The organism is Paraburkholderia sp. J76, assembly GCF_905220295.1.
In the GTDB taxonomy this organism is placed as follows: domain Bacteria; phylum Pseudomonadota; class Gammaproteobacteria; order Burkholderiales; family Burkholderiaceae; genus Paraburkholderia.
On sequence record NZ_CAJMZJ010000002.1, the window covers coordinates 57,672 to 288,357 of the forward strand.

211 protein-coding genes, 2 tRNA genes and 4 pseudogenes (2 of these 217 only partly in view) are annotated in these 230,686 nt (G+C 62.6%); 116 read left to right on the top strand and 101 right to left on the bottom strand.

Annotated elements, in window-relative coordinates:
* Positions 1-16: the end of an AAA family ATPase gene (locus U5768_RS03735; RefSeq protein WP_322029049.1), read on the top strand. The gene continues 6,017 nt to the left of window position 1, outside the view; the window shows 16 of its 6,033 coding nt (coding positions 6,018-6,033); its start codon lies off the left edge, out of view; its stop codon occupies positions 14-16.
* The gene (locus U5768_RS03740; protein ID WP_322029050.1) at positions 13-5,169 is read left to right on the top strand and encodes an AAA family ATPase; all 5,157 of its coding nucleotides are present in this window, start codon (positions 13-15) and stop codon (positions 5,167-5,169) included. Before U5768_RS03735 ends, U5768_RS03740 begins: the two co-directional genes overlap by 4 nt.
* 3 nt (positions 5,170-5,172) lie before the next feature.
* On the opposite strand, the gene U5768_RS03745 is transcribed toward U5768_RS03740, so the two are convergent.
* From U5768_RS03745 to U5768_RS03765, 5 genes are all read right to left on the bottom strand, one after another.
* Positions 5,173-5,547 (bottom strand): response regulator, encoded by a 375-nt coding sequence (locus U5768_RS03745; protein ID WP_322029051.1) that lies wholly within the window; start codon positions 5,545-5,547, stop codon positions 5,173-5,175.
* Between the two features lie 253 nt (positions 5,548-5,800).
* Complete coding sequence (locus tag U5768_RS03750; protein WP_322029052.1) at positions 5,801-7,108, bottom strand: MFS transporter; 1,308 nt, start codon at positions 7,106-7,108, stop codon at positions 5,801-5,803.
* A 319-nt stretch (positions 7,109-7,427) separates the two neighbouring features.
* Positions 7,428-7,503 (bottom strand) — tRNA-Gly (locus U5768_RS03755).
* A 6-nt stretch (positions 7,504-7,509) separates the two neighbouring features.
* Positions 7,510-7,585 (bottom strand) — tRNA-Asn (locus U5768_RS03760).
* Positions 7,586-7,754: 169 nt separating this feature from the next.
* Entirely contained in the window at positions 7,755-8,174 is a 420-nt protein-coding gene (locus U5768_RS03765; RefSeq protein ID WP_322029053.1) for a hypothetical protein, read from the bottom strand.
* 380 nt (positions 8,175-8,554) lie between these two features.
* Between U5768_RS03765 and U5768_RS03770 the strand changes: the two genes are divergently transcribed.
* From U5768_RS03770 to U5768_RS03785, 4 genes are all read left to right on the top strand, one after another.
* The gene (locus tag U5768_RS03770) at positions 8,555-9,388 is read left to right on the top strand and encodes an ABC transporter substrate-binding protein (protein ID WP_322029054.1); all 834 of its coding nucleotides are present in this window, start codon (positions 8,555-8,557) and stop codon (positions 9,386-9,388) included.
* A 16-nt stretch (positions 9,389-9,404) separates the two neighbouring features.
* Positions 9,405-10,136 (top strand): amino acid ABC transporter permease, encoded by a 732-nt coding sequence (locus tag U5768_RS03775; RefSeq protein ID WP_322029055.1) that lies wholly within the window; start codon positions 9,405-9,407, stop codon positions 10,134-10,136.
* Positions 10,133-10,834: an amino acid ABC transporter permease gene (locus U5768_RS03780; RefSeq protein ID WP_322029056.1), complete on the top strand. Its 702-nt coding sequence runs from the start codon at positions 10,133-10,135 to the stop codon at positions 10,832-10,834. The genes U5768_RS03775 and U5768_RS03780 overlap by 4 nt, the downstream gene beginning before the upstream one ends.
* A 266-nt stretch (positions 10,835-11,100) precedes the next feature.
* Positions 11,101-11,379, top strand: coding sequence for an HU family DNA-binding protein (locus U5768_RS03785; RefSeq protein ID WP_028207645.1), 279 nt, complete (start codon positions 11,101-11,103; stop codon positions 11,377-11,379).
* Positions 11,380-11,646: 267 nt separating this feature from the next.
* Here the strand turns inward: U5768_RS03785 and U5768_RS03790 are convergent, their stop codons facing one another.
* Complete coding sequence (locus U5768_RS03790; protein ID WP_322029057.1) at positions 11,647-13,149, bottom strand: GGDEF domain-containing protein; 1,503 nt, start codon at positions 13,147-13,149, stop codon at positions 11,647-11,649.
* Between the two features lie 233 nt (positions 13,150-13,382).
* Positions 13,383-13,760: a DUF427 domain-containing protein gene (locus U5768_RS03795; RefSeq protein ID WP_322029058.1), complete on the bottom strand. Its 378-nt coding sequence runs from the start codon at positions 13,758-13,760 to the stop codon at positions 13,383-13,385.
* Between the two features lie 249 nt (positions 13,761-14,009).
* On the opposite strand from U5768_RS03795, the gene ssuD reads away from it, so the two are divergent.
* From ssuD to U5768_RS03810, 3 genes are all read left to right on the top strand, one after another.
* Positions 14,010-15,143, top strand: a complete 1,134-nt coding sequence (gene ssuD / locus U5768_RS03800) for an FMNH2-dependent alkanesulfonate monooxygenase (protein WP_322029059.1) — start codon at positions 14,010-14,012, stop codon at positions 15,141-15,143.
* Positions 15,144-15,275: 132 nt separating this feature from the next.
* Positions 15,276-15,536, top strand: coding sequence for a helix-turn-helix transcriptional regulator (locus tag U5768_RS03805; protein ID WP_322029060.1), 261 nt, complete (start codon positions 15,276-15,278; stop codon positions 15,534-15,536).
* Between the two features lie 2 nt (positions 15,537-15,538).
* A complete protein-coding gene (locus U5768_RS03810; RefSeq protein ID WP_322029061.1) occupies positions 15,539-16,864 on the top strand; it encodes a type II toxin-antitoxin system HipA family toxin in 1,326 nt (441 codons plus the stop codon).
* Positions 16,865-16,980: 116 nt separating this feature from the next.
* Here the strand turns inward: U5768_RS03810 and U5768_RS03815 are convergent, their stop codons facing one another.
* A complete protein-coding gene (locus U5768_RS03815) occupies positions 16,981-17,901 on the bottom strand; it encodes a LysR family transcriptional regulator (RefSeq protein ID WP_322029062.1) in 921 nt (306 codons plus the stop codon).
* A gap of 197 nt (positions 17,902-18,098) precedes the next feature.
* On the opposite strand from U5768_RS03815, the gene U5768_RS03820 reads away from it, so the two are divergent.
* From U5768_RS03820 to U5768_RS03875, 12 genes are all read left to right on the top strand, one after another.
* The gene (locus U5768_RS03820) at positions 18,099-19,235 is read left to right on the top strand and encodes a muconate/chloromuconate family cycloisomerase (RefSeq protein WP_322029063.1); all 1,137 of its coding nucleotides are present in this window, start codon (positions 18,099-18,101) and stop codon (positions 19,233-19,235) included.
* A gap of 29 nt (positions 19,236-19,264) precedes the next feature.
* Entirely contained in the window at positions 19,265-19,555 is a 291-nt protein-coding gene (gene catC / locus U5768_RS03825; protein WP_322029064.1) for a muconolactone Delta-isomerase, read from the top strand.
* 44 nt (positions 19,556-19,599) lie between these two features.
* Positions 19,600-20,535: a catechol 1,2-dioxygenase gene (gene catA, locus U5768_RS03830; protein WP_322029065.1), complete on the top strand. Its 936-nt coding sequence runs from the start codon at positions 19,600-19,602 to the stop codon at positions 20,533-20,535.
* Between the two features lie 115 nt (positions 20,536-20,650).
* The gene (locus U5768_RS03835) at positions 20,651-22,033 is read left to right on the top strand and encodes a Rieske 2Fe-2S domain-containing protein (RefSeq protein WP_322029066.1); all 1,383 of its coding nucleotides are present in this window, start codon (positions 20,651-20,653) and stop codon (positions 22,031-22,033) included.
* Complete coding sequence (gene benB / locus U5768_RS03840; protein ID WP_322029067.1) at positions 22,030-22,518, top strand: benzoate 1,2-dioxygenase small subunit; 489 nt, start codon at positions 22,030-22,032, stop codon at positions 22,516-22,518. Before U5768_RS03835 ends, benB begins: the two co-directional genes overlap by 4 nt.
* Positions 22,519-22,570: 52 nt before the next feature.
* Positions 22,571-23,593: a benzoate 1,2-dioxygenase electron transfer component BenC gene (gene benC, locus U5768_RS03845; protein ID WP_322029068.1), complete on the top strand. Its 1,023-nt coding sequence runs from the start codon at positions 22,571-22,573 to the stop codon at positions 23,591-23,593.
* Positions 23,590-24,366 (top strand): benzoate diol dehydrogenase BenD, encoded by a 777-nt coding sequence (gene benD, locus U5768_RS03850; RefSeq protein ID WP_322029069.1) that lies wholly within the window; start codon positions 23,590-23,592, stop codon positions 24,364-24,366. Before benC ends, benD begins: the two co-directional genes overlap by 4 nt.
* 56 nt (positions 24,367-24,422) lie before the next feature.
* Entirely contained in the window at positions 24,423-25,157 is a 735-nt protein-coding gene (locus U5768_RS03855) for an ABC transporter substrate-binding protein (RefSeq protein ID WP_322029070.1), read from the top strand.
* A gap of 475 nt (positions 25,158-25,632) precedes the next feature.
* Complete coding sequence (locus U5768_RS03860) at positions 25,633-26,793, top strand: porin (protein WP_322029071.1); 1,161 nt, start codon at positions 25,633-25,635, stop codon at positions 26,791-26,793.
* Positions 26,794-26,980: 187 nt separating this feature from the next.
* Positions 26,981-27,427: a MarR family winged helix-turn-helix transcriptional regulator gene (locus tag U5768_RS03865; protein WP_322029072.1), complete on the top strand. Its 447-nt coding sequence runs from the start codon at positions 26,981-26,983 to the stop codon at positions 27,425-27,427.
* 81 nt (positions 27,428-27,508) lie between these two features.
* Positions 27,509-28,777, top strand: coding sequence for a M20 family metallopeptidase (locus U5768_RS03870; RefSeq protein WP_322029073.1), 1,269 nt, complete (start codon positions 27,509-27,511; stop codon positions 28,775-28,777).
* 32 nt (positions 28,778-28,809) lie between these two features.
* A complete protein-coding gene (locus U5768_RS03875; protein ID WP_322029565.1) occupies positions 28,810-29,508 on the top strand; it encodes a trimeric intracellular cation channel family protein in 699 nt (232 codons plus the stop codon).
* A 75-nt stretch (positions 29,509-29,583) separates the two neighbouring features.
* Here U5768_RS03875 and U5768_RS03880 read toward each other — a convergent pair whose 3' ends face one another.
* The 4 genes from U5768_RS03880 to U5768_RS03895 form a co-directional block, all read right to left on the bottom strand.
* Positions 29,584-30,903, bottom strand: coding sequence for an MFS transporter (locus U5768_RS03880; protein WP_322029074.1), 1,320 nt, complete (start codon positions 30,901-30,903; stop codon positions 29,584-29,586).
* Between the two features lie 95 nt (positions 30,904-30,998).
* Positions 30,999-31,379 (bottom strand): BON domain-containing protein, encoded by a 381-nt coding sequence (locus U5768_RS03885; RefSeq protein WP_322029075.1) that lies wholly within the window; start codon positions 31,377-31,379, stop codon positions 30,999-31,001.
* 34 nt (positions 31,380-31,413) lie between these two features.
* Complete coding sequence (locus tag U5768_RS03890; RefSeq protein ID WP_322029076.1) at positions 31,414-32,637, bottom strand: porin; 1,224 nt, start codon at positions 32,635-32,637, stop codon at positions 31,414-31,416.
* Between the two features lie 63 nt (positions 32,638-32,700).
* A complete protein-coding gene (locus U5768_RS03895; RefSeq protein ID WP_322029077.1) occupies positions 32,701-33,891 on the bottom strand; it encodes a M20 aminoacylase family protein in 1,191 nt (396 codons plus the stop codon).
* A gap of 125 nt (positions 33,892-34,016) precedes the next feature.
* Between U5768_RS03895 and U5768_RS03900 the strand changes: the two genes are divergently transcribed.
* From U5768_RS03900 to U5768_RS03915, 4 genes are all read left to right on the top strand, one after another.
* The gene (locus tag U5768_RS03900) at positions 34,017-34,955 is read left to right on the top strand and encodes a LysR family transcriptional regulator (protein ID WP_322029078.1); all 939 of its coding nucleotides are present in this window, start codon (positions 34,017-34,019) and stop codon (positions 34,953-34,955) included.
* Positions 34,956-35,203: 248 nt separating this feature from the next.
* Positions 35,204-36,283, top strand: a complete 1,080-nt coding sequence (locus U5768_RS03905) for a porin (protein WP_322029566.1) — start codon at positions 35,204-35,206, stop codon at positions 36,281-36,283.
* A 62-nt stretch (positions 36,284-36,345) separates the two neighbouring features.
* On the top strand, positions 36,346-38,877 hold the full coding sequence (locus U5768_RS03910; RefSeq protein WP_322029079.1) for a glucose/quinate/shikimate family membrane-bound PQQ-dependent dehydrogenase: 2,532 nt from the start codon (positions 36,346-36,348) through the stop codon (positions 38,875-38,877).
* A gap of 140 nt (positions 38,878-39,017) precedes the next feature.
* Positions 39,018-40,055, top strand: a complete 1,038-nt coding sequence (locus U5768_RS03915; RefSeq protein WP_415913845.1) for a porin — start codon at positions 39,018-39,020, stop codon at positions 40,053-40,055.
* A 37-nt stretch (positions 40,056-40,092) separates the two neighbouring features.
* Here U5768_RS03915 and U5768_RS03920 read toward each other — a convergent pair whose 3' ends face one another.
* Both U5768_RS03920 and U5768_RS03925 read right to left on the bottom strand, forming a co-directional pair.
* Complete coding sequence (locus tag U5768_RS03920) at positions 40,093-40,521, bottom strand: hypothetical protein (protein WP_322029080.1); 429 nt, start codon at positions 40,519-40,521, stop codon at positions 40,093-40,095.
* Positions 40,522-40,640: 119 nt separating this feature from the next.
* Entirely contained in the window at positions 40,641-40,970 is a 330-nt protein-coding gene (locus U5768_RS03925; protein ID WP_321939757.1) for a helix-turn-helix transcriptional regulator, read from the bottom strand.
* Positions 40,971-41,215: 245 nt separating this feature from the next.
* Here U5768_RS03925 and U5768_RS03930 point away from each other — a divergent pair, with 245 nt between their 5' ends.
* Genes U5768_RS03930 through U5768_RS03950 form a run of 5 tightly spaced genes read left to right on the top strand, consistent with a single transcriptional unit; the run spans position 41,216 to position 44,112 of the window.
* Entirely contained in the window at positions 41,216-41,479 is a 264-nt protein-coding gene (locus U5768_RS03930) for a hypothetical protein (RefSeq protein WP_322029081.1), read from the top strand.
* Between the two features lie 5 nt (positions 41,480-41,484).
* Positions 41,485-41,772, top strand: a complete 288-nt coding sequence (locus U5768_RS03935; RefSeq protein ID WP_322029082.1) for a hypothetical protein — start codon at positions 41,485-41,487, stop codon at positions 41,770-41,772.
* A complete protein-coding gene (locus U5768_RS03940; RefSeq protein ID WP_322029083.1) occupies positions 41,772-43,643 on the top strand; it encodes a replication endonuclease in 1,872 nt (623 codons plus the stop codon). The genes U5768_RS03935 and U5768_RS03940 overlap by 1 nt, the downstream gene beginning before the upstream one ends.
* Positions 43,640-43,903: an ogr/Delta-like zinc finger family protein gene (locus U5768_RS03945; protein ID WP_322029084.1), complete on the top strand. Its 264-nt coding sequence runs from the start codon at positions 43,640-43,642 to the stop codon at positions 43,901-43,903. The genes U5768_RS03940 and U5768_RS03945 overlap by 4 nt, the downstream gene beginning before the upstream one ends.
* A complete protein-coding gene (locus U5768_RS03950; protein WP_321939766.1) occupies positions 43,900-44,112 on the top strand; it encodes an ogr/Delta-like zinc finger family protein in 213 nt (70 codons plus the stop codon). Before U5768_RS03945 ends, U5768_RS03950 begins: the two co-directional genes overlap by 4 nt.
* A 136-nt stretch (positions 44,113-44,248) precedes the next feature.
* On the opposite strand, the gene U5768_RS03955 is transcribed toward U5768_RS03950, so the two are convergent.
* Positions 44,249-45,262: a hypothetical protein gene (locus U5768_RS03955; RefSeq protein WP_322029085.1), complete on the bottom strand. Its 1,014-nt coding sequence runs from the start codon at positions 45,260-45,262 to the stop codon at positions 44,249-44,251.
* A 1,037-nt stretch (positions 45,263-46,299) separates the two neighbouring features.
* Between U5768_RS03955 and U5768_RS03960 the strand changes: the two genes are divergently transcribed.
* Together U5768_RS03960 and U5768_RS03965 are read left to right on the top strand one after the other, a co-directional pair.
* Positions 46,300-47,595: an ATP-binding protein gene (locus U5768_RS03960; RefSeq protein ID WP_321939771.1), complete on the top strand. Its 1,296-nt coding sequence runs from the start codon at positions 46,300-46,302 to the stop codon at positions 47,593-47,595.
* Between the two features lie 2 nt (positions 47,596-47,597).
* Positions 47,598-48,356 (top strand): RloB family protein, encoded by a 759-nt coding sequence (locus U5768_RS03965; protein ID WP_322029086.1) that lies wholly within the window; start codon positions 47,598-47,600, stop codon positions 48,354-48,356.
* Positions 48,357-48,519: 163 nt separating this feature from the next.
* Here U5768_RS03965 and U5768_RS03970 read toward each other — a convergent pair whose 3' ends face one another.
* Positions 48,520-49,587, bottom strand: a complete 1,068-nt coding sequence (locus U5768_RS03970) for a phage portal protein (RefSeq protein ID WP_322029087.1) — start codon at positions 49,585-49,587, stop codon at positions 48,520-48,522.
* Complete coding sequence (locus tag U5768_RS03975) at positions 49,584-51,347, bottom strand: terminase ATPase subunit family protein (RefSeq protein WP_322029088.1); 1,764 nt, start codon at positions 51,345-51,347, stop codon at positions 49,584-49,586. The genes U5768_RS03970 and U5768_RS03975 overlap by 4 nt, the downstream gene beginning before the upstream one ends.
* 153 nt (positions 51,348-51,500) lie before the next feature.
* Between U5768_RS03975 and U5768_RS03980 the strand changes: the two genes are divergently transcribed.
* From U5768_RS03980 to U5768_RS04035, 12 genes are all read left to right on the top strand, one after another.
* Positions 51,501-52,559: a GPO family capsid scaffolding protein gene (locus U5768_RS03980; RefSeq protein ID WP_322029089.1), complete on the top strand. Its 1,059-nt coding sequence runs from the start codon at positions 51,501-51,503 to the stop codon at positions 52,557-52,559.
* Positions 52,560-52,607: 48 nt separating this feature from the next.
* Complete coding sequence (locus tag U5768_RS03985) at positions 52,608-53,627, top strand: phage major capsid protein, P2 family (RefSeq protein WP_322029090.1); 1,020 nt, start codon at positions 52,608-52,610, stop codon at positions 53,625-53,627.
* A complete protein-coding gene (gpM, locus tag U5768_RS03990; protein ID WP_322029568.1) occupies positions 53,624-54,349 on the top strand; it encodes a phage terminase small subunit in 726 nt (241 codons plus the stop codon). Before U5768_RS03985 ends, gpM begins: the two co-directional genes overlap by 4 nt.
* Positions 54,350-54,448: 99 nt before the next feature.
* Positions 54,449-54,931: a head completion/stabilization protein gene (locus U5768_RS03995; RefSeq protein ID WP_322029091.1), complete on the top strand. Its 483-nt coding sequence runs from the start codon at positions 54,449-54,451 to the stop codon at positions 54,929-54,931.
* Positions 54,931-55,137 (top strand): tail protein X, encoded by a 207-nt coding sequence (locus tag U5768_RS04000; RefSeq protein ID WP_321931533.1) that lies wholly within the window; start codon positions 54,931-54,933, stop codon positions 55,135-55,137. The genes U5768_RS03995 and U5768_RS04000 overlap by 1 nt, the downstream gene beginning before the upstream one ends.
* Positions 55,138-55,154: 17 nt before the next feature.
* Positions 55,155-55,499 (top strand): putative holin, encoded by a 345-nt coding sequence (locus U5768_RS04005; RefSeq protein WP_322029092.1) that lies wholly within the window; start codon positions 55,155-55,157, stop codon positions 55,497-55,499.
* Between the two features lies 1 nt (position 55,500).
* The gene (locus U5768_RS04010) at positions 55,501-55,773 is read left to right on the top strand and encodes a phage holin family protein (RefSeq protein ID WP_322029093.1); all 273 of its coding nucleotides are present in this window, start codon (positions 55,501-55,503) and stop codon (positions 55,771-55,773) included.
* Positions 55,770-56,576, top strand: a complete 807-nt coding sequence (locus U5768_RS04015) for an N-acetylmuramidase family protein (protein WP_322029094.1) — start codon at positions 55,770-55,772, stop codon at positions 56,574-56,576. The genes U5768_RS04010 and U5768_RS04015 overlap by 4 nt, the downstream gene beginning before the upstream one ends.
* The gene (gene lysB, locus U5768_RS04020) at positions 56,573-57,004 is read left to right on the top strand and encodes an Rz-like lysis system protein LysB (protein WP_322029095.1); all 432 of its coding nucleotides are present in this window, start codon (positions 56,573-56,575) and stop codon (positions 57,002-57,004) included. Before U5768_RS04015 ends, lysB begins: the two co-directional genes overlap by 4 nt.
* Positions 56,898-57,125, top strand: coding sequence for an Rz1-like lysis system protein LysC (gene lysC / locus U5768_RS04025; RefSeq protein ID WP_322029096.1), 228 nt, complete (start codon positions 56,898-56,900; stop codon positions 57,123-57,125). The genes lysB and lysC overlap by 107 nt, the downstream gene beginning before the upstream one ends.
* Complete coding sequence (locus U5768_RS04030; protein WP_322029097.1) at positions 57,118-57,615, top strand: phage tail protein; 498 nt, start codon at positions 57,118-57,120, stop codon at positions 57,613-57,615. The genes lysC and U5768_RS04030 overlap by 8 nt, the downstream gene beginning before the upstream one ends.
* On the top strand, positions 57,612-58,097 hold the full coding sequence (locus tag U5768_RS04035; RefSeq protein ID WP_322029098.1) for a phage virion morphogenesis protein: 486 nt from the start codon (positions 57,612-57,614) through the stop codon (positions 58,095-58,097). Before U5768_RS04030 ends, U5768_RS04035 begins: the two co-directional genes overlap by 4 nt.
* 70 nt (positions 58,098-58,167) lie before the next feature.
* On the opposite strand, the gene U5768_RS04040 is transcribed toward U5768_RS04035, so the two are convergent.
* Together U5768_RS04040 and U5768_RS04045 are read right to left on the bottom strand one after the other, a co-directional pair.
* Entirely contained in the window at positions 58,168-58,668 is a 501-nt protein-coding gene (locus U5768_RS04040) for a hypothetical protein (protein WP_322029099.1), read from the bottom strand.
* Entirely contained in the window at positions 58,665-59,105 is a 441-nt protein-coding gene (locus tag U5768_RS04045) for a hypothetical protein (protein ID WP_322029100.1), read from the bottom strand. The genes U5768_RS04040 and U5768_RS04045 overlap by 4 nt, the downstream gene beginning before the upstream one ends.
* A 379-nt stretch (positions 59,106-59,484) precedes the next feature.
* Here U5768_RS04045 and U5768_RS04050 point away from each other — a divergent pair, with 379 nt between their 5' ends.
* From U5768_RS04050 to U5768_RS04125, 16 genes and pseudogenes are all read left to right on the top strand, one after another.
* The gene (locus U5768_RS04050) at positions 59,485-60,180 is read left to right on the top strand and encodes a phage baseplate assembly protein V (protein ID WP_322029101.1); all 696 of its coding nucleotides are present in this window, start codon (positions 59,485-59,487) and stop codon (positions 60,178-60,180) included.
* Positions 60,177-60,527 carry a GPW/gp25 family protein gene (locus tag U5768_RS04055; RefSeq protein WP_321939804.1) on the top strand — a complete coding sequence of 117 codons (351 nt, stop codon included), beginning with the start codon at positions 60,177-60,179 and terminating at the stop codon, positions 60,525-60,527. Before U5768_RS04050 ends, U5768_RS04055 begins: the two co-directional genes overlap by 4 nt.
* Positions 60,524-61,435, top strand: coding sequence for a baseplate J/gp47 family protein (locus U5768_RS04060; protein ID WP_322029102.1), 912 nt, complete (start codon positions 60,524-60,526; stop codon positions 61,433-61,435). The genes U5768_RS04055 and U5768_RS04060 overlap by 4 nt, the downstream gene beginning before the upstream one ends.
* Complete coding sequence (locus U5768_RS04065; RefSeq protein ID WP_321931552.1) at positions 61,428-61,997, top strand: phage tail protein I; 570 nt, start codon at positions 61,428-61,430, stop codon at positions 61,995-61,997. Before U5768_RS04060 ends, U5768_RS04065 begins: the two co-directional genes overlap by 8 nt.
* On the top strand, positions 61,994-63,904 hold the full coding sequence (locus U5768_RS04070; protein WP_322029103.1) for a hypothetical protein: 1,911 nt from the start codon (positions 61,994-61,996) through the stop codon (positions 63,902-63,904). Before U5768_RS04065 ends, U5768_RS04070 begins: the two co-directional genes overlap by 4 nt.
* 34 nt (positions 63,905-63,938) lie before the next feature.
* A complete protein-coding gene (locus U5768_RS04075; protein ID WP_322029104.1) occupies positions 63,939-64,490 on the top strand; it encodes a hypothetical protein in 552 nt (183 codons plus the stop codon).
* 4 nt (positions 64,491-64,494) lie between these two features.
* Entirely contained in the window at positions 64,495-64,938 is a 444-nt protein-coding gene (locus U5768_RS04080; protein WP_322029105.1) for a phage tail assembly chaperone, read from the top strand.
* 40 nt (positions 64,939-64,978) lie between these two features.
* Positions 64,979-66,151 carry a phage tail sheath protein gene (locus U5768_RS04085; RefSeq protein WP_322029106.1) on the top strand — a complete coding sequence of 391 codons (1,173 nt, stop codon included), beginning with the start codon at positions 64,979-64,981 and terminating at the stop codon, positions 66,149-66,151.
* Between the two features lie 27 nt (positions 66,152-66,178).
* The gene (locus tag U5768_RS04090; RefSeq protein WP_322029107.1) at positions 66,179-66,688 is read left to right on the top strand and encodes a phage major tail tube protein; all 510 of its coding nucleotides are present in this window, start codon (positions 66,179-66,181) and stop codon (positions 66,686-66,688) included.
* Positions 66,689-66,750: 62 nt separating this feature from the next.
* Positions 66,751-67,113 carry a phage tail assembly protein gene (locus tag U5768_RS04095; protein ID WP_321931561.1) on the top strand — a complete coding sequence of 121 codons (363 nt, stop codon included), beginning with the start codon at positions 66,751-66,753 and terminating at the stop codon, positions 67,111-67,113.
* A gap of 8 nt (positions 67,114-67,121) precedes the next feature.
* The gene (locus U5768_RS04100) at positions 67,122-67,247 is read left to right on the top strand and encodes a GpE family phage tail protein (RefSeq protein ID WP_322029108.1); all 126 of its coding nucleotides are present in this window, start codon (positions 67,122-67,124) and stop codon (positions 67,245-67,247) included.
* A complete protein-coding gene (locus U5768_RS04105; protein ID WP_322029109.1) occupies positions 67,240-69,819 on the top strand; it encodes a hypothetical protein in 2,580 nt (859 codons plus the stop codon). Before U5768_RS04100 ends, U5768_RS04105 begins: the two co-directional genes overlap by 8 nt.
* A gap of 25 nt (positions 69,820-69,844) precedes the next feature.
* Positions 69,845-70,231 (top strand): annotated as a pseudogene (locus tag U5768_RS04110) (phage tail protein); the annotation flags it as partial.
* A 314-nt stretch (positions 70,232-70,545) separates the two neighbouring features.
* Entirely contained in the window at positions 70,546-71,610 is a 1,065-nt protein-coding gene (locus U5768_RS04115; RefSeq protein ID WP_322029110.1) for a phage late control D family protein, read from the top strand.
* Between the two features lie 502 nt (positions 71,611-72,112).
* Positions 72,113-72,394, top strand: coding sequence for a BrnT family toxin (locus U5768_RS04120; protein ID WP_322029111.1), 282 nt, complete (start codon positions 72,113-72,115; stop codon positions 72,392-72,394).
* Positions 72,366-72,641, top strand: a complete 276-nt coding sequence (locus U5768_RS04125; protein ID WP_322029112.1) for a BrnA antitoxin family protein — start codon at positions 72,366-72,368, stop codon at positions 72,639-72,641. The genes U5768_RS04120 and U5768_RS04125 overlap by 29 nt, the downstream gene beginning before the upstream one ends.
* Positions 72,642-72,708: 67 nt before the next feature.
* Here the strand turns inward: U5768_RS04125 and U5768_RS04130 are convergent, their stop codons facing one another.
* Positions 72,709-73,197 carry an IS21 family transposase gene (locus U5768_RS04130; protein WP_322029113.1) on the bottom strand — a complete coding sequence of 163 codons (489 nt, stop codon included), beginning with the start codon at positions 73,195-73,197 and terminating at the stop codon, positions 72,709-72,711.
* A gap of 635 nt (positions 73,198-73,832) precedes the next feature.
* On the opposite strand from U5768_RS04130, the gene U5768_RS04135 reads away from it, so the two are divergent.
* Positions 73,833-76,658, top strand: coding sequence for a LuxR C-terminal-related transcriptional regulator (locus U5768_RS04135; RefSeq protein ID WP_322029114.1), 2,826 nt, complete (start codon positions 73,833-73,835; stop codon positions 76,656-76,658).
* A gap of 33 nt (positions 76,659-76,691) precedes the next feature.
* On the opposite strand, the gene U5768_RS04140 is transcribed toward U5768_RS04135, so the two are convergent.
* From U5768_RS04140 to U5768_RS04165, 6 genes are all read right to left on the bottom strand, one after another.
* On the bottom strand, positions 76,692-77,060 hold the full coding sequence (locus U5768_RS04140; protein WP_322029569.1) for a BON domain-containing protein: 369 nt from the start codon (positions 77,058-77,060) through the stop codon (positions 76,692-76,694).
* A gap of 23 nt (positions 77,061-77,083) precedes the next feature.
* Positions 77,084-78,649, bottom strand: a complete 1,566-nt coding sequence (locus tag U5768_RS04145; RefSeq protein WP_322029115.1) for an alpha/beta hydrolase — start codon at positions 78,647-78,649, stop codon at positions 77,084-77,086.
* Between the two features lie 207 nt (positions 78,650-78,856).
* Positions 78,857-79,078, bottom strand: coding sequence for a hypothetical protein (locus tag U5768_RS04150; protein WP_322029116.1), 222 nt, complete (start codon positions 79,076-79,078; stop codon positions 78,857-78,859).
* A gap of 11 nt (positions 79,079-79,089) precedes the next feature.
* Positions 79,090-79,467 (bottom strand): hypothetical protein, encoded by a 378-nt coding sequence (locus U5768_RS04155; protein ID WP_322029117.1) that lies wholly within the window; start codon positions 79,465-79,467, stop codon positions 79,090-79,092.
* A gap of 410 nt (positions 79,468-79,877) precedes the next feature.
* Positions 79,878-80,672, bottom strand: a complete 795-nt coding sequence (locus U5768_RS04160; RefSeq protein WP_322029118.1) for a response regulator transcription factor — start codon at positions 80,670-80,672, stop codon at positions 79,878-79,880.
* Between the two features lie 129 nt (positions 80,673-80,801).
* Positions 80,802-81,632, bottom strand: coding sequence for a hypothetical protein (locus U5768_RS04165; RefSeq protein WP_322029119.1), 831 nt, complete (start codon positions 81,630-81,632; stop codon positions 80,802-80,804).
* Between the two features lie 460 nt (positions 81,633-82,092).
* Between U5768_RS04165 and U5768_RS04170 the strand changes: the two genes are divergently transcribed.
* Positions 82,093-82,419, top strand: coding sequence for an RcnB family protein (locus U5768_RS04170; RefSeq protein ID WP_322029120.1), 327 nt, complete (start codon positions 82,093-82,095; stop codon positions 82,417-82,419).
* A gap of 90 nt (positions 82,420-82,509) precedes the next feature.
* Here U5768_RS04170 and U5768_RS04175 read toward each other — a convergent pair whose 3' ends face one another.
* The 8 genes from U5768_RS04175 to U5768_RS04210 form a co-directional block, all read right to left on the bottom strand.
* On the bottom strand, positions 82,510-84,150 hold the full coding sequence (locus U5768_RS04175; RefSeq protein WP_322029121.1) for a complex I subunit 5 family protein: 1,641 nt from the start codon (positions 84,148-84,150) through the stop codon (positions 82,510-82,512).
* Positions 84,147-85,646 (bottom strand): complex I subunit 5 family protein, encoded by a 1,500-nt coding sequence (locus U5768_RS04180; protein WP_322029122.1) that lies wholly within the window; start codon positions 85,644-85,646, stop codon positions 84,147-84,149. The genes U5768_RS04175 and U5768_RS04180 overlap by 4 nt, the downstream gene beginning before the upstream one ends.
* Positions 85,646-85,993: an NADH-quinone oxidoreductase subunit K gene (locus U5768_RS04185; RefSeq protein ID WP_322029123.1), complete on the bottom strand. Its 348-nt coding sequence runs from the start codon at positions 85,991-85,993 to the stop codon at positions 85,646-85,648. The genes U5768_RS04180 and U5768_RS04185 overlap by 1 nt, the downstream gene beginning before the upstream one ends.
* Positions 85,990-86,934: a hydrogenase subunit MbhD domain-containing protein gene (locus U5768_RS04190; protein ID WP_322029124.1), complete on the bottom strand. Its 945-nt coding sequence runs from the start codon at positions 86,932-86,934 to the stop codon at positions 85,990-85,992. Before U5768_RS04190 ends, U5768_RS04185 begins: the two co-directional genes overlap by 4 nt.
* The gene (gene mnhG, locus U5768_RS04195) at positions 86,931-87,224 is read right to left on the bottom strand and encodes a monovalent cation/H(+) antiporter subunit G (RefSeq protein WP_322029125.1); all 294 of its coding nucleotides are present in this window, start codon (positions 87,222-87,224) and stop codon (positions 86,931-86,933) included. The genes U5768_RS04190 and mnhG overlap by 4 nt, the downstream gene beginning before the upstream one ends.
* Positions 87,221-87,505, bottom strand: a complete 285-nt coding sequence (locus tag U5768_RS04200) for a monovalent cation/H+ antiporter complex subunit F (RefSeq protein ID WP_322029126.1) — start codon at positions 87,503-87,505, stop codon at positions 87,221-87,223. The genes mnhG and U5768_RS04200 overlap by 4 nt, the downstream gene beginning before the upstream one ends.
* Positions 87,498-88,025, bottom strand: a complete 528-nt coding sequence (locus tag U5768_RS04205) for a Na+/H+ antiporter subunit E (protein WP_322029127.1) — start codon at positions 88,023-88,025, stop codon at positions 87,498-87,500. Before U5768_RS04205 ends, U5768_RS04200 begins: the two co-directional genes overlap by 8 nt.
* Positions 88,026-88,269: 244 nt before the next feature.
* Positions 88,270-90,435, bottom strand: coding sequence for a beta-glucosidase family protein (locus tag U5768_RS04210; protein WP_322029570.1), 2,166 nt, complete (start codon positions 90,433-90,435; stop codon positions 88,270-88,272).
* A gap of 557 nt (positions 90,436-90,992) precedes the next feature.
* Between U5768_RS04210 and U5768_RS04215 the strand changes: the two genes are divergently transcribed.
* From U5768_RS04215 to U5768_RS04240, 6 genes are all read left to right on the top strand, one after another.
* On the top strand, positions 90,993-92,024 hold the full coding sequence (locus tag U5768_RS04215) for an AraC family transcriptional regulator (RefSeq protein WP_322029128.1): 1,032 nt from the start codon (positions 90,993-90,995) through the stop codon (positions 92,022-92,024).
* Positions 92,025-92,128: 104 nt separating this feature from the next.
* A complete protein-coding gene (gene frmR, locus U5768_RS04220; protein WP_322029129.1) occupies positions 92,129-92,401 on the top strand; it encodes a formaldehyde-responsive transcriptional repressor FrmR in 273 nt (90 codons plus the stop codon).
* A gap of 56 nt (positions 92,402-92,457) precedes the next feature.
* Positions 92,458-93,567: an S-(hydroxymethyl)glutathione dehydrogenase/class III alcohol dehydrogenase gene (locus U5768_RS04225; RefSeq protein ID WP_322029130.1), complete on the top strand. Its 1,110-nt coding sequence runs from the start codon at positions 92,458-92,460 to the stop codon at positions 93,565-93,567.
* Between the two features lie 22 nt (positions 93,568-93,589).
* A complete protein-coding gene (gene gfa / locus U5768_RS04230; RefSeq protein WP_322029131.1) occupies positions 93,590-94,165 on the top strand; it encodes an S-(hydroxymethyl)glutathione synthase in 576 nt (191 codons plus the stop codon).
* Between the two features lie 6 nt (positions 94,166-94,171).
* A complete protein-coding gene (fghA, locus tag U5768_RS04235; RefSeq protein WP_322029132.1) occupies positions 94,172-95,002 on the top strand; it encodes an S-formylglutathione hydrolase in 831 nt (276 codons plus the stop codon).
* A gap of 28 nt (positions 95,003-95,030) precedes the next feature.
* Positions 95,031-95,498, top strand: coding sequence for a YaiI/YqxD family protein (locus U5768_RS04240; RefSeq protein WP_322029133.1), 468 nt, complete (start codon positions 95,031-95,033; stop codon positions 95,496-95,498).
* Between the two features lie 82 nt (positions 95,499-95,580).
* Here the strand turns inward: U5768_RS04240 and U5768_RS04245 are convergent, their stop codons facing one another.
* From U5768_RS04245 to U5768_RS04260, 4 genes are all read right to left on the bottom strand, one after another.
* On the bottom strand, positions 95,581-96,894 hold the full coding sequence (locus U5768_RS04245; RefSeq protein ID WP_322029134.1) for a DUF3443 family protein: 1,314 nt from the start codon (positions 96,892-96,894) through the stop codon (positions 95,581-95,583).
* Positions 96,891-97,385 (bottom strand): DUF2844 domain-containing protein, encoded by a 495-nt coding sequence (locus tag U5768_RS04250; RefSeq protein ID WP_322029135.1) that lies wholly within the window; start codon positions 97,383-97,385, stop codon positions 96,891-96,893. Before U5768_RS04250 ends, U5768_RS04245 begins: the two co-directional genes overlap by 4 nt.
* 109 nt (positions 97,386-97,494) lie before the next feature.
* Positions 97,495-97,851 (bottom strand): hypothetical protein, encoded by a 357-nt coding sequence (locus U5768_RS04255; protein WP_322029136.1) that lies wholly within the window; start codon positions 97,849-97,851, stop codon positions 97,495-97,497.
* Positions 97,852-98,056: 205 nt separating this feature from the next.
* On the bottom strand, positions 98,057-98,956 hold the full coding sequence (locus U5768_RS04260; RefSeq protein WP_322029137.1) for a DMT family transporter: 900 nt from the start codon (positions 98,954-98,956) through the stop codon (positions 98,057-98,059).
* Positions 98,957-99,148: 192 nt separating this feature from the next.
* Here U5768_RS04260 and U5768_RS04265 point away from each other — a divergent pair, with 192 nt between their 5' ends.
* From U5768_RS04265 to U5768_RS04280, 4 genes are all read left to right on the top strand, one after another.
* The gene (locus tag U5768_RS04265; protein WP_322029138.1) at positions 99,149-100,072 is read left to right on the top strand and encodes an AraC family transcriptional regulator; all 924 of its coding nucleotides are present in this window, start codon (positions 99,149-99,151) and stop codon (positions 100,070-100,072) included.
* Between the two features lie 261 nt (positions 100,073-100,333).
* Positions 100,334-100,810 (top strand): VOC family protein, encoded by a 477-nt coding sequence (locus U5768_RS04270; RefSeq protein WP_322029139.1) that lies wholly within the window; start codon positions 100,334-100,336, stop codon positions 100,808-100,810.
* A gap of 152 nt (positions 100,811-100,962) precedes the next feature.
* Positions 100,963-102,072, top strand: coding sequence for an OpgC domain-containing protein (gene opgC, locus U5768_RS04275; protein ID WP_322029140.1), 1,110 nt, complete (start codon positions 100,963-100,965; stop codon positions 102,070-102,072).
* Positions 102,069-103,742 carry a tannase/feruloyl esterase family alpha/beta hydrolase gene (locus tag U5768_RS04280; RefSeq protein WP_322029141.1) on the top strand — a complete coding sequence of 558 codons (1,674 nt, stop codon included), beginning with the start codon at positions 102,069-102,071 and terminating at the stop codon, positions 103,740-103,742. Before opgC ends, U5768_RS04280 begins: the two co-directional genes overlap by 4 nt.
* A 15-nt stretch (positions 103,743-103,757) precedes the next feature.
* On the opposite strand, the gene U5768_RS04285 is transcribed toward U5768_RS04280, so the two are convergent.
* From U5768_RS04285 to U5768_RS04295, 3 genes are all read right to left on the bottom strand, one after another.
* On the bottom strand, positions 103,758-104,546 hold the full coding sequence (locus U5768_RS04285) for a hypothetical protein (RefSeq protein WP_322029142.1): 789 nt from the start codon (positions 104,544-104,546) through the stop codon (positions 103,758-103,760).
* A gap of 286 nt (positions 104,547-104,832) precedes the next feature.
* Complete coding sequence (locus U5768_RS04290; RefSeq protein ID WP_415913846.1) at positions 104,833-105,099, bottom strand: DUF2934 domain-containing protein; 267 nt, start codon at positions 105,097-105,099, stop codon at positions 104,833-104,835.
* A gap of 100 nt (positions 105,100-105,199) precedes the next feature.
* The gene (locus tag U5768_RS04295) at positions 105,200-106,456 is read right to left on the bottom strand and encodes a phospholipase A (RefSeq protein WP_322029143.1); all 1,257 of its coding nucleotides are present in this window, start codon (positions 106,454-106,456) and stop codon (positions 105,200-105,202) included.
* A 191-nt stretch (positions 106,457-106,647) separates the two neighbouring features.
* On the opposite strand from U5768_RS04295, the gene U5768_RS04300 reads away from it, so the two are divergent.
* Positions 106,648-106,860: a hypothetical protein gene (locus U5768_RS04300; RefSeq protein WP_322029144.1), complete on the top strand. Its 213-nt coding sequence runs from the start codon at positions 106,648-106,650 to the stop codon at positions 106,858-106,860.
* 88 nt (positions 106,861-106,948) lie between these two features.
* Here the strand turns inward: U5768_RS04300 and U5768_RS04305 are convergent, their stop codons facing one another.
* The 6 genes from U5768_RS04305 to U5768_RS04330 all read right to left on the bottom strand — a co-directional run bounded on the left by U5768_RS04305 (position 106,949) and on the right by U5768_RS04330 (position 113,613).
* Positions 106,949-109,063: a phosphocholine-specific phospholipase C gene (locus tag U5768_RS04305; RefSeq protein ID WP_322029145.1), complete on the bottom strand. Its 2,115-nt coding sequence runs from the start codon at positions 109,061-109,063 to the stop codon at positions 106,949-106,951.
* 90 nt (positions 109,064-109,153) lie between these two features.
* Entirely contained in the window at positions 109,154-109,579 is a 426-nt protein-coding gene (locus U5768_RS04310) for a hypothetical protein (protein ID WP_322029146.1), read from the bottom strand.
* 187 nt (positions 109,580-109,766) lie between these two features.
* Entirely contained in the window at positions 109,767-110,168 is a 402-nt protein-coding gene (locus tag U5768_RS04315) for a PPC domain-containing DNA-binding protein (RefSeq protein ID WP_322029147.1), read from the bottom strand.
* A gap of 80 nt (positions 110,169-110,248) precedes the next feature.
* A complete protein-coding gene (locus U5768_RS04320) occupies positions 110,249-110,563 on the bottom strand; it encodes a DUF4148 domain-containing protein (protein WP_322029148.1) in 315 nt (104 codons plus the stop codon).
* Positions 110,564-110,773: 210 nt separating this feature from the next.
* Complete coding sequence (locus U5768_RS04325; RefSeq protein WP_322029149.1) at positions 110,774-112,276, bottom strand: M81 family metallopeptidase; 1,503 nt, start codon at positions 112,274-112,276, stop codon at positions 110,774-110,776.
* Between the two features lie 47 nt (positions 112,277-112,323).
* A complete protein-coding gene (locus U5768_RS04330) occupies positions 112,324-113,613 on the bottom strand; it encodes an MFS transporter (protein WP_322029150.1) in 1,290 nt (429 codons plus the stop codon).
* 152 nt (positions 113,614-113,765) lie between these two features.
* Between U5768_RS04330 and U5768_RS04335 the strand changes: the two genes are divergently transcribed.
* Positions 113,766-114,683 (top strand): LysR family transcriptional regulator, encoded by a 918-nt coding sequence (locus U5768_RS04335; RefSeq protein WP_322029151.1) that lies wholly within the window; start codon positions 113,766-113,768, stop codon positions 114,681-114,683.
* Between the two features lie 25 nt (positions 114,684-114,708).
* On the opposite strand, the gene U5768_RS04340 is transcribed toward U5768_RS04335, so the two are convergent.
* The gene (locus U5768_RS04340; RefSeq protein ID WP_322029152.1) at positions 114,709-115,512 is read right to left on the bottom strand and encodes a hypothetical protein; all 804 of its coding nucleotides are present in this window, start codon (positions 115,510-115,512) and stop codon (positions 114,709-114,711) included.
* 167 nt (positions 115,513-115,679) lie between these two features.
* On the opposite strand from U5768_RS04340, the gene gcvA reads away from it, so the two are divergent.
* Entirely contained in the window at positions 115,680-116,588 is a 909-nt protein-coding gene (gcvA, locus tag U5768_RS04345; RefSeq protein ID WP_322029153.1) for a transcriptional regulator GcvA, read from the top strand.
* Positions 116,589-116,604: 16 nt separating this feature from the next.
* On the opposite strand, the gene U5768_RS04350 is transcribed toward gcvA, so the two are convergent.
* Together U5768_RS04350 and U5768_RS04355 are read right to left on the bottom strand one after the other, a co-directional pair.
* The gene (locus tag U5768_RS04350) at positions 116,605-117,411 is read right to left on the bottom strand and encodes a sulfite exporter TauE/SafE family protein (protein ID WP_322029154.1); all 807 of its coding nucleotides are present in this window, start codon (positions 117,409-117,411) and stop codon (positions 116,605-116,607) included.
* 46 nt (positions 117,412-117,457) lie between these two features.
* Positions 117,458-118,615, bottom strand: a pseudogene (locus tag U5768_RS04355) (cysteine desulfurase family protein); the annotation flags it as partial.
* Between the two features lie 271 nt (positions 118,616-118,886).
* Between U5768_RS04355 and U5768_RS04360 the strand changes: the two are divergent.
* Positions 118,887-119,999: a galactose oxidase gene (locus U5768_RS04360; RefSeq protein WP_322029155.1), complete on the top strand. Its 1,113-nt coding sequence runs from the start codon at positions 118,887-118,889 to the stop codon at positions 119,997-119,999.
* Between the two features lie 16 nt (positions 120,000-120,015).
* Here the strand turns inward: U5768_RS04360 and U5768_RS04365 are convergent, their stop codons facing one another.
* Entirely contained in the window at positions 120,016-120,279 is a 264-nt protein-coding gene (locus tag U5768_RS04365) for a DUF6723 family protein (RefSeq protein ID WP_322029156.1), read from the bottom strand.
* A 307-nt stretch (positions 120,280-120,586) separates the two neighbouring features.
* On the opposite strand from U5768_RS04365, the gene U5768_RS04370 reads away from it, so the two are divergent.
* Positions 120,587-121,858 (top strand): multidrug effflux MFS transporter, encoded by a 1,272-nt coding sequence (locus U5768_RS04370; protein WP_322029157.1) that lies wholly within the window; start codon positions 120,587-120,589, stop codon positions 121,856-121,858.
* A 19-nt stretch (positions 121,859-121,877) separates the two neighbouring features.
* Here the strand turns inward: U5768_RS04370 and U5768_RS04375 are convergent, their stop codons facing one another.
* From U5768_RS04375 to U5768_RS04410, 8 genes are all read right to left on the bottom strand, one after another.
* Entirely contained in the window at positions 121,878-123,506 is a 1,629-nt protein-coding gene (locus tag U5768_RS04375; RefSeq protein ID WP_322029158.1) for an FGGY-family carbohydrate kinase, read from the bottom strand.
* Positions 123,507-123,524: 18 nt separating this feature from the next.
* Positions 123,525-124,253: an SDR family oxidoreductase gene (locus U5768_RS04380; RefSeq protein ID WP_322029159.1), complete on the bottom strand. Its 729-nt coding sequence runs from the start codon at positions 124,251-124,253 to the stop codon at positions 123,525-123,527.
* A 34-nt stretch (positions 124,254-124,287) separates the two neighbouring features.
* Entirely contained in the window at positions 124,288-125,595 is a 1,308-nt protein-coding gene (locus U5768_RS04385) for an ABC transporter permease subunit (RefSeq protein ID WP_322029160.1), read from the bottom strand.
* 11 nt (positions 125,596-125,606) lie between these two features.
* Entirely contained in the window at positions 125,607-126,434 is an 828-nt protein-coding gene (locus tag U5768_RS04390) for an ATP-binding cassette domain-containing protein (protein WP_322029572.1), read from the bottom strand.
* A gap of 105 nt (positions 126,435-126,539) precedes the next feature.
* Positions 126,540-127,598 carry a sugar ABC transporter substrate-binding protein gene (locus U5768_RS04395; RefSeq protein WP_322029161.1) on the bottom strand — a complete coding sequence of 353 codons (1,059 nt, stop codon included), beginning with the start codon at positions 127,596-127,598 and terminating at the stop codon, positions 126,540-126,542.
* An 84-nt stretch (positions 127,599-127,682) separates the two neighbouring features.
* Positions 127,683-128,651, bottom strand: a complete 969-nt coding sequence (locus U5768_RS04400; protein WP_322029162.1) for an AraC family transcriptional regulator — start codon at positions 128,649-128,651, stop codon at positions 127,683-127,685.
* A gap of 306 nt (positions 128,652-128,957) precedes the next feature.
* Positions 128,958-129,386, bottom strand: coding sequence for a YybH family protein (locus U5768_RS04405; protein ID WP_322029163.1), 429 nt, complete (start codon positions 129,384-129,386; stop codon positions 128,958-128,960).
* 93 nt (positions 129,387-129,479) lie between these two features.
* Positions 129,480-130,004: a hypothetical protein gene (locus U5768_RS04410; RefSeq protein ID WP_322029573.1), complete on the bottom strand. Its 525-nt coding sequence runs from the start codon at positions 130,002-130,004 to the stop codon at positions 129,480-129,482.
* Between the two features lie 117 nt (positions 130,005-130,121).
* Between U5768_RS04410 and U5768_RS04415 the strand changes: the two genes are divergently transcribed.
* On the top strand, positions 130,122-131,057 hold the full coding sequence (locus U5768_RS04415) for a LysR family transcriptional regulator (RefSeq protein ID WP_322029164.1): 936 nt from the start codon (positions 130,122-130,124) through the stop codon (positions 131,055-131,057).
* 22 nt (positions 131,058-131,079) lie between these two features.
* On the opposite strand, the gene U5768_RS04420 is transcribed toward U5768_RS04415, so the two are convergent.
* The 6 genes from U5768_RS04420 to U5768_RS04445 form a co-directional block, all read right to left on the bottom strand.
* Positions 131,080-132,075 carry a Gfo/Idh/MocA family oxidoreductase gene (locus U5768_RS04420; RefSeq protein WP_322029165.1) on the bottom strand — a complete coding sequence of 332 codons (996 nt, stop codon included), beginning with the start codon at positions 132,073-132,075 and terminating at the stop codon, positions 131,080-131,082.
* A 53-nt stretch (positions 132,076-132,128) separates the two neighbouring features.
* Positions 132,129-133,436 carry a hypothetical protein gene (locus U5768_RS04425; RefSeq protein WP_322029166.1) on the bottom strand — a complete coding sequence of 436 codons (1,308 nt, stop codon included), beginning with the start codon at positions 133,434-133,436 and terminating at the stop codon, positions 132,129-132,131.
* A gap of 12 nt (positions 133,437-133,448) precedes the next feature.
* Entirely contained in the window at positions 133,449-133,874 is a 426-nt protein-coding gene (locus U5768_RS04430) for a hypothetical protein (protein WP_322029167.1), read from the bottom strand.
* Positions 133,875-134,030: 156 nt separating this feature from the next.
* Positions 134,031-134,786 (bottom strand): helix-turn-helix domain-containing protein, encoded by a 756-nt coding sequence (locus U5768_RS04435; protein ID WP_415913847.1) that lies wholly within the window; start codon positions 134,784-134,786, stop codon positions 134,031-134,033.
* 225 nt (positions 134,787-135,011) lie between these two features.
* On the bottom strand, positions 135,012-137,717 hold the full coding sequence (ligD, locus tag U5768_RS04440; RefSeq protein WP_322029168.1) for a DNA ligase D: 2,706 nt from the start codon (positions 137,715-137,717) through the stop codon (positions 135,012-135,014).
* 42 nt (positions 137,718-137,759) lie between these two features.
* On the bottom strand, positions 137,760-138,620 hold the full coding sequence (locus U5768_RS04445; RefSeq protein WP_322029169.1) for a Ku protein: 861 nt from the start codon (positions 138,618-138,620) through the stop codon (positions 137,760-137,762).
* 254 nt (positions 138,621-138,874) lie between these two features.
* On the opposite strand from U5768_RS04445, the gene U5768_RS04450 reads away from it, so the two are divergent.
* The 3 genes from U5768_RS04450 (at position 138,875) to U5768_RS04460 (ending at position 144,306) form a co-directional block, all read left to right on the top strand.
* On the top strand, positions 138,875-141,811 hold the full coding sequence (locus U5768_RS04450) for a PAS domain S-box protein (RefSeq protein WP_322029170.1): 2,937 nt from the start codon (positions 138,875-138,877) through the stop codon (positions 141,809-141,811).
* Between the two features lie 339 nt (positions 141,812-142,150).
* A complete protein-coding gene (locus U5768_RS04455; RefSeq protein ID WP_322029171.1) occupies positions 142,151-142,687 on the top strand; it encodes a hypothetical protein in 537 nt (178 codons plus the stop codon).
* 155 nt (positions 142,688-142,842) lie between these two features.
* Positions 142,843-144,306, top strand: coding sequence for an MFS transporter (locus U5768_RS04460; RefSeq protein ID WP_322029172.1), 1,464 nt, complete (start codon positions 142,843-142,845; stop codon positions 144,304-144,306).
* Between the two features lie 61 nt (positions 144,307-144,367).
* On the opposite strand, the gene tssJ is transcribed toward U5768_RS04460, so the two are convergent.
* The 14 genes and pseudogenes from tssJ to tssB all read right to left on the bottom strand — a co-directional run bounded on the left by tssJ (position 144,368) and on the right by tssB (position 163,935).
* On the bottom strand, positions 144,368-144,895 hold the full coding sequence (gene tssJ / locus U5768_RS04465; protein WP_322029173.1) for a type VI secretion system lipoprotein TssJ: 528 nt from the start codon (positions 144,893-144,895) through the stop codon (positions 144,368-144,370).
* A 13-nt stretch (positions 144,896-144,908) separates the two neighbouring features.
* On the bottom strand, positions 144,909-146,015 hold the full coding sequence (gene tssG, locus U5768_RS04470) for a type VI secretion system baseplate subunit TssG (RefSeq protein ID WP_322029174.1): 1,107 nt from the start codon (positions 146,013-146,015) through the stop codon (positions 144,909-144,911).
* Positions 146,012-147,823, bottom strand: coding sequence for a type VI secretion system baseplate subunit TssF (gene tssF, locus U5768_RS04475; protein WP_322029175.1), 1,812 nt, complete (start codon positions 147,821-147,823; stop codon positions 146,012-146,014). The genes tssG and tssF overlap by 4 nt, the downstream gene beginning before the upstream one ends.
* Positions 147,824-147,843: 20 nt before the next feature.
* Positions 147,844-149,427, bottom strand: coding sequence for a type VI secretion system protein TssA (gene tssA, locus U5768_RS04480; protein WP_322029176.1), 1,584 nt, complete (start codon positions 149,425-149,427; stop codon positions 147,844-147,846).
* Positions 149,424-152,954 carry an ImcF-related family protein gene (locus U5768_RS04485; protein WP_322029177.1) on the bottom strand — a complete coding sequence of 1,177 codons (3,531 nt, stop codon included), beginning with the start codon at positions 152,952-152,954 and terminating at the stop codon, positions 149,424-149,426. Before U5768_RS04485 ends, tssA begins: the two co-directional genes overlap by 4 nt.
* The gene (locus tag U5768_RS04490) at positions 152,932-154,230 is read right to left on the bottom strand and encodes a hypothetical protein (protein WP_322029178.1); all 1,299 of its coding nucleotides are present in this window, start codon (positions 154,228-154,230) and stop codon (positions 152,932-152,934) included. Before U5768_RS04490 ends, U5768_RS04485 begins: the two co-directional genes overlap by 23 nt.
* 2 nt (positions 154,231-154,232) lie before the next feature.
* The gene (locus U5768_RS04495; RefSeq protein WP_322029179.1) at positions 154,233-154,490 is read right to left on the bottom strand and encodes a PAAR domain-containing protein; all 258 of its coding nucleotides are present in this window, start codon (positions 154,488-154,490) and stop codon (positions 154,233-154,235) included.
* A 51-nt stretch (positions 154,491-154,541) separates the two neighbouring features.
* Positions 154,542-156,773 (bottom strand): DUF2235 domain-containing protein, encoded by a 2,232-nt coding sequence (locus U5768_RS04500; RefSeq protein WP_322029180.1) that lies wholly within the window; start codon positions 156,771-156,773, stop codon positions 154,542-154,544.
* A 32-nt stretch (positions 156,774-156,805) separates the two neighbouring features.
* Positions 156,806-157,579: a hypothetical protein gene (locus U5768_RS04505; RefSeq protein WP_322029181.1), complete on the bottom strand. Its 774-nt coding sequence runs from the start codon at positions 157,577-157,579 to the stop codon at positions 156,806-156,808.
* A 22-nt stretch (positions 157,580-157,601) separates the two neighbouring features.
* Positions 157,602-158,396, bottom strand: a complete 795-nt coding sequence (locus tag U5768_RS04510; RefSeq protein WP_322029182.1) for a hypothetical protein — start codon at positions 158,394-158,396, stop codon at positions 157,602-157,604.
* Between the two features lie 66 nt (positions 158,397-158,462).
* Entirely contained in the window at positions 158,463-159,419 is a 957-nt protein-coding gene (locus U5768_RS04515; RefSeq protein WP_322029183.1) for a DUF4123 domain-containing protein, read from the bottom strand.
* Positions 159,416-161,733, bottom strand: a pseudogene (locus U5768_RS04520) (type VI secretion system Vgr family protein). Before U5768_RS04520 ends, U5768_RS04515 begins: the two are co-directional and overlap by 4 nt.
* 83 nt (positions 161,734-161,816) lie before the next feature.
* A complete protein-coding gene (gene tssC, locus U5768_RS04525) occupies positions 161,817-163,349 on the bottom strand; it encodes a type VI secretion system contractile sheath large subunit (protein ID WP_322029575.1) in 1,533 nt (510 codons plus the stop codon).
* 73 nt (positions 163,350-163,422) lie between these two features.
* Positions 163,423-163,935, bottom strand: a complete 513-nt coding sequence (gene tssB / locus U5768_RS04530) for a type VI secretion system contractile sheath small subunit (protein ID WP_322029184.1) — start codon at positions 163,933-163,935, stop codon at positions 163,423-163,425.
* A 502-nt stretch (positions 163,936-164,437) separates the two neighbouring features.
* Here tssB and tssK point away from each other — a divergent pair.
* From tssK to U5768_RS04570, 8 genes are all read left to right on the top strand, one after another.
* On the top strand, positions 164,438-165,790 hold the full coding sequence (tssK, locus tag U5768_RS04535) for a type VI secretion system baseplate subunit TssK (RefSeq protein WP_322029185.1): 1,353 nt from the start codon (positions 164,438-164,440) through the stop codon (positions 165,788-165,790).
* Entirely contained in the window at positions 165,787-166,518 is a 732-nt protein-coding gene (locus U5768_RS04540; protein ID WP_322029186.1) for a DotU family type IV/VI secretion system protein, read from the top strand. Before tssK ends, U5768_RS04540 begins: the two co-directional genes overlap by 4 nt.
* Entirely contained in the window at positions 166,515-168,290 is a 1,776-nt protein-coding gene (locus U5768_RS04545) for an OmpA family protein (RefSeq protein WP_322029187.1), read from the top strand. The genes U5768_RS04540 and U5768_RS04545 overlap by 4 nt, the downstream gene beginning before the upstream one ends.
* A 94-nt stretch (positions 168,291-168,384) precedes the next feature.
* Complete coding sequence (locus U5768_RS04550) at positions 168,385-168,870, top strand: Hcp family type VI secretion system effector (protein WP_322029188.1); 486 nt, start codon at positions 168,385-168,387, stop codon at positions 168,868-168,870.
* Between the two features lie 145 nt (positions 168,871-169,015).
* Entirely contained in the window at positions 169,016-171,742 is a 2,727-nt protein-coding gene (gene tssH, locus U5768_RS04555; RefSeq protein WP_322029189.1) for a type VI secretion system ATPase TssH, read from the top strand.
* 12 nt (positions 171,743-171,754) lie between these two features.
* The gene (tssE, locus tag U5768_RS04560) at positions 171,755-172,186 is read left to right on the top strand and encodes a type VI secretion system baseplate subunit TssE (RefSeq protein WP_322029190.1); all 432 of its coding nucleotides are present in this window, start codon (positions 171,755-171,757) and stop codon (positions 172,184-172,186) included.
* Between the two features lie 54 nt (positions 172,187-172,240).
* Positions 172,241-172,582, top strand: coding sequence for a DUF2322 family protein (locus U5768_RS04565; RefSeq protein WP_415913848.1), 342 nt, complete (start codon positions 172,241-172,243; stop codon positions 172,580-172,582).
* A gap of 156 nt (positions 172,583-172,738) precedes the next feature.
* Complete coding sequence (locus U5768_RS04570) at positions 172,739-173,404, top strand: DUF2278 family protein (protein WP_322029192.1); 666 nt, start codon at positions 172,739-172,741, stop codon at positions 173,402-173,404.
* A gap of 64 nt (positions 173,405-173,468) precedes the next feature.
* On the opposite strand, the gene U5768_RS04575 is transcribed toward U5768_RS04570, so the two are convergent.
* Complete coding sequence (locus tag U5768_RS04575) at positions 173,469-175,658, bottom strand: TonB-dependent siderophore receptor (protein WP_415913849.1); 2,190 nt, start codon at positions 175,656-175,658, stop codon at positions 173,469-173,471.
* 300 nt (positions 175,659-175,958) lie between these two features.
* Between U5768_RS04575 and U5768_RS04580 the strand changes: the two genes are divergently transcribed.
* Complete coding sequence (locus U5768_RS04580) at positions 175,959-176,246, top strand: hypothetical protein (RefSeq protein WP_322029193.1); 288 nt, start codon at positions 175,959-175,961, stop codon at positions 176,244-176,246.
* Between the two features lie 193 nt (positions 176,247-176,439).
* Here U5768_RS04580 and U5768_RS04585 read toward each other — a convergent pair whose 3' ends face one another.
* A complete protein-coding gene (locus U5768_RS04585) occupies positions 176,440-176,865 on the bottom strand; it encodes a VOC family protein (RefSeq protein ID WP_322029194.1) in 426 nt (141 codons plus the stop codon).
* A gap of 102 nt (positions 176,866-176,967) precedes the next feature.
* On the opposite strand from U5768_RS04585, the gene U5768_RS04590 reads away from it, so the two are divergent.
* The 7 genes from U5768_RS04590 to U5768_RS04620 all read left to right on the top strand — a co-directional run bounded on the left by U5768_RS04590 (position 176,968) and on the right by U5768_RS04620 (position 184,349).
* Positions 176,968-177,858, top strand: coding sequence for a LysR family transcriptional regulator (locus U5768_RS04590; RefSeq protein WP_322029195.1), 891 nt, complete (start codon positions 176,968-176,970; stop codon positions 177,856-177,858).
* A gap of 133 nt (positions 177,859-177,991) precedes the next feature.
* Positions 177,992-179,116: an alanine racemase gene (alr, locus tag U5768_RS04595; protein ID WP_322029196.1), complete on the top strand. Its 1,125-nt coding sequence runs from the start codon at positions 177,992-177,994 to the stop codon at positions 179,114-179,116.
* Positions 179,117-179,245: 129 nt separating this feature from the next.
* The gene (locus tag U5768_RS04600) at positions 179,246-180,316 is read left to right on the top strand and encodes a fatty acid desaturase family protein (RefSeq protein ID WP_322029197.1); all 1,071 of its coding nucleotides are present in this window, start codon (positions 179,246-179,248) and stop codon (positions 180,314-180,316) included.
* A gap of 43 nt (positions 180,317-180,359) precedes the next feature.
* Entirely contained in the window at positions 180,360-180,668 is a 309-nt protein-coding gene (locus U5768_RS04605; protein ID WP_322029198.1) for a non-heme iron oxygenase ferredoxin subunit, read from the top strand.
* Positions 180,669-180,911: 243 nt separating this feature from the next.
* On the top strand, positions 180,912-181,703 hold the full coding sequence (locus tag U5768_RS04610; protein ID WP_322029199.1) for a DeoR/GlpR family DNA-binding transcription regulator: 792 nt from the start codon (positions 180,912-180,914) through the stop codon (positions 181,701-181,703).
* Positions 181,700-182,914: an MFS transporter gene (locus U5768_RS04615; RefSeq protein WP_322029200.1), complete on the top strand. Its 1,215-nt coding sequence runs from the start codon at positions 181,700-181,702 to the stop codon at positions 182,912-182,914. Before U5768_RS04610 ends, U5768_RS04615 begins: the two co-directional genes overlap by 4 nt.
* 139 nt (positions 182,915-183,053) lie before the next feature.
* Complete coding sequence (locus tag U5768_RS04620) at positions 183,054-184,349, top strand: MFS transporter (protein WP_322029201.1); 1,296 nt, start codon at positions 183,054-183,056, stop codon at positions 184,347-184,349.
* Positions 184,350-184,400: 51 nt separating this feature from the next.
* Here the strand turns inward: U5768_RS04620 and U5768_RS04625 are convergent, their stop codons facing one another.
* Both U5768_RS04625 and U5768_RS04630 read right to left on the bottom strand, forming a co-directional pair.
* On the bottom strand, positions 184,401-185,624 hold the full coding sequence (locus U5768_RS04625) for an MFS transporter (protein WP_322029202.1): 1,224 nt from the start codon (positions 185,622-185,624) through the stop codon (positions 184,401-184,403).
* Positions 185,625-185,639: 15 nt separating this feature from the next.
* The gene (locus U5768_RS04630) at positions 185,640-186,092 is read right to left on the bottom strand and encodes a MarR family winged helix-turn-helix transcriptional regulator (protein ID WP_322029203.1); all 453 of its coding nucleotides are present in this window, start codon (positions 186,090-186,092) and stop codon (positions 185,640-185,642) included.
* 486 nt (positions 186,093-186,578) lie between these two features.
* Between U5768_RS04630 and U5768_RS04635 the strand changes: the two genes are divergently transcribed.
* The gene (locus U5768_RS04635; RefSeq protein WP_322029204.1) at positions 186,579-189,251 is read left to right on the top strand and encodes an excinuclease ABC subunit UvrA; all 2,673 of its coding nucleotides are present in this window, start codon (positions 186,579-186,581) and stop codon (positions 189,249-189,251) included.
* A 327-nt stretch (positions 189,252-189,578) separates the two neighbouring features.
* Here U5768_RS04635 and U5768_RS04640 read toward each other — a convergent pair whose 3' ends face one another.
* Positions 189,579-190,511, bottom strand: coding sequence for a LysR substrate-binding domain-containing protein (locus U5768_RS04640; RefSeq protein ID WP_322029205.1), 933 nt, complete (start codon positions 190,509-190,511; stop codon positions 189,579-189,581).
* A 134-nt stretch (positions 190,512-190,645) separates the two neighbouring features.
* On the opposite strand from U5768_RS04640, the gene speB reads away from it, so the two are divergent.
* From speB to U5768_RS04655, 3 genes are all read left to right on the top strand, one after another.
* Positions 190,646-191,623 carry an agmatinase gene (speB, locus tag U5768_RS04645; RefSeq protein WP_322029206.1) on the top strand — a complete coding sequence of 326 codons (978 nt, stop codon included), beginning with the start codon at positions 190,646-190,648 and terminating at the stop codon, positions 191,621-191,623.
* A 66-nt stretch (positions 191,624-191,689) separates the two neighbouring features.
* Positions 191,690-192,766 (top strand): polyamine ABC transporter substrate-binding protein, encoded by a 1,077-nt coding sequence (locus U5768_RS04650; protein ID WP_322029577.1) that lies wholly within the window; start codon positions 191,690-191,692, stop codon positions 192,764-192,766.
* Positions 192,767-192,965: 199 nt separating this feature from the next.
* Positions 192,966-194,486, top strand: a complete 1,521-nt coding sequence (locus tag U5768_RS04655; protein ID WP_322029207.1) for a purine-cytosine permease family protein — start codon at positions 192,966-192,968, stop codon at positions 194,484-194,486.
* Between the two features lie 194 nt (positions 194,487-194,680).
* Here the strand turns inward: U5768_RS04655 and U5768_RS04660 are convergent, their stop codons facing one another.
* Entirely contained in the window at positions 194,681-196,924 is a 2,244-nt protein-coding gene (locus tag U5768_RS04660; protein ID WP_322029208.1) for a xanthine dehydrogenase family protein molybdopterin-binding subunit, read from the bottom strand.
* On the bottom strand, positions 196,925-197,434 hold the full coding sequence (locus U5768_RS04665; RefSeq protein ID WP_322029209.1) for a (2Fe-2S)-binding protein: 510 nt from the start codon (positions 197,432-197,434) through the stop codon (positions 196,925-196,927).
* Positions 197,435-197,562: 128 nt separating this feature from the next.
* Between U5768_RS04665 and U5768_RS04670 the strand changes: the two genes are divergently transcribed.
* Positions 197,563-198,453, top strand: coding sequence for a LysR substrate-binding domain-containing protein (locus U5768_RS04670; RefSeq protein WP_322029210.1), 891 nt, complete (start codon positions 197,563-197,565; stop codon positions 198,451-198,453).
* Positions 198,454-198,471: 18 nt separating this feature from the next.
* Here the strand turns inward: U5768_RS04670 and U5768_RS04675 are convergent, their stop codons facing one another.
* Positions 198,472-199,395: a LysR substrate-binding domain-containing protein gene (locus tag U5768_RS04675; protein ID WP_322029211.1), complete on the bottom strand. Its 924-nt coding sequence runs from the start codon at positions 199,393-199,395 to the stop codon at positions 198,472-198,474.
* Between the two features lie 160 nt (positions 199,396-199,555).
* On the opposite strand from U5768_RS04675, the gene U5768_RS04680 reads away from it, so the two are divergent.
* From U5768_RS04680 to U5768_RS04690, 3 genes and pseudogenes are all read left to right on the top strand, one after another.
* Entirely contained in the window at positions 199,556-200,914 is a 1,359-nt protein-coding gene (locus U5768_RS04680) for a nucleobase:cation symporter-2 family protein (RefSeq protein WP_322029212.1), read from the top strand.
* 63 nt (positions 200,915-200,977) lie between these two features.
* On the top strand, positions 200,978-202,360 hold the full coding sequence (locus U5768_RS04685) for an amidohydrolase family protein (protein WP_322029213.1): 1,383 nt from the start codon (positions 200,978-200,980) through the stop codon (positions 202,358-202,360).
* A gap of 215 nt (positions 202,361-202,575) precedes the next feature.
* Positions 202,576-202,845, top strand: a pseudogene (locus tag U5768_RS04690) (LysR substrate-binding domain-containing protein); the annotation flags it as partial.
* 105 nt (positions 202,846-202,950) lie between these two features.
* On the opposite strand, the gene U5768_RS04695 reads toward U5768_RS04690, so the two are convergent.
* From U5768_RS04695 to U5768_RS04720, 6 genes are all read right to left on the bottom strand, one after another.
* A complete protein-coding gene (locus U5768_RS04695; protein ID WP_322029214.1) occupies positions 202,951-204,048 on the bottom strand; it encodes a GTP-binding protein in 1,098 nt (365 codons plus the stop codon).
* A 30-nt stretch (positions 204,049-204,078) separates the two neighbouring features.
* Positions 204,079-204,669 carry a UbiX family flavin prenyltransferase gene (locus U5768_RS04700; RefSeq protein ID WP_322029215.1) on the bottom strand — a complete coding sequence of 197 codons (591 nt, stop codon included), beginning with the start codon at positions 204,667-204,669 and terminating at the stop codon, positions 204,079-204,081.
* Positions 204,666-206,093, bottom strand: coding sequence for a UbiD family decarboxylase (locus U5768_RS04705; RefSeq protein WP_322029216.1), 1,428 nt, complete (start codon positions 206,091-206,093; stop codon positions 204,666-204,668). Before U5768_RS04705 ends, U5768_RS04700 begins: the two co-directional genes overlap by 4 nt.
* 104 nt (positions 206,094-206,197) lie before the next feature.
* Positions 206,198-207,130: an amidohydrolase family protein gene (locus tag U5768_RS04710; RefSeq protein WP_322029217.1), complete on the bottom strand. Its 933-nt coding sequence runs from the start codon at positions 207,128-207,130 to the stop codon at positions 206,198-206,200.
* 30 nt (positions 207,131-207,160) lie between these two features.
* The gene (locus U5768_RS04715; protein WP_322029218.1) at positions 207,161-208,063 is read right to left on the bottom strand and encodes an amidohydrolase family protein; all 903 of its coding nucleotides are present in this window, start codon (positions 208,061-208,063) and stop codon (positions 207,161-207,163) included.
* A 329-nt stretch (positions 208,064-208,392) separates the two neighbouring features.
* The gene (locus U5768_RS04720; protein WP_322029219.1) at positions 208,393-209,646 is read right to left on the bottom strand and encodes a CoA transferase; all 1,254 of its coding nucleotides are present in this window, start codon (positions 209,644-209,646) and stop codon (positions 208,393-208,395) included.
* A 485-nt stretch (positions 209,647-210,131) separates the two neighbouring features.
* On the opposite strand from U5768_RS04720, the gene U5768_RS04725 reads away from it, so the two are divergent.
* The 4 genes from U5768_RS04725 to U5768_RS04740 all read left to right on the top strand — a co-directional run bounded on the left by U5768_RS04725 (position 210,132) and on the right by U5768_RS04740 (position 213,344).
* Complete coding sequence (locus tag U5768_RS04725) at positions 210,132-210,932, top strand: SDR family NAD(P)-dependent oxidoreductase (RefSeq protein ID WP_322029220.1); 801 nt, start codon at positions 210,132-210,134, stop codon at positions 210,930-210,932.
* A gap of 289 nt (positions 210,933-211,221) precedes the next feature.
* Positions 211,222-211,536: a hypothetical protein gene (locus U5768_RS04730; RefSeq protein ID WP_322029578.1), complete on the top strand. Its 315-nt coding sequence runs from the start codon at positions 211,222-211,224 to the stop codon at positions 211,534-211,536.
* A 66-nt stretch (positions 211,537-211,602) separates the two neighbouring features.
* Positions 211,603-213,063 carry an aldehyde dehydrogenase gene (locus U5768_RS04735; RefSeq protein WP_322029221.1) on the top strand — a complete coding sequence of 487 codons (1,461 nt, stop codon included), beginning with the start codon at positions 211,603-211,605 and terminating at the stop codon, positions 213,061-213,063.
* 104 nt (positions 213,064-213,167) lie between these two features.
* A complete protein-coding gene (locus U5768_RS04740) occupies positions 213,168-213,344 on the top strand; it encodes a hypothetical protein (RefSeq protein WP_415913850.1) in 177 nt (58 codons plus the stop codon).
* Between the two features lie 34 nt (positions 213,345-213,378).
* On the opposite strand, the gene U5768_RS04745 is transcribed toward U5768_RS04740, so the two are convergent.
* The 3 genes from U5768_RS04745 to U5768_RS04755 form a co-directional block, all read right to left on the bottom strand.
* Positions 213,379-214,536 carry an NADH-dependent flavin oxidoreductase gene (locus U5768_RS04745; RefSeq protein ID WP_322029222.1) on the bottom strand — a complete coding sequence of 386 codons (1,158 nt, stop codon included), beginning with the start codon at positions 214,534-214,536 and terminating at the stop codon, positions 213,379-213,381.
* A gap of 168 nt (positions 214,537-214,704) precedes the next feature.
* Positions 214,705-215,640 carry an alpha/beta hydrolase gene (locus U5768_RS04750; RefSeq protein WP_322029223.1) on the bottom strand — a complete coding sequence of 312 codons (936 nt, stop codon included), beginning with the start codon at positions 215,638-215,640 and terminating at the stop codon, positions 214,705-214,707.
* 16 nt (positions 215,641-215,656) lie between these two features.
* A complete protein-coding gene (locus U5768_RS04755; RefSeq protein WP_322029224.1) occupies positions 215,657-216,577 on the bottom strand; it encodes an alpha/beta hydrolase in 921 nt (306 codons plus the stop codon).
* 115 nt (positions 216,578-216,692) lie between these two features.
* On the opposite strand from U5768_RS04755, the gene U5768_RS04760 reads away from it, so the two are divergent.
* The 7 genes from U5768_RS04760 to U5768_RS04790 all read left to right on the top strand — a co-directional run bounded on the left by U5768_RS04760 (position 216,693) and on the right by U5768_RS04790 (position 225,186).
* Positions 216,693-217,631 (top strand): LysR family transcriptional regulator, encoded by a 939-nt coding sequence (locus U5768_RS04760; RefSeq protein ID WP_322029225.1) that lies wholly within the window; start codon positions 216,693-216,695, stop codon positions 217,629-217,631.
* 184 nt (positions 217,632-217,815) lie between these two features.
* Positions 217,816-218,625, top strand: a complete 810-nt coding sequence (locus U5768_RS04765; RefSeq protein WP_322029579.1) for an enoyl-CoA hydratase/isomerase family protein — start codon at positions 217,816-217,818, stop codon at positions 218,623-218,625.
* Positions 218,626-218,690: 65 nt separating this feature from the next.
* A complete protein-coding gene (locus U5768_RS04770; protein ID WP_322029226.1) occupies positions 218,691-219,581 on the top strand; it encodes an SMP-30/gluconolactonase/LRE family protein in 891 nt (296 codons plus the stop codon).
* Between the two features lie 28 nt (positions 219,582-219,609).
* Positions 219,610-221,100, top strand: a complete 1,491-nt coding sequence (locus U5768_RS04775; protein ID WP_322029227.1) for an aldehyde dehydrogenase family protein — start codon at positions 219,610-219,612, stop codon at positions 221,098-221,100.
* Between the two features lie 43 nt (positions 221,101-221,143).
* Positions 221,144-222,607, top strand: a complete 1,464-nt coding sequence (locus tag U5768_RS04780) for an aldehyde dehydrogenase family protein (RefSeq protein ID WP_322029228.1) — start codon at positions 221,144-221,146, stop codon at positions 222,605-222,607.
* 54 nt (positions 222,608-222,661) lie between these two features.
* Positions 222,662-223,732 (top strand): zinc-binding dehydrogenase, encoded by a 1,071-nt coding sequence (locus U5768_RS04785; protein ID WP_322029229.1) that lies wholly within the window; start codon positions 222,662-222,664, stop codon positions 223,730-223,732.
* A gap of 35 nt (positions 223,733-223,767) precedes the next feature.
* Positions 223,768-225,186: an MmgE/PrpD family protein gene (locus tag U5768_RS04790; protein WP_322029230.1), complete on the top strand. Its 1,419-nt coding sequence runs from the start codon at positions 223,768-223,770 to the stop codon at positions 225,184-225,186.
* A gap of 59 nt (positions 225,187-225,245) precedes the next feature.
* Here the strand turns inward: U5768_RS04790 and U5768_RS04795 are convergent, their stop codons facing one another.
* The 5 genes in view from U5768_RS04795 to U5768_RS04815 are tightly spaced (at most 57 nt apart) and all read right to left on the bottom strand, a layout consistent with a single transcriptional unit that may run on beyond the window.
* On the bottom strand, positions 225,246-226,940 hold the full coding sequence (locus U5768_RS04795; protein ID WP_322029231.1) for an electron transfer flavoprotein-ubiquinone oxidoreductase: 1,695 nt from the start codon (positions 226,938-226,940) through the stop codon (positions 225,246-225,248).
* Between the two features lie 57 nt (positions 226,941-226,997).
* Positions 226,998-227,852 carry a CoA ester lyase gene (locus tag U5768_RS04800; protein ID WP_322029232.1) on the bottom strand — a complete coding sequence of 285 codons (855 nt, stop codon included), beginning with the start codon at positions 227,850-227,852 and terminating at the stop codon, positions 226,998-227,000.
* A 3-nt stretch (positions 227,853-227,855) separates the two neighbouring features.
* A complete protein-coding gene (locus tag U5768_RS04805; protein WP_322029233.1) occupies positions 227,856-229,052 on the bottom strand; it encodes a CaiB/BaiF CoA-transferase family protein in 1,197 nt (398 codons plus the stop codon).
* Between the two features lie 43 nt (positions 229,053-229,095).
* Complete coding sequence (locus tag U5768_RS04810) at positions 229,096-229,950, bottom strand: FAS1-like dehydratase domain-containing protein (RefSeq protein WP_322029234.1); 855 nt, start codon at positions 229,948-229,950, stop codon at positions 229,096-229,098.
* Between the two features lie 42 nt (positions 229,951-229,992).
* Positions 229,993-230,686: the 3' portion of an electron transfer flavoprotein subunit alpha/FixB family protein gene (locus tag U5768_RS04815; protein ID WP_322029235.1), read on the bottom strand. Its footprint extends 251 nt past the window's final position; only the last 694 of its 945 coding nucleotides appear in the window; its start codon lies off the right edge, out of view; it ends in the stop codon at positions 229,993-229,995.

Consider the following 230,686-nt stretch of genomic DNA (forward strand, 5'->3'; position numbering starts at 1 on the left):
CGGGCTGGCCGCATGAGTCATTCCGCGCCCATTCTCGATCAGTTGGCCGATTACGATGTCACGCAACTCGTAGCGGGGCCGCCGGCGCTCTATCGCGGCGTGAACAAGGAAGGCGCGCGCGCCCTGTTCGTGGTGACGGATGACGGCCCGAAAGAGCACGAGCGGCGCGCCCAACTTGAGCATGCCTATGCGTTGCGCGCGCATCTCGCCGCGCCGTGGGCGGCACGGCCGCACGCGCTGTTGCGGGAAAACGGCTTTTTCGCGCTCGCGTTGCGCGACCCCGGCGGCGCGCTGCTGCGCGAGTGCTGGCGTTCGCCGCAAAAGCTCGAGCGCTTTCTGCGCGCTGCCATTGCGATTGCCGCCGCCGTGGAATCGCTGCACGAAAGCGGGCTGATCCATTGCGACCTGAATCCCGACCATATCCTGCTCGACCACGCCGAAGAATCGGCGTGCCTGCTGGGCTTTGGTCACGCGATGATGATCAATCGTTCGGATCGCGAAGCAAATCTGCATCGCGCGAGCAGCGGGTCGATCGAATACATGGCGCCGGAGCTTTGCGGGCGCATGGAGCGGATGCTGGACTGTCGCGCCGATCTCTATTCGCTCGGCTGCCTGTTCTACGAAATGCTGACCGGCGTGCTGCCGTTCACGGGCGTAGACAGAATGGCGCTCGCGCACGCTCAACTCGCCAAGCAGCCTATGCGTCCTTCCGCGTATGCGCTCGGATTGCCGCGCCAGGTCGAAGCGGTCGTCATGAAACTGCTCGCGAAGAATCCCAACGACCGCTATCAATCGGCGGCGGGCCTGCAGGCCGACCTGATGCGCTGCCTGCGCGCGGGTTCGGAGCGCAACGCTCCCGCTGTGTTTCCGCTGGACCTCCATGCGAGCGTCGCGATCAGCCGGCACGCCGGCGCGCTCTATGGCCGGCGCGGCCAGATGGACGCGCTCAACGCAACCTTGCGCCGCGTGAGCACGAGCGGCGCGGTCGAACTGGTCTTCGTCGCCGGTTATTCGGGCAGCGGCAAGTCCGCGCTGGTCGATCAATGGGCAAGCGCAATCGGCGCGACATCGATCTCGTACGCACGGGGCGTGTGCGAACAACTCGATTCGACTCAACCCTATGGCGCACTGGCCCGCGCGCTGGAACGGCTCATTCGCCCGATTCTCGGGCAGGAGGACGCGAGTTTTACCGCGACGCGCAATCGTCTCATGGCGCGCATGGGCGCCCGCGCGGAAATTCTCTATGGACTCCTTCCCGACCTAAAACTGATACTGGGCGACCTGTCGAGCGGCGACGAAGCGCAATTCAACGTGGATAGAGCGCTTTATTTACGCACCATTTCCGATCTGCTCAAAGGCGTGTTGCAGCCCGAGCGCCCGCTCGTGCTGTTTTTTGACGACATGCAGTGGGTCGACGAAGGCACGCTCACGGTGCTCGACTATCTGACGCGTGACGACGAACTCTCGCATCTCATGCTGATCGCCGCGTTTCGCAGCAACGAAATGATCCCGGGGCACGCGCTCGCCCGAATGATCGACGATGCGAAAGACCGCCATCAGGTGATTGCGGTCGAGCCGCTCGAACGCGACGACATGGCGCGCCTGGTTGGCGATACGCTGGGCTGCAAGCTCGACGTGTCGCTGCCCGTTATCGACATCATTCGGGAAAAAACGGGAGGCAATCCGTTTTTCACGATCCAGCTTGCCGCCGAACTCGCGAGCGAAGGGCTCATTGAATTCGAGGAAAAGGGCGCATTGCGCCTGCGGGACGTGGATCGCATTCGCGCCAAGCTCTATTCGGACAACGTGGCGGACCTCATGCTGCTGCGCTTCGCGCGTCTGTCCGACGCCGCGCGCTACGCTTTGCAGGTCTTCGCCAGTCTGGGCGGCGCCACGAAGATCGCGGATCTGGCCGCGGCGGCGAGCCTCACGAAACAGGCGCTGGAGGCGAGTTTGCGCGAGGCGTTCAACGCTTCGCTCATCGACCGCGATGCGGACATGCTGCGATTCACGCACGACCGCATTCGCGAGGCCGCGTACGCGTCGATGAGCGAAAGCGAACAGGCGGCCCTGCACCTCGATATCGGGCGCCGGCTTGCCATGCGTTTGCGCGAGGACGAGCCGGGCGACGAACTGTTCGTCGTGGCAAATCAGATCAACCGTGGCGCTTCGCGAATCGTCTCACCCGAGGAACGCAAGCGCTTTGCCTACCTCAATCTGCTCGCGGGGGAACGAGCGAAGGTTGCGACCGCGTACACGTCGGCGCTCGTCTATTTCGAAACGGCTGCGGCGCTGATCGACGAAAGCACCGACGAAGACACCGCGCAGTGGACGGAATTTCACCGGGCCGACGTCGAATGTCTGATCGGCACGCTCGCGCCCGCCGAAGCGCGGCTCGCGGCGCTCGGGCGCAAGCCGGTGAGCATGGCGTTGCGTGCGGAATTGACGCGCTTGACGGCGAGCCTGCAAACCGCGCAGAACCGGCAGATTCAGGCGCTGACAACAGGGCTGGATTTTCTGGTGCGGCTCGGCGTGAATATCGAGGAGCGTCCTTCGGACTCCGAAGTCGATCGCCTTTACCGCCAGTTGCGCAACGAGCTGGGCGAAAGATCGGTTGCGGAGCTGGCCGGCAACGCGTGGGTTGAGGATCCCGTGTGGCGCTGTGCGCTCGACGTGCTAGCCGATCTCATTCCGCCCGCGCTTTTTTTCAACGCCAATCTGCTCGACGTGATTCTGCTGAACCTGACGTTGCTGAGCTTGCGTCATGGTCTTTCCGATTCCGCGGCCTATGGTTTCGTGTGTCTGAATCTCGTGTTTGCGGAACGTTACGGCGACTACAGGACGGGCTACGAATTCGCGCAACTGGCCGTCGACGTGGTCGATCGTTGCAAGCGCTCGCGCTACAAGGCGCGCATTTACATGCGCTTTGGCAGTCTCGTGATTCCATGGAGCCGGCCGGCCCAGGACGCCATGCCCTATATCGAGCAAGCGAAGAAGGTGGCGAAGGAGGACGGCGATCTGGTATTCGACGTGTCTGGCGCGCGCAATGTCGTGAGCGTGCTGCTTCTTGCTGGCCGGCCGCTGGACGAAGTGATGGCGGAGGCAAAAAACGGGCTGAACGTCGCAAGATTATCGCGGTTCTTTCTCTATTCGGGCGTGTTCCGCGCGCAGATCCAGCTCGTCGAACAACTGGGCGATGCCCGGCGGCGCGAAACGTCCGATCAGACCGGCGACGAGGAATACCAGCGGGACATTGACGCGGTTCGGGCGAACAACACGAGCGTCGGCTTTGCGTACTGGACATGCATGCTCCAGGCGAGCTTTATTTCCGGCGATTTCGATGCGGCGCTGGAGGCGGAGGTGGCGGCGAGGCGATCGATTGGCGCGTCGAGAATGTTCCTCGAATTAATCGAATATCGCTTCTTTGGTGCGCTCGTGCGAGCGAAGCTGTGCGAAACGGCCGTTACGCCGCACGAACGGGCCGCGCATCGCGAAGCGCTCGATGCGCATTGCGCGGCGCTGGCCGCGTGGGCGCATGTCGGTCCCGCGAATCTCATGGGCCGGGCCGCGCTCGTCGACGCCGAAATCGCGCGGCTCGACGGCCGTGCGCGCGATGCGGAGCACCTCTATAACAAGGCCATTCGTCACGCTCACGAACGGCGGATTCTGCACGTCGAGGCGCTCGCGTGCGAACTCGCGGCGGGGTTTCACCGCCAGCAAGGCCACGGCGCGATTGCCGACGCCTATTTGCGCGATGCTTCGCATGCCTATGCATGGTGGGGCGCGAATGCCAAGGTTCGCGCGATGACGGAGCGCGGCGTCAAAATAGAGGCCGCGGCCAGCGCGCCGATGCCGGCTTTCGACTATCCCTCGCAGCAACTCGATATTGCCGCGATCATCAAGGCCTCCAGCGCGTTATCCAGCGAAATCGTGCTGAGCCGTCTGATCGAAACGCTCGCGCTCGTGACGCTAGAACACGCAGGTGCCCAGCGTTGCGTGCTCGCGCTGAACCACGAGTGCGGCTTGCAGATTCACGCCGAGGCCGAAACGCGCGCCGAACTCGCCGAAGTGAAAGTGGTGCGGCGCGGGATTTCCAGCGAGGACCTGCCGCTTACGCTGGTGCGCACCGTAATCCGCACGGGGCAGCCGCTTGCGCTTGGCAGCGCGGCGACAGAAGGCGGCTATACGCGCGACGACTATGTGCGCAGGACTCAGGCGAAATCGGTGCTCTGCCTGCCGCTGCTCAAGCAGGGCGGTCTGGTCGGCGTGATCTTTCTGGAGAACAGGCTAAGCGAAAGCGCATTTACCGAAGACAAGATCGCGGTGCTTTCCGTGCTCGGCGCACAGGCTGCTATCGCGCTCGAGAACGCGCGTCTCTATCAGGATCTCGTCGAGCAGAATCAGCGGATCGCGCACACGGAAGAAGCGCTGCGCAACGCGATGGTGGAGCTTGCGCGCGTGACGCGCCTCACGACCATGGGCCAACTGGTTGCATCCATTGCGCATGAAATCAGCCAGCCCGTGAGCGCGATTCACTCGTCGGCCTCGGCGGGCGTCCACTGGCTCGAACGGGATCCGCCCGCGCTCGATGAGGCGCGCAAGATGCTTGCGCTCGTGGCGGGCGAGAGCCTGCGCGCGTCGACCATCATTCACGGCATACGCGAGTTGGCAAAGAACGCGCCGCCCACGCTCACCGTATTCGACTTGAAGAGCGCCGTTGCCGAAGTGCTACTGCTCGCGGGCTCGGAGGTCGAGAATAATCATGTAGAAGTCCTTAACGCCATCGCGACGGACTTTTTCGTCAAGGGCGATCGCGTGCAGATTCAGCAGGTGGCGCTCAATCTCATCGTCAATGCGGTGGAGGCGATGGCCAGTGTCGATTCGCGCGCGCGGGTGCTCGAACTTTCCAGCCGTCATGTGGACGGCTGCCGGACCGAAATCACGGTGGCCGACTCCGGGCATGGGTTGCAAGCCTGCGTCGAGGGTTCGCTGTTCGAGCCGTTTGTGACGACGAAAGCGACAGGGATGGGGCTGGGCCTGTCTATTTGCCGGTCGATTGTCGAGCGGCACGGCGGCACGCTGGAGTTCGCGCCCAACATGCCCCATGGCGCGCGTTTCGTTTTTTCGCTTGCCGCGGCGTTCGAGGCGCCTGGGGAAACGCCGCGCTGAGCGTCAGGCGGCGCGATTGACCGCGCGTTCGACGTGCATCGCCAGCGCTTGCGCGCTGACCGGTTTAGTGAGAAACGCGCGCACGCCGATCGACATTGCGCGCGCCTGAACTTCGGCCGTCGGATACGCTGTGATCAGCACGAACGGCGCATCGACGCCCATGCCGATCATGCCCTCGAACATCTGAAGGCCCGACATGCCCGGCATCTGGAGATCGGAAACGACACACGCGGTGCGATGATTCACAAGCCATCGCAGGATGTCATTCCCCGATTCGAAGGTTTCGACTTCGTAGCCGAGCGAACGAAGCAAGCTGGCTAGTGCAAGCCGAACTGACTGATCGTCGTCGACCACACAGACATGATGAGCGGCGGACACGCATGATCTCCTGAACAACAACGGCGCAATGACATAACTTCAACGCGGGTCGACAGCGCTGATAGTAATCACTGAATTCGCCCGGCGGAATCATACGCTTGTATAGCGGCTGCGAATATTTACAACGCGAGCAACAATGCGCGAGCTTTTGGAAGTTTCAGGTGCGGGTGAGAACGCTGCGCGGTACACGTGGGGAGCGTGCGGGCCGCGCACGTGAGTTGTTATCCATTCCGAATAATTTCGGAGTGGGAAGTTATTTTGCCGTGGCGGTGGATGCGCGGGGCAGTGCAAGACTCGTCAGCGCGCCGACAATGCAAAGCGCGGCCACATAGAGTTCGGCGGCGGACGGGTTCCATTTCAGCATCAGCGATACGAACACGGGCGTCAGGCCGCCAAATACCGCGTAGGCCACGTTATACGAAAACGAAATGCCGGTAAAGCGCACGGCGGCCGGAAACGCATTGACCATTGCCACCGGAATGGCGGCCACCGCGCCGACAAAAAAGCCCGCTACGGCATAGAGCGGCAGCAGTGCGCCCGGATCGGCGGCAAGGTGCCGGAGCATGGCGAAATAGGACGCGCCTAGCAACAGGCATCCCACGAAGATCGTGCGCCGTGTGCCGATGCGGCCCGCAAGCGATCCCGCAATCACGCAGCCGATAGTCAGGCAGAACGTCGCCGCGGAATTCGCCTGCAATGCGGTGGCGGGGTCGATATGAAAGCGCTTCGCCACGAGCGTGGGCGTCATCAGGATCACGACGACGATCGCCGCGGTGAGCGTCCACGTGAGCAACATCGAGACGATCACAGCGCCACCGTGCTCGCGCAGCACGGTCTTGAGCGGCACTTCTGTCGCGAGCGTGCGGCGCGCCTTCATCTCGACGAATACCGGCGTTTCGTTGAGCCAGCGGCGCAAAAAGGCCGAGAGAATGCCGAACAGGCCGCCGATCACAAAAGGAATACGCCATGCGTAAGCGGCGATTTCCGCATGCGAATAATGGTGATTTACGCCAGAAGCGATCAGCGAGCCGAGCAGGATGCCGAACGTGAGGCCGCCGGTGAGCAGGCCGCACGCGTAGCCGATATAGCGCGGCGGCACGTGCTCGGAAACGAAGACCCATGCGCCCGGCACTTCGCCGCCCACGGCGGCGCCTTGCAGCACGCGGCACGCCAGCAGCAGGACGGGCGCGGCAATGCCGATGGCGTCGAAGGTCGGCAGCAGGCCCATGAGGAGCGTGGGCAGCGCCATCAGCATCACGCTCAGCGTGAACATGCGTTTGCGGCCGACCAGATCGCCAAAATGCGCGAGGATCACGCCGCCGAGCGGGCGGGCGAGGTAGCCCGCCGCGAAAATGCCGAACGTCTGCATCTGCCGCAGCCAGTCGGGAATCGTGGGCGGAAAGAACAATTGGCCAATCGTGGCGGCGAAAAATACGTAGATGACGAAATCGTAGAACTCGAGCGCGCCGCCAAGCGCGGCTAATGTGAGCGTGCGGTGGTCGCTACCCGCCAAAGGGCGCTGAGGCGCAAAGGGAACGTGTGGTGAATTGAGGGAATTCATCGTCGAGGCCAGGTTGGTTGGATGGAGACACGTTCGATGCGCGTGAGCGCAATGCGCGAGTCGTGAACCAACCTCGGCGCCGGCAACGTGCCAGGCCATCAAAACACCTGACCGATTCGCGCTATTCCAGACGCGGCGTGGGTAATCGATGTCGTTGCGCAGGCAACGGTTATCGCGGCGATCGCACTCGGTCGTGGGTCTCGCTGTGGGCGTCGCTGGAGGGGAGAAGGGTGGGCTTGCGGTTTTTGCTACCGAAAAACAAGGACAAGATGCACTGACCTGAAGCCTTGTTTGCGCGCGGATTGGCCCGCGTGCGCGCTGGAGCGGGAGACGAGTCTCGAACTCGCGACCTCAACCTTGGCAAGGTTGCGCTCTACCAACTGAGCTACTCCCGCATGACCTGGCTCCCCGACCTGGGCTCGAACCAGGGACCTACGGATTAACAGTCCGGCGCTCTACCGACTGAGCTATCGGGGAATCAAGGAGGCCGGATTGTACAGGAGATTTTTCGATGTTGCAGCTTTTTCCGGACGAATTCCGCGCAAACATGTTGCTCGGGTGATTTCGTCAGAAATTTAACGGTTTATGTTGTATTACTTACGCTTTATGGCGCCCGTTACCGTATCGAGCGCCCGCTCATACGCGCTCAGTAGATGGCAGACCAGAGCATGCTGGCGATCGCGACGAGGTAAATCACGGCCGTGACGATTGCCGCCGCGCGCACTTTCCTGCCCACGCGCGAATTGCCGGTAATGATGACGAGGCTTATCCCGATCCCGATCAGCGCGAGAACGAAGAGTCGCGGCAGAAGATTCCAGCCATCCAGACCGCCCTTGAAAATCGACCAGATGAGGGCGGCGGCGAACATGGCGAAATACCACCACAGTCCCGCAGAGCGATTCCAGAGCATGAGGATGCCGGCGCCGATCAGTGCGATACCGGCAACGAGGTAATAAGGCGCGTGGCCCATCCAGGGTATCCAGCCGCCCAATACTGCGAAAGCCGCGCCGACGAGGATTATCCATTCTGCTGTCTCCGCAGGAGACGTCCAGCGGCGGTAAGACATGAAAGTCCTCCCTGATCAGACAAATCCACGTTGATGCTAGGCAGCCGATGTACCCAGGTCAAGGTTGATCGCCCCGCGAAGTTGTAAGAAGCTGAAAACGTATTCGCATTCAAATATTCGCGCGAAAGAAATGCGCGTCGCGGTCAGGTGCGATTGTCGGGATTACCGAATTAATGGGGTTCGCCTGGCAAGAGTTGCGACGCGAACCACGCGCGCAAAGAGGCATGCGTCAGCTTTACAGCCGGCTCATATCGCCCGCCACGCTTTCGATCTGAGAAATGCTTGGTTCCTTCGTATGCCTCACGCCGTTAGGCTGCGTACTTCGCCGCAGCGACTGTCCAGCGACAACGCAAGGCCAACAAAAAGAAGGAAACGCGATAATGAAAAGCAGCATCTGGGGCGCGGTGCCGGGCGCACTGTTGACGGCACTTCTGGTGGTGACATCGACCTCCGCGCATGCGGATCGTCTGGACGACATCAAACGGGCGGGTGTGCTGCGCGTCGCGGCATTCGACAGCAACCCGCCGTTCGGCTTCGTCGACCCGAAAGACAATCAGATCGTTGGACTCGACGTGGACTATGCGCGCGCCGTGGCCAAAAGCCTCGGTGTGAAGCTCGAAATTCAGCCCACCAACCCGGCCAATCGCATCGCGTTTTTGAAATCCGGCAAAGTCGATCTGGTATTCGCCAACTTCACGATTACCGACGATCGCAGGAAGGAAGTGGATTTCAGCACGCCGTACTTCGCGTCCGGCACTCAGTTCATTGCGAAGAAGGGCGTATTAAAGTCTTCGGAACAACTCAATGGATTGCGTATCGGCGCAGATAAAGGCACGACCAACGAGCAGCAGGTGCGCGCCAGGTTCCCGAGCGCAACCATCGTCGCTTACGACGACACGCCTTTCGCTTTCGCGGCGCTGCGCACGGGAAATGTGCAGGCCATTACGCAGGACGGTCCGAAACTCGTCGCGCTGCTTGCGCGCGCGCCGGACAAGGCGAATTACGAAATTTCTCCGTTTACGATCTCGAACGATTACGAAGGCGTTGGCGTGCCCAAAGGCGAGTCACGTTTGCTCGACGTGGTGAACAACACACTGACGCATCTGGAAACCGACGGCGAAGCCGCGCAGATTTACGACAAGTGGTTTGGCCCGAAGAGTGCGGCGCCGCTGCCCCGTCTGTTCAAGATCGGCGATCCGCAAAAGAACGGTTGAGCGCCGCGGCTGATTCATGCATAACTGGCTTGAACCGAAGTATCTCGCGTGGCTCGAACAGGGTTTCTTCGTTACGTTGATGCTTTCCGCCTGTGCGGCGTCGTGCGCGACGCCGCTGGGTTTTCTGCTGGCGGTTGCGCGCACCGCTCGTACCCGCGCGATTGCACGTGGGGCGTCGCTTTATGTGTTCGTGTTCCGCAATTCTCCGCTGCTCGTTCAACTGCTGTTCTGGTACTTCGGCGCCGCGGCCGTGTTGCCGTCCGACTGGATGGCGTGGCTTAACACGCCGCACCTGGCAACCATCGGGCCGCTCACGCTGCGCTGGCCGAGTTTCGAACTGTTCGCGGGCTGGGTCGGACTGACCTGCTATACCACGGCGTTCATCGGCGAAGAGTTTCTGGCCGGTATGCGCGGCGTGAACCATGCACAGTGGCAGGCGGCCGCGGCGCTTGGCATGGGCCGCTACGCGACGCTGCGCTATGTGATCCTTCCTCAGGCGTTGCGCATCGCGACGCCGCCGCTCGCCGGCCAATATATGAACGTAATAAAGAATTCGTCGCTGACCATGGCGATCGGCGTGGGCGAACTGTCGTATATGTCGCGTCAGGTCGACACGGAAAGTTTCAGGACATTCCAGGCGTTCGCCACCGCCACCGTCTTTTATGTGCTGGCCATCGCGGTCATCGAGGTTGCGCTGGTGCTCCTGCAACGCGGCGCTCTACGTGGTGTGCAGCGAGGCCGTGCGTGAACGGGTTCGAGTGGTTACCTGCTTTGCGTTATCTGATGCTCGGCGCGTTTCCGGCGGGACCGCTGGGCGGCGTTGCATTGACGATCGCGCTCTCCGTGGTGTCGGCGCTGCTCGCGGCGTTGATCGGGCTCGCTCTGGGCGTAGCGCTCGCGATGACGCGCGGCGTCGTGCGACTCGCGCTGACCGCGTGCGTTGCGTTCTTTCGCGCGATTCCCGTGCTCATGCTGATTTTCTGGACCTTCTTCCTGATGCCGATCCTGCTGCACGTCGACGTTCCGGGCCTCGCGACCGTCGTGTGCGCGCTGGCGCTGATCGGTGGCGCGTATCTGTCGCATTCGGTCTATGCGGGCATTACGTCGATCGGCGAAGGGCAGCGGCAGGCAGCGCTCTCGCTCGGCTTGACGCGCTGGCAGGCACTGAGCGAAGTCATCCTGCCGCAAGCGGTGCGGGTGATGATGCCGTCGTTCGTCAATCAGTGGGTGGCGTTGATCAAGGATACGTCGCTCGCCTATATCGTCGGCGTGCCGGAATTCACGTTTCTCGCCAATCAGCTCAATAACCGCTTGCTGGTGTACCCGGCGCAAATCTTTCTCTTTGTCGGGCTCGTGTATCTGCTGCTGTGTGGCGCGCTGCAGTGGAGCGCCCATGCGCTGATCGCGCGCCGCAAGATGCCGACGGCTGCATCCATAGGCAAATAATCAGTGCGTCTGCACGAATCGTTCCTGTAAAAGGCCGCTTGAAACGCCCGCTGCGTTGTTTTAGTGCATTTTTACCAATTTTTAACGTGATTTTGTCTACACAGTGAGTCCGTGTTGTGCTATTGATTCGGCTTTCGCGCGGGCGGCCGATCCGCAAAACACGTGCCGGGCGGGCGATCGAGGCGTTTCCATATGCAACGCGATTTGCCTGTTTGGCCCGCGTGAGGTAGGGTATGCAGGTTTTCTCAACTCAACACAGGTAGCAGATGAACAAACAGGAACTCATCGACGCAGTCGCCGCTAGCACGGGCGAGACCAAGGCAGCCACGGGCGCAGCCATCGACGCGATTCTCGACGTCGTCACGCGCGCTGTCACTTCGGGTGACTCCGTGCAACTCGTCGGCTTCGGCTCGTTCTCGACTGGCCAGCGTGCCGCCCGCGTGGGCCGCAACCCGGCCACGGGCGCGGAGATCCAGATTGCCGCCGCCAAGACGGTGAAGTTCACCGCCGGCAAGGCATTCAAGGACGCCGTCAACGCGTCGTGATGCCAGTCCGCCGCCATGGCGGATGCGCGCGCGGCCGGCTCGCTTGCCGGTGCGCGGCGCGGTATCATGCCAGTGCGGTGGCATGCGCTCGGGCGCGTGGCGTTACGCCGTTCGCCTGAGTGTATGAAACTGTATGAAGCGAGGGCGCAAGGCCCTCGGCAAGCCGGCATGCTCCCATGCCGGCCGCTTTTTCTTCCCCGCGTTTCTTCCCCGCGTTTGTTACGGCCTCCGAAGCATTTGCCGCGCCTCGCCCTCGCGTAGGGAAGCTCAGGCGTCGCGCGCTGTATCGGCTGTCATCGATGGACGGCTCGGTTCGTTGCGGCGCCGCTTGGCCTCGTACATCGCCGCATCGGCTTCACGCAGCATCGCTTCCACGCTTTCGCCTTCCTCGCAACTCGCAACGCCCATCGAAAAACTCAGTGCCGGTCCGCCGTAGAACTGGTTGTTCAACTCCACGAGTTGATTGATGCTGTCCGCCACGGCTTGCGCATCGCGCGCCTCGGCGCCCGGCATCAGCACGGCAAATTCGTCTCCGCCGATGCGCGCGGCCTGCCAGGGCTTCTGGATTGCTTTCGCTAGCACTTCGCCCGCGCGGCGCAGCAACGCGTCGCCGGCTGCGTGGCCGAGCTGGTCGTTCACGGTCTTCAGGTTGTCCATGTCGACGACGATCGCGCTCACCGGGAATGGTCCCTTGCGATGCAGGCGATTGAGTTCGTCCACATAGAACGAGCGGTTCTTGAGTTTCGTCAGCACGTCGTGCTTGCCGAGGAATTCGAGGTAGGCCTCGGCTTTCTTGCGCGCCGTGATGTCGGTGAGCGCGAGCAGCACGAGATCCCATTGGGTCTCGTGGCCCGGAAACACGGAAAATTGCAGATGCACGTTGACTTCCGTGCCGTCGAGCGCGTAGTTCACCACCTCACGCTGCTGGAACAGGCGGCCTTCCCATAGATCGAGCAACTGCTCGCGAAAATGCGGGCGCATTTCGTCGCGGAACACTTCTGGCAGGCGCGCGAGCAACGTAGCTTTGTCCGGCGCGCGAAACATGCCCAGCGTGTAGTGATTCACTTCGAGCACCCGGATCTCGCTCATGCAGCGCTCGACGAATTCGGGGTGCACGTCGGTGAAAGTGCGAAAGTCGATGATGCCCTGCTCGCGGACTTCGTTGAGCAACCCGCGAATGGCGGAGAAGTCTTCCACCCACAGCGAAACCGGCGAGTGCTCGAAAACGCCGAGCGCATATTGCTCGCTCGCCGCCGCGCGATGGCGCGCTTCTTCGAGCGCCGAAACGTCTTCGATGGCTACGAGCACGCGGCTCCAGTCGGCTTCGTGGCCGGGCAGGATCACACCACGCAGCAGGATGTCCATGCGCCTGCCGCGCAGCGTGTAGTTCACGCTCTTGCTCTCGAACGTGCTCTGGCCGTCCCACATCTGCTCGAGTTCGCCAACATGCGCCTGGAACATGTCGTCGCGCAGCACCTGGGCAAGATGCGCGGCGAGTTCTTCATAGTCGCGCGCACCGTAAAGATCGAGCGTATGGCGGTTGACCTTGAGCACGCGGATGCAGGCCGAGCATTCGGCCACGCGACGCGGATCGTCTTCGAGGAAACGGCGCAGGTTGGTCACGCCTTGCGCGCGCCAGCGATCGAATAGCGCGCGCAACTGACTATAGTCTTCGAGCCACAGGGAGGTGGGCGTCACGTCGAAGAAGTCGGACAGATCGACGCCGATGTTGGCAAAGCTGGCTGCGGTGGCCGGGGTGCCTTGTTGCATGTCGGTTGGATGTAAGGGAGCGAAAGCGCGGCGGGCTGCGCCGCGCGAATGACCGAATCCTGGCACGCCTTCGGGGCGCGGGCGGGCACCAGCGATGCAGATGTCACGTCGCCGCGTGTTGACCGGTGGCCGATTCGTTTGCCAGCAAGCCCGCATGCTTAACGGCCGGTTCGGGAAAAACTTGAGGCGGTAACGTTGCGCGGCGCGACGTTACGCATCGAGCGGCGGCGCGTTCAGTCGGACGTTTCGATCGAATCGACGCGATCCGGGTAGAACGCAAGATGGTCCTTGATTGCCGATACGGCTTCGTGCGGCGTTTCATAGCTCCATATGGCGTTCACGGCTCGCGCGCCGCCTGGCGTGATCGAGTAGTACGAAGCCTCGCCCTTGTATGGGCACCAGCTCTTGTGGTCCGTGCGCGAGAGCAGCGACATGTCGGCGTCTTCGCGCGGAACGTAAAACACTGCCGGATAGCTCGCCTCACGCAGTGTGAGCGCGCGGCGCGTGTCCACGACGACGCGGCCGCCTGCTTTCACCACCACGCGCGTGCGCGCCGGTTCGACCGTGACCGGATGATCGGGGCCGGGAATCTTGACGGTTCGTGTGTCCATGACTGGGTTCCTCGCGAAAGGGGTTGGAAAGCGAGCGTTTAGCCGAATACATCATATGCAATTGCAGATTAACTGGTAGGGGAATGCGCTGCAGGCTGTTTCAATGAGGGCGCGACTGAGTTCGACGCACGGGCGGCGATTTTCACGCGATAGTCCCGCGATAGTCCCGCGATTTTCACGCGATTGCGCCTCAGCATGCGCGCCTCCAGTCTGCATCCGCGCCTTCATTTACCCGCAGCAGGACCCCTGATGAGCCTCGATATTTTCTGGTTCTTGCCGACCTCCGGCGACACCCGCTACCTCGGCAAATCCGATTTCGGCCGCGCGCCGACCAACGCTTATATGCGCCAGATCGCCGTGACCGCCGAAGAACTCGGCTATGACGGCCTCCTCATTCCCACGGGCAGCAGTTGTCTCGACCCCTGGGTGACGGCGGCGAGCCTTGCGCCCGTCACGCAGCGCATCAAGCTGCTCGTCGCGCTGCGCACGTCGCTCGGCGGTCCCACCGCTTCCGCGCGCCAGGCCGCCACGCTCGACCAGGCGTTGAATGGCCGTTTGCTGCTGAACGTGGTGCCGGGCGGCGACGCCACCGAACTCGCGGCGGACGGCGTATTCCTCGCGCACGACGAGCGCTACGAAGCGGCCGACGAATTCCTCACGATCTGGCGCGACCTGCTGCGCGGTGAGACGGTGAACTTCGAGGGCAAGCATTTGCGCGTGCAGGGCGCACAGAATTTTCACGCGCCGGTGCAGACGCCGCATCCGCCGCTGTATTTCGGCGGCTCGTCGCCGGCGGCGCATGAACTGGCGGCAAAGCATGTGGATGCGTACCTCACGTGGGGCGAGCCGCCGGAGGCCGTTGCGCAGAAGTTCGCCGATATCCGCGCGCGGGCGGCGCGCCATGGCCGCACGCTCAGGCTCGGCGTGCGCCTGCACGTGATCGTGCGCGAGACCAGCGACGAAGCGTGGGCCGCCGCCGAGCGCCTCATCAGCAAGCTCGACGACGACGATATCCGCCGCGCCCAGGAAAACTATGCGCGCATGGATTCGGTGGGCCAGCGCCGCATGGCCGAACTGCACGGCGGCAGCCGCGACAAGCTCGAAATCAGCCCGAACCTGTGGGCCGGCGTGGGCCTCGTGCGCGGCGGCGCGGGCACGGCGCTGGTGGGCGATCCGCAGACCGTGGCAGCACGCCTCAAGGAATACGTGGACGCCGGCGCGGACAGCTTCGTGCTCTCCGGCTATCCTCACCTCGAAGAGGCGATCCGCTTCGCCGAACTGGTATTCCCGCTGCTGCCGGGCAAGAAGCCGGTGACGCTGCGCGATCAGGCCTTGACGGGCGGCGCGTTCGACGTGCGGGCGCGGGAGGCCGCGCGGGCGTGAACGCCCCGCTGCGCGACGGCCGGCCCAGATGGTTATTCGTGTGAGCGATATTTCTGTTTTATTTGTGTGAGTGATATTGGCGAAATATTCCTCACAGGCATATAATCGGTTTATGCCTCACAGGAATATGCCATGAAAATCATCGTCCAGACGCCCGGTGCACTTGGCGAGATTCTGCAAACAGCCCGCAAGGCGTGCGGCATGACCCAGGCGCAGGCCGCGGCGAATCTCGGCATTGGCCAGCCGCGCCTTTCGGCGCTCGAAACCACGAGTGCCGCGAGCCTTTCGCTCGAGCAGATGCTCGCGCTCTTCGCGCTCTACGGGCTCGAACTCTGCGTGCAGTCGCGCGAGGCGGCGGCCAAAGGCCGCGCCGCCGGCGCGCCGGAGTGGTGAGCATGGGCCGCAAATCGCATTCGCGCGCGTTGTCGATCTGCGCCAACGGCGAGCGCGTGGGCACGTGGGTCATGACCTCCGCCGGCGACAGCGAGCTGCGTTACGACGATACCTGGAAGCGCTCGGCGCTGGGCCGGCCGCTCTCGCTCTCGCTGCCGTTCGGCATTGGCGACGCGCCGTTGCGCGGCGAGCGCGTGCAGCACTATTTCGACAATCTCCTGCCCGACAGCGAGCCCATCCGCCGCCGCATCGCCGCGCGGTTTCGCACGGATACGCTCGACGCCTTCGACCTGCTCAAGGCTATCGGGCGCGATTGCGTGGGCGCGGTGCAATTGCTCGGCGAGGACGAAACGCCGGGCCGCATCGACCGCATTGAAGGCACCGCGTTGAGCGATGCCGCCGTCGAGCGCCTGCTGCTGGAAACGGCCGGTGCGTTGCCCGGCGGAGCGCTGGAGCCCGACGACCTGCGTATTTCGCTGGCGGGCGCGCAGGAAAAGACCGCGCTTCTGCGCCACCGCGGCAAATGGCTGCTGCCGCGCGGCGCCACGCCCACGACCCATATTTTCAAGCTGCCGCTGGGGCTGATCGGCCATCGCAAGGTTGACTTCAATACCTCGGTCGAAAACGAATGGCTTTGCCTGGCACTGCTGAGGGCCTATGGACTGCCCGCTTCACAAGCGCAAATCATCCAGTTTGGGTCCCAGAAGGTACTCTGCGTAGAGCGCTTCGACCGTATCCGTTCGCGCACCGGCGGGTTGCTGCGCCTGCCACAGGAGGACTTTTGCCAGGCGCTCGGCGTCCCGCCGCATCGCAAGTACGAAGCGCATGGCGGCCCCGGCGTGCGCGAGATTGCGGGTCTCTTGCGCCAGTCACAGCAGGCGCGCGAGGATATCGAAACGTTTCTCGCCGCGCAAATCGTTTTCTGGATGCTCGCGGCACCCGACGGCCACGCGAAGAATTTCAGCATCCGCCTGCTGCCAGCGGGGCGCTTTCAGCTCGCGCCGCTCTATGACGTCATGTCGATCTGGCCCGTGGAGGGCGACGGCGGCAATCAATGGTCGTGGCACAAGGCATCGCTCGCCATGGCGGTGTGGGGCAAGGCGCGTCACTACCGCATGCGCGATGTGAAGCGCACGCATTTCGACGCCACCGCGCGGTTGTGCCACTACGGGCCCGATGCAGGGCCGTTGATCGAGCGCGTGCTTGCGCGTACGCCCGGTGCGATAGAAGAGGTTGCGGCCGCGCTGCCGGAAGGATTTCCCGAGCGCGTGGCCGAGCGACTTTTCGACGGCGTGCGTTTCTCCGCGGAGCGACTTGCGGCGCAGTGACGGTGTGCCTCAGCACATACGGGCGGCAAGCCGCGCGATTTTCCGCCGGAACGTGAACTCCTTTTTCGCGCGCTGCGCGTATTGAAGCATGAAGAAATGGAGGCGTGGCGCCCGCTTCACGCCTTTTGCTTCTTCGCCGGGAGCCACGCTTGTGGCTCGGCGTACATCTCTTTGACCAGTTGCTTCACGAGATCGACGTACACCGAATTGTCGTTCACGCGGTGATTCAGGATGATCGGCGAAGTCGCGTGATCGCTGTCTATCAGACGGTAATGCACGTCCTGGCGCAATTGCCGCGCTGAAGCGGGGATCACGCATACCCCGAACTCGGCCGCGACCAGACCGAGCGCCGTCTGGATTTCCCGCACTTCCAGCACTTCGCCGGGTTGCACGCCGTCGCCGTGCAACATGTTCAATACCTGATCGGCGAAACTGGGGCGCGGCTCCCTCGGATAAACAATCAGTCGTTGCCCGGCCAGTTGTTCGATGGGAATCGGCGTCGATTCCTGTGCCATTTCGCTGCCGATCGGCACTACCACGGCCAGCGGTTCTTCGCGCAGCACGATGCCGGCCACGTTGGGGTCGCTGTGGCGCACGCGTCCGAAGCCGACATCGATGCGGCCCTCCTTCAACGCCTCGATCTGCTGCACCGACATGAGTTCGACCATCTGGATGTCGAGTTCCGGCGCGTTCTGCCGCAGCTTGCGCATTAACGGTGGCAGTCCTGAATAAAGGACGGAGGCGACGAAGCCGATCGACAACACCGTGCGGTGATGCAGTCCCACGTGTTTGGCGCTCGCCTGCAATTGCTCGACGCGCCCAAGAATCTGCATGGCCTGTTCGTAGACGAGGCGCCCCGCATCGGTCGTGCGCACCGGCCGCGTATTGCGAATCAGAAGGGGCACGCCGATCTCCTGTTCGAGCAATTGAATCTGCCGGCTCAACGGCGGCTGAGCGATGCAAAGCTGTTCCGCCGCGCGGGTGAAATTGCGCTCGCGAACAACGGCAACGAAGTAGCGAAGCTGGCGCAGATCCATGGCCTTGTTTCCAGAAGAAGCATTCGTTTTCTCCATACTCGGAGAATATGATGCGCTGCAATATCGCTTGATATCAGGGATATTCTGGCGCTTCGATATTATAAAGGTATGGAATTGGACGCAAATAGTATTGGATCCGGCGGGTGTGCGGCGTGTATAAATTCACCATGCCTTCTTCACTTAACGCCGCATCCGACATGACTTCCGCGACGATCGAACGTATCGAAACCCGCCTCGTCGATCTGCCGACGATTCGCCCTCACAAGCTTTCCGTTGCCACGATGTACGGGCAAACCCTGATGCTGGTAAAGGTCTACTGCAGCGATGGCGTGACCGGCATCGGCGAAGGTACGACGATTGCCGGCATGGCTTACGGTCCCGAAAGCCCGGAAGCGATGAAGCTGGCGATCGACGCCTACTTCGCCCCGGCGATGATCGGCCAGGACGCCACGCGAATCCAGGCGCTCATGGCGCATCTGGGCAAGCTCGTGAAGGTCAATCACTTCGCCAAATGCGCGCTGGAAACCGCGCTGCTCGACGCGCACGGCAAGCGCCTGGGCGTGCCGGTGAGCGAGTTGCTGGGCGGGCGCCGCCGCGAGCGTCTGCCGGTGGCATGGACGCTGGCTTCGGGGGATACCGCCAAAGACATCGCCGAAGCCGAAGCCATGCTCGAAGCGCGCCGCCACAAGATCTTCAAGCTGAAGATCGGCGCGAAAGATCTCAAGACCGACATCAAGCACGTGGCCGACATCAAGAAGGCCCTGGGCGATCGCGCCGCCGTGCGCGTGGACGTCAACATGGCCTGGAGCGAAACGCAGGCAGCCTGGGCAATTCCGGCGCTGGCGGACGCAGGCTGCGAACTGGTGGAGCAGCCGGTCGCTTCGGCCGCCGCGCTTGCGCGCCTCATGCGCCGTTTCCCGGTGGCGTTGATGGCCGACGAAATCCTGCAAGGCCCGGAAAGCGCGTTCGAGATTGCGAAAAACGAGGGCGCCGATGTGTTCGCCATCAAGATCGAACAAAGCGGCGGACTCTTCGCGGCGCAGCGCGTGGCGACGATTGCCGATGCCGCGGGTATCGAACTGTATGGCGGCACGATGCTCGAAGGCGCGATCAGCACGGTGGCATCGGCGCATCTCTTCGCAAGCTTCGCCAGCCTGCAGTGGGGCACCGAACTGTTTGGCCCCTTGCTGATCACCGAAGAGATTCTCGCCAGCCCGCTGGACTACAGCGACTTCGATCTGACGGTGCCGGACGGCCCAGGTCTCGGCATTGAACTGGACGAAGCGAAAGTCAAGCGCTTCACGCGCGACGGCCTGATGAAAGCGACGAAGTAATCTGTACACCTGATAAATGGAATTTGACGATGCTCTTCCACGTACGAATGGATGTGAACATCCCGGCCGATATGCCCGCTGAAGTCGCCAATGAAATCAAGGCGCGAGAAAAGGCGTATTCGCAGGAACTGCAACGCGGCGGCAAGTGGCGCCATATCTGGCGACTGGTGGGCGAGTACGCGAACTACAGCATCTTCGACGTAGAGAGCAACGCAGAGCTGCACGACATCCTCACCGCGTTGCCGCTTTTCCCGTACATGAAGATAACGGTGACGCCGTTGTGTCGCCATCCGTCCTCGGTCAGGGACAACGACGCTTGAGCTGATTCCCCCTCAATACCAGCAAGCACCAGGAGACAAATATCATGAGCGCAAAAGTATTCGACACCACGGAAGTGCAGGACCTGCTGAAGGCCGCGACAAATCTCAATGGCGGCAGCGGCAACGCCCGTTTCCAGCAGATCGTCCATCGACTGCTGGGCGACCTGTTCAAGGCCATCGACGATCTCGACATCACGCCCGATGAGGTATGGGCCGGCGTGAACTATCTGAACAAGCTCGGCCAGGACGGCGAAGCGGCGCTGCTGGCCGCCGGTCTCGGTCTCGAGAAGTACCTCGACATCCGAATGGACGCCGCCGACAAGGCGGTGGGCCTCGAAGGCGGCACGCCGCGCACCATCGAAGGGCCGCTGTACGTGGCGGGCGCGCCGATGCGCGAGAGCGTTTCGCGAATCGACCTCAACGCGGACGCCGACGCAGGTCCGCTCGTCATTCACGGCACGGTCACCGACCTCGAAGGCAAGCCGCTCGCGGGCGCGCTGGTCGAATGCTGGCATGCCAATTCGAAGGGCTTTTACTCGCACTTCGACCCGACGGGCGCACAGGACGACTTCAACCTGCGCGGGGCGGTCAAGACCGGCGCGGACGGCAAGTACGAATTCCGCACGCTCATGCCCGTGGGCTATGGTTGCCCGCCGCAGGGCGCGACCCAGCAACTGCTCGACGGCCTGGGCCGCCACGGCAACCGCCCGGCGCATGTGCACTTCTTCGTCTCGTCGGATAGCAGCCGCAAGCTCACCACGCAATTCAATATCGAGGGCGACCCGCTCATTTGGGACGACTTCGCCTACGCGACCCGTGAAGAACTGATTCCGCACGTGGCGGAAAAGACCGGCGGCGCGGCGCTCGGCCTGAAGGCCGACACGTACAAGGACATCGAATTCAACTTCAGGCTTACGCCGCTGGTCCAGGGTAAGGACAACCAGCTCGTTCACCGCGTGCGCGCCGAAGCCACGGCGTAACCGTCCTGCGTGGCGGCGGCGCGTAGACACAGCCGCCGCCCGTTTCCCGCGATCATCATTCGACACCGATGCAGGAACTCCGTACCGCGTGTGGAGTATGCATAGGAGAGCTAACATGTCAGCCATCATCGACAAAGCCGGTGATCTGGATCACCTGCTGTCCACCGCCGTGCAGGACGACAAGCAAAATGGCGTCTTCCGTTGCCGCCGGGACATTTTCACCAATGCCGACCTGTTCGAACTGGAGATGAAATACATCTTCGAGAAGAACTGGGTGTACCTTGCGCACGAAAGCCAGATTCCCGAAAACAACGACTACTACACCACGTGGCTGGGCCGCCAGCCGGTAGTGATCACGCGCGATAAAACCGGCGCGCTGAATGCGGTGATCAACGCCTGCGCGCACAAAGGCGCGATGCTGTGCCGGCGCAAGCACGGCAACAAGGGCAGCTTTACGTGTCCGTTCCATGGCTGGACGTTCTCCAACACCGGCAAGCTCCTGAAGGTGAAGGACGAAAAGACCACTGAATATCCGGTGCAATTCAACAAGCAGGGCTCGCACGACCTGAAGAAGGTCGCGCGCTTCGAGAACTATCGCGGCTTCCTGTTCGGCAGTCTCAACCCCGACGTGCAGCCGCTCGAAGACTACCTTGGCGCAGCGAAAATCATCATCGACCAGATCGTCGATCAATCGGCGAACGGTCTGGAAGTGCTGCGCGGCAACTCCTCGTACATCTACGACGGCAACTGGAAGATGCAGATGGAGAACGGCTGCGACGGCTATCACGTCAGCACCGTGCACTGGAATTACGCCGCGACCATGGGCCGGCGCAAGGAAGACGGCACCCAGGCCGTGGATGCCAATAGCTGGAGCAAGTCGGTCGCGGGTGTCTACGGTTTCGACCACGGCCACATTCTGCTGTGGACCAACACGATGAACCCGGAGGTGCGGCCGGTCTACAAGCATCGCGAGGAAATCACGGCGCGCGTGGGCGAAGTACAGGCGGATTTCATCGTCAATCAGACGAGAAATCTGTGCCTTTACCCGAATGTGTTTCTGATGGACCAGTTCAGCACGCAGATTCGCGTGATTCGCCCGATCAGCGTGGACAAGACCGAGGTGAACATCTTCTGCTTCGCGCCGAAGGGCGAGAGCGCCGAAGATCGCGCGACGCGCATTCGCCAGTACGAGGACTTCTTCAACGTTTCCGGCATGGGCACCGCCGACGACCTCGAAGAGTTCCGCGCATGCCAGGCCGGCTATGCGGGCACCACGGCCCTGTGGAACGATCTCTCGCGCGGTGCGCCGCTGTGGGTCGAAGGCGCCGACGAGAACGCGAAGAAAATGGGCCTCGAGCCGATCATTTCCGGCGAGCGCAGCGAAGACGAAGGCCTGTTCGTGGTCCAGCACGAGTACTGGGTGAATGCCATGCGCGACGCGCTCAAGCAGGAACTGAAGCAGGAACTTAAGCACGAACAGGCAGGAGCGCAGGCATGAGCACCGATTACCCGAAGATCTGCGCTGCGCTGTACCGCGAAGCGCGTCTGCTCGACGACCGCCAGTGGGAAGAATGGCTCGCCTGCTATGCAGAGGATGTGACGTACTGGATGCCCGCATGGGACGACGACGACCAGATCACCGACGACCACGAGTCGCAGATATCGCTGATGTACTACCCGGATCGCGGCGGCCTGGAAGACCGCGTGTTTCGCATCAAGACCGAGCGCAGCGGCGCTTCGATGCCGGAGCCGCGCACGAGCCACAACGTGACGAACGTGGAAGTGCTGGCGGATCGCGGCGATGAAGTGGAGGTGCGCTACAACTTCCACACGCTCAGCCACCGCTATAAAACCACAGACAGCTTCTTCGGCACGATGTTCGTTACCTTGCGCAAGACCGGCGACGATTATTTGATTGCAAGAAAAAAGATCGTGCTGAAAAACGACTACATCCGGCAGGTGCTCGACGTTTATCACGTGTGAAATCGCGTTTGACGTATAGCCTCAGTTTCAACATGGGAAAGAAGGAGACACCATGTCCAGCTACAAGATTGCACTGAATTTCGAAGACGGCGTAACCCGGTTCATCGACTGCAAGGCGGGCGAGAAGGTCCTCGATGCGGCCTTTCGCGCACGCATCAACCTGCCGATGGATTGCTCGGACGGCGTATGCGGCACCTGCAAGTGCCGCGCGGAAAGCGGCAGCTACGACCTCGGCGAAGACTATATCGAAGACGCGCTGACCGAAGATGAAAAGGACAGCGGTCTCGTGCTCACCTGCCAGATGGTGCCGGAAAGCGATTGCGTGATTGCCATTCCCGCGTCCTCCTCGGTGTGCAAGACAGGGCATAGTAAATTCTCGGCCACGGTCACGAAGGTTCAGCAGCACAATGATGCCGCAGTCGTGCTCGAACTCGACGTGGATGCAGCGGGCCCCGTGTTTCTGCCAGGCCAGTATGTCAATATCGACGTGCCGGACAGTGGCCAGCATCGTTCGTACTCCTTCTCTTGCGCGCCGGGCGAATCGAAAATCAGCTTTCTCATCAAGAAGATTCCGGGCGGCGTGATGAGCACCTGGCTCGAAGCCGCGCAACCCGGCACGAAGCTCGAATTGACGGGACCGCTCGGCAGCTTCTATTTGCGCGACGTCCAGCGGCCTCTGCTTTTCCTCGCGGGCGGCACGGGTCTCGCGCCGTTTCTTTCGATGCTGGAAGTGCTCGCGCGCACCAGTGCGCAGCAGAAGGTGCACCTAATTTATGGCGTGACGCGCGACCTCGATCTGGTGCTGGTCGAAGCCATCGAAGCGTACTCGGCGAAGCTGCCGAACCTCAGCTTTGCCACCGTCATCGCCGATGCGGATTCGAATCATCCGCGCAAGGGCTGGGTCACGCAGCATATTCCCGCCGAAGCCTTGAACGAGGGCGACGTCGACGTATATCTGTGCGGGCCGCCGCCGATGGTGGACGCCGTGCGCAAGTATTTCGACGACGAAGGCGTGAAGCCCAACAGCTTCCACTACGAGAAGTTCACCCCTAACGTCGTTCAAAAGGCGGCATGATCATGCAACGATTCGCAGGCAAAGTCGTCGTCGTTACCGGCGCGGCGCAGGGAATTGGCCGCGGCGTGGCGCTGCGTGCGGCGGCCGAAGGCGGCAAGGTCGTGTTCGTCGATCGTGCGGATTTTGTTTCCGAAGTCGCGGGCGAGGCGCAGGGCGCGCAAACGGCGGGATTCGTCGCCGACCTCGAAACATATGAGGGCGCGAAAGCCGCGATGGATTTCGCCGCGCAGCGGTTTGGCGGCATCGACATTCTCATCAACGGCGTGGGCGGCGCCATTCGCATGCGTCCATTCGCAGAATTCGAGCCGGCGCAGATCGATGCTGAAATCCGCCGCTCGCTCATGCCCACGCTCTACACGTGCCACGCTGTTCTGCCGCATATGCTCGAGCGCGGGCGCGGCACCATCGTCAATGTTTCGTCGAACGCCACGCGCGGAATTCGCCGGGTGCCGTATTCGGCCGCAAAGGGCGGCGTGAATGCGATTACGCAAGCGCTGGCGATGGAATACGCGGAGCACCATATTCGCGTGGTCGCCACGGCGCCGGGCGGCACCGAAGCGCCGCCGCGCCGCATTCCGCGCAATGCCGCGGGCGACAGCGACCAGGAAAAGGCGTGGATGCGCGAGGCGGTGCAGCAGGTCACCGAATCCACGTTCTTCAAGCGCTACGGCACACTCGACGAACAGATCGCGCCGATCCTGTTTCTCGCGTCCGACGAAGCGAGCTATATCACCGGCTCGGTGTTGCTGGTTGCCGGCGGCGATACCGGTTGAGGCGCGAGCGCGGGGTGATATCCTCGAAGGACCGTGATTCTCATACCGCGATTCCCATGAACATCGATCCCGCTGTTGTCAAAGCATTTGCGCCCACGGGCACGTTGCGCGCCTCCATCAATCTCGGCAATCCGATACTCGCCAATCGCGATGCGGCCTCGGGCGAACCATTCGGCGTCTCCGTCGATCTCGCGCGCGCGTTCGCGCAACATCTGGGCGTGCCGCTCGAACTCGTCGTGTTCGACGCGGCGGGCAAGTCGGTCGAAGCCGTAAGCGACGAACGCGCGGATTTCGGTTTCTTTGCCGTCGATCCAAAGCGGGGAGAGACGATCGCGTTCACGGCTCCTTACGTGTTGATCGAAGGCTTTTATATGGTTCGCAGCGACTCGCCGGTGCGCGCCAATGCCGAAGTCGATCAGCCGCATAACCGTGTGGCAGTGGGCAAGGGCAGTGCGTACGATCTTTTTCTCACGCGCGAATTGAAGCAAGCCCAGATCGTGCGCGCACCCACTTCGCCGGCCGTCGTGCAAACTTTTCTTGAGCAAGGGCTCGAAGTGGCGGCGGGCGTGAAGCAGCAACTCGAAGCCGATGCCGCGAAAGCGGGTGGCCTTCGCCTGCTGGGCGAACGCTTCATGGTGATTCGTCAGGCCATGGGCGTTGCGAAGCGCCGCGGGCCACAGGCTGCCGAAGTGCTCGCTGCATTCGTTGAAACAATGAAGGCATCGGGATTCGTTGCAGAGGCGTTGAAGCGCCACGCAATAGCGGGGGCGTCGGTGGCGCCGGCTGCTTGAGCGAATAAAAAACGAGTGCGCGCTAATACGAGGACAACAAGCGCCAGGGGCCGATTTCCGCGGTAATTTCAATGTGGATAATCGGCCTTTTCTCACTGGCTTTAAAGCGCTACCTCGAAAGCATTGTGTAATTTATCGGGCAATTTACACGCCCCGCACATTCCGCCACGCGCGTCGAGCCTTGCCGGGCGCGGTTGTGCCATCGACGCCACGTCAGTCGAATTTCGACACCATTTTTATTTTCGACACCCTATGATGCGGGTGTTCGATTCGCGCCGTACTCGCCGCTCGATTTCCATTTCGTCATTGCATTATCGACATTGATGAATTGCGTAGTTCGCAATAATCATGAGCGGATAACTTTGCTTTTTAATCTGCACCGAAATGGAATGCACGCATATGAGTTTGCACGCCGATGGTGCCGGCCGCCTGAATTCGATGCATTAATCCACCGCCCAATCCGGAGCTTGAAAACATGAAAAAATCGCTACTCGCCGCGGCCCTCCTGAGCGCCTTTGCTATTTCGGCCCACGCGCAAAGCAGCGTGACTCTTTACGGCCTGATCGATACCGGTCTCGTCTACACGAACAATCAGTTCGGCCACAGCAACTGGCAATTGAACAGCAGCTCCACGCAGAACACGGTATTCGGCCTCAAGGGTTCGGAAGACCTGGGCGGCGGTCTGCATGCGATCTTCAAGCTCGAACAAGGCTTCCTGCTCAATAACGGCGCTCAGGCGTTCTCGGGGCTCGGCTTCGGTTCGCAAGCGTGGGTCGGGCTGCAAAGCGATCCGTACGGCACGCTCACGTTTGGCCGCCAGTTCGACGTGATGAACGACCTCGTGGGCCCGCTCACCGCGGAATTCAACACGTGGGGCGGCAGCCTCGCGGCCCATCCGTTCGAGAACGACAACCTCGCCGCGAACTCGGTCGTCATCAACAACTCCGCTAAGTACGCGAGCCCGACGTGGTACGGCGTGACGTTCGAGACGATGTATTCGTTCAGCAACAAGGCTGGCGACTTCGCGAACAACCGCTCGTACGGTTTCGCCGTTTCGTATGCCCAGGGTCCGCTGAATCTCGCAGCCGGCTACCTGCAGTTCAACAACGCGGGCAACGGCAGCGGCGCGGTCACGACCCCCGACACGAGCGCGAACTTCCTGGCGGAACGTCAGCGCGTCTGGTCGCTCGGCGGCAACTATACGTATGGCCCGGCCACGGTGGGTCTGGTCTGGAGTCATTCGCAGATCGACAACGCCGCAGGCGTGTACTCGTTCGGCACGGGCACCTATCTCGGCTCGAACGACGACTCCGCCGGTTCGCTCGCCGGTTCGCTGCGCCTCGACAACTTCGAAGCGAACGTGAAATACGCGCTTACGCCCGCATGGAGCGTTTCGGGCGCGTACACGTACACGCACGGCGCATACAATGGCACGAACCCGGGCTGGAATACGGCAATGCTGCAAACGGATTACGCCATCAGCAAGCGCACCGACTTCTATCTGGAAGGCGTGTACCAGAACGTGCACGGCGCGCCGGAAGGTTCCGTGCTCTCGCACGCGATGATCAACACGCTTTCGCCTTCGTCGACCGATACGCAGGTCGCCGTGACCGTTGGCATGCGCCACGCGTTCTAAGCCAGTCCCACGAAGCTGGATTCGGCGGGGCATCTGTCCCCGCCGATCGCTTTTCCCCTGCGCGGCGGCAGTCCTCTGAAAGGAGGGCCGCCGCGTTGTCGCATCTACACCCACCTAAAATCGCGTTTTCCTGATCTGGATAGTTGAAATTTTCAACTATTTGACTATACTGGCGTCCAGTTAGCGCATGGATGGGAGTACGCATTTGTATTCGGATTTCCTCACTTTCAGGCTCGATCAAACGAGCGCGCTGCTGATGGACCGCGCCAACGCGGTCTACCGCCAGCGCTGGGATCTCGACGTGCGTGCCATGCGCGTGCTGCGCATCATCCGCGCCGAACCGGGCATCACGCCCAAGGGTGTCTCGCAGCGCGCGCTCATCGAAAAAACGCTGCTGTCCAAAACGCTCGGCGAACTCGAATCGCGCGGACTGATTGGCCGCGGCACGCACGCCCAGGACCGGCGCAGCGTTGTGCTGCGCGTCACGCCCGAGGGCGCGAAAGTGGCGAACGCCTCGGAAAAAGCGGGCTCGAAGCTCGAATCCGAATTCGCCGCCGTGCTCACCGACGACGAGCGCAAGACGCTCGACCAGTTGCTCGCCAAGCTCGCACAGAGCCTGATCGAAGGCGTTTGAGTTCGCGGCGCGCCGCACATTGCCCATCGCATTGACGCAGTTGTTCACGCAGTTATTGAATCCAGCATGAAGGAGTCGCCCATGCCGAATCTGGTCGAAACCGTGGCGCCCGCCATCGGCGCGCTGCTACCCGAACTCGAAGCGCTCTACAAAGACCTGCATCAGCACCCCGAACTCTCGATGCAGGAGTTCCGCACGGCGGCGCTCGTGGCGCAGCGCCTGGAAAAGCTCGGCTATGAAGTGACCCCGGAAGTGGGCGTGACGGGCGTCGTGGCCGTGTTGCGCAACGGCGAGGGGCCGGTCGTGATGCTGCGCGCCGACATGGACGCGCTGCCCATGGCCGAAGCCACCGGCCTGCCGTATGCGAGCACCGTGACCGCAAAGGACGAAGAGGGCGTGCAAGTGGGCGTGGCGCACTCATGCGGGCACGACCTGCACGTGACATGGCTCCTGGGCGTGGCGCAGTTGATGGCGGCGCATCGGGAAGCCTGGAGCGGCACGCTGCTCGCCGTGTTCCAGCCCGGCGAGGAAGTGGGGCGCGGCGCGCGCAGCATGATGGACGACGGCATGATCGAGCGCTTTCCGAAGCCCGACGTGATCCTCGGCCAGCACGTGATGGTGGGCCCGGCGGGCACGGTGGGCTATCGCAGCGGCACCATCCTCTCGGCGGGCGACAGCCTCAAGGTGAAACTGTTCGGCCGCGGCTCGCATGGCTCGCAGCCGCAAACCTCCGTCGATCCGGTGATCATGGCGGCTTCCACCACGCTGCGGCTGCAGACGATCGTCTCGCGCGAAATCTCGCCGCGCGAGACCGCCGTGCTCACGGTAGGTTCGCTGCAAGCCGGCACGAAGGAAAACATCATTCCCGACGACGCCACGCTCAAGCTCAACATGCGCACCTTCGACGACGATGTGCGCGAGTACATGCTGGGCGCGATCCGCCGCATCTGCTGCGCCGAATGCACGGCCTCGAATGCGCCACGCGAGCCCGAGTTCACGACGCTGTCGAGCTACCCGCTCACGGTAAACGACGACGCCACGACGGCGCGCCTGCGCAAAGCCTTCGAAGCATGGTTCGGCGAACGTGCATACGAAACGCCGCCGGCCGCGGCCAGCGAGGATTTCAGCGTGTTCGGCCGCGAATGGGGCGTGCCGTACGCGTTCTGGTTCGTGGGCGGCACCGAGCCCGAGGTCTACGCGCGCGCCCTCGCCGCGAAGAAGCTCAACGAGATTCCGAGCAACCACTCGCCAAAGTTCGCGCCCGTGCTCGATCCCACCTTGCGCACCGGCCTCGAAGCGATGCTGTGTGCAGCCGCCGCGTGGCTCGGCCGCGAAAGCGAGGCGGCGTGAGCGTGGCACTCGGCGTGCACGTGGGCGCGCATCTGAACGCCCACACGGCTTATACGGCGCTGGACCTGATCGGTACGTTCGCGTTTGCCATCTCGGGCGCCGTGGCCGCGCGGCAGCGGCGGCTCGATCTGTTTGGCATCGTCGTGGTGAGTTTCATGGTGGCGTGCGGCGGCGGCATCATCCGCGACCTGTGCATTGGCGCGGTGCCGCCGGCGGGGCTCGCAAACTGGGCTTATCTCGCGGTGACGTTGCTGGCTACGGGGCTCACCATCGCCGCGTATCCGCAGGTGCGGCGGTTGCGTCATCCGGTGCTCCTGTTCGATGCGATCGGTCTCGGGCTCTTTGCCGTGGCGGGCGCGCAGAAGGCGCTTGCTTACAGCCAGAGCGCGGAGCCGGCCATCATCCTCGGCATCGTGAGCGCGGTGGGCGGCGGCGTGATGCGCGACGTGCTGCTCTCGCGCGTGCCCGCCATTCTCGATCGCGAGATTTACGCTTCGGCGGCGCTGCTCGGCGCGGCGGTGCAGGTGGGGCTCACGTACCTTGGCTGGTCGACGTTCTGGACGCCCTGGGTGGCGGTGATTTCCTGCGTCGCGTTGCGGCTGGCCTCGCTGTATTTCGGTTGGCGTTTGCCGGTTTTCCACGCTGTGCGCGCAATCCAGACACAGGCCGCGCACGGCGGCGATGCCGCGAAAGTCGCCGGGAAGGCGGATTCGCGGCAGGATGCGCGGTAACTTCAGCCGCCTTGTGCGGGCGTGCCGAACGCGATTTCGTCGGCGCGCACTGCGCTAATCTTCGGGCCGAAGCAATCAACCCTTCTCGCGAAATAACGCAACGCCCGCGAGGCTCACGATCCCGCACGCAGCGACATACCACGCCGGCGCATAGAAACTGCCCGTGACACGCCACAGGAAACCCACCACGAGCTGCGCGAAGCCGCCAAAGAGCGTCACGCCCACTGCGTAGATAATGCCGAGCGAAGTCGCGCGCACTTCGGGGCGCAGCGCTTCGAGAATCATCAGGAATCCTGTTGGACTCGTGAGCGTCATCAGCCCGATCAATACGACGACTACCACGAGCACGGTAATAGTCGTCGGCCACACGGCGATGGCGCGAAAAGCTGGGAACACGAGGGCGAGCGAAATCGCGCCCGCACCCAGGAGCAGCCGTTTGCGGTTGCTCACGCGGTCCGCGAGCCGCCCCGCGAAAGGCGAGCCCGCCAGCAGCACGACGCCCGCCGCCACGCCGCTCGCCGCGGCGGTTGCCTGTGGCATGCCGAGCGTTAGCGAGAGAAACGCGGGCAGGAAAAACACGATGGTGTACATCGTCGCCGTGCCGCCGATCACGAGCATTGTGCCCGCCACGATCTGGCGCAGCGGCAGCTTTTTGCGTATGTCTGAAGCGGCTTGTGGTGGCGTCGAGGCCGGGTCGTGCGCTTGCGGCAGCGTATCTTCGAGCCGCGAGCGCAGAAAGAAGCCAAGCGGCCCGATCGCGAGCCCGACGAGAAACGGCACGCGCCAGCCCCAGCTTTCGAGCTGTTCGTGCGCAAGCGTTTTCGATAGCAACACCGCGATTGCCGCGCCTGCCAGCGCCGCGCCGCCCTGGCTTGCCATCTGCCAGCTCACCAGCGCGCCGCGCCGGCCTTCGCGGCCGGCTTCCATCAACAGCGTCGTGGCCGCGCCCACTTCGCCGCCTGCCGAGAATCCCTGCAGCAAGCGGCCCAGCACGATCAGCGCGGGCGCCGCGAGGCCGATCTGCGCGTAGGTGGGCGCAAGGCCGATAAGCCCGGTGCCCAGCGCCATCATCAGCACCGTGAGGATGAGCGCGGGCTTGCGCCCCGCGCGATCCGCATACGCGCCGATGACCACGCCGCCGAGCGGCCGCACGACGAAGCCCACGCCGAACGTGGCGAGCGACATCATGAGCGAGGTGAACGCGTCATGCGCCGGAAAAAACAGCCGCCCGATGATCGCGGAAAAAAAGCTGTAGACGGTAAAGTCGAAGAACTCGAGCCCGTTGCCGAGCGCGGCGGCGAGTACCATCGTGCGGCTGGTGCGCGCGGTCGGGTTCGCGGGAGCGGCGGGGCCCGCATGCGCGGCAAGCGCAGGGCGTTGCTGTGCGAGTTTCATGATGAAGCCTTGTTCCGATGATGAGGCGATGCGATGGCACGACGTCGCGGCGCGAAACGAACGCCGCGTGCCGTTCCTGTATAGCCTGGTAGTGCTTACTGACTGCCCTTGATCCCGGCGTTCGACCGCACTTCGATCTTGCTAGTCACCGACTGCACGCCGCTCACGCCTTGCGCGACCGTGGTGGCGAGCGCGATCTGGTTTTCGCTCGCCACCACGCCCGAGAGCGTGATCGCGCCGTTGTGGGCGCGCACGCGGATGAACGTCGATTTGAGCCCTTGCTTGCGAGCGGCGCGCAACGCGCTGCGCACATTCGCGGCGAGCGTGCGGTCCGCTGGCGCAGAAGCGGCCATGGCGTGCGTGGCGGGCTCGACTTGCGCCGCGCTCGCCTCGCCGCCGCCCTGGGCCCAACTACTCATGCTCACCGCGGCGAAACATACGGCGGCCGCGTAGCGCGGATAAATTCGCTTCTTCATGTCTTTTCTCCTCTATATATGAGGCCTGCGGCCCTTAGAACTTGTGGTACATGCCGACGAGCACGACGTGCGGCGACTGATACATCTGCGTGGCGCCGTCCGCGCCCGTATAGCCGTTGCTGATGTTGTCGACGGTAGGCTGCTGCGACGGATAGCGGCCGTACGTCGGCGTCTCGCCCGTGTTGCGGATGAGTGCGCCGCGCACATAAAGCGCCGTGCGTTTCGAGAGGTTGTAGTCGTAGCCGAGCGTAATGCCGTACGAATGCGAACTGACCCCGGCAACGGTGCGATACGCCAGTTCCGCGCGGAAGTCGTTGCGCTGCTGATAGCGATAGAGGCCGCCGAGCGTGTAGAGAGAGGCCACGCGGTCGCCCGCGAGACGCGGCGCGAGGAAGCTGTAGCCCGCCGAGGCCACGTAGTTCCCGCCGTCGTAGAGCACGCCCGCGGCGAAGTTATCGGTGCGCACGTATTGCGATGTCGTGAGCGCGTTCAGGCCATAGTTGCCGATATAGCTCAGTGCGCCGAACAGATGGCCGTCGAAGTAGTTGAGCGCGACGGACTTCGTCGTGATCGTCGGCGAATTCGAGCTGGGATCGTGCAGCGCGAGCGCGACCTGCGCGTTGAGCGGCCCGAACCAGGGCGAGGAATAGCTGATCGCATTCGAAAGGCGGCTTGCCTGATAGCTCGCGCCGGGGCCGAGGTCGTAGACCCACGCCGTGAGAAAGGCCACCGTCGAGACGGTGCCCACCTGGCCGAACACGTCGATGAAGAGCGGCACGCCCACGTCGTCCTGCTGGCCGAGCTTGAGTTCGCCGGTCTTCGCCGAGCCGAGGGCGACCCATGCTTCGCGATTGAACAGCGTGTTCGTGCTGCCGAGCTGGCCGTTCGCAGCATTGAAGCCGCTTTCGAGGGCAAAGCGCGCCCGATAGCCGCCGCCCAGGTCCTCCACGCCGTAGAGGCCGAACTTCGAGGTCCATTCGCCCCCGCTTTGCTGGACCCACGACGTTTGCGCGCCCTTGGTGAAGCCGACCGCCTGATCCACCACGCCATAGAGGTAGATGCCCGGCGTGTAGGCGCTGCTCACCGCGTAAGGCACGCCATGGAAATAGTCTTCGAGAAAGAGGTTCGAGGCCTGCGCGAGCGCCGCGTGAGAAGCGCCCCCAAGCGCGGCGGCGCAGGCGGCGAGCCGCGCGGCGCGGGCCATGCGCGAAAGACCGGCGCCCCGGCGCGGATAAGGCGTGATGCTGCTTGCTGACATTATTAGGCTCTTCAGGTTGGTCAGAAACTGCGGAGAGGGGCGAAGCCCCGGAAAACGCCTCGATCAAACGTTGCGCAGATAGCGCTCGGTGAGGGTGACGAACCACGCGGCTCCCCATACGAGCGCGGCGTCGTTGAAGTCGTAGCCGGGGTTGTGGACGCTGCAACCGCCCACGCTGCCCACGCCATTGCCAAGCAGTACGTAGCAACCGGGGAGCTTCTCGGTCATCCACGAGAAGTCTTCGCTGCCCATGACGGCGTCGGGCATCATCGTGAGGCCGCTCTTGCCGGCGATCGCCTCGATGGCGTCGATCGCGTGTTCGGTGGCGTTGCGATCGTTCACGAGCGGTCGCGAGATCGCGCGATAGTCCACGGTGGCGCTCGCGCCGTACGACTGCGCCTGGTGCTCCGCGATGGCGCGGATGCGCGCTTCGAGCGTGTCGCGCGTTTCGCTGTCGAGCGCGCGAACGGAAAGCTGCAGCGCGGCGCTTTCGGGAATCACGTTGCCGGCTTTGCCGGAGTGGATCGCGCCCACTGTCACCACGGCGGCGCGCGTGGGGTCCACGTTGCGCGAGACGATGGTCTGCAACGCCATCACGATGCTTGCGGCCGCAACGATCGGATCGCAACCTTGCTGCGGCATCGCGCCGTGCGCGCCACGGCCGGTTACGGTAATCGTCACGGTGTCGGAAGAGGCCAGCATGCAGCCGTGCCGCACCGCGAAGTGGCCCACGGGCACGCCCGGCGCGTTGTGCAGCGCGAACACCTGGTCGCACGGGAAGCGCTCGAACAAGCCCTCGGCGATCATGCGCGAGGCGCCCCCCAAGCCTTCTTCGGCGGGCTGGAAGATCACGTTGAGCGTGCCGTCGAAGTCGCCTTGCGTCGCGAGATGGTGGGCCGCCGCGAGCAGCGTGGCCGTGTGGCCGTCGTGGCCGCACGCGTGCATGGTCTGCGCGACGGTGCTCGCGTAGGGCAGCCCCGTGGTCTCCTGAATGGGCAGCGCGTCCATGTCGGCGCGCAGGCCGATCGCGCGCGTGCCGCCGCCGCGCTTCAGGCGCCCCACGACGCCCGTGCCGCCAATGCCCGTCGTGACCTCATAGCCCCATTGCGCGAGCTTTTCCGCGACGACCCGCGCGGTGCGCGACTCCTCGAATCCCAGTTCGGGATGCGCGTGAATATCGTGGCGAATGGTGATGAATTGCGGCTCGTGCTCGCGAAGCGCCGCGAGCAGGGCGGTGCTGGTGTCGTGCGTCATGTGGTGGTCCCCGATGTGGCCGCCCGGTGTACGGCGGCCTTCGGGAACAGAGACTAAGGACGATCGGTCGAAATAAAAAAGCAAAAATCGGCATACCGATAACCAATGGTAATATCCACCGCATCATGAAAATCCATCAGCTTCGGGCGCTCGTCGAAATCGCGGCGACCGGCACCCTCAACGCCGCGGCGCGACGGCTGCACGTCACGCAGCCGGCCATCACGAAAGCGCTGCGCGAACTGGAGGACGAATGCGGCGTGCGACTGCTCGAGCGCAACCCCTGGGGCGTGGTGCCTACCGCCGAGGGCGCGGCGCTGCTGCAGCGCGCCCGCACCGTCGTGCGCGAGCTGGAGCGCGCCGAAGAGGACCTCGCGCACCTGAAGGGGCAGCGCGACGGCAAACTCGTGATCGGCGTCACGCCCATTGCGGGCACTGGTGGCCTCGCCGAGGCCTTCGTCGCGTTTCGCCGCCACTGGCCGCTCGTGACGATCGAGTTCCGCGAACTGGGCATCAACCAGTTGCGGGAGCAACTACGCAACCGCACGCTCGACCTCGCATTCGCCGCCTTTCCGGCGAATCCCGGCGACGACATCGGCACGGTGAAAGAACTCTTCGAATACGACTCGGTGTTCATCACGCGAGCGAAGGGCGTGTTCGCGGGCGCAACGACGCTGGCCGAATTGCAGCAGGCCGAGTGGATTCACACCGACGTCACCGACCTCTACCCGAACATGCTGCGCGCGATGTTCGAGCGCGCGGGGCTGGAACCGCCGCAGCGCGTGACCCGTTGCACGTCGTATGCGCTTTTCTACGGCCTCACGCTGCTCTCCGACGCCGTCTTCGCGTGGACGCGCCATTCGCTTCAGGAGACGGAACTGGGCCGCTCCTTCGTCGAACTGGCGCTACCCGATCGACCGCCGCCGTTGCGGCTTTATCTGTTCTCGCCGCCCGAGGCGCAACTCACGCGGGCGGCCGAATATTTCGTCGATTGCATCGACAAGGTGTTGACCGAGCGTCGCGAAGTGGCCTCGACACGGAATCTTCCCCGCGCATCCAGTCGTTAACAGACGACGGCCGCGGCACGCAATGTGCTACGTCCTCCGGCGCCGTCGCGCGCGTGCAACTGTGCGCCGTCCAGTCAAAATGCGGGATTTTTCACTGCGCGCTATGCTTTTTAGTGCGCGATGTGTCCGGCATGGACCCCGGATGCGCCGGGCTTGTACGTTAAACCGCGTGGTCCGCCCGGGCGCGGACCGGACCGACAAAAAGACTCCGCAAGGTAGCCAACTTGAAAACGACTTTGGGCGCTGTGATGCTGTTCGCCGCCAGTTCGGCCGCGTGCGCACAATCGAGTGTCACGATGTATGGCCGCGTGGACGGCGGTATCGAATATCTCAATCACATCGCGAACGGCAACGGCGGCAGCGCGAGCCGCTGGAGCGCCGAAGGCGGCGACTGGGGCACCAGCATGTTCGGCCTCAAGGGCAGCGAGGATCTGGGCGGCGGCAGCGCCGCGATCTTCAACCTCGAAACCGCCGTGCAGATCATGAACGGCACCACGGGCGGCGGCCGGCTCTGGTCGCGCCGCGCGTATGTGGGGGTGAAGAACGACACGTGGGGCCAACTGCAAGCCGGCCGTAATCTCTTCATCGACAGCGACGGCGTGTGGGCATTCGATCCGTTCGTGCAGCAGGCGGTGTCGTCGGCCTCGCTCGTGCGCGGTCGCAACTGGCAGCAGACGAGCAACAACGTCGAATATCACAGCCCCGTGTGGAACGGCCTCGACGTGCAGGGGCAGTATTCGTTCGGCAACCAGCCGGGCAACTTCAACGCGGGCGCCGAAGGCGAGTTTGGCCGCTCGGACGGCGTCATGCTCTCGTACCATTCGACACTCTTCGACCTGCGCGGCATTTACGACGAACTGCGCGATTCGAGCGGACGCTTTTCCAACATCTTCACGGCCTCGCGCGAATACTTCGTGGGCGGCAATCTGCGCGTGCAGAAGTTCAAGTTTCAGGCCGCGTACACGCATTATTCCGCGCCTGACTCGCCGCCGGGCATTTCGGATACCGCCGATCACTACTGGCTAGGCGCGACTTACCAGGCCACGCCGAAGTTCGCGGTGACCGCCGCGGGTTTCTATATTCACGTGGGCGAGGGCGGCGGCGACGCTTCGCACGACCCTGCAAGCCACGCCATGCTCTACGCGCTCGGCACGACGTACAACCTGAGCGCGCGCACGTTCCTGTACGGCACGCTCGCGTATGTGAACAACAGCAGGAACGGCACGTTCTCCGTGTTCGCCACGCCGCGCGATTCGAGCACGCCGACCAGCCCCATGGCTGGCCAATCGCAAACGGGCGCCTACGTCGGGATGATGCATGTGTTCTGACGTCACGCTTTTTCCGCTTTTTCCGCCATCGCAAACGGCATTCTTCGAGGAAGGTTGAGATCATGGCCAGAGTATCGAAACCGCTGGGCTTCATCGGAGTCATCTCCGTGCTGTTCACATTGCTCACGGCGGTCTATCTGCTGGTTGGCGGCGCGTGGCTCATTTCGCTCGGCGGCTCGCCGTACTACGTCGTGACGGGCGTGCTGCTGCTCGTTTTCGCGTTGCTGCTGTGGCGCGCGAGTCCCGCGGCGTTCGTGCTCTACGCGATCGTGCTGATCGGCACGGCCATATGGGGCCTGTGGGAGTCCGGGCCCGACTTCTGGGCGCTCGTGCCGCGCTCGGGTGTGCTGGTGGTGTTCGGCATCTGGTTGCTCGTGCTCATGAGCTGGCACCTGGATCGTCCGCGCCAGTTCGGCGTGCTCTCGCTCGTGGTCGGGCTGCTCGTGTGGGGCGGTGTGCTCGTGTACGCGCACTTCAACGACCCGCAGCAGATCAACGGCTCGCTCGCGGCGGTGAGGGCAACGCCCGCGCCGAACGCCGACGGCATCGACCCGTCCGAATGGCCCGCTTATGGACGCGACCAGCAAGGCACGCGTTATTCGCCGCTGCAGCAGATCACGCCCGAGAACGTGCACAACCTCCAGGTGGCCTGGACCTTCCGCACGGGCGACATGAAGGGGCCCAACGATCCGGTCGAAATCACCAATGAAGTCACGCCGATCAAGATCGGCAACCTGCTTTATCTGTGCTCGCCGCATCAGATCCTGTTCGCGCTCGACGCGCAAACGGGCGAACTTAAATGGAAGTTCGATCCGAAGCTTCAGCCCGATCCCTCGTTCCAGCACGTGACCTGCCGGGGCGCGTCGTTCGTGGATCTTTCGGCGGCGTCCGTGAACGCCGCAGCGGCGGATCTGGGCGCGACCGCCACGACGCCGGCGGCCGCTTCGGACGCCGCCGCGGCTTCGGCCGCCGATGCGTCTGCGCCGGCCAGCGACGCCGCATCGGCGACGGAAGCCGCCGCGCCCGCGAGCGAATCCACGGCGGCGGCCGCACCGGTCGCCGCGAACGGCACGTGCATGAAGCGTATCCTGCTGCCCGTGAACGACGGCCATCTCTACGCACTCGACGCGCTCACGGGCGAGCGCTGCGCGGGCTTCGGCAACAACGGCGACCTCGATTTGCAGCACGCCATGCCGGTCACGACGCCTGGCATGTACGAGCCGACGTCGCCGCCCATCGTCACCAACAAGGTGATCATCGTGGCGGGCGCGGTGGAGGACAACTTCTCGAACCGCGAGCCCTCGGGCGTGATTCGCGGCTTCGACGTGCGCACCGGCGCGTTGCTCTGGGCGTTCGATCCGGGCGCGGCGGACCCGAACAAGATTCCGGGCCCGGGCGAGCATTACACGTGGAATTCGCCGAACTCGTGGGCGCCGGCCGCCTACGATGCGAAGCTCGACATCGTTTATCTGCCGATGGGCGTAAAAACGCCGGACATCTGGGGCGGCGACCGCACGCCCGACCAGGAGCGTTACGCAAGCGGCCTGCTCGCGCTGCACGCCTCGACGGGCAAGCTCGCGTGGTTCTACCAGACGGTGCATCACGACCTGTGGGATATGGATATGCCCTCGCAGCCCACGCTCGCCGACATCACCGACAAGGACGGCAAGACCGTGCCCGTGGTGTATGCGCCCGCGAAAACGGGCAACCTGTTCGTGCTCGACCGCCGCACCGGCCAGCTCGTCGTGCCCGCGCCCGAAATGCCGGTGCCGCAGGGCGCCGCGCCCGGCGACCACGTCTCGCCCACGCAGCCGTTCTCGCAGCTCACGTTCCGGCCGTCGAAGAACCTCACCGACGCCGACATGTGGGGCGCCACGATGTACGACCAGCTCATCTGCCGCGTGATGTTCCACAAGCTGCGCTATGAAGGCACGTTCACGCCGCCTTCGGAGCAGGGTTCGCTCGTCTTTCCGGGCAACCTCGGCATGTTCGAGTGGGGCGGGCTCGCCATCGACACCGACCGCCAGATTGCCGTGGCGAACCCCATTGCGCTGCCGTTCGTCTCGCGGCTCATTCCGCGCGGGAAGGGCAACCCGATCGAGCCGCAGCCGGGCGCAAAGGGCAGCGGCACGGAGTCGGGCATCCAGCCGCAATACGGCGTGCCGTTCGGCGTGACGCTCAATCCGTTCATGTCGCCGCTCGGGCTGCCGTGCAAGCAGCCGGCGTGGGGCTACATCTCCGCGGTCGATCTCAAGACCAACCAGATCATCTGGAAAAAGCGCATCGGTACGACGCGTGACAGCTCGCCGGTTCCGGTGGCTTTCCGCACCGGCATGCCGATGCTCGGCGGCCCGATGGTGACGGCTGGCGGCGTGATCTTCATCGGCGCGACGGCCGACAACTACATCCGCGCCTTCGACGTGAACAACGGCGCGCGGCTGTGGCGAGCACGGCTGCCCGCGGGCGGACAGGCCACGCCGATGACGTACGCGGCGGGCGGCCGCCAGTTCGTCGTGATCGCAGCGGGCGGCCACGGCTCGTTCGGCACGAAGCTCGGCGACTATGTGATTGCCTACGCGCTGCCGAAGCAATGAGTCGCGCGCGAGCCGCCCGGCAGCACCGGGCGGCCGCGGCCTGGGGGTTTTCCACGCGGCGGCGGGCGCTCGCATAGCGCCTGCCGTTTTTCATGCAGCATGCGACGCACCGCTCGTGCGCCTCACCCGTTTTTCCTTTCATGAATCGAACATTGCGCGCGGCGCGCGTCTGGACGATGTTGTCCGCGGCAACCTTCGCCACATTGCACACGACAGGCGCACACGCGCAAAGCTCGGTCACGCTGTACGGCGCGCTCGATACGAGCCTGGAGGTGACGAACCCGGGCGCGGGCTGGGTCGCGCGCATGGACTCGGGCGCGTATCGCGGCTCGCGCTTCGGCGTGCGCGGCGTGGAAGACATAGGCGGCGGCATCAAGATCCTGTTCGAACTGGAAAACGGCTTCGGCTCCAGCGACGGCACTTTCGCCGTGGCCAACACGATCTTCAATCGCCAGGCGTGGATAGGCGTCGGCACCCAGTGGGGCACGGTGCGCGTGGGGCGCCAGTATTCGCCGATCTACATTCCGTTCAAGGGACAACTCGACGCGTTCGGCGCCGGCACCATCGCCTCGGGCCTGAATAATCTTTCCAAGATCACGCCGTACGAAAGCAACGCGATTACGTATCTTTCGCCCGATATCTACGGCTTTTCGACCACGCTGATGGCCTCGCTGCGCGACGCATCGACGGGCAGTAACGGACTCGCCGGCAATATCGAAACCGTCGAGTGGCGGCACGGGCCGTTTCGCATTTCGTATGCGCACCAGCAGCAAACCGGCGATGGGGCGCTCCGCGCGAACCTGGGCGGCATGTCGTACGTCCTCGGGCCGGTGACGGGCTTTCTAGCGTACTTCAACGGCGATGGCGGTACCCCGCGCAACCACAACAATGGCATCTCGGTTTCGGCGCGCTACGCGATTACCTCGCGATTTCGCGCTTCGCTCGGCTATGCGTGGGTGCACGACCTCTCGGGCGCGGACAACGACGCGGACCAGTTCAGCGCCGCGTGCGAATATGACCTCTCGAAGCGCGTGCTGCTCTACGCGAGCGCAGGGTGGCTGCGCAATCGCAACGATGCAACCTTCACGCTGCGCGGCGTGAACGTCACTGGCCTGCCGCCGTCGTGGCCGGGTGCGCCGGTGCGCGGCGTGCAGTTTGGCATGATCGACCGTTTTTGATGGGCTGCCGCGCGTGGAAGTACTGTCGTCGCGTTGCCTAGTCGAAGGCCGTGCAGAGGCGCTCGATCGGGACAGCGACCAGTATGCAGATCGAAAAAGCGAGTCCAAAGGTGAAGGCGACAGACGTGGTGGCACCGCACCACGCGATGAAGCGCCGTGCGTCGCGCTTTTCCTTTGCGACGTAGGCAATTTTGCGCCAGGCGCGGCCGGCGGCATAGGTGATGGGGAGCGCGAGCACGAGCGCGCAGATCGAGGCGACGCCGAGAATCCACTGCGTGCCGTGCCAGCCGGGCATCGGATCCTTGGCGACGGCGTCGGCGCAGGCGGTGGAGACGAGCACGACGCCCAGCGCCAGATGCAGCAGCCAGATAAGCGGAACCGCGCACAGGCCGAGCCAGCCGGCGAGGCGCTGGGCGCGGGTCGGCCCGGGATTAGGGGCGGCGCTGGATGGGTGGGCCGACATCATTGATGTTGCTCCTGGGCGGGACGCTATGGGGGTGGTGTCGCAGGAGGTGTGCCTGGGGCATAATGGTATTTTACATAACATAAAAACTAGTCGTTGCAGAGGCTAACTTTTAGCTGGCGTTACACCTGTGGGAGCCAAGTCCCACAAGCGTTAGCGGGTAGCGCCAGCAGCCGAAAACCCTTGGAAAAAATTTCCAAGGCGTGCAACCAAACGCCACGCGTTTCGGCATCTTTCGCGCTCTCGACCCTTGCGGACGCAATCACTTCCAGCGGATCAATCCCAAGAATCTCGGCTACTCGGATCGCCGTCTTTTCGTCAAAAACTGACTGCTGGTTGCGGTACTTGCTCACCGCGCCGCGCGTCACGTTCAGCGCCTTCGCAGCAGCGTAATCGGAGGGCAGGTCGAGGCGGATCTTCACCGCGTCGAGCCATTCGACTGTCGTTTTCATAGACAACCCCTTGTAAATCAAAGTGAATCAACCCGGCGTCAAAGGTACTGCGACGCTTCATTCAATGCAACAGTCTCTAGTAATGAGACGTATCAGCCATTGACACGTTTCCGTGACTGATACTATCCTTCGCCTGTCGCCTCGGCTACTGGTCCTCAACCCCGCCAGTGCTGGATTTGCTACCCGGCCGCCGGGGCGATGTTTCTCAAAAACATTGCTCTCGGGGTTGACAAGGGGAAAGCAAAATGCAAGCTTCACGGCAACAACTCGTTACAAATATCTCCAATTTGCAACGGCTCGCGACCCTCGAAAAGGGCGCGATCATCTATTTCGGCACCCGGTCCGCATCTGGTGATCAGGCCGAATCGCACCGCAAACCCTCCCTCAAAACCGTCTCGCCAATACATTCCTCGGCGCTCGGCGGCTACACCATCGAAGGCCCGTTCTATCGTCGTCAGTCGCGCCTCGTTCGCGCGCTTGACCGCTTCTTTTATTGGCTCGGCGCGTGACTGATATGCGCACGTCCACCGCTTTCGGGGAAATTGGATATCGCGTGGAGGATGGCGATATTGGCTATGCGGGCGATACGCACCTGTCGTTCCAGCCGCAGGCGGCGCCGAGCGTCGCGCATATCCGCGCAACGGAGCGCGGCGACGCGGAGCTGACCCGCATCAAATCCATTCTCACCACCACCGCGAAGACAACGCACAGCGCGCGGCAAAGCACGACCCCGCGCCGCTTGAACGTGACGCCTGACGCGTATTGGGCTGCAATCTCCCGAGCGGTGCGGGGCTTCGCGTAATGCTCGGCGCTAACGACGTATGGGCCGCTGGGCTCGTCGCGCCGTTCCCGCGTCGCTGGCAGGCCAACATGATGCGTGAATGGGATCGCCGCCGCGCATCCTTCAACCCGAAGAAGGTCACGGGACAGAACGACGCGCAGCGCGCGGCCAACGTTGCATTGCGTGACGCGGTTGCGGCGCTCGCCGGCCATGCCGTTAGCAATGAGCTGCCGCTCGATGCGCTCGACCACGACGTTGTCACGTATGCGCGCGAGTGCGCAGAACAGGCGCGCGTGCGTATGCTCTCGCTCGAAGCGTGGCAGGAAGCAGGGCGATGCGCCGCGCGAGCCGCGGGCATTTCGGCGCTTGAGCTGGCACCTCTCGAAGTCCTCGAAGCGCGCGCGTTGCTCGCCGACTTCTGCGTATCGCGCGGCGTGATGCCCGCCACTGGCCGCATTACGGACGACGGCGCAGTGCGCCGGATGATCGCGCCAAAGTGGTGGACGATGCGTATGCGCCGCGCACACGCGCGCGCGGTTGAGGCGGCCGCCATCGATTTCGGGCTGGTCAATCGCACGCGCGACGTCTACGTGTCGAATGAAGGGCTCGCAGCACGCGAAGCGCAGAACGCGCGCAACGCTGCGATGCTCGAAACGACGATTGCGCACAACCTCGACACCGACCAGGAATTCACGCTAGCCGAGCTGTCGGCAAAGGGGCCGGCCAACAAGGCGATTCGTCGCGCCGAACTCATGACGCGCATCGCCGGTTTCGAGCGCATTGCCATAGCCTCGGCGCATGCGGGCCTGTTCCTCACGATCACCTGCCCGTCGAAAATGCACGCCTTCAAGATGGTCGGCACGCGTGCGATCCGAAACACGCGCTACGACGGTACAAAGCCCGATGAGGCTCAGGGCTATCTACGTGGCGTATGGGCGCGTATCCGCGCCGCGCTCGCGCGGCACGGCATCACGTTGTACGGTTTCCGTATTGCTGAGCCCCAGCACGACGGAACGCCTCACTGGCATCTGCTCGTTTTCTACCCGCCGCAGCACGACAAGACCGTCGAAGCGGTCGTGCGCCGTTACGCGCTCGAAATGGATGGCGATGAAGCAGGCGCGCAGGAGAAGCGCTGCGACTTCAAGCGCATGGACGCCGCACTCGGCACGGCTGCTGCCTATATCGCGAAGTACGTCGCGAAGAACATCGACGGCTACAAGCTTGACAAGGACCTGATCGGAAACGACGCGCTCGAAACGTCTGCACGCGTTGAGGCGTGGGCGTCGCGTTGGCGCATTCGGCAGTTCCAGCAGATCGGCGGGCCGCCGGTGACGGTATGGCGTGAGCTGCGACGCGTCGAATCTGTTCCGGCCGATGCGCCTGACCATGTCCGCGCGGCGCATAACGCCGTGAACCGCGTCGCCAAGCTCGAAGGGCGCGACAACGCGTCTGTCGCATGGGATCACTACGTGAACGCGCAGGGCGGCGTGCATTGCGGGCGCGACTATCGCGTGCGCCTTGCAACGTTCCGCGATGGCTCGCGCACGGCTTACGGCGAGGAATCTGCAGCGAAGCCTGTCGGCGTTGAGTACTTCGAAGCTGCCAAGGTGCGCGACGCGATCGGCAACTGGGTCGATGTGATGCCGCGCACGGTCACGGTTGACTCGAAGCGCTACCAGTGGGAAGTCTCGCGCGCGGTAACGCGTGCGAGTGGTTTTGGTTTGGAGCGCGCGCAGCGCGCGCCTCGGACCTGTGTGAATAACTGTACGCGACCGGCCGCAGAGCTCGCATTTGAACACCACGCGGCCGCGCCGATCGATGCAGATTTCGACGGCGCAGCCCTGAATTTCGCCGGGGGCGGCGCTATTCGTACTGACCGGAGACGGGAATGACGACCATGAAAATCGATTGTCCTTGCTGCGATGGCGAAATCGACGCGCGGCACACGGAGCGCCTGTCCGGCACGATGCGCCGCATGTATTTTGTCTGCGACGAATGCGGCTATCGCACGCCGGCCGGTTTTGAAATCCTGTTCTCGCTGTCGGCGTCAGCGAAGCCGCGCGCCGACATTGCGCTCGAAGTACGGCCATCACCAATGCTGCGCGGCGGCGTCAATGCGCGCACGACCGTGGCGCTCGCGAGGGTGGTATGAGGTTCACCATCAAATGCCCGCACTGCGGCGCGCGCGGCATCGCTAGGTCGATCGAAAAGGAATCGCCCGTGTCGTGGCTGCTTGACTTCCAGTGCGATGACGTGACGTGCGGTCACACATATCGGACCAGACTTGAAATGTACCCGCCCGAAATTCCTATACCGCACCGGGAGCGACGCACAACACGAGAACTTGAGCTCGATATATAGACGGACAGGGCGGCTGCTAAGGCAGCATGTGGCCGACGTAGAGCGCGCCCGAAAAGGTTACGTCAGTTGCGATTGCCGGGCGGGTAGCGCTCACATGAGCAAACAGAAGTTTGGCGTCTGCCTACCTTCCTCCGGACTAAAGAGCGCATTTTTTGGGTGGATCGAATTTAATCACGCCGACCTTTTTGCTTGCCAAAATGTAATTTTCGTCTCCAAGCGACGCATATCGATAGCTCGAATCACTCTTGCACTCAGTTCCGGGATACATGTCGAATTCATATATTGATTTTCCAATTGTCGAATTGATTCCCTTCGCATTCCGGCTAGCCATGTTGAAAAAAAACTTTGGCACCACAAGGGCAACTGATAAATAAAAAATAATCTGAAAAATGAATGTCGACGTAACATAACGGCGCTTCGTCTCATTGACTTGAAAACCAAGCAACCACTTCATTAGTTGCGGGGTTTTTTGGATAAATTGCAAAACATAAATTAAAATTGGAAATAATAATACAAAGACCGGAATATAGATTGCGCCGGCAAAAACAAATAAAAAAGGTATTGCGGCGATTGCCAAGAATGAAAGTGTATGTGGGAACGTCAATGGTGGAACATGAGTCAAATCACCAATAACCCTCCCAGCCAAAGCGAAAGCGAAATTTGACCCAGCGGCAAATCCGACGGCCAATAGAGCTTTCCCAACTAACGTCGTTGAAAGGCGAACGTAGATTCGAATAATATCGAAAGCAACAACGCCAAGACAGTATATGAAAAATAGCGCCAAAAGCGGAATAAAAGCCTGCTGCACATCTATTGCGTACACGTAACCCAGAAAGGGTGTGATTGCGATGATATTAAAATATAACTGCTGTTGGCGTTCAAGTCCCTCATAAAAATTGAGCGCTCGATACTTGAATATAACAAATAAAAATTTCAATGACCCGCTGCGAACAATCAAGGCAAGGGGAATGCCCAGCGCAAGAGTCACGACCGCATTAACGACAAAAAAATGGTGCAACCCGGCAGGAACGGTAAAAGATATTGCCCAAAGAAATAAAAACACGAATAAACTTCTGAGCAGCAAGCCGCCAAGGAATTTCTTTGAATACTTCGATTTTAGGTTTTCAAGTGAATTTTCAACTGAGACCATCCTCCAATCCATCGGCAAATCTCCGCTAAATATAAAAAAGGGGTTACGCTGAGTCTTATCGGCAAGAAATCCAAAAAACTTGAAAGAACTCGATGCACTGCGAGAATGTGATATCAAGCATGTGCTTTGCATTAGCCTTTGCCAGCGTCGCGCCTGCCCACGATGCTGTCGATCACGGCTTGCTGGCGCGGCGTGGGCTTGTGCGTGAGGCAGGGCTCGGCGTCAAGCTCTCGTTCGAAGCAACTCCAGACAGTGTGGAAGGCACGACGCCGGAGCCGCGAGAGCCGAGCAGACTGCGAATCTGGTGCGCGCGCATGATGGTCGCGCGCAGCCGGTGAATCTTCCATCGCAACTCCAGCACAAGCGGCTGCGGGCATTCCTCCCAGATTTCGACAGGGCGGGTGGCCGTGAGCGGCGGGCGGTGCGGCATGTCATCAACTCGGACTAAATACTGTACGAATATACAGTATAACCAGACGCGGGCGCACGGAATCGGCGGCGGTGAATGCGCCGGCAGACGTCATGCGTTCAGCGAGTTCGGGGGGGAGCGGCGTGGAATGGCTAGCTGGCCGCCCCGAGGGGCAGTAGCGGCGCCGGGGGCGGGGCACGCGCAGCGGCAATGCAGAACCGAAAAACGCGGTCCCCCTCCCCGCCTGCGCGCTTTTAAAAGGGATCGTTTTGACGCAGAAGGCGCGCGGCCAGTAAGTCTCGCCACTGCTACAGCACGACCGGTTCCTCACGCGTCGAAGTTGACGCACGTAAACGCAAGAAAACAGCACTTTGACGCAATGTTTGCACCCCATGTCGCCTGAGGCGTCGAGCTTTTGAAACGTGCAGAAGCCCCGACTGTCGCCGGACCACACCCATCGCGTCAGGACGGGAAGGCAGACTTCCACATTCCCCCAAAGCCCGACTTAGACCGGCTGGTAGCGCTGGGCCTCACACGAATTTTGTCTTTTCGGGAGGCCTTTGACGTAAAGTTGTTGACGTTTTTGCGGAAAACATCCGAAAATCCCCAAAGTTTTCGGAGATATGCCATGTTGCTACGTTTCAGCGCTCAGAACCATCGATCCATAAAGGAAGTGCAAGAGATTTCTTGGATTGCGGCCACTCACCTGAGGGACGAGCTTCCTCATCCAGTCACCGGCCGACTTCAAAAGGAACCATCAACCGGCGTTCTGCCAATCCTCGTCCTATATGGGGCCAATGCCGCAGGGAAGAGCAACATGCTGGATGCACTTGTGACGTTTGCCCAGGGCGTTGAAGAGGCCGATGGCGATTGGACCGGTGCAAAGCAGATCATCTACGAACCGTTTGCGTTGGATGAAGAGTCCAAGCTGCAACCCACGACGCTTGAGGCTGACGTTGAGATTGAGGGCGTAAGGTATACGTATGGCTTCTCGTTCAACGCCGGCGGCATTGTCAGAGAATGGCTTTACTCCTACCCGAAGAAGGCCCGTAATATTTTATTTCAAAGAGATTTTCTCAGTGAATCGCCACACGCATACTTTGGCCCATCGCTCAAAAATGTCGACAAGACGTTGAGGCAGATGGGTGAGATAAGCACGTCCCTGTTACTTACACGGGCTCGTGAATTAGATCATTCTCAGCTAACCCCGATAGCCAAGTTCTTTAATGAACTAATAGGCCGCGTGAGAATGACGGAGGCGGCAGAAGAGTCTATAGCAAAAAGACTGCTTGAGTTTCCGGGCAAGAAACGTTTGCTGCAATTCTTATCAAACATTGATGCGGGCATTGTTGATTATGAGGTCGAGCAAACTGATACGTCGGTAAGTCGCCGTGAGATGTTCGCAAAAATGTCTGCGTTCATGCGAGAAACATTCCAGGTTGAACTGCCGTCCGAGATGAGTCAGGAGAAAGAGCACCGTCTATATTTCACGCACCGTGGTGCCGATGGAAAAACATATAAGTTGCGCTACGGAGTCGAAAGTTCAGGCACCAAGCAGCTCGTAAATTTGCTTCTGCCCATGACTGTAACCTTGGTGTTGGGAGGCGTGCTCATCATTGATGAGATCGCGACAAATTTGCATACGAAATTGGGGGAAAAAATCATTCAACATTTTACCGATCCAAAGTTGAACCCTAAGCACGCACAGCTGGTTTTTTCAACGCACGATACAAATCTGCTATCTAGCGATCTGCTTCGAAGAGATGAAGTTTGGTTTTCTGAAAAGAACGACGTTGGGGAAACATGTTGCTATCCTCTAACCGATTTCAGTGCCAGGAAAAAGGAAAACATAGAGAAAGGTTATCTCGAAGGACGATACGGGGCTATTCCTTTTTTTGGTCGTGATTTGACGCTGGTGAGCTGACCATGGCGCGCGCACCGAAACCATTCGGCCAGGATAAACCGCTCGAGCGGCGAGGGCCGCGTAGAGAACGGAAAATTGGAATTTTCGTTTACTGCGAGGGGGAGGTAACTGAGCGGTTTTATATTGAAGATTATTTTTCGAAAATCGCCAAGAACTCCGGGGTAGTGCTGCTTGACATCGCGGATGGCGCGGGGTCGCCAGACACAATCGTGAAAGCGTGTCTGGCGCATGAAGCTGAGGACGACGACACGATCGTCTGGGCGGTTTTTGACGTAGACGAGCACAAGGACTTGGATGCCGCGCTGGCAAGGGCGCGCGAAAATTCTATTCCTGTCTCTTTGTCCGATCCGTGTTTTGAATTATGGGGCCTGTTGCATGCTGACTGTTGTGATAAACCGATGTCACGAAAGGAAGCGCAAAGGGCGCTCGCGAAAGTGATGCCTGGTTTTCATCACGATAAAAACCCTCGCTTTGACTGGACTTGGTGTGTCGATAAAATTCCAGCCGCAATGAAAAATGCTGAGAGCGGCCTCCATAATCGCCTGAAGGAAAGATCGATCGCTCCAGTGGCGAACCCGTCATCAAATTTTCATTATCTTCTCCTGTTCGCCGTCCAGCCCGACGAAGAGCATCGTAAGCTGATACTGGAAGCAGCTCGGAATGTATGCAGCCCACCGACCAAAAAGCCAGCCGCCGTATTCCCAGCGGTCGGCAAAGGCCCAGCGTCTCTGACCAAGAAAAAGCGGGGCACGAAACATTGATCCCATGCAACGGCGGCTCTTAAGCGTCAACCCGAGTTCGTTTGGCGAATAAAACTTGACCTCTGGGAGCCGCTGATTCACAGGCACGAGATCGAAGGCGGCGGGATTCCAACTCCCGCCACACCACTCGCGGAAGAGTTCCTCAGGCGCCAGATCCACAGTCTCACGAATTCCCTTTCCCGGGAGAAGGATCGACGAGATCGATGGTGTACGGCGCGAACCTTACGATATCGTCGCCCGCCCACTCGTTGAAAGCAAGAAATTGCGTCTGCAACGGCGCGATTTCATTGCGTCCGAACACCTTCGCAGCCGTATCGGCCGCTCCGAATCCGCCCGTATTGCTCGGCACAATGCCGAGCAGTTGCGGTGGTACACGATGTGCCGCGAGCAGGTCGTCACGCGTGATGTTCTTGATGTTGAAAAACTCGTCTTTCGCGGCAACCTCCGACACCGGGATCAGCTGAATCCCGTCTTTCTTGCCTTGTGGCGCGTAGTAGAACAGGTTTCGGAAATTGCCTGGGCCCTTCGCGCTTTTCAGCGCTGAGCGCAGTTCGTCGATATCCTCCTGCTTCTGCGCCGGGTCGGTCACGTACAGGATGAACCCCGCGTGACTGCCGTTCTCGTAATAGCGCCGCCGAAAGAGCGTCGACGATTCATTGAGCCATGCCGCGTGCAGGGCGCCCAGGTACTCCGGCAGGCCGTACACCTCCTGATTGATGTCCGGTTCAATCAGGTGATGAACCGAGCCCGCCTCGAACTCGTGAACGGCTTTCCATCCGTCTGTCTGGACATAGCTCTGCAGGTCGACACGCCGGCGCACGTATTTCGACGGCGGCGCCGAGAACTGCAGTGTTCCGCCGAGCCGGCTTTTTTCCCGGTTCAGATATCCATTGCCGAACATCAGGAAATCGAGCGCCCAGCGCCTGAAGGTATCGCGCGAGAGCAGTTTGTGAGGGATGAACGTCGACGCGAGCACGTTGCGCTTGAAGTAAAGCGCCGATGCGTGATGCGTGCCAGCGCGAAACGACTTCGCGAGCCCCGACCAGCTGACCGGCGGCTCATACCATCCGTTGATCTGCACCAGCTCGGCATAGTCCAGCAGCTCGGCACGGTTGAGCACGGGCATGGGATCGCCGAACGTGAATGCTGTTGCCGGCGCGGGGCGCGATGCGACCGCAGCGGCTGGCGTGGTTTCGCGCGCGAGCTGCGCGCGCCTGTGTCTTGCCTTCATGCGGATATCTCCATAAAGCCGGAATTGCGAGCCGCCATGCCTTCCAGCGGCTCGTTTGAAATTGCGTGCAGGGTGGCCCAGGCGAGGTCAGCGTGTCCGGTTTCCTCGTTGCGGCCAGCCTCATAGGTGACTTGCCGGCCGCTTGCCGTCACGGTCTTTTTGATCGCCATGAAAGCGGCCGCGAGGTCTGTCCAGCCGGCATCGAACTGCAGGCGCGCATTGCCGACGACAGAGAGCCCCTTGAGCACGAGACGGCCCTTTACTTCGGGCGAGTAGTTGAACGCCACCACAGCCGGATAAAACTGCTTCGCAAGCTGATAGACGCCTTGACCTATGCCGGTCGTGTCGATCGCCATGTACGTGACGTGGTAGCGCTGCGTGATCTGCCGGATGGATTCGGCCTGTGCCTCGAAATCCATGCCGCGGAATTGATGCTTTTCGAGCACGCGCAGCGGGCCGCCCTCGACCACGGGCGGCGCGACGACAACACAGCCGGCCGAATCACCGGAAAGGGCAGGGTCATAGCCGACCCATACGGGCCGATGGCCGAACGGGCGCAGCGTGAGCGGTTCGAAATCGGTCCATTCCTCCCACGAGTCGACCATGCAGCGCTGCAGGTTCGCCAGCGTGAATATCGACGCGGTGTCGTCGATAAACTGGCACATGAGCAGGTTGGCGTATTCTTCGGCGCTGTATTCGAGCTTCAGCTCGGCGAGGTCGAACAGCGTGCAGCCGAGCCGCGCAGCATCCTCGACCGTGACGATCTGCCGCCATTGCCTGTCTTCGCAAAGGCGGCCGCGCGCGAGCGCCTGGTGCGTGACATCAAAGCGAATGTGATCGGCCTTCGCACGGCCACGATTGATATGCTCGCCGCTCCAGAACTTGTACGCCTCGTGCCCGATGCTCGAAGGCGTCGAAAAGTATGTCTTGCGCCAATGCTTGTGCATTGCCATGCCTGACGCGACTTTGTTGAGCGCCGTGAATTTCGGCACCCAGAAATATTCATCGAAATAGAAGTTGCCGTGATAGCTCTGTGCGGTTCGCGCGTTCGTGCCGAGAAAGTAAAGGATCGACTCGTTAGGCAGCACGATCGGGTCGCCGCTCAGGTCGACATCGGCCGCCTCGCGCGCAAACTGCGTGATGTACTGCTTGAATACGTGCGCCTGCGCCTTGCTCGCGGACAGAAAAATCTGGTTCCGTCCCGTGTTGAGCGCATCGACAAGTGCCTCGCGTGCGAAATACCACGTCGCGCCGATCTGCCGCGATTTGAGAATGTTGCGCGTGCGCTGATCGCCGTTTCGATACCAGACCTTTTGATAGTCGAAAAGCGAATCACGAAACGCCTCGTTGATCTTTTCGATCTGCGCTTCGCTGAACGCATTGCGGCTTCCCTTTTTCGGCCCCTCATTGCGCGCCGCGATGTTCGGGTTTAGATCCGATTCCTTCCCGGTCTCCCCGTATTTCCTCACCCGTGCAATGCGTTCGAGCTGCCGCATGAGCAGGTCGATTTCCTTGTAATCGCCCGGGTCCTTCTTTTCCTTCGAGATGAGCGCGTTGACGCGCATTTCGGTCGTCAGCTCGATCGTGTCGATCGGTGCGGCCTTGTCCCAGCCGTCGCGCTGCTTCCATGTTTCGACGGTCGATCGCTTCAGCTCCAGATGACGGGCGATCGACGACACGCGCCAGCCCTGCCAGTAGAGGGCGCGTGCGGCCTTCTTCGGGTCCGCGGCCGGAGTCGTGATGTCGGTAGTTTCGAGCATGGCAGAAGCGTACCGGCCCGTCGCACGCGCGCGCAGAACCGCGATTTGTGCCCGGCCGCATCACGTTCGGACGTCGTTGTGAGTACAACCTCCGCACGGCACCATACATAAAAGAGGACGCAACCCAAACATTCACCTGTCGGAGTACATACGATGTTCAAACGCAAGTTGTCGCTCGTGGCTCTCGCCGTTGGTTCGATGGCCTCGCTCATTGCGCTCGACACTCACGCCGCGACAACGGCGATCGGCGCAGGCCTGCAACACGGCGACATGCTCGCCGGCCTCGGCACCGCAGGCGCCGCGATCGGCCTCGGCATCGGCTCGACCTCGAACGCGGACGGCAACCACGCCAGCACGTCGAAATGGTTCCGCGTGGCCGTCGAAGGCGCGACGACGGACGGCCGCAACATTGAACGCGAATGGATTCAGCAGATGGCCGCGCAGTACAACACGGCTCTCTATGGCGCACGCGTGAACTGCGAGCACATTCGCGGCTATGCGCCGCTGTCCGATACGAACCCGTTTGGCGCGTACGGCGACGTGTCCGCGCTCAAGGCCGAACCGGTCGACGATGGCCCGCTCAAGGGCAAGCTCGCGCTGTACGCACAGATCACGCCGACGCAGGCGCTGCTCGATCTGCAGAAGTCGCGCCAGAAGCTGTACACGTCGATCGAAATCAACTTTTCGTTTGCCGACACGAAGCAGGCCTATCTCATCGGCCTCGCTGTGACCGACAGCCCCGCGAGCCTCGGCACCGAAATGCTCGCATTCGCCGCCGGCCAGGGCGATAACAGCCCGCTCAAGGCGCGCAAGCAGGCACCCGAAAACCTGTTTTCGGCCGCCGAAGAAACCGTGATCGAGTTCGAGCCCGCGACGCAAACGCCGGCGGGCGCCGTTGCCGGTCTGTTTCATCGCGTGGGCGAAATGCTCGGCTTCGTGAAAGAGAAGGGCGCCACCGACGACAAGCGCTTTAAGGACATCACGCAGGCCGTCGAACTGCTCGCGACGTTTTCGCAGGAACAGGCGAAAACCGTGCAGACGTACGCCGCGAAGCTCGACGAGCTGCGCGCCGAGCTGGACACCGAAAAGGCCGCGCACGCCGACACGTCGAAAAAGCTCGACGAGCTGACTGCAGCGCTTTCGACGCAACCGGCCGGACAGCAACGGCCGCCGGCAACCGGCGCGAATGGCGTCCAGAAAACGGATTGCTGATCGCACGCACCCCAAGGCCTTTCCCTCAACGTTTCGGAGAAACACCCCATGCGTAACCCGACCCGCGCCGCGTTCAATGCCTACGTGGAGGCGATCGCGCAACTGAACGCCGTACCCGACGCAACCGTGAAATTCACGGTCGACCCTTCCGTGCAGCAAACGCTCGAAACGCGCATCCAGCAATCGAGCGCCTTCCTGCAGCGCATCAACATGGTCGGCGTCGACGAGCAGAGCGGCGAGAAAATCGGCCTCGGCATCGGCTCGCCGATCGCGAGCACGACCGACACGAGCAAGCAGGACCGCACGCCGGTCGACCCGACCACCCTCGACGGGAGCGGCTATGTCTGCACGCAAACCAATTTCGACACGGCGCTGAAGTACGCGCGCCTCGATGCCTGGGCGCACTTTCCCGACTTCCAGACGCGCATTCGCGACGCGATCCTGCAGCGCACGGCGCTCGACCGCATCTGCATCGGTTTCAATGGCGCATCGCGCGCCGCAACGTCTGACCGCGCTGCGAAGCCTCTCCTGCAGGATGTCAATGTGGGCTGGCTGCAGAAGTACCGCGATAACGCGGCCGATCGCGTGATGCACGAAGCCGTCGAAGGCTCGAAAAAGGTCAAGGTCGGTACGGCCGCAGGCACCGATTACAAGAATCTCGACGCGCTCGTGCTCGACGCCCTGCAGCTGCTTGACGAGTGGTATCGCGACGATCCGGCCGTCGTTGTGGTGATGGGTAGCGCACTGTTGCATGACAAGTATTTCCCGATCGTGAGCAGCGCGAACGTCGCGACCGAGCAGGCCGCGCTCGATATGGTCATCAGCGGCAAGCGCATCGGCGGCAAGCAGGCCGTGAGCGCGCCGTTTGTCCCGGCCAACACGCTGCTCATCACGCGCCTCGACAACCTGTCGATTTACTTCCAGAACGGCGCACGCCGCCGCTCGATCATCGACAACCCGAAGCGCGATCAAATCGAGAACTACGAATCGAGCAACGAGGCGTATGTCGTGGAGGATTACGGCTGCGGCGCGATCGTGGAAAACATCGAAATCGAACCGGCGGCCTGACCATGAGCACCCCCGCCCGACGACATCAGGCGCGCGTACGCGCCGAACAGGCGGCCGCCTCGGCGGCCCCCGGTCGAAGCCTCGCCGGCGCGAGCCATTACGAGCTGATGCTCGCAAAGCTCGCCGCCGATCGCCGCCGCCTGAAAGCGCTGCAATCCGTAGCGCGCAAGATCGAAGTGAAACGCGAGGTATTGCCCGAATACGCCGACTACGTGAGCGGCGCGCTGAAAGGCGGGCGGGGCGCTCAGGATGACGTGCTGACGACGGTCATGATCTGGCGCGTCGACGCTGGCGACTATGCCGGCGCGCTCGACATCGCCCGCTATGCGCTGCAGCACGGTTTAACGCTGCCCGCGCATTACGAGCGTGCGGCGCCGGCCGCGATCGCCGAAGAATTCGCCGACGCTGCGCTCATCGCGATCGCCGACGGCGGCACGTTCGACGTTGACCAGCTCAACGAAGTACGCGAGCTGACCGAATCGGCCGACATGCACGACCAGATTCGATCGAAGCTGTACAAGGCGCTCGGCCTCGCGGCGATGAAGCTGATCGGCGACGACCAGCTCGACGAAATGCACGATTGGGGTCGCGCAGCGCAAGCACTTCAAAACCTTCAGACGGCGCTGCAGCTCAACGCGCGCGCCGGCGTGAAACAGAACATTGCTCGGCTCGAAAAGATGCTGAGCGATGCGGACGGCCGCCGCAAGGCCGCCCGCACGTAAAGAGCCCCCCCGGCAATGGCGGCACCGGCGTTCACTCCCTACACCTGACGGCAACGGGATTCGAACGCCGGTCCACCGCCACCTATTCAAAGCCCTGTCATGAGCAGCTTTATCGCCACCGAACCCACGGCCAGCAGCACGCCGCCCGACCCGTCAACGACGCTCACAAATGACGGTTGGTTTCCCGACATCGAACTCGCCGAGCTGCGCGAAGAATCGCGCCTCGACGGCACCGTGACCGATACGCGCCTGCGTTCGGCCGCGCTCGATGCGATGGCGAGCTGTAACGCCGAGCTGGGATCGTGGCAGGCCTCGCAGCTCGCGGCCGGGTATGCAGACCTCGACGGCGTTCCGGCGCCGCAGCTCGGCGGCCAAAGCACACACGTTATCCGCTATCGCCGCGCGATCTACAACCTCGTGCGCGCAGACCTGACCGAGCAATACCGCGGCCTCGACACGACCAAAACGGGCGGACAGAAAGCCGAAGAACTCGAAGCGACGATATGCGAGGCGCGGCGCAATGTCCGCAATGCGCTCGCCGATATTCGCGGCATCCGGCGCACGACGATCGAGCTGATCTGATGAAAGTCACCGCACTGCAAGGCGATACCGTCGACGCGATCTGCTGGCGTTACTACGGCCGCACCGATGGCACGGTCGAAGCTGTTCTAGAGGCGAATGAAGGCCTCGCCGATTACGGCGTCGTGCTGCCGCTTGGCACGCTCGTTGATCTGCCCGATCTGACGACCGTCCAAACCACGAAACCCCTGTTGCAACTGTTTGACTGACCCCAGGAGCCGAACGCATGGCCGAACCGAACACCACCACCGCCGCAGCAATCTCGGCCGCGATCGGGCTCGCAGGCCTTGCACCGGGTATCGACGGAAACGCGCTGATCGGCGCTTTCACGGGCGCCGCGCTCGTCGTCGTCACGTCGAAAGACATCGGCATCCTCAAGCGCGCCGCGTACCTGCTCATCTCGCTCGTGATGGGCTACCTCGCCGCGCCGGAAATCGTCAACGCAACGCCGATCCGCTCCAGTGGCGTGGCGGCCTTTTTCGCGGCCGCGCTCGTGATTACCGTGACGCTGCAGCTGATCGAGCGCGTCAAAAGTGTCGACCTGTTCGCGTTCCTGAAGAAAGGGGGCTGACATGCACATCACCCTCGCGACGATCGCGCTCGTTGCGCAGCTCGTGGCCGCGCTGCAGCTGCTGACCTATCGCCGCAACGGCGCACGCCACCGGCATCACGTTTCATGGCTCGCCTGGCTGCTCGTCGTCGTGCTCGGCGGCTCGTCCATCGAACTCGCGCTGCACGCGAAGCAGGTCGGATTTTTTGAAGCAGGGAAGGCCGTTCTGCTCTCCCTGTTCGTTTTGTGCGCGCGCGGTAATGTCGCGCGCCTTTTGCGGAGTGATGCCCCATGAAAACGCACCGCCTCGGCGACTTTGGCGCCGACGTTGGCCTGCTGCAAACGCGCCTGAATCGCGCCGGCTATGCGCTCGCCGTGTCGCACGTCTACGATGCCGCCACCGAAGCCGCAGTGAGCGCACTGCAGGCGAAAACCGGCCTCGTGGTCGACGGCATCGCCGGCCCCAAGACATACGCCGCGCTCGCGACCGGCCAGCGCGACCCGAAGCACCTCGCCGACGCGGACCTCGTACGGGCCGCCGATACGCTCGGCGTGCCGCTCGCGTGCGTGCGTGCCGTGAACGAAGTCGAATCGACCGGCTCGGGCTATCTCGTCGACGGCCGGCCGAAAATCCTGTTCGAGCGTCATGTTTTCTGGCGCCGCCTGAAAGCGCGCGGCATCGACCCGGCACCGCTCGCCGCGAAATACCCGAACATCGTTTCCCAGACACCCGGCGGCTATCAGGGCGGCGCGGCCGAGTACACCCGGCTCGCGTTGGCCGAGCTGATCGACCCGGCGGCCGCATACGAGTCGGCGAGCTGGGGCGCGTTTCAGGTGATGGGCGAGAACTGGGAGCGCCTGGGCTATGCGAGCGTCGACGACTTCGTGAGCCGCATGGAGAACAGCGAGGGCGACCAGCTCGACGCATTCGTGCGCTTTGTGGCGGCCGACAACAGCCTGCTTGCATCGCTCAAGGCCCGCAAGTTCGGCCCGTTCGCCAAGGGCTACAACGGGCCGGATTTCGCCCGCAACCTGTACGACGTGAAGCTCACGCGCGCGTATGACAAATACGCTGGCACCGAAAAGGCGGCCGCATGAGCATCGCCGCAAGGATTGGCGCTGCGCTCGTCGCGCTGCTCGCCGTGGCGGCCGCCGTGTTCTACGTTCGCGAGCTGCGCGCCGAACTCGCCGAGACCGCGCTGCAGCTCGCCGGCGCGAATCAGGGCATTGTCGACCGCGACGACACGATCAAGCGCCTGCAGGACGATGCCGCCGAAAAGGCTAGGCAGCAGAAGCAGCTCGACAGCACGCGCACCGCGATCGCTTCCCAGCTCGAGACAGCCCTGCAGGTAAGCCGGAGACTCAAGGATGAAAACGCCGAGATTCGCGCATGGGCTGATACGCCTTTGCCTTTTGACATTGCCCGCCTGCACAACACCCCCGCCCAAACCGGCGCCGCCGATTACGCTGCAGCAGTGTCAGACCGTGCCGCGCTGCACGTTCCCGGCGATGGCCCCGCGCACTAACGGCGACCTCGACGACGCGCTCACCATCGCGCGCGCCGCATGGGCCTCGTGCGCGGCGATCGTCGATATGGTGTTCAACTGCCAACAGCAAGGCACGAAGGGGAGCGCGGCGCATGATTAAGCCGGCAAGCCTGCGCGCGGCGATTGTCGCGGCGATTCCCTCTCTCAAGTCCTCGCCCGAAAACCTCACCGTGTTCATTGACCAGGGGAGTATCGCGGCCACGGGCGCGCGCTCGCCGTCGTTTGAATACCGCTATATCTGCAACGTCATGCTGCTCGACTTTGCGGGCGATTCCGACGATCTTTTCATCGCAGTTGTGGAGTGGGCGCGGCGCTATCAGTCGGACCTGTTCACGAATGCAGACCAGCGTGCGAACGGCATCACGTATGAAGTCGACATACTCGCCAACGCGACAGCCGACGTGTCTGTAAAGCTGCAGCTCACCGAGAGCGTTGTCGTCAAGGTCGGCGAGAACGGAAAGCGCACGATCACGCACGTCGACGACTCCCAGCTCGACCCGAATGATCTTTCATGGTGCGCGCAGCCCGCTGGCGATCCGCTCGACGTGATCGCGCGCAGCGATCGCGATGGCTCTGAGGTTCCCGCATGAGCGGCGCCGACGAACTGCAGGCCGTTGAAAGGTGGGCGGGCGCGCTGCTTATGCAGCTCTCGCCGGCGGGCCGCAGCAGGGCGATGCTCGACATTGCGCGCGAGCTGAGACGCAGCCAGCAGGCCCGCATTGCGGCACAGCAGGACCCGGACGGCACCGCGTACACGCCGCGAAAGATCAAGGCGAAGAAAGACGGCAAGAAACTGCGCGGCAAGCGCGGGCGCATCAAGCGCGCGGCGATGTTCGCGAAGCTGCGCACAGCGCGATACATGCAAATCGAAGCGGCACCCGCAGGCCTAGCGATCGGATTCGCCGGCCGCGTCGCGCGTATCGCTCGCATTCACCAGCTCGGCGAAGTGGCGCCCGTTGCACCAGGCGGCCCCCAGGTGCGCTATCCGGCGCGAGTACTCCTCGGCTTTTCCGATTCCGAGCGCGATTTGATACGAGACAGGCTGCTTTCACATGTCGTGCATAAGTCTTGATGCTCGCGGTTCGACATTTCATTGGATATCGACGCACGCTGCAATTCAACTATCCTTCAGAATGCGGAAGCTACCTGCAGGGACCTTTGCTCTTCAATATCGCGGATCGAATCTGAATGCCTGGATCTGATGCGTTAACGCAGTTTTGTAATGCTTGCTGAAATACCGGGGACGCCTCAATAGGATCAAAATCAATTTGAAGCAATTCCATCCTGTCACGTACACGCAACGCACACAGTTTCACTAAATTTTCCTGTCCGTCGCCATCCGCCGTTGATTCCAATTGGACGCTAAGTGTCGTAGGAGAGTTGTCATAAATTCTGGATGGCAATAACGGCTGAAATTGTTTCTGCTGATACTGCTGATTTTCCACATCATTTTTGTTCATCTGGCTTTTCTGCAGTTGCTGAGTCGATTGATTTTTCTGCAGATTTTGGTTATTCACTACCTGCTGACCCTGATCATAGGATAGTTTGCTGCAGTTTCGGTTCGAAATGACGCCGAGCTGTATCTCTTCAGCAATACATGTGTTAGCCAGAAGGAGAATTAGGGAGAGAAATAGGCTCTTCACTTTGATGTCGCCTTCCCGTCGCAGACGCCAGGCGTAAGATTTGAGATCGCCGTTGCTTGCGCGGCATTTGCGTTTGCAAGGTCCGTCTTAAGCTGATCAAGATCAAGGTTAAGGGTCATTATTGTCTCTGACGCAGCCTGAGCAGCTGCGCCTTTTTGGCTTTTTCCTCGCTGGACCGCATCGTTTATTTGTCTTTGAATCGCGAGTATTTTTGTCTTCGAATCTTCGGCATTAACTTTATTTTCCACCAGCGCAATACCATTTTCCGCTTGACATTGAAGAATCCTGACTTCATCTTTTGTGGCGAAATAATCTCGAACGAAAATTGCCGTAACAACCAAGCCGGCAATGATCGCAATAAATTCCTTATATTGAGCTGCCTGTTTAAGGAACCCTTCAAGTGGCTTGTCGTCCTTCTTGATTTCAGATGAGTTCATGTCGCCTGTAAACCTCTCGCATTCGATGTTATGTTAGGAGACTCGGCGCAAACGTCATATTTTTATTGTCTTCCCATGTGCGCTGGGACACATTGAAGAGAAGAATTTTGATATCGCATCAAACTTGAAAGTTTTTAAACATCGCGCGACGCGAGTTTCTCAAAAAAATAAAAAGAATTTAGTAACTACTCAACGAGAAATTCTCTGTTGCTATCCATCAACGACAGTCACGGTGTCCGTGGCAATTCGGAGATTTTCAGCACAAAGAAGTTGGTGAAATGTAAGGCGTGGGAATCGCTGACCGCCTTTTATTTGTATCCAGCCTGAAAACGTCTAGCGACGCTCGCTACGCGCGTACGCGGGCGGCAACATGGGCGGTATGGATGCCAACGAATTCCGCCGCCTCATCGTCAACCTGATCCGCAAGGGTTCCGTTTTCGACGTTGACCTCGCGAGCAACCCACCAACCTGCCGGGTTTCCGTGGGCGACCCCGACGACGCGGACAACCCCGGCCTTACCACGAACTGGATTCCGTTCGCGACAACGCGCGCCGGCACAACCCGCGAGTGGAGCCCGCTCACGAAGGGCGAGCAGGTCATTCTCCTTTGCCCGATGGGCGACCCGGCGCAGGGTATCGCCGTAGCCGGCATCAATTCCGACGCATCGCCGGCGCCAAGCAACAGCGCCGACAAGCATCTGCGCGTCTACCCGGACGGTGCCCAGCTCGAATACGACCACGCAGCGCACGCCCTCACGGCGACGCTGCCCGAAGGCGCGACCGTGCTGATCGTCGCACCGGGCGCCGTGAGCGTGCAGACGAAAACCGCGAGCGTGCAGGCCGACGACATCACGCTCGACGCCAGGCAAACCACCGTCACGGGCGCGATGCTCGTCAAGGGTGCATTCGTGTTCGAGAACGGCATGAGCGGCCACGCAGGCGAAAGCGGCGGCCCCGCCGCGGTCATTTCCGGCACTGTCGCCGTAAGTGATGACGTGATCGCCGGCGGCAAAAGCTCGGCACACCACAAACACCAGGAACAAGGCGACAACGCGCCGACGAGTGAGCCGCTATGAAAGGCATGAACGCCACCACCGGCCGCGCGATTGTCGACCTCTCGCACCTGTACCAGTCGATCGCGAAGATTCTCACGACGCCGCTCGTGTCGTGCGTGAAGCGCCGCACGTTCGGCTCGGAGCTGCCCGACCTTGTTGACGCTCCTTTCAACGGCGCCACGCGCACGCGCCTCTATGCGGCCGTTGCAACTGCGCTGATGACGTGGGAGCCGCGCGTAACGCTGCAGCGCGTACAGCTGAGCATCGACGATGCCGGCGAACAGGTGATCGACCTCGAAGGCTATACGACCGTATCGGGCGACTCAGTTCGCACGAGTGTCAATCTCACGAACGGGACCGCAGCATGACGACCGCAAACCTCATCGACCTCGCGAGCCTGCCGGTTCCTGACGTGCTCGAAATCCTCGATTTCGAAACGATCTACGCCGAGCGCAAGGCCTCGCTCGTGTCGCTCTGGCCTGAAGACGAGCAGGCCGAGATTGCAGCGACCGTCGAACTCGAATCCGAACCGCTCGCGCGTCTGCTGCAGGAAAACAGTTACCGCGAACTGGTATGGCGCCAGCGCGTCAACGATGCCGTGCGCGCCGTGATGCTCGCATTCGCCAAGGGAAACGACCTCACGCAGCGCGCGGCCCTGTTCGGCCTTCAACGCCTGATCGTCACGCCGGCCGACACCGCCAACAGCATCGCCGAAGTCGACGAAGACGACGACGACCTGCGTTTGCGCGTGCAGCTCGCGCCGCAGGGTTTCAGCGTAGCGGGGCCGGCGGCCGCCTACGAATCCAAGGCGCTCGCCGTCGACGGCCGCCTGCTCGACGCGACCGCGACCCGCCCGCAACCGGGCGACGTGCTCGTGACGCTGCTTTCCCGCGAGGGCGATGGATCGGTCGACGACGAACTCTGTGCAGCCGTCACGACGGCACTGAGCGCGGAGGATCAACGGCCGATGAATGACACCGTATATGCGCGCTCGGCCGAAATCATTACCTATCGAATCCATGCGCGGGGTTACACGCGCTCGGCCGTGGGCGCCGACGTGCTGATCGAGCAGGCGAAGCTCAACGCGCAGGCCTACGCCGACAAGGTGCGCCGCCTCGGCGTGGGCGTGGCCGAATCCGGCATCAAGGGCGTATGTCAGGCAGCCGGCCTCACGAAAACCGAGCTGATCGAGCCCGCCGGCGACATCGTGATCGGCGCGACGCAGGCCTCGTACTGCCTCGAAATCATCATTGAAAACGGCGGCATCTATGCCTGATCTGCTGCCACCGAACGCCACGCCGCTCGAACGTCGCACCGCGACCGCGCTCGCCGTAGTCGACGACGTGCCAACGATGGCGCGCGAGTACTGGAACCCGGACACCTGTCCGGCCGCGTTGCTGCCTTACCTCGCCGCCGAAGTCTCTGTCGACGGATGGGAACTCGCCGAATCGGACGAAGCGCGCCGCGCGCTCATCAAGGGGGCGATCCAGCTGCACCAGAAGCGCGGCACGCCGTGGGCCGTGCGCGAGGTCATCCGGCGCCTGGGCTTTGGCGAGATTGACCTGATCGAAGGGCGCAACGTGCGCCGGCGTGACGGCACTGCGCGCTATAGCGGCGAATGGGTTCACGGCAATGAGCGGGGCGAGTGGGCGCAATACATCGTTCGTCTGCATCGGCCGATTACGCGCGACCAGGCCGACAACCTGAAAGCCGTGCTCGAACGGTATGCGCCGAAGCGCTCCGAGCTGTATCTGCTCGACTACACCGCCGCACCACTGCGCCGAAACGCCACGGGCCGCTATGACGGTCAATACACGAGAGGGAGCATCGAAGCATGAGTTATCTACCCGAAACCGGCGATTGGGCTGACGGGATTTACCAGTTTGAGACATCGGACCCGATACAGGGCGGCCCCGATGGGATCGACAACGTGCCGACGAAGCAGCTCGCGAACCGCACGAGCTGGCTGCGCCGCGTGCTGCAGTTTGGCCGCACGACCTACACGCCCGACACGGGCACGAAAAACAACATCGTTGCGAACCTGTCGCCGACCATCACCGAACTCGTCGACGGCATGGAGGCGTGTTTTCGTGTCGCCGTGACGAACGACAACGCCTGCACGTTCACGCCGACGAGCGCAGCGGGTAGCACGATTCCGAAGCTGCCCCTGCTCGGCGCCGATCACGCGGACCTCGGCGCGGGCGATCTGCCGGCCGGCGCGGGCGTGCGTGCGCGCCTCAATACGCAGCTCAACAAGGCGAACGGCGGCGCATGGGTGATTCAATCCATCTCGGGCGGGACGGCGCGCATTGTGACGCCGCCTGTCGGCGACAAATCGAGCCGGGCTGCAAACATGGCGGCCGTTTTCGCCGCGACGGACGGCCGGCAGATTGTCGATGTGGGCGTTGACGACACGACGATCACGCTCACGGCCGCGCAGTATGGCGTTGCAATGCTCACGCTCTCGGGCACGCTCAAGGCCTCGAAAGACCTCGTATTCCCGGCGCAATCGGGTCAATGGATCATCGAAAACAGCGCTGACGGCAATTTCAACATCACGGCGAAAGTCGCCGGCGGCACGGGCGTTGTGCTGCCTGCCGGCTCGCCCGTGATCGTGTGCAGTGACGGCGCGGCGATGAAGTTCGCGAGCGCGGGCGGCCAGGCGGGTTTTCGGCCCGTGCCGATCACGGGCATCACCGGAAACACGATCAACATTGTCGGCGGCTACACCCCCGGCGCCGTGATGCTCGAACGAAACGGCGCGCTGCAGCAACCCGGCACAGCCGCCTCGCCCGACTTCCTCGCGACAGACGGCCTCACGATCAAGCTGACGAACGCAGCGACTGCTGACGAGCAGTTCACGGCTTACCTGTTCTCGACGTTCAGCGTTGCGGACGCCGTGAAGAAGTCAGGCGATGCGATGGGCGGCCCGCTCGCGCTGTATGCCGGTTCTACGACGCCGAATCTCGCGCAGAATGACAACAGCCAGAGCGTTCCGAATAGCGCATGGATTCACCCTCTCGCTGCGCACGGTCAATGCCGCCTGTCTTACGCAAGCGCAACGGCGCTGATCCTGAAGCCGTACAACGGGCAGTGTCTGAATATCGACGGTACTGTTCAACAGATTCCGCGGGCCGGCGTTACGCTGCCTAATACCGGGCTCGCCGCAAGCACGCTGTATTACATATACGCCGCATGGAGCGGCAACGCGATTGCGCTTAGTGCCAGTACGACGGGCCATAGCACGGCGGCTAATGGCGTAGAAACAATGACCGGCAATGCTGCGCTTACGCTAGTCGGCATGTGCTACACCAATGCATCGGCGCAGTTCGTTCAAACAAGCACGATTCAAACGGTCCGCTCTTACTTCAATCGCCCCGCGTGCCTATTGGCTACTGCGACGTTTGTAAATTCGACCACCAATCAAAGCGCGACGGCGCTGGGCGGCGGGTTTGCGTGGCTTAGTTGGGCCGATGAACAGCCGTTTATTCAGGCCGTTGGGTATGCAGCTAACGGTACCGCTGGCTGCGGTTGGGGCGCCGCACTGAGCATCGATGGCACGACAGGTTCGTCGACTACCGCGACCGCGACAAGTGTCGGCGCAAATGCGACTGCGGCATTGCTTTCGTCAAACGTTCCGCCCGCTGCGGAAGGCTATCACTCGGGCCAGTTGTACGGATATGCAAACAGCGGCGGCAATGCATCGTTCACGTGGGCCGTACAGGGTCGCATTGGCGGCGCGTAAAAGCGCACGTGCAATCTAATAGGAATCCTAGTCAATGAGTCTCGCATCCAATCTCGCCGCACTCGCGCGGCTTCTCACGGCCGCAGCAAGCGGCATCGTGAATGGCAAAGCACCGGCCGCCGGCGACAACAGCACGGCGCTTATCAACTCGGCATGGTTCAAGGCCGAACAGGCGGCCGAAGCCACGCAGGGCACCGCGAAAGTTGCGACGCAGGCGCAGACCACGGCCGGCACCGACGACGCAACGATCGTCACGCCGAAGAAGCTACGCGCAGGGTTCGCGATTTCGCTGGGGAATATTGGCTATATCGCGTTCCCCACGTGGCTGGGCGGCCTGATTGTCCAGTGGGGATACAGGGCTATTAGCGTAGCCACTGCACCCGGTAATAGCGCTTCGGCGAGCTGGACATTTCCGGTTGCATTCCCCAATGGTTGCCTGGTTGCTTATGCAATTCCCGCAAATGCCGTGGGTTCAGGGGCAACCGTAGAAGGGTTGTCCAAAACCTCTGCAAACGGGTTTGTGTTCAATCAAAACACTTCGACCACCGTAGCCCTGACTCCCTCATATATCGCTTTCGGGTACTGAAAAAATGAGCCAAAAATACGCATCCTATGACGCTGCAACGCGCGCAATCACCGGCTACTACGACGACGCGATCGGCATGCCCCCGCAAGATGTTCAATTTGTCAGGCTCACGGCCGCGCAGTTTCGCGAAATGCTCGACGGCCCGGCCACGGGCAAACAGCCGAGCATCGACGCGGACGGGAACCCCGTGCTGCTCGATCCGCCGGCGCCGACTGGCGACGCCCTCGCCGAGCTGAAGCGCGCCGAACGCAATGCGGCGATCACGGCTTCCGACTGGATCGTTGCGCGCCATCAAGATGAGCTGGCGCTTGCCGGCGCCATCACACTCACGGCCGACCAATACGCCGCGCTGCTCGCGTATCGCAAGGCGCTGCGCGATTTGCCCGAACTGGCCGAATGGCCGAACGTCGATTTCCCGGCCGTGCCGGATTTCGTCACGGCCATGTAACGGCCGCTTTCCTCTCTCACCCTCATCGGAGAAACTGAACATGCCGCAGGACTATCACCACGGCGTACGCGTGCTGGAAATCAACGAAGGCACGCGGCCTATCCGTACCGTGTCGACGGCCGTGCTCGGCCTCGTCGCGACTGCCGAAGATGCCGACGAAGCGACGTTCCCGCTCAATACGCCCGTGCTGCTCACGAACGTCGTTGCAGCGCTCGGCAAGGCCGGCACCAAGGGCACGCTTTACAAGGCGCTGAACGCGATCGGCCTGCAGACCAAACCGATCACCGTTGTCGTGCGCGTGGCCGAAGGAAAGGACGACGCCGAAACGACGACCAACGTGATCGGCACCGTCACGGCCGATGGCAAATACACCGGCATCAAGGCGCTTCTCACGGCGCAGGCGAAGCTCGGCGTAAAGCCGCGAATTCTCGGCGCTCCGTTCCTCGACACGCAGCCCGTGACGGCCGAACTCGCCTCGATCGCGCAGACCCTTCGCGGCTTTGTCTACGCCTTCGCGAACGGCTGCAAGACCAAGGAAGAAGTCACGACCTACCGCAAGCAGTTCAGCCAGCGCGAAGTCATGGTGATCTGGCCGAATTTCCTCGCATGGGACGAGACGACGAGCGCAACGGTCGAAGCGCCGGCCGTCGCGTATGCGATGGGTCTGCGCGCCAAGATCGACAACGACACCGGCTGGCACAAGACGCTCTCGAACGTCGCCGTTAATGGCGTGACGGGTATCAGTGCTGACGTGTCCTGGGATCTGCAGGACCCGTCGACGGATGCGGGCTACCTGAACGAGCAGGACGTGACGACCCTCATCAACCGCAATGGTTACCGTTTTTGGGGATCGCGCACCTGTTCCGACGATCCGCTTTTCATGTTCGAGAACTACACGCGCACCGCGCAGGTAATCGCCGATTCGATCGCCGAAGCGCAGATGCCCGTTGTCGACGGCCCGCTCAATCCCTCGCTGCCCCGCGACATCATTGAGAGCATCAACGGAAAGATGCGCGAATGGACCTCGCAGGGCTATCTCATCGGCGGGTCGTCGTGGTGGGATGCCGAGCCGAACACGACCGACGTGCTCAAGTCCGGCAAGGCGTATATCGATTACGACTATACGCCCGTGCCGCCGCTCGAAAACCTGCTGCTGCGCCAGCGCATCACCGACCAATACCTCGCCGATTTCGCCTCGCGCGTGAACGCGTAAGCCGGCACTACACAGGAGCAAAACGCAATGGCACTGCCGAGCAAACTGAAGGGGTTCAACCTCTTTCACAACGGCGAGAACTTCGCCGGCAAGGTTCCCGAAATCACGCTGCCGAAGCTGACCCGCAAGATGGAGGACTATCAAGCCGGCGGCATGAGCGGCCCGGTCAAGGTCGACTTTGGCCAGGAAGCTATCCAGATGGAATGGACGTGCGGCGGCCTCGTGAAGTCGGTTCTCACGCAGTACGCAGCGCTGAAGCACGACGCAGTACTGCTGCGCTTCGCCGGCGGCTATCAGGCGGAGGATTCCGACAAGTACGACGCGATCGAAGTCGTCGTGCGCGGCCGGCACTCGGAAATTGACCTCGGCAACGCAAAGCCGAAGGAAGACACGGCCGTCAAGATCACGACCGTCGCGAGTTACTACAAGCTCACCGTGAACGGCGAAACGATCATCGAACTCGACTTCGTGAACATGATCGAGAACATCAACGGCACCGATCTGCTGCAGGCGCTTCGCACCGCGATCGGCCTGTAATGCCACGGCGACCCGGAAACGGGCCGCCACGCCTCTCCAGCCTCATTCCATATACCCACACCATGCAACGAGCAGACCAAGCCAACAGCGCCCCGGAAAACGAAACCACCACGGCGGCGGCCGCCGATCCGAACACGCACATTCTCGACACCCCGCTCGTGCGCGGCGAGGGAAAGCAGGTAATCGACCGCGTGACGCTGCGCAAGCCCCGATCGGGCGAGCTGCGCGGCGTGTCGCTTTCCGACCTCGTGAACCTCGACGTTACGGCGCTTTCGAAAGTGCTCCCGCGTATCTCGACGCCGACCCTCACCGAGTTCGATGTCGCCAACATCGACCCGGCCGACCTCGTGCAATTGGGAGGTATCTTTGCCGGTTTTTTGATGCCGAAGGCCGCGAAAGCGCGCATGGAATCCCTGAGCATGTAGAAGACGCGATGGCCGATATCGCGACCGTTTTCACAGGATGGACGCCTGTCGTAATGGACGAGTTCGGCCTTGCGGAATTGATGGAATGGCGCGAGCGTGCGCGCCTCAGAAGCGGAAACGGAAACGATGGATAACGCCCTGAAACTTCGCGTCATGTTCGATATGGTCGACAACATGACGAAGCCCCTAAAAAACATCCTCGCCGGTAACAAGGGGCTCGCCGGCTCGCTCAAGGAAACGCGGCGCGAGCTGGCCGAAATGGGCAAGACGCAAAAGACCATCGGCGAGTTTCGCGAGGTGCGCAAGGGGCTCGCCTCGACCGCATCCCAGCTCGACACCGCGCGCGGCCGCGTGAGCGAGCTGGCCGCCACGCTGAAGGCAACCGCCAATCCTTCGCGCCAGATGTCCGCGGAGTTCGAGAAGGCCAGGCAGACGGCCGCGAGCCTTGGAACCGAACACGAGCGGCAATCGGCCCGCGTGCGCGAGCTGCGCAACCAGCTCGCGGCCGCCGGCGTGAACACGGGCAACCTGTCCCGGCACGAGCGCGACCTGCGCAGCAGCATCGCGTCGACCACCTCGACGATGAACGATCAAATGCGCAAGCTCGAAGCGATCGGCGATCGCGAAAAGCGCGTGGCGTCTGCTCGCCGGAACATGGAGAAAATGCAGGGCGTTGCGGCCGGCATGGCTGTCGGCGGCTACGCAGCACGCTCGACCGGCACGCACGTACTCGGCGACCTGCGCGAATCGCTCAACGAGGCGAAGGAATTCCAGCGCGAGGAAATGCGCGTGCGTGCGCTCGGCCTCGGCGATCGCGCATCGAATGACGCCGTGGGTTACGTCAAATCGATGAACCAGTACGGCGTATCGCGAAACGACAACATGGTGATGATGCGCGACGCGCTGAGCATTTTCGCCGACGAGCATCACGCGCAAATGGTGATGCCGACGCTCGCGAAAATGAAGTTCGCCAATGATTCCCTGTATGGGAGCGAGGACGCGCACGCGAACGAAGAAAAGTTCATGAACATGCTGAAGGTGATCGAGCTGCGCGGCGGCACGAAAAACGAAGCGACGTTCAAGGACGAAGCGAACATGGTGCAAAAGGTTCTCACGGCGACCGGCGGCCGTGTGGGCGGCGACGAGTGGCGCAACTTCATTCAGACCGGCGGCGTTGCTGCGAAACAGATGCGCAAGGACGCGTTCTATTACCAGATGGAACCGCTCATTCAGGAAATGGGCGGCCATGCTGTCGGCACTGGCCTGATGTCGGCGTACAGCAACATCTACCAGGGCAAAACGACCGTGAAGGCGGCGAAGGTCATGCAAGGCCTCGGACTGCTCGACCCGAAGATGGTCGAATACAACAAGATCGGCATGATCAAGCAAATCAAACCCGGCGCGCTCGCCGGCGGCGACGTGCTGAAGGCCTCGCCGCTCGAATGGATGGAAAAGGTCCTGCTTCCGAAGCTCGCCGCGAAGGGCATCACGGACCCGGACAAGGTTAAGGACATGATCGCGACGATTTTCACGAATCGCACGGCCGCGAACCTGTTCACGACGATGTACATGCAGCGCGAGCAGATTCACAAGAATGAACACCTGAACGCCGGCGCCGATGGTATCGACGGCGCGGCCGGGAAGGGCGCGCAGCTATCGCAGGGCCGCGAGCTGGAAGCGTACCGACAGCTCAAGGACCTGAAAACGGAAATGGGCGAGAAAATCACGCCGATGTACAACGCAGGCCTCGAACTGACGGCGAGCGCTACGCAGAAGGTTGTCGGGTTCATGAAGGAACACGGCACGGCCGCGAAAGTGATCCTCACGGTTCTCGCCGCGCTCGCCGCGATCCTCGTTGTTTGCGGCACGCTGACGATCGCGCTCGCGGGCGTGCTCGGCCCGATGGCCGTGCTCAAGTTCAGTATGTCGACGCTCGGCATGCAGGGCGGCATTCTGGCGCGCGTGCTCGGCGTGGGGGCCGGCGCATTCCGTATGCTCGGCTCGGCGATCATGTTTGTGGGCCGCATGATGCTGATGAACCCGATCGGCCTCGCAATCACCGCGATCGCGCTCGGCGCGTACCTGATTTACCAATACTGGGAACCTATCAAGACGTTTTTCGGCGGCCTGTGGGATGGCGTGCGCGCGACATTCGCGGGCGCGATGACATGGTTTTCTACGCTGCCGGCACAATTCACTGTGTTCGGCTCGAACATTGTCAGCGGCCTCGTGAACGGCCTCACGGGCGGCCTCGGCACGGTCAAGGATGCGATCGTGAACGTCGCCAGCTCGACGGTCGGATGGTTCAAGGAAAAGCTCGGCATTCACAGCCCTAGCCGGGTATTCGCTGAACTCGGCGGCTTTATGAGTGAGGGCGCCGCGATCGGCATGGAGGGCGGGCAAGGGCGCATCGCCAAGGCCGCCGCAGGTCTTGCAACCGTTGCGGCAACAACGTTCGCCGTGCCGGGAATGGCCGGCGCCGCGCCGCTCGTGCGGCCGACCGTGCCGATCGACACCCGCGCGCCGCTCACGAGCCAGCCGGCGGCCGCGGCGGCCGCGAGCGCGCCGGCGCCGATCCTCATCAACATTTACCCGCAGGCCGGCGCCGATCCGCAGGCGATCGCGCGCGCCGTCGCGGCCGAGCTGGACCGACGCGAGAGCGCGAAGCGTTCGCGCATCGGTTCGAGCCTTTCCGATCGCGGGTAATCGATAAGCCAGGAGGAAACCCAAAATGATGATGGCGCTCGATCAATTCGTGTTCAGCCTGTCCACTGCGCCTTACAAGGAGCTGCAGCGTCAACGCAACTGGAAGCACCCCACCAGCTCGCGCGTTGGCGTGCGTGATGCGAGCCAGTACACCGGCGCCGGCGACGACACGATCACGCTCAACGGAACCGTCGTTCCGGCCGAGTCGTTCGGCTCGATCGCATCCATCAAGCAGCTCGCGACGATGGCCGATGCCGGCGACGCTTACGTGCTCGTCGACGGCGCCGGCAATGTGTACGGCGCCTATATCATCGACGCCCTGAACGAAACGCAGACGTTTCACACGGCCGAAGGCGCGCCGAAAAAAATCGAATTCACGCTCACGCTCAAGCGCGTCGCCGACGAAACGCTCGCCGTTACTGCCGACAGCGACAAGACGCAGAGCGAGGCAAAGCAGTTGCTCACGCAGGCGGGCGCCGTCGCCAAGGTCGGCACGCAGGTTGTCGACAACGTGAAAAACCTGAAGCTCAGCAACGTGAAATCCGCGGCGATCACTGCCGCCGTCACTGTGGCGCCTGACGTTGCCGAAGCGACCGTCAAGGGGCTCTCGACCGCTAGCGGCATCTCGCTTGATAAAGCCCTGAAGGCGGCTAAGACGATTAGCAACGACACCGGCGAAGCCGTGAACACGGTCGTTGCGTATGTTCTCGAAAAGACGGGGGGCGCATGACGGACAAGGCCGAAGTCGTATTGCGCAAAGAGCCGCAGGCCGATTACCGCATCACGCTCGACGGGCGCGACCTCTCGCGCCTGATCGCGCCGAACCTTATCAGCCTGTCGCTTTCCGAATCACGCGCCGAAGAAGCCGACACGCTCGACCTCGTGCTAGACGACTCGAAAGGCTCGTTCGCGATTCCAAAGCGCGGCGCCGCGATCAAGGTTTCGATCGGATGGGTCGGCGAGACGCTTGTCGACAAGGGCACATTCACCGTCGACGAAGTTGAGCACAGTGGCGCCCCCGATATCATCACGATCCGCGCGCGCTCGGCCTCGATGACAGAAGCGATGCACGAGCGCCGAGAACAGAGCTGGCACGCGCAGACGATCGGCGCGATCGTGAGCGCGATCGCCGGCCGTCACTCGCTCAAACCGGCCATTGCCGAAGCGCTCGCGAAAATCGTGATCGCGCATATCGACCAGACGCACGAGAGCGATATGTCTTTTCTCACGCGCGTCGCGAAGCGTTACGATGCCGTGATGAACGTCAAGGATTTGCGCCTGCTGTTCATGCCGATCGGCACCGGCAAGACCGCGAGCGGAAAGGCGCTCAGCGTGCTCAACATCACGCGCAAGAGCGGCGACCAGCACCGCTATCACGTATCGCAGCGCGAGAGCTATGCGGCCGTGCGGGCGCACTACCATTCAAACGGGCAGGGAAAGCGCAAGTCGGTCATAGTCGGCGGCGAGAACAATCACAACGTCAAGGTATTGCCCGAAGACTATGCGACCGAAGCCGAAGCGCGCGCGGCCGCCGAAGCGGAGTTTGCGCGCACGCAGCGCAGTCAGGCAACGCTCGACTACACGCTCGCACTCGGGCAGGCCGAGATTTTCCCTGAGCTTCCCGTGACCGTTTCAGGCTTCAAGGCTGAAATCGACGAAATGCCCTGGCTCGTGAAGAAAGCGACACACACCCTCGGCGATGGCGGATTCACAACCACTCTCGAACTGGAAGTGCGCGACGATCCAACGACGGACAGGCATCGATCGCATTTCAGGAACAGTCCACGGTGACCTGTCGGGCTTGCGAACGGAAACGGAAACCCGGAAAAAACGAGCGAGCAATGACCTATAATCACTTGGCCGTTCCGACTCATCTGCAGGTCTTCACGGTAGGCTACCCGCCGAATGCAACCCTACGAGCAAGAACCCCTGGCCCTGAAATGTGGCTCTGCAGCCGAAGCAGACCAATTTCTTATGGCGCATCTGTGGGGCGCAAGCGAGTGCCTATTACCGCCTGGCACGGTGATGCATTGGGCGAAGCTTCTCCACGGGCGCGGCGACGAGTTCGCGTCGCATGCCGCCGCATGTCACTACTGGCTCTACGAGCACTACAAAGGCTACGACCATAACGGTCCCGTTTGCACCCATCAAAACGCCAATCCGTAGGCGCCCGAACATACTTCCAATTCGCGCAACGTCATGCCGCCGCCGCTCTCGCTTCCCCAACGGCGCGAAGTAATTGTAGTTACGAAAACTTGTTGATGTTCTATGTTTTTGTAACTACAATAACCGCATGGAAACGACCTACGACCCAGCCAAAAGCGACTCGAACCAGTACAAGCACGGTGTTTCGCTGGCCCTGGCAGAAGCTATCGATTGGTCGTCTGTATGGTGCGCGCCCGACGATCGCAAGGATTACGGCGAGTTGCGCGAAATTGGCTATGCGGTGATTGACGACCGTCTGTATTGCGCCGTTTTCACCCAGCGCGGAGAAGCCTTCCGGGTTATCAGTCTGCGCAAAGCCAACAACCGGGAGATTGACCGTTATGAACAAGCCACGCAAATTGATCCGTAACACGCCCGAAGAGGAAGCCGCGATTGCTCGCGGTATCGCTGCGGACCCCGACACGTTCGAACCAACTGACGAACAGTTCGCCCAGATGAAGCGGCGCGGCGGCCGGCCGAAACTTGCGAATCCCAAAGTCGCGGTTACGGTGCGTTACGACGCTGACATCGTCGAGCGCTTCAAGGCGAGCGGAGAGGGCTGGCAGACACGCATGAACAATGCCCTGCGTGAATGGCTGAGAACACATCACGCATAAACAACATGGGCTTCGAGACTCCCGTAAAAGGGCCGCCATATAGCGGCCTTTTTTGCATTCACCGCATCTACGCTGTGTTGTAGGCGGGTGGGCCTATGTCATTCCAGATGCGGCCAGAGCGCCACGCCTTTGGCAGTTCAGCCGCAAGCACACGCCAGTGCGCGAGGACGCCGGCGAACGTACCCTCGGCTTTCGCACGCCGGATTTTGTCGACTACATTCCAGCCGCGCACATAGAGCGCGAAGCTGCGTTGACTCGAAAGATAGTGCGGGGCGTGGACGCCGACCCATGCGAGCATCTCGGCGGGCGGCACGTCGGGCGCGGCGGGATCGGGTTCAATGTTCGCCGTCACACCAATGTCGGAATCGTTGGAGGGGCTTTCGGCGTGCGGAACTGCGGTAGATTCGCGTTTCGACAGACGCAGTAGCTCGATGCGATGCCACGGGATTGGAGACCGGCCGGCGAGATAATTACGGACGGTCCGGGTGCAGCAGCGAAGGATATCGGCGACACGGGCGATTGACAGACCATCCGTCAACGTCAGGAAGTCGGACAAGTCGCCATGTCGGGGGGCTGCGGCAATCATGGGCGGTAAGGCTGAATTTCTGTAAGCGTTTGTAAGTATGTTTACAAACACATAACTCAACCTGTCGGAGTTGATAGGTTTTCAACTCGTTAGCCCCTGCAATTTGACATAACATAAATTATCGAACTTTTGCGTGTAGGGGCTATATCCTAATGTCGCGTTCTGACTAGCGAGCTGGACCGTCTGGCTGACAGGACGACATCTCCATCTGGTCATGACATTTACTGGCTAAGTTCAAATACCCGCATAGCTAAGCTCGAATGTCCAGGCAGCAAAAAATGCTGTTCAAGAGCGATATTTAAAATAAAACCACTTCAAATATTTTCATAAAAATTACTGGAAAAACGTCTTATTAAATTCCATCTATATTATTTGGAAATGCATTAAAAAACTCCTGCAAATTTCGCTCACCGTGCCTGGCTAAGCCAGCTCCTATCCGCCCGAAATCGCCCCTTTCCCGTGAACTTGCGGTAGACGTCACTTATTGCCACAATTTACAATTATTCACGGAGCACGGACCCGTAGATTTCGACGCACAACTTGGAAAGGCAACCCTCGGAAGTCGCCTGCGCTTCCGGATGGAAACCTCAGGGGTATGAGTGATCATGGAAGCCTCATCAGCCAGTAGCGCTCGCCAATGGAACGTATCGCTCATTCGCACCAAAATGTGCCCGCCGCGCCTCCCGGCGGCCTGCGTGCAAAGGCCAGCGTTGCTCGAACGACTCGGCAAGCGGCCAGCTCAAAGCGTCACCCTCGTCACGGCACCAGCGGGATTCGGAAAGACGACATTGCTTGCCCAATGGAGCCAGGCAATTGCCGATCAAGACCATATCGTTGCGTGGCTCAGCATCGATCGGGAAGACGACGACGCGCAACAGTTCGGCGCCTATCTGGTGGCCGCGCTCTTTCGCGCATCGGAAGAGATCGCGCGGCAAGCCCAACAAATCCTGAATAGCGACCCGCTGACTCCGATCAGAACGGTGATTTCCGTGCTGTTGAACGGTATTGCCGCATCGGATCGCTTTGTTTTCCTCGTGCTCGATGACGTCGATCGCCTTAGCGCGAAGCCCGTTCTCGCGATCGTGTCTCTGCTGCTGCGCTACGCGCCCGAAAACATGCACATATTGCTCGGCGCGCGTGCGGAGCCACCCTTGTCACTTAATCAGTTAAAGGCGCCAGACAAGCTGACCCGTCTCGGCGCGGACGATCTCCGCTTTTCAGTGAACGAGGCGAAGGCGTTTCTCGAACGTACCGCTACCCTGCCCCTCGACCGTCCCCACGTGGAGTTACTGAATGAAGCGACCGAAGGATGGGTCGCGGGATTGCAGTTGGCCTCTATTGCATTGGACCGAGTGGGAGATGCAGCCAAGGTCGTCAATAACCTTCGAGGCGCCGGCTACGGAATCGATCGCTACCTCGACGATACGGTTCTGTCCCACCTGCCGAAGCCCATTCTGGAATTCCTCCTTTCCACTTCGATTCTCGAACGGCTCGGGCCGGCCGTGTGCGATGCGATCACGGGGCACGATTCGGGAGGCGTCACGCTCCACTGGCTTGATCAGCACAACATATTTATCCGGCCGCTCGACGAGGAAACGTCCTGGTATCGCTATCACGCCCTGCTGTCCGACGCATTGCAACGGCGCCTCAAGCGTCAGACGCCGCAAGAGGTGCCGCGATTGCATCGTCGCGCAAGCCAGTGGTTTGCCGAGGCCCATCTCTGGCCTGAGGCGGTAAGACACGCGCTCGCCGCCGGCGATCTCGAACAGGCGGCATTGTGGGTCGAAAACTGTGCGATGGAAATGCTGGAGCGCGGGGATCCGCACACGTTGCTGGCCTGGATCGCGAGGCTTCCGGCCGATGCCATCCAGGGGCGATTGCGCCTGCGGCTGGCGAAAGCGTGGGCGCTGGTCTTTTCGCTGCAAATCGTGCCGGCCGCGAAATACGTAAGCGCGGTTGCTGAAGATATCAACCGGATGCGACTCGACAATAGCGTGAAGGTCGACGAGGCTACGCTGGCAGAAGTCTATGCGGTCCGCTCCCTCGTGGCGGGACTTGGCGACGACAGCGAAAGTTCGCTTGAACTTGGGAATCTCGCGTTGGCCAACACCGTGTCTGGCGCGCCGTGGGTAAAGCGCTACGCACAAGCCTCGCAATTCTTCGGGTTGCTCTATCACGGAACGTTCGATCAGATTCGCCGAGCCTGGGAACTGGCCGATCACCAAACCCGGCATGTTCCCGAGCCAATCTACTCGGATTTAATCCGGCACGCGATGTACGGTCTTGCTGCGCTGGTATATGGCGAGATATGCGAAGCACGCCGAACATTCGAGGGAACGCTCGCGCGTGCCGAAGATTTCCTCGGTCCATTGTCAAGCTGTGCGGTTGGCGTCGCGGGCTGCCTGGCGTCGATCTATTACGAATCCAATGAGTTGCCCAAAGCGCACAAGATGATTGCCGGGCGAACGTCCATCGCACTGCAGTCCTGCCCGGTGGGCGGACTTGTGCGATATGTCCTCTCCGCCGCACGGCTTTCGTGGCGAGACGGGGAACGAGGGGCCGCACTTGCCGTTCTCGAAGATGGCCGGCAGATAGCGATCACGCGCGGCTGGCTCCGGCTCAGGCTCGCCTGCGACGCCGAAACCGTAAGACTCCTTATTAATAGTGGCAACGTTGTGGAGGCGCGGCGGCTCGCGGACGGACTTGCCAGGCGTGTGCCCGCGCTATGCGAAGGGCGTGCAGGATCGGCCGTCGATACCTGGACAAACTATTGCCTCCTGCAGGCGCGAGTATTGATCGCCGAAAACGCCGCCGAACAGGCGACCGTGATTCTGTCGGGAGCGCTCGATCTTGTTACAAGCAAGGGCTGGCGCTCTCTCGAAGCACAAATTTCCGTGGTGTTATCTCGCGCATTCGAACAATACGGCGCGTCTAAAGAAGCGATTGTCGTGCTCGAACGCGCGCTTCGCATCGGCGAGGCGATTCGGATGGTCAACAGTTTCGTCGATGAAGGACCCGCGATCCGCGCATTATTGAAGCGGTTTCGCCATACTTCGGTGCGTGGCGCTTCCGCCCATTCAGCCTACGTCGATAAGTTACTGGCCGCTTTCGACGCAAACGACGCCTCGCCAGCGCGGACAAACAAGGCGGGGGCGCACCCTGTCGAGTCGTCCGAAATTCTGAGCGCGAGGGAACTTGAGGTACTCAACCACGTGGCGCGCGGCTTGTCGAACAAGGAAATCGGCCGTACGTTGAAACTGGCGCCCGAGACAGTCAAATGGCACTTGAAGAATATCTTCGAAAAACTCAACGTCAATTCGCGGATCGAAGCGGTTCAACGTGTTCTTGGGCTTGGCTCAAAGGCCGCAACGTTGGACGATGGCGAACGACAAGGCACGCCGGGCCAGCGCATTCGCGCCACCGGGCAGTAAATATCGGCCGGGATGGACTGCTATCGAAACCGCTCAGCGGCCGCTCATGCGATTCGTTCGCACCGCCAACTGATTCGATACCGACCTCACGCCGCGAACTGACCACGCCGCACGGGTAGCCCGATTGATCTGCGATCGCTCCGGCACCCACCCCGTTAGCGTAACGATGCCGCCGCGGACCCGAACCTGAATATTCATGGAATTCAGTCCCGATGTCCGCACGAGCGCGCGGCGGACATCATTAGCCAGCGCACTATCGGACCTGCGTCGGTGCTGGGGTACCGCTGCTGTTCCCGGTTGTGCGGATACATCGGCAGCAGGACTCGCGCTGGTCTGTGCGCTCACATAGGTCGCGCTGGTTGCGATAACAACCGACAGCACGGCACCGATGATTCGACGCATGCAGTCATTTTTCACGTTCTCTCCTAAGGTTCTTCCGCCCCAACCTGCTCAAGCTCGCTCAGGTCATCGGCGAAATTGTCGGCATTTCCCGCAGCGGTTTCATGCGAGCGCTTGGGCGACTTGACGGACGGGGGCGGCATTTTTCCAATGCCCTCATCGATCCGCTGCAATAGATAAGGAAAGAACGGATTCGACGCAATCCGGAACATCGAGTCGAGCGTCAGTATCAGCGTGCCCCGCTCGCCGCGTGGTGCCAGCGTGCCGAGATGTTCGTTGAAGTTCTCTGAATCATCGGGCGCGATGCCGTAGAGCGAATCAGTAATCGGGAACGGAATCGCAACGTGAGACAGCGAAAAAATGTCCTGCGGATAGTCGATATCCAATGGCTTGACTTGCGTTTGTACTTCACCGGCATAAACGCTACGCTCGACAGTGTGCGGCGAATCAGGCGACGCATTGGCAACGACTGTCGTGCGATAGTTTTGCGGACCGATTCGTAGCAGCCGGGCGAGCGCCGTGTACGACGCGACACGCAGGAAAGTCCTGAACCGCACGCTGCGGTTCACGTCGAACAACACGACCTCGCTGCCGTTCTCGGGCAGCCTGTCATAGAGAGAAGACATGACTGCCGGCGTACTGACTGTGAAATCAGTCACGGACTGGAATGTCAGGATTGGCGGCAGACCGTCAAGTCGATTCTCCTGCTCGAGCCTCGCAATCTGCTCCTGAATAACGGAGGTCAATAAATACGATTGACGAGCTGCACTCACCGGAAATGAGTTGTATTTGAACGGATTGAACTCCGGTATGATGCCTAGCCACGCTGCCCGCGCGAAGGCCGGCAATATTGCAGGCAATCCGGCGAGCCCCGCAAAGCGGGCATAACGCGTCACGCCGATCATGGGCGAGATCAGAATGACCCGGCTCGGACGAGTTAGTTTGGGATTCTCAATCGCATCGAGCGCGTATTGCAACGCGAGCGCACCGCCGTTCGAAAAACCTACCAGTTCCAGCGGCTTGTCGGGACCCACACGCCGACGCGCCTCTCGTACCGCAAGCCTCGTTGCCGCGGCCCAATCTTGCCAGTGCACGTCGGTCAAGCCGGCTGGCACGGTGCCGTGACCCGGCAAGCGGATTCCGATCGCAACGAAGCCACGGTCGCGATAGTGGCGCGCGATATGGCGCAGACTGTACGGGGAATCCGTCATGCCGTGCAACAACACCACCGCACCGACCGGCGGACCCGCCGGCTCAAGAATGTACGAATGGTTCCAGTCCTCCGCGAAGTGCCCCGGATAGATCGGCGCGCCCTCGTAGTAACGGTTCGTCGGAATGCGTTCGGACGGCTTCAACTTTTCGACGACATTGACGCGCACATCCTCGAATATTCGCGCTTCAGCCTTCATGTAGTCATTCCAGTCCCCGGCATCCATTTCTTCGACCGTCATTTCGCGCGGTACGTAGGTATGCCAGACCGAAAGATCAGGACCGCGCTGAGAATACCAGGCACGTAGCCCGAGCGCGAGCACCATCAGCAAAACGACAATGAATAGACCGATCTTGATGACCTTCAGTGACGTGCGGAACATTCGCGTTCTCTTGGTGAAGGTTGCATTTAGCGCTGGCAGTCGTCTTGTTCAAACGCTCCGATACACTTCTGGCGTCGACGAGAGTCGCGACGATGAACGGGCACAGCAACGCTTTTCGCGACCCATCCGATCGAGACACGATGCAAATTCGAACAGCCGGACGCCCTCCCGGGCCGTCCGGCTCACCAGCACAGTAGCCGGCCACGCCTACTGGCGGCCACCCCGTATGTTGCCGGCCACACCGCCCGCCGCGCCGCCGATAAGCGCACCGGTCCACGCATCTCCACCTGCAATCGCCGCTATGCCGGCACCGCCGGCCGCACCGAGTGCCGCGCCACTCACCGTCCCCTGCTCACGAGGCGTCATATTCGTGCAACCCGTCATGGCAACGAGACCAGCAATGCTTATGATCCATCCCAGTCGTTTCATGATGTTCGCCCTCATTGACCTTTATTCATACCTGGCACGACTACCTGGAACCAAAGGGTCTCAATCACCGGGTGCTGGATGAGTGTGGGGTTGCTGGCGTAATAGTTATCCAGACTTTGGCGCACGCTGTCGAGTGTTTGGCCCTGCATGCCTCTGCCGAACCGCGGCGCGATGTCCTCCTTGTTCGCCGCGCCTCCGGCATAGGCGCGCTCGACGTCGAGCAGATTGGAAATGCCCACAAGATACGCTTTCTTTTCCGCTTCCGAAGAGGCCATCCATTGCTGACCCGTGACGATTGGAATGCTTTGCGCATGCGCGACATTCCCCAACGTCACAAGCGACACGAATGATAGAGATAACAACGCTTTCCAATGTGGTTTGAGTGCCATCACAAACTCCGGGAAGTTATGTTCTCCAGCAGGACGCCGCTGAATGCATCGGGCGGCGGCGATCGGGTGACTTCGGTACTGGGTTCGTGTGTCTCGTGGCGCCTCCTCTCAGGTTCGTCGGGCCCGTCCGGTTGGTCACGAAAAGGCGACGACAGGCCGGATCCGTTGTGACCGCTGCCTGAACGCTACGCGTTGGGCGTGTCCTTACACATTGTGCCGTCCTTCATCCTGCCGCGCCCGGCCGGGAGTCATCGAGTCAAGTATACCGGGAGAAAGAAAAGTGTCTGTTTAGATGGCTGATCGAGCGGATCGTCAAAATTCGCTCTTAATGTTTGCAGACATGGTTGATTTCCTGCTGCTCGATTTTATGCGCTTCGAATTCGCAATTCAGGTCGGCCGAACCCCGTGATTCATTTCGAGCTGCTCATCGTTTCGTCGACGAATTCCAGTGCGCCCTCATCCATTTTTCGAATTACCGCGGCCGCTGGAATGTCGGCGAAGTCAGGATTCCCGGCAGTCGCGTCCACGGCGTCCAGTCTGTATCCATGGGTATACACGGTACTCAGCCGTACCCCATTCTCGGGCCCTAGCGCGAGCTTTTTCCTGAGCCGATAGATATGGGTGTCCACGGTTCGGGAGGTGCTTTGCAATTCACGGCCCCATGCAAACTTCACCAGAAAATCTCTTGGAACCAGCCGCCCGGCATTTGTGAAAATGCATGCGACGATCGAAAATTCCTTTGTCGTCAATTCCACGGCATTTCCGCGAAGCGTGACGGACTGCCGAATGGTATCGATCACATAGTGTCCAAGCGATATAGTACTCGCAGGTTTTTCATTGCGCTTCGTACGGTGCAATAGTGCGGCAACTCGCGAAGCCAGTTCGCTTTCCCCAAATGGCTTGATTACATACTCATCGGCGCCGGCCTCCAATGCCCGAACAATCTCAGCTTCAACGCCCTTGCTCGTTAAACAGAGTACCGCCGGTTCGTAACTCAGATTAAACCGGATCCAGTTCAGGATATCGAAGCCGGTAACGTCCGGTAATTGAAGATCCAGCACGACGAGGTCGATCCCATTGGCCTTGAGAAAAGAAACGGCGCTTTCCCCGCAAGATACCGTGCTGACGCTGTGCCCCGAGTCCAGCAGCGCGCTTTGCGCCGCCGAAGCCAGTTCCGGGTCAGATTCCACTAACAGGATATTCATGCATCACCTCGCTTCCTCCTCAAGAGATCGGCGATTGCTGCGCTTCGGAATACGCGCATTGATTGTGAACTTCTTGAGGTCAGAGTAGATTCCGCGCCGCGACAATGGAGCCCCCCATTCGGGGGGGATTCACGCATTCCGCCAGGGCATGCTGGCAGCGGCGGTTGAGCGCGAGGCGTTGGCCACGGCGAGTAGCGCAAAGCCGGCCAAACCGCTCGCGACATGCTTGAGAGCGTGACCCGCCAACAGGTGATGCGACAGCGCCCAAATCTGCCAGTCCAGGCTTTCGAAGGCCTTTGCAATTGCGTAGAAGACGATCAGCATGACCCACCCGCCCAACCCTTCGACCTTACGGAAAACTGTCATGACGACGATGACCGCGAGTCCGCCGAACTGCAGAATCGCATACGGCCAAAGGCTCTCGAACGCCATCCAGTACCCAACCGTTCCTACCGAAACGGCGACGAGTATCAGCAACTGTAGCCATCCCACCCGCATGCCGCTTACCGACGTCCAGAGCATCGCGAGAATTCCCGCGAATACGATCGTCATCGGCAAACGGTCCCACACGAGGGTCGCGTCGCTGGGCGCCGCGTGATACCACGCTGATCCAAATGCGGTCAGGATCAGCCCGATCGCGGCGGCCAGCATTCCAGGGAGCTGAAGAGGCCGTTGCGACATGCGTCGGACGACCCATCCGAGGTTCGCGATGCCCGCCGCCAGAATCACCAGGTTCGACAGCACGTCCGAGGCGTTGGGGAGCGCGCCGAGCGAACGCTCGTCCGCGAAGTGATGGTAAGAAGCCGCTTGCGTGAGAGGCCACACGATTTGCAACACCGCGCCGAGCGCAAAGAGCGCGACGCTGCCCAGCAGCAAGCGGGAAGTCTTCACGTTGCTCGCCTCCAAAGTGAACGACACGATTGTCCGCCGTTCATTCGCGTTGCGCACGCTCTCGAACATGGCATCGATCAGTATGTCCTTATCGCCGACGATACGTTTGACAACGTTCGCTCCATTGGCGGAACGCCAATCGAATCGCCCGCCCTCCTTGTATCGCTCAAATCGTTCGCCGGATGGCAGATTTGCGATCGCTGTTACATATAGAACGCGAAATCGCGCTTGCCTGACACTGCTTTACTGGTTGCGCGATCAACCATATCCCGTCCTTCCACGGCGGAAGATTTTTTTCAAGCCAATGCATAGCGCGTAGACGAGAGGTTATCGCACGGTTTTTCGGTCTGAGTGCTCTTCAATGAAAACAAATGTGAATTAACATCCACTTAATGAAATCTGTTGAGTTGAAATGAAAAGTTCTTGCACTCGGACTACCCTTTATATTATTTGTTTAACTGGCGTGACCAGAGCCCTCTATGGCTTCGGGTCAGGTAATCAGCAGCCCGCCTTCAAAGGAGATTGGAAAATGAAAAGCCAACTTGTTCTCTCTGTCGTCGCTGCACTGATCGTCGGTATTTCGTCGTCCGCACTGGCGCAAGGCACACCCGCGGGTGACCAAAGCCAGGGAACGGGACGCCAGCAAGTCATGCCGACCATGCCGCATCGCGACTGGCATGAAGGCCAGCAGGTGCCGTCGAAGTACAGGCATTACAACTTCGTCATGAACGACTGGAAATCGCATAGCCTCGATGCGCCAGCACGCGGGCAACAATGGCTCGGGGTAAATGGCGACTACGTGCTGGTCACGAGAAGCAACTGGAAGATCGCGAAGATCGTTGCAGGCACGCAGTAACGCGACGTTCCGCAAATCGACCAACTGCGAGGCGAGCGGGCGAATTCACGTTTTTACGCGCGCAAGGCGTGCTCGCCCGTGCCGCCTTCGTCAGCCCGCTATCGCCAGCAGACCGCCGAGCAACAGCGCGGTGATCAGGAGCGTCAGACAGGACACCGGCCATCGCCGCATCACCGCATCCGTACGCGTAGCGAACCACACGGCCGCCGTGCCAGCTCGCTGCACTTCGTGTAGCAGACCACCCACATCTCCGGGTGGCACGGTCGGCATCTTCGTTCTGTATCGATCCCATCCAATGGCAAGCACTGAGCCTGCAAGCACTGGCCAGAGTGCCGACCAAAGCGTCGCAGGCGCAACGGCCTCGGGTAGCGAACCAATGGGGATATGAAGGTACAACGTCCAAGGCACGATCAGCGAGAGCGCGACCATCGCCAGCCATGACGCTGTGAGCGGCGCGGGCGGGCGAGCATCGGTATCAGCCGATGCCGAGCCGCCGAGGCAGCGCACGAAATGCAGCATCAGCAGCGTGGTCGCAACCGAAGACGCCACAGCGAGCGAGCCTGCCAGTTCGCCGCTCAATAGATTCTTGGCAGCATATTTAGCCAGTGCGCCGCCTGTGAGCGGCAATCCGCCGAGACCGAGCGCGATGACTGCCGTGAGCCACTGCACCGATCGAAGCGATCTCGCCCCGGTTAGTGCAACTACGCCCACCGCCAGAAACAGCGTGCCTTTTACCAGTAGATGATGCGCGGCATAGAAAGCAACCACCGTGACCGTACTCGCGTCCCCGGCGGCCAGCCCCATGCCGGTCACCATAGCGATAAACCCCATCTGACTGACGCTTGAGTACGCAAGAATCACTTTCGGCCGAGACTGCGTGATGCCAATCGCCACTCCGTAAAACGCACCGAATATTCCCACTGCCGCGAGGGGTATGCCAAAGTGCGGCAGCGCATGATCGAATGCAAATGGCAGAAAGCGAATCAATGCGATCACACTGGCCTTGACCACCGCGCCGCTCAATACCGCTGCCGCAGGCGTCGGCGCCGCTCCATACGCATAGGGCATCCAGAAATGCAGCGGCACGAGCCCCGCCTTCATGCCTAGGCCGATAAGCAGCAATAGCAGCGTCGCGTCCCGCCACGGGGAATTCGGCAACGCCGCAGCAGCGTCGCGAATAAGCAGGCTGTTTCCGGGCGTGGCCTGCACCAGCAGAATGAGCCCTCCCAGCAAAAAGGCCTCTGCGAGCAGCGCAACGCCAAGGTAAAGCGCGCTTGCGTAGCGTGCGCCGGGTCCTCGTCCCTGAAGCACCAGGCCGCTCGCCCCGACGCTCAACACGGCAAGCATGAGGTAAAAACCCACAACGTCGGCGGCGAGAAACACGCCAATACATCCGGTCATGGTCATGAACCAGCAGACGACGAACCCGCCGGTATCCCGTTGCACACGCAACGACCGCGCTGCAAAGATTCCCGAGAATAACCAGAGCACGGACGCCGTCCCAAGCAATATCGCGCCGGGCAAATCGAGCCCAAAATACAGCGCAAATCGGCTGTGACCGAGCGTTAGCGTGACGCTCTGATCCGCGCCCACTGCCGCCATCAATGCGGGCAGCGGCGCGATTGCAAACCACGAGGAAAACCGCGTGCGCAGACGCCCGAACGCACAAAGCAGCAACATCAGCAACGGCAGGCCCAAGGCAGCGGCGATCAATGCCTGAGAAACGTTCATGGCGCCCCCGCCAATGGCAGCGTCGAGCGGCCGATCTGCGCTACGTCGACAGGCAGAAACACAGCGAGACCCAGCAGGAAAGAGCAGATTGCGAGAGCGAGCACGACTATCTGCTGATAACGGGGCACCTGCTTTTTCGGCGACCAGTCGGGCGCGGCCGGCTCCATCGCGCGCACGACCACCATGAATACGTAGATGCTCGTGAGCAATCCGCCAAGCAGCATCACCAGCGCCCACCACCATTGGCCTGTCTCCAACGCCGCTGAAATCAGCAGCCACTTGGCCAGAAAGCCCCCGGAAGGCGGCAAGCCGATCAGCGTCGCGCCGGCGAGTGCGAACGCCGTCACCGTCATCGGCAAGCTGCGCGCGGCGCCGCGCAGGTCCGCGATACGGTCATGTCCCAACGTGGCATAGATCAGACCCGCGGCGAGGAACATGGCCGCTTTTGCGCTTGCATGCGAAATGGCCTGCAAAAGGCCGCCCGTGACGGCGCGCGAACCATCGTGCTGCACGGCGAGCGGAAAGAACAGGAACAGATAGCCGATCTGCGCGACGGTCGAGTAAGCGATCAACAGCTTCAGCCGTATCTGGCGCAGCGCCACCACGTTGCCGAAAACGATAGCCGCCGCCCCGAGGCCGGCAAGCAGTTGCGCGAAAGAACCATTCACGACGCCTGCAAAAACGTCCACCCATAGCCGCACGATCACGAACCACGATCCCTTGATGACCAATGCCGAAAGCAGCGCGCTCGCGGCGGCAGGCGCACCGGCATGCGCGGGCGGCAACCATAAATGCATCGGGAACAACGCGGTTTTGGCGAGCATGCCCGCCGTCATCAATGCCACTGCCGCCCACGTGATCGGCTCTGCGCGGATGTGTCCCGCAAGCATCGCGATGTCCAGCGTGCCATACGCGCCATAGAGCAGAAAAACGCCCAACAGATAGGACATCGAACCGATCAGCGCGAACAGTAGATAACGCAGCGCGGCCTGCAACGTCTCGGCGCGGCCGTCGAGCGATACCAGAGGAACGCCCGCAAACGTGAGCAGTTCGAGCGCGACGTAAAGCGTAAAGACGTCGCCGCTGACAAACACCAGATTGAGCGCGCCCCAAACCGCTAGCAACAGCAGCCAGAATGCCAGTGGGCCGCGAGTTTCGCGCGCGCCAGCGGGGGTGGTGAAATCGCCGTTGGCATAAATCGCCACTGCCCCGACGACCACGGCAACCACAAGCAGCATGCACACGGAGAGCCCGTCTGCGCGCAGCATGACACCCAGCGGCGGCGGCCAGCCGCCGAGCGGATAACGCAATGCGGCGCCCGAAACGAGCAGTCGATATGCAATGGCCAGCACGATGCCGATGCCGCACACGATCGTTAGCCATGCCAGGCGTTGCCCCCGGCGACCGCCGGACATGAGGCCGGCCAGCATGCCTGCGAAAGGCAGCAACACGGCGAGCACCAATAGCAGGCCGCCTGCTGTCGGCTGCTGTGCCATCAACCCTCCACGTTGGGAGAGCCCGGCTTCATTGCGGTATCGCCTTCGGCCGAAAGCGAGTTCGAGCCGGTTTGCGCGAATCTTTGCAACATGAGCGCGACGGCCAGCGCGGAAGCGGCAAACGATACGACAATCGCCGTAATCAAAAGCGCCTGCGGCACCGGATCGCCAGACATGCCAGCCGCGGCACCACGGTGCGCGATGACGGCGCACGCGAGAAACACGCCGTTTCCGACCAGATTGAACGCCAGCACCTTGCGCAAGGGCTGCGGATTGACTATCAGCCCATACAGGCCGAGGCCTACGAGCGCGGCGGCGGTCAAGCCGAATAACTGCAATACGGTCATATGCGCGCCTCCGGCCGTTGCGGCGGCCCGATCAGCAGCAACACCAGCGTCACCGCGAGCGAAGGCAGCAGCGCGGCCTCGATAACGATGATCCACAGTTTCGCCCAGCCCTCGGGGTAAGCCAGAAAGGCATCCGCCATCGCCACGCCAAGCAGGCCCACGACGATGAATACCGCCGGGCCGAGAACCAGCACGGCGCGCAACCCGCGGCTGCTGATTGCCGGCGCATCGCGCAGCCCCGACATCATGACGAGCAGCCACATCGCGGCAATCACCGTCGCGCCCTGGAATTTGCCGCCCGGATGATCCGCGCCGACCCAGAAAATGTAGATGCCGATCACCACGCCAACGGGCGGCAAGACTCGCGCGAGATACACAAGAATGTCGTTGGGGCTCACCCGTTGCGCCACGCCGGGCCTGCCGCCCCAGTAGCGATCGGGCGCGAGCGACCAGACGCCGATTACGCCAAACAGCAGCGCAATGGCTTCGAGCAGCGTGTCGATCGCGCGAAACGACAGCAGGACCGCAGTAATCGGGTTGCCAACGCCCGTCGCCGCGATATGCCGCGCAACCTCGGGCGCGAGCGTCGGCGCAGGGTCCGGCAAGCGCAGCAGACACGCTGCGATAACCGCCGCAACCGCCGCAGAAACAGCGGCGGCCGCAACCCGCATCAAGCGGCCAGGCGTTTCGGCCTCTGCTGACGCTTCGGTTGCGCGCAAGCGCGTGGCCGCGCGAATCAACAGCGCGCCGGTCAGGCCGGCCCCGATTGCGGCTTCGGTCAACGCTACGTCCACGGCGCGAAGCACCAGCCACGCCAGCGTGAGCAGCAAGCCATAGGGTATGAACCCGGCCACCGCCGCGAATGTGTCGCGCACAACGACAGTCCAGAGCGCAAGCGCAAGCAGCAGGACGCCGATACTCGCGGAGATGGCGAAGATCACGTGCCCTCCTCCTGCCGACGCGCGGCTCGCGCGATGAGCTGCGATACATCGGACGACGTAAGAAGAACCAGCAGCCACACCACGATCAGCTTGAGCGCAACCATGACGTGGCCTGACTGCGGCAGAAGTCCCAGAACGACCATGCCGAGGCCGAGATTATCGGCTTTGGTCAGCGCATGGAGCCGCGTGTAGGTGTCCGGAAACCGCAGCAGCCCCACCGTACCGGCGACAAAAAAGAAAATGCCGGCGAGCATGGCCACGATCGTGAAGATGTCCGCGGCGGTTTTCATGTTCGATCATCCTCGATGGGCTCGACTGACACTTGCCGGTCAGCCTTCACGAAGGCCGCCGAAGCGAACGCCGCGAGCACCGCGAGCGTCAACGCCACATCCACTACGGCCTCCACGCCGCTCGCCGTGCCGACCAGCAGCAAGACCGCAATGCCGCCCGTACCGAAGAGCTGAGCCGCCATCATGCGATCGGCGCGCGTGGGGCCGCGCAGCACACTCAGCAGTCCCACCGCAACCATGAGCAACACCAGTCCGGAAAAGGCAATGAGCACGTTAGCCATGACGTTCGCCGTGTGTGAACGCGCGAGCAAGGCGACGTTCTTCGTCGGCCAACTGCTCGATGATCGGCTGCGAGATGTCGAGGCAGTGATAAACGAGCCCGTCCTCAGTTTCATCGACAGGAAGCGAGCCCGGCAACAGGCTGGTGACAATGGCGAAGTCGTTGCGCGCCATGCCTGGAGGAAATCCCACGCGGTAGACCACGATGCCGGGCTGCAGCGGCAGACGCGGATGCAGTGCGCGACGCGCAACGTCGATACCCGCCAATACGGATTGCGCGAGGAAATGCGGCACGAATATCAGCAGCGCGCCCAGACGTACCCGGCCAGCCGCGGGAGGAAGCAGGCGCAGACTCATCTGCGTCGCAACGAGGGTCGCGATCAGCCCAAAACCGATATCGGCCGGCTTGGCGCTCGGCATGAGGATTATCCAGAGCGCAAAAAAGCACAGCGCGCGCGACAGCGCAACGCGCCAGTGCGCGCGGAAATCCAGCAGGAAAGCATGTAACCCGGTCGTGTCCATGAGCGACGCACGCCTCCTCTGCCAGATAATCTGCACGAGCAAGATTAACTGGTTCCGGATAATCGTGTCGATTGGAGGAAAATGCCCGGGCCGAAACAGCCTCGTCGGGCAACGCGCCGCGCTACATGGTTTGCAAACAAGAGGCGTTAGACGAGAATCTTTAGGGCAGGCGAAAATGCCGCCCCACGGACCGACCGCCCTTTCGAAGAGGCCTGGGCACTTGCTGCGCCCAGGCCTTCTGCACTTAGTGCATCTCCACAACGCTCACGCGTTCGGACAACGCATTCGTGTCGCGCGAGGACGACGCGGCCCGGATCCCGTAGCTTCCGCCATGCACCTGCCACGAGTGCGTCGTGACATTCCACGTCGCGAGGCGCCGCGCGGGAATGACCACATTCACCTGTTGCGATTGACCCGGCCGCAAAGCGACCTTCGTCCAGCCCACCAGGCGCTGCGGCGGCTCGCCCAACCCCGGCGGCAGCGTCGCGTACACCTGGGCCACTTCGGCGCCGGCGCGCGAGCCCGTGTTCGCGACAGTGAACGAAGCGATCACGTTGCCGCCGCGATCCACGTGCGTCCTGAGCCCCGAGTAGGAGAACGTCGTATAGGAAAGCCCGTAGCCGAAGGGGAACAAGGGGTCGATGTTTTTCGCGTCGAACCAGCGATATCCCATCAGGAGTCCTTCGCTATAGACGACATTGAGATTGTTGGGATCGATCGTCGGCTGCGGCAGATCGGCTTCCTGGCGCGGGAATGTGATCGGCAGCTTTGCGGACGGGTTCACGTCGCCGAACAGTATGTCCGCAATCGCCTGCCCGCCTTGCACACCCGGATACCACGCTTCCACTACGCCGTGAACGCTGGCGAGCCACGGCATCGTGACGGGACTCCCGTTCTCCAGCACGACGATGACCCGCTTTGCCTTCGCGGCGACGGCATTGATCAGCGCGTTCTGGTCGTAAAGCTGATTGCTCGGGTCCACCTTGTTGTCCGGCAAGGACAAGCTCGCGAGGTCCGTTCCTTCGCTCTCCCACTGAGTGGCGAACACGATCGCCACGTCGGCACCAGCGGCTGCGCTGGCCGCGGCAGTGGCGTTCGTGCCGTCCAGGTATGTCACCGTCGCCTGAGGCGCCTTGGCCTTGATCGCATTGTATGGCGACGATTTGTACCAGGTCGCGCAACTCGAAAACAGCGGATTGCCCGACTGGCATCCCGATACCGCATTGCCGTCCGCCGCGGGCACCCCTCCCGATCCGCCGCCCGACATCACGCCGACATCGGCATGCCCTCCAATCACCACAATGGAGTGCAGGCTACCCGCGGCGAGCGGAAGGACCGGCTGATTGCTGCCGGCCGCCGCGCTGTTCTTCAGCAATACTATCGATTCGTGCGCCACGGCCAGGGCGTCGCGATTGCCTGCCGCCTGATCGACCGAGCCGCCCGGCGTGGGTGGATGATCCATGATGCCAAGGGCGATCATGGTGCGAAGCTTGCGAAAGACCATGTCATTCAGGCGTGAAACCGGAACGCTGCCGGCCTGGACCGCCGCCTTGAGCGCGCTGCTGAAATAAGACTGAATGCCAAAGCCCGCTCCCGCCGCGCCGAGATCGCCTGGCTGCTCTTCGTCGAGACCCGCTATCGCGGAGGCGACGGTGCTATGGTTGGCCGTCCAGTCCGACTGAACTTTGCCCTTGAAACCCCACTCGTTCTTCAGGATGGTCGTGAGAAGTAGCGGGTTCTGGCAGGCGTAGACGCCGTTGACGAGGTTGTACGAGCACATCACGTTGCCAGGATGCCCCTCGCGCACGGCGATTTCGAATGCGAGCAACTCCGTTTCCCGCATCGTCCGCTCGTCGACCACGGAATTGCTCGTCATGCGGTTCGTTTCCTGGTCGTTCATCGCATAGTGCTTCACCGTGGCGATCACGTTTTGCGACTGCGTTCCCATGGTGCGCGCGGCGCTCATCGTGCCGGTCAGGACGGGATCTTCGCCCATGTACTCGAACGTGCGGCCATCGCGCGGCTCACGCGCGAGATTGACGCCGCCGCCCAGCCCTTCCGCATAGCCGAGCACGCGAAGCTCGCGTGCGATACGCGCGCCGTAGGCTCCCGCGAGCGCCGCGTCCCAGCTCGACGCAAGCCCGATCGGCGCGGGCAATGCCGTGGCGTGGGCGTTCTGGACATTCACGCCGCCAGCCGAATCCGCCGTGGCCAGCGGGGGAATGCCCAAACGACTAATGCCAGGGATATAACCGGCGCCTTGCACCCACGAGGGAAAGGGGCCGCCCAAACCAATGGTCGGCATGCCCGTTCCGTGAACCAGTTGAATTTTTTCGTCGAGCGTCAGTTGGGATACCAGCACCGCCGCGCGCCGGTCGGCGATATCGCCGTTCCCTTTCCAGTCGGCCACCGGCTGCGCCGCGCCCGAAGTATGGGCAAAGAACTGCGACACAATCGAAAATGGGCTGGCGCCCCATGTGTTGCTGGCGGCGGTTTGATCCGCGTACGCCACCGAGCCCGCGCACAATGCGCCCGCGACCGCGACGGCTATTTGTTTCGCATTCCTCACAGTGTCTCTCCTGTCTTTCCGATTGCATGAGCGATAACCCGCATCGTTGCGGGACCGTAATCGGACTACATTTTTCTTCTTCTTTTATGTTGAATTGCCCTACGTAGCGAGATGACGATATCACCGGGAGAAACGTTTGCGCTTATCGTGCGGTCGCGGAACTTAACGTTATGTCGCGACATCAGGGTTTGCCTTAATCCTGCGTTCCCTGCCATTCCGCCGTTACCTTGCGGGCAGATTACGATTTCGTCGTGGGCGCTCGCCGCACAGGCGCATCGAATAGCGGTTAGTGAAATCCAGACGTATCGGGCCATTTGAGGTTTGAAGCAAGGATGCTAAAGTCACCCGCTACAAGCGGTTAGCCGAGGCGACGTTTCCCCGTTCCATGGTGTCTCCCCATGACAACCGATCAAAAGACCGTTTCAAACGTCCTTGCCCAACTCTCGCTCAAGTCCGCCGTCGAGCACGGCATGTCGCCGCACGATTTCACGCGTCTCACCGGCATAACGGAGGCCGAACTCGCCCATCCGTACGGGCGCATCCCCGCTCACAAGCACATTGCGATGCTCAATCTGCTGGAGCCTGGCTACCAGGCTTCGGAGCGGCTCGAAATTTTTTCCAGTTATTCGTTTCGCGCGCCTATTAGCACGTTATTGGCCATCGTCACGAATAGCCCGACGCTCACGAAGGCCTTTGACCAGTTTTTGCGTTATCGCGTCCTCATCGGGAATGTCGATACCGTGAAGGTCAGGCGCGCAGGCCAGACATTCGAATTCGAATACGTTCTGGACGGCGCGCGCAAAAGTTCATCGAGCGCTTTCTATAATTTTCTGCTGCTGATCCGGCTGGCCGAACAGTACAACGACGACGAGCCGTATCCCACCCAGATCGAGTTGACTGGAGAGGCGTTTGCGCCCGTCTCACAGCTATCGCATCTGTGCGGCGCGACAGTGAAATTCAGGCAAGGTCGTAACCGCATGCTGATAAAAACCGGCTCGGCAGACGTGCCGTATGGCAAGTACAACGAGATCACGGAAAACATTCTCTGCGGCCAGGCCGATGCCGATATCAGGCGCTTTCTTCTGGGCCATTCCTTTTCTTCGAGAATCGAAGAATTCGTGACGAAGATGATTCGTGAAGCGCATGCGGGCCTGCCATTTTCGAACCCGATGGAGGAAGTCTGCGGGCGCCTCGGCATTTCGCGCTCGACGCTGCATCGGCGCCTGCAGGGCGAAGGGACGAACTTTCAATCGATCCTGTCCCACGCGCGGCTCGAAGAAGCGAGGCGGTTGCTGCCGCTCGCGGATTACTCGGTTGCGGCTGTCGGCGATCTTCTCGGCTTTTCCTCTCCTTCCGCGTTCTCGCGTTTCTTTCTCGAAAACAGCGGCAAATCCCCTTCGCGCTACAAGATTGAAAACTGCCGGTTTTAGGGAGCGGTCCGGGCACACTGAGCATCGGTTAAATCGATGCAAACCTATACTCCCCGGCAGTATTCGCCTATACTGCCCAGCAGTATCCCAATCCTGAAGCTGTCATGCCTCATTCTCCCGAAGAAAAGAAGCGCGTGCTGACACGCGTGCGCAGGGTTCGCGGCCAGCTCGACGCGCTCGAACGCGCGCTGGAGGAAGGCGCGGATTGCGCGCCGGTGCTCCAGCAACTGGCGGCCATTCGCGGCGCGATCAACGGCGTGATGGCCGGTGTGCTCGAAAGCCATTTGCGCGAAGAGTTCACCCACCTTGCAGGATCAGCACAATCCCCGGGATCGATCGACGACGTCGTGACCCTCGTTCGAACCTATTTGCGCTAGCCCGCTGCGGGACGTCCCGCCCTGGTTGGCCGAACCCTTTCTTTTACAGGACTACTATGAAATCGCGTGCTGCAGTTGCATTTGCGCCGGGCAAACCCCTCGAAATCGTGGAGATCGACGTCGAACCGCCGCGCAAAGGCGAGGTGCTCGTGAAGATCACGCATACGGGCGTTTGCCATACCGACGCCTTCACGCTTTCGGGCGACGACCCCGAAGGCCTCTTCCCCGTCGTGCTTGGTCATGAGGGCGCGGGAGTCGTCGTGGAAGTAGGCGAAGGCGTGACCAGCGTGAAGCCGGGCGATCACGTGATTCCGCTCTACACCGCCGAATGCGGCGAGTGCCTGTTCTGCAAGAGCGGCAAGACCAATCTGTGCGTGTCCGTGCGCGCCACCCAGGGCAAGGGCGTGATGCCGGACGGCACGTCGCGCTTCAGCTACAACGGCCAGCCGCTCTATCACTACATGGGCTGCTCGACGTTCAGCGAATACACCGTGGTGGCCGAGGTGTCGCTCGCGAAGATCAACCCGCAAGCCAACCCCGAGCAGGTGTGCCTGCTGGGTTGCGGCGTGACCACGGGTCTGGGTGCGGTGAAAAATACCGCCAAGGTGCAGGAAGGCGATAGCGTCGCCGTATTTGGCCTGGGCGGCATCGGGCTTGCCGTGATTCAGGGCGCGAAGCTCGCCAAAGCGGGCCGCATCATCGCCATCGACACCAATTCGGGCAAGTTCGATCTGGCGCGCGCCTTTGGCGCCACCGACTGCGTGAACCCCGGCGATCACGAAAAGCCCATTCAGCAGGTGATCGTGGACATGACTGGCTGGGGCGTGGACCACAGCTTCGAATGTATCGGCAACGTCAACGTCATGCGTGCGGCGCTCGAATGCGCGCATCGCGGCTGGGGCCAGTCGGTCGTGATCGGCGTGGCCGGCGCGGGTCAGGAGATCTCCACGCGCCCGTTCCAGCTCGTGACCGGCCGCCGCTGGCTGGGCACGGCCTTCGGCGGCGTGAAAGGCCGCTCGCAGTTGCCGGGCATGGTCGAAGACGCCATGGCGGGCAAGATCCAGCTCGCGCCGTTCGTCACGCACACCAAGCCGCTTTCGGACATCAACGAAGCATTCGACCTGATGCACGAGGGCAAATCGATCCGGACCGTCGTTCATTACTGACACGCAACGAAGGAGAGAAGCCATGACCTCAGCCATTCACCCCACAGTTGATCGCGGCATCCAGAAAGGCGCCGAAAACTTCGCGGGCGGCACGCTGCGCTGCCGGTGCGCGCAGGACCCGGTCGAAGTGCGCATCGACTCGCAGGTCCTGTTCAACCACGCCTGCGGATGCACGAAATGCTGGAAACCCGCGGGCGCGCTGTTTTCCGTCGTGGGCGTCGTGCCGCGCGAGAAGCTGACGGTGACGGCGCACGGTGAAAAGCTGAAGGTCGTGGACGACAAGGCCGCGATCCAGCGCCACGCGTGCACCGCTTGCGGCACGCATCTGTATGGCCGCATCGAGGACAAGAACCACGCATTTCATGGCCTCGATTTCATACACACGGAGCTATCGACCGATGCGGGTTGGGACGGCCCCGGCTTCGCGGCGTTCGTTTCCTCGATCATCGAGAGCGGCACGCCGCCCTCGGCCATGGCCGACGTGCGCCAAACGCTGCGCGACAAGGGCCTGGAGCCGTACGACTGCCTGAGCCCCGCGCTCATGGATATTCTTGCCACCCAGGCCGCCAAGGCCAAAGGCACTTACCGCGAGGCCTGAGCGCTTATGGAACGCATTGAACGACACGTCAGCGACGGCGGAAGCCAGGAAGTCTGGAAGCACGCTTCTTCCGCCGTTGGCGGCGAAATGAAGTTTGGCGTCTATCTGCCCGAAGCCGCGTTGCGCGGACAAAAATGTCCCGTGCTGTACTGGCTTTCGGGCCTGACCTGCACGGAGCAGAATTTCATCACGAAGGCAGGCGTGCAACGTTACGCGGCTCAGCACGGGATCATCGTCGTCGCGCCGGACACCAGTCCGCGAGGCAGCGAGGTGCCCGATTCGCCCGACTACGATCTCGGCCAGGGCGCGGGCTTCTACCTGAACGCCACGCAGGAACCGTGGGCGAAGCATTTCCGCATGTACGACTACGTGGTTTCCGAATTGCCGGCCGTGATCGAAGCCGGTTTCGCCGCGAGCGACGTACGCGCGATCAGCGGACACTCGATGGGCGGCCACGGCGCGCTCGTCATTGCGCTGCGCAATCCGGGGCGTTATCGCAGCGTATCGGCGTTCTCGCCGATCGTCGCGCCGAGCCAGGTGCCCTGGGGAGAAAAGGCGTTCGCCGCTTACCTTGGCGACGACCGCGAAGCGTGGAAGCAGTATGACGCCGTGGAACTGGTCAGCCATGCTAAAGAAAAGCTGCCGCTGCTCGTCGAGCAAGGCGGCGGCGACGAATTCCTGAACACGCAGCTACGTCCGCCACTGCTGCAGGCCGCCTGCGAAAAGGCAGGACACCCGCTGCAACTCAACATGCGCGAAGGCTACGACCACAGTTATTACTTCATCGCCAGCTTTATCGGCGAACATATGGCATTTCACGCGAAAGCGCTGGCCTGAAGATCACCATCACGAGGCAACCATCTCCATGCAAGTGCTGGTCGACGCCGACGCCTGCCCCGCCGTCATCAAGGACATGCTGTTTCGTGCCGCCCGGCGCGCCGAAGTCCCGGTGACGCTGGTGGCAAACCAATACCTTCGCACGCCGCCGTCGCCCTTCATCAAGTCGATCCAGGTGCCGGCGGGATTCGACGCCGCCGACGCCCGCATTGTCGAGCTGGCCGAACCGGGCGACCTGGTGATTACCGCCGACATACCGCTTGCCGCCGCCGTGCTCGACAAACGCGCGCAAGCGCTCGACCCGCGCGGCAACTGGTTCACGCGGGAAAACATTCAGGAACGGCTGACGATGCGCGACGTGATGGATCAACTGCGCAACGCGGGCATCGATACGGGCGGTCCGGCGCCCTTCAGCGCGCGTGACAGTAAGGCGTTCGCCGGTCAGCTCGATCGATTCCTCGCGCGACACAGCCCGCCGCCGCGCAAACCCGGGTAACGAAAAAAACAAGGGCGATCACGCACGTGCAGCGTGATCGCCCTTTTTTGCCGCGCCGGAACTGCACGCGGTCAATCAGCCATCAGAACGCGACGTAAGGCGCGGCTCCGCCAGGCGCCGTCCGGTTCGCAATCGCGAAGTAGACGTGGCGCCCGAAGAAGAACGGCAAGCCCCAGTCGAACGTGGCGCGCGCGCCGCTTCCCGCGAGATTGCTGAAAGCCGATGCGTGCGTACTCGCAAGCGCATTTTCGTTAGCGACCGTGAACGACAGGTTCACCGGCGTCGTGGCGCCCGCGTTGCCGAAGGCTGTCGCCGTCAGTGCCTGAGTGGCCGCCGGGCAGTACCAGCCGGTGCCCCCCGCGCACTGGGTCAGTGTGCTGTCGGGGAAGTACAGGCCGTTAGACCCGCTATCGATGTACGACTCGGGCAGCACCTGCCCGTTGTAACGGGTCGAAATGAACTGATTCGCGTCATACCCCAGCACCGACGTCGCGTTGAACGTATTGTTCGTTTGCGTTCCTATGCCGAAGACGAGCGAACCGTCCACGGACGCCTGCCCCGCAGCGGAAATGGAAGGCAGCTCCACGATGACGCCGTTGTTGTCCTGCGGGAAAAGTGCCACCGGATTCTGGATCTGCGCCGTGGCGGTCACCGCCGTCGACGCGCAGGTGCCCGTCGCCATATTGCACGAATAGTAAATGCCGTTCGACGCATTGCTCGTGCAGCTCGGGCAATCCTGCACGAGATTCGCAACGCCCAGAATGCCGTTGGCGCCGATGACCGAAGGCGTGTCCGCGAGCGTGATGCCGCAGGCGCCCGGCGCAGCGGGGAATCCGCCCGGCGTGCCGTCGATCATCATCGGCACGTTGGTCGCGGTCTCGCCGGCCAGCTTGATATCGGCGGAAGCCACGGGTCCCCAGAAGTAGCGTCCGTCCGCGAACGGATAGCACTCGCCGAGAACGTTGCCGCTGGCGTCCGTTTGCGTGGGCAGCACGTTCGCGAGGGCGCCGAGCGCCGAGGCCGTGAGGCGCAGCCCGACCGAGCCGGTGTCCACCAGAACGTCGCTCACGGTCGTACATTGCGTGGTGCCGTGAACGCACACCGTCACCGTGGCCACCGGGAGATTGGGGGCGTAGCCGCCGCCGGCGGGCGCTAATGCAGTGTCCACCCGAATCGGCAAAACGTTATTGACGGTAGTGGCGCCCGCCGGCGGGTTGTCCTGGTTTCCGTTGTTGCTCGTGCCCTGCGAACCCGGCGCGCTCGATTGCGCCGTCTGGCCACCGCTGCCGCTGCTGGTGCTCGTGCTGCCGCCACCGTTGCCACCGCCACCGCCGCCGCACGCGGCCAGCGCGAGACAGGCGCCCACTGCCAGAAATGCGTTGCGAATCGCGCTCATTGCAGGTCCTCCGGCGTGACGCCCGTCGGAACCGCGGCCGGCAGCCAGGCCGTGCCTCGCATGCTGTTCATGCGTCCGCCTCCCACATATTTCATTTGCGCCGATTCGACATCCACGTGTCGATGCAGGTCGCTGTGAGCCGGTGTCTGAAGCGAAGCCTTGTATTCGGAAAAGTAAGTTCCGAACAATTGCGAAAGGTCCGGCGGCCGCGGCCCGCTCCAGGTCACGGCGAAAACCTGCCCGGCGGCATTCGCGTATTCGCGCACCGTCGTGCCCGTGGGCAACGTAATGACCTGGGTCGTGTAGGTCGAGGTCGCTTGAGTCGAGGTCAATTGACCTTTGAGCACGGAGGCTTCGATCTGGCCCGAGTCGAGCCTCCCGCCCAAGGCGGCCTGCGCAGAGGACTCGCAAATTGCAAATGAAGCAACGCCTGCCATGGCTGCGATCAGCAAGGCGCATTTTCCCCGGAATTGATAAGGACGTACTCTCATGTTTTTCTCGTCTTTACTCTCTTTTTAATCGAGGCCGCCCGCGCAGGAGCTGAAACGGCCTCATGCTGGCACTACGTTTATTTTCTCAGTCACCCTCGCTTAAATTCAGTCATTGCGCTTTTGTTTGACTGTTATCTTCGATCTGATACACGCGCGTACGCAGCGCGGGAAGTTCGGGGGGCTGCCGGGCGATTCCCCATGCGTTCAACAAGCCGTCAAACGACGCGCCGGCCGACGCGGTCCGCGGCTCCGGCAAAGGCACGCCGGTCGAGCGGTAGCGCGCGGAACCCCGCGCGCTCGCGCCCGTATTGACACGCTCGGCGGCGCCGTTGCGCATGGCGTAGCGCACGACGTCGGAGGCTTCGCGCGAACTCATCAAGCCCGACGCGGTCATTTCGCTGACCGACGCGCTTTCACGCTGCGCCAGCCAGCGCAGCAGGGTAAGCGCACTTGCGTGAACCTTCATTACCGGCCTCTCCCGTCGTTGTGCTGGGAGCGCGCTCGCGAGGAAAATGAACAGCGCGCGCAGGCGCGGACGTAGGCAGTCACCCCGGAGCGGCTCGCACGCCGCGTGTTTGCATTCATATTAATCTGCTCATCCGAGGGTATCGGCAACCTTCAGACGAATCTTTAGTGCAAACGATGAATTTATTCCGGGCGCTTCTTTTTGCTCACGCAGCCCGCGTGCGCCGCGCGAACAGACGCCGCGTCAGGTCGAACGCCACGAGGTTGCCCGCAACGACCAGCAGAAGGCCGGCAACGGCAAGTAAGGACCAGCGATAACCCTCGTAGACCGTCGAAACGGCCAGCGCCACGATGGGAAACAGGACCGTGCAATACGCCGCGCGCTCGGGCCCGATGCGGCCAACCAGCGTCAGGTAGGCCGTGAATCCGATCACCGACCCCGCCACGACGAGCCACGCCAGCGCGCCGAGGTAGCGCGCATCCGTTTCCAGGCGAAACGGCAATCCGGCCACGGCGCTGCCCGCCACGAGCACCACGGTGCCGATCAGCATGGCCCAGCCATTCGTGACGAGTGGATGGAGGCCCATCGACTGCATGCGGCTCGACAGCAGGTTGCCCGTGGAAAAACAGAGCGTGCCGAGAAACGCCACCGCGAGGCCGAGCCATGCGGTCTGATCGCCGATATGGCCGGCCATCTGCTGCACGAAGAGGCACACGATGCCGATCAGGCCGAGCACCGCGCCGCCCACGGCGGCCGGTTGCAGCGGCCGGCCCATGAAAAGGCGCCCGTTGATCGAATTCAGGAGCGGCGCGGTCGAGAACACCACGGCGACGAGCCCGCTGGGCACGATGCTCTCGGCGTAGTAAAAGCACAGGAAATTGAGGCAGAAAAGCGCAAGCCCCTGCGCGACGAGATAGCGCCATGCCGCGCGCGGCGGCCATACGGGTCGGCGCATCGCGGCCAGTAGCGCGAATACGAGGAGCGCCGCGAGGCCGAAGCGCCAGGCGATAGAAACGGGCGCGGGTACCACGCCGAGCTGCCACTTGATAGCGATCCAGGTGGTGCCCCAGATCAGCACGGTGAGCACGTAGAGCAAGAGATTCATTGCGGGAAGGGACCTCGATTCGATGCTCCAACTATGGCGCACACGCGCGTCGCGGACTTGTCCAGGATTGCGCATTTCTTGCCAGCGCCCGGGCGCGGCGGGCAACGGCGAGAGCGCGAGCGTATACTCGGAATCCGCATTGATAACGCTCTTGACGCCTCTATCACCGCCTTGCAGCCCGCCGCCCCGAACATGAACGCGCAGGTGTCGCCTCCCGCGCCCGCCCCCGCCTCCGCCGACACGCCCTTCGGTTTGCACTCGGTATGCCAAACGCTGAGCGCGGCGAACGCGACGCTGGAGCGCTTTGCGTGGCTCGGCGATCAACTTGCGGCCGCCGTGTGGACACGCGAGACGCGCGAGGCCGAAACCGTCTACGATCGGCCGGGCCATCACACGCTGTCGTGCTATCTCGACGGCGGCTATCGCACGGAGCGGCAGAAACTGCCCGGCGTGTACGGTGCGCCAAGCCGCCTGTGCGCATTGCCCGGCGATCATGAATCGCGCTGGTGGGTGCGCGGCCACATGCATTTCATGCATCTGTATTTCCTGCCCGAGCATTTCACGCAGCGCGCGGTGCGCGAACTCGACCGCGAACCGCGCGAACTCACGCTGGCCGATCGCACCTATTTCGAAGACGCCCGGATCGCCGTGCTCTGCCAGACACTGGCCAACGAGGACTGGGACGATCCGGAGGGGCTTCTGCGCAGCAACGAAACGGCGCACGAGGTGTTGAGCCTGCTGCTGCGCAGCCAGGGCGTGCGGCGGCCGGGCGCGGTCCTCAAGGGCGGGCTTGCGGTGTCGGCGCGGCGGCGCCTGCGCGACTATATCGACGCCCATCTGGGCGAAACGCTGACGCTCGGCGCACTGGCCGACGTCGCGTGCCTTTCCGAATACCATCTCGCGCGCATGTTCCGCGCCTCATTCGGGCAGCCGCCGCACGCGTGGATCGCGGCGCAGCGACTCGAACGCGCCCGCCTTCTCGTGCGCACCACGGCCCGGCCGCTCGCACAGATTGCGGCAGAGTGCGGATACGCGAACGCGAGCCACTTCAGCCATCGTTTCCGCGACGCGTTCGGCGCTGCGCCAAATGTCTATCGTCAAGCATTCCTGAAGTAATCCCCTGCTCTTCGATTCGTTGGGCACGGCTCGTCATGCCTGCACGCGCGCGAATCTCGCGTTTTGCATTGCATCGCAGTCCGAATCACATCGGGGAAGCGGCAAGCTGGCTATCCTTAGATCCCCGTAAACGCTCGCAATCGAACATTGCCTCAACCAGCCGCCGCGTTCAGCGAGCAAAAATCCCACGCACCGCCAAGGCTTTGTCACAATGAGCGGTGCGCGCCGGCAATGAGGCGTGCTTCTCAAAAGGAGGTCGTGATGACGGAGCTTGTGACTTGCCTGTGGTTCGACGAAGGGAAAGCGCGCGAAGCGGCCGAGTTCTACGCCGCGACGTTTCCGGACAGCCATGTCGCGACGGCTCATGTTTCCCCTATACCGGGCATCGGCGCGGGTGCGGAACTGCTGGTCGAATTCACCGTGCTCGGCCGGCGCTTCGCGGGCCTGAACGGCGGCCCCGAGTTCCACGCGAACCAGGCGGTGAGCTTCATGGTCGAGACCCACAGCCAGGAAGAAACCGACCGCTACTGGAACGCCATCGTCGGCAATGGCGGCGAGGAGTCGGACTGCGGCTGGTGCAAGGACCGCTGGGGCTTTTCGTGGCAGATCACGCCGAAACGGCTGCTCGAATGCGTATTCGGCGCCGATCGCGAGGCTGGCAAGCGCGCAATGGAGGCGATGATGCAAATGCGCAAGATCGACATCGCGGCGATCGAGCGCGCCGCCGCCGGCGCATGAAATCCTGATGCCGCCGCGAGCAGGGAACAATACCTGCGGGATGCTCTCGTACGCAATTGGGCGGCGCTACAGATCGTAATCCGCCGCCCTGCCATTCATCGCGCGGCGGCCGCCGGTTTGAGCCGCGCCTGCGCGATGCCTGCGAGGGCACCATGGAGTCTGGCCAGGAACGATCGATCGAAGTCGATTTTTTTCGCGGCGTCGTGCTGATCGTGATCGTGCTCGATCACATTCCGGGCAGCGCGCTGTCGCATGTGATGTTGCACGCCTATGCGTTGTGCGACTCCGCGGAAGTATTCGTGTTTCTCGGCGGCTACGCGTCCGCCGCGGCGTATATGGCCGTGCGCGCGCACCGTGGCCTGCGCGCGGCGCAAGGGCGCTTCCTGCGGCGCAGTTGGGAAATCTACCGCGCCTATCTGCTGACCGCCCTGCTCACGCTGGTCTCCGGCGCGATACTCGCGCTCCTGCACCTGAACCCCGCCGCCGCCGACTTGAGCGGCTGGGCGTCGTTCGCCACGCATCCCGTGCACGAGACATTGCACGTCGTGTTGCTCGCGCGCCAGCCGTATCTGTCGAGCGTGCTGCCGATGTATGTCATATTTGCGTTGTGTGTGCCCGCCGCCGTGCCGTTCGGCTGCCGCGCGCCGCTGTCCACGCTGGTCTGCAGTTTGCTGCTATGGGCCTTCGCGCCGCTGCTCGCCGCGCTCATCGGCGCGAGCACATTTGCGAACTGGCAGTTCAACCCGTTCGCGTGGCAGTTGATGTTCGTATTCGGCATGCTCTGCCGCTTGCATCCGGTTCCGCCCGGTTTCGAGACCTCGGAAACCGCGCGCTGGCTGGTGCGATTCGCGTTCGCCGCCGTGGCGCTGTTCGCGGCGGTTAAATGGTTCGTCCTGACTCAACCCCTGCCCGGAGCCATGAAACAGCATCTCGCCTTCGCGCGCGTCGTCAATTTCATCGGCATTGCGATGGTGGCGGCGTATTTCGTCCACCGCGGCACGATCGCGCGGATCGCCGCGCGCCTGCCTGCCGTTGTGACCGTGGGCCGTACGGGGCTCGTGTGCTTCGTCGGCGGCACGATGATCTCGGTGATCGTCGACACCGGCACGCCGCATGCGCTGCACGGCGCGGCGGCATTGGGCGCGGCGCTGGCCGGCGACATCGTCGCGATCGGCGCGACGCTCCTGCTCGCCCGAGTGTGGCAAGGGAAGCTCGGGCGCCCGAAAGCCCGCGCAAGCGTCAACGGAGCGGGCTGCGGATGATACGACGGGGCAAGCGCGCGCTCGAATCCCTCAGGGCGACCGCCATCGCCGCGCTCACGCTCACCGCCAGCGGCCACGTTTTCGCGCAGCATAAGCCCACGACGCCGCTGCACTGCGCCGACCTTGCCGGCGCACTGCTGCCGCCCGCGAGCATCGGCATGCCCACCAACGGGGCGCTCGTGCAGAGCGCCGCGATGATCCCCGCGACCGCCACCGGCAATCTCAACGGCGACTTCTGCCGTCTGACTGGCGTGATACGCGCCCAGAGCGCGGGCACGCCGGACATCCGCTTCGAGGTCAACCTGCCGAGCCGCTGGAACGGCCGCGCGCTGCAATTCGGCGGCGGCGGCTACAACGGCGTGGTGGTGACGGGCACCGGCCCGATGCCCTTCTCGCCCGAGCGCGCGCCGCTCGCGCGCGGCTATGCGACCTTCGGCGACGACTCCGGCCACAACGGCACGTCGTCTGAGGCAAACTTCGGACTGCTTGAAGAAGCCGTGACCAACTTTGGCTATGCGCATTTGAAGAAAGCGCATGACGTTGCGCTCGCATTGATCACGCTCGGCTACGGGCGCGCTCCGGAGCACGTGTATTTCGCGGGCGGCTCGACGGGCGGCCGCGAAGGCTACACCGTGATCCAGCGCTATCCCGACGACTACGACGGCGTGATCGCGAACTCGCCCGCGCTGAACTTCTCGGGCGTGCGCCTGACCGGCGTCGTGGTGGGCCAGCACGAATATCGCACGCCGGGCGGTTACGTTTCGCCGCCGTTGCTGGAGCATGTATACGCGCGCGTGATGCAGGTGTGCGACGCCCTCGACGGCGCCGCGGACGGCCTCATCAGCGACGTGGAAGGCTGCCGCGCGAAAGAGCCGGAGATCGTCGATTCGCTGCGTTGCCCCTCGCAGGATCAGCCGGATCGCCAGCACGCCGCCGCCGACGACTGTCTCACGCCGCCGCAGATCGCAACGCTGGAGAGCCTGCGCGACGGGCTGCGCCTGCCCTATGCGCTCGCATGGAACGCGGACAGCTATCGCGGCTACAACGTCTTCCAGGGCACGCGCTTCACGAGCATGCTGGGTCTTGCGCATTCGCCGCAGCGGCAAACGCCACTGGGGTTCGTGACCAACGGCTACCTGTATGCCCAGGGCGATGCTTACCTTAAGTATTTCGTCACGCACGACCCGACTTTCGATTCGACCACCTTCGACGTGATGCATCCCGGCCGCTACCGCGAGCGGCTTTTCACGCTGTCGAGCACGATCGGCGCGATGAATCCCGACGTCTCGCACTACATCGCGCGGGGCGGCAAGCTCATTACCCTGCAAGGGCTCGCCGATGAAGTCATCAGCCCGAACCAGACCATCGCGTATTACCAGGGGCTGATCGGGCGTTACGGCGAAGAGCGCGTGGACAGTTTCATGCGCCTTTACATGGTGCCGGGCTTCCAGCACGGCAATGGCGTGTTCATTCCTTCCGTGGATCTGCTCGGCGCGCTCGACGACTGGGTCACGCACGGCAGCGCGCCGGAAACGCTGTTCGCGACCGACATTGCGCAGGCCACGAACGGCCGCACGCGGCCGCTATGCCGATACCCCGCGTTTGCGCGCTATTTAGGCAAAGGCAGTCTGAATCTCGCGGCTAATTTCACTTGCGTGATGCCACAGTGAACCATGCACGGCGCGCTACGCGCGATGCGCCCGGCGCGCGGCCCGCTGCGGCAGCACGACGATGCAGCCGACGATAAAGATCGCCAGCAGCGCCGAGGCGTAAAAACGGCTGACGTGCAGACCGCCATCGGCGACCGGTTTGTCGAGGAAGTCACCCAGCGTCGCGCCGAGCGGCCGCGTCAGCACGAACGCGGACCAGAAAAGCGCCGTGCGCGAAACGCGCGGCCACAACCCCAGCAGGGCCACGATAACGAGGCTCGCACCAAAGATCGCGGCGCCGTATTCGTAGCCCAATCCAAGGCCGCCGCGGTCTTCGCCCGCCACCCAGTCGCCCAGCGCCGTGCCGAGCGTCTGTGAAAAGAGGATCGTGGTCCAGTAAAACCATTCGACGCGTGGCGTCGTCACGCTTTCGATCGAAACCGTGCCCTCCACGCGGTACCAGATCGCGAGGCTGGCCACGAGCAGCAGCAGAATGATCGACACGCCGCCGGGATAGCCCACGCCGAGCGAGCGGTCGCAAAAGTCGGCCAGCGTCGTGCCGAGCGTGGTCGTTGCGACGATGGTCGCCCAGTAAAGCCACGGGTAGAAGCGCTGCGCGCGGATCTGCGCCGCCACGAGCACGACGAAGCACGCAAGGAAAATGAGCGTGCCGACCAGATAGCCCAGATTCAATGACATCGTCACCCAGTCGCCGCCGGTTTCGCCGAACGTGGTGCAGGCAATCTTGATGATCCAGAAGCCGAACGTCACGGCGGGGACCTTGCTGACCACGTCGTCGATAACGCTTCGCGTGGTGATGGACATGAGTACTCCTTGCGCCGCATGGTGGGCAAAACGATATAGCCTGGGACTATATGCTGCCGTTGCTTAACCAAACCTTAACTGCGCGCCAATATGCGTGAGGCGCGCATCGTGGCTCGCACAGGAGTCGACAAGGAGTGTGGTGGCGAAAGCGGATGTTCAGTTATATTTTTAGTAATCCGAATTGATTGCGGTAGACAAAACGCCCGCGGCAACGATCTGTTCGCACCTCATTGAGGTGTGAACAGATCGTCACGGCGGCCTGGTGCGCGGCGCGTTTGCGGTAGTGTTACGCGCCGTCCCGCCGCTTGTCGCGAGCCAGTTCGCTGGGCGGCATGGAATCGCTTTCCTGCAAGGGGTCACCGGCAAGCCGGCGCTTGCTGGCCTGATCGCTCGCGTTATTCGGCGTATCTCCTTCTACGTCGTATTCCGCGTCAATCTGCTTTTCGGCGCGGCCCCAGTATTCGTCCGCCCGGCCTTCGGGTGCGCCGTCGTCTTCCCAAAGCCGATAGGCGCGTTGCCGGATACGCTCTTCCCGTTCGTCATTCATGGTCATTCCTCCGATGTGCGCGTGCAAGCGTGCAGCGAGCAAGCACGGTGCCCGAGGTCTATCCCGCCATACGATCACGAACGTTTCATAACATTAGCATACCGAATCAACGCGAGACGCTGAAACCAATGCGCGCCGCCCAGCGGTGCTGGTTGTAATCGAGTAGATCCTCGCCGTAGCCGTTGAAATAGCCGACCCACAGGTACCCGCCCCACGCGTTGCCAAACAGCTTCGCAAGGGGGTATGTGAGTTGCGCATCCACGCTGCCGTACCACGACTTCGTGCCTTTTCTCAGCGTCGTCGCGAGTTGCCAGCCATCCGGGCTGCCATATTTGACCAGCAGGTCCACATAGCCGCGATAGTCGGCAATGTTCGAATTCTCCCCGGCAATGTGCGTGTACCCGTAAATCTTCGGGGCAATCGTCAGGTGGTTCGCGTTGATGTCCCCGAAATCCCAGATCGGCTTCACGTAGAAATAGTCCAGACCGCGCGATTCCGGTCCGTCTTCCCCGTTCGAGTCATGCTCGTAGCCCGCCTCGATACCCATGCGGGTAAACCACTTCGAGCGCCAGCCCGTGTCTTCGAGGTAATAGAACAGCGCCGGCATGTAGCTCGTATCGCGGAACGGCGCGGAATACTTGTTGATGTCCCACAGCGACGTTTGCGTATAGGCGAAGTAGAAGTTGTCGACGAAACTGCGCGAGCGCGGATCGTCGGGCAACACGAAACGGAACTTGAAGCTGACCTGGAATTTCGCCAGATCCGAGTCGTTCGACGCAAAGCCGTCCGCGAAATAAGTGGGCTGGTAGAACGAAAGACGGCCCGCCAGGAAAGTGGTCAGGTTGGGCACGATCGAATTCGAAGGCGTCACGGTCGAGGGCGGCATTTGCGCCGCAAGCGACTCGTTGCCCGCCATCGGCCCTTCGGCCTGCCCGATGGCAAGCGGCGTGGATGCAGGCGCAACCGCTGCCGCCGCTGGCGCGGAGGCCGGTGTGGCCGCGTTCGCCACGGCCTCGCGCGGCTTGCGCGTGAGCAGGACGACCGAAGGCGAAACGTCCACGCCCGGCACATCCACTCTCACAGCGCCGCGCGCCCATTCGGGCCACGGCGCGCTGTAACTCACCGCCTTCATATCACCGGCTGCGAGCCGCACGTGCTCGGGCGCGCCGGGTTGACGCGTGAGCAGCACGGCCCTCGGCAACTGTTCGCCATTGGTGAGCGTGATGCTCAGGGTGCGGGGCACGTCGACGGAGGTGCCGGAAGGCGCGTCGCCGGTGTAGACGATCGTGACGACGAGCGGCTCGTCGGACCTCGCTTCGCGCGGCGGCCGCATGATGGAAACGGCGGCGTGACTCGCCGGCACATAGCCTGCTAATGTAGCCGCGGCCAGCGCCAGGCAAGCCAGCCTTCCCCACGGCGGCCTCCGTGCGCCCGCTTCGGAACGGGAAACGGATTCCCAGCAAGATGCAATTCGAATCGCCACGTTGCCTCCTTGTATCGCCAGAATGATTCGCCGCGCCGCGAATCCAGCCGATGCTCTTCTACGAGTGAAGCGTGGTGCTTTCGGGAATCGTGCCCTATTCCCTGTTACAGACAGGCCGCCAAAATGGAATTGTTGCTTGGGCTGCCATGGTCAACCGCGTGAAAGAATTGCACGCCGCACTGAAGATTACTCCCGCCAAAGAAGACAAGTGCGCGAAAGTGGCAAACATCGTGCGCAATGACACGCCCGCGACGGAGAATCGGCGAGACAACTCCGTGTACTGAAGTTTGCATTCATTTTTATTGACTTTCGCGGCAGGCAAAAAAGCCACGGCTCGCGAAAGCCGTGGCTCACCTTGCCTGCTGGAGCGCATCAGGCGCCGAGCGCGGGATCGCTATAGCTCGGGCGGCCCGTTTCGACGTGACCCGCAAGGCGGCGCACGAAGGTCGAATCGCTGTCGACTGTGATCGTCAGGTCGTACCAGCCATACGCGTTGCGCAGGTCGAGATAGAGCGGCTCGGTGTCGCCGCCGCGCACGGTGCGCTGGATCTTCGTCGCCGGATCGTAGGCGTTCACGATCGTGAACTGGCAACGCGCGTTGCCTGTGTTCGCGAGGCGCAATTGCAGGTTGCCGTTCGCCACGTCGTAGCCCTCGGCGACCTCGGCCCGCGCCGTTTCATCGCCGCCGAACCACCCCGGCCTCACCTGCTTGCCCGCAAAGCGACGCAGAAAACCGTTGGGTCCGTGCACGCTGAAGTCATACGCGCCCGTGGCGGCGAGCGCGAACTTGTCCTGCAAATGCTTGCCCGCTTCGACCGTATAGGTGCGCGGCGCCTCCGCGCTGCCCGCCGTGTAGACGAGAAACACCGCGCCCGCGCGGCCCGAATTGACGAAGCGCGCCGCGACGTCGCCTGAACCGGCATTGGCATCGAAGCGCACGAACAGCTCGTACGGCAGTGCGCGCGCATTGCGCACGCCCGCCTCCTGCTTCGGCACGCTGCCCACGGCGGGCGGTACCGGCACGTAGTCGGGGTGACGCAGCTTGTCGGGCGGCGCGTAGCCCGTCGTGGAAGGCAGCGCGGGAATCGCTGCGTTCGGCGTGGCGAAGTTGAATGCCGAAGTGAGATCGCCGCACACGGCGCGGCGCCACGGCGTGATATTCGGCTCGCGCAGGTCGTGATGCAGTCCGAAGCGTTTCTCGATGAAGCGGATCACGGAGGTATGGTCGAACGTTTCCGAGCACACCCAGCCGCCGCGCGACCACGGCGAGACCACGACCATCGGCACGCGCGGCCCGAGGCCGTACGGACCCGCCGCGTACGTGCTGCTGCCGGGGAAAATTTCGTTGGCGGTGTCGACGGTCGAAAGGCCGTTCGCGCTCGAAGCCGGCGGGAACGGAGGCGCCAGGTGATCGAAGAAACCGTCGTTCTCGTCGTAGTTCACGAGCAGCACGGTCTTGCTCCACAGGTCCGGGTTCGACGTGAGAATCTGCAGCACCTGGTCGACGTACCATGCGCCATAGTTGGCCGGCCAGTTCGGATGTTCCGAATACGCTTCCGGCGCAACGATCCACGAGACCTGCGGCAGCGCATTGTTCGCCACGTCCTGCTTGAGCACGTCGAAATAGCCGCCGCCCGCGAGCACGTTCGTGCCCGTGCGTGCGCGGTCGTACAGCGGGTTGCCGGGCTGTGCGTTCTGGTATTGATGGAAGTACAGCAGCGAGTTGTCGCCGTAGTTGCCGATGTACGGGTTGTCGCCCGTCCATCCCCACGCCCCTTTGGCGTCGAGGCCTTCGCCGATGTCCTGGTAGATCTTCCACGTAATGCCCGCGTTTTGCAGCACTTCAGGGTACGTGGACCAGCCGTAGCCCGCCTCCGCGTTGTCGACCACGGGGCCGCCGCCGCTGCCGTCGTTGCCCACCCAGCCCGTCCACATGTAGTAGCGGTTCGGGTCCGTCGAGGTCAGCGTCGAGCAATGATACGCGTCGCAGATCGTGAAGGCGTCGGCGAGCTGATAGTGGAACGGGATGTCGTCGCGCGTGAGGTACGCCATCGTCGTCGTGCCCTTGGCGGGCACCCACTGGTCGTAGCGGCCGCCGTTCCACGCTGCGTGCGTCGTGGGCCAGTCGTGCGGGAGGTCCTGGAGGAACTGCAGCCCGAGGTTGGCCGCCGTGGGATGGAACGGCAGCACTTCGCCCACGCCGGCTGCGAGCGGCTGGTTCCACACGGGCTTGCCGTTGGGCAGCGTGATCGTGCGCGTGTCGCCGAAGCCGCGCACGCCGCGCAGCGTGCCGAAATAATGATCGAACGACCGGTTCTCCTGCATGAGGACGACGATGTGCTCGACGTCGCGGATGCTTCCGGTGCGATTGTTCGCGGGAATCGCGAGCGCGTTGCGGATGCCCTGCGGCAGCATCGTCAGGGCGGTGGCCGAACCGGCGCTCATCGCGGCGGTGCGGAGAAAGTCACGGCGGCTTCTCGATGTCATCTTGTGGTTTCCATCTTCAGGTTGAGAAAGGCACGCGCGGCACGCCGCCTTGACGGGGCGGCAGGCGGCAAGGCCGCGCGGCCGGGCACGTCAATCGGCGATGTGGATAACGGGTGTGACGAGCGGTTCGATTTGCGCCGCTTGTGTGTCCGGCGCGCCCGCGCTGGCGGGTGGCTGCGCCGGCGAGCGGACGGCGTTCGCGGGCAATGCCGCGTCGCCGTCGGTGCGATCTGGCAGAGCCTGCGCCTCCGACGCCGGCGTGAACGCGCTGGCAAGCGGCGGGCGCTGCGGCTGGCCGCCTGGCTGCGCCTGCGCGAGCTCGCGTGCGGCGTTCGTGGTGAGCGCGGCGCGCGTGTCGCTATCGCGCGCGCTGCACGCGCCGAGCGTACAAAGCACGGCAGCGCATGCGAGCAGCGCGGCGGGCGCGCGCTTCGTCGCGAGTGCGGCGGGCGGGCTCAAACGTTTGCGCGCGGCGCCTCGCAATAGCAGGCGCGCCGGCGCGGATTCGACCGTCATCGAAGTCTCCGTCCAGATAGAGGCACAACAACGGCTCGAGGAGCGGCCCGAGCGGGGCCTCGCGCGCGATGTACGCGACGACGTACGCAACAACGCATGCAGCGGCGAGGCAACGCCGAAGCATAGCGAAGCCGCTTTTAAGTTTTGTGACGGTGCGTGATGCCGCGCGAATGGCGGCGCGGGACGATCAGCCCGGCGCGTTGCGGATTTGCAGCTCCGCGTATCCGGTGGAGGAATCGAGTTCTCGCGAGAAGCGATGGCCGGGCAGCAGCACCAGCAGCAGTTCGGCCGTGGTGCGAACCGTGCAGCCGCGCGCGACGTGGCCGCCGGACACGCGGCCTTGCGCGTCGGAGACGGACATGTGCAGATGGGCGCCATCGGGCGAAACGGAACCCGCAAGCGTGAGGATTTCGAGGTCGCCGTGCAGCGCGGTCGGCGTTTCGGCGCCCGCAAAGCGCAACTGCGCGACGCTCAGGCTGCCGATGCCCTGTATGACAAACGCCGCATGCGAAGCTTGCTGGCCCAGCAAACCTTCGACGGCGACGCGCAGATCGTCGCCGGGAGACAGCCGTACGGGATGGATTTGCATGCTGGGCTCGGGTTCGTCGCCGGGTCGTCACTGTCCGCACAGGTTAGGCCCGCACGACGAATGAGGCAAGTCGCACCCCGTCACTGATGCGCGTAGACCGACCCAAAACCGGGGATGTCGCGAGGCGCCGCAGCCGTGCCCGCTGCCGACGATCCGCTCGCCACGCCGCCGTACGCCGATGCCACCGCGCCGTTCTGCGCGCTCACCTTCGCTTCGGCGGCCTGGACATTCTGCGGATAGTCGTTGTAGTCGGCGGCCGGGTTGTAGCCGGCCTGCTCCAGTTGCACCAGCTCGGCGCGAACCTGGGCGCGCGTAAGCGGCTCGGCGGACTGCGCGAAAGAAACGACGGGAACAGCGACAACAGCGGCAACGATCAGCGATTTGACGAGTTTCATGGTATCCACCTGTAATCAATGAGTTCGATCCGGACCACGTTTGCGTGGCTCGTGCATCCAGTCCCTTCGATGTCTGAGGGCGACGTCGCTGACTGGCATGGGTGTATTTGAACTCCCGCACGTATCCCGCTTGTTTGCGCGAACCCCTCTTTTTGCAAGCCTCCTTGTCCATTGCTCTGGTGGATACATAACGATACGAAAACCCCGGCTTTACTCGCTCATCTCGCTGAGCGACACGCCGTTCGGACGCAGACGCAAGCGCGTATCGATGCGTTGCCACGGCAAATCGGCGGGGTCGGCGGCCATGGGGCCAGGCGCTTTCGCGACGAGGTGCGCGGAGGCGATAGCGTCGAAATCGGCGCGATAATGGACCGAACTCTTGTTGACCAGAATCTTCATGCGCTCCGGTTCGATGCCCGCCGCGCGATACAGATTGCGGTCGAATATCTGCATCTTCACCGAGCTGACCGCGATCCTCACGCCTTCGATGCGCAGGCACGCAACCGGCCCGATCTCCGTCCACATGCCGTTCATCATCGGGCCGTCGAAGCGCACGCGTCCATCGGCGAGATGCTCCACGACGAAACGCCCGGCGAGCGGCGCGTCGCCGGGCACGCCCGTGCCGCCCGCGAGCGCCAGCTCGATCGTCGCGCCCACGCCCGCTTCGTGCGCCTTCGCCGCCGCCTGCGGGTCCCAGATCAGGCCCACGGCCGCGTCGCGCGCGCCATGGCGCAGCAGCGCACGCACGAGGCCCATGGTGTTCGAGTCGCCGCCCACGCCCGGGTTGTCCTGCGTATCGGCGATGACTACCGGTTGCGTGGCGTGTTCCGCCAGGCGCATGGCTTCGCGCACGGCGGCGTCGGGGTCGAGAAAGCGCACTTCCCAGTCGCGCTCCTGGGCCACGATGGCCGAAGCCAGCGTGTTCACAGCCGTCACCACGGCGGCTTCGTCGAAGCCATAACCCCAGACTGCCGCGCCGCATTCGGGAAAATCGGAGGCCGGAAATCCCGGCGCGAACGAAAGCGAGACGACCGAATCGTCCTCCAGCCGCGCGAGATGCGCATAGGTGCCGCGCGCCGGTTCCGCGAGGGTGCACATGCCGTTCACCGGAATCAGGAACGGAATGCGGCGCACGTAGCGCTTGAGCCTGCGCTCGGGCTCCGCCGCGAGGCGCATGAGGATGTGCGCCGCGCGCGCGCCCGTTTCGGCCATGTCGACATGCGGATACGTGCGATACGCGACCATCGCATCGGCGTGCGTGAACATCTGTTCGGTCACGTTGGCGTGCAAATCGAGCGAGACCACCACGGGCATCTCGCGGCCCACGATGGCTCGCACGCGCGCAAGCAGCGCGCCTTCGCCGTCGTCGAGATGTTCGGTGACCATTGCGCCGTGCAGGTCGAGATAAATCGCGTCGAAGCCACCGCGCCGCACGGCATCGACGATTTCGCCGGCTATGCGTTCGAAGGCGTCTTCGGTGACGTGCGCCGAAGCGCTCGCCCCTGCCCAGATGACCGGCACGAGCGTATGCCCCGCCGTTTCCGCCGCCTGGATGAAGCCGCCGGCGGGCACGTTCACGTCGCGCAGCGTGAGCACGTCGGCGCCGCGCGTGAGCGCAGGAAAGCCCTCGCCCTGAACGAAGCTTTGATAACTGGCCTTGGTAGGCGCGAACGTGTTGGTTTCGTGCTGGAAGCCCGCGATGAGAATCTTCATTTCCCTTTACCTCGATTACATAGGATGTCTTATCAAACAGACTGCGTTCAGCGCTTCGCGCCCGCAAGCCTGACCGAAAGAATCAGCAGCGCGCCGACGAACGACACGCCGCCCATGGCGAGGAGCGCCGGCTGCAGGCTGCCCGTCGCCGTCTTGATCCAGCCGATGGCAGCCGGCCCCCAGAATCCGCCGGAAAGCCCGATGGTGTTGATGAGCGCAATGCCGCCCGCCGCGGCCGGTCCCTTGATGTATTCGGGCGGAATCGCCCAGAAAACCGTATAGGCCATCCACAGCGCCATCGTCACGAGCGTGAGCAGCGCGAGCGTGGACGCGAGATGATTGCCCGTGGCCGCGCACAGCGCAAAAAGCAGCGCGGCGGCCGCAGCGGGCACGGCGCAGTGAAAGCGCCGCTCGCCCAGCCGGTCGGAACGGCGGCCCATATAGAGCATGCCGACTGCCGCCGCGACATAGGGAACCGACGTGTACCAGCCCAGCGTGATGAGATTGCTGACGCCCTGCGCCTTGAGAATTGCGGGCAGCCAGAAGCTGATGGCGTAAATCGACGCAATGATGCAGAAGTACGCGAACGCCAGCACATAGACTTTGCGGTCGCGCAGCACGCTGCCGAACGAAGTGGCGTGCGCCTCGGGTGCGCCGACTTCGGCTTCGATCTGGCGCTTCTCGGCGTCGCTCAGCCATGCGGCGTCGGACGGTCGGTCGGGCAGATAAAGGAACGTCGCGATGCCGAGCACGATGCACGGCAGGCCTTCCACGAGAAACATCCATTGCCAGCCCGCGAGGCCGGCCTTGCCCGCAAGCAGGCTCATGATGGCCGCCGAAACCGGCCCGCCGACAATGCCGCCAATCGGCCCCGCGAGAAACACCATCGCAATGGCGCGCGCCATGCGCGAGGGACCGTACCAGCGCGAGAGATAGAAGATCATGCCGGGCGCGAAGCCCGCTTCGAATACGCCTAGCAGGAAACGCATGGCGTAGAACGCGGGCACGCTGCGCACGAACAGCATGCACGCCGACGTGATGCCCCACAGCACGAGAATGCGCCCGAAGGTCTTGCGCGCGCCGATCTTCGGCAGCAGCAGGTTGCTCGGCAATTCGAACAGCACATAGCCGATGAAGAAAATGCCCGCGCCCACGCCATAGGCGGCGTCGGAGAAGCCGAGATCGGTCTGCATCTGCAGCTTGGCGAACCCCACGTTCACGCGGTCGAGGTAAGCAAACAAATAGCAGATCAGCAGAAACGGCAGCAATCGCGCGTTGATCCTGCTGTAGAGCGCGGAAGCGTCGAAGCTTCGCGTGCGGGGAAGAATGGCGGCCATGTCCTGTCTCCTGTGGGTTGCGTCGGTGCGCAACATCATCCTGGCCAGGGCATACCGCGCTAGCAAGAGCAACAAAGTTCACATATCGTTCTTCTATGGGCAACGGTCGCTTCGCCGTCCCTTCACGTAAACGAGGCGCAAACGAGGGCGCGATGCGCGAGATCAATCAGCAGCGGCTGCGGTATTTTCACGAAGTGCTCACGCACGGCACGATCCGCGGCGCCGCGGACAGCCTGAACACGTCGCCCTCGGTCATCACGCGGCAAATCAAGCTGCTCGAAGACGAACTGGGCGCGCAACTGTTCGAGCGCCAGGCGCGCGGCGTGAAGCCCACCGAGGCGGCGGCGCATCTGCTGGAGTTCTGGCGCGGCTATCGCGCGCAGCAGGAGAAGTTTGAGGACCAGTTGCACGCGTTGCGCGGGCTCCAGCAAGGCCGCGTGGATCTGGCCGTCAGCGAAGGCTATGTCGATGCGCTCGTCGCCGAGGTCATCACGCCGTTTTGTGCGCAGTATCCGAAGCTCGATGTGAGCCTCACGATGCTGCCTGTGGACGACGTGCTGGGCGAGGTTGCCGAAAGCCGCGCCCATATCGGCCTCGCGTTCAACCCGCCGCCGCACGAGCGCATCGAATACCGCGCGAGTTCAGCGCAGCCCGTCGTGCTGCTCGTGCGCCGCGATCATCCGCTCGCGCTGCGGGGCACGCCCGCGACGATCGACGATCTGCTGGCGTGGCCGCTCGCGTTGATGCCAGCCACATTCGGCATCGGGCACCTCGCGAAGATGCTGGCGTTCGCGGAGAACGTGGAGATACGCGCGACGCTCACCACGAATTCGCTTACCGCGCTCAAGCGTTTTGTCGCCGTGGAAAACTTCGCGACGCTAATTGGCGAATTCGCCGCCTCGCGCGAAATCGAGGCCGGCGAACTCGCAACCGTGCCCATCGATCACGCGCTTTTTCAAGGCACCAAAGCGCGCGTGCTGGTGAAGTCGGGGCGGCCGCTCGTCGCGGCCGCGCATGAGTTGCTCGACTGGATCCTGCAACGCATGACGATGTTTCAGGCGGCGCGTTAGAGCGGGCCAGGAAACGCAGCAGCCGTTACGGCGCGCTGCCTTCCGGCTTGGATTTGCCGTGCAGGCACGGCGTCGGCAGGCGCATGCGATAGAGCGAAATCGCCTGAATCGTAAGCACGCAGAGAATCGCGGCGCCATAAGCGGACAACAGATTCCAGCGCGTGAGCGTGAGGCTCAGCACGAAGAAGAACGTGGCGAAACCCAGCAGGCCCGTGGTCATGCCGCGCATGAGTTGTTGCGCCGCTTCATGGCCGATCATGCGGTGCGCGAACACGGCGAGGATGATCGCCATGAACGGCAGCGACGCGAGCACGCCGCTCGCCTCGGGCCCGACATAAGGCGCGATCAGCGTCACGCTCACGACAAGGCCGGCAATGAGCATCATGCGCGAAGGCAGATCCCACCACGGCGGCGTGAGCCGCGCCGTTCGTGCGGGCTTGTTGGGAATGAGATTGAGCGCAAGCGCAATCGAGAGAATCGCAAAGAGATAAAGCCCGTTGGCAGGCAGCGCGCTCCATTGCAGCACGAGGGCCACGAGGGCGAACGTCGCGCCTCCCGCCGCCAGGGCCACCTTCCATCCGCGTGCCGCAACACGGCAATACGCAACGCAGAACGCCGCTTGCGCAGCCGTTGCAACGAGCGAGCCCGAGGTCGCTTGCGCGGCGAATGCCGGTCCGTGCTCAAGCGCGAGAAAGACCGAAACCGGCCCGGACGTGAGCGGCAGCCCGACGAGCAATCCGCCGACCGCTTCGCCCCAGCGGCGCGCAGCCAGACTGGCGGCCAACAGCAACAACGGCGTAACGACGAGCTTGAAAAGCAGAAGATCCATGATGAGCGACGCAATGCGGAGAATGCCAACTTCAGGAATGCGCGGCGAGCCCTGGCACCCTCGCCCGCCGCTTTCTGCCCATATTGAACGGCGGCACTGTGGCTGACAAACCATTTGTCGTCATATAATGCGTGAGTAAAACTCACGCATGTCGCGCATTCCGCTCCATGTTCGACCGCCTTCCTCCCCTGCAAACCCTGCGCGCCTTCGAAGCCACCGGGCGGCTTCTCAGCATGACGCTGGCCGCGCAGGAACTGCACGTCACGCACGGCGCCGTGAGCCGTCATATCAAGGCGCTAGAAGGCCATCTGGGCGTGGCGCTCTTCCAGCGTCTCACGCGGCGCATCGTTCTGACCGAGGCCGGCGCCGAATTCCTGCTGGCCGTGAACCGCGCGCTCGCTGACTTGACCAAGGAGTCCGAGCGCCTGCGCACGCACGACAGCGTCACGCGCCTGAAGATCAACGCCAGCGTGTCCTTCGCGAACCGCTGGCTCGCACCGCGCCTCTATCGCCTCAGGGCACGCCATCCGGAACTGGACGTGCATCTGGACGTGACCGATAAATACGTCGATCTCAACGACTCGGATGTCGATGTCGCCATTCGCTACGGCAGCGGGCGCTACCCACGCGTGCTGGCCGAGCGCATTCTGGAAGAAACCGTCACACCCGTTTGCAGTGCTGACTATCGGGCGACGATCGGCGGAATGGCTTCAGTGGAATGTCTCGCGCGCTGCACCTTGCTGCATGAAGGCGGCATGCTCGCAAACTGGGAGCAATGGCTGGCGCTGGCGGGTTTGAGCGGCGTGCGTAGCGATCGCGGCACGGCTTATAGCCACGGGAGCCTCGCAATCGAAGCGGCGATACGCGGCGAAGGCGTGGCGCTCGGGCGCAGCGTGATCGTGGCGGACGACATTGCGGCGGGGCGCCTCGTCGCGCCGTTTCCGCAATTGCGTCTGGAGTCCGAGCGCGGGCACGATCTCGTCTACCGCATCGGCAGCCGCGACGACCCTAAAGTGCGTGCCGTGCGCGACTGGCTCACAGACGAAATCCAGCGCTTTTTCGCCGACGCCGGTTGAGGGTCAACCGAAGCGCTCAGTACCCAAGCGCCACCTTGGCGAGCATCCCGCACGCCACGCACACCAGGATGGCGGCGAAGCCCATCTGCGTATGGCGCGCGCTAACGCGGTGCGAAACGTGGCGGCCGAGCACCATCCCCGCGACGGTCGCGACGGTGAACCACAGCGTGAGGTCGAGCCGCAGCGGCACGCCGTGCAGCACGGTCGCCACCACGCCGCCGGAGCCCACGAGCGCGATGACCATCAACGACGTCGCGACGATGCCGTGCATGGAAATGTTCGTGAGCTTGCGCAGCATGGGCACGATGATGAAACCGCCGCCCACGCCGAGCAGACCGGTCATCAGGCCCGTCAACGCGCCGGTGGACGCCAGCGCGAGCGCCGTGGTTTTCGACCATACGAGGCGGCCCGTGTCGGGATTGATACGCCCCACGCAAAGCGGCGACGCTTCCTGCAGCGCGCGCTTCCTGCCGATGGTTTGACGTAGCAGCCGCACCGCCACGAACAGCATCACGCCCGCGAAGAGCGCAAGGAGGAGGCGTTGCGGCATGGCCTGCGCGAGGCGCACGCCGAGCCACGTGGCGGGCACGCCCGCGAGCGCCATGCAGAACGCCGCGCGGTAGCGCACGAGCCGCTTCCTGAAGGCTTCGAGCGCGCCGATTCCCGCGCTGCTCGCCACGGCGATCAAGGCAACCGGCGTGGCCTGCTGCATGGGCCAGCCCATTCCCACCACGATGGCGGGCACGGCGAGTATGCCGCCGCCCGCGCCCGTGAGTCCCAGCAATGCGCCGATCATGGCGCCGAGAACGAGTGAAACGATCATCGTGAATCGATGGGCATCGTGGCGGTGAACGGCGACATCAAAGCGCCGCTTCCGCCGGCACGCACGGCGCGACAGCGCGGCGAATGCAGTCCACCGCGAAATCGACGTCTTCCGGCTTCGTAAAGCGCCCGAGGCTCAGGCGCACCGTGCGGTTTGCCGCCTCTTCGCTCACCCCGATCGCCGTGAGTACGTGCGACGGCGTGCCGGCAGCCGAGTTGCACGCCGACGTCGACGAGATGGCGAGGTCGCCCGTCAGCAGGAACGGGAAGAAACCGGGCAGATCGATCGTGAGGCTCAGCGTATGCGCAATGCGCTTCGCGTGCGCGGCGTTGAGCGTCACGCCCGGCAACGCGAGCACGTCGGCGAGCAGGCGCTTGCCGAGGCGCGCAATGCGCTCGCTGTCCGCTTGCAGCGCTTCGCGCGCGATCACGCACGCCACGCCCATGCCGACGATCTGATGCGTGGCGAGCGTGCCCGAGCGCAAGCCGCGCTCGTGACCGCCGCCGTGCATTTGCGGCGCGATGCGCTCGAACGCGTCGCGGCTAACGTAGATCGCGCCGATGCCCTTGGGCCCGTACACCTTGTGCGCCGACATCGAGAGCAGGTCGATGCCCATCGCTTTGACGTCGATGGGCGTCTTGCCGAGCGCCTGCGCCGCATCGACGTGCAGCAGCGCGCCCGCGGCATGCACCACGGGCGCAATCGCCGCGATGTCGGTGAGCGTGCCCAGTTCGTTGTTGACCAGCATGAGCGACACGAGCCCGGTGTCGGGCGTGAGCGCCGCGGCCACGGCCTGCGCCGTGATCTCGCCGTTTGCGTCCGGCGCGAGCCGCGTGACGGCCATGCCGCGCGCTTCGAGGCTCGTCATCGTATCGAGAATGGCCTTGTGCTCGAGCTGGCTCGTGACGAAATGGCGCTTTTGCGTCGCGCGATCCGCGTAGCCCTTCAGCGCGAGATTGTTCGACTCGGTCGCGCCGGAAGTCCAGACGATCTCCTCGGCATCGGCGCCGATGAGCGCCGCCACGTCCTTGCGCGCCTGTTCGACGAGCCGCCGCGCCCGCTGGCCCGCGCCATGCGAACTCGACGCCGGGTTGCCGAAGTCGCCCTCCATGCCCAGACAGCCGAACATCGCTTCGATCACCCGCGGGTCTGCCGGGGTGGTCGCGGCGTAGTCAAAGTAACGCAAATCGCCCTTCTCGCTCATCTTCGTTTCTCGCACATCGGAATGCCGAAGATGCTACGCGCCGGGCGCTGAAAAATGGTTCCAAAATGAAGCGGATTCTTCAAAGAGAGGAGAATTCACTTCTATTCTGTCAGCGCAATTCGAAATGAAATTCTCGGGGCATCCGGTCACGCAGCATCGCGATCGCGGGGTGAATCCGCCCTGAAATCGCGCATGCCGGCATGCAAGCTCCGCGACAGCGGACGCGTGTACCGTATTCCATGCCGTCTTGCTTACGTCCGCGAGGTTCGCCATGCCGCTTTCCCGTCGCCGATTCCTCGAACTGAGCCTCGCCGCGTGTGGCGCCGCCGGGTTCCCCCAGCGCGGCGCGCTGGCGGCGGACACGCAGGGAATGCCCGAGGACGCGCAAGCGATGCAGACCGCCCAGCGCGGCGGCCTCTACGCGAGCCTGCGCGACCCCAACGCCACGCAGTTGCCGCCCGACGCGTTCACCCAGCGCTTCTTCTACTCCAGCGCGCCACGCGCTACGCCGCAAGGCGAGTGGACCACGGCCGCGCCCTTGCCGCTGCCGCGCAGCGAAATGGCGTGGGCGACGAGCGAAGGCGATCGGATGCACGTGATCGGCGGGTATGGCGCGGGCCAGGTCGCGCGCCCCTATCACCACGTATTCGACGCCGCGCGCGGCGCCTGGCGCACCGCGGCGCCCATTGCGCGCGGCGCGAATCATATCGGCGTGGCGGCGCTCGACGGCGTGGTCTATGCGATGGGCGGCTTCGTCGAGCAAAACCGCATCGCCGTGCCCGACTGCTACGCCTACGTCGTGGCCGACGACCGCTGGCACGCGATCCATCCGCTTTCGCGCGGCTCGCGCGGCGCGATTTCCGTGGTGGCGCACGAGGGCATGTTGCACGCCATCGGCGGCCGCGACACGCGCTCGGTGGACTGGCACGAGGTGTACGACCCGAAGAGCGACAACTGGAGGACGCTCGCGCCCATTCCCGGTCCGCGCGATCACACGGCGGCCGTCTCGCTCGCGGGTTGGATACTCGTGGCCGGCGGCCGCATGGACACGTTCGACTTCAACACCGGCATGCACGTGGCCTACGACGCGAGGCGCGACGCATGGGAGGAACGCGCGCCCATGCCCACGCCGCGCTCCGGCCACGGCGGCGCGGCGTGGCGCGGGCGGTTCTTCTGCATGGGCGGCGAAGGCACGCGGCGCGTGTTCGGGCAGAACGAAGGCTACGATCCGGCCACCGATTCATGGCAGGCGTATGCGCCCATGCTCACGCCGCGTCACGGCATGGGCGCGGCGGTCGTGGGCGATGCGATTCATGTGGCGGGCGGCGGTCCCATGAACGGCGGCGTGTTTCAGACTTCGGTGCACGAAGTGTTTTTGTTTTGAGCCACGCGCGCTCTGGTCATCCCTCGGGCGTCGCGATGTCCGCGCGGATCAGTTCGTCGGCGAGCGCGAGCGCCTCCTGCCTTGCCTGCGGCCCCGTTGCGCACGGTCCCGGACGCGGGCAGCCGTCGAACGGATAGATGAGCCGCCCGTCGGTCTTGCGGCGAATACGCAGCAATCCGTAGTAGCGGCCCGCGCCGTCGATCTGCTCGCCGCAAAAGACTTCGTAGTCTTCAGCGGCGGTCGGGCGGCGGATGGCCGGTTTCGGCCTTTTCTCTGGCATGTCGGCACTCCGCGAAGATCCAGGGATGAGATATGCGCATACTCAGCAAACGCCGCGCCCGACAACGCCCTGCCGCCAAAGCCCGCCCACTCCCGCTTCCCCGCTGCTTGCTACCCATCCGATGGGACCCAATGGGACCCGATGGGCACCGAGGGGCGCCGCACGGAAACCGCCGATAAGAGGCACAATACGCGCCTACGCCGCCGCACCGGACGCCATGTTCGCGATTCGAACGTGCCTTCTCAACGCGCCTGTTCGATTCCCTCCCGCGCTCCGCTGCACCGGAATCCGCCCTTTTCACGCTGTCATGACCCACGATCTCCCCGAACGTCCCGCCCCCGCCGCGCGCCCCGCGAATTCGCCGCGCTTCCTGTTGTTCCTGATTTGTCTGTTCGCCTCCGCCGGACAGCTCGCCATCGACATCTACGTGCCCGCCCTGCCGGCCATGGCGCGTTACTTCGCGACCTCGCCGCAGGCGATCCAGTCGAGCGTCTCGGTCTATATGGCGGCGTACGCGTTCGGCCAGCTCATCTTCGGGCCGATTTCCGACGCGCTGGGACGCAAGCGCGTGCTGGCCTTCGGCCTCGTCGTCTTCACGCTCGGCTGCCTGCTTTCGCTGGCCGCGCCCAATCTGGAAACGTTCGTGCTCGCGCGCTGCCTGCAAGGCTTCGGCATCGCCGCGACCAATCTGCTCGCGAAGGCCATCATCACGGACTCGTTCGTGGGCACCGCGCTCATGCACGCGTTCACGTACATGTCGATCACCTGGGGACTCGCGCCGATCATCGCGCCCGTGATCGGCGCGCACTTGCAGGAGCTGTTCGGCTGGAAGTCGTGCCTCGTGTTCCTGCTCGTTTATTCGCTCGCGATGTGGGCGCTGCTGTGGCGCTTTCGCGAGACCTTGCGGCAACCTGTGCATCTGGAGCCGCGCACGCTCGTCGCGAACGCGCGCAAGGTCCTCGCGAGCCCCGTGTTCCAGAGCTGCTTTCTCGCTCAGGGGCTGTGCTACAGCATCCTGCTGGTGTTCAACATCATCGGGCCGTTCATGGTGCAGAACACGCTGCACAAGCCGCCTACGTTCTTCGGCTATCTCGCGCTCGGCATCGGTTTGATGTATTTCCTGGGCGGCCTTTCGAACCGTCTGCACGGCCCGCGCCTGCCGACGCCCGAGCAGCGTCTGCGCGTGGGCGCGCGCGTGATGGCGGGCGCGGCGATCGTCATGCTCGTGCTCGCGCTCACGGTGGGCCTGCGCGTGTGGACGCTCGCCACGCCCGTTCTCGTGATGGGTTTGTGCGCGGGCACGATGTATCCCACGCTGATGGCAAAGGGCAATTCGCTGTTCCCGCACATCGCGGGCTTGACGAGCGCGATCCTGGGCTGCGCGCTGCTGCTCGTTTCCTCGGCGATGATGGGGCTGGCCGGGTTCGTCTCCGTGCACGTGCTCACGCCGCTCGCGGTATTCTTCGTGCTGCTCGCGCTCACCGTCGTCGTGATGGTGACGAAGCTGCTGCGGCACCTCGCGCAAAGCCAGGCGGCCGCCGCCGCCGCGCTCGCGCAGCGCAGCGGCGAGGCGGCTTGAAACCCGGCGGCTCGAACCCCTACCTGATCGCGCGCGCCACGTCCTGCAACTGCGTAAAGGCGCGGTAGCGCGCCTCGTGTAGCGCCGCGATTTCGCCGGTGGCCGGCGCGTAGACCTTGCTGATCTGCGACATCGCGGCCATCGCCCCGCGCGCGTTTTCGTACAGGCCGCCAGCCACGGCGCCCAGCATGGCCGCGCCCAGCAGGACCGGCTCTTCGGCGTGGGTGGCCAGCACGGGCTTACCCGTTGCGTCCGCAAGCAGTTGGCGCACGAGGTCGAGCCGCCCCGCACCGCCGCTGATCACGACCTGCTCGATCGGCGCGCCCGCGTGGGCCTGCACCTCGATGATCTGCCGCAGCCCATAGCCGATGCTGCAAATGCCCGCCACGTAGAGCGCGACGAGGCTCTCCATGTCCGTCTCCATGCCGAGTCCCGCGATCACCGCGCGCGCGTGCGGATCGGCAAACGGCGCGCGGTTGCCGAGGAATTCCGGCACGACGTGCAGGCCTTGATCGTGCGCGAGGCGCACCGCGCCCGACACATCTTGCGCAGCCTGCGCCGCCAGCCCGGCGAGCATCGTCGGCAGCGACTGGCCTTCGCTCGCCGCGCGGCTCGCGGCATCGCTTGCGAGCGGATGCAGCGTGAGCAGCCGCTCGATCGCCGCGCCCGCCACCGACTGTCCGCCTTCGTTGAGCCACGCCTCGGGCACCATCGCCGAATAGTACGGGCCCCAGACGCCGGGCACGAACACGGGATCGCGTGTGGTCGTCATCGTGCACGACGACGTGCCGAATACGTACGCAAGGCACGCCTCGGGCTGCCCTTGCGCGCCGACCGTACCGATGCCGCCCGCGTGGGCGTCGATCACTCCCGTCGCCACCGGCGTACCCGCGCGCAGGCCGAGCTGCGCGGCGGCCTGCGGCGTGAGCCCGTTGCCGAGCGGCGTGCCCGGCTCGACGATCGACTGACCGATGCGCGCGAAATCTTCGTCGGCAAGAACGCCCAGACCCACGGTGCGGAAGTAGCTTTCGTCCCAGCGGTGCTCGTGCGCGAGATAGGTCCACTTGCAGGTCACGGTGCAGGTGGAGCGCGCCAGATCGCCCGTGGCGCGCCACGTGAGGAAGTCGGTCAGATCGAAGAACTGCCAGGCGGCGGCGAATACGTCGGGCCGGTTTTCCAGCAGCCACAGCAGCTTGGGCGTTTCCATCTCGGGCGAAATCTTGCCGCCCACGAAACGCAGCACGTCGTGGCCCGTCGCGTTGATGCGCTCGGCCTGCTCCACGGCGCGATGATCCATCCACACGATGATGTCGCGCTCGGCGATTTCGGACGGTCCCACGGGCAACGGCTGTCCGCCCTCGCCGAGCACGACGAGCGAACAGGTGGCGTCGAAGCCGATGCCCGCGATACGCTCCGGCGCAATCGCGGCCTGCGCCATGGCTTCCTTCACGGCGTGGCACACGGCATTCCATATCTGCGTGCTCGATTGCTCGACAATCGCGCCGCTCTCATGAAACACGGTGATGTCGTGTTTCGCCGACGCCACCATGCGCCCGGTGGAATCGAAAATGCCGGCGCGGGCGCTGCCCGTGCCCACGTCGACGCCGACGGTATGGCTTGCGCCGCCAGCCTGGTTGTTTGCGGTCATGGCTCGTTGACTGGGTATTTACAGATCGACACTGTTGGGCAGGATCACAAGGTCGCGAATCGTCACGTTACGCGGCCGCGTGAGCATGAACACCACGGAATCGGCCACTTCCTTCGGCTGCATGAGACTGCCCTGGGCCAGCGCTTCGTCCATCTTCGCCTTGGGCCAGTCGTCGAGCAACGCCGTGACAACCGGGCCCGGCAGCACGGCGCCAACGCGCACGCCATGCTTCGCGACCTGGCGGCGCACGGTGTGCGCGAAGGCCTGCACCGCGAACTTGGAAGCCGTGTAAATGGGCTCCCACACCACCGGCACGACGCCCGCCACCGAACTCGTGAAAACGATATCGCCCGACTTCTGCGCGATCATGTGCGGCAGCACGGCGTGCACGGATCGAAACGCGGCGTTGATGTTCAGGTTGAGCATGCGGTCCCACTCGTCGGGATTGCCGCTCGCCACCTCGCCGCCAATATAGGCGCCCGCATTGGCGTGAAAGATGTCGAGCCCGCCCGCGAGATCGAGAATCTTCGGCAGCATGGCCGCGTAGTCGGCGGGGTTGAGCAGATCCATGGCGAGCGGCAGCGCATTGGGGCCCAGTTCCGCGCAACATTTCGCGAGCCGGTCTTGCGCGCGGTCGATCAGCACGACTTTCGCACCCTCCTCCACGAACGCGCGCGCACACGCGAAGCCGATGCCGGACGCCGCGCCCGTAATGGCGGCGACCTTTCCCTTGATCGATTCAGACATGGGTGACTTTCTCCTTGATTCAGGTTCCGGCGCCTCAGGCGCGGCCATGCGAAACACGCGACTGGCGGGCGAGCGAATCGACGATCACCGCAATGGCCAGCACGGCGCCGGTAATCATGAAGCGCAGCGAAGAAGACAGATTCAGCAGCGTGAGGCCGCTCGCAATCGACTGGATCACGATAATGCCAAGCACTGCCGACCATGCGCTGCCGCGCCCGCCGAACAGGCTCGTGCCGCCGATCACGGCTGCCGCGATGGCGTTGAGGTTGACGTCGCCGGTGCCGGCCTGCTGGCTCGCCGATGCGAGGCGCGCCGCGGTCAGCACGCCGCCGATCGCCGCAAGACTTGCGCACAGCACGAACGCGCTCGTATAAATCGCGCCGACCTTGATGCCCGCGCGCCGCGCGGCTTCGTGATTGCCGCCCACGGCGTGCATCGAGCGGCCCCAGCGCGTGCGCGTGAGCGCATATTGCATGACGACCGCGAGCCCGAGAAAGAGACCGAACATCAACGGCACGCCGCGACCGCGATTCAGATAGGCCACGACGATTTCGAGGAACACGGTCAGCGCCGCCGCGCGCCCGAGCAGGCCTGGAACCGAAGGCGCGGAAAGCCGCGCCTCATGGCGGCGCGAGCGCGTGCGCATGCCGAGCAGCAGCAGCACGATACCGGGCAGCAGCGCAATCAAGTGCGAAACGACCGGCGGGATGACCATCAGTTGTCCGAAATTCACCATCGCCGAGCCGTAAGGCAAGTTGATCGAGCCGGTCGAGCCGAGCACGTAGAGCTGCATGCCGAGAATGGCGAGCAGGCCCGCGAGCGTCGAGACGAAACTCGGCATGCCTATCCAGTTGAGCAGCAGCGCATACAGCGCGCCGATCACGGCGCCCACCGCAATGGCGGCGAGAATGGCGAGCACCACCGGCCAGCCGTCGTTGACCCACAGCGTGCCGACGAGCGCCGAAGCAAAACCGCTCATCGAGCCCACCGAAAGATCGATCTGCCCGAGCATCAGCACGCACACAATGCCGAGCGAAATGACGCCGACCGTCGAGCAGTCGAACAGCATGTTCACGAGGTTGTCGGCGGAGAGAAACACGGGGTTCAGGCTCGTGAACACCGTCCAGATGATGACCAGCCCCGCGATGACCGGCAGCGATCCGAGGTCGCCGGAACGCACGCGGTCGACGAATGCCGAAACGCTCTCGCCGATTCCGCTCGCATGCTTCACACGCACGTCGCTGCGGTCGAGCAGCGCGGCGGGCTGGGTTTGTAACTTCGAGGCGTCCTGGCCTTCAGGCTCTGAAGCAGGCTGCGGAGCGCCATGGATAGTCTTGCTCATGATCGTTCCTTTCATTGGACGTCCTGTTGCGCCTGGCGGCGGCCCGCGCGGCGCGACACCGCGTTTTCCGTCGCCCCGGTGATCGCCGCCACGAGTTCGGCGTTCGATGAGTCGGGATAGAAGACGCCGTTGTTGCGGCCAAGGCGCAGCACGACGATGCGGTCCGCCACGGCGCGCACGTCTTCCATGTTGTGGCTGATCATGATGACGGCGTGCCCGCGGTCGCGCACGCGCTCGATCAGGTTCAGCACTTCGGCGGTCTGGGCCACGCCGAGCGCGGCGGTCGGCTCGTCGAGCATGATGAGCTTCGGGTCGAGCAGCAGCGAGCGCGCGATCGCCACCGTCTGGCGCTGGCCGCCCGAGAGTGAGGCGACCACGTCGCGCACGCTGGGAATGCGCGCCGACAGCTCGTTGAGCAGCGTCCAGGCCCGCACTTCCATCGTGACCTCGTCGAGCCGGTAAGGGCCCAACTCGCGGCCGAGGAAGATGTTCGCCACGACGTCGAGGTTCTCGCACAGCGCGAGGTCCTGGAACACCGTCGCTATGCCGAGGTCGAGCGCCGTGCCTGGATCGGACAGGTTCACGGGCTGGCCGCGGAACGTGATCGTCCCGGCGCTCGGCTGGTGCACGCCCGCGAGAATCTTCACGAGCGTCGATTTGCCCGCGCCGTTGTCGCCGACGAGGGCGACCACCTCGCCCGCATGCACGTCGAGTTCGATATCCGTGAGGGCCGAAACCGCGCCGAAATGCTTCGAGACGCCGCGCAGGCTCAGCACCAGTTCGCCGGGCGCGCCGCGTGTCGAGGCGCGGTTCGCCGCGCCGTTCGTGGCGGGGTGCATGGCGGGGTGCATGGATTCGTCAGTCATGAAATGGGTACCTCTTCGTATCTTTCAGGGCCCGGCGCGCGCCGGGCCCGACCACGCGTATCAACCGGATAACCCGGATCAGCCACCAATGCCGAGCTTCTTGCAGCCGTCCGCATAGCGGCCCGTGCACAGGTCCTTCGCGTTCGCGAAGCCCTTGTCCACGACCTCGGCCTTGATGTTCTGCTGCGTGATGACGGCCGGCTTGAAGAGTTGCGAGGGCGTCTTGAAGAGCGTCGTCTCGCCCTTCACGGGCTGGCCGCTAAGGAAGCCCACGGCCACCTTCGCCGCCGCGCCCGCCACGATTTCGCTGGGCTTCGAGATCGTGTTGTACTGGTCGCCCGCGATGATGAGTTGCAGGCCCGCGGTCGTCGCGTCGTTACCCGTGACCGGCGGAACCGGGTTCACGCCCGCAGCCTTGAACGCCGCGATCGTGCCGCCCGCCGTGCCGTCGTTGGCCGCCACCACGCCCACGATCTGCGGACCGAAGCGCGTGATCTGCCCGCTCACCCACTGCTGCGCCTTCGGGGGCGCCCATTCCGGCGTGTCGTACTCGGAGAGCGTCTTGTAACCGCTGCCCTGCAGCCCTTCGTGGATGCCCTTCTTGATGAGCCCGGCGGCGGCGTCGGTCGGCGAGCCGTTCACTTCGAGCACGCCGCCCTTGCTGGCGGCCACGCCCGAGGCTTTCAGATGCTGCACGAGCGACTGCGCAATCGACTTGCCGATTTCCTCATTGTCGAACGAGACGTAGTAATCGGCGGGCGTGGACGGCACGGGCCGGTCATACGCAATGACCTTGATGCCCTGGCTCTGCGCCATATGCACGAGCGAAGCCGCGGCCGTTGAATCCACCGGATCGAGCACGATGACCTTCGCGCCCTGCGCGATCACCGAGTTGAACTGTTGCTGCTGCTGCGAGGCATCGGCGTTGGCGTTCTGGTAAAGCACCTTGCAGTCGGGGCAGAGCTTGTTCATTTCGGCCTTGAAGCCGGGGAAGTCGTGCTGCTCGTAGCGCGTGGAGGCCTGGTCGGGCATGAGGAACGCGACCGTGCCGCTCGGCGCGGCGTAGGCCGACGTGATGCCCGCGAGGGCGAGACTGAGCGCGGCGGCGCCGATCAGTTGGGTGTGAAGTCGGGTCATTGGGTGTCTCCGTTTTTTGGTTGAATACCTGGTGGGTTGCCGATGCTGCCGTGCTGCCTGGTGAAAGTGTGAGTTCGTCCTTCGCTAGCCGATCGCGGGCACGCCGTACATGGCTTCGCTCTTGCTGGCCGCGCTTGCGGCATTGAGCCGCTGATAAGATCGCCAGCGCGAAGGCGACATTTCCTTGAGCAACAGGAACTGGCGATTGAAGTTCGAGAGATTGTTGAAGCCCACCTGATAGCAGATGTCCGTGATATTCAGTTCACCTGACATCAATAGCTGGCATGCCAGATTGATGCGCAACTGGTTCACGTAGCGCACGAACGACACGCCCGTATGCCGCCGGAAATAGCGCGAAAACGCACTCACGCTCTGCCCGGCCAGTTCCGCCAGCTCCGTTTCGCGCAACTCCTGCGAGAGATTCTTGCCGATAAAGGCAAGCACGTGATTGATGCGCGTGCCCGCGTAGCGGGCCGGGTCGGCGCGATACGCCTCGCTCGCGAGCGCGGCGGGACCGTCGCTTTGCACGAGCAGGTCGAGCAAGTCGATAAAGAGCGTGACGCGTCGCATGCCTTGCGCGCCCAGCATCTCGCGCAGGATGGGTTCGGCGGCCGCGCCCGTTTCCGGCGTGAACAGGAGGCCCCAGCGCGACGCATCGAGCAGCGGTTCCACACGGCGGCACTCGGGAAACGCCTCAATCGCGCGCGCGATGAAATCCGCATCGAACTGGAGCACGAGACAACGCTCGTCGACCGGTTCGTCGTGCTGGACGCTGCTTACCCAGTTATGCGGGAGGTTCGGGCCGATCATCACGAGATTGCCGGGCGCGAAACTGCCGATGAAGTCGCCCACGAAATACTTGCCCGTGGTCGCGGTGATGAGGTGAATCTCGTACTCGGGGTGAAAGTGCCAGCGCACCGTCCGGTAGGGATAGCCGTGCGACCAGACCTTGAACGACTCGTCGCGCGGCACCGCGACCAGTTCGAGGTCAGGCTGGGAATGTGTGGCGCGGGGCGCGTCCATACGCGCCGTGGCTGCCCCAATGATTTGCATCTCGACTCTCCTGCACGGAATTTTTCTTCTTCTGCGACGGCTGCTCGCGCGTACGCTGGACCGAATTCAGTTGCCACGCCGCCATGACTGAAAATTACCCGGCGCGGCACGCCTTCACCACTGAAAATCAGACCGCATACTGATACTTTTTTGCATTCGGGTTAGTCCTGGGCGTATTCCAGGCCACCCGAAGTCAACTTTTGTGCAGGGCAACAGCTACAAATTGAGGCGAAAACGGCAAATATTGCCGCCGCCGGGTCTGCGGCGACGGCAGATAATGGCCAAAGCGGTCAAAACCGGCGGTGGCTAACGTTTGAAAACGACTTTGGTCGAGGCGGGGTCGATCGGCGAGGACGAATGCTGGTGGAAAATCTTCCAACCGTCGCCTGTTTGCCTGAGGGTTGCGGTAATGCGATTGTCCATCGAACGCAATTCCTCGCCGTGCGCGCTCACCGCTTTGTAGGTCACAAAGGCATGAACCACCGCAAGGTCCTGGGAGACGACTGTGCGCGCCTCGCTGAAGTCCACCGCCACGCGCTCGGCGCCCAGCGACCCAAACCAGCCCTCCACCATCCTGCGCCAGGACGCGACGCCTTCGTACGTCCATGCGTCCCACATGTCGAACGCCAGGATATCCGGCGCATAGAGCGCGACGAACGCATCGACGTCTTTCGCGTACACTGCGGCTTTGTAGTCGTGCAGGACCTGCAGGATTGGATCGGCGGCTTTATCCACTGTGTTTTCTCCTGAAGGCGTTCGTACGCCGATGAAGGCCGCCTATTAAAGCAACGCGGGCCGGCCGCTGTCCAGTGAAATTGCCCGCTGCTTTCAGGTGAGCGACGAGGCGGATTCTCCACGCATCGCCCCCTTTCGCCACGAACGCAGCAGCAGATAAAAGGCGGCGCCATGCGTGATCGCCAGCAGCGGCACGAAGATCACGGGAATCGCATACGCCGCGCCCAGTTCTCCGGCATGCAAGGGAACGTCGGCCTGGATGGCGTGGTAGTAGGCAAGCATCAGGTCCCCCGCGCCCACCAGATTGAACGCCACGACAAAGAACCCGAATACCGGACGCTTTCCCGCTGTGAGAAGCGCCAGCATGGCGAGCACGCCAGTCACGAAGTCGCCGTAGGCAGTGGGCACGGCAAAACTTGCTGGCAAATCGGGACTCACGACGCCCGGCAGAATAAAGACCAGCCCGAAGAACCGGAAACTGTGCAGCGTGGCGATTGCGCGTTGCGCATCGAATGGGTCCATCGACTTGAGCCGGGGCCATATGTACGCGGTGAAACAAAGAAGCCACGCGACGTACCCCAGAACGAGATGCAAGCGAAAGATCGATTCCTGTGACATGGCGGCTCCGGCAAGATGGTGTCCGATATACGGCGTGCTTTTCACACGCCAGCGGCTGGCACGTTAGGTGTACCATCGTTTCCCGCGAGCGACTATTCATCACAATGTTGATGCGCCATGAAGCAGAACTTCACAGTCAGGCAGGGGGCGCTCGATGGTGTGGAGGCGTTCCTGAGCGTTGCCAGGCACCGCAGTTTTCGTAAGGCGGCCGCCGACCTCGGCGTAACGCCTTCCGCCATCAGTCAGGCGGTGCGCGTACTCGAAGAGCGCATCGGCGCGGCGCTTTTCGTGCGCACCACGCGCAGCGTCGGCCTGACCGAAGCCGGCGAGCGGTTTCTTTCGCGCGCCAAGCCCGCCTTCGAGGAACTGGTTGCCGCGAGCGAAGTGGCGCGCGAACTGGGCCAGCGCCCCACCGGTTTGTTGCGGCTCTCCGTGCCGCGCGCGGTCGTCCCCCTGCTGCTGGAGCCGCTTCTTGCTTCGTTCTGCCAGGCGTATCCCGAGGTCGAGGTGGAAATCGCCGTGAGCAAGGAAGTGATCGATCTCGCGGCGGAGGGTTTCGACGCCGGAATCCGGCTAGGCCAGCTCGTTGCCGCCGACATGGTGGCCGTGCCTCTGACTCCGCCGTTTCCCCTCGTTGTCGTCGGGAGTCCTTCCTATTTTTCCGGCAACAAACGGCCCCGCCACACGGACGACCTGCGCCAGCACGCCTGCTTGCGCTGGCGCCGCTCCACCGGCGCGCTCGCGTCATGGTCGTTCGACGACAAGGGCAACACAATGGAAATCGCCGTAACCGGACCGCTGATCGCCAGCGATTTCCCGACCATGATGGGCGCGGCGCTGGAAGGCATCGGCCTCGCCCAGCTACCCGAACCAATGGTTTCCGATGCAGTGAAAGCGGGAAAACTCGTGCGCGTGCTCGACGCTTACGCGCCGATGCTGCCGGGCGTGTTTCTCTGCTACCCCAGCCGCAGGCAGATCATGCCCAAGCTGCGCGCATTCATCGATCATGTGAAGAGCCGCAAGGCTGGCGCGGACCAGACCAGGGATCGTTGAACCTGCCAGCGGCGCTTCGACGTCACACTATGTTCTCCCAAGCGCCCGAGCGGGCCGAGCGAAACACGGCGTCGATTACCCGCATGTTCGCGCGGGCGTCTTCCAGCGGGATCGCCTGGGGTGTTCCGCTCAATATCGCTTGCGCAAACACCGCTGCCGCCACGCCGTATTGATCGCACAGCGGAAGCTCCAGCCAGCGGTCCTCCTCGCCTTGCTTGCACACCAGCAAACGTGTCGGGCAGTCATTGGGCGCATTGAATGGAATCTCGACTTCTATCCGCCCGGTGGTGCCGTGAAACTGCATGCGCTGGTAAGGATAAACCTGCGTGGAATAGAAGAAACTTGCTTGCACGCCGTGGAAATCCATCAGCACGGAGCCCAGGCGGTCCACTTCGAACGCCGGATCGCGTTCCATCAGCGCGACAACGCGTTCGGGCTCGCGCCCGAGAATGAGGCGCGACGTCGTGATGGGGTAGCAGCCGATGTCGAGCAATCCGCCGCCGCCCAGTTCGTTCTGGTTGCGAATGTCCTGCGCGTTGGTGTTGTAGTAAGTAAAGCCGCCAGTCACCGCGCGCAATTCGCCTATTGCGCCCGCTTCTATCAAATCACGCACCTTGAGCCATTGCGGGTGCGTGCGAACCATGAACGCTTCCTGAATATATCGGCCGCTCTTCTCGCGCGCGGCGATCAGTCGTTCGGCTTGTTGCGCATCGAGCCCGATGGGCTTTTCGCACAGCACGTGCTTGCCCGCCTCGACGGCCTTGATCGTCCACTCCACGTGAAGGTGATTCGGCAACGGGATATAGACCGCATCGATTTCCGGATCCGCCAGCAGCGCCTCGTAACTGCCGTACGCGTGCGCGAGGCCGTATTTCGCGGCCGCAGCCTGTGCCTTCTCCACCGTGCGCGAAGCAATCGCTTTTACGCGGCACTTCGGCGCGTGGTGTATGGGCACGACCACTTTGTCGTTGATCTTCGAACTCCCCAGAATACCCCAGACGATTTCATCCTTTGCCATGACGTTCCTTTCAAATGGCGTACTCGCTGCCCATAACGGGCCGACTGCGTAACCTATTCGCTTTTCTTCTGCGCCGCGCCTGCGGCCGCGACAGCCTTGATTGTCCTCCAGTTCGTGCGCGATACGCCATCCACCCAGAAGTGCTTCAACTCATTCAATACGTCTAGTTCTTCCTTCACCGACTCGGGCTCCATTCCCACGGCGTGTAGCAATGCCGCGCGATAGATATCGATCAGCGATTCAACCTTTCGAACGAACGAATCGGCGGGAACGAGGCTAAGCCGGTAAGAGGAAATTGCGCAGCCAATCAACGCCGCCAGCGTAATCGCGACTTGCAGGACACTGACGTCGTTGTGGGCTCGCGTGATATCAACACCGGCCAGTTTCGTCGCCAGAATGGCTGCGGCGATTGTGGATAAAACAATGAAAACGACACTGAGCGTCAGCAGGGATTCCAGTATTGTGCGGGTTGCGCCAATCTCTTTCCTGTGCTCCTTGGGCAGGATCCACCACACGCGCTCCCACAATACCGACGTTTCCATTCTGTACCGCTTTTCGGCGTAGTCCTGCAAGGCGGAAAAGCGGTTTCCCAAAGCGGTGGGACGGATCCACTTCACCGTGGGATATCGGTTCAGCTTCAGCCATGCGTCGGCAATCTCGCCGGTTTTGAAATCGAGCATCCAGGCGAGTGTCGAATCGGCCGATTCTCCCTTGATCGAAACCCAATCGATCCACTTCTCTTTTTCTTCCCGCGCGGGAGATGAATCCTTGTTGGCATGATGGAAAGCGATCAGCGCCAGAAATCCACTGGAGATAATTCGCACCTCTTTGGCGCTCATTTGCGGAACACAAAGCGGATCTTTCAAGCGGTCGGCGGCAATACAGGCGCAGACAAATGCCCAGTTATTGAGCCGCCTGACCTGCTCCCATTGTCCAGCAGAAACCGTCTCGGGAATATACAGCGGCCCCGCGCCTTTTTCCTTGAGCCAATTCACCACCGTAAATTCTGCTTCCAGACGCTCACGCTGGGTTTTCAGCCGATGCCGGCTCCTGAGCGCGCGGCTGATCAGCCAGTCTCGCAGCTTCACGCAAGGTTTTCCGGGGACGTTTTCAAAGAGGGAAACAACGGCTTCGCGAATGACCGTCAATACGAAGCTCACCACGAGCACCGAAAGCGCCGTCCAGGTGATTTCGGTTTTCGACTCGCTGCCGATCAACTCCGTAATCTTTTCGATGACGACCGTTGGGCCCAGCAGAACGCAGAGAAACCCGATTACCGCCACACAGGCAGGCACCAGTCCGGTCAGGAAATAGGCCTTGCCTAGCGCCTCTTTGCCTTTGTCGGAGAACTCGCTGAACACGCGTGGCGGCCTTCAGCCCTTCTCGTGAATTGGGCAGGGATTATCCGTGGTGTAATGCCCGCCGCGGCACCGATGAAGTTCCGGCCGGTGACCGGTCAAGGAATCGCGCGGGAAATTTTTCCAGAAACCGCTATCGTCCTGGATCATGGCCAGCAGCGCTTCGCCGGGGCTATCGAAGTTTTTCTGCGCTGCAGCGTCAATACCCCGAAACATCCACGGCAGATCGACTACGCCATACACTTCGTTGCGCGTATCGACGACGACGACCAGACTCGCGTTACTAGCCAGCGCTTGACTCACTGCCTCGATAGCCAGCGTGTTCGCCTCCACCTTGATGGCTTGCGGATATTGATCAGAGGATTGAAGGATCTCGAGATCTAAATCGTTCAGGTCGCGAGACGCCATGTCGCCCGCGAGTATCGTTTCGTCGTCGCTCATTTTCGCTACCCCAGGACGTACGCCGGACAGGCCAAATCCCGCACGAATGCGGGGATTTCGCCCACTGGCATGAAAAATAACGCATGGGATTGAGCGTAGGTTATTGCCACGTCAAGATCAAGGCAGACAGCCTTTCCAAGGCTGCCCACGCCTGGATCACACGGTCTGCAGCCCTTCGATATCGCAGATGCGAATGAGCTTACCCTGCGCATCGATCAGGCCGCGCTTCTGGAAACGCGACAAAATCCGGCTCACGGTTTCGAGCGTGATGCCGAGGTAGCTGCCCATGTCCTCGCGCGACATGCGCAGCCGGAACTCCGCCTGCGAATAACCGCGCTCCCAGTTGCGCGAGGAAACGTCCAGCAGGAAGGCGGCCACGCGTTCTTCGGCGGTGAGCGAGCCGAGCAGCATCATCTGCGAGGCTTCCTGGTTGAACTGGCCGCCCATGAGCCGATGCAGCCGGTCCTGCATCGTGCCGCTTTCGCGGCACAAGGTCTTGAGCGCCGCGTAGGGAAGCGTGCAGATCGAACTGTCTTCGAGCGCGACTGCGCTGAACGCGTGGACGTCGGTGGCGATGCCGTCCAGACCCAGCGCGTCGCCCGCGAGACGCAGCCCCGTGATCTGCTCGCGGCCGTCGCGGTTGACGATCAATGTTTTGAGCGAGCCGGAGCGCACGGCGTACAGGCTGTCGAAGCGGTCGCCCGAACGATAAAGCGCCTCGCCGCGGCGCACCTTGCGCGCCCCGCAGATCAGGGCCTCCAGCCCCGGCAGGTCTTCGGGCGGCAAGCCTTGCGGCATGCAGAGATGGCGCATGGCGCACCCTGAGCAACGCGCGCCGGGCTGGGTTCCCGTGAGAGGAGCACGACTGCTTTGGCGCATGGCGATAGCGGTTCCTGCGACGGGTGACAGCATCGAACGACTCCTTCTTTAACATTTTTTAAGAGTTCGAGGCATTGTCACACCATGCGCGCGCATCAATGTGGTGGCAAAATGCCGCGCATCAGAACCGTCGCCCTTTGAGCCTTGTCAGCCAACGGGTTCGCGGGCTATTGAGCAGACTCAAGCGACCTGCAAGCAACACTGCGAGCTCGACGCGAACTTGGCGCGTCCCCGCGACCCTTCCCGGCGTCACTGCTTTCACTTCACGCCAAGTTGCTTCCACATCGAAGCCGTGATCCGTTGGCGCGCCTTGCCGTAGTCGCTCCATGGATCGGCACTCAATGCATCGAGCCGCTCGCGCACGTTCGCCACGTTCCACTGATCGCCGCTCGTGAGGCTATGCAGTTCGTCCCAGTCCACCGGCACCGAAACGCCAAGGCCGGGCCGCGCCCGCGGCGCATAGGCCGCAGCCGTGCTCGCGCCGCGATTGTTGCGCAGATAGTCCACGAAAATGCGGCCCTTGCGGTTTTGCGCCCCCATCTTCGCGCTGAAGCGATCGGGCAGCGTCGCCGCCATGTGGCTCGCCACCGCCCGCGCGAATTCCTTGGCCTCGTCCCACCCGGCGTGGCGCGTGAGCGGCACGACCACGTGCAGGCCCTTGCCGCCGCTCGTCTTGCACCATGCGCGCAGGCCCAGCGCGTCGAGCAGTTCGCGCGTGAGTTGCGCGGCTTCGAGCATGCGCTCCCAAGCGAGCGAAGGATCGGGATCGAGATCGAAGACAATGCGGTCGGGCTTTTCGATGCTGGCCGCGAGGGCATTCCAGGTGTGCAGTTCGATCGTGTCCATTTGCGCCGCGCCGACCAGCGCCACGGTGGAATCGAGCGTCAGCAGCGGCGCATGGCCCGGATCGAGACCGGGGTGCTGCGTGGCGTGCGGAATCTGCAGGGCGTTGGCGTGTTTCTGGAAGAACAGCTCGCCGCCTACGCCTTTTGGCGCGCGCGCGAGCGCCACGGGTCGCCCTTCTACGTGGGGCAGCAGCCACTGAGAAATCGCTTCGAAGTACTGAACCAGATCGATCTTTCGCAGACCGCTTTGCGCGTCGATCACGCGTTCAGGGTGCGTGATGCGCACACCGGCGACCTCGGCTTCATCGTGCGCGGCGCGGCGCGTGCGGCTCGCCGTCTTCGGCGGGCTCGCCAACGCTGGCTTCGCAGCGGGCTTCGTGCGCGCACTGCCTGCCGCCCGCACCGAAGGCGACTGCGCTTCGCGCACGATGTCTTTCGCAGGCTTGTCCTCGCGCAGGCCGACGAACGACGCCTGGCGCACCACGCCCGCGCTCGTCCAGGTCTTGAAGCGCACTTCGGCCACGAGGTCCGGCCGCACCCAGTGGACACCCGCGCGCCGTTCTGCCGCCGGCACCGCCGCGAACGGAGAATCCTTGCGCTCGCGCGAGCGCAGTTCGCGCGTCATCGCTTCGAGCCGCGCCGCATCGAAGCCGGTGCCCACCTTGCCCGCATATTGCAGCGCGCCATCGTCGCCATATACGCCGATCAGCAGTGCGCCGAACCCTTCGCGGCTCCCCTTGGGCTCCGTATAGCCGCCGATCACGAACTCCTGGCGCCGCGAGCAGCGCAGCTTCAGCCACGCCGCACTGCGCGTAGACGTGTACGGACTGTCGCGCCGCTTGGCGACGAGCCCTTCGAGATTCGCCTTGCAGGCGGCTTCGAGCAGCGCCTGCGGATCGCCCTGGAAGGCTTCGGAAAAACGCAGCGCCTCCTGCGGATTTTCGGCAAGCAACGCCCCGAGTTTTTCGCGCCGCGCTTCGAGCGCCACGCCGCGCAAGTCCGCGCCGTCGAGCCAGGGCATGTCGAACAGCCACAGCGTGATGGCTTCCGCACTGCCCGCGTCGAACGCATTCTGCAGCGCCTGGAAGTCGGGCACGCCCGCCTCGTCGAGCACCACGGCCTCGCCGTCCAGCCACGCCGAGTCGACCTTCAGCGCGCGCAGCGCCTCAACCTGGCGCGGAAACTTCGCTGTCCAGTCGTTGCCCGTACGCGTAAAAATGCGCACGTCGTCTTCGCCTCGCGCCTTCCGGTCGATACGCGCAAGCACGCGGTAGCCGTCGAACTTCAATTCGTAGAGCCAATCGTCGCCGTGCGGAGGCGCCTCGACGGGCGTTGCGAGTTCAGGGGCCAGTGTTTCCGGCAGCGGCGCGCGCACGGCGCCCGCCAGTGCGGCGGCTGCCGTTTTGCGCGCGCCCGTGCGGCGTGGCTTCGCGGCGTCCGAAGATTTCGCGGCCTTCTCCAGCTTCACCTCGGCGGCGCTCGCCGCGACCGGCTTCGCGGCCCGCGTATCGGCTTCCCTGGCTGCTCCGTTGCTCGCCCGGGCGCGCTTTTTCGACGCTCTCGGCGCAGCGGCTTCGTCCTCGACTACATGGAATTCGTCTTCGGGCACAGCCTCGTCGTCGCGCTGTTTCATCAGCAGCCAACTCTCCTGCTTGCCGTCGTGCATGGGGCTGCGCACGAGCGTCCAGCCGCCGTGCAGCCGCTCGCCCTCCAGCGTGAACTTGAGCTTGCCGGCTGCATAACCTTCGCGCGCGCCGCGCAAGCCGCCCTCGGGACGCCACACGCCGTGATCCCAGATCGCCACCGTGCCCGCGCCATAACTGCCTTCGGGAATGCGCCCTTCGAACGATCCATATTCGAGCGGATGATCCTCAACGTGCACGGCAAGCCGTTTGACCGATGGGTCGAGGCTCGGCCCCTTCGGAATGGCCCACGACTTGAGCGTGCCGTCGAGTTCGAGGCGGAAATCGTAGTGCAGCCGCCGCGCATCGTGGCGCTGGATCACGAACGCCCCTTCGCCGTCGTGTGCGCGCGCCGTCGAGCGGGCGGCGCGGCCGCGCGGCTCCGGTGTTTCATCGAAGCGGCGCTTCTGTTCGTAGCTTTCGAGCTTGTGCTTCATCGTTCGCCCCTTGATCGTCCTGGTCGGCCGCCTTCGCGTGGGTCACGCCGCTCGCTTTCCGCGCTTCGGCGCGCGCTTTTCGCGCGGCGCGCTCTCGTCCGCTGCCTTGCGCTTGCCGAGACTGCGTTTGAGCAATTCGGAAAGATCGACGATTTCCGCGCCGCGCCGCTCGGGCGCCGGCGCTTCGACGTGCGTCAGCTCGTGCGCCTTGCCTTCGCGCGCCTTGCGTTGGGCGAGTCCCATAATCGCGTCGCGGTAGGTGTCGCGATACGTTTCGGGGTCCCAGTCCGTGCTCATGTCGTCGATCAGCTTGCTCGCCATTTGCAGTTCATGCGTGCTCACGCCGGCAGCTTTTGCATTCCTGGGCAGGCGCTGCGATGCGTCGAATTCGCGTACCTCGGTGGACCAGCGCAGCGTCTGGAGTGCAAGCGCGGGACCCGCCGCCACGAGCGCCGCGAGATGCTGCCGGCTGTGCAGCACCACGCTCGCAATGCCGATCTTGCCGCTGGCCGCGAGCGCATCGCGCAGCAGCGCATAGGTTTTGCCCGCGCGCTTGTCGGGGGCTAGCCAGTAAGGCGTGTCGAGATAGAGAAATGAAACCTGCGGCGCATCCACGAAGGCGAGCAGTTCGACCGTCTGCGTCGATTCCGGACTGGCCGCCTTGATCTCCTCGTCGGATATCACCACGTAGGCGCCTTTCTCATACTCGTAACCGCGCACGATATCGCTGCGCTTGATCGGCTTGCCCGTGCGCTTATTGATCTGCTGATAGCCGACCGGGTCTAGCGTGCGGCGGTCGAGCAGGTTGAAGCCGGTCCCCTCGCTTTGCGTAGCAGGGAACAATTCGACCGGCACATACACGAGCCCGAACGTGATGGCGCCTTTCCATATCGCGCGTGGCATGATCGCAATCCTCCTCGTTTTCCACATTTACAGGCGTCAAGCAAACGGGATGCCCGCCACGTTCTACGGGCATCGCGTAGCGTGCTCCGTTCAAAGGGACGCAACACGACCCACTATTGAAATGAGCGGATTTCATCTACGGGAATACGCGATGCTTACTCAACACCATAATGGGCGCGCCGCCATTCGGCTCATTCACGAAAGACACGAAAGACACAAGTGGCGGCGCGGCGGACGACTAAAGCGGAGGCAGCATGCAAGGCAACGGCGCACCTGCGCTCAAGGTCGATGAAACGCTGATCACCGAGGCTTTGGTGAACCGACCGTACCGCTTGCCCGATTATCAGGGGGAGAGCCGTGCGCTTGCCGGGCTTGCCGAGGAAATGGCGCGCAATCCTTCAGGTGTCCTGCCGATGCTCGCGGAGCTCGCCCTCGCGCTTTGTCACGCAGAGTCCGCGGGCGTGAGCGTGCCCGAACGCGACGGCGCCATGGCCCAGTTTCGCTGGCACGCGGTAGCGGGGTCTCTCGCCGGCGAGATGGACCGCACGTTTCCCGGCGACGACTGCGCGTGCGGGATAACGCAAGGGCGCAACGCGATGCTTCTGTTCGACCGCCCCGCACGCTGCTTCAGCTCATACCACGCGATCGAACCACCCATCCGCGAAGCGCTGCACGTGCCCTGGAGCGTCAACGGCGCAGTGGTGGGTACGGTGTGGGCCGTCACGCACGGCGAGGAACGGCATTTCGGTGCCGAGGACGCCCGCCTGCTGCAAAGCCTCGCCTCCTGTGCGAGCGCCGCGCACCAGTTGACCAGCGCGCTCATCGACGCGCAGGTCGCGGGCGACACGCTTGCGCAACAGGTCGCCGAGCGCACCCGCACGCTGCTGAACGTCAACACGAGGCTCCACGACGAAGCGGCGCAACGCAGGCAAGTGGAAGACGCGCTGCGCGAGAGCGAGGCGCGCCTGCAGGCCGCCATTTCCATCGAAACCGTGGGCGTGCTGTTCTTCGACCTCGACGGCACCATGGCCGACGCCAACGGCGCATTCGAGCAGATGAGCGGCTACTCCCGCGAGGATCTGCGCGCCGCGACGCACTGGGACCGGCTCGTGCCGCTCGAATTTCTCGGCGTCACGACGCGCGCGGTCACGGATCTCGCCACTACGGGCCGCACGCAACCCTATGAGCGGCAATTGATCCGCAAGGACGGCACGCGCTGGTGGGGCTTGTTCGCGCCCACCCGTATTTCGGGCACCGGCATGGCCTCGAAATGCGCCGAATTCGCGCTCGACATTACGGAACGCAAGCGCGTGGAAACCGAATGCATGGACAGCGCGGAGCGCTTTCGTGCGTTGGTGGAAGGCTTCGCGCAGGCCGTGTGGGAGGCGGACGCCCACGGCCAGGCCGAGTCGGTTTCGCCGGGCTGGTCGGAATATACCGGCCAGCCCGGCGAAGAATGGCTCGGCGAAGGCTGGGCGAACGTCGTCCATCCCGACGACCGCGCCTACGCGCTGCGCCAGTGGAAAGACGCGATCGCGGCGCAACGGGTAGTGAACGCGGAATTCCGCCTGCACGTCGCCACGGGCGGCTGGCGCTGGACCAACGTGCGCGCCGCGCCGATCTGGAATGCCGACGGCACGGTACGAAAATGGGTGGGCATGAATATCGACGTGGACGACCGCCGCGGCGCGCAGGAAGCGCTGCGTGAGAGCGAGGCGCGGTTTCGCGCGCTCGCCGACGCGTCGCCCGCGCTGATCTGGCAAATCGACACGCAGGGCAACACGGTCTATTTGAACCAGCGTTATCTCGCGGCGATTGGCCTCACGTCCGGTCAACTGCTGGAAACGGGTTGGCACACCATCGTCCATCCGCGCGACCTGCCCGGTTTTCTAACACGACTACAGACCGCTCAGCGCGATCATTGTGCGTTCCAGAGCCGGCTGCGCGTCAAACTCAAGGATGCACGCTGGCACTGGTTCGAAACGTGCTGCGCGCCATGGTTTTCCGCGAGCGGCGAGTTTCGCGGCCACGTGTGCGTTTCCATCGACATCACCGAAGCGGTGAACGCCGAAGACGCGCTCAAGGAAGCCGATCGCCGCAAGGACGAATTCCTCGCGACGCTCGCGCACGAACTGCGCAATCCGCTCGCGCCCATCGCCAATGCGCTGCATCTCATGCGGCACAGCGCGTTTCCCAAGGAGTCCGCCGCGATACTCGACATGCTCGAGCGCCAGGTGCATCACATGGTGCGGCTGATCGACGACCTGATGGAGGTGTCGCGCATCACGCGCGGCAAGATCGGTCTCGTGAAGGCGCCGGTGGGGCTCGCGGAAATCATCGAAAATGCGGTTGAAACGAGCCGCCCCGCCATCGATCAGGCGCGTCATGAACTGAGCATCACGCTGCCCGACACGCCGCTCGTTCTCCACGCCGACCGCGTGCGCCTCACGCAGGTCTTCGCGAACATGCTCAACAACGCAGCGCGCTACACCGACACGGGCGGCCAGATCCGGCTGTTGGCCACCCGCAAAGGCGAATGGGTGGTCGTCAAGCTGACCGACACGGGCATCGGTATGTCGCCGGAACAAATTGATCAGGTGTTCGAAATGTTCACGCAGGTGAGCCGCCCCGCCGATCGTAACCAGGGGGGCCTCGGCATTGGCCTGACCATGGTGCGCCATCTGGTGCGCATGCACGGGGGCACTGTCGAGGCAGAGAGCGACGGGCCCGGCAAGGGCAGCACGTTCACGGTTCGCCTGCCGCTGTCGCAGCATACGCCCGCCGAGGCGCGCGACGCGCCGGCGCCCACGGCGCGCGCCGTCAAGCCGCTTGCGGGCAAACGCATTCTTGTGGTCGACGACAACCGCGACGCCGCCGATTCGCTCGCCATGGTGCTGTCCGCCGAGGGCGCGCAAGTGCGCGTGGTGTACGACGGCGTCGCCGCGCTCGGCGCCCTGGAGCAGTCCGTGCCGCACGCTATCGTGCTCGACATCGGCATGCCCGGCATGGATGGCTACGAAATCGCGCGGCAGATCCGTCAAAGCCCGCGCTACGCGGGTTTGCAGATCATTGCGCTAACGGGCTGGGGCCAGCACGCCGACCGGCTGCGCTCGCGCATGAGCGGCTTCGACTCGCATCTGACCAAGCCGGTGGATTTTCAAATGCTGATCGAATTGCTGATCGCGCGGTGAGTATGGGTGACGGCGTGGGTGACGGCGGTTGAGGTCCGGCACCCTGCTTCGTATGAAGATAGCGGCCCCGTTGCCGGGTGGGAATACATCCGCAATTTCTTCCGCAGCGAGTAGTCTTCCCAATGCCGTAATCGGTCATATCGTCCGCTATGTTAAGCAACAACAACGCCAGGCGCCGGGCCCGCTGGTGGACTTCGCATCGATTGCTTTGGATGTGCGCACATTCGGCTGGCAGGAAGTCAATCAGGTACTAGAATGCATTGGTGCAGTCCATGCACAGGCAGTCTATTCGGCAGGAACGTTCGGCAGTTGATGTTTAGTTCGTCATTGGAGGTGTTCATGACGTGCCTGAACAAAAAGATTGTCGGTGCAGCCTTTTTTATGCTGAGCGGTTATGCATACGCTCAGAGCACCGGCTTGAACGTTGCCGAAACCATGACGGTCGCCAATATACCTTCCATGCCAATTGAAGTGGTTCCCGCGCTGCCACCGGAACCCCAGGCGTATCTGCATCAGTATGAAATGGAATATCAGGCGAACCGGCCAAAGCCGTTTTACGCGGAACTCGAAGGGTTTTATAGCGCGACCGTGGCACAGGATAAATACCATTACGACTTCGTAAAGTCCGCGTCAGGAAGTCGTTATGGCGTGCAGGATGCTGCACAGCAAAGCACTGACTATCTACGGATGGGCCCTTCCACAGCGCCGCTAATCTCGATTCTTCAGGTGCCGGACAGCACGCTGAACATCGGCGCGCAGCCTCAACGCAGGCTCTCGCTGACCGTTGACCAGTGGGTGTTTTCGGCCACTGCACGCGTCGCCATTCTTCATTCGCATAGCACGGGCGCGACGGTTACGGTTCGACGCGGTTTCTAGTCGAATATCGACGAATGGGCGAATACGGATTCATTCCGATATCTGGACGAAATGCCACGTCTGATTTAATTCGTCAGTAGCAAAGCCCGTCGTCGCCCGCATGCCGGGAATGCCGCATGCTTCCCGGCAATGCGTGCCTTATGCGCGTTGCCCCGATGAATCCGCCCAGCACTGAGACGACCAATAAACCCGACATCATCGAAACCACGTTGCCCGCGCGCCTCGACCGCTTGCCGTGGGGACGCTTTCACGCGCTTATCGTGGTGGCGCTGGGCGTTACCTGGCTGCTGGACGGTCTCGAAGTCACGCTCGCAGGCGCTGTAGCGAGCGCTCTAAAAACGAGCCCTGTTCTGCATCTGGACAACGCGCAGGTGGGCCTTGCAGGCAGCGCGTATATCGCGGGCGCGGTGTGCGGCGCGCTCGGCTTCGGCTGGCTCACGGACAGGCTAGGCCGCCGTAAGCTCTTCTTCATTACGCTCGCCGTGTATCTGCTTGCCACCGCCGCCACTGCGTTCTCGTGGAGCTTCGCGAGCTTCGTCGCGTTTCGCGCGATTACCGGCGCAGGCATAGGCGGAGAGTACGCGGCGATCAATTCGACGATCCAGGAATTCACGCCTGCGCGCGTGCGCGGCTGGACCGACCTCAGCATCAATGGCACCTTCTGGGTGGGTGCGGGCATTGGCGCGGCAGGCTCGCTCGTACTGCTCGACCCGCACCTGCTGCCCGCGGACTGGGGCTGGCGCGTGTGCTTTTTTATTGGCGCGGTGCTCGCGCTCATTATCTTGCCCATGCGCCGCTGGATTCCCGAAAGCCCGCGCTGGCTTCTCACGCACGGCGAGCACGACGAAGCGAAGCGTATTGTCGAGGACATCGAAACGCGGTTTCGCCATGCGGGCCATACGCTGGAAGACCCGCCGGCCGACCCGCTGCGTTTGCATGCACGCAGCCACACGCCGCTGCGCGCCGTGTTCCACGCCATCTTCGTGCGGCACCGCCGCCGCGCGCTGGTGGGTCTCTCGCTCATGACGGCGCAGGCTTTCTTCTACAACGCGATTTTCTTTACCTACGCGCTCGTGCTCACGGAGTTCTATCACGTGCCTGGTGGCGACGTCGGCCTCTACCTGCTGCCGTTCGCGCTCGGCAACTTCCTCGGGCCGATCTTGCTGGGTCGGCTGTTCGACGTGATCGGCCGGCGCAAGATGATCGCCGCGACCTACGCGCTCTCCGGCGTGTTGCTCACGGTGAGCGGCTGGCTGTTCGAACAGGGCATGCTCACGGCGACGATGCAAACAGGCGCGTGGATGGTGATTTTCTTTTTCGCCTCGGCTGCCGCCAGTTCCGCGTATTTGACCGTGAGCGAGTCGTTTCCGCTGGAGATTCGCGCGCTTGCCATTGCTGTGTTCTATGCATTCGGCACGGCGCTGGGCGGCATCATCGGACCGGCGTTCTTCGGACGACTGATTGATACGCACCAGCGCAGTGAGGTGTTTACGGGCTATGTTGTTGGATCGGCGCTTATGATCGGCGCAGCGCTAGTGGCCGCGATCTGGGGCGTGGACGCGGAGCGCAAGTCGCTGGAGCATGTGGCTGCGCCGCTTTCGGCTGTGGGAGAGGAATGAGGCGGCCAGCCGGCGTATGTCCAGCCACCCTCACCTCCCGGGAATGCAATTGATAACGGTGTTACTGCTTCACCTTTGAAGGCGCATCGCCCGCGAGCAGCAACTGGTCCACGAGTTCGAGCTTCAGCGGCTTGTCCGGATCGAGCTTCTTCTTCGCGGTCACGTACTTCCAGTTGCCGCCATTGCAAGGATTACGGTAAAACGCGACGATCGCCACGTATTGCGTATCGGCCTTCATATCCTGGGTCAGGCTTGCGGAAGCGCCCGGATTAACCGCGGCAGCCATGCTGTCCAGCATATCCTGCGCGAGGACGCTGCGATCGTTCTTAAGCAGATCGTCATAAGAGGCGCCGTCGAACATCTTGCGATCCTTGAGCTGATACACGCGCACGGCGACCGAAGTCGGACGGCCGGCATCGTCGGGATTCAATGCCTGACGTGCGGTCAGATCGACATTGACTGCCTTCACGGTTTTATAGAAAACCGCGTGAAATGCATTCGACGTGGTATCGGAAACCGACTGCCACGCGCCGCAACCCGACAGGAGAACGGCGGATGCAGCGGTGGTAACGGCCAGGCGGATAAACATGAGAGATCCCTGGTTATGCACGTTGCGGACTCAGGTAAGGGTTCGGCGCCGGAGTCGGAAACGCCTCGACGACTCCGAGTGGAATAGTGATCATGCGCTCTTCCTCTGAAGGCAATATCGTTGTCCAGCCAAGCCGTGGCGCGGGTTCGGCGGCCAGCGAACCGATTGCCGGCAGCGGCGCAATTTTCGAGGACACCTGCATGCGCAAATGGATATCGGCCTTCACGCCCACATACAGCCGCACGAAAGCCAGTAGTTCGTGATTGAGCGACGCTCCCGGCAAGAGCGCGTGCGCCTGCTGCGCGTTGCAGGGACGCAGCGTGGCCCGTGCGGCACGGCTGCGGTACGCCATCCGTTTGCCAAGCACGTAGCCTCCGCCCAGCCCCTTCTGCGCGCCGGTGGCTGCTTGCGACGACGGTGCATGTGACCTCAGCGGCAAAGGCTTTCCGGTTCCCGTGACGGCCGGAAAGAACTCGTCGACACGCACGTCCACGCCGGGCAACGCCAGCGCAATGACGCCCGCGAGTCCTTCTGGCGTGCGCGTCCTTTGTGTTAGCAGGCCCAGCAACGCGAGCATCCGCGAATCGGGCAGGCCGGCGCGTTTCGGTTTGTCACCCCAGCCGAAGCCCACGAGGCACAACAGGTTGAGCGAGTGCGGGTCGGTTCCGCCCGGACGAAAGCTCTCCACGTAGCGATATTTTTTCCACGCGCGGTAGAGCATCGTGACGAAACGGTGATCGAAGCGGTCAAGAAATGACTCGACGACCTCGTGCCCCTCTTCGCGCAAAACAATGTCGTCGATCGTATGTGACGGCATTGCCGCATCGACGCCGTAGAGGCCCATGAACGTTGTGCGCACAACGGGCGCCTCGTGTCGCCGGGACTCGTCCCATGGGTCACCGAAATCGACGGTGACGACTTCGCCGGTGGGAAACCCCGCGCGCGGCCACGAGCCAAAACGCACTGGCTCATGCTCCGGCGTGTCGCGTGTTCCTAACCCGGGACGACCGGGGGCTCCGACCTCCAGCAGGCGGCACAACTGCATGAAGTTCATCCGCGGCGCGCGGGCCAGCAGGGACGCGACCAGCGGTTCGAGATTGGGAAGATCCTGAGGCTTCATAGCGGTGCGCGCTCCGCCTTGCTGCGCGGCCAGACGGTGCGCGTCTGTGATGGCAGGCTCACAATCGATAGCTTGGTGAACAGATTGATTTCTGCATACAGCGCGAAGAACCGATGCAGCAGTTCACCAAAAAGCATGACGTCGCCTTCGCCCGCGAACGCCTGCGAATCGAGCGTCACCTCGATCAATACGCCGCGCTCGACCGAGCCGCCCGACACTTCCTCGAGCAATTCCTGAGAAACCCAGAGAATGGCGGCAAGACGCCGGCGGTTCAATTCGTCGTCGGTCCAGTCGTATAGCGCAAGCGCGCCGCGCAGCACTTCCGCGTTCATCATCGAGAGAAAGTTCGGTGCGAGATGCGAGAGCACGCGCCACTGGAACCGGTCGCCCGTAGGCGGATAAAGCGGCAGTGTGGGTGCGACGAGATTGCGCACGCCCACGACGTTCGGCGTGCTGGCTGCGAGTTCGCTGATGCTCGCTTCGCGCAGCCCCTTACGCGGCAGCATGCCGTTGGTGCCCGTGACGCGCAGTGAAAGGCTTTCTTCCGGGAGCGTCTCCAGCGTTTCCCAGGCGTGCCCGCCAAGGATCACCCAGGTCTCGTGCAGCCCCGACACGCCGAGGCGCACGCGGCCATGGAAATACCGTTCCGGCGCCTCATGGCGAAGCATGCCCCCGCGATGCCGGAACGTGGCAAAGGGGACGTACTCGTAGCGCTCGGCTGTCTCGTGATCGAATGTCTCGATCGCGTCGACCGAATACGTTTCGACGTGCTCCCCGTGATGGCCGGCTGGCACGACGCGATACTCCGTTTCGTGGTGGTCGATTTCAATGGGTTCCGCGTCCAGTTCGAAGAGGTTGATCACCGGTGCGCAGAATAGTCGGATGTTCTCGCTAGTGAAACGTTGGTCTGACGGGAAAGCCTCGTTGAGGACGAGTTCCAGTTCGAAGCGGGTCGCGTCCGCGGGCAGCTTCGCGATATCGATTCCGCAGAGATCGACAAAGAGAAACTTCTCGCGGAACGAAAAATATTCGAGAAGGAGTTGGTAGCCGGAAAACGCGGCATCTGCCTTGGGCCACAGCCGTTCCTCAGCCGAGAAACCTGCGGGCTCGATCGTAATGCCGTGCAGCGGCACCCCTTCGCCATCCCGCACCTCTGGAATGCGCCAGAGGATCGTGTCGACCTGGCGCGTGAGCGCGAGGTGCATGGAGAACGCCACGGGCAAATCAGCGTTCAGGTGCAGGCGCACGCGCGCGAGGTCCGTTTCCTCGCGCCGCGCTGAATGCTGCAGTTCGAAGCCAAGGCGAATGACAGAACGGCCGTCGTGCCGCACGGCCGGCCCGGCGTGTGTGATGGTGAGCGGCTGAAGCGTGACCGCCTGGGTGGTGCGGTAGAGGCACTGCACCGTGCGTGGCGTCGTGCCCTCGCTGCCCGCGGGCTGTACGCTGATCGGCGCAGATCGCACGGGCACGCCGGCCGGCACTTCAACTGTGCGCTGGAGCTTCTCCCGAAGGGGAATGAGTTCGGCGATCGACAGTGACGGAATCATTCGCAGGTAATGCGGCCACAGCAGGCTCACGAGCCCTTCGGTGAGTTCCGGCAGTTCGTCGTCGAGTTTCTGTTGAAGTCGTCCAGCCAGAAAGGCGAAGCCTTCGTGAAGCCGCTCGACGTAGGGGTCGCGGTCGCCGACGCGGTCGAGGTTGAGCATGCGCGCGCGGTCAGGATGGGCTCTGGCGAATTCCTTGCCGGATTCGCGCAGGTAGCGCATCTCGGCTTCGTAGTAGCGCAGGATGGGATCGTCGTTGTTCATCTGGTTTTTCCGGAGGAGAGTCACGCGATCGTCAGCGCGCGGGCCGGGTCGAGCCGGACCAGTTCTGCCTGCAACTCACCGATACGGCGTGTGAGCGCGGGCTTGTCGGCGTCCTTGCGGTTGCTTGCCGCTTTGAGCGCACGTAATAGCTGGGACTTGAGCTCGAACACGAGAGAAGGCTCCCAGCGCACGAGCGGCAGGGATTGTGCGGCGGTATCCAGCTCGACCAGCAACGCTACGGCCGTATCCGCGCGCCCTGCGTGATCGGCGAGACGCGCCATCACGAACCGCTGCAGATAGCGGTGACGCTCGGTCCTCATGCCCGGCAGCGCTTCGAGCCACGCGAACGCGGCTTCAATGCCCTCGCGCACGGCTAGGTCCCGCGCCTGCGCCTCGATCTCCGGCCAGTCGCCGGCGCTCTCCTGCGTGCTGTCCGCGGATACCGGCAGGGGCGCGACGCCCTCTCCCGCTTCGAGGTCGCGCACCACGGCGTGACGCGCAATCCATTCGAGCGTCGTATCGTCGGCGAACGGCGTGCCGTCGCTGAACGACAACCGCTCGATCCCGGGCAACCGCTCGAGGAAGAGCGCGAAGTCTGCACGCAGCAACTCACGCCACGCGCTGTAGGGCGCGCCCAGGTGGTCGAGAGCCGTATGCTGGAAAAACTGCAGATCGAACCAGAGATGATTGACCCCTTCCATGAACGTGCCCTCGACACGTTCCAGCAGCTCATTCCACTGTTTTTGCAGCACGAGCCGCTTCATCTGCTGACGCAATTCGGCGCGCGGAGCCGTGAGCCGCGTGTGCGACGCGGCATTCGATGGCGGCACCTCGTGCAACGTATCCCAGCGCACGGTGCGCACCAGCCGCGCCGACGGCAGATAGCCATTTTCCTGGTCGTGCAGCCACATCGCCATCGTACGGGCCTGATCAAGCAGATCGCGTGTCGACGCGATCGTTCCGGTCGATGGGGTCCCCGCAGCGGACGGCGGGGGCGCCGAAATCGCCTCTTCGCCAGAATCCGAACCGCTCTTGCGCTCGAAGCGCGAGACAAGCGGTTGCAGGTTGGGTCGCGCCGCTTCGGGCCAGGCGCCCGTGAGCGTCACCAGTACGTCGAGTGCGGCGAGCGCGCGCTCGAGGTCGTCAGACGCGAATTCGCCGCGGCTGTCGAGGAGTTCCATTACGCGCGTGGTTGCCAGCATTTCGAGCGCGCCCCTCTTCGCCTCGGCGCGCGCGGGCAACACCGCATCGCCAAAACGGTCGATGAGCGCGGCGGCAAGCTCCAGCCCGTCCGCGAAGCCCGCCGGTCCATCCTGGCGCAGCCGCGCAACCGCGTAATAACCCGCAAGACGCAGATCCTTGCCGGTCTCCTTCAAAAGCTGCTCGCAGGACCGCACGATCAAACTCTCGTCGATATCCGAGAGCTTGCTCGCCTCGTCCTTGAGGGCGAAGAATGCATCCTCGTAACCGGGATCGCGACCAACGCCGGTCTCACCCGCGAGCGGCTGCAACCACGGCGCCCATGCATCGAGGCGCGCGCGGACGAGTTCGCCGGCATTCTCGCGCGCCGGGAAAAGACTTCTGAACAGTTCGCCGAGTTTCATTGGGCCTCCGGCACGGAACCGTGCGGCAATGGCATGGCTGCCTGTTTTGCCGCGGCGAGAGCCGCTGGCGGCAACGGCGGAGGACTGCTCGCGGCGACTCGGGGACCCGCCTTCGCGCCGCTACCCGAAAAGATCCGGGCGGGCAGCGTGAAATGGCGTAGCTGCAACACGCCAAGCGGACCCGCACTGCCGTCGCTGCGTAGCTGGACCTTGAGCGGGATGCCTTGACTCGAGTCCGGTGTCCACGTCAGCAGATAGCGGGCATTGTCCTGCTGGGACACCTTCGCACGCTCCAGCAAACGGATGGGTCCGAAACGCCCCTGCGCGTCGAGCGCCGTGCGCAAGCCGCCCTGCTCCGTCTGCCATTCGATGTGGGACAGGTTATCCAGCGACTGACCGGGCCATTCGAACGCCGCCCATTCTTCCCGCTGGTTGAAGTAGTGCAATTCGTTGTTCGAGAACACAATCCGCATGTCCGTAATGCCGGGTGTCGCGACGCCGCGCAGATCAAACCGGATATGCGCGTCGCCAGCGGGAAATAGCACGATCCCGACTCGCAACAGACGGTTCAAGCCGTCGAGGAACCCTGGATCGAGCATGAGCGCGCCGTGATCCGCACCTTGCGCGGCCACCCACCGGTCTCCCTGACGCTCGACGATGCCAGCCAGTTGCGTCGCGACGAACTGCGCAATCACGCCATTGTCCGGGCGCATGAAGCGAACCATGTCGGGTATGGACGCGTCGTTGTCCGAGTCCGCGAATGGATAGCGGCCGCCGAAAGCCTCGTTCCAGTCAGCCACGATCGAATTGCGCCAGATGTCATTCAGGCTAGCCGCCGCAGGCTGTACAACGGCCTGCCAGGTCTGGTTCAGCGGAGCCTGCAGCATCTGGCCGAAGCCCGCCCATTGCTCGCCGAGACTGGCGGCAACACGGCTCGCGTAATCGCGGCTGTCCGCGATGTCGGACGTCTTGCCCTGTAGCACGGACTGCGCTGCTACGCGCGCCATCGCCTCGGTGTCGGCGCTGTTCGCCATTTGTTGCAGCTTCAGACGCATCGATGTGACCCGTTCGAGATAACGCGCAAGACTGAGGTCCGCAGTAGAGGCCATTTGCGCGGCGGCCTTGCCGGTTTGTGCGGGCGCGCCAGTGACGAGGTCGCTGCCCGTCAAACGAAGGATCGGACCGAATGCGACTGCGAGTGGGGCGAGCTGAGGTTGCGCCTGTTTCGACGGATCCTTTTCATTGGCGCCGACAAGCTGTTGCGCCTTGCTGATCAGGGAATCTGAAAGCGACTGGGTCGTTGCGCCCGCACCCGCCTGATACACGACCGCGTTCATGAGCGCGACCAGTGGTGAGCGCTGCGGGTCGCCGAGAAGCGTGAGCTGGTCGGCAGTGGCCGACAGTGTGGGGGCTGATTGCCAGCGCAAACTATTGAGGAACAGTTCCCACGCGCGCGCGTAGTCGTCGAAATAGCGTTGGCGCAATTCGGCTTTCAGGCTCGACGGCGCCTGGTTGCCGGATTTCACGTCCGAGAGCACCCAGTCGCCAGCTACGTTACCCTGCGCGCTCGCCTCGTCGATCGCCTTCGAAATGCGCTGCTCCCAGGCGTCGCGCGTGAAGATGCCCGGGATTGTCTGAGTCGTATTGAAAAGACCGCGACCCGTGGTATCGCCGAGCAGTGTGGCCAGCGATACGGGCGGGTATTTTGGTTTGGCGTCGTCGAGGATCTGCTGGTAGACGGCATCCGTCGAATTCTGGATGCCGCGCACGCCGATGATCGTCTGGCGCGTCGCCGCGACCAGGGCGCTATCTGCCGTAATGGCAAGCGCAAGGCCGCCGGTTGGCGTTTGCGGGCCGATGTGATTCGCCAGGAACGCGATGGTGTGCTGACGCAGATCGTCCCATGTCCCCGATGTAACCGGCGAGTTGAACGGACGTGCCGGAACGGCGGTCGCGAGGAGCTGCGGCGTCAGGAAGGAAGCCGCTGCCCGCTCGGGTTTCGCGAGCATCAGATAGGCCTTGAGCGTGTCGTACGCGGCCTGTGCCTGCGCGCTGCCTCCGCTCGCGATTTCCTCGTCGGACATGGAAGCGAGTTGGCGCAGTCGGTCCTCGAGCTTCTGACGGATCGGGCTCACGAGGATGCGGCCCGCGGCATCGGCATAACCGGGCCTGAGTGCGGCCAGCAGCGTGCTGTCCTGATTCAGGCCAAAACGTGTTGGCCATGGCGCGCCTTCGCGTTGACGCACTTCGAGCGTATCGATCTGTTTGTCGAGGCTGTCCAACGTTTGTATTGCCTGCGTGGGGTTCTGCGGGCCAGCGAGTTTTGTGATCGTGTTATTGGCGGCGGTGATCGTTGCGCGATTCGAGAAACCCGACACCATGGTGCCTACTGTCCAGAGGCCAACGGCGGCTGTCGCGATCCACGCGGCGGTCGTCGAAAATGAAAAACCGACGCGACGGCCATGTACCTTGCGACTGTGGTCCGCGATGGTTTGCCAGATCGTGAGGTGCTGGGGGTCGATGTGCTCCTCTTCGTCGTCCTTGCCGTCGCTCTTTTGCTTGTCCGTTGGGGGTGCCAGTTCCCGCGCCTTGAAAAGCTGTGCGAACAGGAGGCCGTGCACAGCATAGCGCCAGCGTTCGGCCGTGTGCAGGACGAGTGCTGACAACGCGCCGCTAACGCCTTCTATATGCTGGGAAAGCTCGGCTGGATAACGATCGCTGTTGTCCGCGGCAAGGCGCGCAACGCCAACGTCGGCGAGCGTGCGGGTGAGGTTATCGAGTGACGCGTCAATATCGCTTGCATTAGCGCGGGCGCTCGACCAGGTGAAGCCGATAGCCTCATCCGGGCCTGTCGGCTCGGTGCCGAAATCCGTGACGTTCAGCAGGTAGGCGGGTGCTGCCCAGCGCAGTGCGCGGGCGTGGCGTGCGAGGCGCTGGCCCGGTTCGTCGTTGTCGAACGGCGATTTGTTCGAGATGCGGTTGCGCGTGACTGCGACGATGGCGTCAACCGGCCGGCGGCGCATTCTGCGAATCTGGTCAAGCCAGTCGGTATCGATGGTGGTGCTCGTCTGCCGGGCATAGAGCAGAACGGTATTCCCCGTGAGCGCGTAACCGGTGTCGACAAGACCCGGCGCCAGACGTTTAACGAGAGGCAAATCCCCAGCCACGACGATCCAGCGATCACGATAGCGCCAGCGCCGACCGTACCGATCTGCCAATTGCTGCGTCAACTGGGCGCAACGACTGCCAGATTCGCCGGATTTCGCGGTTCCCGTGTCTGACGCCCAAGGGCGCGCGTGGTCTGAAACCCACTTCTTTACCGCTCGCCACGCAACTGCAGGTCGAGATGAATCTTCGAAACTGAAGACCAGCAGGAGCAGAATGAATACAACACACAGTAATGCAATGACCACCCCTCGGTCAGCCGGCGCAATGCCAACCCAGCCAGGCTTGTTCCAGACGAGCAGTCCGGGCAAGACAACGAATAGTATGGCCCCAAGAAGGTCAAGTTTGAATTTCCGGTTCATGCGGAAGATGTTTTCTTATTGAAGTCTCATCACTTGCAGCCACGACGGAGAGAACCGTATGGTCTGCCAGACGCTGTGCAACTAGCTGCGGCCTTGCGGTTGTGGCTGCCGCCTGAGCGGCACAGGCAACCGCAAGCCACGCGGCAGATGGCCCAGCGTTCCCCGCGCTACGATCAAGGTCGAATTCAGGTAGCGCGTCCTCACGTGGCGCCTTCTCACCTATGTGAATCAGCGACGCGTGCAGTGGTCCTACTGATTCCCCGTCGAATCCCGTCATCCAGGCTGAACCGACTTGCCGCACTCCAGCGTTGCCCCAACGTAAACTGGTTGTCAGCGCATGGTCGAGATCGGCTTGGTCGGATCGAACAGGACGGTGAATCGCTGCGGCTGGATTCAGCTTGTGTCTTTCAGCAATTGCAGCAGATGCCAGCAGAAGGGCAACGCCCGCCTCAGTTGAGCCGTGAGGAGGATTGGCGTCGAGCATAGTGCTCAATGCAATCGAAACGAGCAGGACTGCGTGCGTGCTCAGCAATCCATTCTGCTCGTCAAGCCAGGTATCCACCGCCATCAACTCGCTCGTTCCTTCGGCTAGCGATAATTGCACCGCACTACGCTTGTGGGCCTGCCATCTATCCTTCCACAGCCTGAGTGCATCGATTTCGCCGATATACCCCGACAGTTCGAGCCGGACACGCAATCCGAGTTCGACAGGAAGCGCGGCCAAGGGTGTTGCCAAATCCGTCAATATCTGGTCGAACAGCCACTCCAGGACTATTGCATGACGTTCGGCATCGTTAGCCGCGAGTCGCGCTTCCAGCAGATCCAGCCATCGCGCCGATACCGACTCGCTTTCCTCGTGAACGGATGTCTGTGCACCAAGCGTGAGCGAACCGTCGGCAATTTTCGCAAAATCGGCCGCCCCATCAACCCCCGTTACGTGGATAGATGAACCCAGAACAAGAACGGGAATACTTTCTCGATCGAATTCCCGCTCGATGTACTCCTTGCTGGCCTTATTCCACTCCTTTACATCGAGCCGACGCCCTTCATAGACGCTATAGCGCCGATTGACCACGAAGGCGCCGAAGCCGACCGGAAAAACAGTTATGGCCGTCCAGAACCACGGAGTATTCGTGGGCTCGCCCGCAGGCCAAAGCAGAAACGCAGCAAACACACCGATCAACGTCAGGACGAAGAACACCACTGTCCAGACGAATCGGGACGGGGGCTCCGGATCAGGCTTCTCCGGTGGAAGGTTCGAGAAATCGAGAGCCATGACTATCGACGCCCACTATTCGGCAGCGACGAAATCAATCTGCAACCGCATTCGCAAAGATCGTTGTGCTGTGCAACCTCCACGCCGTCGTCGAAAGCGCCGGAGGTTGCCGTGGCGATGCGATTGTCGCCATGCTTCGGACAGGTAACAGGGTCGAAAAGTCGCGCAACTGCGCGCCCCATGAAGAAGCATTTTCCCGAACCGCCAGTGACCACCCCTTCGCCAGTATGGCCGTCTCCCACTCGAATGATGCCTGCCACGTTGATGCTCCCTGTTGGTCCGTCGGACCGGGTTGAATACGAAAACAAGCTTTAGATCATGCCCGGGGCGCGCTCACCCGCGTTCATGGTGGCGCTCGCCTTGCTTGCCTGATTGTTGACCTTCTCTTTCAGAACCCGCTTCTTTTCGTCCTTGACGAAATCCGTCGTGCCGAAGGCATCGGTCGCTCGCGTCTGGAAATAGAGCGTCGAAGAAAGGAGATGGTCGTGCCAGCTCGTTAGCATCGTGTCGTGAACCAGCAGGTCAAAAAGCGCCATTACCTTGGCCGGGAGCGGATTTGTCCCCTCTAGCCCGGTCTTCCAGGCTTGCACGAGCGTTTGCTGATCGACCGACATCATGTCCGCCTGAATCATGTCGAGAGCCTGCGAACGGTCAGTGCCCCACGGCTGGACAGTGCCTTTTGCAATCTGGTCCTGCAACTGGTTGGCCGCTTGACGCAATGCCGTTTGTCCGGCTTCGCGCTTGATCATTTCGTCCGATTCACTCTGGATGCGGTCCCAGATGCCGACGACGGGACGCTGCTTTGCGTCGAATGCGGGCTTGAACGACGCAATTTCCTGTTGCTGCGCATCGAGAGCCCGAGCCTGCGCCGCCGCCCACGTCCCAGCGTCGACACCCGGTGCTCTCGCCGCCGCCTCCGCCGCCTGTGCATTCTTCAGAGCCGCAAGGTCCTGCCGATGCCTCGCGTCGAGCGTATCGAACTGGCTGGTGATCGTTTCGCGGAAGGCCGGCGATTGGTAGCGCGTAGCCATCCAGCGCAGAAAAACCTGCATGTGGTCGATGAAATTCAGGCGTGCGGTGTAAGGCACCATCTCGCGGTAGGCACCGATGAGATCCCAGATCTTGTAGCTTTCGTTGCCAGTTTTGATGGGACTGGCGAGGGTGAACTTCTGGAAGGTACCGGGCTTCGCCCTAGCCATATCTTCCATACAATCGACAACCGCCCCGGATGAGAATGCCTCGTTCAGCATGTCACGCAGCACAACCCGCTGCAGTTCAGCGCGCGCGCCCAGTGTGCCCGCAGGCGAGCCACCCGTAATGTCCTCACTCGTGCCAGGATACAGGTACTGGACTCCGCGGGTCTTCTCCAGGCTGTCCAGCCGCTGGCAGAACCGCAATTCGTGGGCCGCCGCAAAATGCACGCAGCGCTCAACCGATTCCGGCACGGCAAGATGCTGGTCGCTGAAATTCTGCTTGATCATGCCAACCACCGGCACCATGCTCAGCAGTTTGTTTTCCTGCATCAGCGATGAAACCGCATCGAGCAATCCCATGAACTTGATCGTGATCGGAATCGGCGTGCCGTTGGTAATTTCCGGATCGCTGAATGCAAGGGCGCCGTCTTTGGCCAACTCGTATTTTTCATTGATCTCGTTCGCGAATGCACGCGCAATCACACATCCACGGTCAGCGCCAAAGATGGACACCTGAATCCGCTGGATCTTTGGCATCTTCAGCTTGACCTCTTTGACGGCCTCCTCTAATTGCGCTTTCGCTGCTGCTATCCTGTCCTCAACGCCTGTGCCAAAAAGGCGTGCCGCCGCACGGCTATCCCGGCACCACGGGATGGAGTCCAGCAAAACGCCAACAAATACGTCCTTGGCAATATCCTCGCCGATTTTCATCGGATTTTCGGCCACGTCGAAAAGCAGCGCGCGGCTCGCTGCGCGTCCGCGGCGAACCCAGCGGTTGTCGCGAGCTATCGTAAGTGCTCGCCCGATGTTGTGACTGCTCTTATCGACCATCTCGTTGAATACCTTGACTACGGGCCGGAATGAGTAATCAGTCAAGGCGTTCTTGAGTTCCTTCTGGGTGGCATCCGTCGGCTTGACGTCAGTGATCTTGTCAATGCCGGCAACCTTCTTAACCAGATCGGTCGCTTTCGCTCCAGCGAATTTCGCACTTTCCTTTAACGTCTTTTCGCCAAGATTTTTGAGCTGTTCGCCTTTGGCATCGTCGTTAAGTGGTGTCCCGAGTCCGGAATAATAGAATCTATACCAGAAGTGGTTTGGCGTACTATGGCGACGATCATCCTTGTTATCTCGATGCGCTTCCCACAGGCGACAGATATTGGAATATCTTGACGTCGTCCTGTCATCAAGGTCCCGGCTACGCCCAAATCCATCAAAAAAGAAGCCTATATGAACCACCGCACCACAAGGAATGCACTGATCCTTCGGATACGCAATCTGACTTAATGCAAGTGCCCGCTTAACTTCCACCGGTGTTTTGTCCGCCGGATCCAGCTGAACTTCTTTACCCATGATCGATCTCACTAAAAATATTCTGAAAAAATCTAAGCTTTGGCAGCGTTGATTTCGCGGACGACAGACGCAGGGAGTGCCTGTATCGCCTTTCCGAATGCACCAGGCGTTGCCTTCGTGGATTCCAGAATTTTTTGGATCGAAGGGTTCTGGTCGAAATCCTTGTTGATCAGATATAAGTAACAGTACTGTTCCAGATCCGTGCTATCCGTCAGCCCGTACTTTTTCCACCCTTCTGCGGAAATTTTCGCGACACGGCGAAGGATGACGAATTCATCATCGTCATCTGGATTTACCAGAGTTCCATGTTTCTCCAGCAACAAGTACTTGACCTCAGAATAGTCGATCCGGCTGCCGTGAAAGTCCGTTCGCAGTTCGAACTCAACGTGGTTATCAGGGTAGAAATGTGCGGCCAGAACAACTCTGCCCGGCTTCATCCTTATCTTGACTGGTTTCATCGTGACGTTCGCTACATGATGAATCTCCTTGAGGGGAGCATAGATATTCTTTATAGCTTCGTCGGCATCGTACGCATTCCATTCGACAGTAAATTTAGTTCCCTTCAGTTTATAGCAGCAACTCAGGCTCCCCTCTCCACTGCCAGGCGGGAGATCACCGCCACCGCTCGCGCTGTTGCCGTACTTGTCACGGATAGTAAATTCACTGAGATTCAAGGGTATATAGTTGAATCCTTCAACACTCAGACCGCTGTACACCGGCTCGGCAGAGAACACATTGCACTTCGCAACCGCCAGTGCTGCCATCAGGCCAAGTCCCAGCCACTTCCAAACACGAAAATTCGCCATTTCACGGACCTCGAGAGCGCGTCTAAACTAGATTTTTCTGGGCCTTTATTTCCTGGACGACAGACGCAGGCAAGGCCTGCATCGCCCTCCCGAATGCGCCAGGTGTTGCCTTTGCGGACGCGAGAATTTTCTTGACCGAGAGGTTTTTTTCGAAATCCTTGTTGAGCAAAAAGAAGTAACAATATTGCTCAAGATCCCCGCTATTTGTGAAACCATACTTCAGCCACGCATCAGCCATAATCTTCGAAAATTTTCTAAAATTAGCCGCATACACCATTTCGTCATTGAAAACCTCGGGATCAATTAACGACTTTTTCGTGTCCATGAGCCAACCCCACACTTCGCCGTAATCTATCCGGGTTCCTCCAAGATCGCTTCTAAATTCGGCCTCGACATGCTCGTCCGGATAAAAATGAACTCCCAAAATTACTTTTCCCACATGATGCGAAACCTTCGTCGGAGGAATTTTAAATTTTGCTACGTAATGCGTCTTTTTTATAGGCCCATCGTATATATGCTTTATGGCCTCGTCAGCATCATATGCATCCCATTCCACAGTAAACTCAGTTCCCTTCAGTTTGTAGCAGCAACTCAAGCTCCCCTCGCCTGCTCCCGGCATGAGATCACCACCACCGCTTGCGGTGTTACCGTACCTGTCGCGAATCGTGAATTCACTGAGATTCAAGGGCATATAGTTGAATCCCTCCACACTCAGGCCGCCGTACACCGGCTCCGATGAAAACACGTTGCTTTTTGCAACAGCCAATGCTGCGACGAAGCCAAGTCCCAGCCACATCCAGACTGTGCGATTGATCATCGTGAGATCGCTCCGTTTTCTGTATTCGCATCAGGGGCAGGCCGCGCATTAATGGAAAAGCCAGCCTCACTGCAGACTTGCTGCTTCGTGCAGTACCTGAGATTCAATGTCACGTAAGGCGTCACGAAACGAAATCGAACCGCTCATCGCGCGGCCGAGTCGCTCCTGAATCACGGGGTGATCGTCGAATCTGGGCGCAATCACAATGCCTGTTGCGACGTAGGTCAGGATGTCGTCCCCATCCGTAACACGGTATTTCGACGCACGCTGCAACTGGACGCAAACGAGTTGGTAGAGGTTCCGGTCCGTGCCGGAGTCAAGCGCCGATCCATACATATCTCGAAGCTGCATAACGAGCTTGTCCGCGTGACCTAAACGGTACAGGTCTTGATGTTGTTCCGCGGATAGGATCTGCTCGTCGGCAACAACAGCTGATCCAACGTCGCTGTTCGCCCAAATAACATCATTCAGATCACGATCGCGATACCAGATCTCAATGCAGGGTGATACAAACGCTTGTGCCTGATCCTCCCTCCAGATCGCCCTCAAACGTTCCAGGATCCGGTTGTCGTAAATGTGCAGGAAGTACTTGCGCTGGTCTGGCGTTGCATACTGGCTGTGGTAGCGCAGATGCCGGCCCAACGAAGCGAGCGCTAGCGGCGACCAGAACCACGTCAACATGTTCAGGTTGTTCGCCTCACGATACAGGCGCTGGACCAGCCGGCTTTGCATATCCCGGCGGTCACCGAGCGGGAGTTGATCAATTTGTACGAGGTACGGCGCGATATCCGTGTATGACTCGATGACCGTGTCCTGCCAAAGGGAAACCCACTCGAGGCGCGGAACTTGCCGTAGAAGTTTGTCAATGCCCGGGTTCGCACGAGAATCGACGAGCAGATACAATTGAGCTATCTCATCGCAGTACGACATTTGCTCGAATTTCCCCAGCAAACGCTCCCGCCACGTTTCCCAGGCGGACTCCATGTCATCTGTCAAAATCGGATTGTCCGCGTTTTGCATCATGCGACCTCCGTCATGGCTTCCACGCCACGTTGGGCGTCTATCAGACATTCCTTGCACGGCCCAATGGGCATGACGGGCAGCGAAAGCGGTAGACTGCCGGGGCCAGTCCAGTTGAAGCTTCCACACTTGAGCTGAATGTCCCCCGGACACCCTAGTTCGATGTTGCCGTTGTCGATCTTGATATAAGCTCCGCCGCTCGATAGCGTCATGGCCCCTTTCGAAGCGGCAGTGAAGGAGCCATCGGTACTGGAAAAATTCATGTCCTTCGACGATGCCAGCGACATTGCGCCGGTGCGAGCCTGCATCACGACGTCCTGTTTCGCGGCTACGAATTTCATCCCTCGAGCCTGTGAGAACAACGCCACCTGACGTGCGGCCGCGACAGTGAAATTCTGCATGACCCCGACGTCAAAGTTGCCTCCCGCTGTTGCGATCAGGTTTTGGTCCCGATACCAGCCGGCCCACTAAGCAGAATGGCTGCTCGCTTGAGTCCATTGAGCGTTTCCGCGTAGAAGTCCTTCTGCTTTTGCAGTTCCGCGACCGTCGCCTCGGCAGCCCTCACCGCATCGGCGAGTGACTCCATGTGTGCGATGGCGCGTTCCAGCTGTTCACTAGCAGCGGCCATGTCAAGCTGTTTGCCGGCTGCACCGGGTTGAGCTTCCGCGGTCAGAAGCATGCCCTTGGCCCCGCGGGCCGCTACGTGCTCATCACTACGCAGTTCCGCTCCCCGCCCCCGCTCCTTCCGATCCCCATCAACCATATGCCCCAGATTAAGCTCACTAGTCTGAAACGGCGTGGTCAGGTGGATATGCTCAATCCCCTCCTTGTCCTCCATCCGCAACTCATTCTGCGCGGCCGTGCGGATAAGATTTCGCGTGTTGTTAAGATTATTGACAAGATCGGGGTGCAAGCTGTCGTGCATCGCGCCGATGATGATCGGACGATTAGGGTCTCCCGCAGTAAACTCAAGCGCGACTTCCGCCGAGTCGATCAACGGGAAGTGATGGCCATAGTTATCGCCGCTATAAGGCTTGGCAAGCCGCACAGGCCGGCTTGTGCCACCAGGACTCCATTCGTCCAGATCGAACGGCAACCTAACGACATACCAGCCCTGCTCGGTCAAATACGAATACTTGTAATTTCCCGGCGACGTAATCCGGGCGGGAAGGATGCCAGTGATGATCTGAGCTTTGACGGCGGCCATCGGCGTCCGCCACACGCGGTCGGACGGAATACCCTCGAATGTCACCCGATACGACTTGTTACGCGCGCCGTGCGATCGCACCGAAGTGATGAAAATCCCGTGTTTCGCATCAACCTGAACCGGATCGACCTTCATGACCTCACCGGCTTCGAGCCAGAACGGATTGCCCATCCCCGTGAAGATCACCTGGCCTGCAAGATGCGCCTCATGACGCAAACGCGCAATGTGTTGACCTTCCTCAGGCGTCTCGTAGTGTTCGCCCCAGTGATAGTCGATCGCGTTCGTTGTCGTGTCGCCTCGCGCTGCGTTTTCCTCGACCAGCAACGATACATCCGCCTGACGATGGTTATAATCATGCAACCGCACCGCTTCCGGCACGCGACGGGTACGCCGCGTGAGCGTCTTGAGTGAATCAGCCCCCGCATTGGCGAGGCCCGAATGGCGACGATACGGCACCGTGCGCTGCTTGCGCGAATACGCGTCTAGATCGTCACCGAACACCATGACGGCGTAGTCCTTCCTCTGCTCCCAGCGAAACCAGATACCCTCTTCCGCGCAGATGCGCTGGATAAACGCGAATATGGTCTCGTGATACTGCGTGACATACTCGTGCCGCTTGTACTGACCGCGCAGATTGAACACAAAATCAACGCCGGCCCGATAGCCTTCGTGCCGAAGCGTGTCGGTGACGATTTCCTGAACCGACTGCTTCTGGAACAGACGGCTCGTCACACCGCGATTGAGGTCCGCCAGCTTCGGCTCGAAGCGCACGCGGTAGCGCGTCTCATCGGCGGACGTTTCCATCTCGTCGAACTTCGTGATGATGCCGTGAATGGTGTACGCCGGCGGCTTCTTGCTGAACTTCTCTGCGTTGTCGCCGTACATCCGGCGAAGATCATCGAGATTCGGATCAATGGGATCGATCACGAACCGCGCCGGTCGTCCGAGCACCTGATCCATCGGGATACCGGCCGTCGGGCTTGTGAATTCAATCTCGTACCTGTATAGCTGGCTGACCTTGTCTTCGCCAACAAATTTCAGGATCGAGAACGGCGCGGGCTGCGGCGCCAGCTTCAATTCATAAGCCTGCAGAGGCATGACCATCGACATCGAAATTCTCCCCGACACACCATGACGGCAAAAACTGCCAGGGCGCCCAACGCGCCCTGGCAGCAGGTACTTGAAACGTCAGATCAGCTCTTGGCTTTTGGCATCTGCGACACGAGCGACAGGCCGATGTCCATACCTTCGACCTGGAAGTGCGGGATGATAAAGAGCTTGATGCGGAAGAAGCCCGGGTTGTCTTCGATGTCCTCGACCGTGACCTTTGCCTCGCGAAGCGGGTGCGAAGCCTGGAGTTCGTCGCCCGGATCCTTCATCTCGGTCACGAGGCCCTTGATCCAGTTGTTCAGCTCCAGCTCGAGCAGACGGCGATCCTTCGTTGTCCCGATGTTTTCGCGCTGGATCAGCTTCAGGTAGTGAGCAATGCGCGAAAGCAGGAAGATATAGGGCAGGCGCGCATTGATGCGGCTGTTCGCCGTAGCTTCCTTCGTCTCGTACAGCGCTGGCTTCTGGGTCGAGTTGGCTGAGAAGAAGCAGGCAAAGTCGTGATTCTTGTAGAACGAGAGCGGAATGAAACCGAGGTTCGCGAATTCGAACTCGCGCGTCTCGGGAATCAGCACCTCCGTAGGAATCTTCGGCTGGGCTCCGGTCCCGAGATCATACAAGTGGACCGGCAGGTCCTCGACCTTGCCGCCCGCCTGCGGACCGCGAATCTGGACGCACCAGCCATTGTTTACGAAGCTGCGCGTCATGTTGGCCGCAAACGCAAACGAGGCGTTCACCCAGAGGTACCGGTTGTGATCCGGGCCCTTCACCGCTTCTTCGTAGTTGAAGGCACGCACCGGCACCGTATCCTTGCCGTACGGCAAGCGGCCCAGCACGCGCGGCATGGTCAGACCTACGTAACGCGCGTCGTCGGTGTCGCGGAAGCTCTTCCACTTGATGTACTCGGCGCGGTCGAAGTAGTTGCCAATGTCCTGGATGGCGGCCACTTCTTCCATCGTCTTCTTGCCGAAGAACGCCGGGCCGACCGAGCCGATGAACGGCATGTGCGCTGCGGCCGCGACCTTCGAAACGTTGCGCAGCAGCGCGATATCCTGAGGCGAGTTGTCAAACTCGAAATCGCTGATCAGCGCGCTGACCGGCTGGCCACCCGGGGTGTCGTATTCTTCGACGTAGGTAAGACGATAGAGACCGCTCTGGATGAGTTCCGGTGCGTCCTCGAAATCACGCTGTAGCCCCTCCTTCGAAACGTCCAGCAATTCGATGCGTGCGTTGCGACGAAAATCGGTACGTGCGACCAGCATCTTGACGCCGCGCCAGCGTCCTTCGAGCGCCTGGAATTCGGGGGCATGCATCACCGCGTCAAGCTGGCGACTGATCTGGCGATCGAGCTGGCCAATATGGAAGTCGAGCAGCGACTTGTCGAGGCGATCGACCGGCTGGCTCGACTTCGCCACCAGCTCGAGAAACGCGCCCATGCCGCGTGCGATACGCTCGTCAGCCGAAGCCTCGGAGAGCATGTCGCCATCGCGGAAGGCTTCAAGCGGTCGCGCCTCTGCCACGGGTTTGAGGTTGATCTTGCTGCACAGCGTGGCATACACACTGTCATTTTCGAGCACAACGGTCTCAGTTGCGCCCTGGCTAGTTTTATTCTGGTTCATTGCTGTTCCTGTCTGCTTTTGAAACACAAGCTGATTGCGAAAGGCGGTGAAAGCCGCTTTGGCGCGGCGGCCCTCAGGCATGCCCTTCCGGCTGGGTCGCAGCCGTGGCAAGCTGCGCCAGTTCGCCGCGCAGCTTGTCGGACAGACGCTTGTCCTTCAGGATCTTCTCGAACTCGCGGCGGAACGTCCCGTTATCCAGTAGATTCGATTTGAGGTCGCGTAGCAGGTTGCGCATGGCGAGCAAGGCCTGCAGTTCGGGAATCTGCCGCGCCACCTGTTCCGGATCAAAGTCCTTCAATGAGCGGAACGACAGATTCACGGGCAATTCGCTACCATCGGCGGACAAGGTATTTTCGACACCGAACTTCAAATTCGGCGCATAGTCGCCGAGCACGGCATCGAAGTTATTTTTGTCGATGTTGACTTTCTTTCGCTCGGCAAGCGGTGCGTGTTCCGCGCCCGCACTAAAATCGCCCGCCACGAGCAGTTTGAGCGGCAGTTCGACTTTCTTCTGAGCCCCACCCGTATGAAGGTCGAGCGTAATAGATACGCGGCTTTTTGGGATTTCGCGCTGAAAACTGTCCATAGTAGACCTAAATAATTCAGATTCAAGATTCCGCAGAACTTGACGGTCGCGATGCGGTGTCGCGTGCTGCATGTGCTGTGCTTCGCCACACGCATGCTCGCAGAGAACTATGTTAACGGCACCCCAAGGCGTGGCCTCCATTCATGCGACTCATTTGCGACGACCCATTAAATATGAATATCTTCATGCCGTCAATTAGAATTTATTTTCCCATTTATCTCAAAATATAAAGCAATCCATTGGATTCACCGTATCTCAGTTTTATGATATTTCTCTCCAAAAAATCCATTTTCCGGCATTGATGTCGATCATATTTAGCATTCGACAACAATAGCGAGATACGTGATCGGCATAATCTTCGCCCATGAGTTGTTGAGGTTTGTCAGATCTCAATACCGATTCAATACAAACCCCGGTTTACCCTGTATAAAGTCGTTCGACTTCCTCAATTGAAGTCATTGGCCGAAAGAAGAAAAGCACGAACCACAAGAGACCATCACCTATGCGGATCCATAAACCTCTCTGGCACGACGGCCTGATACTTTCTCAGCAACACTTCCAGCAGTTGGAGCGCTCGAGCGAATTCGGCGTACAGCAGCTCGCGGCTGCGGCATTCGCTGAGCCGTGGGGCACGCTGGGTGTCGTCGTGGATGAAGAAGCGCTCAACACGGGTCGCCTGAAACTCGAGCAACTCAAATTGCGCCTGCCAGATGGAACGCCATTCGACTCGACGGTCAGCGACGCGATACCAGGGGCACGCGATCTGACGCAGGGTATCCCAGCGGATCGCCAGAGCCTGATCGTCTACGCCGCGCTTGCGCTGCCCGACGCCACCGGTAATAACTGTCGCTTTGACGAGACTACGCTCGCGCGGCCGCGGCGTTCGTATCGCGAGTTCGTGAAGGTCGTGGATCTCAACGGCACGGCCGAGACCGAGATTGCCGTCGAACGCCACGCGCTGCGCCTGCTCTTCGATTTCGAGCCGCATGCTGATGATACTGTGTGTGCGGTGGCGCGTCTCTCGCGCGCTGCAAACGGCCAGTTTCAGGTCGATCACCGCTTTGTTCCGCCGTGTCTCACACTTGGCAGCCATCCGCTGCACATAGAGCGGATCAATCGCCTCGCGGATATTCTGCAAGCGAAGAGTCTTGCGCTCGGTGCGCGCCGCAGCGAACGCGTCGAGCAGGTTACCGAATACGGCGTGGCCGACGTACAGCTTTTCTGGCTCTTGCACTGCATCCATTCGGCGTGGCCCCAGTTGCGGCTTTTCCTGTCTCATCCCGCGCGGCCACCTGAGCAACTCTATGTCACGCTCACCCAACTGGTCAGTGCGTTGACGACTTTCTCCACCGACATACAGCTTTCGGACATTCCCGCATGGGACCACGCACACGCCGATGACGTGTTCACGAAGCTGGAATCGATGATCCGTGAACTGCTCGACGCAATCATCCCGTCCCGCGTGATCCCAATTGGCCTCACCCGCAAGACACCGACAACGTGGACTGGACAGTTCCTCGACGAGCGCATCGTCGACGGCGCGTCAGACTGGTATCTGTCTGTCAACGCACGCATGACCGCGTTCGATCTGGTCGAGCAGTTCCCTCGTCTGTGCAAGATCGGCGCGCCGGACGATGTCGAACACATCGTCAATTCGGCACTCCCTGGCATTCCGCTCAAGGCGGTCCAACGGGTGCCGGGCGCCATCCCGGTTCGACTGGACAACCAGTATTTCTCGCTGGACTCCGGCAGTCCTGCATACGGCAGGATGCTCGCCGCGAGAGCCTGCCAGATCTATCTCCCGGGCTCTGTCGCTGATGCCTCGCTTGAACTTTACGCGGTGCTCCGCTCATGAAAGTCCTGACAGATCGCCGCCACACGGCCGCACTTCTAGCGTCCGAGCCCGGCTTGGGTCGCGCAAGCACCCCTGGCATCCGCGACCTGCTACGTGACACCGGATTGCTTGTTACGTCGCTCGGCGACAACGGAACCGTTCACGATGCAGACAAGTTCCGCGACAACTGCCGCAAGCTGATACAGAAGTTCTCGGAGGCCCTCACACGACATGGCTACCCCGAAGACGTCAAGCACGAAATCCTGCTCGCGCAGTGCGGCCTGATCGATGAAACGGCACTACGCCATTTACCGGAAAGCAGCCGGGCAGCCTGGGCGCTCAACCCGTTTCAGGTCGAGCGGTTCAAGGTGCACGACGCAGGTGAATTCGTCATTAACCGGATCGAGGCGCGCTTGCGGGAAACGTCGCCGAACGCAGACCTGCTTGAGGGCTACGCCGCGATCCTGGGCATGGGGTTCAAGGGCCGCTACGCCCTCGATGGAGAAAGCAGGCTCATCGAACTCATGGGAGCGCTCGACACGCGGCTGAAAAAGCTTCGCCCCCATGAAGAACGCTCCTTCATCTCGGACCGCTCAGGACGCCAGCTTTCCGACTGGTTTCGCCGGCTTTCACCGTGGGCTGTCGCCGGCATCGCCTGCGTTGTCGCGGCCGCCATCTGGAGTGCGTGGGCCGTTGCACTCAACACGCAAGCCACACACATTCTGTCGGCGAAGGTTGCCCAGCCGTGAAATCAGACCTGCCTCTGCTGACTTCTGCGCCCAATGACGGGCAGGTTCGCGGCCACGAAGGACTGGATTATCCGTTCCGGTTACAGATTCTTCTGGCAGGCGCTCTGGCGCTTGCCCTTATCTGGTTTGTGGCGCGGCTCAGTCCGGCGCTCGCGTGGCTCCTCTCCGGCGCGGTGGTGTTCACCGCGGCGCTGCTTGCCTTCCTGTATACCCGCCGAATCGCCATCGCGCGCAAGCAGGGCGCGCACGTTCTCGCCGCACTTGCGCAAGCAACGGCCGACATTCCGATCGATCTGCGTACGCGAATGCCTCTCGTCTTGACGACTGGCGATGAACTGCCCGCACTGTTCAACAGAGAAAGGCGCGAGGGTTTCGCCTATGTCGGAGAAGGCGCAATCTGGCTCCGCGTGGACAAACCCAAGGATCTCGCACGTCTGGCCGTCGCGGTGAAGCAGTGGCGCGACGGACGCGCCCCTGATGGCGTCGTGATCTCGGTTGTGCCCGCAAGGTACACGGACGTCGATCTGCTGACCCAGTCTCTGCGAGCGGTACGTCAGGCAGTCGCTGACACCACACGCATGCTCGGCGCGCGCACTCTTCCCGGCTATGTTGCGGTGTATCAGCGACTGACAGCCGGACCCGCAGGACTCGCCGGCCCTGAATGGCACGGTGTTTCTTCGGCCTCCCGAATGATTGACGCGCAGCGGTTCGAGGCCGTGATACGGGCGGCCGAGGACGAGGTAACGAGCGCGGCGGACCGCTGTGCGGCGGCTACGCGGGCGGCGGCACTTGCGGCGATCATCGGCTGGACGCAGCGCGTCGTGTTTCACGCGCTGACAGACCCGAGGCAACCTGCGACGCCGCTGGCGCTGTTCGGCGCTGGCTGGATCGACTGCGGCCCGGCGGGTAATGCCGGCAACCCGTGGAACATGGCTGTGGAGATGCAGACCAGCGTTCTGCGTAGCACGGGCGCCTCGCCCGCGCCCTTGCCGCTGCCACAGCCACTGATCGAGGCACTCCCTGTGCGGCACTGGAGGTCACCGCGACGCCTGGCGCTGATCCATGCGCTTATGTTGTTCGCGTGCGCGGCCGGCGTTGCGTTTTACTGTGCCGGAAAGAACAACCAGGCGCTGCTCTCGCGCATCGGGGCCGATCTCGGGCGTTACTCGATGATTCCGGCGGACCACGACGCCGCACGGCGCGAGGCGCTGAAAAGCCTCGTGAATGATCGCGACGAACTCGACCGCTACGCGCGAATGGGAGTACCGCTCAATTTGTCGTTCGGCTTGTATCGGGGCGCGCGACTGATCCCTGCGCTCAACAACGCGATTGCCTCGTATCAGCCTCCCCCGCCGCCGCCAACCGTCGTCACCCTTGACAGCATGTCGCTGTTCGACAGCGGCAAGGCCCAACTCAAAGATGGCTCCACAAGAGTCATGGTCAATGCGCTCGAGATGATCAAGGCGCATCCGGACAAGCGGGTTCTCGTGGCGGGCCACACAGACAACGTCGGCGATCCCGACAGCAATCTGCAGCTATCCACCGCGCGCGCGCAATCCGTGCGCGACTGGCTGGTTGATGCCTCCGGCATCCCGGCCACGCAATTCGCGATCCAGGGCTACGGCGACACGCGCCCCCTTACAGAAAACGACACGGACGCCGGGCGCGCCAGGAATCGTCGTGTGGAAATCACCCTTGTGCCTGACACCCCGCAGCGCGCCGCAGCGGCCACCGCCATACAGCCGGTAACGCCAGGCGTCGCGCCCAGGTAGGGAGCGTTTGTCCCCGAAGCCAAGGCTTCGGGTTTTGTGAGCCCGGTCACTGTTTCCGGGCGATTGTCGTAGTACAAAAAGAGGGAGTTTAGGAATGGCAATTCCGTCATACATGTGGCTCAAGGACGATGGTGGCGCTGACATCAAGGGTTCGGTGACCGTCCAGGGCCGCGAGGGCAGCATCGAGATTACGCAGTTCAATCACGACCTGCATATTCCGACCGACGACAACACGGGCAAGCTGACCGGCACGCGCGTGCACGCTCCGATCAAGCTCATCAAGGAAACCGACGCGTCGACGCCGTATCTCTACAAGGCGGTGACGAGCGGCCAGACGCTCAAGTCGGCTGAGATCAAGTGGTACAAGATCGACGACGCCGGCAAGGAAAAGGAGTACTTCAACACGAAGCTCGAAAACGTCAAGGTCGTGGCGGTCCGTCCGAAGATGCTCGACATCAAGATCCCCGACTTCGAGAAGCACAACCATCTCGAGGAAGTCGAGCTGCGTTACGAAACGATCACGTGGTCCTACAAGGACGGCAACATCATTCACAAGGACACCTGGAACGAGCGTTCCTGATCCTTGACGGTGGTCTGGGGGCCGTCGCCGCATGACGGTCCTCTTTTGCCAGTTTGCGTAAGCCGACTGGCTTTTTTGCTGCGCCGGGCGGCTGCCTGTAGTGGCAGCTTCCCTCCCCCCTGCGCCCCGCACGAGCAGTCACCACATGACCCTGCATAACGACCGAAGCACCTTTTCCCGGGATATCAGCCAGCTCCTGCGCCGGCTCAATCCGCATTGCGCGGCAACGCTTGAGGCCGCAGCAAGCCTGTGCCAGACGCGCCTCGCCGATGAGATCACGGTCGAGCACTGGCTACTCAAACTGCTCGAGGCGGGCGACGGCGATATTCCCGCCATTCTGGATCACTACGATCTGGACGTTGACGCCTTATGGACCGCGTTGCTTGGCGCGATCGAGCACACTCCGCGCAATCTGCGGGGCCGGCCGGGCCTTTCCCCGCAACTGGCCGCCGTCCTGCAAGACGCCTGGTCTCATGCGCTCAACCTCGCCGACACCCGTGAGACAACGATCCGGTCAGGGCATGTTCTGCAAGCCATCGTCGAGGCGCCGCACGCGCTGCGCACGCGTTCCACCTGGCCGCTTCTCTCCGTAAGCAGCGCGCAGATTCAGCGTCTGCTGCCGCGTCTCGGACACCGTACGTGCGAAAACGCCGCCGAGACGCCAGAAGCGGAACCGGAACAGTCGGCCGCGGCGAACGCGGCCGGCATTGCGGATTCCGCGGAACACGCAAGCGCGGCGCCGACGGTAACGCGCCGTGTGGACGGCGACGCGCTGGCCCGCTTTGCGATCGACATCACAGGCAAGGCGCGGGAGGGCAAGATCGACCCGGTCTTTGGCCGCGATCGCGAAATTCAGCAGATGGTGGATGTTCTCGCGCGCCGACGCAAGAACAACCCGATCCTGGTAGGCGAGCCGGGCGTGGGAAAAACGGCGCTTGTCGAAGGCCTCGCGCTTCGTGTGGCCGAGGGCACGGTCCCGAACGTGATCCGCGACGTGCGTATCCTCACGCTCGACCTTGGTCTGCTCCAGGCGGGCGCGGGCGTGAAAGGCGAATTCGAGCAGCGTCTGAAGAATGTGATCGATGAGGTGCAGGCATCCAGCGTGCCGATTCTGCTCTTCATCGACGAGGCGCATACGCTCATCGGCGCGGGCAATGCCGCGGGCGGCGCGGACGCGGCCAACCTGCTCAAACCCGCGCTCGCACGCGGCGAGCTGCGCACGATCGCGGCAACGACCTGGTCGGAATACAAGGAATACTTCGAGCGCGACGCCGCGCTTGAGCGACGCTTCCAGATGATCAAGGTGGAGGAGCCGGGTGACGAAGCAGCGTGCCTGATGCTGCGCGGACTCAAGAGTCGCTACGCGCAATACCACAACGTGCATATCCGCGATGAAGCGCTCGTGGCCGCGGTCAAGCTCTCGCGTCGCTACATCCCGGCCAGGCAGTTGCCGGACAAGGCAGTCGACCTGATCGACACGGCGGCCGCGCGCGTACGGATGGGTCTTGAATCGCCGCCGGCCGACCTGCATCGCGCACGCGCCGCCGTCTCGGCGCTGGAACTGGAACTCTCGACAGTGGAGGACGACGCCCGGGCGGGAGTCGCTGAAATGAAGGGGCGTGAGGCAGAGCTTCGCGCGGCGCTCGTCGAGTCACAGGCCGCGCTCGAGACGCTGCAGCAGCGCTACGAACAGGAGCGTGGCTTCGTGCGTGCACTGCATGAACAACGGGCTTCTGCTTCGGGTAGCGAGCCCGGTTCCCTCGCACAGGCACAGGAAACGCTCCAGCGATTCCAGGGCAAGACCCCGCTGATTTTCCCGGACGTGGACGCGCAGGCGATTGCGCGTGTGGTCGCCGAATGGACCGGCGTGCCAGTCGGGAACCTCGTCGAGGACGAACTGGAAAGTCTTCTTACGCTCGAAGCGCAACTGGCCAGGCGCGTGGTAGCCCAGGACGATGCGCTCGCCGCGCTCGCGGAAAGCCTGCGCACCGCCAAGGTCGGATTGAAGAACGAGCACGCGCCGCTCGGTGTATTCCTGCTCGCGGGCCCATCCGGTGTGGGCAAGACCGAGACTGCACTCGCGCTAGCCGACCTGCTCTTCGGTGGCGAGGCGGCGCTCACCCCGATCAACATGTCGGAGTACCAGGAAGCGCATACGGTGTCGCAACTCAAGGGCTCGCCGCCGGGCTACGTCGGTTACGGCCGCGGCGGCGTGCTCACGGAGGCAGTGCGGCAGCGCCCCTACAGCGTCGTGCTGCTCGATGAAGTCGAAAAGGCTCATCGCGACGTGCTGGACATTTTCTATCAGGTATTCGATCGCGGCACCATGCGCGACGGCGAAGGCCGCGAAATCGATTTTCGCAACTGCGTGATCCTGATGACTTCCAACCTCGGCAGCGCGCAGATCGACGAGATGACTGCCGACAATCCGGACAGCGCGCAACCTGCGTTACTCGAAGCCATCCATCAGCAACTCGTCGCGCACTTCCAGCCGGCGCTGCTCGCGCGTTTCCAGACACTGGTGTACAAGCCACTCGACGTGGTCGCACTTGGCGCCATCGTGCGTCTGAAGCTCGACAAGGTGGCCGGGCGCCTGAAACGTCAGCACGGCGTCGAGCTGGTTTGCGACGACTCCCTGATTGCTGCAATGGCGGAGCGTTGCCTCGCCCGTGAATCCGGCGCCCGCAACGTGGATGCATTCCTCAACCAGCGCGTGCTCCCGGCAGTGTCCCGCGAACTGCTCACCCGCATGGCCAGCGGCACTACACCGGCGAAGATTGTCCTGTCGAGTTCGACTGAAGGCAGTCTTGCTATCGATTTCGTGGATCACGCCGGGCCGGCCGCACTTACGCCCGAAGCAATGGCCAGGTAAGGGAGTCTCGCCATGCCGACAGGTCCGTCCCTATACGACATGCTGCTTGGCCATATCAATGGCGAGGCACTCGAAAACCACGATGACAATACGCTCGAAATCCTGAGTGTCCAGGCGAACATCGGGCGAATCCTGAATACACGGGCGGGTGCGCTCAAGCACGTGCCCGAATATGGATTGCCCGATCTCACCGACGTGTACAAGAACCTGCCAGCCTCGGTTCACGATCTGCGCAACCAGATGGAAAACACGCTGCTGAAGTTCGAGCCACGCCTGCGTTCGATCGACATTGAAATCAGCGACAAACCCGATCCGGGGCTGCTCGTGAGCTTCACGATGGTCTGCCACCTCAGGAAGGCCGGGCTGGTTCGGTTTGGAACGTATTTCGAACCGCCCGGGCGTATGCGTGTCGAGCGGCTCATTAATCGCGAACGTGATCACTAGGGTATAAGATACGGCTCCTTAACCGCCACTTATCGAACCAACGGAGTGTTTTCAGTGATTCAGGCAATTCAACCGGGCGCCGTCTTCAAGGACAATCTCGCACTGCTGCCGGGCATCGCCGGCATCGGGCGCATCGATCTCGTGGACGCTTTGGGCAACGTGGCCGCGACCATCGAGAACCAGCCCGGCAAGCAGGGCTCGCTCGCGGTCTACCACTATCTGCGCGAAGTCTTCGGCACGCTCGATACCAACGCCGCCGAGCATGGCCTCGCCGTGTTCGCCGAACACACCGCGGACGCGCGCAACCGCCCGGGCGCCCACCCGAACGTCGATCGTCTCCTCGAAATTGCGGCAGGCGGCCCGGCGCTGCGCATCGACGTGATCGCCGCAGCCTGAGCATCGCATTTTCACGCTCTTCCTGCTACGGTTGAACGTGCGGAAAAGGCATCCTGCAAACTCAGTCATCAGACGTCGCCATCGCGCATCCTGCAAGCGCAATTTCACGTTCGCGGGGCACAATGGCGAACCCATCCTAACGACGAGGAGCGCGTGATGGCCCTTCCTTACGGCTACGTTAAAGCGAAGATCGTTTCCGCACCGCGACTGAAGTCCACGCGGCGGCCCCACGAAGTCCAATATCACCTGCACTTCGGCGTGACGGTCGACGGTGCGCAGTGGGACATCGCGGTCAACGTGGGCACCACCGATGCCGACGACCTGCTTAAATACAAGCTCGTGTTCGATTTCAACCACAGCGTGCTCACCACGCTCGAAGGCGCGGCGGAAGGCAAGAGCGATCTCACGGGCACCGACGCGCTGCCCGCCATCGACTTCGAGCGCAGCGACTTTCTCGCCAATACGGGCGCGTGGCGCAACAGCGACGTAATGGACGGCTCCGAGCAGGTAGAGCCCGTCGCCTCGTTGCAGCGCCTTCTGTTGCGCGCACAACAATCATCGCTCGACGTCTACGTATTCGGCCGCTTTTACAGCGAAGGCGACGGCATTCACGACGTTCACATGAACCAGGGATCGAAGGGCGAGTTCATCCACAGGGCGGGCAACGATTCGAACGACCACAACGACATCTGGCAGGACGGCGCGCTGCTCGTAGATCTGGGCGATCCCGAATGGGCTTTGTATGTAGCGGCGTTCGATCAGCAATACGTTCCGACCGACGACCTTGGCAACCCCATGCCGAACTCAAAGCCGATTTCGTGACTTCAACGGCGAGCGGGCGCACCCCTAACCGGCGCGCGCCCGTTCGCCCGAACGGATCGACCGTTCAGAAGTCGATCTTCGCGTTGAGGCTGACCGTGCGCGGATCGCCCGGCGCGATGTAATCGGAGTACTGGAACATCCAGTAGCGACGATTCGTGATGTTGTCGATCGCCGCGCGCAATGTCACGTCATGGCCGCCGATGCGGGTGAAGTAGTTCGCGCCCAGGTTCACGAGCATGTAGCCGCCCGTTTCCAGATTGTTTGCCGGGCGCACCTGCGTGCTGCCCGTGAACTTCGCATCCGCGGCCAGTTGCAGGCCTTGCACGTAAGGCACGTCGTAAGTCACACGGCCAGCCGCGACGAACGTCGGCGCGCCGGCCACGCGATTGCCGTTGAACGACTGGCCCTTCGCGTACCACGTATCGAGCAGCGTCACACTGCCCGCCACCTGCCAGCTACGGCCAAGACGCACACTGCCACCCGCTTCGATACCTTCGTAGATCGAATTACCGTCCTGCACATAGACGTTCTCGCTGTTCGCATAGGACGCGCCGCGCTCGATGCGGAACAACGCCGCCGTCGCGCTCCAGCGCTCATGCTCGCTCTTGACGCCGATCTCATACTGACGCGAGCGCAGCGGACGCAGCATCGCGCCGCCGTTCGCGTAGATGCTATCGACGATCGCGCCCTGCTCCAGCGCCTCGACGTAGCTTGCGTACAGCGTCGTGTTCGGCTCGAGCTTGTACATGAGCGCGAAGGTCGGCGTGAGCACGCCGTTCTGGCTGTACTGCGACGTCTTTTCGCCCGTCGTTGCGTAGTTGTTCTGACTATAGTTCGTGTAACGCAGGCCAGCGAGCACCGACCAGCGGCTCGTAATCTGCATCGTGTCGCTCACGAACGCCGAAGCCTGCGTGATGTCGCTCGCGCGGTACGTTTCGAGGCCGCCGCCCGAATAGAATCGCCACGGGTTGGGCTGATACAGATTGCCGTCGCCGAGCACCGTATAAATGGAGTTCGACGCGTAATTGTTCGTCTGATGCTGGTACGCGCCGCCAATCACGAGTTGATGCGTGAATGGCCCGGTTTTCACCTTGCCCTCGAACATGCCCTGCCAGTAGATGTCCTGATGGCCTTCGTCGCCGTTCCAGCGCGAGTCGGTATAGTCGCCCGCCTGGTTGAGCAGTGTGAGCGTGCTCTCGTTGCGGTCGCGCGCCGACTTGCTGTAGCTGCCCGAGGTGGTGAACGACCAGTCGGGCGTGATCTGGTAACGCACGCCCGCCGTATAAAGCTGCAGGTTCGTGTTGATGTGCTGGTCGGTGCCCCCAAGCAGGTTGGTGCCGCCGCTGATCACCGCGGGCAGGCTCGACGCCGTGTAGCTGCCCGTGTAGATCGCAGGCGTCTGGCCGCTAGAGCGGATCGTCTGGTAGAGCGCGTTGAACCAGACCTGCAGGTCGCGTGTGAGCTGGCCGTCGAGCGCGAGCGAAACCGAGTTGCGGTTGTAGTCGCCGGCGTTGAAGGTCTTGCCCGCTTCCTTCGTGTAGTTCACGCGCGCGCCGAACATGTCGTCGGGACCGAAGCGGCGGCTCAGGTCCACGTGCGTGCTAAGCAGGCCGTCCATGCGGTAGCCCACGTCGAGGCTCGTGACGGGGTCTTTCTCCGGCCGCTTCGTCACGTAGTTGACGAGACCGCTCGGCTGCGCGAAGCCGTACATGAAGCCGCCCAACCCCTTGAGCAGTTCGACGCGCTCCAGCTGCTCGTAGGGCATCGTGATGCCGTATGAGATGAACGGATTGCCGTCGATGCGAAAGCCGTTTTGCCAGTCCACGGGCAGGCCGCGAATGGTGATGTAGGTGGCCCACGCGTTGTACGCGTTGCTGTTGTTGCTAACCGAGGCGTCGCCGGCGAACACGTCGCCGAGCTTGTAGACCTGGCGCTCGGCGAGGTCCTCGCCCGTCACGACTGTGGTGGAGAACGGCGTGTCGAGCTGCGAACGCGTGCCGAGCGCGCCGCTGTTGACCGGCGTGCGCAGGTTCAGCGGCGAATCGGCAGCCTGGCTCGCGCTGACCTTCACGGCGGGCAGCGCCTGGTCCGTGCTCGTGGCGGCCGCAGCGCCGTCCTGCACGGCGGCCGGGTTCTCCGTCTGGGCAACCGCGGCCTGCGCAGCCGCAAAAGTAAGCCAGGCCGCAAAATGCAACGGCCGCAGTGGCCGGGGCTGCGTGCGTCGAGCGCGCCGCGCGTGTTCTCGGTTGTTCATGTCGTTTGGGAAAGGTCGTCTCGCCAGTGCTTGCAAATGCTTCAATAAGAAGCATTCTCATTCTTACTGGCGGGCGATATTAACAAACCCTTACGGTTTTTCCAAGAACCAGGCGGCATTTGTCTGTTTTAATACCTTTCTACCCAATACCGCTCAAAAATGGACTCAGAGCGGCAAGCTAGAGAGGGTTACTGCTCCGAGCCAGATGGGCGCCTGGAAATACGCCAGGTCGCGACATAAAATACAGGCCCAGTCAGTCCATTCGCGTGGTGGCCGCGTATGAAACACGCTACGTTCCCCGTGCTGCTCGTTCTGGCTTCGGTCCCGGCCGCATGGGCCATGGGCCTTGCCTTGGCAAACGAAACCACGGATCTGCCCTCTTCTCCCCCAAGCGCGGCGCCTGCCACGCTGCATTGGCCGCCCGCCTCGCCTTCGTCTGTTCCGCCTGGCATTTCCCGCGCCGCGCTGCATACGGAGGACCGCAAAGACGGGCGATCGTATTTCGAAGCACTACCGGCTGACGATGAAAAACTCGACGATCACGGCGCATCCTTGCGCGGCGATCGTTTTCATTGGCAGCAGCAATAGGGTTCGCGCTGCCCGGTGCTGCTGCCTTAATAGTTAGTTTTCCTGATTATTGATGCTGCGGGGGTGCGCGGCGGCTCAATCGCAGGCGGTTGTCCCAAAGCTTTATCTGCACCACTGAGCCGCCGATAAAACGCCAGCCGGCGACAGCCATACCTCGAAATCCGCACCGCCAGGGGCGCGCGGACATCCCCGCTTATTTGGCGAAAAGCTGGCCGATGTCCTTGAACGCCTTGAATTCGAGCGCATTGCCGCACGGGTCGAGGAAGAACATCGTGGCCTGCTCGCCCACCTGCCCCTTGAAGCGCACGTACGGTTCGATCACGAACTTCACGCCGAACGTCTTGAGTCGTTCGGCCAGCGCCTTCCAGTCGCCCCAACTCAGCACGACACCGAAGTGCGGTACAGGCACGTCGTGGCCATCCACAGGGTTCGTATGCGCATGGTCCTGCGAGGCCGTTTTTGGATGCTCGTGAATCACGAGTTGATGGCCGAAGAAGTCAAAGTCGACCCACTGCGCGCTCGAGCGTCCCTCCGCAAGCCCGAATACACGGCCGTAAAAATCGCGCGCGGCTGCGAGGTCATAGACGGGAATGGCGAGATGGAAAGGGGAAAGCGACATGGATACCTCCACTGTCTTCGAAAACGATCCCGACATGGTAGACAGCCCTAAGCAAAAACAAAATCAATATATAATTTTCTGATTAACAAATATTATTGATGAATGATACGCGAACTCAGAACCCTCATTGCCGTAGCGCGAGAAGGCACGTTCGCCGCGGCGGGCCAGAAGATCGGCCTCACCCAGGCCGCAGTGAGCGCGCAAATACAGCGCCTCGAAGCGGAGATGGGTTTCACGTTGTTCGACCGCGAGGGGCGCGCGGCGCGCCTGAACGCGATGGGCCAGCAGATCCTCGCGCAGGCGCAGGAAGTCATCCGGCTTTATGAGAACCTGAGTTCGAGCGCGGCCGGCCCCGCGGCAACCGGGCGTGTCACGCTCGGCGCGATCGCGTCCGTGCAGCGCGCGCTCGTGCCCGAAGCGCTGGCCGAATTCCATCGCCGTTGCGCGGGCTGCCGCACGCGCGTCATCCCGGGCGTTTCGATGGAGCTGCACAATCTCGTGGACGCTGGCGAAATCGACATGGCGGCTATCATCCGGCCACCCTTCGCACTGCAAAGCGATTTGCGCTGGACCACGCTCGCGCGCGAGCCGTTCCGGCTCATCGTGCCGCGCCATGTGAAAGGCCACGCCTGGGCCGACATATTGGCGACGCAGCCCTTCATTCGCTACGATCGCGCATCGTTCGGCGGACGTCAGGTCGATCGGTTTCTGCGCCGCGTGCACTGCGCCGTGCAGGACCTGAGCGAGCTTGACGAACTGGAAGCCATCGTCGGGCTCGTCGCGAACGGTGTGGGCGTCGCGCTGGTGCCGCAGACCTCGGCGTGGCGGCGCTGGCCCGCCAAAGTACGCGCGATCGACCTTGGGCAGCACACGTTCCATCGCGACGTCGGGCTCGTGCATCGTGCGCCGGGCACGCTCAGCGAACCTGCGCGCCTGCTGATCCAGTTGCTCGAATCCCGCGCCCAGGCGCAGCCAGCGGGCCCGCAGGCCTGAACATTTGCGCGACGGCGGCCTCCTTAGGTTATTCAACCAAATTCGCCTGAAAATACATTAAAAATAACTGGAAGAAAATCAATACGATTGCGCAAACCACTATCCTTTCGCCCTCCAACCCATAGGAACGCCTATGCCGCGCCCCATCGCCGCCCGCATTCAACCCGATGCCATCCGCCACAACCTGGAGCTTGCGAAGCAGACCGCCGCGGGCTCGCGCGCGTTTGCCGTGATCAAGGCCAATGCGTACGGTCACGGCATCGAGCGGATCTATCCGGCACTCGCGGGCGCCGACGGCATCGCCCTGCTCGACCTCGATGAAGCCGTGCGCGTACGCGAGCTGGGCTGGACCAAACCGCTGCTGCTGCTCGAAGGCGTGTTCGAAGCCGCCGACGTCGAGCTGGCCGTTGCACGCCGGCTCACCGTGGCCGTGCATTGCGACGAGCAACTCGATCTGCTCGAAGCCGCGAAGCCGCCGCATCCCCTCGACATTCAACTGAAGATGAACTCGGGCATGAACCGCCTGGGCTTTCGCCCGCATGCGTATCGCGCGGCGTGGGAACGCGCGCGCGCCATTCCGTCGATCGGCGCGATCGGCCTCATGACGCACTTCGCGAACGCCGACGACGGCCAGGTCGACTGGCAGCTCGACACGTTCGACGCCGCCGTGCAGGGCATTCCCGGCGAGCAGTCCGTGTCGAATTCGGCGGGCGTGCTCTGGCACACGCGCGCGCATCGCGACTGGGTGCGCCCCGGCACGATTCTCTATGGCGCGTCGCCCACGGGCGTGGCGCGGCACGTGCAAGGCTTCGGTCTGCGCGCGGCCATGACGCTCACGAGCCGCATCATCGGCGTGCAGACGCTCGCGCCGCAGGAAACCATCGGCTATGGCCGAACCTTCGAGGCCGACCGTCCCCTGCGCATTGGCGTGGTGGCGTGCGGCTACGCGGACGGCTATCCGCGACACGCGCCCACCGGCACGCCGATTGCCGTGGACGGCTTGCGCACGCGCGTAGTGGGCCGCGTGTCGATGGACATGCTCACCGTCGATCTCACGCCGTGCCCGCATGCCGGCATCGGTTCGAGCGTCGAGCTATGGGGCGACCAGGTGCGCGTGGACGAAGTGGCCGAGGCATCGGGCACCATTGGCTATGAGTTGATGTGCGCGCTCGCGCGGCGCGTGCCGGTGGCCGTGGCCGACGGCGCGAATACGCAAGCCACCATTGCGCGAGGACGCGACGAGCAGGTCGCGGCCTGACCACGCTTAACGCTCGCTGACGAAATTTCCTCAAACTTCCGGTTGAGCCCAGGCCTTACGTCACCTATTTTTGTGTTGACGCGCGACGCATTGCACGCCGCGCGTTGCGAACACTTGAAGGAGACACTCGTGGCCGACCAGGAGACTCACGCTCGCGCGCCGCACCATGCGGACTACCGGCTCATCGGCGGCGCAGGCGAACGCGCGGGCGCCGCGGGGCTTGTCAACGCGAACTGGTATCGATGCGCCGTGCCGCGCCCCGTGATGAAGCAACTGATGCAGCGCAGCGACGCACGCGCGATACGCGACACCGCGATCTGGTATGCGGCCATCGTGGCGAGCGGCGTGCTAGCCGGCCTCCTCTGGCACGCGCATTCGTGGTGGGCCGTGCCCGCCTTCCTGCTGTACGGCACGCTCTATTGCAGCCCCGCCGATTCGCGCTGGCACGAAGCGGGTCACGGCACCGCATTCAAAACACGCTGGATGAACGACGCGCTTTATCAGATCGCGTCATTCCAGGTGTTTCGCTGCGCGACGATCTGGCGCTGGAGTCACGCGCGCCATCACACCGACACGCTCGTGGTAGGCCGCGATCCCGAGATCGCCGCACCGCGCCCCACAGACTGGCTTTCGCTCGCTCTGAACATTTTCGCGCTCAAGCACGTATCGCGCGAACTGCCGCGCATGATCTGCGCCGCGTGCGGGCGCCTGGGCGCGGAAGAACAAAGTTTCGTGCCCGCCTCCGAATGGCCCAAAGCCATACGCGAAGCGCGCCTGAGCCTGCTTGTCTACGCGATCGCGATTGGGCTGTGCATCGGTTTTCGCACGATTCTGCCGTTGCTGTATATCGGCCTGCCGAGCCTTTACGGCGCGTGGCTTTATCTCTACTTCGGCCTCACGCAGCACGCAGGCATGCCCGAGAACGTGCTCGATCACCGCCGCAACTGCCGCACTGTGATGATGAATCCCGTGTTCCGCTTTCTTTACTGGAACATGAATTATCACGTCGAGCATCACATGTTTCCGATGGTTCCTTTTCACGCGCTGCCGCGCCTGCACGAGGTCGTGAAAACGGATATGCCGCCGCCATATCGCAGCAGCCTTGCCGCGTACGCGGAAATCATTCCCGCGCTCGTGCGGCAAACGAGCGACCCCGCATATCACGTGGCGCGCCCCGTTCCGGGCCACGCCGAAGCCTGATCCGTTGCGTACACAACCGTCACACGAAACCGGAGACACCCTCATGCCCCAATGGATCGACGCAGCGGCACTCGACGATATCGAAGACGAAGACGTCATGCGCTTCGACCACGGCGGACGCACCTTTGCGATCTACCGCGTAGAAAGCCAGGTCTACGCGAGCGACGGGCTCTGTACCCATGAACATGTGCATCTGAGCGACGGACTCGTGATGGGCCACGTAATCGAATGCCCGAAGCACAATGGCCGCTTCGACGTGCGCGACGGCAAGCCGCTTTGCGCGCCGGTCTGCGAGAAACTCACAACGTATCCGGCAAAAGTCGAAGGCGGACGCATCTATATCGAGGTGTGATGCAGCGAAACCTTGCGCGTCATGAAGTTTTCTATTCGAGGCGCAATATTTAGACACCGCCTACGGACTCGCCGATTGCGCGTTGTACACCGCCAGGCGTAACGGCCGCAACCGCGTGACGTTCCAAGGACAAATCGCTTTCGCGGGTCGATCCCGCCGACCGCGCAGTTGCATGGTTCGCCCGTTTACGATAATTTATGCTCGTTTTTGATCGATTCAACGAGCAAGCGGGAGCCACCACCCATGCAACGAACACGCCAGGAGGCCAGTGAAGGCCTGCTCCCCGACGAACGCGAGCGCCTGATCCTCGAAAAGCTGCACGCGGAGGGCCGGGTGCTGGCCGCCGAACTGGCCGCGCAGCTCGACACCTCGGAGCATACGATCCGGCGCCATTTGCGCGATCTCGCCGAGGCCGGGCACTGCAAGCGCGTGTATGGCGGCGCGCTCCTCACCTCGCCGGCCAACAAGCCCGCCTCCGAGCGCATGCGCGAGCAACTGCCGGCCAAGGCGCGCCTCGCGCGCGCCGCCGCCGCGCTCGTCAAGCCCAACCAGGTGATTCTGCTGGACGCGGGTTCGACGAACGTCGAGATTGCGGCGGCGCTCCCCGAAAACGCCGGCCTCACAGTCGTCACGACGTCGCCGCAGGCCTGCGTGCGACTGCTGGAGCGCCCCGGTATCGAAGTGATCCTCATCGGCGGCCGCGTGAGCGCGCAGGCCGCGGGCGCGCTGGGGGCGACGGCGCTCGTGCAAATCCGGCAAATCAAGGCCGATCTCTGCTTTCTCGGCGCCTGCGCGCTCGATCCTTCGGAAGGCGTCGCCGCGTTCGATGCTGAGGATGCCGAAATAAAGCGCGCCATGGTCGCCGCAAGCGGCCAGATCGCCGTGGCCGTCACCACCGAAAAGCTCATGACGTCGGCGCCTTTCGTCATTGCGCCGTGCGCTTCGCTCGACTATCTGATCGTCGATGCCGACGTTCCCAAGACCCGTTTGAAGCAACTCAAAGCCGCGTGCGGCGACGTGGCGGTGGCGCGATGAACCTTCTACGCGAACGCTACGCTACCACGGCCGTCTTTCTGGCGAACGGCTTCGGCATTGGCGCGTGGGCCGTCGAGGTGCCGCGCGTGAAAGACAAACTGCTCCTTGGCGACTCCCTGCTCGGCGTCGCGCTTTTTGCCTTTGCGCTAGGCGCGATCGTCGCCATGCCGCTCGCCGGGCGGCTCGCACCGAAGTTCGGCAGCGGCCGCGCGACGGCGCTGCTCGGCGTGCTGTTCGTCGCCGCGTTTCCTTTGCCTGCGCTCGCGCCCAATATCGAACTGCTATGCGCCGCGTTGCTACTGCTCGGCGCGCTCAATGGCGCACTCGACGTTTCGATGAACGGCCACGCCAGCGCAATCGAAAAAGGATGGAACGGCCCGATCATGTCGTCGTTCCATGCGGCCTGGAGCGCAGGCGGCCTCGCGGGCGCAGCCGTTGGCACGGTGCTCCAGAAAGCAGGATTCGGTGTACTAAGCGGTCTCGCGTTGCCTGCCATTCCCATCGCCGTATTGATCGTGGGAGCGGCCGTGTTCTCGCTGCGCGACGTCGGCACGCGTCCCGAGGCAGCGCCTGGCGGCGGTTTCGCGCTGCCGCAGGCGGGCGTCGTGAAACTCGCCGCGCTCGCGTTCCTGTGCATGATGACCGAGGGCGCCATTGCCGACTGGAGCGCCGTGTATCTGCGCACCGCATTGCCCGCGCATGCGGATAGCGCGGGTATCGGCTATACGGCGTTCGCGTTCGCGATGGCGGCGTGCCGCATGGTGGGCGACGCGTTCGTGCGGCGGCTGGGCGCCGTGCGCGTGGTTGCGCTGGGCGGCCTGCTTTCGGCTGCGGGTCTTGCCGCTGTGCTCGCTGCGCCAGCGCTCATTACGGCTGTGGCGGGGTTCATCTGTGTCGGCATTGGGCTTGCCAATGTGGTGCCGGTGATTTTCAGCGCGGCCGGACGCACGACCAATCCGCCCGTTACCGGTGTTTCGATGGCGGCAACCGCGGGCTATGCGGGCTTTCTCGTGGGACCGCCGATCATCGGTTTTGGCGCGGGGTTAATGGGTTTGCGGCTTGCGCTCTGCGTGCCAGTGCTCGCGACGCTCGCCGTGTGCTTTGCGGGTAGCCGCGCGGTTCGTGACGTGGATGCGTCGCGCGGCGAACCGGCCACGCAGGCTCCAGTGCGCAACGACACGCGTGACACGGATCGCATCGAGGCGGAGTAACGCGCAGCCGCCCGGCGTATCGACTTCGAATATCACCACAAGATCCGGATATCCCCACAAAAGCGCCCTACGTAGACTCGATCCCGAAGCTCAACCACTGCATCCGGCCCACGCCGGATCGAACTTCGGGACATTTACGATGGGAATCACGCCAGGCAACACCCACCCGCAGCGCGTCGTCGTCAATCTTTCGCACGCGAGTCTCGCGGCGCAATTCAGCGAGCAGATGGCCATCGCCGTCATCCCGATCGTCGCCGTGGTGGCATTGGGCGCGAGCGCTGAGCAAAGCGCCTCGCTCCAGGCCGTCAACACGCTGCCGTTCCTGTTGCTCTCGCTGCCCGCCGGTCTCGTTGCCGATCGCAGCCGGCGCAAGCCGCTCATGATCGCAACCGAACTGTTGCGCGCCGCCGCGCTCTTCGTGCTGTTCGCGTTGTTTCATGCACGCGTGCTAACGCTCGACACACTCGGCGCGCTGGGCTTCGCCATCGCAACGGGCACCGTGGTGTTCAGCGTCGCCGCGCCCTCGCTCGTCGCGGCCATGGTCGAAACGGGCGATCTGCTCACCGCCAACCAGCGGCTCGAAATCGCGCGCAGCATCGCCTATACGGCGGGGCCTTCCGTAGGCGGCATTTTCGCGGGCTGGGCGTCGGGCGTATTCGCGTTTCTCGCGGCCTTCGCGCTGTCGCTCGCGAGCGCCTGGTTTCTCGCACGCCTGCCCGCCGAGGCGCGTCGCCCACGCTCGCGCCGCGCGCTCTCGCGGGAACTCTTCGACGGCGTGCAGTTCATCGCGCGCAGCACACATCTGCGGCCAATCGTGGCGACGGCCTTCGTCTTCAATACGTCGTGGTATCTGCTGCTCGCGGTGTTCGCCTGGTACGCGATCCACCGGCTCGCGTTCGCGCCATCGGCCGTGGGTGCGGCGCTGGGCGTGTATGGTTTCGGCATGGTGGGCGGCGCGTTTCTCTACAAGATCATCGCAAAACACCTTGTTTTCGGGCGCCAAATCCTGCTCGGCCCGATGAGCGCCGCACTTGCGTCGCTGTTAATGGCGAGCACCCCGCTCACGCATTCGCGCGCCACCGTGTTTATGGCTTTTTTTCTGTTCGGCTTCGGGCCGATCGTCTGGACCATCTCGACCACGGCGTTGCGCCAGGTCGTCACGCCTCGCGACCTGATCGCGCGCGTCTCGTCGGTCATCATGATGGCGACGTTCGGCGCGCGTCCGCTCGGCGCGCTGCTTGGCGCGTTTCTGAGCACGCGCCTGGGCATGACGAGTTGCCTCGTGGGCGCCGCTTGCGGATTCGCCATTCAGTTCGCGATCATCGTGTTCTCGGCGCCTGCGCGGCTGCGCTCGATTGAAGGTCTCGACGAAGCGCGAACCGAAACGCTAAACGCAAAGACAATGCGCTTCGCGACTGAGAACGAGCGGGAATAAGGGGATCGAAGTCACGCCTCGGGTGAATGGATGGCGTCCCGGCGCGTCACGTTACGACGTCTCGCGCGAACGCCGCGCGAGCGTGCGAGCCGCGACAACGGCCGCCGCGAAGCCGGAAGCCGCGCCCACCAGCAAGGCCCAGCGCGGCCCCCAGTGGTCGGCGATCCACCCGACGATCGGCGCGCCGATGGGCGTGCCGCCGAGCGCCACGGCGAGGCGAATCGCCAGCACGCGGCCGCGCATGCCGGGCTCCGTGGAAAGTTGCATGAGGCTGTTGGTTTCGGTGGTGAACGTGAGGGCCGCGATGCCGATCATCACGAGCGCGCCGCCAAACCACCAGTACCCCGGCGCAACGGAAGCCAGCACACACCCCACCCCGAACGCCGCCGCGGCGAACAGCAGCGATACGAAACGCGGATGGCTGCGCCCCGCGCCGAAGAAAGCGCCGCTCATGGTGCCCACCGCCATCATGGAAGAAAGGAGTCCGTAGCGTCCCGCGTCGGCGTGGAAAACGTTCACGGCCATCGTCGAGATGAAGATTGGAAAATTCAGCCCGAACGTGCCGATCAGGAAAAGCATGACGAGAATGGCCCGCAAGTCGGGGCGCGCCCACACGTAGCGGAATCCCGCGGCAATGCCGCCCTTCGCGGGCTGCCTGAGCTTCGCCGAACGCAGTTCGTCCACGCGCAGACGCGTAAGCGAGATCAGCACGGCGACGAACGAAAGACCGTTGAGCAGAAAGGCCCAGCCCACGCCCACCGATGCAATCACGAGCCCCGCCACCGCAGGCCCGATCATGCGCGCGGCGTTGAACGACGTGGAATTGAGCGCGACGGCGTTGGAGAGATCGGCGTCGCCCACCAGTTCGGAGACGAAGGTTTGCCGCACCGGCGAATCGAATGCCGTCGTACAGCCGAACAGGAACGCGAATACGTACACGTGCCAAAGCTGCACGAGTCCCGTTGCCGTGAGCACGCCCAGCGCGATGGCAAGTGCGCCGAGCAGCGCCTGCGTCACCATGAGCAACTTGCGCTGGTCGAAATGGTCGGCGGCGAAGCCGGACCAGGGCATGAAGAGCATCTGCGGGCCGAACTGCAGGCCCATGACGATGCCCACCGCCGCCGCGCTGTGGTGCGTGAGGCCCGTGAGCACGAGCCAGTCCTGCGCCGTGCGCTGCATCCACGTGCCGACGTTCGAGACGAGCGCGCCCGCCGACCACACGCGGTAGTTGTAACTCCTGAGCGAGCGGAAAAAACCCGAAGCGGGAGCGCCCATATCGACCGCCTCGCCTTATTCGGCCACGAGCCGCTTGAGCAGTTCGACTGCCGCGGCGAGCTGCTGCTGCTCGGCGTCGCCAAGGCGCGCCTCGATCCGGCGCGAGAGCCAGTCCTGACGCGCCGCCCGCCCTTCCTTGAGCCAGTCGCGAAACGCCTGGGTGAGCGACCAGAGCGTCTGGCGCCCGTCGTTGGGGTCCGGCGCGCCGCTGATATGGCCCGCCGCCTCTAGCGGCCCGATGAGCGTGCCCATCGACTGAGGGCGCATGCCCTCCGCGCGCGCGAGGTTCGACACGGTAGCAGGCCCCTCGCGTTCGAGCCGCAGCAGGACCGCCATCTGCGACGGTGTGAAGTCGCCGAGGATCGCCTGCTCGCGAAAGCGCCGGCGCAGTTGCCCAACGAGCGCTCGCAGGTCGCCGGCAAGCGACGCGGCGAGGTCGGGTGGAGAAGTTCTGGCGCGCTCGGTCATCTGCCCATTCTAGGAGATGTGAAGGTAAACTGCAAAGATAACCTTCATATTTTCGGTCTGGGGGCGGGATCAAGCTCAGGCACCGCTGGAAGACGAACTGGCGATAAAGCGCGCCGTTTTTTCCGTTCAGCCAGGTTGGCACGTTGATAAGGATACCGATTCGTTCTTTATCTTGCCTCAGCAGTTGCCGTCAAGTTGGCAACGCCGAAAACGCACCTTCGTCGATCGTGCCGGGATCGACTCGCGGAACCGAGCCACAACGTCGACGACTCTTCCCTTTCTCAGCGAACGCGTCTCTCGCGCGGTCCTCGAGCGCGGCCGCCCGGCCCCGATGCGTGTGCACGCGATTATCGATATGCTGAAGACCTGTCTGGCCAAAGCGCGACGCATGGACCGATAGTTAATATCGGACGATTCGCGTTGGCACGTACAGCGCAAGCTGTCTACATTGAACGGGCGCACAGCCCATCGAACGGTGAGTGCGAAGTGTCCCAAAAGCCTTCCGGTAAGTTGTCTCGTCATACCTCGGTCAGCGGCTTCGTGGAAGTGCGCGGTGCTCGCGAGCATAACCTCAAGGATGTGGACGTCTCCATCCCGCGCGACGCGCTCGTCGTGTTCTCAGGCGTCTCCGGCTCAGGCAAGTCCTCGCTTGCGTTCGGCACCATTTATGCCGAGGCGCAGCGGCGTTACTTCGAGTCGGTCGCGCCTTATGCGCGGCGCCTGATCGACCAGGTGGGCGTACCGGACGTGGACGCCATTGACGGCCTCCCGCCCGCCGTGGCGCTGCAACAGCAACGCGGCGCCAGCAACGCACGCTCTTCCGTAGGCAGCGTGACTACCCTGTCCAGTCTCGTACGCATGATGTATTCGCGCGCTGGCGCCTACCCGGCGAACCAGCCGATGCTGTATGCCGAGGATTTCTCGCCCAACACGCCGCAGGGCGCGTGCGCCACCTGTCATGGTCTGGGCCGTGTGTATGAGGTGACCGAAGGCACCATGGTGCCGGACCCGTCGTTGAGCATCCGCGAGCGCGCCATCGCCTCCTGGCCGCCCGCCTGGCATGGGCAGAACCTGCGCGACATTCTGGTGACCCTGGGCTATGACGTCGACCGGCCGTGGAAGGACCTGCCGAAGAAAGACCGCGACTGGATCCTGTTCACCGAGGAAACACCCACGGTCCCCGTGTATGCGGGCCTCACGCCCGCGGAAACCCGCGTCGCCCTCAAGCGCAAGCTGGAGCCGAGCTACATGGGCACCTTCACCGGCGCGCGGCGTTATGTGCTGCATACCTTCGCCAACACGCAAAGCGCGTTGATGAGAAAACGCGTGTCCCGCTTCATGGAAGGAAGGCTATGCCCCACATGCCACGGCAAGCGGCTCAAACCGGAGGCATTGTCCGTGACCTTTGCTGGCGTGGACATTGGCGAATTAACGCAAATGTCGCTGGACCGGTTGGCTAACCTGCTCGAACCCATAGCACATGGCGATTTCCGCGCCCATTCTGCCGGAGCAGGCACCGACAAGGAAGCGACCCGGCGCGACCGCGCCGCGCGCGCAACCGCGGGCCGGGCCACGCACGCAATCTCACCAGACGTGCGCCGCACTTCCGCATTGTCGGAGGAGAAGCGCATGGCCGCGCAGCGCCTCGCCGAAGGCGTGGTCGCGCGGTTGCGCCAGTTGCGAGGACTAGGCCTGGGTTATCTGACGCTGGATCGCGCTACGCCAACGCTCTCGGCGGGTGAGCTTCAGCGGCTTCGGCTCGCGACGCAATTGAGTTCGATGTTATTCGGCGTCGTATATGTGCTCGACGAGCCTTCGGCGGGCCTGCACCCTTCGGACAGCAACGCCCTCTACGACGCCCTCGACACGCTGCGCGACGCGGGCAATTCGGTGTTCGTGGTCGAGCATGACCTGGATCTGATGCGCCGCGCGCAATGGCTGGTAGACGTGGGACCGGACGCCGGCGAGCGCGGCGGCCGCGTGCTCTACAGCGGCGCACCCGCAGGCCTGCGCGCGATCGCCGAATCCCGCACCGCACGCTACCTGTTCGACGAGATGCCCGCGCCACCCAGCCGCGGACGCACGCCCAGCGGATGGCTCGAACTGCGGGGGATTCAACGCCACAATCTCCGCGGCGTGGACGCGCGTGTTCCGTTGGGCGTGTTGACCGCGGTCACGGGGATCTCCGGTTCCGGCAAATCCAGCCTCTTCGCACAAGCATTGCCCGAGCTGGTGCTCCTGCATCTGGGCCACGAACCCGAGGACGATTCGGCCGAAGCCACAAGCGAAGGGCCAACCGTGATCGAAACCACTGGAGGCCATCTGGCCGGTGATGTGGATGCCGTGCAGCGCGTGGTGCAGGTGGACCAGAAACCCATTGGCCGAACGCCGCGTTCGAACCTGGCCACCTATACCGGCCTGTTCGATCACGTGCGCAAGCTATTTGCCGCCACGCCGGATGCACGCCGCCGCCGCTTCGACGCGGGCCGGTTTTCGTTCAACGTGCCCAAGGGGCGCTGCGAGACCTGCGAGGGAGAAGGCTTCGTGAGCGTGGAGCTGCTGTTCATGCCGAGCGTGTATGCGCCCTGCCCGACTTGCCACGGTGCACGCTACAACGAAGCCACACTGAAGGTACGCTGGAACGGGCGCAACATCGCCGAGGTGCTCCAGATGAGCGTGGATGAAGCCCGCGACTTCTTCGCCAATGAGGACGTGGTAGCGCGCCCGCTGCAATTGCTGCGAGAGATCGGGCTGGGATACCTGTGCCTGGGACAGCCGGCCACCGAACTCTCCGGAGGCGAAGCGCAGCGCATCAAGCTGGCCACGGAGTTGCAGCGCAGCCAGCGGGGCCGCAACCTGTACGTGCTCGACGAGCCGACTACGGGGCTCCATGCTGCGGACGCCGATAGATTGCTGGTGCAGTTGCAGCGTCTCGTCGACGCGGGCAATACGGTGGTCATGATCGAGCACGACATGCGTGCAGTGACACAAGCCGATTGGGTGATTGATGTGGGACCAGGCGCGGGCGACGCCGGTGGCCGCGTGGTGGCGACCGGCACGCCGCAACAGGTGGCACGAACGTCTGGCAGCCGAACCGCGCACTTTGTCGCGCAGGAGTTGGCGCGGGGCGAATCGGCTGTACGGGGCCGTCATCGATAACGAAAGGACTCGCCTCGCCGCAGACGCTGCTGCCTGCGCCTGGTCGGAGTCGGTGTGTAGTTTCCACCTATAAAGATAAGTATTCCTGTCTTATGACGGAGAGCGCCTCGACACATGGCATGACTGGAATGTCTCTGCCGCAATTGAAACAGCTATCTGATAAGGATACCTATGATCCTGAGACGCAGTTATCCGGCAGCAGCAAACTCGACAACGCCCGCCAGAGCGCCACTTTGACGCCTCGATCAACGACACCCGTCCCTGTCAACTACGCAGCGCCTGACACTGCATGAGTTGCTGCAGATGGAAACGAGGCGCGTTAAATCGTCACTTCCCACTTCTGCAGAGCGTTGTCATCCACTCATAAACCGCATCCACCGCAGCGGAACGCGCCGGCTGCGCCGAGCGCATCAACCAAAGCGGCTTGAGCGTGAATCCCGGTACCTGAGACAAGACTTTGACGCGCCCGCATGTCAATGCATCACCCGCAGTCAGCCGCGACACCATGGCGATGCCCACCTCCTGCCCGGCCGCTGCCACCAGGAAACACGGATCGCTGACCGTCATGGCACGCCGTATTCGCAAGCCACCTCGCCTCAATTCAGGCAACCAGGGCGCCCATTCCGGGCGCGCCTCATGAATCAGCAATGGCGCCTGCGTCAGCACCTCGGGGAACGGCACCGAGCGCAAGCGGCGCGCGGTCTCCGGTCCGCAGATCGCGATAGCATCTTCGTCGAGCAAGGGCTCGCACACCACTTCGGGCGTGCGAATCTCCCTTGACGAAACGACAAGATCGACATCGACGCGATCGATCTCGTTGACCTTTTCCCCGGTCACGAGCCAGACCTCGATATTCGGCAACGCCTTCGCAAACGCGCGCATGCGCGGCATCAGCCAGCCCGATGCGAACTCGGGTGCGCATACGACGATGACCGAATCCGGGTTGCCATACGGCTCGATACGGTCGCGGCCATCGGCGAGCGTGGCCAGCGCCTCGGTTACCGTCTGAGCGTATAGCGCGCCAGCGGCGGTCAACGCGACCCCGCGCCCGATGCGCCGAAACAGCGGCTGCCCGGTCCATTCCTCGAGTTGCTGGATCTGATGGCTGATTGCCGATTGCGTCAGTACGAGTTCCTGCGCCGCGCGCGTGAAGCTGCCGAGCCGCGCAGCGGCGTCGAAGGCGAGCAAGGCCTGCAGGGGGGGAAGTCTGCGCATGGAACCGTAATCGGAAGATATTAAAAATATCGATACTTCCAGCAAGATTTTTCGCTTTTCGCCGGAATTCTTACTCGCAATGATACAGCCTGTCGCCACCCATACGCGCTCTGCCTTTCAGGCAGACATGAGCAATAGTTGTGTGACGGCACCCGTTAAAACCGACCGGAACGATCCGTATGACCCTGAATCTCGCGCCTTCCCACCTTACGCCAACCGCCGCAGCGGGCATCGCCGGGCAACCCTCGCCTCCGACGTACGCGGGCGTACTGTCCTTCATGCGCCGGCCGTACACGCGCGATCTCGACGGCGTCGACGTCGCCGTATCTGGCATTCCACTCGACCTCGCCACGACCTTCCGCCCCGGCACCCGCTTCGGTCCGGCAGGCATGCGGGCCGCATCGGTGCTGCTGTCCGAGCTGGGTGCGTTTCCGTGGGGCATCGACCCGTTCGATCATCTAAATGTCGTCGACTACGGCGACTGCTGGTTCGACGCCCACAATCCGCTCGGCATTCGCGACGCGATCGTCGCCCACGCACGCGGCATTCTCGCAACCGGCACGCGCATGCTGACGCTGGGCGGCGACCACTACGTGACCTACCCGCTGCTCGTCGCGCATGCGGAAAAGTACGGCAAACCGCTGAGCCTGATCCACTTCGACGCCCATAGCGACACCTGGCCGGATGACAATCCCGACTCGCTGAATCACGGCACGATGTTCTACAAGGCGATCCACGAAGGGCTCATCGATCCTGCACGTTCGGTGCAAATCGGCATTCGCACATGGAACGAGGACTTCATGGGCGTGCGCGTTCTGGACGCGCCGTGGGTGCATCGCAATGGTACGCAGGCGACCATCGACGAAATACTGGCCATCGTCGGCGACGCGCCCGCCTACCTGACCTTCGACATCGACTGTCTCGATCCATCCTGCGCACCCGGCACGGGCACACCGGTAGCCGGTGGACTCAGTTCAGCGCAGGCGCTGGAAATCGTTCGCGCGCTGGGCCCTGTCAATCTCGTGGGTGCGGACGTGGTGGAGGTGTCGCCGCCCTACGACCACAGCGACGTGACTGCGCTCGCCGCCGCCCATCTAGCGGTCGACATGTTGTGCCTGATGCGAAACCAGAAGCTTCAACGCCATCAACACATGTAAGACCACCGCAGGCCCCATCGAAAACCTTTCCGGGTAACCATCATGTCCCAGACCATCACGACGCCGATGCTGGCGGCACTACTTTTTGCTGCGTTCGCCGCGAGCGCGCATGCCGAAGACAAGCAACTCAATCTGTATAACTGGGCGGACTACATTGCAAAGGATACCGTACCGAATTTTGAAAAGGAGTCAGGCATTCACGTGCGCTATGACGTCTACGACGGCGACGAAACCTTGCAGGCAAAACTGCTCACTGGCTCGACCGGCTACGATGTGGTGGTGCCAACCTCGAACTTTCTTGCCAAACAGATCCAGGCGGGCATCTATCAGAAACTCGACAAATCGAAGCTGCCGAACCTGGTGAATCTGGACCGCAATCTGCTCAAGCTCGTCGCCGACGCGGACCCCGGCAATCAATACGCGGTACCGTGGGCATGGGGCACCACAGGACTCGGCTACAACCTCACACGCGTCAAAGCGATTCTCGGCAACGATGCGCCGCTCGACAGCTGGGACATCCTCTTCAAGCCCGAATATCTGAGCAAGTTGAAGAGCTGCGGCGTATCCGTACTCGACGCGCCGGCCGACGTGTTCGCGGTCACGCTACACTATTTAGGCAAGGACCCGAACAGCGAGAATCCGGCGGACTATCAGGCCGCCTATGAAAAGCTGAAAAGCGTTCGCCCCTATATCACACAATTCAACGCGACCACCTACATCAACGATCTCGCCGGTGATGACATTTGCTTTGCGCTCAGCTGGTCGGGCGATGTGTCGATGGCAAGTCATCGCGCGCGCGAAGCCCACAAGAACTACGAGATCAAATACTTCATCCCGGCCGGTGGCGCGCCGGTGTGGTTCGACATGATGGCGATCCCGAAAGATGCGCCGCACCCGCAATCCGCGCTCCAGTGGATCAACTATATCGAGCAGCCCGAAGTCCATGCGGCCATCACCAACGAGGTGTTTTATCCCAATGCCGATGCCGCCGCGCGCAAGTTTGTGCGCCCCGAGATTCTGAATGATCCGACCGTATATCCACCTGAGTCGGTGCTGAATACGCTGTTCCTGCTCAAGCCGCTTCCGCCGACGATCAAACGGCTCGAAAGCAGGCTGTGGACGCAGTTGAAATCGGGGGGATAAAGCCTGAACGGCATCGATTGCGTCGCGAGACGCAGTACTACGGCCAGTCCGTTCATGGCTGACCAGGCGGCATTGTTAGAAATCCTTAGCATTGTCGTCTATGGACGTACACACCTGTGATCTCTTTCCGGGCGGCCGTGAATCGCTCGCGATGCCGCGTCCGTCCGCGGGAGAGACATACAAGAAAGTTGGAGACACAATGAGTGAAAACAGTATTATGCAGGTAGAGTCGTTCGGTTTTGAGCGCATCCCCGATGCGTCGCGATACGCACGGCCGATCGATCTGTTCCGCCTGTTGTTTGGAGGTTGCAACACGTTTTCCACGTCGGTGCTCGGCAGCTTTCCCGTGCTGGCCGGGTTGTCGTTCAAGGCCGGCTTCTGCGCGATCGTGCTCGGCGTGCTCGCCGGGACCTGCCTCCTGGCGCCGATGAGCCTGTTCGGCCCGCGCAATGGCACGAGCGACCCCGTGTCGTCCGGCGCGCATTTCGGCATTCACGGCCGGATCGTCGGCTCGTTCCTTGCGCTGCTCACGTCGATCGCATTCTTCTCGCTCGCGGTCTGGAGTTCCGGCGATGCGCTCGTCGGCGGCGCGCACGAAGTGGCCGGCGTGCCGGTCAACGGCTGGACGCTCGGCGCAACGTACATGGTCATGGCGGTACTTGTGCTCATCGTCTGCATCTACGGCTTCCGCTTCATGTTATGGGTCAACAAGATCGCGGTCTGGGCCGCGAGCCTGATGTTCGTCGCAGGACTGATCGCGTTCGCAAACCTGTTCGACATAAACTATGCGGGCGCGGTGCGCGAGGGCAGCGCGGGTTTCTGGGCCGCGTTCGTCGGCGCCGTGCTGGTTGCGCTGAGCAATCCTGTGTCTTTCGCTTCGGCCCTCGGTGACTGGGCACGCTACATTCCCGAACGCACGCCGAAGCATCGCGTCATGGGCGCCGTGTTCGCCGCCCAGATCGCCACCTTCGTGCCGTTCTTCTTCGGTCTCGCCACCGCAACGGTCATTGCAACGAAGGCACCCGCATTCATCGCGTCGAACGACTACGTTGGCGGCCTGCTGGCGGTTTCTCCGCGCTGGTTCCTGCTGCCGATGTGCCTGATTGCGATTATTGGGGGGATGTCAACCGGCACGACCGCGCTGTATGGTACTGGACTCGACGTGTCGAGCATGTTTCCGCGGTTTCTGAACCGCGTCCGCGCGACGCTGCTGATCGGCACGCTCGCGATCGCGTTCATCTTCATCGGCCGCTTCGCGTTCAACCTCGTCGAAAGCGTCGCGACGTTCTCGACACTGATCGACACGTTCAGTTGCCCGTGGATGGCGATCATGGTCATCGGCTACGTGACACGCCGCGGCTTCTATCTCGCCGACGACCTGCAGGTCTTCAATCGCGGGCTCCACGGCGGGCACTACTGGTTCACGCGCGGCTGGAATCTGCGTGCGATGGGCGCGTGGCTACCGGCCGCCCTCATCGGTCTGTCATTCGTGAACCTGCCGGGACAGTTCGTCGGGCCGCTCGGCCATTTCGCGGGCGGACTCGACCTCAGCGTGCCGGTGTCACTGCTCGTGAGCAGCGTGCTGTATCTGACACTGCTGACGCTGTTCCAGGAACCGGATGGTGTGTACGGACCGCAGGGGCGGCGCTTCGTGCGCGATGGTAATCGCTCTGTCCGCCGGGGAGGCGAGGCGCCGGCTATCCAGCAGAACAGCTACTGAACGTCGCGCTTCGTTCGCCAGCTAGTCGGGACGATCGATGCGTCGCTGCTCGCGCGCGCGATGCGGCGCACGGTCCGCCAATTTGTGCGCGAGGAAATCGACCGGATGATTGAAACACGATAACGCGACGTTACCGCGTTCGCTCGTATCTGACTTTTTGCATCGCCATCCGATTTTGAATTTGCGTTTTCCGGTTAGCCGGAGGCGATTCGCAGGTCGAAGGGCGTAACCCGGAGGCGCTTGCCTGACAAACGAAAAACGGCGTTCGCGATTGCCGGTGCGACCGACGGGCTCGCCAGCTCCCCCACCCCGCCTGGCTTGTTCGCATCACCCTGTACGATATGAATGTCGACGTCCGGCATGTCGCTCATGCGGATCACCGGGTACGTATCGAAGTTGCTCTGCTGCACGCGCCCGTTGCGGATATCGATGCGGTCGCGCGTGGCGTGTCCGAGCCCCCACATCAGGCCGCCGTAGAGTTGCTCCTCTACGCTGGTCGGCGACACCGCGAGGCCGCAATCCGCCACGCAAGTGAGCTTCTCGACGACGATGGCGTCGCCCTTTCGTGCCACGCGTGCAATCACCGCGATGTAGCTGTCATAGGCCTGATTGCTCGATATGCCGAGCGCCGTGCCAGCGGGCAAAGGCCGCCCCCAGCCGGCACGGCGCGCCGATTCCTGTAGCACCGCGATGTGCCGGGGCCGATCGCGCATATGCGCGATGCGAAACTCCAGCGGATCGCGGCGCGCGGCGTGCGCTGCCTCGTCCATGATCGACTCCACGGCGAACACGTTGGGAATGTAGCTCACGGCACGATACCAGCCCGTCGGCACGCCGGTTTCGTGGCGCACCCAGCCGATGTCGCGATGTGGCGCGCTATAGGCGAATTCCCACTTCGTGATGGCCTCGGTCGTGCTGTAGTCCATGCGGTCAGCGCGACCGAAGTAGCCGGGCTCCCACTGTTCGGGCGAAGCCGGGGCCACCGCACGCAATTCGAGCGAGGCGAGCTGGCCCTGCCTATCGATCACCGCTTTCGCGCGATGATGGCTCGCCGCGTGATAGAACAGCGCGCGCATCTCGTCTTCACGGCTGTTCATCAGCTTGACGGGTTTGCCCGTTCTGAGTGCGAGCCACGTCACTTCGAAGAGCCAGTACTTCGATTCGCGGGCGCCGAAACTCCCACCCGAGACGAGCTCGTGCAGCTTTACGCGACGATCAGGAATACTACCGATTACCCTGGCAGCTTCCAGCGCTGTGGAAGGCACCTGCAGTCCGCTCCAGTATTCGATGCCGCCATTTCTCGCCCAGGCGGTCACGTTGATCGGCTCCATCGGATTTGCCGCCTTGTACGGCATCGAATAGGAAGCCTCGATCGTCCGCGAACCGGCCGCGTGGATCACACGGGCGTCGCCGTCCTGAATCGTCGGCACGACCCGCGCAGCGGGATCGTCGAGCCACGCGGCCTGCCGCGCAGCGAGCGTACTGCTGTCGAACGACTCGAAAGGGCTCTCGTCCCACTCGAGATGCAACGCTGCCTGCCCTCGATGGGCGGCCCAGTAGTCGTCGGCGAGCACGGCGACGCCCGCCTGATTGCCGCCGGGCACGTCGGGGCGCGCCGGAATTTGCAGCACCTCGCGCACGCCCGGTATCGCGAGCGCCGCCTTCGCGTCGACGCTACGCACGCGGCCATCAATCATCGGCGAACGCGTGATCACGGCCACGCGCATTCCGGGCAATGAAACGTCGATGCTGTAGGGAAAGCTGCCATTGGTCTTCTGCGCGGCGTCGCGCTTCTTGCGCAGCTTGCCCACGTATTTGAATTCGCCTGGAGACTTGAGCGCAACGTCCTTTGGTACGGGGAGCTTCGCCGCGCGCGCAGCAAGCGATCCGTAGTTGGCGCGTCGCCCTCCCGCGGCGTGAGTCACATACCCGTTGTCGGTCGCGAGGGCCGAGCACGGCACGCCCCACGCCTGTGCGGCCGCCTCGATCAGCATCGCACGCGCTGTTGCGCCCGCGCGGCGCAGCCTCTCGTATTCAAGCGCGACGCTCGTGCTGCCGCCCGTCGAAAACACTTTCCAGAGCGGATGAATATATTGGGGGAAGAAGGGATCCTCGGGTGTGATGACCTCCACGCGAAACGGGTCGACGTCGAGTTCCTCGGCCACGACGGCTGCGAGCGCCGTGTGTGTCCCCGTGCCGGAGTCGTGCTTGTGCACGACCAGCTTGATCGTGTCGTCGGGCAGCACGCGCACCCATGCGTTCGGCTCGAAGGCGCCAGGCTGAGGATGCGGGTCGCCACTGCCCGATGGACCGGTCTCACCGGCGCGGGCTTCGGGCAGAATGAAGCCCACGGCGAGGCCGGAAGCGAGCAGCGCCGAACCCTGCCTCAGAAAGCGGCGGCGCGCGGCGCCGTGCATGGACGAACGATCGCGGCGCATTCAGTCCCCCTTGCCGGCGTGGCCCGGCGTCGCGGTCACGACCAGGTTCAACGCTGGATCGCCCGAAGCGGCGCGTTTGATCGCCCGATGAATCCGCCCATACGTGCCGCACCGGCACACGTTGCCCGACATGGTCGAAACGATCGTGGCGTCGTCGGGCACGCCGGCATGCGCGAGCAGCGCCGCAGCCTGCATTAGCTGACCCGACTGGCAGTAGCCGCATTGCGGCACGTCTTCGGCGATCCAGGCAAGCTGGAGCGGATGCCGCCCGTCGCGCGACAAGCCTTCGATTGTCGTAATGCGCTGCCCGTCCACTGCCACCGCCGGCAGCACGCACGAGCGCACCGCCTCGCCTTCGAGGTGCACCGTACAGGCGCCGCACAAACCCTTGCCGCAACCGAACTTCGTGCCGGTAAGCTTGAGGCGGTCGCGCAGCACCCAGAGCAAAGGCATGTCGTCCGGCACATCGTCAACGGTATGCCGGGTATCGTTCACCACAATCGCAATCACTCGCGCTCTCCCGTATTGTTGCCGCTTCGGATCGCACCACCGCGTCCGCTGCACGTGTTGATTATTGAAAGCCGCCGTGCGCCGCGCCAGCGATCATTTCCTCGATCCCCTGTAAGCCGGACTAACACATGCTCAAGCGCTACCCCTCGATCCAGTCGATGCAGGCCTTCCTGCAGGCGGCACGGGCCCGCAGCTTTTCGAGCGCTGCACGTCAGCTTGCCCTCACGCACAGCGCGATCAGCCAGCAGATCCGCTCGCTCGAAGACTTCATCGGCCAGCCGTTGTTCGCACGCGTTGGCGGCCGCGTCACGCTCACCGATACAGGTACGCTGTTCGCCAGTCAGTTATCGGACGGCCTTGAGCAGATCGACCGCGCAATCTCGAGCGTCAAGGGACGGCGCGCCGGGCCTTCCATCGCGCTCGACGTGGATCCGGAACTCATGCAGGGCTGGCTTCCCTCGCGTTTGCCCACGCTCGTCGATGCACTGAAAGGCATGCCGTTGACCGTGCTCTCCGCGCCGCGCTACGACCGCTATGCGTTCGAACACGTCGATCTCGCGCTGCGCTACGGCTATGGGGAATGGGAAGGCGTAGACAGCACGCTCGTGTGCCACGACCGGTTAGCGGCTATGGCCGCGCCCGCATTGCTCGAACGTCATGGACTCGCGCTGCCGCTCACTCCCGAACAGGTGTTGACGCTGCCGCTGCTCGGCTACACGAAGCGTTCGTGGATACCCTGGCTGGAAGAAGCCGGCCTTGCCGGCGTGGAACCCGACACCGTTGCGGTGCTGGACAACGCAGCGGGGCTGGTGGCGTCGCTGCGCTCCGGGCTAGGCGCCGGTCTCGCACGCGGACTGCTCGCTGCCGACGCGCGCCGTGAGGGGACTATCGTGGCGCTCAACGACGTCACGCTTCCCACCCACTACAACCTCTACGCGATCTGGCCGCGCGAGCGCGCGGCGCTGGTTGCGCCGCTTGTCGAAATCATCGGCGAGATGGCCGCCCGTACGCTGGCCTGATGCTTCAGCGCCCGCGCTTCAATTTTGCGTGGGGCGCCCGGCGCTTGCTGCGTCACCGGACATGGCGGCGGCCACTTCGCGGACGGTTTCGAGAAAGGCGTGCAGTACGGGCGAGGCGTCGTCCGCCCGATAGCGTGCGTGCAGCGAGACCTCGAGTTCGGCCTGCGCGAGCTTCACGAACGCCACCCCACCCGTCGAGATCTGCCGCGCGGAACCCGGTAGCAGCGCAACGCCGAGCCCTTCCCTCACGAGCGTAAGCAACGTGTGCACCTCGACTACCTCGTATTCGATATGTGGCGTGAAACGCGCCTTCACGCAAGCGTCCTGAAGAAATCGCGCGAGCTGCGACTGGCGAAGACCGAACGAAACGAAGCGCTCGTGGGCCAGTTCGCTTAACAGGATTTCCTCACGCCCGGCGAGCGGATGACCGGCCGGCAGCGCGGCGAGGGCCGCATCGCGCCCGATCGCTTCGCTACGAATTTCCGGGTCGTCCTGGTAAAGCCGAAAAAAACACACGTCGAGCCGCTTCTCCTTCAAGGCGGCGATCTGCTCCGTAGGCGTCATTTCGTGCAGCGTCCAATGCACCTGCGGGTGTCGCTCCGTAAATGAACGCAGCGCGCCCGGAATCGGCGCGACCATCGCCGAGCTAATGATGCCCACTGCGAGACTGCCCACCTCGCCGCGGCCGGCGCAGCGCGTGAGATCGATCGCTCGTTCTAGCTGCCCGAAGATCAGCGGCACCTGCTTGCTCAGTGTTTTCCCTGCCTCGGTCAACTCGACGCGGTGCTGCGCACGGTTGAAGAGCGGCGTGCCCAACTCCTCTTCGAGCAGACGGATCTGCTGGCTCAACGGTGGCTGCGAGATGTGCAGGCGCGCGGCTGCGCGCCCGAAATGAAGTTCGTCGGCGAGCACCGCGAAGTACCGCAAAAGGCGCAGATCCATAGGCTTTCCATATCGAAAACGTATCAAGATCGAGGGCAAAAAATATTGTACAGAGCCCTGCCGTCTTGTGAAACTGCGTCGCAAGACCGAGGCCTGAATAGCTATCCGAAGCATCCGGCAGGCACCGTACCCGCCGGCCACGACACTCTGGAGACACGTCATGAATACTGCCTCACATCCCGTCGATCGGATCCTGCCCTGGCGGCAGATGTTCACGCTCGGCATGCAGCACATGCTGGTGGCCTATATTGGAGCGATCGCCGTGCCACTGATCGTCGCCTCGGCGCTCAAGATGTCGCCGGCCGACACTACAGTCCTCATCAGCACCGCACTCTTTTGCTCCGGCATCTCGACGATCCTGCAAACCGTCGGCTTCTGGAAGCTGGGCGTGCGCCTGCCCATTCTGCAAGGCGTCGCGTTCAGCAGCGTCGGGCCCGTGATCGCCATTGGCCTCACTCCGGGCATCGGCTTCGCGGGCGTGTGCGGCGCAGTCATCGGTGCAGGTGTGTTCACGGCGTTCGCCGCGCCGCTCGTCGGCCGGCTGCGCCGCTTCTTTCCACCCGTCGTGACCGGTTGCATTGTCATCGTGATCGGGTTGCAACTCTTTCCGGTCGCCTATCAATGGGTGGGCGGCGGCAACGTCGCGAAGCACGACTTCGGCTCACTGCCCTTTCTCGGCGTGACCCTGCTCGTCGCAGCCGTGATCCTTTTCGTCAACCGGTTCGGCACGCCGTTCGTGCGCAATCTCTCGGTGCTGATCGGGCTTGTCGCCGGCACAGGACTCGCCGTTGCGCTCGGCATGGGCCACTACGGCAACGTGGCCGCCACGCCCTGGTTCACACTGCCGGTGCCGTTTTATTTCGGTACGCCCGTGTTTTCCATAGTGGCCATCGCCACGATGGCCGTCGTGATGATCGTGCAGATGGTCGAATCGATGGGCTTGTTCGTGGCGATCGGCGACATCGTGGACAAGGACGTGAGCGAGGAAGATGTCGTACGCGGCCTGCGCGCCAACGGCGTGGCGAGCGCGATCGCCGGCATGTTCGCGGCGTTCCCCTTCATTGCGTTCATGGAGAACGTCGGCCTCGTGATCCTCACCGGCGTACGCAGCCGCTGGATCGTCGCGGTAAGCGGCCTGCTGATGTGCGCCGTGGCGCTCGTACCCAAGTTCGGTGCCTTCGTGGCCGCAACGCCCTCGGCGGCGCTCGGCGGCGCAGGCCTTGCCATGTTCGGCGTAGTGGTCGCAGCAGGTGTACAGACGCTCGCGAAAGTCGACTACGAAGGCAACCGCTACAACGTGATGATCGTGGGCTTCACAATCGCAACCGCGCTGATTCCGGTGATGGCGCCGCAGGTGTTCGGACATATGCCTGCGTGGACGCAGCCCTTTCTGCACAGCGGCGTCGTGCTTGCGTGCTTCGTTTCCGTCCTGCTCAACGCGATATTGAACGGCGTGCGCCCCGCTGAGCGTAAGGAGGATCACGCGGAAGCGGCTTGCGGCGCGATGGCGCGCGAATGACCGGCAGGGGCCGCTGAAACCGTCACGTTTTCCATTACCTGAATTTAGTGAGGATGTCTTATCGTGAACGTATCGAATGAATCGATATTGATCCGCAATCCTGCCGCCGTGATGAGCGGGCGCATGGGCGCTGATGCGCGCCTTGGCCAGGTCGACCTGCGCATCACGGCCGGTCGAATCGAGTCGATAGCGCCCAATCTCACGCCCCGCTCCGGCGAACGCGTGATCGACGCGCGCGACTGCGTTGTTTATCCAGGGTGGGTCAATACGCACCATCATCTGTTCCAGAATCTGCTCAAGGCGGTGCCGGCGGGCATCAATGCGGACCTGCAGGACTGGCTCGCCGCCGTGCCCTATCCGCGTCTTGCACGCTTTACGCCTGAACTCGCACGTACGGCGGCACGGCTGGGGCTCGCGGAAATGCTGCTTTCGGGCGTGACCACGTGCGCCGATCACCACTATCTGTATCATGCGCACGGCACCGTCGAGACTGGCGACCTGCTATTCGAGGAAGCGGCCGCGTTCGGTTTGCGCTTCGTGCTGTGCCGGGGCGGCGCGCTGCAAGCTGCGGGCGATCATCCTGGCTTCTCGAAGATAGCGCTCCAGCCCGAAACACTGGACCAGATGCTCGCCGATATCGAGCGCCTCAAGGCGCGCTATCACGACGGCGGCCCGGCCTCGATGCGTCGTGTCGTGCTCGCGCCCACTACGCCCACCTTCTCGCTGCCGCCAGAACTCCTTCCTGAGTTGGCACGCGCTGCGCGCGGCATGAAGCTGCGCATGCACACGCACCTCTCGGAGACCACGCGCTATGTGGACTTCTGCCGCGAGCGCTTCGGCAAGCTGCCGGTGGAGTTCGTGGCCGACCACGACTGGCTCGGCCCCGACGTCTGGTTCGCACATCTCGTGCATCTCGAGCCCACCGAGATTGCGTTGCTGGCCGAAACCGGCACGGGCTGTGCACACTGCCCGGTTAGCAACGCACGTCTTGGCAGCGGCATCGCGCCCGCGCCACGCATGGCAGATGCAGGCGTGCCCGTTTCGCTCGCGGTCGACGGCGTCGCGTCCAACGAATCGGGCAGCATGACCCATGAGGCGAACTTCGCGTGGCTCGTGCACCGGGCCGCGCACGGCGCCGCGGCGACCACGGTTGAGCAAGTTGTCCATTGGGGCACGGCCGGCGGCGCGCGCGTGCTGGGAATCGACGATGTGGGCACGCTTGCGCCCGGCAAGGCTGCGGATCTGGTGCTTTACGACCTCAATGCGCTGCGCTTCGACGGTTTCCACGACCGCGCGGTCGCGCCCGTCACAGCCGGCGAGCCGGCACGCGTGCGTTATAGCATCGTCAATGGCCGCGTGGTGGTTGAAAACGGCGAGATTCCTGGCCTCGACGTCGAGGCGTTGCGCCGCGACGCCGCCGAAGGCGTGCGGGCGTTGCTGGACTGAGCGCGCGGCGGCTGTGCGTGCCCGCGGCAGGCGCGTCCAGTTGCCTCAACATAGGGCTCAAAGCCAATCGACCGCGTCAGCATCAAGTTGAAATCCAGACACACGGCCAGCACGAATGCCGGAATCAACGAAGCGAAGTTCTTTAGCCTGAGGCCCTTGCCCAATACCAGGAACGTCAGGAACAACATGAACAGCTCGAGCATGATTTCGAGGAAGCCGGACTCAGCGTCGAACCGGCCTTTCGCACGAATTCGATCGAGACGATGAAGCGCCTCGCGGCAGCAAGCGAGGCGATTGCTTTTCTGAGCAAGTTCGACATCGCGGACGAGTACCGGGAGGAGGTGCTCACCTACCGGCAAATTCGCGACCGTGCCTTTAGCAGGAACGTTTTATCCCTCGTACGGCGGGAAAAGCACGGGCGCGGCCTGGCGAGCTTGCTGCTCGCCGAGGAAATCATGGGCGTCCTGGGTTCGATTAGTGGCTGAGCGCCACCGCGAAGGCCCGGCGTGAGAAAGCCTGGGCGAATACGTTTCTCCACTGCGTCGATAGTCCAGCGCACCGGGCGAGACCGCGCCCGGTGCTAACGATCGTCAAACCTCAACGGCGACCGGCTCGCGCCACACGCACAAATCGAGCATCACCTTCAGGCGAAGGCGATCGAGGTTGCGGCCGATGAACACGATCTTGCTTTCCCGCTCGCCGTCCGGCCACGGTTGCGCCGCGTGCAGATCGAGCTGCCGGTGCACTGCCTGGACTACGTGACGCCTGGCATCGCCCGCGACATCGAAAATGCCTTTCATGCGGAACACGTCGTCGCCCTGCGCGGCAAGCAGCGCGCGCAAGCCCGCCTCTAGCCTCGCGCGGTCGAACGGCCGATCGAATACGACCGACACCGAACTCACCGAGGGGTCGTGGCGATGTCCGTGAACACGCTCTTCATCGGCGTGATCGTGCGTGTGATCGCAGGCCTCGTCGCAAACGTGATCATGATCGTCGCCGTGGTGATGGTCGCGCTCGTCGAGGTTCGCGTTTGACGGCGTGAAGCCGCCAATGCCGAGGATCTTCGCGAGATCGACCTGCGCATAGTTCGAACGCAAAATCTGCGCGCCCTCGTTCAGCTTGCGCAATCGCGCTTCGAGCGCGGCGACCGTATCGGCGTCCACAAGATCGGTCTTGTTCACGATGATCCGGTCCGCCGCGACAATCTGGTCGACCGCTTGATTGTCGAACCCGTGCAGTTGGGGATCGTCGAGATGGCTCTCAATGTGCAACGCGTCGACGAGGGTGACGACACCGTCGAGCGCAACCTGACGCGCGACGTCGTGATCCATGAAGAACGTTGCGGCAACCGGCGTCGGGTCTGCGAGGCCGCTCGTCTCCACGAGAATATGATCGAACCGCTCGGGTCGTTCGAGCAGTCTCTGCAGGATCTTCACGAGATCCGTGCGCACGTCGACCGTGCAGCAGATGCAGCCGTTCGTCATCTGGAAGATTTCCTCGTCCGAGGTCATCACGAGATCCGAATCGACGTCGACTTCACCGAACTCGTTCTCGATCACGGCGATGCGGTAGCCGTGGCGCTCGGTCAGTATATGGTTGAGCAGCGTCGTCTTGCCCGAGCCGAGAAAGCCCGTGAGGATCGTGACCGGCACCGGTCGCGAGGTGGCTTGCGTATTGAGCGAGTTCATTGTGTCGTCTCCTTCTCGAGGTCCGGGATATCAGTTCGTGGCGGTGTCGGCGCGCAGCCCGGTCCAGCGGCTGACGAGCCCTTCATGTTCGATGTCGAACAGGTCGAGCACGCGCCCGACCGTGTGATCGACGATGTCGTTGACCGTACGTGGATGGTTGTAGAACGCGGGCACCGGCGGCAGCACGATCGCGCCCGCCTCGGTCACGGTCGTCATGTTGCGCAGATGCACGAGATTGAGCGGCGTCTCGCGCGCGAGCAGCACGAGCTTGCGACGCTCTTTCAACATGACGTCGGCCGCACGCACGATCAGGTTGTCGGCGAGACCGGTTGCAATCGCGGCAAGCGTGCGCATCGAACACGGTGCAATTGCCATGCCGTCGCAGCGAAACGATCCGCTCGCGATCGATGCGCCGATATCGCGTACGTTGTGCACAACATCCGCAATCGCCTCGATGTCGCGCCGGCTCATGCCGAGCTCGTGCCCGGCTGTCAGCAGGCCGGATGACGACATCACGAGATGCGTTTCGCAGTCCTTGATTCGCGCAAGCTGTTCGAGGAGGCGCACGCCATAGGCGGCGCCGCTCGCGCCGGTGATCGCGACAATCAAACGCTTCTTCATGATTCGCCCCTCCACGTGCGGGGCGTCCCCTGGCCGCCGAGCAGTTGCGCGGCGCGCGTCATCGCCTCCGCGCCGATCTTCGCGCGCACGCCGTCGAACCGCGGGCCGCGCGTCGCGTCGAGGCCCATGCGCGAAGTCGTACCGACGCCCGACGCAGACGGATCGAGCGCACTGCCCGGCAAGCCGTCGACGATCACGACATCGAGATGGGGCTGCAGATGCGTCGCGATCGCCCACAGAACTTCCTCGTCGCGCGTGACGTCGACATCGGCGTCGACCGCGACGACGTTCTTCAGATACGGGTCCCAGCCAAGCAGGCCGAGCATGACCTGACGCGCTTCGCCGGGCCGCGACTGTTTCAGCGCGACGTACGCGTGAAAGTGCGTGCCCGACGACGGATAGTGAACCGCCGTCACACTCGGAAAACGCTCCTTCAGCTTCTCGACCATTTCAGATTCGCGAGGAACGCGTCCCAGATTAAGATGCTCGGCCGAATTGCCGCCCATCACGTCGATCAGCAGCGGATCGCGCCGGCGCAGCACGCTCTCGACGCGAAGCAGATTGTTGGTCGAGCGGTCGGACGAATAGCCCGTGAACTCGCCGAACGGCCCTTCGTCCGCGCGGGCATGCGGATCGATCACGCCTTCGAGCACGAACTCGGCATACGCGGGCACGGCAATGCCATAGCGCGGCGTCTTCACGACGTCGAGCGGCGCACCGAGCAGGCCGCCCGCCACGTGACGCTCGTCGACACCGTAGGGCAGCCGCGCAGCGCCCGCGAGCATGAACAGAGGATGCGCGCCGATCACCATCGCGACCGGCAGCGGCTTGCCGAGCGCCTGGGCGCGCTGCAGCATCCGCCACAAGTGGCCGCGCGAATGCAGGCTGGTGGCGATCCCGGTCGGAGAATGCAGCATCGAGCGGTGATAGCTGGCGTTGCCGATGCCCGTTTCCGGGTCCTCGGCAATCAGAATCGCATTCGTGATGTAGGGACCGCGATCGGTTTCGAAATGCCTGATCGCAGGGATCACGCTCAGATCGACGCGCTCGGTCTCGACCGATTCGAGCACCGGCCCATCGGATACGACGCGCGGCGCCATCATGCGCCGGCTGCGCGCCTGGAATTGCGCGTGCAGATCAGCGACGTTCGTGTCGAGCATCCACGCCATGCGCTTTCTCGACGCGAACACGTTTGTGACGAGCGGCGTCTGCCAACCGTCGATCTGATCGAATGCGAGCAATGGATGACGGCCCTGCGCGGCGAGCTGCCAAACCAGCGCGGTCGGCTCCTGGTCCGCGCTCACGCGCTCGTGGATCATGAGCACATCTTCAGGGTGTGCGGCGCGATAGCCGGACAGAAAATGGCGGAAGTCCTGCGGGTTGGCGTTCACGCAGTCGAGCGCGGACGAACGGGACGATGTCATGGTTAGGTATCCTTGTCATCAGCCTTTCGACGGTGTACTGCCGTCGCGCTCGGCTGCGGTCGCGGGCCGGTTGGAGAACCGGCCCGCCGCATGGTCTACGCGGACTACGACTGCGTGGCGACGTCGTCGAGCGAGGCGTAGCTATCGGTCAAGCGCAGCTTCGCTTCTTCGAGGTTGCGCGGCGGCGGCGAAGGGTTGATGCCGACGAGGCGCGCGATGTTGTTGCCCATGTAGTCCTCGAGGCCTTCTTCATCGAGATCCATTCCCTGAGGTGCGGGTCCGCACAGCATCTCCAGCTCGCGCAGCCACATGCCGGGTTCGTTGGGCGGCGTATCAGTACCGAACACGATCTTCTTGCGTGGCAGTTCGCGCGCAAACTCGACGATCCGCGACTGGAAGCACCAGCCCGATTCGCAGACCACGTTCGGCGTGTCCATCGCCATCCAGAACGCCTCGAACGAGTAGTTACCGCCCGTCTGAATGCCGAAGTGTCCGATGATGAAGTTCACCATCGGGAACTCGCGGATGATCGGGTAGAACATCGTCGGGATCGTGTAGGGCCCATCGCCGGTGTGGATCAACACGACGATGTTGTACTTCGCGCACATTTTCATCGCCGGGCGCAGCCAGTCGAGCGCGCGGTCGGGACGATAACCGTGCATGTTCGCGTGCAGCTTCAACATCTTGAAGCCGTACTCCTTCACGTGGAACTCGAGTTCCAGCGCGCCCTCTTCCGGGCCCCAGCGCGGATTGAACGTAAAGTTGCCGATAAAGCGGTCGGGATACGTTTGGCAAAGCTCCGCGATGTACGCCATGTAGTCGCGAATGCCTTCGCGGCCGCGGCGATTGCCGTCGCGATAGCCGGTGTTGCCGGGCGGCGGTTGAATGAAGCCCATGTCGATGCGGCGCGGCTTGCCGTTGATGATATACGGGCCATCCATCATCTTCAGGAGACGCTCGCCGGTAAACGGCGTGCCGGTGTGGCGCCACGCCTCGTCGACGAGATTGGTTGGGTGCAGATGGGTATCGATGATCATGCTCTTGCTCCGGGTTCGTGTGACGGGCGCTCAGGCCGCAAGCAGCGCTTGTGCTGCTTCGACAGTCTTCGGCGCGGACGTCGGTTCGAGGCCGATCATCCGGGCCGTGTTGTTGCCGAGATAGTCCTCTAGCGTTGCTTCGTCGAGATTGAGCCCCTGCGGAGGCTCGAAGCACAGCACTTCGAGCAGGCGCAGCCACATCCCCGGTTCATTCGGCGGCGTGTCGGAGCCGAACAGGATCTTGTGCTTTGGTAGCACCTTCGCGAACTCGACGATACGCGACTGCAGGCACCAGCCGGATTCGCAGTACACGTTCGGCAAGTCCATCGCAAGCTGGAACGGCTCGAAGCAGTAGACGCCACCCGTCTGCACTCCGAAGTGCGCCATGATGAAATTGACGGTCGGAAATTCCTTGATCATCGGCACCCATTCGGTTGGGATGCTATACGGCCCATCGCCCGTGTGGAGTTTTACGAGCACGCCCAGTTCGGCGCATTTCGCGAGCGCGGGGCGCAGCCAGTCGAGTGCCCGATCGGGGCGGTACGCGTGCATGTTCGCCTGGAACTGGACCATCTTGAAGCCGAGCTTACGCACGTAGTGGTCGATCGCATTTACGCCGTTCTCGACGCCGCAACGCGGGTTGTACACGAAGCAGCCGATAAAGCGGTCCGGATATTTCGTCACCATTTCGACCGTGTAGCCCATATAGGCGTCGATCGATTCGCGGCCCGACTTCACGCCGTCGGTGTACGTGTAGATGGTGTTGCCTTGCGGCGGCTGGATGAATGCCTTGTCGATGCGGCGCGGCTTGCCGTTGATGAGAAACGGGCCGTCCATCATCTGGATCAGGCGCTCGCCGGTGAACGGGTCGCCATCGTGCCGCCACGCGAGATCGACGAGATTCGTCGGGTAGCAGCTTGTGTCGATAATCATGCGGGCTCTCCTCGCAGTGCTTGACGTGGAACTCAGCAGACCACGGCGCATGCGATGCCGCACTTGCGGCACACACACCGTTTTGGACTGCCTCGATTTCGGGAGCACTGTGAGAGCGGCAAAGGATCGATTGGCGCCACCGACAGAAACTCCGTCAGTGAGCAATCTCCAGATGAACGTTCGCGACGTTGCGCCGCTGCTTGTTCAACCGACCGCTTCTACCCACGACCGCATCATGCCGCGAGCAAAATCCGTTTGTCAAGCGCGATACGAAATTTTCCGGGCGCAAGAAGACTGGGGGCGTCGTAGAAGTTGGGTCCTCGCGAGGTTCAGATCACCTTCGACTCTCGCAATCTCCCGATTTCACCCTCGTCCATGCCCAACCACTCGTGCAACACATTCGAATTGTGCTCTCCGAGTTTCGGCGGCGTTTTCGCCTCTGGTTCGGGAACGTCCGACATCTTGACCGGATTCCCCGCCACCTCAATGTGCCCCCACACCGGATCGTCGAGCGTCATGAGCATCTTTCGGGCTGCAACATGAGGACATTCGAACAGATCCGGTACATCGTTGACAGTCGAGCACGGCACGCCACCCGCGCGCAGCGTCGCGAGCGCCGTCTCCCGCGATCGATCGGCTAGCCACGCGTCGATCTCGACGTTCAGTTCGTCCAGATGCTGCTTGCGTAACATGCCATCGGCGAATCTCGGGTCACGCGTCAGATCCGCCCGGCCGATTACCTCGGCAAAGCGCTTCCAAATGTGTTCACCCAGCACCGCAATGACGATATAGCCATCTTTTGCGCGATAGGTTCCAAACGGCGCAGTGACGGCATGGACGCCTGGCGGCGACGTTCGCTTCGTAGCTGAGTACATGGCAACTGAAATTTCGTTGAGAACCAACGATGCATCGTACATCGAAATATCGATCTTCTTGCCCTTACCCGTAGTCTGCCGGTGCAAAAGCGCCAGCACAACGCCATAGAGCGCGAGGATCCCGCACTCGATATCGGCAAGCGAGAAGCCGAGATAGGTCGGCCGATCGCCGCTGCGTTCGGGACGATACATCAGTCCACTCATTGCCTGCCCCACGATGTCGAACGCGGGGAAGTCGCCGTACGGACTGGGCAATACGTCGTCGTGTCCAAAGCCAGAGATAGCGCCATAGATCAGCCGCGGATTAATCCTGCTCAACTCTGCGTAGCCAACTCCCAGTCTGTCCATGACGTTCGGCCGCAGATTTTCAATCACGACGTCGGCTTGCGCGGCGAGTTCCTTGAAGAGCCGCTGCCCCTCAGGATGCTTGAGGTCGAGCGTAACGCTTTTCTTGTTCCGGTTCGTCCGCAGAAATGCAAGGCCGCTCGGCTTGCCGTCGGCATCAGGTTTGACAGGACTCGTGCTCCGCGAAAAATCACCACCTTCTCGCGCCTCGATCTTGACGACTTCCGCTCCCGCATCGGCGAGCCACATTGACGCAAACGGCGCTGCGATGAAATTCTCGACAGTCAGTACCCGTATGCCGGCCAACGGACGCCCGTTGCCGATGTTCGCTTCGACCCGCGAATCATGAAGTGCCTCCTCCATCTTGTCTCCTTTCCGATCGTCTCTTGAAACAGTTCTCGCGCACTCATTGGATCGTTCCGATTTCAGAGCCGCGGTGCAAATTGATATGGCCAATGCTAGGCGTATCGGGCCGCCGCGTTCAAATGCTGATTCGCGAATCCGGGGTTGCAGAATCACGAACAGACAGATCCAGGCGGAAGCTGCCCCGGACCACCACGCCATTGCCCCAATTCGTCAGCCAGCAAGGTATTCGCACTCACATGCGACAACGCTGCGACGTCCGGTTCGAAAAACGTCAACAGGTGATTCGAAAAACGACACTCGAATTACGGCTGCGTGCTACCTAATATTGGACATCCCGACAGGCGGCGGCCCATAGGACTTGCGCGGCCGCCCGCCTGTCACCCGCGAGCCACCGGCCTGCTATGCACGGTCCGCAATGTCATGAGTACCCGTTCGGCGGGCGCGCTCGACCAAATACTTCCATGATTTGAAGGCGATTTTCGATGAGCAACCTTGAAGGGAAAGTAGCCATCGTCACTGGCGGCACCGGCGGGATCGGCAAAGGCATCGCATTGCAGCTTGCCGCTCGCGGCGCAATTGTCGTGATCAGTGGACGGAGTTCGGCAAAGGCGGAGTCTGTCCTTAACGAGCTACGCCAGGCGGGAGGCAAGGCGGATTTTCGGGCCGGTGACGTACGATCGAAGGCAGATATGGACGCGCTGGCTTCGGAGACCGCCCGCCGCTACGGCGGCATCGATATTGTCGTTGCCAATGCAGGGGGCAACGACGACGAGGCTCGTTCTCCCGAAGTCCGTGGCCCATTCGTCAATATCGATCTCGTGCGTGTCGCGGCGCTGGTGGCCGAAAATACGGCGGCCAAGCTCCTCCCGGTACAAGCCGCGTTGCCCTTTATGCGTCCGCGGGGTGGCGGCAGCGTGATTTTTGTGACGTCGGAAGGTGGCCGGGTGCCGACGCCGGGCCAAACCGCCGTTTCGACGTTTGCCGGGGGATTGATCCGGGCGAGCAAAGTCATTGCCAAGGAACTTGCGCAGGACAAGATCCGGGTCAATTGTGTTTGCGTGACGGTCGTGCGGGATAGCCCTTCGTGGGAGGCCGTGTTCGGCGCGGACAGCAAGGTCTCTGCACAGCATCGCAAACAATACGAGAAGGTCGTCGCTGGCTGCCCGCTCGGCGTTGCGGCACCACCCGATATCGGCCAGGTCGTCGCGTTCCTGGCATCGGACGAGTCAGCCTACCTGACAGGTGCAACGCTCAGTCCGACCGGTGGGTTGACTGTTCATTGATCATGCCACGCGGCGTGCCTGAATTCATCGATTTCGGATTATCACCGCATCGTGGCACGGGCTGAACCACACACGCCAGTTCAAGTGCAGTCGGAGGATACGTAATGCGCGGCATGGTGTTTCAGGGAGATTGCAAAATCGACGTTCTCGATTTTGAGGACCCCGTTCCAGGGTACGGAGAAGCCGTCATTGAAATGAAGGCGTCAGGGATGTGCGGAACTGACCTTCACTATTACCGTCATGGCATAAGATCCGCAAGCTAACCGGCGGCAAAGGCGTCGCCTGTGCGATCGAGTGCGCGGGCGGGGAACTGCCTCGTGCCCAGGCTATTCGCAGTACGAAAGTGTGGGGACGTGTCGTGCTCGTGGCCGTCGGCGGCAACGTCACGATAGACGTGATGAAGGATTTGATCGGGAAGCAACGGACACTGATCGGATCGTTTACCTTCTCCGAAGTCGGTATGAGGGATTGTGCACACTTTATCGCTGACCACGGCGTCGAAGTGGACAGACTCTTTACCGAAGAATGGAGTCTTGAGCAAGCTGGTGAGGCCTATGCGCACTTCAATCAACAAACGAGTGGCAAAGGCGTCCTAGTCTTTTGACGGCACACATAGCAGTGTCGTCCCGAATTTAGATAGTGCTCTCTCGCGAGGGCCATGGAGATTTTAATGACCAGGAGAACGATCGAACTTAAACACCCTCGAGAGTTCTATATTGGCGGGCAGTGGGTCGCGCCGTCCACATCCGGTACGTTCGACGTGCTCGATTGTTCAACGGAAGAAGTCGTGGCGACCGTGGCAAAGGCGGAGTCCGCTGATATGCAGCGCGCCATCGCCGCGGCGCGCGACGCTTTCGACAACGGGCCATGGCCCCGGTTGACGCCTCAAGAGCGCGCGATCTATCTCGAGAAGTTCGCGGAACGCCTCGAAGCGCTGAATGACCACTTTGCCCGCGTGTGGTCGATCGAGACCGGGATCGTCTACAAGGTTGCCCAACCGCGTCTCGGGTTGTTCATCAGCGGAGCGTTTCGCCAGTACGCGGCGATGGCATCGACCTTCGCGTTCATCGAAGAACATCGATCGGTTACCGGTAATCCTGGCTATCGCATCTACGAACCGGTCGGCGTCGTGGGCGAAATCATCCCCTGGAACGGCCCGGCCGGCCTGATGGCCTACAAGACCGCACCGGCGCTGCTCGCGGGCTGCACCCTGGTAATCAAATCGTCGCCGGAAGCGCCTTGTTCGGCCTATCTGTTTGCCGAGATTTGCGAAGAGATCGGCTTGCCGCCCGGCGTGATCAATGTCGTGACCGCCGATCGCGACGTGTCCGAGGAGTTGGTCCGCCATCCCGATGTCGACAAAATCACGTTCACCGGATCGACAAGTGCGGGACGCCGTATCGCTTCGATTGCGGGCGACCGGGTCGCGCGCGTCACGCTCGAACTGGGCGGCAAATCTCCTGCGGTCATTCTCGACGACTACGATATCGAAACCGCAGCGAAGGTGCTCGGCCCGTCGTACTTCGGCTACAACACCGGGCAAATCTGTCACAGCCTGACTCGTGTGATTGTGCCCCGCGCGAAGCACGATGCCATGGTCGAAGCGTTGTCAAATATCGCGAAGCAGGTTGTGGTCGGCGATCCATTCGCGGCGGAGACGACCTCCGGCCCGCTCGCGAGCGCACGACAGCGGGAGACCGTCGAGCGCTTCGTCGCCAAGGGCATCGTAGAGGGGGCAACCCTGGCGGCCGGTGGCACACGGCCAGCAGGGCTGAAACGTGGGTTCTTTTTTGAGCCAACCGTATTCGGCAACGTGGACAATCGTTCGACGATCGCGCAGGAAGAGATATTCGGCCCGGTATTGAGTGTTATTCCTGCCGACGACGAGGCCAGCGCGATAGGCATGGCAAACGATACGCCGTTCGGTCTGAACGCCGCGGTCTTCACAAACGATAGTGCCAGAGCGCTGCAGGTGGCACGACAGATCCGCTCAGGTACGGTCGGCCACAACGGGCCGCGCACCGATTTCTCGATCGGCTTTGGCGGCTTCAAACAGTCAGGCATTGGACGCGAAGGAGGTGTCGAAGGTCTGACCGCATTCATGGAGTCGAAGACAGTCATTATGGCTTGATCGCCTGCGTGTCAACTATGACGCGCGTGTTGCTTCACCGGACGGCCTCTCAGCTTCCGTCGCCCTGATTTCAACAGCTACTGCGGGTCGCGGATGCGTCCATCATGGCCGCACCGGCCTCCGGTGCGACCAATGCATTCACGATTATGATTGACGAAAAAGCCGCCGACATGATTTTGCGGGACGCCGCGCAGCCATTGCGGCAAGGCGCCGAGCACCCAGTGAACAAACGCGGCACCACGACCGCGTGGGAAAAGACGGCACTTTCACTCGCGTACTAATTTGACGTCCGAAGTTCCCAGCAGCCACGATGTGTCAAGCCACATCGAGTGCGTCGTCGCGCACGGGGAACCACCCAGTGGTCGCCCTGATCACGTTCCAGAGCTTGTCGGGAATACGAAGCTCTTCGGGCTCCCGGGAAAAATCCAACGCGATATCGATCTCAGCGTCGCTTCCCATCCGGCTGAGTTCCACCCAATCGGGCGTCGTGGCGAGACCTCGCCCGACCGCCACGAGCGGCAGCCCGAGCGCGAGGGCCTTGCGGGCCTGCTCCGGCTGGCGGATGCCGCCAGCCGCGATGAGCGGCACACGCTGCCCGACACGTTCGACGATCTTCTCGATGGTGGTCTGTTCGCCCACATAGTCCAGCGGTTTGCCTGCAAGCAAGTCAGAGAGCGAAACGTGCAGGTAGTCAATGCCGCGCTCGATCAAGCGTTCCATCAGCATGCATGCGTCGCCGATGCGCAGCGCGCCTTCGCCCGACTCCTCTGGAGAAATGCGGTAGCCAACGAGGAAGGGGCGATCAGCATGCGCTGCCACGACACGCCTGACCTCCTGCACCAGGTCCAACGGAAAGCGCATTCGGTTTTCCAGTGATCCACCCCAATCGTCGGCGCGCTGGTTGTACAGCGGGGAGAAGAAATTCTGAATCAGAAACCCGTGGGCGCCGTGAAGTTCCACTCCGTCGAAGCCTGCCGCGATCGCGCGCCGCGTGGCTTCGCCGAACGCACGGATCACATCCAGTATTTCGTCGTGGTCGAGCGCCCGGCTGCTACGCTGGCCATCATTGAACGGTCCGGGGGACGCTTTAGTCGCGCTGGCGCTCACCATTTCGCCGCCGGGGATCAAGCCGTGGACAGCTTTGTTGCCTGCGTGAAAGATCTGCAGCACGGCAGGCGCACCGCCGCTTTTGGCGGCCTCCGCCAGCCGGCTCAAACCTGGAATGAAACGATCGTCGTAAGCGGCGAACTCATGCGTGAAGCCAACGCCGTTCTCCGTCACATGCGTGCACCCGGTCAGCACGAGCCCGACACCACCAGCGCGGGCGCGATACCAGGCGAGTTCCTGCTCGGAAACAGTTTCATCTGCGTTCGACGACCATGTTGTCATCGGCGCCATGACGACGCGGTTGCGTAGCGTCAAGCCGTTGGGAAAGGAAAACGCCTCGAACAGGGTATCGGTTGTCTTGGTCATTGGCTGCAGTTACATGAAATAGGGTTTGTCGCCGTCGGTGTCCGGCTCGTTGACGCCGAGGCTCGCGCCCAGGACGAGAACGTTATTCATGATTTGATAAGGTATCCGATTTAATGCTCATGACCGACGATCCGGCAGGGACACCGCATCGGCGGTGCCTCGGTGCGATTACAGGTGTTCCTTGAAGAACGGCACAACTTTGACCAGTGCCAGGGCCACCGGCTCGGGCTTGTCGTACAGGTCGTAGTGCGACCAGCCTTCGGCCACGACGATATGCTTTTCCTTCGATGCCGCGCGGCCATAAATTTCCCAACCGTCGCGATACGCACCAAAAGCGCCCGGCTTGTCGCCGATCACTACCATCAGCGGCTGCGTGAGCAGCACTTCGGCATGCAGAAAAGCATCCCAGGCCATCGCCGCGCTGTTGAACGAAAACAGCCCACTAGTGGCGCCGTTCGGCTTCTGTCCGCGATCGGACTTGTAGTAGTCCGTGGCCTCCAGCACATCGATATCCTTCACGCCGCTCTTCCTGCCTTCGTCAACAGACGCCGGCAAATAGTTGATGACGTTGCGCTGAGCCCCCTGCGCCTCCGCGGTGCGCTGCTTGCCCATTGCCTCCAGCGCGCCAAGCGGATCAAAGTTGCTGAATCCTTCGCGAATCAGACGACCGAAGTTGACGCCGGTGATTGATGTCACCGCCTTGATCCGGTGATCGGTCATGGCCGCATGGATCGTATAGGCACCACCGCCGCACACGCCAATCGCGCCGATACGGTTCTCGTCGACATACGGCAGCGTGACGAGATAGTCGATAGCGAAGCGGATATCCGAGACACGAATCGACGGATCTTCGATGAAGCGTGGCGACCCGCCACTGGCGCCCTGGAAGCTCGCATCAAAGGCGATGACGACGAACCCTTCCTTTGCAAGCGCGGCACCATAGACGTTCCCGGCGGTTTGCTCCTTGCAACTGCCGATCGGGTGCGTGCTCACGATGGCGGGGTATTGCTTCGTCTCGTCGAAGTCCGGCGGCAGATAGATGTCCGCCGCCGTATCCCATCCCAGATTCTTGTAGGTGACGGTGCGAATGTTGCTGGCGTTCATGACGGGTCCCGTTTTCTCAATGAGTGAGCGTGCGCTGGAAGAACGGCGCGAGTACCGAAACGGCCTCGTCAACATACTTCGGCACGTCGTACAGCGACATGTGATTCGCGCCTTCGACAATATGGAATTGTTTATCCTTGCTGGCGGCGCGAGCGAACAGGTCGTCGCTCATCCACTTGCTGCCAGCTACACTCCCCGCCACGATCCGCAGCGGCTGGGTCAGGAATGCTTCGGCCTTGTTGTAGGCGTCATACGTGATGATCTGGTTGAGGCTGCGGGCCGTCATGAAGCCAGGCGCATTCGGATGCTCACAGCGCGGCGTATGGTAGTACTCCCAGGCTTCTTCCAGTTCCTTGTTCGGCGCATCTTCACGACGCATCGGGGCGAGCGGCAGAGTAGCCTGGTTCGCATTCACCGCATCGCTCGTACGTGCCTGCGAACCGGCCTGAATGAACGGAATTGCATCCGCGTCCGCGACCGTGTTCTCCCACCCATTGCGGAACATCTGGCCGATGTTGACGGCGCTAACGGTACCCACAGCCTTGATCCGCCGGTCGTTGATGGCCGCATTCGCGGAATAGCCGCCGCCTGCGCAGATACCCATTGCGCCGATCTTCTCGGCGTCGACATACGGCAGCGTCACCAGATAGTCGATCACGGCGCTGATATCTTCGGTACGGATGTACGGGTTTTCGAGTTGACGCGGCTCGCCCGTGCTTGCTCCCTGATACGAAGCGTCAAAAGCAATCGCCACCAGGCCGCTTTCCGCCAGCTTGCCCGCGTACAGCCCAGCGGTCTGCTCCTTCACACCGCCGCCCGGATGCGCGACGACCACGGTTGCATATTTGCGGTTCGCGTCGAAGCCTTCCGGAAGATGGATGGTGGCGGCCATCGTCACGCCCTGGCCATTGAGATTCCTGAAATTCACGTTCTGCATGATCGGTTTGCTCCTGTGTGGGAAAAGTCCGTTGCGATGGGATTCATCTTAGGCGCTCTTTTGGATAGGAAAAACCGCCTTCCAGGCACATCAGTGTTAAGCTAGACTTGACAATATGCCGATCGAAACTTCACTCCTGCCCGCCCTCGCCTCGTTTGTGAACATTGCCCGTCACCGCAGCTTCACCCGGGCGGCGACGGAAATGGAGGTTTCGCGCGCGGCGCTCTCGCAGCAGCTCAAGTCGCTCGAGCAGCAGCTCAAGGTGCGCCTGCTGCATCGCACGACACGCGATATGTCGCTTACAGAAGAAGGACAGCGCTTGTTCGATACGCTTGCGCCGGCGCTCGCGACGATCGAACGGGCGGTGGCGGAAATTGGCGAAACGCATGCCGAACCGGTCGGGCAGATCCGCGTGAGCACCTCGCGGATCGCGGCGCGCTTGCTGCTGGAACCGCACATGGCCGACTTCCTCGCGCGCTATCCGAAGTTGCGTCTCGAACTCGTCATGAACGACGGGTTTTCGAATATCGTGGCGGAAGGTCTGGACGCGGGCATTCGCCTTGGTGAGAGTCTCGACGAACATATGGTCGCCGTGCCGGTGACGCCCATGCTGGAGATGGCTATCGTCGGTTCGCCGGATTACTTCGCCCGCCACGGCATTCCGGAAACGCCGGCCGATCTCATGCGGCACAACTGCCTTTCCTATCGCTTCACGTCGAGCGGCACGATCGACCGCTGGTCGTTCACCACGCCGGGCACCGAGGCCCAAACGGTGGTGTACGAACCTCAGGGCAACGCCATCTTCAACGACGACGACAGTATGCTGCGCGCTGCGGTACAGGGCGTCGGACTCGTACAGCACATCGATCTGTGCGTGCGGCATCATCTCTCCAACGGGTCGCTGATGCGCGTACTCGAACCGTGGTGCCGTCCCTTCCCGGGCTTCCATCTCTACATCCCCTCGCGCTCGCAAATGCCCGCGAAAACACGCGCGCTAGTGGATTTTCTGGTCGCACAACGCGAACAGTTCGAACAGGAACGCGAATCGCCCTGATACGCGCGAGAGGGACTGCGAAGACGCTAAATACGCATTCCCACTATAGGCGACACGACCGGACTCGAATCGTTTTTCCTGCTCGCTACCAAAGTACGGAACGAGCGCGTCGCGCGCATTGCGCCCACTGATATCAGCGGGTTCAATGCAAGCTGGCCCGTTCAAATCCGCTTTGGAAACTCGCATGCGATACGAAGAATTTGAGTTCATCCGGTTCGATCCCCAGCACGACGGCGTCATGCTCGTCACGCTGAATCGCCCTGACTTCATGAATGCTACGAACAAAAGGATGCACTGGGAACTGACCCAGGTGTGGGGCGTGCTCAATGCCGATCCGAGGGTCAAGGCAGCGGTGGTGACCGGAGCGGGCGACCGTGCATTCTCCGCTGGCGGCGATCTGTCCGTCGTGGAAGAAATGTCGACCAGCCACGAAGCCACGATGCGCGTGATGAAAGAGGCTTCCGACATCGTGTACAACATGCTGGCCTGCGAGAAACCCATCATTTCCGCGATCAACGGTACGGCCGTGGGCGCGGGTCTCGCCGTGGCGCTCCTGGCCGACGTGAGCGTGATGGCCGAAGACGCGCGTCTGACCGACGGCCACACGCGCCTGGGCGTGTCGGCGGGCGATCACGCCGCCATCATCTGGCCGCTGCTGTGCGGCATGACCAAGGCGAAGTACTACCTGATGACGGCGGATTTCATCGACGGCAAGGAAGCGGAGCGCATCGGCCTCGTTACGTTTTGCACGCCGCGTGCAGAAGTCCTGGCTAAGTCTCTCGGCATCGCGGCAAATCTCGCGCGCGGCAGCCAGACGGCAATTCGTGCGACCAAGAAGTCACTCAATAACTGGATGCGCCTGGCCGGCCCCATCTTCGACAATTCGCTCGCCATGGAAATGCTATGTTTCCTGGGCGAGGACGTCAAGGAAGGTCTGGCCGCGCTGCGCGGCAAACGCCAGCCGGATTTCCCCTCGGCCCGCTTACCTTCGTAGCGCGCGGCCAGACGGCTCGAGGCGCCCTCACGCGCGTCTTTACCTAACTAATAATAGTTAATAACATGAGACAACTTACCCTGCTGCTGGACGGTATGACGCATACCGAAGGTGCGCGCTGGCACGACGGGCGCTTCTGGTTCAGCGACCTGTACTCCGAACGGGTGTGCTCGATATGCGAGGACGGTGGCGACCTGCGCACTGAAATGCACGTCCCCGAGTGTCCCTCCGGCATCGGCTGGTTGCCGGATGGCCGCCTGCTCGCCGTGTCCATGCACGATCGCAAGCTGCTGCGCCGTGAGCACGATGGCGCCGTGGTGGTCCATGCCGACCTGTTCCCGCACCTTGAATTCGAGCCGAATGACATGGTCGTGGACGCACAGGGCCGCGCGTGGGTGGGCAATCTCGGCTTCGACGTCATGAAGCTGGCGCCCCGCCGCCCGGCCCGGCTGGCGCGCGTCGATCCGGATGGAACGGTCACCATGGTCAGCGAAGGGCTGCATTTCCCCAACGGCCCGACCGTCATCGACAACCGCACGCTTGTGGTCGCCGAATCGTTCGGCAACCGGCTTTCGGCCTTCGACATCCTGCCCGATGGTTCGCTATCAGCGCGCCGGGACTGGGCGAGCTTTGGCCCGGTGCCGCAAAACGACGATGTGATCCAGTCGATGGCCGAAATCACCGTTGCCTCGGACGGCATCTCGCAAGTCGATGCCGAAGGTGCGATCTGGGTCGCGGATTTCACCAAGGCGCGCGTACTGCGGGTGGCACCCGGCGGACACATTCTCGAAGAGATCCAGACCGGGGATCGTAACTGTTATGCATGTGCTCTCGGCGGTGCGGACGGGCGCACATTGTTCCTGTGCGTCACGCCCGCCGATTTCAATCCGGACGTGCGCCGCGCCAACCCGCTGAGCGCCGTGTTGTCCACTCGGGTCGACGTCGCCGTCGCCTGAGCTGCACTGCCATTCACGTGGAGGCTTCATGACGAATTCATCTAACACTGCTCAAGCCGCACGCGCGAAAGCGCTCGCCTGGATCAAGCAAGGCGGTAAGCGCCTTCTCATCGGCGGACAGTGGATCGACGCGGCATCGGGTAGGACATTCGAGGTCATCAACCCGGCTACCGAAGAACTGCTTTGCCATGTGGCCGAAGCCGATAGCGCCGACGTCGACGCGGCTGTCATCGCTGCCCGCAAGGCCTTCGAAGCGCCGTCCTGGGCCGCGCTGTCGCCCCACGCGCGCACTCGTGTATTGCTCAAGATCGCCGACAAGGTCGAGCAGCACATCGACGAGCTGGCTGCGATCGAATCGCTCGATAACGGCATGCCCCTGTGGTTCGCCCAAGGCGCGGTAACGGCCGCCGTCGACATCTTCCGTTACTACGCGGGCTGGTGCTCGAAGGTGCTGGGCACCACGATCCCGTCCGACGGCAGCACGCTGATCTATACGCTGCGCGAACCCCTGGGCGTGTGCGGACAGATCATTCCGTGGAACGTGCCTATCCTGATGGCCTCCATCAAATTCGCCAACGCGCTCTGCTGCGGCAACACGGTGATCCTCAAGCCCGCCGAACTGGCGTGCCTGACTTCCATCCGTCTTGCGGAGCTGATCCAGGAAACCGATTTGCCGCCCGGCGTCGTCAACGTGCTGCCCGGGTTCGGCGCCACGGCGGGCGCCGCGCTCGCCCAGCATCTGGGCGTGGACAAGATCGCGTTCACGGGCTCCACGGCCATCGGCAAACAGATCGTGCGCGACGCCACGTCCAATCTGAAGAAGGTGACGCTGGAACTCGGCGGCAAAGCGCCCAACGTGGTCTTCGCCGACGCCGACATCGAAAAGGCCGTACAGAGCGCCGTCAAAACCTTCTGCGGCAATTCAGGCCAGGTCTGCTCGGCAGGCACGCGCCTGTTCGTGCAGGAGAGCATCCACGACCAGGTGTCGGAGCGCGTGGCCCAACTGGCGGCGACGTGGAAAGCGGGCGATCCGTTCGCGGCCGATACGAAGCTGGGGCCGCTGATCTCGGCGAAGCAGCGCGAGCGCGTATGGTCGTACATCGGTGCGGGACAGGAAGGCGGCGCTACGCTGCGACTGGGCGGCAACGCGTGGAGCGGCGCGGGCTACTTCGTCGAGCCCACGGTGTTCGACAACGTGCGCAACGGCATGCGGATCGCGCAGGAAGAGATCTTCGGCCCCGTGCTCTCGATCATCCCATTCAAGGATGAGGACGACGCTGTGCTGCAAGGCAACGACACGACCTACGGCCTGTCCGCCGCGGTCTGGACGCGCGACGTTTCGCGCGCCCACAAGGTGGTGCGTGCGTTGAAGGCGGGCCGGTTGTGGATCAACACGTTTGGCGAATCCGATCCGGCCATGGCCTTCGGCGGCTACAAGCAATCGGGCTGGGGACGCGAATTCGGCCAGGAATCGATCGAGGCCTACACGCAGACGAAATCGATCATGGTCCGCATGTGATTCCAGCCTGCCACAACAACCATCAAGGAGACACGCCGTGGACATGAGCACGCCGGCTTTCGTACAAGGCTCAAAAAAGCTGCTGATCGGCGGGCAATGGGTCGAACCCAGTTCGGGCCAGCACATCGAGGCCATCAATCCCGCCACGGGAGAACTGTTGTGCCGGGTCGCCCGGGGCGATGCACAAGACGTCGACCGTGCAGTCACCGCTGCGCGCCGCGCCTTCGAAGGGACATGGAGCCGCTTCACGGCACATGAGCGGCGCAAGCTGCTGCTGCGCGTGCACGACGTCATCCTCGACAACTTCGATGAGTTGGCGCTGATCGAAACGCTCGACATGGGCGCGCCGCTCGCGCGCACGCGCGGCTACAAGGAATGGCTCTCGCAGCTACTGCAATTCTATGCATCGCAGACAGGCACAGCCTCAGTCGCGGCCAGTCCACTGTCCATCGCGCCGAACTTCACGGCGCTCAAGCATCTGATGCCCGTGGGCGTGGTAGGCGGCATCATCCCCTGGAATGGTCCGCTGATGGGCCTTTGGTGGATCTACGGCCCGGCGCTGGCGACCGGCTGCACCGCCGTGCTCAAGCCCGCTGAGGATGCGTCGCTGTCCTCGTTGCGCGTGTCCGAACTGATGATGGAGGCAGGCGTCCCAGACGGCGTTATCAACGTCGTCACCGGCTACGGCAAGGACGTTGGCGAACCGCTGGCCGGGCATATGGGCGTGGACCGCGTGGCCTTCACGGGTTCGGTGGGCACGGCGCAGGCGATCGTGCGGGCTTCGGCCGGCAACCTAAAACGGCTGCAACTGGAACTAGGCGGCAAGTCGCCCGACATCGTGTTCGCAGATGCCGATCTCGACAAGGCGGTCCCCGGCGCTTCCATGGGCGTCTTCACCAACACGGGCCAGGTCTGCGTGGCGGGCACCCGCATTCTCGTACAGCGTGCCGTCCACGACGAATTCGTGCAGCGCATGGCCGCGTTCGCCAAAACCATCAAGATCGGCGACGGTCGCGAGGCCGGCACTCAAATCGGCCCACTAATCTCGCAGCGCCAGCTCGAACGCGTCATGCACTACATGGACATCGGCGGCAAGGAAGCCGAACTGGTGCACGGCGGCCGCCGCCTCGGCGGCGAGTTGACCAACGGCTTCTTTGTCGAACCCACGGTCTTTGCCAACGTGCGCAACAACATGACCATCGCCCAGGAGGAAATCTTCGGGCCAGTGGCGTCGGTGATTCCGTTTGATTCCCCGGAGGAGGCACTCCAGCTGGCCAACGACACACCCTACGGCCTCGCGGGCGGCGTTTGGACGCGCGACCTGTCCACCGCCCACAAGGTTTCGCAAGGCATCCGCTCGGGCACTGTCTGGGTCAACTGCTACGGCGTGATCGATCCCGCCGTGGGTTTCGGCGGCACGAAGATGAGCGGCTATGGCTGGAAAGGCGGCAAGGAGCACGTGGAAAGCTTCCTCTACCCCAAGGCCACGTACATCAATCTGGATTGACGCGCGGCCCCGCTGCCGTGCGCTCCAGCCACGACAATAAATCAGGAGAGACACATGAAAGGCGTTGTTTTCAAGGGCGACAAGAAACTCGATATCCTCGATTTCGACGATCCCACGCCCGGTCCGCTCGACGCGGTCATCGAGATGAAGGCTTCGGGGATGTGCGGCAGCGATCTGCACTTCTATCGCAACAAGCCCGCTGACGTCATCAAATCGCTGGGCTTCAAGGACCTGGCGTCGCGGGGCATGTCGGAAGACACGCCGATCATCGGCGGCCATGAACCGTGCGGCCAGATCGTCGCACTCGGCGCGGCTGTCGATACGCGCGCCTTCAAGGTGGGTGACCGCGTCGCGGTGTTCCACTACGAAGGCTGCCAGCATTGCGACCATTGCCGCACCGGCTGGACGCAGATGTGCAGCCACGGAGCGGATATTCATGGCGTGATCAAGCACGGCGGCCACGCTCACTACATGCGGGTGCCTGTGACGTCGCTCGTCCATTTGCCCGATGACGTCTCATACGCCACGGGCGCCGCCGTTTCCTGCGGTACGGGCACGGCCTGGGGCGCGCTACTGCGCCTGAACATCAGCGCGCGCGACACGCTCGCCGTGTTCGGCCTCGGGCCCGTCGGTCTGTCCGCGGTGCAACTGGCTGCGGCCATGGGCGTGGAAGTCATTGGCGTCGATATTTCCGCCGACCGCGTCGAACGCGCCAAGGCGTTTGGCGCGGCCCACGTTATCGACGGCAGCAAGCAGGACCCGGTCGAAGCCATACTCAAGCTGACCGGCGGCCTGGGCGCGACCTGCGCAATGGACTGCGCGGGTGGGGACATCCCGAAACAGCAGGCGGTACGCTGCACGCGAGCGTGGGGCCGCATCGCGCTCGTGGCCGTGAGCGGTAACCTCAACGTCGACGGCATGAAGGACGTGATCGGCAAGCAGCGCACCATCATGGGCTCGTACACGATGTCGGAAGTCAGCATGAAGGACTGCATCCATTTCGTCGCCGATCATGGCGTGGACGTGGACAAGCTGTTTACCGACCGCTGGAAGCTGGAACAAGCCGACGAAGCCTATCGTCTGTTCGACGCGCAGGCCGGCGGCAAAGGCGTATTCCTGTTCTGATTTCCCGATCGCATCCAGAAAGAAAGGAGATTCTCGTGACCACCGAGCACGAAACCCCATCCACCGTTCCGGCCAACTGCCCGCCGCTGGAGCAGGAGATCGTTCGTTTCATTCAGGAACTGAAATACGAGCATCTCGACGCCAGCGCGCACGCCGGTGTGAACCGGCTGATGCGCGACCAGATCGCCTTGCAGATCGGCATCTCGAAGATGCCTTGGTCCGGGCAACTGCTGAAGTACGCAACAGCGCAGCAGAGGCCCGGCAAGAGCCGCGTGAGCGCCTCCGCGCTGACAATGAGCGCCGGGGACGCCGCGTTCGTCAACGGCTCCTATGGCCATGGCTTCGAATATGACGATGCGCACGGCCCCAGCTACAGCCATCCGGGCAGTTGCGTGATCCCGGCCGCGCTCGCGATCGGCGAGGAACTGGGTTCGTCGCTTGAAGAAGTCATCACGGCGATGGTCGCTGGCTATGAGGTCTACGCACGCCTGGGCGTGCTGGCCCAGCCCGACCTGTTGCAACGAGGCTTCCATCCGCACTGCACGCTCTCGAACTTCGGCGCCGCCGCGGTCGCCGCCAAGCTGCGCGGGTTCGACGCGGAGACCACGCTCCATGCGCTGGCCATTGCGTTAAGTCACGTGTCGGGCACCACCGAGTACACCTCCACTGGCGGCTCCATCAAGCGCATTCACGCCGGCATCGGCACGCGCAACGGCATGGCCGCCGCCGATATGGCCCGCGCCGGCATCACCGGTCCGCGCGCCTTCCTGAGCGGCAACAAGGGATTTTTTCGTACCTTGCTACAACGTACGGCAGGCGACGCTGCCGAACAGCGCTTTGCGCTGGAGCAGCCTTTCGAGATCGGCACCGTCTGGCTCAAAGCCTACTGCGCCTGCTACTGCACGCATGCCTACATCGACGCGCTGCGCCCGTTCGCCGAACGTCAGGCCGAAATCGCCGACGTGCACCTGAAGATCACGCCGCACTTCAACGTCGTCGTCGGCACGGCGAATACCAACGCTTATGAGCCGAAGAATATCGAGCACGTGCAGTTCAGCCTGCCCATCCAGGCCGCCTTCACGCTGCTGGGCAAAGGCAATGGGTTTCGGGTTCACCACGACTATCTGCAAGGCAAGGTCGATATGGAACCCGTCATAGCGATGGCTCGCAGTATCCGCATTACCGAAGAGCCCGCGCTTGAGAAGCAGTACCCGGGCCGGTTCGTGGCCGACGTGACCGTCACATTCAAGGACGGCCGCTCCGAGCACGTGTTCGTGGAGAATCCGATCGGCACCGACCGTAACCCGATGCCCGAGCATGAGCAAGACGCGAAGTTCATGGAGCTAACCGCCGAAACGCTGGGCCTTGCAAGGGCTCAGAAGCTGCTCGCCGCGCTGCGCGAGCTCGATCCAGCCATGAGCACCACCGAGCTGACGGAAATGTGGGCCATGTAGCACCGAGCGGCTTGCGGTGCCTGAAATCCCTGTGCCGCAAGCCGCGCTTCGATACTCCCTCACATGCCCGAATAGTTGGGACCGCCCCCGCCCTCGGGCGTGACCCAGACGATATTCTGCGTCGGGTCCTTGATATCGCAGGTCTTGCAGTGCACACAGTTCTGCGCATTGATCTGCAGCCGCTTGCCGCCTTCCACCTCGTCGTCCAGGAACTCGTAGACACCCGCCGGACAGTAACGCGCCTCAGGCCCGGCGTAGCGGTCCAGATTGACGGTCACCGGCACGCTAGCATCCTTTAGCGTGAGGTGCGCAGGCTGATTCTCTTCATGATTGGTATTGCTGATGAAGACACTCGAAAGGCGGTCGAACGTCAGCTTGCCGTCTGGCTTGGGATAGGCGATGGGTTTGCACTCGCTGGCCGGCTTGAGACAGGCGTGGTCGGGCTTGCGGCGACGCAGCGTCCAGGGCATGCGTCCGCGCAGCACGAGTTGCTCGAAACCGTTCATTAGCGTGCCTGCGGTCAGGCCATAGCGGAACCAGTTCTTGAAGTTGCGGTCTTTCTTCAGCTCCGCGTGCAGCCAGCTCGCTTCGAAGGCTTCAGGATAGGCCGTGAGTTCGTCGTGCTGGCGCCCTGCCGTCACGGCAGCATAGGCGGCTTCGCCCGCCAGCATGCCGGTCTTGATGGCGGCGTGGCTGCCCTTGATGCGGCTCACGTTGAGAAAGCCCGCATCGCAGCCGACCAATGCGCCGCCCGGAAACACGAACCTGGGCAAGGCGCTGAGGCCGCTGGCGTTGATGGCGCGCGCACCGTACGAGAGACGTCGCGCCGTGATCTCGCCCTTGTCATTCTCGAAATAACGGCGAATGTCGGGGTGAGTCTTCCAGCGCTGGAATTCCTCGAACGGGCTCAGCCAGGGATTGGTGTAGCCAAGGCCCGTAACGAAGCCCACGGCAATCCTGTTGCTGTCGAGGTGGTAGAGGAAAGCGCCGCCGTAGGTCTTGCTGTCCATGGGCCAGCCAGCCGAGTGCATGACGAAACCCGGCTGGTGCCGGGCGGGGTCGATCTCCCACAGCTCCTTGATGCCGATGCCAAAGCTTTGCGGATCGCGCCCTGCATCGAGCCGGTAGCGCTCTATGAGCTGCTTGCCCAGGTGGCCGCGCGCGCCCTCGGCAAAAATAGTGTATCGGGCATGCAGTTCCATGCCCAACTGGAAGTTCGCGGTGGGCTCGCCGTCCTTATCGATGCCAACGTTACCCGTGGCCACGCCCTTGACCGAGCCGTCTTCGTTGTAAAGCACTTCTGCTACGGCAAAGCCCGGGAAGATTTCCACGCCGAGCGACTCGGCCTGTTCGGCCAGCCATTTGGTCAGGGCTCCCAGGCTAATGATGTAGTTGCCCTCGTTGTGCGCGAACGGCGGCAGCATCAGGTTGGGTACGCGCCAGGACGTTCGCTCGCCGAGGAAGACGTAGGCATCTTCGGTGACGGGCTGGTTCAGGGGCGCGCCACGCTCCTGCCAGTCTGGAAAGAGTTCGGTCAGCGCCCTGGGATCCATGATGGCGCCCGAGAGGATGTGCGCGCCAGGCTCCGAGCCTTTTTCGAGTACCACCACCGAGACGTCCTGGCCTTTTTCCGCCGCCAGTTGCTTGATCCGGATGGCCGTGGCCAGGCCGCCGGGGCCACCGCCCACGATCACCACGTCGTACTCCATGGTCTCGCGGGGGCCGTACTGGGCCAGAAGGTCTTTACTATTCATCGTGTTTTCTTCAGTGGGACTCACCCCGCGCGCCGCTGGAACGGGCGCCGGTAGCGACTATTTTTGCGCGATAGCGACAATCGCCTCGGCCGCGCGGATCACCGGCAGATCGACCATGCGGCCGTCCAGGCTAAACGCTTCGCCGCCGTGCTTCGCGGCTTCTTCGAGCACGCGGCGCGCCCAGGCCAGTTCGGCCTCGGTATGACCCATGGCCTCGTTCACGCCGGCCACCTGGGCGGGGTGGATGCACAGCTTTCCGCCAAAACCGAAGGCGCGCGCGCGCCGGGCATCGGCTGCCAGGCGCGCGGCGTTGCCGGTGTCGGTGGTCACGCCATCGATGGGTGCGGGCAGCCTCGCGCGACGCGACGCTGCCACGAGCGCATTGCGTGCGAAGGCCAGTTCGGGCTCCTCGGCCGTTGCACGCATGCCGAGATCGAGTTGAAAATCCAGGTGGCCGAAGGCGAGGCGCACAACTTGCGACTCGCGCGCCAGCGCATCCGCCGCGTCGAGGCCCGCCAGCGATTCGATCAACGCCACAATGCACGCGGCGCCACCGAGTCTTTGCGCCACTGCCCACAGTGCGCCAGCATCTTCAGACTTGGGCAGCATCACCGTCACGCCCTGCCCTACCCAATCGCACAATAGCCCGATATCGGCCTCGTGCCACGGCGTACCCACAGCGTTCACGCGAACCACCGTGCGTGCCCGTTGTTCGGGTGTCAGTTGCGGCAGGCACCGCGCGAGTTGCTCGCGCGCACTGTCCTTGCTGCCCTGTGCCACCGCGTCTTCGAGGTCGACGATGATGCAGTCGGCGCCCGAATCCAGCGCCTTGACGATACGCTCGGGCCGGGTGGCGGGGACGAACAGCAGGCTGCGCGCGTGGCGCACAGCCGAGGCAATCGTTGTGGACATGGGTCAGATCACTCCTTCGGCCTGCAGACTCTGGATGTCGGCTTCCGAGCGCCCCAGTTCGCGCAGGATCGCCGCGCTGTGTTCACCTAGCGCGGGCACAGGATCCATTCGGACATCGAAGCTGTCGACGTTGGCCGGCGGCAGCAGCGCCTGCAGTTCACCTGCCGGCGAACCTATGGTGGTAAAGCGCTCGCGCGCGCGCAGTTGCGGGTGCGCCCACAGATCGCCGACCTGGTTGACGGCGGCGTTGGCGATCTGAGCCTCATCGAGGCGCGCGATGACCTCCTGCGCCGTCAGGCTGGCAAACGTCTGCTCGATGACCGCCTTCAAGGCCGCGCGGTTTTCCGTGCGGCGCACGTTGGCGTCGAAGCGCGGGTCGGCTGCGAGTTCGGGGCGGCGCAATACCATGTCGCAGAATAGCTTCCATTCGCGCTCGTTTTGCAGGCCCAACATCACCACCCTGCCATCGCCCGCCTTGAACGGGCCATAAGGATAAATGGTGGCGTGCGCCGCGCCGTTGCGTCCGGGCGGCTGCTGGCCGTCGTAGGCGTAGTACATCGGAAAGCCCATCCATTCGCCCAGTGCTTCGAGCATGGAAACTTCGACATGCGAACCTTCTCCGCTGATCCCGCGCTGCAGCAGCGCGCTCAGAATGCCTGTGTAGGCGTACATACCAGCCGCGATGTCCGCAATCGAGTTTCCGGCTTTGCTAGGCTCGTCGGGCGTGCCCGTAATCGAGAGAAAGGCCGCCTCGCTCTGGATCAGCAGGTCATAGGCCTTCTTGTCGCGGTAAGGGCCGTCGGCGCCATAGCCCGAGATATCGCAGACAACGAGCTTCTTGTGCTTCGCGTGCAGTTTTTCGAATGACAAACCCATGCGCGCGGCTGCGCCGGGGGCGAGGTTCTGCACGAGAACGTCGGCTTGGGCGATCAGCTCGCCCAGCACGGCCTGAGCCGAAGGCTGCTTCAGATCCAGCGTCAGGCTTTCCTTGGAGCGGTTGGTCCAGACGAAGTGCGAAGCGAGCCCGCGCGTGCGATGGTCGTACGCACGGGCGAAATCGCCGACGCCAGGACGCTCCACCTTGATGACGCGCGCCCCAAGGTCGGCGAGCTGGCGTGTGCAGAACGGCGCGGCGATCGCGTGTTCCAGCGTGATGACGGTCAGGCCGCTGAGCGGGCCTTTGCGATTGGGTTCTGACATGGCTTGTCTGGTCTCGGTGTTATGCGCGCCGTGATAAGCGCAGTTACTCGATTTCCGCACTGGCCTGCATGGCCAACTGGCCCTCGGGACCGCGTGCCCATAAATGCGCCGCGCGGCCTTCGAGCCTCCCATTAACCGTGAACGGCGCGATGTCGAACAAGGGGTAAACGGCCTTGAATTCGAAGCTGCGGATAGTCTTTTCCGGATGCGCCCGACGCAGCGTTTCCATTAGCAACGTGGCGATCAGCGGCCCATGCACCACGAGGCCCGGATAGCCCTCTTCTCGCATGGCATAGGGACGATCGTAGTGGATGCGGTGGCCGTTGAAGGTCAGCGCGGAATAACGCATCAGCAGCACGGGGTCGGGCGTAACGGTGTGGCCGAACGCTTCGCCGGTGGGGGCGGCTGTGGGCTGGGCCGCAGCGGCGCCGGGAGCCGGCGCGTCGCGGTAGACGATATCCTGCTCTTCGCGAATGGCGATGCCGCTCACGTTGCTGATTTCGTGGAGCACGGTCACGAACACCAGTTGACCGCTGCGCCCGGACTTGCTCTGAACGCTTTTGATCGTGGAGACTCGCCGTATCGGCTCGCCCACGTTCAGGGGGTGTAGAAACTGCAGCCGCCCTCCGGCCCACATACGCCGTGGCAGCGCGATGGGCGGCAGAAAGCCGCCGCGCTTCGGATGGCCGTCCGCGCCGATGCCGGACTGGCGCTCGCCTGGCAGAAAATACAGCCAATGCCATAGCGGCGGCAGCTCGGACGGCGACACACCGGCATCGATCGCGTCCAGCGTAGCCTGCATGAGGCGCACGGGTGCCTCGGTCACGCGGTCCGCGCTTTCCGCGTGGCGGCCCACCCAGGCCTCGAAGGAATCGGGGCTTTCAAGACTCGTATGCATCGCGCCCTACCAGAAGAATCAGATTGATGCCCGCGTCGGGCGTTACAGTGCCTTGACCAGTTCGGGTACGGCTGTGAACAGATCGGCTTCGAGGCCATAGTCGGCCACGCTGAAGATCGGCGCCTCGGCATCCTTGTTGATCGCCACGATCACCTTCGAATCCTTCATGCCCGCCAGGTGCTGAATCGCACCCGAGATGCCGCAGGCGATGTACAACTGCGGCGCCACGATCTTGCCTGTCTGGCCCACCTGCAGGTCGTTCGGCGCGTAGCCCGCGTCCACGGCCGCGCGCGATGCGCCAATCGCCGCACCGAGCTTGTCGGCAAGCGGCGTGATGATTTCCTGGAACTTGTCTTCGCTGCCGAGCGCGCGGCCGCCGGAAACGATGATTTTGGCCGCCGTCAGTTCGGGTCGGTCGCTCTTCGTCACTTCGCGGCTCACGAAGCGGGTCTTGCCGGTATCGGCCACAGCCGCCGCGGTTTCGATCTGGGCGCTGCCGCCGGTGGCCGGTGCCGCATCGAAGCCCGTGGTACGCACGGTGACGACCTTGATGGCATCGCCCGATTGCACAGTGGCGATGGCGTTGCCCGCGTAGATCGGGCGCTCGAAGGTATCGCTGCTCACTACGCGGGTAACGTCGCTGATCTGCGCCATATCGAGTTTCGCCGCCACACGCGGCGCGACGTTCTTGCCGCCGGCGGTGGCCGGGAACAGGATATGGCTGTAGTTGCCGGCG

What these genes read in the sequence shown, in the direction of transcription:
- U5768_RS03740 (WP_322029050.1), top strand. Translation starts at nt 13, where the DNA reads ATGAGTCATTCCGCGCCCATTCTCGATCAGTTGGCCGATTACGATGTC.
- U5768_RS03750 (WP_322029052.1), bottom strand. Translation starts at nt 7,108, where the DNA reads ATGAATTCCCTCAATTCACCACACGTTCCCTTTGCGCCTCAGCGCCCT.
- U5768_RS03765 (WP_322029053.1), bottom strand. Translation starts at nt 8,174, where the DNA reads ATGTCTTACCGCCGCTGGACGTCTCCTGCGGAGACAGCAGAATGGATA.
- U5768_RS03770 (WP_322029054.1), top strand. Translation starts at nt 8,555, where the DNA reads ATGAAAAGCAGCATCTGGGGCGCGGTGCCGGGCGCACTGTTGACGGCA.
- U5768_RS03775 (WP_322029055.1), top strand. Translation starts at nt 9,405, where the DNA reads ATGCATAACTGGCTTGAACCGAAGTATCTCGCGTGGCTCGAACAGGGT.
- U5768_RS03785 (WP_028207645.1), top strand. Translation starts at nt 11,101, where the DNA reads ATGAACAAACAGGAACTCATCGACGCAGTCGCCGCTAGCACGGGCGAG.
- U5768_RS03790 (WP_322029057.1), bottom strand. Translation starts at nt 13,149, where the DNA reads ATGCAACAAGGCACCCCGGCCACCGCAGCCAGCTTTGCCAACATCGGC.
- U5768_RS03795 (WP_322029058.1), bottom strand. Translation starts at nt 13,760, where the DNA reads ATGGACACACGAACCGTCAAGATTCCCGGCCCCGATCATCCGGTCACG.
- ssuD (WP_322029059.1), top strand. Translation starts at nt 14,010, where the DNA reads ATGAGCCTCGATATTTTCTGGTTCTTGCCGACCTCCGGCGACACCCGC.
- U5768_RS03805 (WP_322029060.1), top strand. Translation starts at nt 15,276, where the DNA reads ATGAAAATCATCGTCCAGACGCCCGGTGCACTTGGCGAGATTCTGCAA.
- U5768_RS03810 (WP_322029061.1), top strand. Translation starts at nt 15,539, where the DNA reads ATGGGCCGCAAATCGCATTCGCGCGCGTTGTCGATCTGCGCCAACGGC.
- U5768_RS03815 (WP_322029062.1), bottom strand. Translation starts at nt 17,901, where the DNA reads ATGGATCTGCGCCAGCTTCGCTACTTCGTTGCCGTTGTTCGCGAGCGC.
- U5768_RS03820 (WP_322029063.1), top strand. Translation starts at nt 18,099, where the DNA reads ATGACTTCCGCGACGATCGAACGTATCGAAACCCGCCTCGTCGATCTG.
- catC (WP_322029064.1), top strand. Translation starts at nt 19,265, where the DNA reads ATGCTCTTCCACGTACGAATGGATGTGAACATCCCGGCCGATATGCCC.
- catA (WP_322029065.1), top strand. Translation starts at nt 19,600, where the DNA reads ATGAGCGCAAAAGTATTCGACACCACGGAAGTGCAGGACCTGCTGAAG.
- U5768_RS03835 (WP_322029066.1), top strand. Translation starts at nt 20,651, where the DNA reads ATGTCAGCCATCATCGACAAAGCCGGTGATCTGGATCACCTGCTGTCC.
- benB (WP_322029067.1), top strand. Translation starts at nt 22,030, where the DNA reads ATGAGCACCGATTACCCGAAGATCTGCGCTGCGCTGTACCGCGAAGCG.
- benC (WP_322029068.1), top strand. Translation starts at nt 22,571, where the DNA reads ATGTCCAGCTACAAGATTGCACTGAATTTCGAAGACGGCGTAACCCGG.
- benD (WP_322029069.1), top strand. Translation starts at nt 23,590, where the DNA reads ATGATCATGCAACGATTCGCAGGCAAAGTCGTCGTCGTTACCGGCGCG.
- U5768_RS03855 (WP_322029070.1), top strand. Translation starts at nt 24,423, where the DNA reads ATGAACATCGATCCCGCTGTTGTCAAAGCATTTGCGCCCACGGGCACG.
- U5768_RS03860 (WP_322029071.1), top strand. Translation starts at nt 25,633, where the DNA reads ATGAAAAAATCGCTACTCGCCGCGGCCCTCCTGAGCGCCTTTGCTATT.
- U5768_RS03865 (WP_322029072.1), top strand. Translation starts at nt 26,981, where the DNA reads ATGGATGGGAGTACGCATTTGTATTCGGATTTCCTCACTTTCAGGCTC.
- U5768_RS03870 (WP_322029073.1), top strand. Translation starts at nt 27,509, where the DNA reads ATGCCGAATCTGGTCGAAACCGTGGCGCCCGCCATCGGCGCGCTGCTA.
- U5768_RS03880 (WP_322029074.1), bottom strand. Translation starts at nt 30,903, where the DNA reads ATGAAACTCGCACAGCAACGCCCTGCGCTTGCCGCGCATGCGGGCCCC.
- U5768_RS03885 (WP_322029075.1), bottom strand. Translation starts at nt 31,379, where the DNA reads ATGAAGAAGCGAATTTATCCGCGCTACGCGGCCGCCGTATGTTTCGCC.
- U5768_RS03890 (WP_322029076.1), bottom strand. Translation starts at nt 32,637, where the DNA reads ATGTCAGCAAGCAGCATCACGCCTTATCCGCGCCGGGGCGCCGGTCTT.
- U5768_RS03895 (WP_322029077.1), bottom strand. Translation starts at nt 33,891, where the DNA reads ATGACGCACGACACCAGCACCGCCCTGCTCGCGGCGCTTCGCGAGCAC.
- U5768_RS03900 (WP_322029078.1), top strand. Translation starts at nt 34,017, where the DNA reads ATGAAAATCCATCAGCTTCGGGCGCTCGTCGAAATCGCGGCGACCGGC.
- U5768_RS03905 (WP_322029566.1), top strand. Translation starts at nt 35,204, where the DNA reads ATGCTGTTCGCCGCCAGTTCGGCCGCGTGCGCACAATCGAGTGTCACG.
- U5768_RS03910 (WP_322029079.1), top strand. Translation starts at nt 36,346, where the DNA reads ATGGCCAGAGTATCGAAACCGCTGGGCTTCATCGGAGTCATCTCCGTG.
- U5768_RS03915 (WP_415913845.1), top strand. Translation starts at nt 39,018, where the DNA reads ATGAATCGAACATTGCGCGCGGCGCGCGTCTGGACGATGTTGTCCGCG.
- U5768_RS03920 (WP_322029080.1), bottom strand. Translation starts at nt 40,521, where the DNA reads ATGATGTCGGCCCACCCATCCAGCGCCGCCCCTAATCCCGGGCCGACC.
- U5768_RS03925 (WP_321939757.1), bottom strand. Translation starts at nt 40,970, where the DNA reads ATGAAAACGACAGTCGAATGGCTCGACGCGGTGAAGATCCGCCTCGAC.
- U5768_RS03930 (WP_322029081.1), top strand. Translation starts at nt 41,216, where the DNA reads ATGCAAGCTTCACGGCAACAACTCGTTACAAATATCTCCAATTTGCAA.
- U5768_RS03935 (WP_322029082.1), top strand. Translation starts at nt 41,485, where the DNA reads ATGCGCACGTCCACCGCTTTCGGGGAAATTGGATATCGCGTGGAGGAT.
- U5768_RS03940 (WP_322029083.1), top strand. Translation starts at nt 41,772, where the DNA reads ATGCTCGGCGCTAACGACGTATGGGCCGCTGGGCTCGTCGCGCCGTTC.
- U5768_RS03945 (WP_322029084.1), top strand. Translation starts at nt 43,640, where the DNA reads ATGACGACCATGAAAATCGATTGTCCTTGCTGCGATGGCGAAATCGAC.
- U5768_RS03950 (WP_321939766.1), top strand. Translation starts at nt 43,900, where the DNA reads ATGAGGTTCACCATCAAATGCCCGCACTGCGGCGCGCGCGGCATCGCT.
- U5768_RS03955 (WP_322029085.1), bottom strand. Translation starts at nt 45,262, where the DNA reads ATGGTCTCAGTTGAAAATTCACTTGAAAACCTAAAATCGAAGTATTCA.
- U5768_RS03960 (WP_321939771.1), top strand. Translation starts at nt 46,300, where the DNA reads ATGTTGCTACGTTTCAGCGCTCAGAACCATCGATCCATAAAGGAAGTG.
- U5768_RS03965 (WP_322029086.1), top strand. Translation starts at nt 47,598, where the DNA reads ATGGCGCGCGCACCGAAACCATTCGGCCAGGATAAACCGCTCGAGCGG.
- U5768_RS03970 (WP_322029087.1), bottom strand. Translation starts at nt 49,587, where the DNA reads ATGAAGGCAAGACACAGGCGCGCGCAGCTCGCGCGCGAAACCACGCCA.
- U5768_RS03975 (WP_322029088.1), bottom strand. Translation starts at nt 51,347, where the DNA reads ATGCTCGAAACTACCGACATCACGACTCCGGCCGCGGACCCGAAGAAG.
- U5768_RS03980 (WP_322029089.1), top strand. Translation starts at nt 51,501, where the DNA reads ATGTTCAAACGCAAGTTGTCGCTCGTGGCTCTCGCCGTTGGTTCGATG.
- U5768_RS03985 (WP_322029090.1), top strand. Translation starts at nt 52,608, where the DNA reads ATGCGTAACCCGACCCGCGCCGCGTTCAATGCCTACGTGGAGGCGATC.
- U5768_RS03995 (WP_322029091.1), top strand. Translation starts at nt 54,449, where the DNA reads ATGAGCAGCTTTATCGCCACCGAACCCACGGCCAGCAGCACGCCGCCC.
- U5768_RS04000 (WP_321931533.1), top strand. Translation starts at nt 54,931, where the DNA reads ATGAAAGTCACCGCACTGCAAGGCGATACCGTCGACGCGATCTGCTGG.
- U5768_RS04005 (WP_322029092.1), top strand. Translation starts at nt 55,155, where the DNA reads ATGGCCGAACCGAACACCACCACCGCCGCAGCAATCTCGGCCGCGATC.
- U5768_RS04010 (WP_322029093.1), top strand. Translation starts at nt 55,501, where the DNA reads ATGCACATCACCCTCGCGACGATCGCGCTCGTTGCGCAGCTCGTGGCC.
- U5768_RS04015 (WP_322029094.1), top strand. Translation starts at nt 55,770, where the DNA reads ATGAAAACGCACCGCCTCGGCGACTTTGGCGCCGACGTTGGCCTGCTG.
- lysB (WP_322029095.1), top strand. Translation starts at nt 56,573, where the DNA reads ATGAGCATCGCCGCAAGGATTGGCGCTGCGCTCGTCGCGCTGCTCGCC.
- U5768_RS04030 (WP_322029097.1), top strand. Translation starts at nt 57,118, where the DNA reads ATGATTAAGCCGGCAAGCCTGCGCGCGGCGATTGTCGCGGCGATTCCC.
- U5768_RS04035 (WP_322029098.1), top strand. Translation starts at nt 57,612, where the DNA reads ATGAGCGGCGCCGACGAACTGCAGGCCGTTGAAAGGTGGGCGGGCGCG.
- U5768_RS04045 (WP_322029100.1), bottom strand. Translation starts at nt 59,105, where the DNA reads ATGAACTCATCTGAAATCAAGAAGGACGACAAGCCACTTGAAGGGTTC.
- U5768_RS04050 (WP_322029101.1), top strand. Translation starts at nt 59,485, where the DNA reads ATGGATGCCAACGAATTCCGCCGCCTCATCGTCAACCTGATCCGCAAG.
- U5768_RS04055 (WP_321939804.1), top strand. Translation starts at nt 60,177, where the DNA reads ATGAAAGGCATGAACGCCACCACCGGCCGCGCGATTGTCGACCTCTCG.
- U5768_RS04060 (WP_322029102.1), top strand. Translation starts at nt 60,524, where the DNA reads ATGACGACCGCAAACCTCATCGACCTCGCGAGCCTGCCGGTTCCTGAC.
- U5768_RS04065 (WP_321931552.1), top strand. Translation starts at nt 61,428, where the DNA reads ATGCCTGATCTGCTGCCACCGAACGCCACGCCGCTCGAACGTCGCACC.
- U5768_RS04070 (WP_322029103.1), top strand. Translation starts at nt 61,994, where the DNA reads ATGAGTTATCTACCCGAAACCGGCGATTGGGCTGACGGGATTTACCAG.
- U5768_RS04075 (WP_322029104.1), top strand. Translation starts at nt 63,939, where the DNA reads ATGAGTCTCGCATCCAATCTCGCCGCACTCGCGCGGCTTCTCACGGCC.
- U5768_RS04080 (WP_322029105.1), top strand. Translation starts at nt 64,495, where the DNA reads ATGAGCCAAAAATACGCATCCTATGACGCTGCAACGCGCGCAATCACC.
- U5768_RS04085 (WP_322029106.1), top strand. Translation starts at nt 64,979, where the DNA reads ATGCCGCAGGACTATCACCACGGCGTACGCGTGCTGGAAATCAACGAA.
- U5768_RS04090 (WP_322029107.1), top strand. Translation starts at nt 66,179, where the DNA reads ATGGCACTGCCGAGCAAACTGAAGGGGTTCAACCTCTTTCACAACGGC.
- U5768_RS04095 (WP_321931561.1), top strand. Translation starts at nt 66,751, where the DNA reads ATGCAACGAGCAGACCAAGCCAACAGCGCCCCGGAAAACGAAACCACC.
- U5768_RS04100 (WP_322029108.1), top strand. Translation starts at nt 67,122, where the DNA reads ATGGCCGATATCGCGACCGTTTTCACAGGATGGACGCCTGTCGTAATG.
- U5768_RS04105 (WP_322029109.1), top strand. Translation starts at nt 67,240, where the DNA reads ATGGATAACGCCCTGAAACTTCGCGTCATGTTCGATATGGTCGACAAC.
- U5768_RS04115 (WP_322029110.1), top strand. Translation starts at nt 70,546, where the DNA reads ATGACGGACAAGGCCGAAGTCGTATTGCGCAAAGAGCCGCAGGCCGAT.
- U5768_RS04120 (WP_322029111.1), top strand. Translation starts at nt 72,113, where the DNA reads ATGGAAACGACCTACGACCCAGCCAAAAGCGACTCGAACCAGTACAAG.
- U5768_RS04125 (WP_322029112.1), top strand. Translation starts at nt 72,366, where the DNA reads ATGAACAAGCCACGCAAATTGATCCGTAACACGCCCGAAGAGGAAGCC.
- U5768_RS04135 (WP_322029114.1), top strand. Translation starts at nt 73,833, where the DNA reads ATGGAAGCCTCATCAGCCAGTAGCGCTCGCCAATGGAACGTATCGCTC.
- U5768_RS04140 (WP_322029569.1), bottom strand. Translation starts at nt 77,060, where the DNA reads ATGCGTCGAATCATCGGTGCCGTGCTGTCGGTTGTTATCGCAACCAGC.
- U5768_RS04145 (WP_322029115.1), bottom strand. Translation starts at nt 78,649, where the DNA reads ATGTTCCGCACGTCACTGAAGGTCATCAAGATCGGTCTATTCATTGTC.
- U5768_RS04150 (WP_322029116.1), bottom strand. Translation starts at nt 79,078, where the DNA reads ATGAAACGACTGGGATGGATCATAAGCATTGCTGGTCTCGTTGCCATG.
- U5768_RS04155 (WP_322029117.1), bottom strand. Translation starts at nt 79,467, where the DNA reads ATGGCACTCAAACCACATTGGAAAGCGTTGTTATCTCTATCATTCGTG.
- U5768_RS04160 (WP_322029118.1), bottom strand. Translation starts at nt 80,672, where the DNA reads ATGAATATCCTGTTAGTGGAATCTGACCCGGAACTGGCTTCGGCGGCG.
- U5768_RS04165 (WP_322029119.1), bottom strand. Translation starts at nt 81,632, where the DNA reads ATGTTCGAGAGCGTGCGCAACGCGAATGAACGGCGGACAATCGTGTCG.
- U5768_RS04170 (WP_322029120.1), top strand. Translation starts at nt 82,093, where the DNA reads ATGAAAAGCCAACTTGTTCTCTCTGTCGTCGCTGCACTGATCGTCGGT.
- U5768_RS04175 (WP_322029121.1), bottom strand. Translation starts at nt 84,150, where the DNA reads ATGAACGTTTCTCAGGCATTGATCGCCGCTGCCTTGGGCCTGCCGTTG.
- U5768_RS04180 (WP_322029122.1), bottom strand. Translation starts at nt 85,646, where the DNA reads ATGGCACAGCAGCCGACAGCAGGCGGCCTGCTATTGGTGCTCGCCGTG.
- U5768_RS04185 (WP_322029123.1), bottom strand. Translation starts at nt 85,993, where the DNA reads ATGACCGTATTGCAGTTATTCGGCTTGACCGCCGCCGCGCTCGTAGGC.
- mnhG (WP_322029125.1), bottom strand. Translation starts at nt 87,224, where the DNA reads ATGAAAACCGCCGCGGACATCTTCACGATCGTGGCCATGCTCGCCGGC.
- U5768_RS04200 (WP_322029126.1), bottom strand. Translation starts at nt 87,505, where the DNA reads ATGGCTAACGTGCTCATTGCCTTTTCCGGACTGGTGTTGCTCATGGTT.
- U5768_RS04205 (WP_322029127.1), bottom strand. Translation starts at nt 88,025, where the DNA reads ATGGACACGACCGGGTTACATGCTTTCCTGCTGGATTTCCGCGCGCAC.
- U5768_RS04215 (WP_322029128.1), top strand. Translation starts at nt 90,993, where the DNA reads ATGACAACCGATCAAAAGACCGTTTCAAACGTCCTTGCCCAACTCTCG.
- frmR (WP_322029129.1), top strand. Translation starts at nt 92,129, where the DNA reads ATGCCTCATTCTCCCGAAGAAAAGAAGCGCGTGCTGACACGCGTGCGC.
- U5768_RS04225 (WP_322029130.1), top strand. Translation starts at nt 92,458, where the DNA reads ATGAAATCGCGTGCTGCAGTTGCATTTGCGCCGGGCAAACCCCTCGAA.
- gfa (WP_322029131.1), top strand. Translation starts at nt 93,590, where the DNA reads ATGACCTCAGCCATTCACCCCACAGTTGATCGCGGCATCCAGAAAGGC.
- fghA (WP_322029132.1), top strand. Translation starts at nt 94,172, where the DNA reads ATGGAACGCATTGAACGACACGTCAGCGACGGCGGAAGCCAGGAAGTC.
- U5768_RS04240 (WP_322029133.1), top strand. Translation starts at nt 95,031, where the DNA reads ATGCAAGTGCTGGTCGACGCCGACGCCTGCCCCGCCGTCATCAAGGAC.
- U5768_RS04245 (WP_322029134.1), bottom strand. Translation starts at nt 96,894, where the DNA reads ATGAGCGCGATTCGCAACGCATTTCTGGCAGTGGGCGCCTGTCTCGCG.
- U5768_RS04250 (WP_322029135.1), bottom strand. Translation starts at nt 97,385, where the DNA reads ATGAGAGTACGTCCTTATCAATTCCGGGGAAAATGCGCCTTGCTGATC.
- U5768_RS04255 (WP_322029136.1), bottom strand. Translation starts at nt 97,851, where the DNA reads ATGAAGGTTCACGCAAGTGCGCTTACCCTGCTGCGCTGGCTGGCGCAG.
- U5768_RS04260 (WP_322029137.1), bottom strand. Translation starts at nt 98,956, where the DNA reads ATGAATCTCTTGCTCTACGTGCTCACCGTGCTGATCTGGGGCACCACC.
- U5768_RS04265 (WP_322029138.1), top strand. Translation starts at nt 99,149, where the DNA reads ATGAACGCGCAGGTGTCGCCTCCCGCGCCCGCCCCCGCCTCCGCCGAC.
- U5768_RS04270 (WP_322029139.1), top strand. Translation starts at nt 100,334, where the DNA reads ATGACGGAGCTTGTGACTTGCCTGTGGTTCGACGAAGGGAAAGCGCGC.
- opgC (WP_322029140.1), top strand. Translation starts at nt 100,963, where the DNA reads ATGGAGTCTGGCCAGGAACGATCGATCGAAGTCGATTTTTTTCGCGGC.
- U5768_RS04280 (WP_322029141.1), top strand. Translation starts at nt 102,069, where the DNA reads ATGATACGACGGGGCAAGCGCGCGCTCGAATCCCTCAGGGCGACCGCC.
- U5768_RS04285 (WP_322029142.1), bottom strand. Translation starts at nt 104,546, where the DNA reads ATGTCCATCACCACGCGAAGCGTTATCGACGACGTGGTCAGCAAGGTC.
- U5768_RS04290 (WP_415913846.1), bottom strand. Translation starts at nt 105,099, where the DNA reads ATGACCATGAATGACGAACGGGAAGAGCGTATCCGGCAACGCGCCTAT.
- U5768_RS04305 (WP_322029145.1), bottom strand. Translation starts at nt 109,063, where the DNA reads ATGACATCGAGAAGCCGCCGTGACTTTCTCCGCACCGCCGCGATGAGC.
- U5768_RS04310 (WP_322029146.1), bottom strand. Translation starts at nt 109,579, where the DNA reads ATGACGGTCGAATCCGCGCCGGCGCGCCTGCTATTGCGAGGCGCCGCG.
- U5768_RS04315 (WP_322029147.1), bottom strand. Translation starts at nt 110,168, where the DNA reads ATGCAAATCCATCCCGTACGGCTGTCTCCCGGCGACGATCTGCGCGTC.
- U5768_RS04320 (WP_322029148.1), bottom strand. Translation starts at nt 110,563, where the DNA reads ATGAAACTCGTCAAATCGCTGATCGTTGCCGCTGTTGTCGCTGTTCCC.
- U5768_RS04325 (WP_322029149.1), bottom strand. Translation starts at nt 112,276, where the DNA reads ATGAAGATTCTCATCGCGGGCTTCCAGCACGAAACCAACACGTTCGCG.
- U5768_RS04330 (WP_322029150.1), bottom strand. Translation starts at nt 113,613, where the DNA reads ATGGCCGCCATTCTTCCCCGCACGCGAAGCTTCGACGCTTCCGCGCTC.
- U5768_RS04335 (WP_322029151.1), top strand. Translation starts at nt 113,766, where the DNA reads ATGCGCGAGATCAATCAGCAGCGGCTGCGGTATTTTCACGAAGTGCTC.
- U5768_RS04340 (WP_322029152.1), bottom strand. Translation starts at nt 115,512, where the DNA reads ATGGATCTTCTGCTTTTCAAGCTCGTCGTTACGCCGTTGTTGCTGTTG.
- gcvA (WP_322029153.1), top strand. Translation starts at nt 115,680, where the DNA reads ATGTTCGACCGCCTTCCTCCCCTGCAAACCCTGCGCGCCTTCGAAGCC.
- U5768_RS04350 (WP_322029154.1), bottom strand. Translation starts at nt 117,411, where the DNA reads ATGATCGTTTCACTCGTTCTCGGCGCCATGATCGGCGCATTGCTGGGA.
- U5768_RS04360 (WP_322029155.1), top strand. Translation starts at nt 118,887, where the DNA reads ATGCCGCTTTCCCGTCGCCGATTCCTCGAACTGAGCCTCGCCGCGTGT.
- U5768_RS04365 (WP_322029156.1), bottom strand. Translation starts at nt 120,279, where the DNA reads ATGCCAGAGAAAAGGCCGAAACCGGCCATCCGCCGCCCGACCGCCGCT.
- U5768_RS04370 (WP_322029157.1), top strand. Translation starts at nt 120,587, where the DNA reads ATGACCCACGATCTCCCCGAACGTCCCGCCCCCGCCGCGCGCCCCGCG.
- U5768_RS04375 (WP_322029158.1), bottom strand. Translation starts at nt 123,506, where the DNA reads ATGACCGCAAACAACCAGGCTGGCGGCGCAAGCCATACCGTCGGCGTC.
- U5768_RS04380 (WP_322029159.1), bottom strand. Translation starts at nt 124,253, where the DNA reads ATGTCTGAATCGATCAAGGGAAAGGTCGCCGCCATTACGGGCGCGGCG.
- U5768_RS04385 (WP_322029160.1), bottom strand. Translation starts at nt 125,595, where the DNA reads ATGAGCAAGACTATCCATGGCGCTCCGCAGCCTGCTTCAGAGCCTGAA.
- U5768_RS04390 (WP_322029572.1), bottom strand. Translation starts at nt 126,434, where the DNA reads ATGCACCCCGCCACGAACGGCGCGGCGAACCGCGCCTCGACACGCGGC.
- U5768_RS04395 (WP_322029161.1), bottom strand. Translation starts at nt 127,598, where the DNA reads ATGACCCGACTTCACACCCAACTGATCGGCGCCGCCGCGCTCAGTCTC.
- U5768_RS04400 (WP_322029162.1), bottom strand. Translation starts at nt 128,651, where the DNA reads ATGCAAATCATTGGGGCAGCCACGGCGCGTATGGACGCGCCCCGCGCC.
- U5768_RS04410 (WP_322029573.1), bottom strand. Translation starts at nt 130,004, where the DNA reads ATGTCACAGGAATCGATCTTTCGCTTGCATCTCGTTCTGGGGTACGTC.
- U5768_RS04415 (WP_322029164.1), top strand. Translation starts at nt 130,122, where the DNA reads ATGAAGCAGAACTTCACAGTCAGGCAGGGGGCGCTCGATGGTGTGGAG.
- U5768_RS04420 (WP_322029165.1), bottom strand. Translation starts at nt 132,075, where the DNA reads ATGGCAAAGGATGAAATCGTCTGGGGTATTCTGGGGAGTTCGAAGATC.
- U5768_RS04430 (WP_322029167.1), bottom strand. Translation starts at nt 133,874, where the DNA reads ATGAGCGACGACGAAACGATACTCGCGGGCGACATGGCGTCTCGCGAC.
- U5768_RS04435 (WP_415913847.1), bottom strand. Translation starts at nt 134,786, where the DNA reads ATGCTGTCACCCGTCGCAGGAACCGCTATCGCCATGCGCCAAAGCAGT.
- ligD (WP_322029168.1), bottom strand. Translation starts at nt 137,717, where the DNA reads ATGAAGCACAAGCTCGAAAGCTACGAACAGAAGCGCCGCTTCGATGAA.
- U5768_RS04445 (WP_322029169.1), bottom strand. Translation starts at nt 138,620, where the DNA reads ATGCCACGCGCGATATGGAAAGGCGCCATCACGTTCGGGCTCGTGTAT.
- U5768_RS04450 (WP_322029170.1), top strand. Translation starts at nt 138,875, where the DNA reads ATGCAAGGCAACGGCGCACCTGCGCTCAAGGTCGATGAAACGCTGATC.
- U5768_RS04455 (WP_322029171.1), top strand. Translation starts at nt 142,151, where the DNA reads ATGACGTGCCTGAACAAAAAGATTGTCGGTGCAGCCTTTTTTATGCTG.
- U5768_RS04460 (WP_322029172.1), top strand. Translation starts at nt 142,843, where the DNA reads ATGAATCCGCCCAGCACTGAGACGACCAATAAACCCGACATCATCGAA.
- tssJ (WP_322029173.1), bottom strand. Translation starts at nt 144,895, where the DNA reads ATGTTTATCCGCCTGGCCGTTACCACCGCTGCATCCGCCGTTCTCCTG.
- tssG (WP_322029174.1), bottom strand. Translation starts at nt 146,015, where the DNA reads ATGAAGCCTCAGGATCTTCCCAATCTCGAACCGCTGGTCGCGTCCCTG.
- tssF (WP_322029175.1), bottom strand. Translation starts at nt 147,823, where the DNA reads ATGAACAACGACGATCCCATCCTGCGCTACTACGAAGCCGAGATGCGC.
- tssA (WP_322029176.1), bottom strand. Translation starts at nt 149,427, where the DNA reads ATGAAACTCGGCGAACTGTTCAGAAGTCTTTTCCCGGCGCGCGAGAAT.
- U5768_RS04485 (WP_322029177.1), bottom strand. Translation starts at nt 152,954, where the DNA reads ATGAACCGGAAATTCAAACTTGACCTTCTTGGGGCCATACTATTCGTT.
- U5768_RS04490 (WP_322029178.1), bottom strand. Translation starts at nt 154,230, where the DNA reads ATGGCTCTCGATTTCTCGAACCTTCCACCGGAGAAGCCTGATCCGGAG.
- U5768_RS04500 (WP_322029180.1), bottom strand. Translation starts at nt 156,773, where the DNA reads ATGGGTAAAGAAGTTCAGCTGGATCCGGCGGACAAAACACCGGTGGAA.
- U5768_RS04505 (WP_322029181.1), bottom strand. Translation starts at nt 157,579, where the DNA reads ATGGCGAATTTTCGTGTTTGGAAGTGGCTGGGACTTGGCCTGATGGCA.
- U5768_RS04510 (WP_322029182.1), bottom strand. Translation starts at nt 158,396, where the DNA reads ATGATCAATCGCACAGTCTGGATGTGGCTGGGACTTGGCTTCGTCGCA.
- U5768_RS04515 (WP_322029183.1), bottom strand. Translation starts at nt 159,419, where the DNA reads ATGATGCAAAACGCGGACAATCCGATTTTGACAGATGACATGGAGTCC.
- tssC (WP_322029575.1), bottom strand. Translation starts at nt 163,349, where the DNA reads ATGAACCAGAATAAAACTAGCCAGGGCGCAACTGAGACCGTTGTGCTC.
- tssB (WP_322029184.1), bottom strand. Translation starts at nt 163,935, where the DNA reads ATGGACAGTTTTCAGCGCGAAATCCCAAAAAGCCGCGTATCTATTACG.
- tssK (WP_322029185.1), top strand. Translation starts at nt 164,438, where the DNA reads ATGCGGATCCATAAACCTCTCTGGCACGACGGCCTGATACTTTCTCAG.
- U5768_RS04540 (WP_322029186.1), top strand. Translation starts at nt 165,787, where the DNA reads ATGAAAGTCCTGACAGATCGCCGCCACACGGCCGCACTTCTAGCGTCC.
- U5768_RS04550 (WP_322029188.1), top strand. Translation starts at nt 168,385, where the DNA reads ATGGCAATTCCGTCATACATGTGGCTCAAGGACGATGGTGGCGCTGAC.
- tssH (WP_322029189.1), top strand. Translation starts at nt 169,016, where the DNA reads ATGACCCTGCATAACGACCGAAGCACCTTTTCCCGGGATATCAGCCAG.
- tssE (WP_322029190.1), top strand. Translation starts at nt 171,755, where the DNA reads ATGCCGACAGGTCCGTCCCTATACGACATGCTGCTTGGCCATATCAAT.
- U5768_RS04570 (WP_322029192.1), top strand. Translation starts at nt 172,739, where the DNA reads ATGGCCCTTCCTTACGGCTACGTTAAAGCGAAGATCGTTTCCGCACCG.
- U5768_RS04575 (WP_415913849.1), bottom strand. Translation starts at nt 175,658, where the DNA reads ATGAACAACCGAGAACACGCGCGGCGCGCTCGACGCACGCAGCCCCGG.
- U5768_RS04585 (WP_322029194.1), bottom strand. Translation starts at nt 176,865, where the DNA reads ATGTCGCTTTCCCCTTTCCATCTCGCCATTCCCGTCTATGACCTCGCA.
- U5768_RS04590 (WP_322029195.1), top strand. Translation starts at nt 176,968, where the DNA reads ATGATACGCGAACTCAGAACCCTCATTGCCGTAGCGCGAGAAGGCACG.
- alr (WP_322029196.1), top strand. Translation starts at nt 177,992, where the DNA reads ATGCCGCGCCCCATCGCCGCCCGCATTCAACCCGATGCCATCCGCCAC.
- U5768_RS04605 (WP_322029198.1), top strand. Translation starts at nt 180,360, where the DNA reads ATGCCCCAATGGATCGACGCAGCGGCACTCGACGATATCGAAGACGAA.
- U5768_RS04610 (WP_322029199.1), top strand. Translation starts at nt 180,912, where the DNA reads ATGCAACGAACACGCCAGGAGGCCAGTGAAGGCCTGCTCCCCGACGAA.
- U5768_RS04615 (WP_322029200.1), top strand. Translation starts at nt 181,700, where the DNA reads ATGAACCTTCTACGCGAACGCTACGCTACCACGGCCGTCTTTCTGGCG.
- U5768_RS04620 (WP_322029201.1), top strand. Translation starts at nt 183,054, where the DNA reads ATGGGAATCACGCCAGGCAACACCCACCCGCAGCGCGTCGTCGTCAAT.
- U5768_RS04625 (WP_322029202.1), bottom strand. Translation starts at nt 185,624, where the DNA reads ATGGGCGCTCCCGCTTCGGGTTTTTTCCGCTCGCTCAGGAGTTACAAC.
- U5768_RS04630 (WP_322029203.1), bottom strand. Translation starts at nt 186,092, where the DNA reads ATGACCGAGCGCGCCAGAACTTCTCCACCCGACCTCGCCGCGTCGCTT.
- speB (WP_322029206.1), top strand. Translation starts at nt 190,646, where the DNA reads ATGACCCTGAATCTCGCGCCTTCCCACCTTACGCCAACCGCCGCAGCG.
- U5768_RS04650 (WP_322029577.1), top strand. Translation starts at nt 191,690, where the DNA reads ATGCTGGCGGCACTACTTTTTGCTGCGTTCGCCGCGAGCGCGCATGCC.
- U5768_RS04655 (WP_322029207.1), top strand. Translation starts at nt 192,966, where the DNA reads ATGAGTGAAAACAGTATTATGCAGGTAGAGTCGTTCGGTTTTGAGCGC.
- U5768_RS04660 (WP_322029208.1), bottom strand. Translation starts at nt 196,924, where the DNA reads ATGCGCCGCGATCGTTCGTCCATGCACGGCGCCGCGCGCCGCCGCTTT.
- U5768_RS04670 (WP_322029210.1), top strand. Translation starts at nt 197,563, where the DNA reads ATGCTCAAGCGCTACCCCTCGATCCAGTCGATGCAGGCCTTCCTGCAG.
- U5768_RS04675 (WP_322029211.1), bottom strand. Translation starts at nt 199,395, where the DNA reads ATGGATCTGCGCCTTTTGCGGTACTTCGCGGTGCTCGCCGACGAACTT.
- U5768_RS04680 (WP_322029212.1), top strand. Translation starts at nt 199,556, where the DNA reads ATGAATACTGCCTCACATCCCGTCGATCGGATCCTGCCCTGGCGGCAG.
- U5768_RS04695 (WP_322029214.1), bottom strand. Translation starts at nt 204,048, where the DNA reads ATGAACTCGCTCAATACGCAAGCCACCTCGCGACCGGTGCCGGTCACG.
- U5768_RS04700 (WP_322029215.1), bottom strand. Translation starts at nt 204,669, where the DNA reads ATGAAGAAGCGTTTGATTGTCGCGATCACCGGCGCGAGCGGCGCCGCC.
- U5768_RS04705 (WP_322029216.1), bottom strand. Translation starts at nt 206,093, where the DNA reads ATGACATCGTCCCGTTCGTCCGCGCTCGACTGCGTGAACGCCAACCCG.
- U5768_RS04710 (WP_322029217.1), bottom strand. Translation starts at nt 207,130, where the DNA reads ATGATCATCGATACCCATCTGCACCCAACCAATCTCGTCGACGAGGCG.
- U5768_RS04715 (WP_322029218.1), bottom strand. Translation starts at nt 208,063, where the DNA reads ATGATTATCGACACAAGCTGCTACCCGACGAATCTCGTCGATCTCGCG.
- U5768_RS04720 (WP_322029219.1), bottom strand. Translation starts at nt 209,646, where the DNA reads ATGGAGGAGGCACTTCATGATTCGCGGGTCGAAGCGAACATCGGCAAC.
- U5768_RS04725 (WP_322029220.1), top strand. Translation starts at nt 210,132, where the DNA reads ATGAGCAACCTTGAAGGGAAAGTAGCCATCGTCACTGGCGGCACCGGC.
- U5768_RS04735 (WP_322029221.1), top strand. Translation starts at nt 211,603, where the DNA reads ATGACCAGGAGAACGATCGAACTTAAACACCCTCGAGAGTTCTATATT.
- U5768_RS04740 (WP_415913850.1), top strand. Translation starts at nt 213,168, where the DNA reads ATGGCCGCACCGGCCTCCGGTGCGACCAATGCATTCACGATTATGATT.
- U5768_RS04745 (WP_322029222.1), bottom strand. Translation starts at nt 214,536, where the DNA reads ATGACCAAGACAACCGATACCCTGTTCGAGGCGTTTTCCTTTCCCAAC.
- U5768_RS04750 (WP_322029223.1), bottom strand. Translation starts at nt 215,640, where the DNA reads ATGAACGCCAGCAACATTCGCACCGTCACCTACAAGAATCTGGGATGG.
- U5768_RS04755 (WP_322029224.1), bottom strand. Translation starts at nt 216,577, where the DNA reads ATGCAGAACGTGAATTTCAGGAATCTCAATGGCCAGGGCGTGACGATG.
- U5768_RS04760 (WP_322029225.1), top strand. Translation starts at nt 216,693, where the DNA reads ATGCCGATCGAAACTTCACTCCTGCCCGCCCTCGCCTCGTTTGTGAAC.
- U5768_RS04765 (WP_322029579.1), top strand. Translation starts at nt 217,816, where the DNA reads ATGCGATACGAAGAATTTGAGTTCATCCGGTTCGATCCCCAGCACGAC.
- U5768_RS04770 (WP_322029226.1), top strand. Translation starts at nt 218,691, where the DNA reads ATGAGACAACTTACCCTGCTGCTGGACGGTATGACGCATACCGAAGGT.
- U5768_RS04775 (WP_322029227.1), top strand. Translation starts at nt 219,610, where the DNA reads ATGACGAATTCATCTAACACTGCTCAAGCCGCACGCGCGAAAGCGCTC.
- U5768_RS04780 (WP_322029228.1), top strand. Translation starts at nt 221,144, where the DNA reads ATGAGCACGCCGGCTTTCGTACAAGGCTCAAAAAAGCTGCTGATCGGC.
- U5768_RS04785 (WP_322029229.1), top strand. Translation starts at nt 222,662, where the DNA reads ATGAAAGGCGTTGTTTTCAAGGGCGACAAGAAACTCGATATCCTCGAT.
- U5768_RS04795 (WP_322029231.1), bottom strand. Translation starts at nt 226,940, where the DNA reads ATGAATAGTAAAGACCTTCTGGCCCAGTACGGCCCCCGCGAGACCATG.
- U5768_RS04800 (WP_322029232.1), bottom strand. Translation starts at nt 227,852, where the DNA reads ATGTCCACAACGATTGCCTCGGCTGTGCGCCACGCGCGCAGCCTGCTG.
- U5768_RS04805 (WP_322029233.1), bottom strand. Translation starts at nt 229,052, where the DNA reads ATGTCAGAACCCAATCGCAAAGGCCCGCTCAGCGGCCTGACCGTCATC.
- U5768_RS04810 (WP_322029234.1), bottom strand. Translation starts at nt 229,950, where the DNA reads ATGCATACGAGTCTTGAAAGCCCCGATTCCTTCGAGGCCTGGGTGGGC.